Genomic DNA, 217,134 nt, shown 5'->3' on the forward strand with positions numbered 1-217,134 from the left:
GGCTTGTGGCGGGTCGGCTTGTGGATTCCGGCGGAGAACTGTCAGACCTGGGTGGTTGACTCCACCCCCACCCAGCGAGGGTGGGGGTGGATCCCCCGGAAACGCCCCGACTACTTCGCCGGAATGGCATCCCCGGCCGGGGCGTCGCTGCGGTCGTGCGGCTTGGCCACGAACAGATAGACCAGGCCGACGCCCACCACGAGCACCGCCGACAAAATCACCAGATAGTTGTCGTACCACGCCGCGTCCGGTGTGCGGGGCCAAGCCATGTTGATCGCCGCCAGAACGCCGTAGACGAGGGCCGCGACGTTCACCGGCAGACCCCACCGTCCCATGCTGAACTTGCCGGCCGGCACCCAGCCCTTGAGCCGCGCCCGCAGCGCCGCCAGCACGATCATCTGGAATCCGATGTAGATGCCGAGCGCGGCGAACGAGACGATCCGGGTCAGCGCGCTGGCCGACACCGTCGAGCCGAGGATCACCAGCGCCGGCACCACGGCCGTCACGACCAGCGCGAACGGCGGCACGTGGCGAACCTGCGAGAACTTCGCGAGGTACTTGCTCCCGAAGATCATCTTGTCCCGGGCGTACGACTGCAGGAGCCGGCTGCCCGCCGCCTGCAGGCTCAGCGCGCAGGACAGGAACGAGATCAGCACGACGCCCAGGACGATCCGGGTGCCGGTGCTGCCGAACGCGTTCTGCAGCACGGTGTAGACCGGGTCGGCGTCCTCGCCGCTGATCACCTTGCCGAAGTCGGGCACCGCGAGGATCAGCGCGAGTGCCACGAAGATCGACGCCGCGCCGCCCACGTAGATCGTCATCCGCATCGACTTGGGAATCCGCCGGCCCGGGTCGTTGACCTCCTCGGCGACGTCGCCGCACGCCTCGAAGCCGTAGTAGAGGTAGACGCCGATCAGCGACGCCGCCAGGAACGCCGAGATGTACGAGCCGCCGGAGCCCGCCCCGAACGTGTGGAAGATGGCGCTGAAGCTCTGCTCCCGGTGGGCGGTGAGCAGCCAGATGCCGACGACGACCGCGCCGGCCAGCTCGGCCGCGAAGCCGAAGATGGCGGCCCGCGTCAGCAGCTTGGTGCCACCCAGGTTGAGCAGGGTGACGATCGCGACGACCACGAGAGCGCAGATGACGGTGCTGGTCGTGGACGGTTCGAAGCCGAGCATCAGGGCGGCGAACGGGCCCGCGCCGTAGCTCACCGAGGCGATCGTGGCGAGCAGCGCGAGCGCGTACACCCAGCCGGCCATCCACGCCCAGCGCCGGCCCCAGAGCCGCCGGGCCCAGGGGTAGATGCCGCCGGAGACCGGGAACTGCGAGACCACCTCGCCGAAGACCAGGGCGACCAGGAGCTGGCCGACACCGGCGATGACGAGCGCCCAGATCATCGGCGGACCGCCGGTGGCGAGGGCGAAGCCGAACAGCGTGTAGACGCCGACGACCGGGGAGAGATAGGTGAAGCCGAGGGCGAAGTTGCCCCACATGCTCATCTCGCGCCGGTATTCGGAGGTGTATCCGAGAGCGGCGAGAGCGGCGGCGTCGTCTCCGCCGCCACCGCTTCCGCTTTGGGTGATTGATTCGGTTCCGGCCATATGGGGGTGCCTCCTGGATCTATCGGGGAGTCCGGAAGCGGGCCACAACCCCGCTGAAGTGCAGTCATGCTAAGTTCGCCCGCCGTAGACATAGGCACGCCGGAATGTCGAATCAGGGCCGGGCGAACACTACGATCCGTCCATGGCCGTCACTGCCGTCGAGCTCCTGCGGATGCCGGCGCTCGGGCTGCGGCTGGTCACCGGCGACCCGGCGGCCGCGATCCGCTGGGCACACGCCGTCGAGCTGCTCGATCCGGCGCCGTGGCTGGCCGGCGGCGAGCTTGTGCTCACCACGGGCCTGCGGCTGCCGCGATCGGCCGAGGGACAGAAGCAGTACGTCGACCGGCTCGCCGAGGCGCGGGTGACCGGCCTCGGCTTCGGCGTCGGGCTCGGGCACGACCGCATCCCGCCCGCGCTCGGCCGCCAGTGCGCGGCCCGCGGCCTGCTGCTGCTCGAGGTGCCGCTGCCCACGCCGTTCCTGGCGATCAGCGAGGCGGTCGCCGACCTGCTCGCCCAGCAGGCCGGCGCGGCCGTCCGCCGTACGCTCGAACACCAGCAGGCGATGGCCCGCGCCGCACTCAACGCCGGGGTGGCCGGCATCGTGCGCAGCCTCGCCCGGGCGCTGGACGCCGAGGTCGTGGTCACCGACGCCCATCACCTGATCCTGGCCGCCTCCCCCGGTGACGGCGCCGACCTGCTCACCCGGGCGACCGCCGAGCTCGGCGCCGAGGCCCGCTCGGGCGGGCCGCTCGGGCTCAGCGTCTCGGCCGGCGACGAGCACCTCATGGTGCAGTCGCTCGGCATCGGCGGCACCCGGCAGGGCCTGCTCGCCGTCGCCACTCACCGGCACCTGCACCACACCGACCAGTTGTTGCTCACCCATGCCGCATCGCTGCTCTCGCTCGAGCTGGAGCGGCCGCGCGAGCTGGTCGAGGCGCATCGCGGGCTGCGCTCGGCGGTCCTCGGCGTGCTGCTCGGCGGCGACCTGCCGGCCGAGGTCGCGCACCGGCCGCTGCGCTTTCTCGGCTTCGCGCCCGCCGACCGGCTCGTGGTCGTGCTCGCCCACCCGGCCGGCCCGCGGCCGGCGCTCGCCCAGCATGTCGCGCACTGCCTCGACGACCTGGACGGCCGCCCCTACCTGCTGACCGGCCGGGAGGAGGGCGTGGTCGTCGTGGTCTGCGCGGACGATCTGGAGAGCGTGCTGGCGGCGCTCGAGGCGGCCGACGTGACGCTCGGGGTCAGCGGAGCCACCACGGCGGGCGGACTACCGGCGGCGCTGCGCACGGCCGTGCAGGCGGCGGCCGACGCCCGCTCGGCGCGGCGCCGGGTGACGCGCTTCGGCGACCGACGGCTGCCGGCGCTGCTCGCCCAGGAGGCGGTGCGCAGCGCGGTCGGGCACCTGGCCGACGACCTGCTCGCGCCGCTCGCCGACCAGCCGCTGCTGTGCCGCTCGCTCGACGTCTTCCTGCAGCACAACGGCGTGTGGGAAACGGCGTCCCGGGCGCTCGGGGTGCATCGGCACACGCTGCGGCACCGGATGTCCCGGGTGGCCGAGTTGACCGGCCTCGACCTCGAATCGGCCCAGGACCGCGCCGCGTTGCTGCTGGCCCTGCTGTCCCGCAAGATTTGAGCATCTCAGCCCATAGTCTGGGATCTGTCCGAAACTTGGCACGGCTGTGGGCGTTACCTGCGCTTTCGGTACTCGCGTCGGGGCGAACCGGCCGCTTACTATCGCGGTCTCCGTTCCACTGAGCGATCACGGGGGGTCCGTCTGCGCAGCTTCTCCGTCCCGGAACGAGTTGGCGGGTTCGGCCTGCTCGTCGGGGTCGGCGCTGTGGTCTGGCCGGCGTTCACCGGCCACACCGGCGCCTCCCTGCCGTGCCTGCTGCGCACGCTGACGGGGGTGCCGTGCCCGGTCTGCGGGATGACGACCGCGGCCGTCGCACTGGTCCGGGGCGAGGCCGGGACGGCGTTCGCGGCCAATCCGCTGATCTTCGGGTTGGCGGCGCTGGCCCTCGCCGCCGTCCCGCTCGTGGTATTGCGCGCCACGGGTGTACTGAAGCCACCGGAACCGTGGTCGCCGAGCCGGCGGCGGTGGGCGGGATGGCTTTTCGGGCTGCTCGCGCTCGCGAGCTGGCTCTTCCAACTGCATCGGCTCGGCGTCGGCTGGGCCTCGTAAAGGATCGCCGAATGACATACCCACCGAACAACGACCCGTACCAGAACCAGCAGCCGCCGCCGTACGGCCAGCAGCCGCCGGAGTATGGGCAGCAGCAGCCGCCTCAATATGGCCAGCAGCCGCCCCAGTACGGCCAGCCACCGCAGTACGGGCAGCAGCCTCCGCAATATGGGCAGCAGCCCCCGCCGCAGCAGTACGGCCAGCCCCAGTACGGGCAGCAGCCGCCGCCCCCGCAGTACGGGCAGCAGCAGCCGTACGGCACTCCCCAGGCGCCCTACGGCGCATATGGGGCGCCGACCGTCAAATACGCCAGCTGGATCCAGCGCGTCGGCGGCTACCTCATCGACGACCTGGTCCTGGTCCCGTTCTACCTGCTGGCCATCTTTCTGGGCCGCGGCGACAACGGCATCAACCTGTTCTACTTCATCTTCTCGCTGCTGGGCATCGCGGTGTGGTTTTACAACCGCGCTTACCTCGGCGGCAAGACCGGCCAGACATGGGGCCGGCAGGCGCTGGGCATCCGCCTGGTGGGTGAACAGACCGGCCAGCCGATCGGCGTCGGCATGGCCTTCCTCCGCGACCTCTGCCACATCCTCGACACCCTCGCTTGCTACGTCGGCTGGCTGTTTCCGCTGTGGGACGCGAAGAGGCAGACCTTCGCTGACAAGATCATGACGACCATCGTGGTCCACTGAACTGGCGCGGGTGCCGGCCGTGTCGCGGCCGGCACCCGCCGGCGTTCGTGGCCCGGTCAGGGGGTGCCGGCGATCGCCAGCCGCTCGATCTCGAAGACTTTGAGATCGCGGTGGAGTGGCCGCAGCAGCAGCTCGCGGTACTGGTCGGCGTCCCAGTCGCGGGTAAGGGTCAGGCCGCGGTCGGCCAGGTGCCGGGGCACGTCGGCCGGGTCGAAACCGGTCTGCCAGTGGAAACGGCGAACCCGGCGGGCCTGTTCGGGGTCGTCCAGGACCGTCTTCGGCAGGTAGGTGAACACCAGCCGGCTTCCGGTGGGCAGGCTTCCGGCGTACGCGAAAATGCTGTCGACCACCGTACGGGGAAGATATTGCGTGACGCCCTCGCAGAGCACGAGGGTCGGAAGGTCCGCGTCGTGGCCGGAGGCCGCGAGCGTCTCGCGCAGGCTCCCCTCGGCCAGGTCGATCGGGACATACCGCACCTGACCGGGCGGGTCACCGAGCCGGGCGCGCTTCGCCGCCTGCACCCTTGGAAGATCAAGTTCCCAGACCCGTGCCGTACGCATCGCGGCCATCCGGTAGGGGCGGGTGTCCATGCCGGCGCCGAGAATCACCACCTGGCGTACGCCGGCCACGAGCGTCTCCCGGCAGGCGTCGTCGATCACCCGGGTGCGGCAGACGACGCCGCCGAAGAAGCCGGGCGCGGCGAGCTCCATCAGCGGCATGAACGCGCGACGGGCCGTTCGATGCCGCACCACCCAGGCCGGCCACCCGGTGAGCAGGCGTTCCGCGACGGGGTCCTCGAACAGGCGCCGGCCCGGATCGACCCTGCCCTCGATGGCGCGCAGCAGCCCGACGCCGAACGCGGTGCCCTCGACCCGCTCGCTCGCCATGGGTGTGACCGTAGTCCTGTCACGGCGGCGGTGCCTGACTCGTCCCGCCCGCATGAGAATGCAGTTGAAGCGGGTGGCGGCCGGGGTGCTCGCCCTCTCGGCCCTGTTCGTCGGCGGATGGGCGGCGTTCGCGCCGTCGAGTTTCTATCGCGATTTCCCCCTGCCCGGGCGGGAGTGGGTGAGCGGGCTCGGGCCGTACAACGAGCATCTGGTCCGCGACGTGGGCGGGCTCTATCTGGCGTTGCTGGTGCTCGCCGCGTGGGCGGCGTTGCGGCCGAGCGAGGAGGTCATGCGGGTGACCGGGCTGGCGTGGCTGGTTTTCGGGGTGCTGCACTTCGCATTCCACGCCGCGCACCTGACAATGTTCTCCACCGGTGACCGGATCGGGATGCTCGGCGCTCTCGGCGGAACGGTCGTGCTGGCCGTCGTTCTGCTTTTGCCGGCCTCTTCCCCCGCTTCCCTCCGCTGACCGAGGGGTGGAGGGTGGCCCCGCTTTCACCTGGTGAGGCCACCCCCGTACTGCACCTCAAGGGCATTCTGCACCGCGAACTGGCGTGTCGTCGAGATCACTCTTGGCCGCCGCGAGGTACAGCCTGCTGTACCTCGATTGGGCAGCCTCCGGGAATGCCCGAAACCGGGGCGATTGGTGTGCTGAGAGCAGACCAATTCGTCCTGCGTTTCGCTCGCGTTTATCGCCCCCGGAGGCATCGTGCGCCGTTTCCCGATTGGCGTCGTCGTCGACGCGCAGCAGCAGGCGGTCGCCCTCGCGCCGCACGGGGATCGTAACGCTCGTGGCAACGCTGTGTCTGGCCACATTGGTCAGTGCCTCGGCCACGACGAAGTAGGCCGTCGCCTCGACCGAGGCCGCACACCGGCCCGGCAGCGCCACATCGGCCCGGCACGGCACCGCGCAGTCGGCGGCGAGACCCTCGACCGCCTCGGCGAGACCGCGGTCGGACAGGACCGGCGGAAGAATCCTCCGCGCCACCGTGCGCAGCTCGGCCAGGGCCTGCTCGGTCGCGTCCTGCGCGCGATCGCCAGCCAGGCGCCGCCCAGCAGCCCGACGGCGAGCGCGTCGGCCCGGCCCCGCCGGGACCAGCCGCCACCAGAGGGAAACGTCACGTCCTGCACCGCGTAGAGCGGCACGGCCAGCGCGAACAACCCGACCGCGAACCCGAAGGTGGCGTGGGCCGCGGCTCGGCAACGTCGTCATGGCTCACCTCTCACGCGGCCGAGATTGGCGGCGAAAGTCGTCGATTCGTCGCCGGTGGCGGCCCGGATGGGTCGGGGACAGGAATCTCACAGGCACCGAGCCGCGGGCTGCGCGGTGGCGAAGACGTGCCGAGAAGTCACTGCACCGGCACGGAAGGACACACCAATGACCGTCAATCCGACGTCCGCCGGGTTCCGCCGTCGGCGGATCGCGGCCGCGCTCGGCGTGGGCGCGCTGCTGGCCGGCACGGTGTATGGGCTCGGTCCGGGCGCCGCCACGGCGTCCAGTCACCGGGAGGCGCCGCTCGTCGCGGCCGACCCCGCCATCGACAACACCGACCTGTACGCATTCGTCAGCCCCGAGCGACCCGGCTACGTCACGTTCATCGCCAACTGGCAGCCGTTCGAGGAGCCGAACGGCGGCCCCAACTTCTACCCGTTCGCCACCGACGCCACGTACCTCATCAAGGTCGACAGCGACGGTGACGCCAAGCCCGACGCCACGTTCCGCTGGAAGTTCCAGAACCAGGACAAGCGCGGCGGCAACACGTTCCTGTACAACAACGGCCCCGTCACGTCGCTCGACGACGAGAACCTGCTGTTCAAGCAGACCTACACGCTGGAGTCGTCGTTCCACGGCGAGCCGTTCAAGACCCGGGCCCAGGGCGTGCCGGTCGCGCCGTCGCGGGTCGGCCAGGCGTCGATGCCCGACTACGGCACCCTGCGCTCGCAGGCGACCCGTACCCTGCCCGGCGGTTGGAAGATCTTCGCCGGCCAGGCCGACGACCCGTTCTTCCTCGATCTGCGCGTCTTCGACCTGCTGTACGGCGGGGACCTGAGCGAGACCGGGCAGGACACCCTCGCCGGGTACAACGTGAACACCATCGCCATCCAGGTGCCGTTCAAGGACGTGGCACTCAAGGGCGACGCGAAGAAGAACCCGGTGATCGGCCTCTGGACCACCACCGAGCGCGACCGCGTCCGGGTGGCCGACGGCTCGTCGTACGGCGGGAAGGTGCAGGTCTCACGCCTGGGCAACCCGCTGGTCAACGAGGTGGTCGTGCCGGCCGGTCTCAAGGACACCTTCAACGCGACCCCGCCCGAGAAGGACGCGAAGATCCCGGCGCTGGTCAAGCGGGTCACCAACCCCGAGGTGCCGCAGCTGATTCAGCAGATCTACAACATCCCCGCGCCGGCGACACCACGAAATGACCTCGTGGAGATCTTCCTGACCGGCATCACCACCAAGGCCGGCGGACCGATCAAGGCCGACCTGAACTCGCAGCTCAACAACGGCGACGTGCAGGCCGGCAAGTTCACCCCGTCGGAGCAGCTCCGGCTGAACCTCTCGGTGCCGGTGACCGGCCAGCCCAACCGGCTGGGCGTGCTCGGTGGCGACCTGCAGGGCTTCCCGAACGGGCGGCGGCTCACCGACGACGTGGTCGACATCGAGCTGCAGGCCCTGGAAGGGGCGGCGCAGACCGGCAAGCTGGTCGACGCGCTGGCCGCGGGCGACAAGGTGGACGCGAACAACCAGCAGTTCGGCGGCAAGTTCCCGTACGTCGCGCTGCCCAACGCCGCGGGCGTCAACACGCAGGGTGGTGCGGCCGCTCCTCCGCCGGCCGCGGCCCAGCCGCAGGCGGCCATGCCGTCGACCGACCCGTCCGCCAGCACCGACCCCGGCGCGATCGGCGCCGGAGTCCCCGACACCGAGGACTCCGGAGCCCCCGCGGCGCAGGGCCTGGAGCGGGCCGCCGCCGAGAGCCAGCAGGGCGGCACGTGGATGACCAAGCCGGTGGCGTACGCGACCGGAGCGACCGGCCTCGGCGCGCTGATCCTCGCCTTCGGACTGTTCGCCTTCATGCGGCGCCGGCGCACGACGCCGCCGCAGCCCGTATCCACCAACTACGACCCCGACCAGACGATGCAGATGTGACCCGTCCGGGTGGGTGTGCCGAGAGGCGCGCCCACCCGGCGTCTCTTTTGGAGGATCCCCATGCGCCGCACCCTGACCCGCCTGGCCCTCGCCGCCGCGCTCGCGGCCGCGGTGCTCGCGGTCGCCGGCATCGCGATCCGGCCGCACACCGTGTCGTCCGGCCCGGCCGTCCCGGTGGCACAGCCGGTCGACGTCCTCGCCGACCGGGTGGCCCGGGCCCAGCAGCGTCTGCGCGACGTTCCCGGCGACTGGAGCGGCTGGGCCACGCTCGGCGCCACCTATCTCGAGCAGGCCCGGGTCACCGCCGATCCGGCCCTCTACCCGCAGGCCGAGCAGGCCGCCCGCAAGTCCCTGCGGCTGCGCAAGGACGGCAACGGCGGGGCGCTGGTCGTGCTCGGCGCGCTCGCCAACGCCCGGCACGACTTCGCGACCGCTCGCGACCAGGCGCGGGCCGCGCTGCGGATCGACGAGGCCGATGCCGACGCGTACGGGGTGCTCGCCGACGCGCTCACCCAGCTCGGCGACGGCGCGGGCGCGACCGGCGCGGTGCAGCGGATGCTCGACACCCGGCCCGGGCTCGCCGCCTACGCCCGCGCCTCCTACGACCTCGAGCTGCGCGGGAAGATCCCGGAGGCGACCGGCCTCATGCGGCGCGCGCTCGACGACGCGGTCGACCCGCACGACGCCGCGTTCTGCCACACCCAGCTCGGCGACCTCGCCTTCGGGCGCGGCGACCTGCCGGCGGCGGCCGGTGAGTACGCGGCCGCGATCGCCGCGGACCCGGCCTCGGTGGCCGCCCAGCGCGGTCGCGCGCGGGTTCGCGCCGCCCAGGGCGATCTGCCCGGCGCGCTGACCGACTACGCCGATCTCACCGCCCGGCTGCCCGGGCCGTCCTACCTGATCGAGTATGCCGAGCTGCTCAACGTCGCCGGTCGTCCGGCTCAGGCCGACGAGCAGCTGGCCCTGGCCTCGGCCGCGCAGCAGCTGTTCACCGCGAACGGCGGCCGCGACGACCTGGCCACCGCCGCGCTGGCGCTCGCCCAGGGCCGCGCCGCGGACGCCGTCAAGGCCGCCCGCGCCGAGTGGACCCGCCGCCATCACCCCGATGTCGCCGACACGCTGGCCTGGTCGCTGCACGCCGCCGGGCACGACGCCGAGGCCCTGACCTACGCGAAGCAGGCGATCGCCGGCGGGGCGCACCCGGCCACGTACGCCTATCACCTCGGCATGATCAACCTGTCGCTCGGCCACCGGTCCGAGGCCCGCGCCGAGCTCCGCCGGGCGCTCGACACCAACCCGTACTTCTCCCCAGTCGACGGGTCCAACGCCCGCCGCGCCCTGGCCGCGCTGGGAGGCGCCCGATGAGACTCGGCCGACCGCTTGTCATCGCCGCCGCCGCGGTGCTCGCCGGGGTGCTCATCCCGGCCGGGCCGGCCGAGGCGCACCCGATGGGCAATTTCTCGATCAACCAGTACGCCGAGATCACCGTGCGCCCCGACCGGGTCGACGTGCTGGCGCTCGCCGACATCGCCGAGATCCCGACCCTGCAGGAGAAGCCGCTCGTCGACACCGACGGGAACGGCCGGCTGTCCGACGGCGAGCGGACCGGTTACGCCACCGCGGAGTGCCGCCGGTTCGCCGATGCGTTCGCGGTCACCGCCGGCGGCGGTCGCCTGGCCTGGACCGTCTCCGACCCGGGCTACCGGATCACGGCGGGCGCGGGCGGTCTCGCCACGAGCCGGCTCTCCTGTTCGTTCACCGCGCCGGCCTCGGCCAAGACGCTGCACATCGACAACCACTACCGGTCGGGGCGGGTGGGCTGGCGCGAGCTCGTCGCACAGGGCGATGGCGTACGCATCGACACGTCGCTGCCGGCCGAGAGCATCAGCGGGCGGCTCACGTCCTATCCGCGCGACCTGCTGACGTCGGCCCCCGACGTGCGCACCGCGACGATCGGGGTCGGCGGCTCGGGCGGCGCCGCGCACACCACCACGCCCGCGAGTGTCGCCGCCGGCGGTCCGAGCTGGCTGATCGCGGCCCAGAGCCGGGTCGAATCGGTGGTCGGCGGTCATCTGACCCCGCTCGTGGTCGGCCTGGCCTTCCTGCTGGCGCTGCTGCTCGGCGCCGGCCACGCGGCCCTGCCCGGCCACGGCAAGACCGTGATGGCGGCCTACTTCGCCGGCCGGCGCGGGCGCATCCGCGACGCCCTGGCCGTGGGCGGCACGGTCACGCTCGCACACACCGGCGGCGTGCTGGTCGTCGGGCTCCTGCTCAGCACCTCGACCGCCCTGGTCGGCGAGCAGCTCCTGGCCTGGCTCGGCGCCGCCAGCGGCCTGCTCGTCGTCACCGTCGGCGTGGGAATGCTGGTCTCGGCCCTCCGCACCCGTCGCGCCCGCTCCCGGAACGTCGCCGACCACACCCACCCGACCTCCGAAACTGACAAAGTGGACCACGGCCACGAGAGCAAGGACGGGCACGGGCACAGCCACACGCACGAGCACGGACACAGCCACGCGCATGGGCATGGGCACAGCCACGGGCATGGGCATCGGCCCGGCGGGCGGCTCGGGCTGGCCGGGATCGGGCTGGCCGGCGGCCTGGTGCCGAGTCCGTCGGCGCTGGTCGTGCTGCTCGGGGCGATCGGCCTCGGCCGCGCCGGGCTCGGCGTGCTGCTCGTCATCGCGTACGGGATCGGAATGGCCGGCACCCTCACCGCCGTCGGTCTCCTGCTGGTTGTCGCCCAGCGCAAGCTGGGTGACCTGGCCACGCGTGGCGGCCGCACGGCGAGGCTCGGCGGCGCCCTGACCCGGCTGACCGGCCGCGTGTCCGCCGGCGCACCGACCGCGACGGCCGCTCTCGTGGTCTTGGTCGGACTCGGCATGGGCCTACGCGCCGTGGTGTAACCCGTGCGGGTTTTTCATGCGTGGCGGATGAGGACCGGGTGTTGCGGCGGGTCGGACATTGATAGGCACCGCCGCGACGCCGTCGTCCTGATGGGCGGCCCGAGGCGGCCGGACCGGCCTTGGAGGCGCGTGTGTCCAGCGTGCAGCCGGCGACCGCCCGATCCCGCCGCACGACGGGCCGGACGCGTCGCCGTCATCTCGCCGCAGCGGCGGCGCTTGCTCTGGTGGGTGCGACCCTCACCGCATGCAGCGACGATGGCGGGCCGCCCGTCATCACCTGGTACATCAACCCGGACAACGGCGGTCAGGGGCGCCTCGCCGACCAGTGCGCCGCGGATTCGAACGGCGCCTACAAGGTCGATGTCCAAGTGCTGCCGACCGACGCCTCCCAGCAGCGCGAGCAGCTTGTGCGGCGGCTCGCGGCCAAGGACAGCTCGATCGACGTGATGAGCCTCGATCCACCGTTCGTGGCCGAGTTCGCCAACGCCGGCTTCCTGAAGCCGTTCGACGCCCAGGACGAGCAGTCGCTCACCGAGGGCGTCCTGAAGGGGCCGCTGACCACCGCGTCCTGGAAGAACCAACTGGTGGCGGCGCCGTTCTGGGCCAACACGCAGCTGCTCTGGTACCGCAAGTCGGTGGCGAGCGCGGCCGGCATCGACCCGACCGCCCCCGACTTCACCTGGGACAAGATGATCGAGGCCGCCAGCGGCCAGAAGAAGGTCATCGGCGTGCAGGCCAACCGGTACGAGGGCTACATGGTCTGGATCAACGCGCTGGTCGTGTCGGCCGGCGGCGAGATCGTCACCAATGTCGAGGCCGGTAAGGACGCCAAGCCCGCGATCGACTCCCCGGCCGGTGACGAGGCCGCCCGCATCGTCGGCGACCTCGCCCGGTCCCCGGCCGCACCGCCCGCGATGTCCAACGCCGGCGAGGAGGAGGCGCGCTCGGCGTTCCAGGGCCCGACCGGCGGCTTCATGGTCAACTGGCCGTACGTGTACAGCGCCGCCAAGGAGGATGTGGCGGGCGGCGGCATCGCGCAGTCCGTGGTCGACGACATCGGCTGGGCGCGGTACCCGCGGGTCAAGGCGGACGTCTCGAGCCGGCCCCCGCTCGGCGGCATCAACCTCGCGATCGGCAACTACACGACGCACCCGCAGCAGGCCCTCGACCTGGTCAAGTGCGCCACGTCGTTGAAGAACAACATCGCCTACATGCTCGACGCGGGCAACCCGGCCGCGAAGGGCGCCGCCTACGACGACCCGAAGGTACGCGAGGCGTTCCCGATGGCCGACATCATCCGCCAGTCGATCAACGACGCCGGGCCGCGGCCGATCACGCCGTACTACAACGACGTCTCCACGTCGGTGCAGATCACCTGGCATCCGCCCACCGATGTCCGGGCTCCGCAGACGCCCCAGGAGACCGCGCAGTTCATGTCCGACGTCCTGCAGGGCAGGCGACTCCTGTGAGAGGAGCACTCCGATGACTCTGACCCAGGAGAGGGTCGCCGCACCCGCGCCCAAGAAGGCCGAGGTCTCCGACCGGGAACGCAGCGAACGACGGCTCGGCCTCACCCTGTCCGCGCCGGCGTTCCTGGTCATGGTGTTCGTGACCGCCTACCCGCTGATCTACGCGGTCGTGCTGTCGCTGTACAACTACCGGCTCACCGACCCGGCCGGCCGCACGTTCGTGGGATTGCAGAACTACGTCACGGTGCTGACCGACCCGCTGTGGTGGACGGACTTCTCCACCACATTCATCATCACCGTGGCCAGCGTGGCGGTGGAGCTCGTGCTGGGCTTCGCCTTCGCGTTCGTGATGTACCGCATCATCCGCGGCCGCTCGTGGGTGCGCACCGGCATCCTCATTCCGTACGGCATCATCACGGTTGTCTCCGCCTATGTCTGGCGCTATGCGTTCCAGCTGGACTCGGGCTTCGTCAATCAGTGGCTCGGCCTCGGCGACTACAACTTCTTCGGCCAGCGCTGGTCGTCGTTGTTCGTCATCACGCTCTCGGAGATCTGGAAGACCACGCCGTTCATCTCTCTGCTGCTGCTGGCCGGCCTGGTGCAGGTGCCGGAGGAGATGCAGGAGGCGGCCAAGGTCGACGGCGCCACGGCGTGGCAGCGGCTCAAGCGGGTGACGTTGCCGAACATGAAGGCCGCGATCATGGTGGCCCTGCTGTTCCGCACGCTCGACGCGTGGCGGATCTTCGACAACCCGTTCGTCATGACGGTCGGCGCGAACAAGACCGAGACGCTGTCGTTCCTGGCGTACCGGCAGAACGTGACGCTGGTGAACCTGGGGGCGGGCTCGGCCGTCTCGGTGCTGCTCTTCCTCACCGTCGTGGTGATCGCGTTCATCTTCGTCAAGGGCTTCCGGACCGACCTGTCGCAGGTGCGAGGTGATCGGTGATGGCCGACCGCAAGGTCAGCAACTGGTGGACTTTCTGGGGCGTGCTCATCCTGGTGTGGGCGCTCTTCCCGCTGCTGTGGATGGTGTCGCTGTCGTTCAAGGACCCGGCCACGTTCCGCAGCTCGACGCCGACGTTCTTCCCGAAGACCTGGGTCTGGGACAACTACAAGACGGTCTTCACCGATTCGCTGTTCACCAGCGCGCTCCGCAACTCCGTCTTCATCGCCGTCATCGCCACCGGGCTCGCGGTCATCATCGCCATGTTCGCGGCGTACGCGATCGCCCGGATGAATTTTCCCGGCAAGAAGCTGCTGCTCTCGATGGCTCTGGCCATCGCGATGTTCCCGCAGGCCGCGCTCGTCGGCCCGCTGTTCAACATGTGGCGGAACCTCGGCATCTACGACACCTGGATCGGCCTGATCATCCCGTACCTGACGTTCGCCCTGCCGCTGTCGATCTGGACGATGTCGGCGTTCTTCCGGCAGATCCCGTGGGAGATGGAGCAGGCCGCGCAGGTCGACGGGGCCACCGCCTGGCAGGCGTTCCGCAAGGTGATCATCCCGCTGGCCGCGCCCGGCGTGTTCACCACGGCCATCCTGACCTTCTTCTTCTGCTGGAACGAGTTCCTGCTGGCCATCTCGCTGACCTCGACCGACCGGGCCCGTACGGTGCCGGCCGCCCTGTCGTTCTTCACCGGCGCCTCGCAGTTCCAGTCGCCGATCACCTACATCATGGCCGCCTCGGTGGTCGTCACCATCCCCGTCGTCATCCTGGTGCTGGTCTTCCAGCGCCGCATCATGGCCGGCCTCACCGCCGGTGCCGTCAAGGGCTGAGCAGGAGGGCACCCCGTCATGGCCGCGATCAGCATCCGCAACCTCGTGAAGCGCTACAGCGACGGCTTTCCGGCCGTCAACGACGTCAGCCTGGAGATCGCCGACGGCGAGTTCGTCATCCTGGTCGGCCCGTCCGGCTGCGGAAAGTCCACCCTGCTCCGGATGATCGTCGGCCTCGAGGACATCACCTCGGGTGACCTGCTCATCGGCGGGGAACGGATGAACCAGAAGGCGCCACGCGACCGCAACCTCGCGATGGTGTTCCAGAACTACGCGCTCTACCCGCACCTGACTGTCTTCGAGAACATCGCCTTCCCGATGCGGCTCAAGAATGTTCCGAACGAGGAGGTGACGAAGCGGGTCAACGAGGCCGCGGACTTGCTGCAGCTCACCGAGCACCTGCAGCGCAAGCCGGCGCATCTCTCCGGCGGGCAGCGCCAGCGGGTGGCGATGGGCCGGGCGATCGTCCGTAAGGCCGACGCGTTCCTCTTCGATGAGCCGCTGTCGAACCTCGACGCGAAGCTGCGCGGCCAGATGCGCACCGAGATCGCCCGTCTGCAACACCAGCTCGGCACCACGACGGTCTACGTCACCCACGACCAGACCGAGGCGATGACGCTCGGCGACCGCATCGCCGTGCTCCGCAAGGGTCTTCTTCAGCAGGTCGGCAGCGCCCGGCAGCTCTACGAGGAGCCGGTCAACCTGTTCGTGGCCGGCTTCATCGGCTCGCCGCCGATGAACTTCCTGCCCGGCCGGTTCAAGAACGGGCAGGTGGAGACCCCGTTCGGCACGGTCTCGGCGGCCGGGCCACGACTCAGCAAGGTCGGCGACCGGGAGCTGGTGATCCTCGGGTTGCGGCCCGAGCATTTCGAGGACGTACGCCTGGTGGACGCGACCAAACGCGCGCAGGGCAAGACGTTCACGGCCGAGGTCGACGTCACCGAGTGGCTGGGCAGCCAGCTTTACGCGTACGTGCCGTACGACGCGCCGTCGGAGGTCGAATCGCAGCTCGAGGAGCTCGAGCGGGAGCTGGACAGCGAACAGATGCGCACCCAGCTGGTGGTGGCCCTCGACGCGGCCAGCCGGATCCGCTCGGGCGGCCGGGCCGAGCTGTGGTTCGACCCGGAGCGCATGCACGTCTTCGACGCCGCCTCCGGGGAAAACCTCACCCGCGACCCCGATCGGGTCTTCGAGCTGGACGAGATCGAGCGCCCGGTCGAGGCCGAAATCCAGGCCGCCGACAAGACCGAGGCCGCGAGCGAGAGTAAGGAGACGCCCGAGAAGGCCTAGCTCACCAGGCGAAACGCTCGCGGTGCAGGCGGGCGGGCGGCACACCCAGCTCCCGGGCCGCCCGCAGCACCGCCGCGGTCCACGCGTCCGGCCCGCACACGTAGACATTGTGACCCGCGACGCCCGGGGCGATCTCGCGCAGCGCCTCGGTGTCGGTGTACTCCGCGTACGCCCGAGGAAGCCAGGAACCCTCGGCCGCACGGGGGCCGACCAGCGGAACCAGCCGCACGCCCCGGTCCCGCGCCAGCCATTCCAGCTCGCGCAGGAACGCGACCTCGTGCGGGTGCCGGGTCCGGTAGACGAGCGTTGCCCGGCCGTAGTCGAAGGGCAGGTCCCAGAGCAACGCGAGCAACGGCGTCACCCCGATCCCGCAGGCCAGCATGGTCACCGGCCCGCCGGAGTAGTTCGCCTTGGTCATCCGGCCGTACGGCCCCTCGATCAGCGCCCGGGTGCCGGGCCGCAAGGTCGCCACCCGCGCGCTGCCGTCGCCGACCGACTTCACGGTGATCCGCAGGCGGTCGCCGTTCGGCCGCCCGGACAGCGAGAACGGGTTGCCGTGGAGCATCCGGCGCCCGTCCAGGAACCGCCACACGAAGTACTGCCCCGCGTGCGCCGGCAGCTCGTCGAGCCGATTGCCGCTGAGGTAGACCGAGACCAGCCCCGGCGCCTCGGTGACGACCTCGTCGACGGTGAGCCGGTGCCGCAGCGTCCGCCACACCGGCAGGCCGATCCGGAAGATCAGCGTCGAGCCGATTGCGAGCGCGTAGAGCGTCCACCAGTACACACTCGCCGCCGCGGACCGGAAATCGCTGCCGAGCAGGATTTCGTGCGGCAAAGCGAACAGCACGCCTAAATACGCATAAAGGTGCAGCACGTGCCACGATTCGTAGCGCAGGCGCTGCCGTACCCCGCGCACCGAGGTCACCACGACCAAAACAAAAGCAAAAAGCGACAAAAATGCAAAAACAATGCTTCTGTACGCGACCAGAAGCGTCCACATCTTTTCGAGCGGGTTTGTCCCCGCGCGCCCCAGGACGGCCAGCACGACGTGGGTCAGCAGCAGGTGGAACGAGGTGAACCCGGTCCACCGATGCCAGGTCCACAGCGTGTCCCGGCCGTACGTCCCTTCCAACCACGGGATCCGGGCCATCAGCACGACCTGGATCAGGAGCAGGTCGGCGGACCAGAGCGCGGCCAGCCGGCCGGCCGCCGCGATGCCGGTGGGCGCCGAACCGAGACCGGCGATCCAGAGCACGGAAACGACCGCAAGGCTCAATGCCGCCGTCATTTTTCCCGCAACCCGCACGGCCATGGAAAATACAAACTTCGCGGGCCATTCGTCAGCCCCTTGTGATCAACTCGACGCTTATCGGGAAAGTCGTTATCGAGGCCCACCGTCCTCCTCATTCCCCGATGCCGGGTTTCGGAAGTTTCGGCGTCGATCCCCGGAAGTTTCCGAGAAGTATTGACTTGTTTCGATGCGTCGCCGGAGACTGGGGCATGCCCGGCTTCGGGAGCGCTCCCATCGGCCGGGCCATCCCCTCCCACCGGAAGGAGAGACCCTGTGACCACCGACGCGGGCCGCTCCCGGCTCCGCTCGACGATCGTCGCCCTCTCGGCGGCGCTCCTGGTCGGCGCGGCGTCAACGGCAATCCCCCACATCACCGGCGCGCAGGCCGCGCCCGCACTCGCCCTGGCCGCCGCCGGCGTCGAGGACGAGGGCGCCGGCTGCGCGGTGCCCACCCTCCCCGACGCGGGCTCGCTGCCCACCAACGCCAAACTCCCCGACCCGTTCAAGAGGCTCGACGGCACCCGGATCACGACCACCGCGGACTGGACCTGCCGGCGCGAAGAGATCAAGAAGCTGTCCGAGAAGTTCGTCTACGGCGAGAAGCCCGGAAAGCCGCAGACGGTCACGGGCACCGTCTCGAACACCAACATCACCGTGAACGTCTCGAACCAGGGCAAGAGCGCCTCGTTCTCGGCCTCGGTCAGCCTGCCCAGCGGCACCGGCCCGTTCCCCGCCGTCGTCGTCCTCGGCGGCTTCGGAGCGGACACCGCGACGATCAGGGCCGCCGGCGCCGCCGTGATCAACTACGACCCGTACGCGGTGGGCAAGGAAGGCACCCCGCGCAACAACAAGCAGGGCGCGTTCTACACCCTGTACGGCGCGACCAGCCCGACCGGCCTGCTCATGGCCTGGGCCTGGGGCGTCAGCCGGATCATCGACGTGATCGAGCAGTCCGGCGGGAACATCCTGCGGGCCGACGCGACGGGCGTGACCGGCTGTTCGCGGTTCGGCAAGGGCGCCTTCGTGATCGGCGCGTTCGACCAGCGGATCGCCCTGACCATGCCGATCGAGTCGGGCAGCGCCGGCGCGCCGATCTTCCGCGGCATCCCCGGCGAGGGCGCGCAGAGCCTGAGCAGCGCGTACGGCGAGCAACCGTGGCTCGGTGACGCGTTCGGCTCGTTCACCAGCGCCCCGACCAGGCTGCCGATCGACACTCACGAGATCGTCGGGATGTTCGCCCCGCGCGGCCTGTTCATCATGGACAATCCGCACATCGTCAACCTCGGCCCGAAGTCGGCCAGCGTCGCGGCCCTCGGTGGCGCCGAGGTCTACAAGGCGCTCGGCGTCGGCAGCAACATCAGCTACATCTCAGACGTCGCCGACGGCACGCACTGCGCGAACCGGCCGGAGTGGCAGACGCCGCTCACCCAGAACATCAGGAAGTACTTGACCAGGACCGGCAACGACCCGGGCGTCTTCCGGATCTCCAGCCAGGCACAGGGCCGCCTCGCCGACTGGGTCGACTGGACCACCCCGGTGCTGGGCACCGGACCGACCACCCCACCCACCACACCCCCGACGACCCCGCCCACCACGCCTCCGACCACACCGCCCACCACGCCTCCGACGACCCCGCCGACCACTCCGCCCACGACCCCGCCGACCGGTGGCTGCTCGGCCTCGGTCTCGCTCAACTCGTGGACCGGCGGCTTCGTAGCCACCATCCGGGTCACCGCCGGATCGTCCCCGGTCAACGGCTGGCGGGTAGGCCTGACCCTCCCCGGCGGCGCCACCATCACCAACGCCTGGAACGCCAACCGCAGCGCGAGCACCGGCGCGGTCCAGTTCACCAACGTCAGTTACAACGGCCAGATCCCGGCCGGCGGCTACACCGAGTTCGGCTTCCAGGCCACCGGAACCGGCGCCGGCATGACACCCACCTGCAACGCCTAAAGATCGACCACGAGACGCGGGCCGCGCGGGACACAGACGAACACCGTGTCCCGCGCGGCCCGCTCCTCGTCGCTGAGCAGGCAGACCCGGTGATCGACCTCGCCCTCAATAACCGTCGTCTCACACGAGCCGTACGTGCCCTCGGGGGAACCTGCCCGCCTGGGCCCGAATCTGGTGACAGCCGGAACGATTGATCCATCCGCCTGAATTTGGCCGCCGTCAGGATCGCCATAACGAGCGTTTCGCGGGAGCGACTGCCTGGCAATTCGCCGTTACGCTGCCGTCCATGTCGATACCGTTTGACCTGTGGGGCCAGCGCGGCTGGGCCAGCGTCGACGTCGTCGGCGAATCGCACTACCAACAATCGATTCGCACTCTATTCGACGCGGATCTCAAGGGCGACGGCGCCGAACTCACCACGACAGTGCAGCTTGTTCCTGATCCGAAGAACAAGTTCGACCGGAATGCGGTCGGCGTTTGGGTGGGCCCACGCCAGCTCGGTCATCTGTCGCGTGACGAGGCAGTCCGTTACGCCCCCATTCTGTCCGGCCTGGTGGCCCAAGGCTGGGCTCCTCAGGTGTCAGCTCGCGTCTGGGCGTCGCAATGGTCTTCCGACTACGGCACGGGGAACGATTTCAGTTCGTCGATCCGACTCGATCTGGCCGAGCCCCACATGCTCGTGCCGGCGAACACGCCACCCGGTGAACCGCACCGCATGCTGCCGCCCGGCGGGAGCATCCAGGTCACCGGTGAGGAACAGCACCTGGATGCTCTCGCGCCTTGGCTGCGCCCAGAAGGGGAATGTTGGGTTCACGTGACCTTGCATGAGGTCACCGAACAGCTGGCGCGCAGCACGCGCACCGTCGTGGAGATCCGTCTCGACGGTTCCCGCGTGGGGCAGTTGACCCCGAAGATGAGCGGCGAATTGCTGCCCGCCATACGACTTCTGAGCGAAAACGGCCTGGTCGCCGGCGCGCGGGCGATCGTCAAAGGCAATCGGATCAAGACCGAGGTCGTGCTTTATGTGGCGCGTGCCCACGAACTGCCCGAAAGCTGGCTGACCACCATTGCCGCCGACGCGGCCAAGAAGGCCGCGCCCGCACCGATGGTCGCAGCCGGCCCGCCCTCGATTCCGGCGGCAGCACCGGTTCAGGAGCACGGTTCCATTCCGCCCGCACCGACAGGGATCAAGTTCGTGGTACCGCCGGACTGGCCACAACCTCCGCTCGGATGGACGCCGCCGACCGGCTGGCGCCCGGATCCCACGTGGCCGCCGGCACCGTACGGCTGGCAATGGTGGATACCGGTCTGGGACTGACGGCCGGGTCCTTTCGTCTCGTGGGGTGAGCTGTGGGCTTTCGTTTCAACGCACCGCCGAACTGGCCGAAGCCGCCGACCGGCTGGCTACCTCCGTCCGGGTGGGTGCCCGACCCCGCATGGGGGCCGCCGCCACCCGGGTGGCAGCTGTGGATCGAAGAGACACTTCCGCCCGCGACGGCTCCGCTCGCGGTGCCTGTGTCGGCGGCGCCTCCGGTGGTGCCAGGGCCGGCGGCGCAGACACAGGTGACGGCGACCGCACCGGCGCCACCTCCGCCGGACTCGGAGATTCCGTTATTTGGAGCCCGTGGCAAGGCACGCGAACTGTCGGCCGAGGTCACACAACTTCGCCACGAGCTCGACAGTCTCCGCGCGCAGATGAGTCGGCTTGGCGTGTTCTCCGCGGTCGAATTGGAGCAGTACCGCGATCGGATCCAGCGTGAGATCGCCGATCAATCGGCCCGCGGCCAGGCTCAGCTCACCGAAATGGAACAGCGCCTCAGGGACCTTCGCCAGCAGGTGGTGGCGACCGAGGAAACCGCGTTGCTGCAGGAAGCCGGCGTGTATCAATACCGCCACCCGTTGACAGAGGCCGCCGCCTATCAGGATCAGCTCACCCGCGTGCAGACCGAGATCAAGACCATGACGAAGGCGGACGGCGGAGCGGTCCTGGCCGCCAGCGGTTGGACGGTCAATGGCTCCGAGGCGCAGGGCCGCACCATGGTGCGCGATTTCTCGAAGCTCATGCTGCGGGCCTACAACGCCGAAGCCGACAACCTCGTGCGGACCTTGAAGCCCTACAAACTCGAAGCCGCGATCGAACGCCTCGCCAAGGTGGCCTCCACCATCGCTCGCCTCGGCAAGACGATGGATATCCGCATCGCCGAGGGCTACCACCGGTTACGCGTCCAGGAGTTGACGCTTACCGCCGACTACGTGCAGCGGGTCGCCGAGGAGAAGGAACGCGAACGCGAGGAGAAGGCAAGGCTCCGCGAAGAACGACGCGTACAGCAGGAGATCGAACGCGAGCGAGCCCGGCTCGACAAGGAGCGCCAGCACTACGCCAACGCTCTCGCTGCACTGCAGGCCAAGGGCGACACGGAAGGTGCCGCGCAGTTGGCGGAACGGCTCGGCCAGATCGACACCGCCATCCGAGACGTCGACTATCGGGCCGCCAACGTTCGAGCCGGCTATGTGTATGTGATCTCGAACCTCGGCGCGTTCGGCGAGAAGATGGTCAAAGTCGGGATGACACGGCGACTCGACCCGATGGATCGTGTTCGCGAACTGAGCGATGCCTCGGTGCCGTTCAACTTCGATATACACGCGCTGTTCTTCTCGGAGGACGCGGTCGGCATCGAGGCAATGATGCACACGCGGCTCGCCGCGAGACGGGTCAACCTGATCAACCAACGACGGGAGTTCTTCTACGCAACCCCAGCGGAGGCCAAACAGCATCTGATGGAGCTGACTGGAAGCCTGCTTCAGTACGAAGAAGTCGCCGAGGCATTGGAGTACCGGCAGAGTCTCACCCAGGCTCGACAAGCGGAGGCCGCCGCGTAGCACCCAATACTGACCCGAATGCCCGGCCGACACGAGCGGCCGGGCATTGTGTCGTTCAGTTGGGGAGGATTTCGAAGGTTCGGGCCATTTCGGTGAACAGGGGCTCGTCGTCGGCGGGGGCGGCGGAGCCGCAGCCGAGGCAGAAGCCGATGCCGTCGTTCACGGCGAAGTACTCGGTCACGGACCACACCCTGCCCACGTCGTGTTTGGCGCAGTCGAGGCGGACGCCGGGGCGGCCCGCCCATTCGGTTTCGGTGATGGCCAGGTCGGCGAAGCCGTTGGCGGCCAAGGAGGTCTGGGCACGCTCGGCCATGTCGAGCGCCGCGCGCTGCGGACCGACCGGGTTGCGGAAGACGATGACGCTGTGCCGGCGGTCGGACGGGTCGACGAAGCGGGCCGTCTCCCACGGGCTGTTGCGCAGGTCGACGTCGCGCTCCACCCAGCCCTGGGGGACCTGCACGGCGTACCCGAAATTGGATTTTTCCACTCGCTGCCATTGCATGGCGGGCTCCTCCGGAAGGTGATCGCTCGACCGAAGGTGCCGGAGGGCAGCAGTGTAGGACTCGCCGGTGCGGCGGGCGCGCTCTCGGACCCGGCGCTTGAAGTGCTTGTTCGCTGTCATCGGAAACCCTCGGCCACACGGGACTGCACCCCCGGCGGCGAGCCCGTGGCGGGCTGATGACGAGCGATCCGAGGAGAAATCCCCTTTGCCCCCGCGAGCGGCCTGCCGGGACGGCCGATGGAGGTTAGGCGGTGGATCGACGCCCACCCGCGATTTTAGCCACGCTCGGCGGGAGCCCGGGGATGTGATTTAGTGAACACGTGGCGGCCTGGGCGGAAGGCACGTTTCTGGGAAGCCTGCCCGAGGAGGTCGCCCAGACGCTGGTGAGCAGCAGCCGGCGGCGCGATTTCGAGGCCGGGCGCACGATCCTGCGCGAGGGCTTGGCCGACACCCACGTCTTCCTGCTGATCAGCGGGTTCGTCAAGGTGACGACGGCGGTCGAGGGCATCGAGACGCTGCTCGGGATTCGGCTGCCGGGCGAGGTCGTCGGCGAGATCGGCGCCCTGACTCGCGAGCCGCGCAACGCCACGGTGATCGCGTGCGGGCCGCTGACGGTCGGGCAGCTGAGCCGGGGCGAATTCGAGGCGTTTCTGCGGCAGCGGCCCGACGCCTCCGCATTGATCGCCGCCGCGGTCAGCCGGCAGCTGCGCTGGGCCAACCGCCGGCGTACGGACTTCGCGGTCTTCCCCGCCCACGTCCGGCTGGCCCGGGTGCTCGCCGAGATCGCCGAGGTGTGCGGGCGACAACGCCCGGACGGGAGCGTGGAGCTGCTCGTGCCGCTGACCCAGCTCGACCTCGCCGCGATGATCGGGATCGCCCAGGCCACCGTGCAGAAGGCGATACAGGAGCTGCGCGACCAAAAGCTGATCCACACCGGCTATCGGCAGATCATCATCACCGACCTGGCGAATCTGCGAGTCACCACCGACAAAAACAGTCGGTAAAGCGGCATCCCCTACTAGTACGCCATCTTTCGCCGTGACCCCCCTCACCATCGGCTTATGTACCCACGGATCACCGTGTACGCACTGATCGGCCGCGAGAACGAGATGCGGCAGATCAACCACCTTCTCGACAACCTGCACGTGGGCAAGCCGGCCGTCCTGGTCCTCGAGGGACCGTCGGGCAGCGGCCGCACCCGCCTGCTGGACGAGACCGCCCGACTGGCCCGGCGGCGCGGCATGACCGTCTTCGCCGAGCCGGAGTGGGCCGGCGCCGTCGGCTCGCAGCAGATCCTGCGCACCGCCGGCGACCACTCGGGGCCGATGGTCCTCCTCGGCGACCATCCACGAAGGATCGATCCCCGCGCCTGGTCGGTGCTGGAGCGGCTGGCCGAGGCCGTACCGGTGCTGGTCGTGATCACCGGCTCGGCCGACATCGCACCGCATCTGCCCGGCGCCGACGCCTACCGCATCCGGCTGACGCCGCTGTCGCCGGCGGCGCAGGCCGAGTTCGTGGCGCGGACGGTCGGCGCCCGCCCCGACCCGCTGCTGATGGACCTGTGCCGGGTCGCGGCCGGGCGGCCGGCCGCGCTGCGCGAGCTGCTCGCGGGCCTGGACGAAGAGGGCCTGCTGCGGATCGAGGCCGGCTGGGCGACGCTGCGCGCCACCCGGCTGCCGCGCCGCACCGAGGCGTACCTGCGCGGCCAGGTCGCCTCGGTCTCCGCGCCGGCCCGCCACCTGCTGCAGGCGGCCGCCACGGTCGGGGTGTCGTTCCCACTGCTGCGGCTGGCGCGGCTCATGGGGGTCGGCCCGGTCAGCATGCTGCCCGCTCTGGAGGAGGCGCTGGAGTCGGGCCTGCTCGGCGGCGATGGTGAGCTGCTCGTCTTCGGCCACGACCTGGTGCGCGCCGCGGTGGAGGCGACGCTGCCCCGCCCGGTGGCGGCGGCCCTGCGGGTGGAGGCCCCGCGGGTACCGGCCCGGCCGAGCTACAAACCTCACCCGAGACAACCCCAGAAAGCCGACTGGGACGCGCTGAGTCCCCGGGAGCGCGAGATCGCCGCCCTCGTCGGTCAGGCTCTGACCAACCGGCAGATCGCCACCCGCACGGGGATCAGCCCGCACACCGTCAACTACCACCTGCGGCAGATCTTCCAGAAGCTCGGGATCGGCTCGCGAGTGGAGTTGGTCGGGCTCCTTCACCGGCGCGCGGCAGCAGGTGGCTCCGAAGCTCGGCCGTCGTCAGAGTGACGGCACAGCGGCGGGCCGCGTAGTCGAGGGCCAACAGGTGGTCCTCGAGGCTGAAGTCGGCCATGGCGTCGGCGACCAGGAACGGCTCGACGTCGTACGCGAACGCGTCCGCCGCCGTGAGCAGGCACCCGAGGTGCGCGAAGACGCCGCAGACCACGAGCTGATCGCGCCCTAGCGCGGCCAGACGGGTGCTCAGATCCGTACGGAAGAAGGCACTGTAACGATGCTTGACCACGACCTGGTCGTCCGCGCCCGGGGCGAGGCTCGCCAGGATGTCGCCGGAGGCGGCGTCGGCGCCGGACATGCCGGGCCCCCACAGGTCGTGCAGAAGGCCGCGCTCGGCACGGGAGACCGGCCGCGGCTGCGCGCTGTAGAGCACCGGGACGCCGGCCCGCCGGGCCGTCTCGCGGATGGCGACGATGTTGGCCGTCAGCTCGGTCGTGGGCGATTGACCTGGCGGCAGGAAGTCGATGAAGTAGCGCTGCATGTCGTGAATGAGCACGGCGGCCCGGCTCGGGTCCGGCCGCCACGGCGCAAGGTTCGCGGGCCGCGAACGGGGCATGGCGTAGGTCATGAGAACTCCTAGAGAGAAGCGCCGCCGTCCACATAGAGGTCGTGCATGGTGATGTGCCGTGCCCGCTCGGAGACGAGGAACGCGACGGCCTCGGCGACGTCGCCGGGCGAGGCGATCCGGCCGAGCGGGATCCCGTTCTTGAAGATCTCGGGCCTGCCCAGCACGGTCGCGCGGGCGTCGGCCTCCGAGGTCCACATGCCGCGCTGCATCGGGGTGTCGGTGGAACCGGGCGACACCACGTTGCAACGCACGCCGTAGCCGGCCAGCTCCAACCCGAGGCAGCGGGTGAAGTGCGCGGCCGCGGCTTTCGAGGCGGCGTACGCGGCCATGCTCATCCGCGGCACGCCGGCCGCGTTGGAGGCGACCGTGACGATCGCACCGCCGCCCCGCTCGGCCATCCCGGCGCCGACCCGGCGGCACAGGCGGAAGACACCGGTCGCGTTGACGTCGAAGACGGCTTGCCAGTCCTCGTCGGAAGTGTCGAGGACGCCGCCGACGTGCAGCACACCGGCGACGTTGACCAGCACGTCGATCGGCCCGACCCGCTCTTCGACGTGCCGGACGGCCCGGTCGACCGCGGCGGTGTCGCGCACGTCGAGCTCGACCGTGGTGCAGCCGATCTCGGCGGCGAGCGCGCGGAGGCCCGCGGCGTTGCGGTCGCTCGCGACCACCCGGAGGCCGTCGCGGTGCAGGGCGCGTACGACGGCCTTGCCGATCCCCTGGGCCGCACCCGTGACCAAGGCGATGGCCATCAGTAGTACTCCAGGGCCTTGTTCCAGTCCTCGCCGGCCCGGAACAGCCCGCGCGGCTTGACCACCTCGGGCTCGGCCGTGAGCAGGTGCGACGGGACGAGGCTGCCGGGCGGCAGCGACTCGATCACGGCCTCGATGTCGTGGGCCTGGCCGATCGCCTCGCGCAGTTGACGTTCGGCGATGAGCCGGTGCCCGGGCAGAACCTCGATCTGCACCCGGAGCGTCGATCCTTCGAGACGCGCCCGCCAGAACATCACCCCGTACTCGGCCGGCAGTCCGAAGACCAGATCCTCGATGTCGCCCTGGGTCAGGGATCCCACGGACCAGGCCGAGCGCCCGAGCACCCGCACCACCGGCAGCTGCCAGCCGCACGGGCAGTCTGGATGGGACACCTCCACGGCGTCCTCGATGTTGTAGCGCAGCAGCGGCATCGCCTCGCGGTACAGCGGCGTCACCACGAGCTGCCCGCGCCCCTGGTCGGAGACCTTCCCGCTGATCGGGTCGTAGACCTCGAACAGCGCCCGGTCGGCCCACAGGTGCAGCCGCCCATGCGGGCACTCCCCGGCCAGGCTGCCGGTCTCGGTCGCGCCATACTCCTCGACCACCGGCGCGTTCCAGATCTCCTCGATCCGCTTCTTCTTGGCCGGCCCGAGCGGGTCGCCACCGACGAACAGCGCGCGCAGCGCCGGGAAGTCGCGGCCGGGATCACGCCCGGCCAGCCGCGCGGCCGCCGCCCACAGCAGCGTGTCGGTCGCCAGCGACCAGGTCAGCGTCACGCCGAGGTCGCGCAGAACCCGAACCACTTTTGCGTACGGCATGGCCAGCGACCGGTTGTCGGCGGGCACCACGGTCGCGCCCCGGGAGCGGGCGGCGGCATGCGCGAGATGGCCCGTGATCATCAGCGCGTACGGCGTGCGCACGAGGAACGTGTCGTCCGCGCGAATACCGACGTACTTCCGGGAGTATCGCTCGACGAGGTCCTCCCAGTCCCGCGGCGTGTAGTAGGACGCCGTCGGCGTGCCGCTGCTGCCGCTCGACTCGTGATAGGTGGCCAGCTCGCTCCGATCCACTGCGAGCATGCCGAACGGATAGGCCCGGCGCAGGTCCTGCTTGGTGGTGAACGGATAGGCGGCCAGCTCGTCGCGGCTGGTGGGCACGCCGCGCCTCGCGTAGAACGGCGACCGCGCCGCCGCCGCGAAGGTCAAGGCCAGGCGAGCGTTCTGCAAGTTCTCCAGGTCGCGATGGTCGGTCAGGGTGTCCACGACATCTCCTCTCTCAGCAGCCGGCACGCGTTCGCGCCGAGGACCGCTTGCCGATCGGACGGATCGAGGTCGAGCGCGGCGATCTTGCGCAGCTCCACGCCCGGGTCTTGCAGGGGGTACTCGGTACCGAACAGCACTCGATGCGACCCGAGCCTGCTGACGGCCAGCCGCGCGGTGACCGTGAGGCAGCCGGAGAGCTCGGCGACGATGTTCGGCCGGGCGGCGATCGTGCCGAGCCCGGACACGTCGAGCCCGTGATGGCCGCAGTGCCCCCAGACGAAGGTGACCCGCGGAAACCTCGCGGCGAGCGCCAGCAGATCGGCCGGCCTCGCCCCGGGCCGGGACACCGTGACCAGATAGACCGGATGCCCCGCCGCCTCCGCGATCGCGGCCAGCTCGGAGACCGCCGGATCGTCCAGGCGTCCACCATGGACCGCCGGCGAGATCTCCAAACCACGAAAGTCAAAGGCCTTCTTCGCGTACGCCTCGACGTCGCGCTCCGGATCCGCGAAGTAGAACGGCAGCAACCGCCCGCCGGACCGTGCGCAGGCCCGGCGTACCCCGTCGTTGTCCGCGCTCACCTCGGCCCGCCCGCCGTCGGTGATCTGCGCCGCGAGCCGGTCCAGCGGGAGCAACCCGCCCGCGCAGACCACCGCCCGGTCGATCCCAGCCTCGTCCAGCGCATCGAGCAGCCCGGCCGGCTCGGCGTCGCCGGGCGTGAGCCGCGCGTGAAAGTCGACGACCGTCATTGCTCGACGCAGAGTTCGTCGATCGGGTAGCCGACGTGCCGCTCCCGGCCGGGCAGAAAGCCGAGGATCTCGTCGCCGGCCTTCAGCTCGGTCGTGTTGAGCACCGCGGCGCCCGGGCCGAGCACCCGCACGTGCCAGTCGTCCTGCACGATCAGGTTGACCGGCTCGCCGCCGGGCGCGGTGGCGTCGATCGCGAGCAGCGGCCGCGTCTCGATCTTCACCCGGCCCACGGTGACCCGCCGGGTGCTGCCGTCCGCGCCGACCGCGAGCACGGTGTCGCCCGCGGTGAGCTCGCTGAGGTACCGGGTGTGCTCGGCGTCGGCCAGCGTGTACGACATGATCGCCCCGGCGTTGACCCGGAACGGCCGGGTCGGCATGTACGGCAGCGGGTGGGTCTCGCTGACGCAGAGCATGAGCGCCTTGGCCCACGAGCCGACCAGGATTCCCTCGTCCGGTCGCAGGTAGGTGCAGGTGTCCACGCAGGCCCGCTCGCCGGTGCCGACGTGCCGGACCCCGGTCACGGTGAACGTGTCCAGGGCCAGCTTGGCCGAGGGCGCGCGCACCGCCGCGGCGAGCCGGGTGGCGTCGCCGGGCACGGGCGCGGTGAGCATCACCCCGTCCGGCCCGTGCTCGAGCACGCTGAGGTGCACGATCGCGTCGTCGATCCGCGCCGCCGTGGTGATGATGGTGCCGGCCGAGCGGGCCGCCGCGGCCAGCACGATCTCCATCGGGATGTTCGTGGGGTCCTTGAAGGTGAGAACGGTGATCCCCGCCCGGCGCACCGCGGCACACGCCCGCTCGAGGCTCTCCGGGTCGGTGACGTCGTGCCACTCGCCGAAGCTGACCTCCGGCTCGGCGTGAATTCGCGGGTCGATCAGCACCAGATCGGCCGCGCCGAAGTCGTCGGGCAGGCGGTCTCCGGCCGGGGCCAGCACCCGGGTCACGGTCGGCGGCAGCGGCGCGAGATCGGCCGGGTCGTCCGCGACGATCGCATCGAACCGCTGGTGCACCGCCTCCTCGCAGAGCGCCCGCTTGGTCTCGCCGGCGCCGCGGATGTCCAGCCAGCACAGCTTCGCGGTCATCGGGCACCCACCGTGGTGCGGTGCACGAGGTCGGCCAGCCGGGCGGTGACCTCGCCGGGATCGTCGGCGGTGAAGACCGCTCGCCCGGCCGCCACGCCGCCCGCGCCGGCCCGCATCGCCGCCGCGAGCCGGGACACGTTCGCGCCGTCCGCTTCGCCGCCGGCGGCCAGCACCGGCACCGGGCAACCCGCGGTGATCCGGGCGATGGCCGTCGGGTCGTCCGGCAGCGCGGTCTTGACCAGGTCGGCGCCGAGTTCGGCGGCGATCGCCAGCGCGTGCGCGATCTGAGCCGGGTCACGGCTGTCCACGGCCGGGCCGCGCACGTACATCATGGCCAGCAGCGGGACGCCCCAGCGGTCGCACTGCTCGGCGGTGGCCGCGAGGTGGGCGATCTGCCGGTCCTCGGTGGCCGAGCCGACGTTCACGTGCACGCTCACCGCCTCGGCGCCGAGCCGCAGCGCCTCCGGGACGGTCGCCACCGGGTACTTCGCGTCCGGGTCGGCCGCGAGGCCGGTGCTCGCGTTGAGGTGCAGCACCAGCGACAGCGCGCGGAAGCGGTCGGGCCTCACCCGCGGCACCGCACCCTTGTGCAGCACCACCGCGTCGGCTCCACCGTCGGCGAGCCGGGCGACCAGACTGTCGAGCGTGCCGCGATGGGCGAGCGGGCCGGCCCCGATCGCGTGGTCCAGGGGCACGACGAGCAGCCCCGCGGAGTCGTGCCGGTAGAGCCGGCGCAGTCGCAGCCGCCGGGCGAAGGATCCGTTGCCGTTCACTGTGGTCACCTCGATTTTCGGGTTCACCAGAAACAATCCGGGACGCTATCCACGCCTCTGGAGGCCGCCCACTACTCGAATGAGTAGGCGAATCACCGAAAATTGGGTTTTCGCAGGTGGGGACCCACCAGCGGCAATACCTCAAGAAACGAGTAGTTGTCGTCCGGCCACGAATGCCATTGAGTTCGGCAAATGGCATTCGCGTTTCTGCACCGCCCGGCCGTCGACGCGGACCGGGTGGAGATCATCACCGGCGAGGCCTCGGTCGTGCCGACCCTGGCCGCGCTGCCGCTGTCGGCCGCCGGCGTGCTGGCCGTCGTGCCGTTCCGGCAGATCGGCGAGCGCGGCCTCACCGTGGTCGACGACGGCACGCCGCTGGTCGCGATCCGGCCGGACACCCGACTTTCGGTTCCGCTGGGTGAGGCGTTGCGATTTCTTCCGCGTACGCCCGCCCGGCCGTCCCCCGGCGCGGCGAGCTTCGATCTTTCGGACGACGCGTACGCGGCCGCCGTGCGTACGGTGCTGAAGGAGAACATCGCCCGGGGCGACGGCTCGAACTTCGTCCTGCGCCGCACCTGCCGGGGCCGCATCCCGGACTGGTCACCGCGCCAGGCGATGGCCGCGTTCCGCCGGTTGCTGCTGGCCGAGCGGGGCGCCTACTGGACGTTCCTCGTGCACTGGAACGGCCGCACCCTGCTCGGCGCCACTCCCGAGTGCCAGGTGCGGGTCGCCGGCGGGGTCGCCCGGATGACGCCGATCAGCGGCACCTACCGCTACCCGCCCGGCGGCCCGACCGACGAGGGCCTGCGCCGGTTCCTCGACGATCCGAAGGAGACCGGCGAGCTGCTCATGGTGGTCGACGAGGAGCTCAAGATGATGGCCCGCATCTGTCCCGGCGGCGGCCGCGTCGACGGCCCCCGGCTGCGGATGATGTCCCGTCTCGCCCACACCGAGTACGCCATCGAGGGGCCGACCGATCTTGACGTACGCGAGGTGCTGCGGCTCACCCTGCCGGCGCCGACCGTCTCCGGAAGCCCGGTGGCGAACGCCTGCCGGGTCATCGCCGGCCACGAGCGCAGCGGCCGTGGCTATTACGGCGGCGCGCTCGCGCTGGCCGCACCCGGCGATCTGGACTCGGCGCTGGTCATCCGGGCCGCGGAGATCGACGCGGACGGCCGGTTCACGATCGGCGCGGGCGCGACCCTGGTGAAGGGATCCGATCCGGCCGCCGAGGCGCAGGAGACCCGGGCCAAGGCGTCGGCGCTGCTCGGCGCCCTGCTGGACGCGCCGGCCGGCGATCCACCGGCCCGGGTCACGCGCCGCGTGCCGGTCGCCGCCGCCGACGGCCTCTCCACCTTCTGGCGTGGACCGCGACCGGCGGCGCGACCCACGGACGGCCGGCGGTTGGTGATCATCAACGCCGAGGACGACTTCACCGACATGCTCGCCCGGATGGCCGAGTCGCTCGGGGTGGACGTCCGGGTCGTGCCGTGGCGCCGCGCCCGATGGGACGACGCCGACGTCGTCCTGATCGGTCCCGGGCCGGGCGACCCGCGGAACCGCGCCGACGAGCGGGTCGACGCCCTGCACCGGATCGTCCGCGAGCTGCTCGGACAGCGGATGCCGCTGCTCGCCGTCTGCCTCGGACACCAGGTGCTGGCCGACGAGCTCGGTCTACAGATCACTCGATTGAGTGAACCCGCGCAGGGTGTGCGACGCCGGATCATGCTGTATGGACGGACCCGGACGGTGGGTTTCTACAACTCCTTCACCGCCCGCGCGGACGCCCCCACGAAGACATCACCGCTGGTGGAGGGGCCTGTTCGGATAGTCCGCGACCCGATCGACGGCGCGGTGCACGCCCTGTCGGCCACTCGTGTTCAATCGATACAGTTCCATGCGGAGTCGTTGCTGACCGAGGATGGGGCGTTGATTCTTCACTCCATGCTGAGGTCGGTGTCCACATCCCATGATCGATTGGATTCGGACAGCCGGGTGCGGCAGGGTGCGCACCGACACGTTCGGCACTGATCGATCGAACGGACAGTAATCGTGCCGTAACGGTGGTCGGCCCGATCCTGAAAGAGTCTTAATTTGATCACCTCCGCCGACACACAATCGGCGGACGAACCCTCGGGCACGGCGATCTCGCGAGGGAGAGGTTTTGCGGAGAAAGAGGCGTTCTGCCGACGGGGTGCGCGGGTGAGTGACCACATTGTCGGACGCGAGCACGAGCTCGCGGTGATCCGTCAGGCGCTGGACGACACTGTCGCCGGCGCCGGCGGCTGTCACGTTATCCTCGGCGCGGCCGGAATCGGTAAGACGCGTCTGCTGCGGGCCGCCGGTGACTACGCGTTCGAGCGGGAGATCGCGGTTGCGGCCCGGGAGGCGTTCCGGCACGACCACACGGCGCCGCTGGTGACGCTGGCCGGTGCGCTGCGCGCATGCAGCCCGCCCGCCGACGAGTTCGCCTGGCTGTCCAATCCGGACGAGCGTGACCAGGGCAACTACGCGAAGATCGACCGGCTGCGCGATTGCCTGGAGCGGTACTCGAGCCGGCGACCGCTGCTGATCGTCATCGACGACGCGCACTGGATGGACGAGCTGAGCGCGCTGGCCGTCCGGGAGCTGGTTCCCGCGCTCGCGTCCTCTCCGGTGCGCTGGCTGCTCGCGGCCCGCACCCGGCAGCCCGACGACGCCGACACGCCCGGCTGGCAGACCATGGAGTGGCTGGCCCAGCGGTCCACCTCGATCCCCCTGGGCGTGCTCGACGACGACGCGACCGCGCTGCTGTGCGAGGAGATGATCGGCGCCAAGGTGGACAACACCGTCGTGGCGCTGGCGGCCGGCTGCGGCGGCAACCCGCTGCGGATCGAGAAGCTGCTGTCCGCGCTGCTGAGCACGGACCAGATCATGGTCGCCGACCGGATCGCCACGGTGGTCGGCGAGGACCTGCCGTCGAGCTTCGTCGCGACCGTACGGGAGATCATGGGCAGCCTGTCCGGGGATGCCCAGTGGCTGCTGCGGGCGACGTCGGTGCTGGACCGGCCGTTCGGCATCGAGGCGGCGGCCCGGCTGATGGGCCGCGAGCCGGGCGGGTTGTTCGCGCCGATCGACGAGGTCACCGGGTCCGGCATGCTGGTCGAGGACCAGGAGGGCCTGACCTTCCAGCACGACCTCGTCCACCAGGCCGTACGCAGCACGCTGAGCACGCCGGTGGCGCAGCACCTGCACCAGGAGGCGGCGAACCTGGCCCGCGAGCAGGGCCGCCCGACCGCGGAGATCGCCGGTCACCTGCTGCGCAGCGGCCCGGCCGGCACCGGCGCCGCGGTCGCCATGCTGCGTGACACCGCCGCCGAGGTCGCCGTCACCGCGCCGGCCGCGGCCGCCGACCTGATGCTGCAGGCGCTGCACGCGGTTGGCCCGCACGATCCGGCCCGGCCCGCGATGGTCGCCGAGGCGGTCGGCCTGCTCGCCTCGGCCGCCCGGGTCTCGATGGCCCAGGAGCTGGGCGAGGAGGCACTGCGCGCCGGGCTCAACCCGGCGACCAGGACGACGCTGCAGCTCGGCCTGGCCGAGGCGAGCAAGCACGCGGGCCAGAACGCGCGGGCCGCCGAGTACGCGGACGACGGCCTCAGCGAACCGTCCGTCCCGCCCGCGACGCAGGCCCAGCTGCAGGCCGTCCGCGCGCACGCGACGTTCTACCTCGACGACTACGCCACCGCCGACGCGGCCGGGGCCGAGGCGCACCGGATCGGCCGGGTCCACGAGCCGGGTGCGGCCGTCTTCGGCCTCACCGCGCGCAGCCTGGTCGCCCAGGCCGAGGGGCGGCTGGACGACGCGCTCACGCACGCCACCACCGCGACCGCGCTGGCCGATGAAAGCGGCGGCGCGGCCCTGCACCGCCATCCGAGAATCTGGCTGGCGAACGCGCTGACCTCACTCGACCGCTTCGACGAGGCCGAGCGGGCGCTGCGCCGCGGGCGCCGGGAGGCCGAGGGGCTCGGCACCGGGTGGGCGCGGCCACTGCTGCACTACTACAGCGCCGCGCTGCTGACCATGCGCGGCCGCCTGGACGAGGCGGTGGCCGAGGCCGACGCCGGCGTCACCATTGCCGAGCAGCTGACCGCGCTGCAGCTGACCGTGCCGCTGCTGGGCACGCTGGCCCGGCTCGCCGTGCTGCGCGGCGACCTCGAGCAGGCGCGCGGCTGCCTGGACCGGATGTCGAGCCTGATCGCCACCGGGATCACCGCGCCGCCCGAGGACGTCGAGTGGGCCCAGGCCTCGCTGCTGATCGCCGACGGGTCGGCCGACGAGGCGTTCGGGCTGATCGAGGGCGTCTACGACGAGCTTCCCGACCGGCCCACGCTGATCGTGCTGGAACCCCGCTCGGCCGCCCGGCTGGTCGGTCTCGCCCTGCACGCCCGCGACCGGGCCCGGGCCACCGCCGTCGCCGACGCGGCGACCCGGCTGGCCGAGCGCAACCCCCGGTCACACGCGATGGCCGGCGCGGCCGCGCACGCGATCGGGGTGCTGCGTCGCGACCTCCGGAAACTGTGCGAGGCGGTCGCCGCGTTCCGCAAGGCCAACCGGCCCCTCGCCCTGGCCTCGGCGCTGGAGGACGCGGCCATCCTCGGCCGCGACCGCGAGGACCAGGCGACCGTACGCGGCTGGTATGACGAGGCGCTGCGCCTGGTCACCGCGGCCGGGGCGCACGGCGCGCGGCAGCAGTTGGAGGCCGGTCTCGGCGCCTGGCGCGGGGTGACCCCCGGCCCGCTCCCGATCGCCGACGCGCCCTGCCTGCCGCTGCTGTCCCAGGCCGAGCGCTCGGTGGCGCTGCTGGTCGCGAAGGGCATGACCAACAGCGTGGCGGCCCGGCGGCTGCACCTGTCACCGCACACCGTGGACAGTCATCTCCGGAAGATTTTCATGAAGCTCGACATCCACAGCCGGGTCGAGCTGGCCAGCGTGGTGGCCCGCGAGTGTCCGGGCAATCCCGAAGTCACGTGATACCCCGGACGGCCCGGTTCCCCCAGCATGTCGGTGAGTGCAACCGTCAGCGGGGGAGCAGGAGTCGATCACCATGCCCGAACTTCGTACGCCCGTGCTCGTGGTCGGCGCCGGTCCGGCCGGCTGCGTGCTCGCGCTGGAGCTGGCCCATCACGGCGTACCGAGCATGGTGGTCGAACGCACCTCACGACCGCCCCGACATCCCGAGCTCAACCTGGTCAGCGGCCGCGGCATGGAGCTGCTGCGGCGGCTCGGGCTGGCCGAACGGCTCCGGGCCGTCGGCATCGACCCGGACAGCCCGCCCTCGGTGGTCTGGAGCCGGGCGATCGACCAGCCGCCGGTCCTGGTCACGCCGGTGCCCTCGGCCAACGAGCTCCGCCGGCGGTACGCCCGCGACACCAACGGCAGCGCGCCGGTCGAGCCGTACGTCCTGCTCTCGGGCTCCGATCTGGCCACCCGGCTGCGTGAGGTGGTCCGCGACCACCAGCTGATCGACCTGCGTGAGGGCTGGACCTTCACCGACCTGCGGCTCGAACCGGGCCGTACGGTCGCGACCGTGGTCGACGGCTCGGCCCGCACCCGTCACCTCATCGAGGCGGAATACCTGGCCGGCTGCGACGGCGCGCAGAGCACCGTGCGCCGCTGCCTCGGCGTCCCGCTGGAGGACGCGATCACGCCGGCCCATCACTGCACGGTCTATTTCCGCAGCGAGAGCCTGGCCCACCCGTTCCCGGCACCGTCCACGATCATCGCGGACGGGATGGCGCTGACCCGGCGCGGCGGCTCCGACCTGTGGATCGGCCACCTGCCGCTCGACCGGGGCGACACCGCGGTCACCGACCCGGTCGCGCTGCTGCAGCGCCGGCTCGGCATCAGCGTGGAAATCTCCCAGATCGAGGGCGTCACCCAATGGGATGAGGCGCTCGGCATCGCCCGCAACTACCAGCGCGGCACGGCGTACCTGGTGGGGCAGTCCGCGCACCGGTTCCATCCGCCGAGCGACACCGTGGACACCTGCCTCGGCGACGCGGTCGACCTGGGCTGGAAACTGGCCGCCGCGCTGCGCCGGTGGGGCGGGCCGGGCCTGCTGGGCAGCTACGAGGGCGAACGCCGGCAGCGGGCGGTGCTGGAACGGGAGATGCTGTCCCGCTCGCTGGAGGCCCGGTACCGATTCGGGCGTTTGGTCGCGTCCGGCGCATCCCGCGACGACCTGGCCGACGTTCTGCGCGACGAGCCGCCGCAGATGGACCCGGCCGGCATCGCGCCCAGCGGCGAGTACGCCACGTCGTCGGTCGTCTGGCGCGACAACCCGGCGCCGCCGGTGGCCACCACCCGGCCCGGCGCCCGGCTCCCGGCGGTCCGGCTCACCGGCGGCCGTCAGCTGTTCGACCTGCTTGGACCCCAGTTCACCCTGCTCGACCTCACCGAGCGGCAGGACGGCCGGTGCTTGGTGGAGGTCGCGCGCCGCCGGAAAATCCCGATGACCCACCTGAGCCTGACCGACGCCGCCCTGCGCGCCGACTGGCAGAGCCGGCTGCTTCTGGTGCGTCCCGACCAGCACGTCGCGTGGCGCGCGAACGAGCCACCGTCCGACTGGGACGGCGTGCTCGACGTAGTCACTGGGCATCGCCCCCAGGACCACGTGAACACGTGATGCGCGAAATGCCACCGCGCGGCCACGCTCGTCTGGCATCAGGAGGCGCCCCTGAGGCGCGGAGCCCAGCGGAAGAGGATCGACGGCGATGACGACGGCACCAGCGGCACCGATGGTCTTCGAGAGCTTCGACACCGTCGTGGGTGGATGGGTGGAGCGGCTCTCCGGAAACACCTCGCCACGCCGTAACCATTGGCAGACGAAGCTGATTTACTACCGCGCGGTCACCCAGGTGCTCGAGTCGATCCCGCGCCCCGCCCTGACCTGGAAGAACATCGTGGCGGCGGCCTGCCCGCGCGGCTGCCGCAGCACGTTCTACGAGGTCGCCGGCGCGCACGCGCGGCACCGCATGGTCGACGAGCTGATCAACGACGGCGGCTCCGACGCGATCCAGATCGCCCTGCGCTACCTGCGCCCGGACCCGGTCGAGCAGCTGATCGACGAGGCAAAAGTCTGGTCTTTCTGGCCCTACCGCCAGGAGCTTTTGCCCACCTTCGCCGCGACCACCCCCGCCGAGGCGGAGAGCCTGCTGGCGGAGAGCGTGGCCACCTGGGCGAGCCTGCACCCGGCGCTGGCGGCGGCCGTCGAGCACGCCCCACCGGCCTGCGCCGTGGAAGATCTCACCGTGATCCATCGTGGCCGGCTCTCCGGCACCCAGGCCGCCAATCGCCTCACCGAAGTGGTGCTGCACGGGGTATGACCCGGCCGGGCCGACCTGGGTCGGCCTGGCCTAGGTGAGACCGCGGAATCGCTCGGGGTCGAGCCAGTCGGAGCCGGTCGTGTCGACCGGGTAGCCCAGGATGCGCAGGCGCTGCGCGACCTGGTGCTGGAAGAGCGTGCGGGCGTCGTCCGAGTCCGCGTCGAGGCGTACCGTCTCGCGGCCGTCCAGATCGGGGATCGGGCCGACCGGGCCGACCTCGGTGAGGATCGTGCGGTCGGGCTCCAGGGCCAGCGCGCGGCCGGTGCGCATGAGCACCTCGGAGCCCTCGTCCGGCCGCAGCAGCACCAGCGCGCCCGGCCCGGCCGCGAAACCGGCCGCCAGCACCTCGTCGCGGTAGGGCGCCGGCTTGCCGGTACGCGCCACGATCTCCTCCCAGTCGAGCGGATGCAGATCGAGCGCGCGGAGCAGGCCGAACATGTCGGCGCGGGCTCGCTGGTCGCGGCCGTGGATGACGAAGATGTCGCGGCCGACGGGCTTCTTCGCGGCGGGCGTCTGGCGCGCCGTCGCCCGGCCGCCGGTCCAGAGCCAGGCCGGGGCGCTGAACGACTTGACCGTGACCTCGACGCGCTCGAACCCGTCCGCCGACAGGCCCGGATATCCCTCGACGACGACGTCCTTGTGCAGCCGGTCGGCGACCAGCGCGATCAGGTCGGTGTCGGGGTGATCGATCATCGCCCGGCGCAGCGGCGCGCTGTCCAGCAACCGTCCGATCTCGATGATCGCCTGGCCGCTGAACCCGATCGCCGACACCGTGAACGGGCCCGATCCGACCGACAGGCGCATCCGGATCACGTCCTCGGGGTGGCCGGTGTTGTCCGCCACCACCTGCGTCCGCCAGCCGTTCAGCAATTTCGGCAGCGCGACGTGGGCCGGCACCCGGGCCGGCAGCACGACCATCATGCCGTCGCCGGCCGGCTGCCGGTCGGTCTCGTGCGACGCGAGCCCGAGGTCGGCGAGCACCCGCTCGGCCATCGCCGCCACCCGGGCCTGCACCTCGCGCTGCGCCGGCGTCGTACGGGAGCTGTAGCTGACGACGTCGATGCCGAAGCCGACCCGGTACTCGACCTGCGGCTCCGCGTTCGGCCGCGGGTCGGGAAGGCGGTGCGTGGTGGTCACGACGTCGTGGACCCGGGTGGCGCGTTCCCGTACGGCCTCGAGATGCTCGACGTCGTCGTCCAACTGCTCGGCCAGCCAGTCGCCGAGCTGCTGGTCGGCCTGCAGCGGTTCGGGCAGCGACCGGCGCATGTTGGAGCGGGCGATGTCGACGCTGCGCCGCATGAGCCGCAGCGCGCTGATGGCGCCGGCCAGCTCGATCTCGTCCGAGGCGAGACCGGGCGCGAGGTCGGAGCTCTGAATCGGCCCGCCCGGGTCGGGGAGCAGGCCGCTGATCTCGTCGAGCCGGCCCGCCGCCCGCGCCCGCAGCCGATCCAGCTGCTGCCCGTCGCCGCGCACCCGGGCGTGATACCGGATCTTCGCGGAATGCATGAGGTACCGGCCCAGCGGCGGCAGGGACGTACCGCCGTCGCTCCACGCGAACTGGCTGAGCTCCACGTCCTCATCGAGGCCGGCCAACAAGATCAAACGCCGGGATGCGTACGTGCCGAAGCCCGTAACCTCCCACGCGGCGAAACCTTCCAGGGTGATCCCGGAGTCCCACCACTTGTCCGCGTCCTCGGGCCCCGCCGGCACCGCCGCTCGCAGATCGACGCCACTCGCGTCCGCGGTCTTGGCGAGGTAGACCGTCGCGCCGCCGAGCAGGGAAGCCGCGTCCTCGCCGCCGAGATCGCGCCACCACCGGGTGAACTCGAACCAGCCCGGCGGGATCGAGGCGGCGAGCCGCGGACGGGACTGCGGCACGGCGCCGGGCGCCGCGATGGCGAAGGAGAGATTCAGGACGTCGTGCTCGCGGCGGACGATCGCCTGGAACCGCACGGCCTGGTCCTGCAGCCCGGCCAGCGCGCCGTCGTTCACGCTCGCCGGGTCGTCCGGCAGGTCGTCGGGGAGCCCCGCCTCGGCGATCGGCTGCGTCATCTCGAGCTGATCCCGGCAGTTCGCCCACACCCGGCGGATGTCGGCCAGCGCCTCCGCGGCGTTCGGCCCGTCCAGCGGCGCGAACAGGTGCGCCACGAACTCCGGCTCAACGAGGCCGGCGACGGTCACGATCGCTTCCGTTCCGAGGTGAGCGAGTGCACCAGCGTGTTGCGCCGGTCGAGCACCGGCTGCGGCACGCCGGTCGCCGTCGTGCTGCCGATCCGCATGATCCGGACGGGGCCGCTGAGCTCCAGCTCCGCGACGGCGTTGCGCAGCTCACCGGCGTCCCGGGTGGCGTACGCGGTGTCGATCCGTTCCAGGAGCGCCGCGACGTGTTCCCAGCGCTGCGGGGTCAGCGTCCACAGCACGATGTCCTGGAGCGCGTTGACGGCGTCCTGGACGGTCTCGGCGTCCCAGCTCTCCGAGGGCTCCATGGCGGCACTGTAGCCAGCATCGAGCGCGGACACCCTCGGTCGATTCCATGACCCGTTCCGGGTCTCACGCGCCCGTCAAAGTGAACGCGCCCCAGAAGTACGGATGCGCGAACCGTGCCGACCGGTCGCCCATCAGCTCCGGATACGCGGCCCGTAACTCCTCGGAAGTCGCGCCGCGCAGCCATCGCTGCGCCTCGTTGAGCGCCCGCGCCGGCGACCGCCCACCCCGGCCGTGCAGCTCGTGAAACCTCGCCATGAGCAGCGCGGACGCCCGGTCGTCGACCTCCCAGTGCGACGCGACCACGCCGGCCAGTCCAAGTTGGAGCATGCCGCCGGGCAGACCGATCACCTCGTCCGGCAACTCGTGGCCGATCCGGTGGCTCTCGCACGAGGAGAGCACCGCCAGCCGCCGTACGCCGGCCGGCAGCCGCAGCAGATCGGAAAGGGTCAACTGTCCGTCGGTGAGCTGCAGCCGGCTGCGCAGGATGTTCTCCGGATCCGCGCGGCCGTGGCAGGCGAGATGCCACACCGAGTGCCGGGGAAGCTGCTCGAACACGTCGTCCGCGGTCGCGTGCGGCAGCACCGTGACCCGGGCGGATTGGTCCCGCCAGACCTCGGCGACCGCGTTCACCTCGGGCACGACGTACGCGAGCGCCTCGTCCGGTGCGGCCACCGCGACGACGGACGCGGTGGTGAGAGCGGCGGCACGCGCTTGAGACGTACGCAGGATGCGCGCGCTCGGCGCGTACCGGAAGTCGTTGCGGTCGGCCAGTCCCCGCCAGCGATACCCACCCCCGGGGTCGCGCACCGCCGCGATGTGCACCGGCAGCAGGCCCAGCAGTCCGACCGCGACGATGGTGACCAGCTCGCCCTCGCCCAGCCGCCGATCGAGCTCCGCCAGCCCGGATTCCCAGAGCCACGCGGCGAACCGCTCGACCCAGCCGCCGCCCTGCTGACCGTCCAGCTCATCGACCGCGTGCCGGACCGCGTCCCGGGTCAGCTCCGGCATCGCCACCGGCATCGGGTCGCTGTTCGCCCGCACGATCACCGCGTATCCGCCGGCGTCCGCCGCAGCCAGGTATACGACCGGACCCTCGACCGAGGCCCGCCGAATCTCCTCGAGATCGGTGCCGCCGCCGAGGCCGAGCGCGTCGATCTCCCGGCGTACGCGATCGAAGTCCGCGGCCGCCCGCTGCAGGCCCGAGGTGAAATCGTCGAATCCCGCCCGGCCACGTTCGGCCTGGTCCAGGGCGTGGACGGCATCGCGGAGCCGCCCGGCCAGCTCGGTGTGGCCGCCCTCGAGAAGCGCGCTCTCCACGGCCGGGTCGTTGCGCCCGGTGATCTCCCGCATCGCCACCGCGCGACCCTGCTCGAGCGCGACCGCCGCGCCCTCGGGGTCGCCGGCACGCAACAACCACCAGCCGGCCTCCTCGGCGCGAGCCTGCACCCGGGCCAGCAGCAGATCCTTCCGGCCGCGCTCGTAGTGCGGCCCGGCGGCGAGCGGAACGGCCGCCATCAGTGCCCGGTACGCCGGCGCGCACAATGCCGGGTCGCCAGTCGTCTCGGCCCAGGACACCCAGTCGCCGGCGACCTCGATGAGTCCCGTCGAGGTGCCCCGGAGATTCTCCCGATAGGCGCGGTCCCAGATCGCGGCGATCCGCTCGTCCGGACGCGGGCGGATGCCGAGAAGGTCGGCGGACGTGACCGCATACGCCAGCCCGGCCCACGCCTGCATCCGAACACCCGGCGTGCCGCGACGTGCCCGCCGGAACGCCCAGATCGCCCGGTGCACGTCCTGCGGCGTGGACGGCAGCTGCCGCTCCACCCGCGTCATCAGGATCGACCCGAGCGCCTGCTGCGAGTAGGCGCGGCGCCGGGCGGACAGGCCCGCCCTGGCCTGGCCCTCCACGCACAGTTCGATCGCCTCCTCGGCGGTCATCTCGTCGGTGTAATACGCCAGCTCGGCCAGCATCCCGGGCAACTGCGGAAGCTCTTTCACCAGCGCCGGAGTGGCGCGGGCGTATGCGCCCCGCAGGCTGCCGAGCGCGGCCGAGAGCAGGTGCTTCTCGGCGATCTCGTCGGCCGTGGCGAGCTGGGAGAGGTGGTAGTTGGCCTCGTGAAAGCACACGATCGCCTGGGTCTCGGCCTCGAGCGGGAGCCGGGCCGCCGCCCCGTACAGCACATGGAGGGCGCTGAGGTACCCGGTGGTGTCCTCGCTGCGGGTGTATTTCGCCTCCATGGCACCGACCAGATCGGCCGCCGCGCCGAACAGCTGCAGCACCTCGTCCTCGGGCAGCTCCGCCGACGCTTCCCGGAGCAGGTCGGTGGCGCGGGCCAGGTCGTCGGGCCGGCTCAGGTCCGCGGATCGCCGGATCAGCCCACGCGCCAGGGTGATCTTGTTGCCCTGCCGCTCGGCCTCCTCGATGAACAGATCGACGTCGGCGCCCGGCGCCATCTGTTTGACGGTGCGCAGCTGCTCGCGGGCGGACTTGCCGATATGACGTCGCAGCCACACGGCAATCGCCGCCGATGTCCCCGCGGTGATCGCCGCCGCCGGCCACGTCGGCAGGCCCGACCAGAACTGCACGATGCCGTACACCAGGGGCGCGCCACCGACCGCCGAGGTCAGGGCGAGCGCCCAGGTGCTGATCTGCTCGGTGCGGTAGTCGCCACCCAGCCGCACCATGAGCGCGATGCCGCCGACGAAGGTGGAGACCGCCGGGGTCAGACGCATCCAGAACGGGTGCCGGTGACCGGGAAACGCAAATCCCTGCGACCACCACACCACGAGTGCGGAGACCACCAGAATCGCCACCAGACCCGCCAGAAACACCCGGCGGAAGCGGCGTTGTGCCCGAACGGTCTTGGGTTGCGGCAAAACGAGCTGCATGCGGCCCTCCTCAAGGCCACACCGTGCCTCAGCCCACGCTCGCCGGTCATGGGCCCTTCCGGTCGCCTATCTGCCCGCTCGGCCGTCCCATTCCGAAACGCGCCTTCCTCCTTCGGAGGGGGCGGCCACCTGCCACAGGGAGCTGACCGGCATTGCTCTGAGTTTGTCGCCGAACGGCAGCGTCGAGGTGCCGGTATAGAGGACGACGCCGGCGATGAAGTCGTCGCCGAGGCGGTCGGCGAGCCGACGCAGCCCGCGGAAGTCGTCGGGTCCGACGGCCGAGGCCGCCTTGACCTCGACGCCGACAACCTGACCAGATCTGTTCTCGAGCACCGCGTCGACCTCGAACTTGCTCTGGTCCCGGTAGTGAAATAGCTCGGCTTGCTGCTCACACCAGGTGAGCTGACGGGACAGCTCGGACAGGACGAAGGTTTCCAGCAGCGGCCCGAACGGTGCACCAGGACGAAGCATTGACCGGGCGTCCACGGCCGTCTCGTTCGCGGCGATGCCCGGGTCGACGAAGATGAGTTTGGCGGCCGCCGTGGCACGGGTGCCGAGATTGCGCGACCATCCCGGGATTCGCTTGACGAGGAAGATCTCTTCCAAGGCCTGGAGGTATCGGGAGATCGTCGGCCGGGAGAGTCCGAGAGCGGATTCGAGCGAGTTGGCGGCGATGATGGTCGAGGATCTGGCGGCGAGCAGACGTACCAGTCTGCGCAACTCGCCCTTGTGCTGGATGTCGGAGAGCTGCCGGACATCGCGATCAACGAGCGCCTGGACGTAAGCGTCGAGGAACCGCTGCCGGCGGCGAGGGTCATTGCGGGATGTCGCTTCGGGAAGGCCGCCGCGCACAGTCCGGAAGGCGTACTCGGCGCGGGTCACGATCGACTCGTGCCGGAGGTCCGGGCCTAGCGCGAAGATGGCGTCGATGAAGCCATCCGGTTCGCCGTCCAATTCACCCTGGGAGAACGGCCACAGCTCGACGGTTTCCATCCTGCCCGGCAGCGCGTCGGGGGCGGCAACCATCCCGAACAGTCGCGACGAACCGGTGAGGAGATATCTCCCGGGCCTGGGATCTTCGTCCACGGACGCCTTGATGGCCAGCAGCAGCTCCGGAACGCGCTGGATCTCGTCGATGACCAGCAGGTCGGTCGAGTCGACGAAGCCGACCGGATCGGTGACCGCGGCTGCCCGATCCTGCGCTCGGTCGAGATCGCGACGCTCGGCGAGGCGGTCTCCGGCCACAATACGGACAAGGGTGCTCTTCCCGGATTGACGCGCCCCGCTGATCAGCACAACGCGGGTGTCCGCCAGCGCGGCGTCGACCTGCGCAGCAGCGTGACGTGGGATCAGGTGCGGTCCGGGCACACGTCATGATAACCAGCACGCGTTCGATTTGCGGCACTCTTACTTTCGATTTGCGGCGCTCTCATGTTCGATTTGCGGCTCGTTCCGCGTTCGATTTGCGGCTGGGGGCGGCGGGGCAGCGCGTACATCGATGTTGATGTTAAAAGATGGTCATGATTCCGTCCCTTGCCCGCGGGTTGTTCCGCGGCGCTCTGGTGCTGGCGTTCGCGGCCACCGTGACCGCGACCGGCGCCTCGGTGGCACAGGCCGCCGCCAGTCCCCGCCTTTCCCTCACCGCGCTCGCCTTCGAGAAGACGACGGTCGACGCCTCGTCCTCGTCGGTGGCCGACGATCTGACCTGGACCGTCAAGAACACCGACCCCGACGCGACCGGCCTGTACGGCAGCGTCACGTTCCGGATGCGCAGCAGCGTCACCGGGGCCTACGTCGGGCACGAGCGGGTGGTGACCTTCGAGTACGACAACACCTGCTGCAGCGGGGCGGAGTTCGTCTCCGGTACGCCGCAGGAGTCGACCTACCGGTACACCTTCGTGGTCCCACAGTGGTCGGACGCGGCGACCACCACGTGGGAGGTCACCAACGTGTCGGCCGGCTCGGGCGACCTCACGCTCTCGGTCGGCGCGACCAAGCTGGCGGCCTTCGACTCGAAGGTCGCGGCGACCACCGGCACGGACAACAGCGGTCCGAGCATCGAGCAGCTGAACCTCGTGCAGGACTACCCGGCCCGGCCCTACCTGTACGTCGGCGCCGGCCCGAACACGGTCCGCTACGACTTCTGGGTGCAGGATCAGCAGTCCGGCTTCTGGAAGGGCACGATCAAGCTGGCCGGGCCCGGCGGGCAGAGCATCACAACGTCCTTCACCTGGGAGTACGAGACCTACAGCACCGGCCTGAACTGCGGCAACGTCTCCGGCGGCGACATCTACTACATGGCCTGCAACGTCACCGTGACGCTGCCGGCCGACGCGGCCGCCGGTAGCTGGCGGGTGGCGCAGATGGTCGTCTTCAACAACGCGGGCGGCCGGTCGACGTACAAGAACCCGCAGTCGTCGCCGTTCACGGTGACCTCGAACGCGGTGGTGAGCGCGGCCAACTTCGCGATCACCCCGACCGAGGTCGACAACTGGCGGCAGACGGCCACCGGCACGATGAGCTTCGACGTGGCCGGCCTGCGCAAGGGCCTGTCGTCGGTCGGCGTCGACTTCGACACCTTCAGCTGCTACGCGTCCGGGAGCCCGACCCTCGCCGGCGGCACGGTCACACTGGCGTTCACCATGTACTCGCGGACCGCGAGCTGCACGGTGACCGGCCTCGCGATCGTGGACGGCGCCGGAGACGTCGCCCTCTACGGCACGAAGTACGGCGCCCCGAGCCCCGGACTGACCGTTCGCCAGAAGCCGGACACCACCCCGCCGGTCGTGACCGGCGCTTCCCTCGACGTCACGTCGATCCCGGTCAGCCAGATCGGCCAGATGTCGATCAACCTCACCATCCAGGCCGAGATCCTGACGGCGCCGATCAACGGCATCTCGCTGTACCTGTACGACAGCGAGGGCACTCCGACGCAGCTGTCCTTCGGCGGAACGAGCCAGGGCGCCGACGGCACCGTCCGTACCTGGATCGACCTGCCCTGGTGGGAGCCGATCGCCCCCGGCACGTACACGATCGGCTTCCAGCTGAGCGACGAGGGACGCCTGACCAGCAACTGGGACATGCCGGACCGCGCCGACTCGCACGCCGTCCCGGGCGGCCCGCTGACCCTGACCATCACCGAGGACTGACGCGACACCTTGACAGAGTTGGCTAATGCCATTAGCTTTTAGCTAACGGACTTAGCCAACTCTGGAGGTTGTCATGACCGAGTACCTCAAAGTCAAAGACGGCACCATCGCGTACGAGGTGACGGGCGCTGGGCCGCTCGTCGTTCTCGCCCACGGCATGGGCGACAGTCGCGAGGCGTACCGCTTCGTCACCCCGGCGCTGGTCGAGGCCGGATACCGCGTCGTCGCCGTCGACTTGCGCGGCTGCGGCGAGTCCAGCGTCGGGTGGGCTTCTTACACGCGTACGGACATCGCGGGTGACCTGATCGCTCTGCTGAACCACCTCCGTGGGCCGGCGGTGCTGGTCGGCCACTCGATCTCGGGCGGCGCGGCCACCATCGCCGCCGCCCGGGCGCCCGAGCTGGTCACCGCGGTGGTCGAGCTGGCGCCGTTCACCCGCAAGCAGACGATCTCGCTCGGCGGCCTGCGGGTGACCCGCTACCGCCGCGGCATGCTCCGCCTGCTCGGCACCGGCCTGTTCGGCAGCGTCCCGCTCTGGAGGAAGTACCTGGACGTCGCCTACCCCGGCCCGCGACCGGCGGACTGGGACGAGCGCCTCGACCAGATCGACCGGATGATGCGCGAGCCCGGCCGGATGAAGGCCATGCAGATGATGGGCCGGTCCGCTCCGGTCGACGCCGGCGCCCAACTGGGCAACGTGCAGAGCCCGGTGCTGGTCGTCGAGGGCACGCTCGACCCCGACTGGGTGTCGCCGCAGGCCGAGGGCGAGGCGATCGTGGCCGCGCTGCCGTCCGGCCGGGGGCGCCTTGAGATGATTTCCGGTGCGGGCCACTACCCGCACGTCCAGTTCCCCACCCAGGTGGTCACGCTGATGCTGTCGTTCCTGGAGTCGGTCCGTGCCTAGGGCGGGCCTCGACCCGGCCTCGGTCGTCGCGGCCGGCGCGGCGCTCGCCGACGAGGTCGGCTTCGCGGGCCTGACCATGGGCCTGCTCGCCGAGCGGGTCGGCGTGCGGACGCCGTCGCTCTACAAGCACATCGCCAACCAGGACGACCTGAACCGCCGGATCGCGGCGCTAGCCCTGGCCGAGGCGGCCGATGCGGTCGGTGCTGCCATCCAGGGGTACGCCGGCCGGGACGCGCTGGCCGCCGCGGCCCGGGCGTTCCGCGACTTCGTGCTCACCCACCCGGGCCGGTACGCGGCCACCATCGGCGTCGAGCCGACCGGCCCGGACGACCCGATCGCGGTCGCTGGCGAGCGCCTGCTGGGTTCCTTCACTGCGGTGCTCCGGGCGTACCCCATAGGTCTTGAGGAAATGAATCACGCGCTGCGGGCCCTGCGCAGTTTCTTCCACGGTTTCGCGACGCTGCAGTCCGGACACGCCTTCCAATGGTCGGCCGACGTCGACGACAGCTTCGAGTGGCTCATCGCCCTCGTCGACCGCGGCCTGCGCAGCACCCCAGTGGCGGGCTAGGGCATCTCGCCCTTGGTGTGCAGGACCTGGCGGGCCTGCTCGGCGGCGCGGATGATGCTCTCGCCGACGTAGTCCATGAAGCGGGCGATGCTTTCCAGGCGGACGCCGGCCGGAGTGTCGGAGCCGAGGACGCTGACGCCCTGCCGCGCGGTCTCGGCGAGCTTGGCGTTGGCGTGGCCACTGGCGATCATCGACTGGTACCACACATCGTCGCCGACGACGTAGCGCTCACGGCGGCGCTCGTCGCGCTCCCGGGCGATGAGGCCCTGGCTTTCCAGGAACGCGATCGCTTTGGAGACCGACGCCGGGCTGACCTGAAGGCGCTGGACCAGCTCGGTCGCGGTGAGGCTGCCCGCGTCGCTGATGAAGAGGCAGGTCAGGACCCGGGACATCATCTTGGGCAGCCCCTGCTGCATGAGCAGGGTGGTGAACAGTTCCTCGTAGTCCCGCACGGCCTCGGGGTCTCGCCCCTGGACCGGCGCGGGCGACTCCCCACTCCGCGGCGCGGCCGGCCGGCGCCGGTGGGCACGCCGCTCGGTGGCGCGATGGGCCAGGTCGGCGCGGTAGGCGGTAGGCCCGCCGTTCCGCATCACCTCGCGCGTGACCGTCGAAGTAGGGCGATCGAGGCGGCGGGCAATCTCCGCGTACGCGTCGCCGTCGGACAGCCCCAGCGCGATCTGCTGGCGCTCCTGCTGGGTGAGCCTGCCTCCCGGCATCGCGATCTCCCTCCGCTTTCCCTGAGCGCCCAGCATAGCCCGCCCCCCACGCCCAATGCAACGCTACCGTTGCGTTAGATCCCAGTCGGTTGCAACGATTATTACTTGGTTACCTGCGGATCTGCCTTTCGTGTGCAACAAGAACGTTACCCTTACTTCGAACGCAACGTAGCGTTTTTGGCGTTGGAAACAACTAGCGCCGAAGGAGAGCACGATGCCGAAGTTCGACACCCCCACCCCGATCGCCGCCGTCCTCGACATCCCCGCGGGCCGCGTCCAGCGCCGAGCTCCGCACCGACGGCCGCCTCGGCGACGTCGCCTTCGACGGCGCGAACGGCGAGATCGGCGAGATCGAGCTGGACGAGGCCGCAAGCCTCCGCCTTACCGCCCTCGCCCGTCGGCCGCCCTGGACGCCGGCACCTCCTACGGCCGCATCCACAACGCCCTCAAGAACACCGAAGGCACCCCCGACCTGGACATCCACGCCACCACCGCGTACGGCAACATCACCGCCCGCAGCCTCTGAGGAGCGCCGCACAGGCCGGGCGACGGGCCTGAACGTTCGAATACCTGCGTATTTGCAGAAGTCTTCAAGTCGCACAGCTCTCTCCGAACAAATATCCCAACCTGCGAACGGCACTCGCCGGACGGAATGTGCGAGGTGGGGATGTCGGGAGGGGCGATCCTCGGCGGACGTCACCGAATAGGTCGGGGAGTCGGAGATGGCTCAGATGCTCTGCCAGCGCTTCCAAGCGGGGCAGTCCTGGCGCGGCAACGACTTGACCGCCGGCGGCTACCTCGCCGCGGACCACTGCGCGGTCGTCGCGCTGCCGTCGGAACGTCACACCAACGAGCACGTCGTTCGGCACGGGTATGCGGTGGAGCTCAGACCCCACGGCCAGTGGTTCTTCTTCCACGACATCGCCCCGGCCACGGCGTTCGGCCGATCCGCTTGCATGTCACCGGAATGCATCCTCTACGGCATCTATCGAGCCGCGCACGAGATGCTGTACTGCGCGATCCACGAGGAGGACGAGCGGGTCCTGCACGTGGCCGGCGACCGCATCGACTGGATCCCCGGCGAGGCGGAGCATCTGGAGCGTTTCGTGCGGGGCGTACGGGAGGAATTTCTCAACCGGGGCGACCTTCCCCCGTCGCCCACGTCCTTCCGAGCGAAGTCCACATCGTCGTCCGAGCCCGGCCCCGCGTGGGCCGCCGCCGACGCTTTCCGCCGCGGCCCGGCCATCGACCCCTAAGAGGCCGGAACACCGTCCCGGCCTCTTCTCGCGTCAGGTCACCCCCGGCGAGACCGGCGGCGCCGGATGGCCATCAGCAGGCCGACGATGGAGATCAGCGCGGCTGCCGCCTCGGCGATCGCGGAGGGGATCTTGCCAGCCGGCTGCCACGAGTTCTCGTAGAGGTTCGGCAGTGGGCCCAGCTGACCCACATTCACGTACGTGTAGAGCGTGACCGCTATCGCCGCGCTGCCCGCCACCAGCAACGACAGCAGCCAGGTGATGATGGCGGGCCGGATCAGCAGGAGCACCGCCACCACGATCGCGACCACCGCCTGAATCCGGAACAACGTGCCCTCGCTCATCACCGAGGACTTGAAGCTGTCGTAGTTCGAGGCGTAGCGCAGGTGGACGTAGGCGTCGATGCCGAGCAGCACGGCAGTGATCAGCGCGAGCAGCCGCTCGCCGGCGGTGACGCCGGCGCGGGCGGTGGTGGCATGGACAGCGGGTGTGTGGGAAGCGTGATCGGTCATCGTCCGGACTCCTTCGTACGGTCGTCCCTCCTCCTCCTAACCTCGTCCGTACGAGTCCGGTTCACAATGCGGACCCGTGAGATCAGCGGACGGTGCGGAAGAACTGGCGGAGGTCGGCGACGAGCAGGTCGGGAGCGTCCTGGGTGGCGAAGTGGCTGCCGCGGTCGTACACGTTCCAGGAGACGATGTTGGCGTGGTCGCGTTCGGCGAACGTTCGCATGGACTGGTAGTCCCAGGCGAAGTTGGCCAGCCCGAGCGGCACGGTCGTCGGCTCCGGGGTGGTGGTGCCGCGGCCGTTCGACTTCTGGGTGGCCGGCGCGGTGGCGGCGTCCTCGTAGTAGAAGCGGGCCGCTGAGGCCGCCGTGTTGGTCAGCCAGAACAGCGTCACGTTGGTGAGCACGAAGTCCGGGTCCAGGTTCGGGCCGAGCAGCTGGGCGTGCCAGCCGAGCAGGCCGGCCGGCGAGTCGGCCAGGGCGTGGGCCAGGTTCTGCGGCTCGGTGGACTGCAGCTTGTCGTACGCGCCGCGGTTCTGGACGAACCACTCGGCGAAGGCGAGCTTGCCCCGATCCTCCTCGGACAGTTTGTCGAGTTCGGCGGGGTCGCCGGACGGGAACGAGAAGACCTGGGTGACGTGTACGCCCCGGACGTGCTCCGGGTCGGCCCGGCCCACCTCCGGGGAGACGAGCGAACCGCCGTCATTGCCGGCCGCGCCGTACCGGTCGTAGCCGAGGCGGCGCATCAGCTCGGCCCAGGCCCGGCCCACCCGGTAGCGGTCCCAGCCGCGCTCGCGGGTCGGCCCGGACAGGCCGAAGCCCGGCACCGAGGGGATGACCAGGTGGAACGCATCGGCCGGGTCGCCGCCGTGTGATCGCGGGTCGGTGAGCGGGCCGATCACGTCGAGCCACTCGACGATCGTGGTCGGCCAGCCGTGGGTCAGGATCAGCGGGGTGGCGTCCGGCTCCGGCGAACGCACGTGCAGGAAATGCACCGTCTGCCCGTCGATCTCGGTGGTGAACTGCGGGTAGGCGTTGATCTTCGCCTCCCAGGCGCGCCAGTCGTAGCCGCCGCGCCACCGCTCGACGAGCCGCTTGACGTATCCCACCGGCACGCCGTACTCCCAGCCGGGTGGAACCGGCCCGGGGGCCGCGGGCGCGTCGGGCGCGGGGAGTTCCTCCGCCCACCGGGTGCGGGCCAGCCGCCGCTGCAGGTCGTCGAGATCGGCCTGCGGGACATCGATCCGGTACGGGGTGATCGTGCTGTTGTCCGTCATGAGAATGAGGCTAGGAGGGTATTAGGCAAGGTCCGTTCCTAATGGGCTGGCAGACTCCGAGGAATGTTGGAAACCTCCGCGCGGCTGTTGCGCCTGCTCTCCCTCCTTCAGGCGGCCCGCGAGTGGACCGGCACCGAGCTGGCCGAACGGCTGTCGGTCAGCACCCGCACCGTCCGCAACGACGTGGACCGGCTACGCAATCTGGGCTATCCGGTGCACGGCACGCGCGGCGCGGTGGGCGGTTACCGGCTCGGCGCGGGCGCCGCACTGCCACCGCTGCTGCTCGACGACGAGGAGGCGGTCGCGGTGGCGATCGGCCTGCGCACGGCGGCCGGCGGCACGATCACCGGGGTCGAGGAGACCTCGCTGCGGGCACTGGCCAAACTCGAGCAGGTGTTGCCGAGCCGGTTGCGGCGCCGAGTCAGCGCCCTGCAGCGGTACGCCAACGCGGTGCCCCGGGACGAGCCCGGCCCCCGGGTGGACGCGGAGACGCTGAGCACGCTCGCCGCCGCCTGCCGCGACCACGAGCGGGTGCGGTTCGACTACCGCCGCCATGACGGGTCGGAGAGCCGGCGCGAGGTCGAGCCGTACCGCCTGGTGGTGTGGGGCCGGCGGTGGTACCTGGTGAGCTTCGACGTGCAGCGGGCCGACTGGCGGACGTTCCGGGTGGACCGGCTCAGCCCGCGTACTCCGGCCGGACCGCGGTTCGCGCCGCGCGAACTGCCGGAGGAGGCGGTCGACCAGGTGCGGCGCGGCGTGTCGTCAGCCGCGTGGCAGTACCGGGCCCGAGTCGTCGTGCACGTCTCGGCCCAGCGGCTCGCCGAGCGGATCAACCCGGCGGTCGGCACGATCGTCGCCATCGACGAGACCCGGTGCGTGCTGGACACCGGGGCGGAAAGCATGGAGGCGCTCGCCGTACGCCTGGGCCTGCTCGATTGTGAATTCACCGTGACTGAGCCGGCCGAGCTGGTCGAGCAGCTTCGGGTCCTGGCCGGTCGCTATCAGCGCGCGACGGTGGCACCCTCTCAATAGACCCAGCGCAGCGCGGCCGCGATGGTCGGCGGATCCTGGTCGCGTAGCCGGTCCGCCTCGGCGCGACGGACGGCCACCACGGCGTCGAAAAGCGCGTCACCCATCGCCTCGCGCAACATCGGCGTACCGGCGAATGCGTTTGTTGCGTTGTCCAAGGTGGTGGGCAGCCGGGGGATGCCGGGAAGGTGTACCGGATCGCCGGTGATCGGCTCGGGCAGCGGCCTGCCGGCGGCGAGGCCGTCGCGCACCGCCGCGACCAGCGCGCCGACCAGCAGATACGGGTTCGCCGCCAGGTCGAAGCACTTCACCTCGAGGTTGGCCGCGCCCGGTCGCCCGGTCGTGCCCGGTATGAACCGCAGTGCCGCCTCCCGGGTCTCCACACCCCAGCAGGCGAAGGCGCCGGCCCAATGCGACGGCACCAGCCGCAGGTAGCTCGCCGGCGTGGGCGCGCCGACCGCGAGCAGGGCGGGCAGGTGCGCGAGGATGCCGGCCGCGGCAAATCCACCGTCGGAGTGGGGGAAGCCGTCGAAGAGGTTGCTGCCGTTCCGCCATGCGGAGAGGTGGATATGTCCGCCGTTGCCGACCGTGCCGGCGACCACCGAGGGCGCGAACGAGACGCGCAGGCCGTGCCGCTGCGTGACGGCCCGGATCGTCTGACGCACCAGGACGCTGTCGTCGGCGGCACGGACCGGGTCGGCCGCCGCGATCGAGACCTCGAACTGCCCGGCCGCGTACTCGGGATGCAGCTGGTCGACGACGACGCCCTGATCCTCCAGCGCGACCAACACGTCGCGGCAATAGTCGCTCAGCTCGACAAGCCGGGTCATCCCGTACGCCGGGCCGCGGCAGGCCGGGAGGAAGTCGTCATCGTCGCGTCCGGCCGCCCACTCGATCTCGATCGCCATCCGGAAGGTGACGCCGTCGGCCGCCGCGAGCTCGGTCATCCTTCGGGCGAAGCCGCGCTGGTCGGCGATCCACGGCTCACCGTCCTGGGTGAACCGGTCGGCCGGCGCCCAGGCCCAGCCCGGTTGCGCCGCCAGCGCGACCAGCCGGTCGAGATCGGGCCGGAGCCGCAGGTCGCCGTCCGGGCTGCCGAGCTTGTCGGTACTGGTGATCGAGTCATCGGCCAGGAAGGTGTCGAAGACCGGGGACATGCCGACGCCCCAGCGCACCGCGTCATCCAGCCGTGACAGCGGGACGGTCTTGACGCGGTTGATGCCGGCCGTATCGACATACGAAAGAATGACACCGCGGACCCCGCGGTCGTGCAGCTGGTTCCCGTCAAACACGGTTTCCTCTTCCTCCTCGTTCGCGAGCTCAATTCAACCCGTAGACGCGCCGCGCGTTGCCCGAACCGATCAGCTCGCCGGCCCGCACGGCGTCCCCCGCGGACCAGTGGCCGTCCCGCACCCACGCTCCGGTGACCGCGGCGAATGCCTGCCGGAACAGCACCGCGCCGAGATGGTGCAGCTCGGCGAGACCGTACGCGTCCGACGAATAGAGCACCTTGTGGAACGGTGCCAGCTCGAGCGACTCGGCGAGGACCGCCTCCGCCCGGGCGCCGACGTAGTTGAGCGCCAGCCCGACGTCGACGTACACGTGCGGAAACGCCTGCGCGAGAAAGCCGGCCTGCCGGTGAAACGGGTAGCAATGCAACAGCATGACCGGAACACCGCGGTCCTGAGTCGCCCGCAGGAACCCGGTCAGCAGCGCAGGGTCGCAGCGGGCGAGGTCGAGGTCGGGGTCGCCGAACCCGGTGTGCAGCTGCACCGGAAGCCCGCGGTCGATCCCGGCCCAGAGGAGGTGCCGCAGCAGCACCTGGTCGGTGATCCGCGGCCTGCCGTCCCGCAGCCAGCGGGCGGCCGCCTCGATCACCTCCCGGCGCGTCGGCCGCTGCGGATCGAAATCGAGCCCGTGGCGATAGGCCACGATCGACTTCACCCCTACGGCCCGCTCGGTTGCCCCCGCCAGTCTTTCTCGGTACGCCTCGGCGAACCCCTCCGCGGTCACCTCACCGAGCTCCTCGGCCACCGTCTCCAGCCGGACGATCTCGTGCGCCGCCGCCCCCGCGACCGACGCGATCTCCGGCGGGCCGAGCAGTTTCGCGCCGTTGAAACCGGTGTCCACGAGGTAGACGTCAACCTCGGCGGCACGCAGCAGCAGCCGGTTCGCCGCCACGGCCCCCAGCTCGCGACGCCGTGCGAGGTAATCGTCGCCGTCGGCGTGCCGGGGCAGCCCCAGCACCGGCGCGCACCACCGGCGCAGCGCGAAGCCGAGCTGCGAGTCGAGCGCGGAGCACCCGGCCGGCGGTGGCCGGTCCGACTCGGTGACCAGGGCCTCGAACCCGACGCGGTCGAGGTCGGAGGCCGTGACCCCGTGGCAGTGATGGTCGATCAAGCGCGGCTGTGCGGCATTCACACTCCCAGACTGCCCGGCGGCCGAGCACCGTGGGAGCGCCACGTCCTCAAGCGATGGCCAGTCATCCCGACGAGGCTGTCGGTGAAGCCGAAGGGCATCACGTACAGGCCCTCAAGGCCGCAATCGCCAACGCATAGCAGAAGTTGGCCGACGGCGGATCCTGACTTCCACCGACTCCGGTCAGAGTCCCTCAATGGCTTCCAGGCGCCCGGATCGGACCGCCGTCACGAACTCCTCGAAGTCCTGTTCGTTCTGATCGGCGTAGCGCTCGGAGAAGTCGGTGATCGACCGATCGAACGTGTCGTCGTCACCCAGGTATGCGGCGATTGCGACCGGGTCGCCGGCCCGGGCATGGGCCCGCGCAAGCGTCCACCCGCAGGTACGGGCGTAGAAGGTGAGCGCGACCGGCGTCAACATCTCGACCAGGACCGAGCCCTTCATGTCCCGCAGCTGACGCCAATAGAAATGGCGGTTGATGTCCCGGCCTTCGGTCCAGCCCAGGTAGATGTCGCTGGCGGCCTGCATCATCCGCTGCCCCTGCACCACCCGCTCGCCGTGCTGGCGGTACCGGCTCTTGGGCAGGTATTCCTCCAGGACCGACGCCGTCGCCTCTTTGATCTGGAGGAACAGCGGGTCGCCGGTGTCGCGTCCCTGCAGAAGGATGATGAACGCCCGGGTGCCGACGCTGCCGACCCCCACGACCTTGCGGGCCATGTCGATGATCTCGAATTGCTCGAGCAGGTGGCGCCGGTCATCCTGCAACGTGGCCCGGTAAGCGCGGAACCGGTCGTGGAGCATGGGGACCACCTCATCGGGTGACATCCCGTAGGTACTGGCCAGTTCACGGGCCGGCACCACGATCGGCGGCTGGCTGACGATCCGATACCTTCCGTCGACCAGCTCGCCGAGCTTGGACAACGCCTGCAGGCTGTCCCGGGTGTGTGCCTTCTCTCGCGCCTTCTCCGCCCTCTTCAACGCCTTCTGCGCGAGCTTCGCATCCGTTCCCGCCGCCCCTTTGACCTTCTTGGCCTTCGCGAGCTTTTCCTTCTCGGCCACCGCGGTGCGAGCGGCGGCCATGAATTCATCCTCGTCCAGGTGCGCGTACCACACATCCATGGTCCGCATGTCCGCGAATCCTGCCATCGCCTCCCGATAGGCCGTCGCCGACGCCAGCGTCACCGCGCGCGCGTCCGCCTTGGAGAAGCCGTTGTTGCGGGCGGCGATCGTGAAACTCGCCGCCATCCGCTTCACGTCGAACTCGAACGGCCCCGGAAGGGTCTCGTCGAAGTCGTTCAGATCGAACATCAACCGTCTTTCGGGAGAGGCGAACGCGCCGAAGTTCAAGAGATGGGCGTCACCGCACAATTGCGTGTCAAGCCCCGCTACCGGCGTGTCCTTCAGGTCCGCGGCCATAATCTTGGCCGCGCCCCGATAGAACGTGAACGGCGAGACCATCATCCGGCCGTGGCGCACCGGTACCAGGTCCGGCTCACGCGTGACGTTCTGCGCCTCCAGCAACGCAACGGGGTTCGGACGATCCGCGGCAGGACGCCACCCGGAATGACTTGACGGCGGCGTCTGCTCGGACGCCTTCCTGCCTCGGGCCCTCCGCTCATCCATGCCCGGATGCTCGATCTTGGTTGCCGTCATCTCGCCCAACTCCTCACTCGGATCTGCCGGTCGGCCCATCAGCCAGCGCGGCTGTCACGGGTGTTTGCGCTGCGCGCCGCGTACTTCCACTCGGCCTCGCTCGGAATCCGGCTCCGGCTCACCGGCAGCAGCGACGAAGGCCGCGAAGTCGTCGTCGGAGATCACATGCGCGGCCACCCGGAGGGGCCGCGACCCGCACGCTCCGTCGCGGACCACCGCCGTCACGGCCGTCATGCGGCACTGTCATCGCCGAATCATCGCGAGCGGGCCGCTGCCGCGCATCACCTCTCGAGGATGAGTTCCTGGCCATGGCCATACAGCGCGCAACCTCGGCGCATGTGTCCGCCGACACCTGACATCTGGCGGTGTCGCGTCGTCGTACTGGGGGAAGCCTAGAAACGCCACGAAGAAAGGACGGGTCCGATGCCCACCGAACGCGAGATCGACGAGGCCACGATCCGACGGCAGATCAACGGGATAGTCGAAGGAATCGGCGCCAAGGACATCGACGCCCTGCGGCGGTTCTACGCGGAGGACGTGGTCTCCTTCGACGTCGAGCCGCCACTCCAGCACGTCGGGGTCGAGGCGAAGATGAAGAACTGGATGCAAGTGTTCACGTTCTTCCGGGAGGTGAGCTACGAGGTACGCGACCTGACCGTCACCGTGGGAGACGACGTGGCGTTCGGCCACTGCTTCGGCCGGCTCAGCGGCACCCTCGGCAACGGCATAGCCACCGGCGGCATGTGGGTCCGCGGCACCTTCTGCTTCAAAAAGATCGACGGCACCTGGCTGATCGTCCACGACCAGGCCTCAGTCCCCTTCGACATCGCCACCGGCAAGGGAGTCACCGACCTCGAACCCTGACCACCACCACACCGAGGGCGCCCGGGTGGCCCCCTGCTCGCAAGTTCCGCGAGCAGGGGCCACTGCCAACACCATTCCTCGCCACGCCGTTTGACCTGTATCGGAACAATCGGCCCGGTGAACGGTCTCTTCGCAAGACCTGATCCCGCCACCCGACTGGTGCTGGCTGAAGCGCCTGTGCTGGAGAGCTGGAACGCCGCCGACCATCCCGACCAACTGCGGCTGCGCGCTTACCTGGACGGTGTGGCCGAGGCATTGAACGCCAGAGGATGGGCGCCACAGGAGCAGCGCACTGTCGAGCTTGTCGTTGGCGTACCAGACTCTTTGCCGACTTACCGTGGCGGTCGGGACCTCGACAACTATCTGTACCCGTTGGCGCGGCGGCTCGGACCTGGCCACATCGTGGCCGCATTCGGCCGCAAGACCCACCAGCCGCGGTCGACCATCGCCGTGGGCCCCGCGGAACTGGCGGACCAGCCGGCAGGACCGCCGCAGTTGGTCGTTCGTACCTCGGTGTCCACGCAGACCACTGCCTGGAAGCGAGCGATACACCAAGCCTGTGCGGACACGGTCACCCGTCCGCTGCCGGCCGGACCCGTCTCCCTTCGCATCCAGCTCGGCGTTTCAAGTCGAAGGAATTGGACGGCGTTGTGGAAGCCCGCGATCGATGCCCTGGGCCCGGTGCTGGGTATGCCAAACCCGGCCTTACCCTTCCGACCCGACGATGACCGGATCGTCGACCTGGAGCTCCATCGGCGCCTTGACGACTCTCTGGGGTACGACGTGGTGGTTCAGGTCTGGTGGCGATAGTGGTCCTCGGCTCTGCCCGGGTGACACGGCAGCCGGGGGAACAAGCCGCCGGACGGCGGGAAACGTGGCGTCGGTGTTGCGCGAGCATCTGGAATCGGCGAGCCCTGATCTGCTGCGGGAGATGGTGAATACCCCCGCGGACCTGCTGATGTCCGCCGAGGTCGGCGGGGGGCTGTGGCGCCGAGTACGGCGAACGCAGCCCCGAGCGCTCGAACTCGCGCAATGGCTACCGGATTCGGGGGTGGGACACCCGGGCCGGCGCGATTCCGAAACTACGGTCGGGCTCCTATTTCCCGGACTGGCTGTTGCAGCACCCCGCCGCGCCGAACAAGCCCTGGTCAGCGTGGTGCCACCAGCTATCTGCTCGGCGTCTCCACGCGGCGCGTCGAGAAGCTGGCCGAGCAGCTGGGCATCAAGCAGCTGTCCAGGAGCCAGGCCTCGGAGACGGCCCGCCATCTGGACGCCCAGGTCGAAGCGTTCCGCAACCGGCCCCTACACGTTCGTGTGGGTCGACCGAAGCGAGAACACTTTGTGAGCAATCCGTGAGCAACATCGCCCTGCGCCTACGCAGCAAAAAGGCCCTCCGCCGCTGGTGGAAGGCCGTTTCGCGTGGCGCGCCCGAAGGGACTCGAACCCCTAACCTTCTGATCCGTAGTCAGATGCTCTATCCATTGAGCTACGGGCGCTCAGTGCTCCGCCAGCATACACACCGGCTCGAGACGCGGAGACTCCGGGATTCGAACCCGGGAGGGGCTTTAAAACCCCAACCGCATTAGCAGTGCGGCGCCATAGACCAGACTAGGCGAAGTCTCCACGGCAGCCCTCAAGCTGCCGACGCTTGAGGATACCGGACCCGGTCTGGGCGGCACAAAGAGGTTGCCCACCTGCCGCGCGGCGGGGTTGTGCACCGGACTCCAGCAGGTGAAACGCCGGACTTACGACTAGGCTGCCACGGCATGGAGGAGAAGCCGCCCAGCGAGCGTCGCGGTCGTTCCGTCGGGCCCGCGTTCACCGCGCCCGCAGAGCCCGCGCCGGAGGAGAAACCGCCTGCTCCGGCGCCGCGCCGGCCCGCCAAGGCGGCTCCGGCGATCACGTTCCAGCCGCCCAGTGCCGAGAATCACCCGGGCGAGGGTTCGGCACCTGCCGGAGGTTCCGGCCGTTCCTCCCAAAATCCCGGTTCCCGTACGCAGCGGCGCTCAGCCGAGGAATCCGGCGCAAAGGCGGCGCCCCGGAAGGCTCGCCAGCCCCGCCCACCGGCCGAGAAGACCCCGGAGATCCCCACCCAGCCCTCCTCCCCGGCGAACGAGGCAGACCCGTCAGCACCGCCGCCCGCGGAACCCCCAGCCCCGCCACCCGCGACGCCCCCGGCGCCAGCCAAGCGCGCTGCGGCAAAGAAGGCGGCGGCCGCGAAGAAGGCGACTCCGGCCAAGAAGGCCGCCCCGGCCACAAGCCTGACCCCAGCGGAGAACGTCGCCCCAGCCAAGGCGACCCCAGCCAAGAATGCAGCCCCGGCGAAAGTGGCTCCAGTCAAGAAGGCAGCCCCAGCCAAGCGCGCACCCCACAAGGCCGCGCCAACCCCCGCGCCAGAGGCACAGGCGGCACCCGCGCTGGCCGCACAGCCGGAACCCGCGGCGGCGGCACCCACAGCGACGCCGGAATCCGACGCCGCCGTCCCCACCCCGCCCGAGCCCACGCCCGCCCCGACCCCCGTCGTGGCAATCGAGACGGCACCGGAAGAGACGACCGAGACGCCGCGCGAGGAAGTGGCCGAGACCCGGCGGGAAGAGGCGCCGGAGACCCAGCGGGAGGAGCCAGAGACCCAGCGCGATGAGGCGCCCGCGACCCAGCACGAAGAGCCGGCCGAGACCCGACGCGAAAACGCGCCCGAGATCCAGCATCAAGAGCTGGCCGAGGCCCGGCACGAAGACGCGCCCGCGCCCGAAGAAACCCCCCGCACCGAAGCCTGGTCCAAGCTCATCGCCGACCCCGGCCATGCCCCCGAGTTGCTAGCCCTCGCCGCCGTCCAGACCCTCGGCCCCAAGGCCAGGGACTGGTCCGCCCGCACCCGCGACGCCTACCCCACGGCGCCCGATCGGGCGCTGGCTCGCCTGGCGAAACACCAGTTCACCCGCTTCGGCGGCTTGACCAGCATCTTTGGCGCGGTTGCCGGGTCGTACGCGCCGATCACGCTGCTGGGAACGGCCGCGATCACGCACGCCGAGATTGTTTTGCACCTGGCCGCGGCGTACGGCCTGGATCCGGCGGACCCGCAGCGTGCGGTCGACCTGTTGGTCATCACCCGCGTCCATCCGACTAGGTCGGATGCGGAGGCGGCACTCGCCGCCGCCGCGCTCCCGGCCTACGAGGACGGCAGCCTCAGCGGCGCGGTCTGGCGGCTGGGCCGGATGCTCGGCGCGCAGGCCGGCGGATGGACCGCCGTGCGCCTGGTCAACCGCTACTTCCCGGGCACGAGCCTGCTCGCCGCCGTGCTGACCAGCAGGGCCTCGGCGCAGATGGTCGCCGCTCGGGCCGAGGCCTACTACCGGAAGGCACTAGACCCAGGTCAGCCATGAGTGCGGCAGCAGCGTGTAGCCGACGAACGCCGTGATGTCCAGCAGGCTGTGCGCCACGATCAGCGGCATCACGCGCTTGAACCGCAGGAAGAACAGCGCGAACACCACCCCCATCACGGCGTTGCCCACGAACGCGCCGAAGCCCTGATAGAGGTGGTACGACCCGCGCAGCACGGCCGACGCGACCACGACCCAGCCCAGCGGGACCGACATCGACCGTAGCCGCGTGATCAGGTAGCCGACGACGATCACTTCTTCGAGGATCGCGTTCTGGATGGCCGCGAGGATGAGCACCGGTACCGCCCACCAGACCGACTGCAAGGCGGCCGGCACGATCCTTGCGTTCAGGCCGAGCAGCTGAGCGACGTACACCAGAAGCAGCCCGGGAATCCCGATGCCGGCGGCCAGCAACGCACCCCAGCCGAGGTCGAAGCCGGGCTTGGAGGCCGTCAGGCCTAGGGTCTTGCGCACGGGGATGCGGTCGCGCATCAGCAGATAGAGCGCCAGCGCCACCGGCACCAGGTCGAAGAAGATGCCGAGCAGCTGGTACGTCAGGTCGAGGTAGGGCCGCGGCGACTGGGACGCGTTCAGCACCGCCGCCTGCTGTGAGAGCGGCTTGCCGGCGGTCAGCTTGGCGACGAGCGACACCACCGCGTAGATCGCCGATTGCCCGAGCGACACCAGCAGGACGATGACGACCTCGATGGTGAGGATGCGCCGGGTGGCCTGGACTCGATCAAGGGTCACGCCGACCACTCTAAGAGCTCGAAAGAGAGACCTCGTCTAAGCACAAACGGACCTATCCGGGCAAGCGACGCGCCGCAGACTGAGACGAGTCGCACTTTTCGTGCGTCGCTTTGGGGAATGTCATGACCACGCTGAATGCATGGGAGACCTCGCACGCTTGCTCAAGGAGAGCTGGAGCCTAGTCGAGGAGCATCAGGACAAGGTCGCCGGCTACTTCTACGCCCGGGTTTTCCTGTCACACCCGGACGTGCGCGACCTGTTCCCGGTGCAGATGGATCTCCAGCGGTCCCGGCTGCTGCACGCGATCGTGACCGCCGTGCAGACGCTCGACGATCCGGAGAAGTTCGACGAATACCTGCGGGGGCTCGGCCGGGATCACCGGAAGTTCCACGTGGAACCGGTGCACTACGAGGTGGTGGGTGGCGCATTGATCGAGGCCATGCGAGCATTCGCGGGCGAGCAGTGGAGCATCGAGTACGACCAGGCCTGGGCCGACGCGTACGCGGTGATCGCGGCCCGGATGATGGCCGGTGCCGACGCCGACCCGAACCCGCCGTACTGGTACGCCGAGGTGGTGGCCCACGAGCGCCGCTCCCAGGACATCGCCGTGTTCACGGTCCAGCCGCTGCAGCCGCTCGAGTTCCGCGCCGGGCAGTACCTGAGCATCGAATGCCCGAGATATCAGCCGCGCCTGTGGCGTACCTATTCGGTGGCGAACGCGCCGCGCCGGGACAACACGCTCGAATTCCACGTCCGGGCGGTGGGCGCGGGCTGGGTGTCGAGCGCGCTGGTGCGCCGGCTCGCGATCGGCGACATGATCAAGCTGGCGGCGCCGATGGGCACGATGAACCTGGACCGGCGCTCGACCCGGGACGCGGTGTTCATCGCCGGCGGCACCGGGCTCGCGCCGATCAAGTCGCTGCTGGAGGAGCTGACCCGGTACAACCGGACCCGCTGGGTGCACGTCTTCTTCGGGGCGCGTAACCGGGAGGACCTCTACGACCTGGCCGACCTCAACCGGCTCGCGGCGCGCTACCCCTGGCTCTCGGTGGTGACCGCGTGCAGCGAGGACCCGACGTTCCCGGGCGAGCAGGGCAACATCTCCGATGTGGTCGCCCGGTACGGCCCGTGGAGCGATCACGACTTCTTCGTGTCGGGCTCGGGCGTCATGGTGAAGTCGACGCTGAAGACGCTGGCCGAGCTCCAGGTCCCATCAATCCGGATAAAGTACGACAGCTTCACCGAGATGGGTCAGTAATCCCACGGCTTGCCGGTCTGCTGGTAGACCGCGACCGGCACCAGATGGGACTCCGAGCTCATCCGGTCCACGTACAACCGGCCCTCGAGGTGGTCGATCTCGTGCGCCACCAGTCGTGCCATCGCCCGCTCGAACGACGTGATCACCCGAGCGCCGTCGTAGCGGGCGTGCTCCACGTCGATCCGCAGCGGCCGCCGAACCAGGCCGCGGTAGTCGAAGAACGACAGGCACCCCTCGTACTGCTCGTCGCGGTCGGCCGACTCGTACACCACCCGGGGGTTGAGCAGCACGATCGGCTCGGCTCCCGGCTCGGGCCCGCGCACGATGGCCGCCGCCACCGACCGCCCGATCTGCGGCGCGGCCAGCCCGACGCCCTTGCTGAAGTCGTGCAGCTCCTCGAGGCGGCCCAGCGCGCCGAGCAGGGCGCTCACCGCGTCCCGCGCCTCGGTCTCCTCCCGGGGCAGCTGGAAATGCCGGGCCCGCTGGCGCAGCAGGTCGGAGCCGCGCTGGACGATGCCGATGCCGCGCATCTGCCGCGAGGCGCGCGGCCGGCCGTTGAGCTGGGCGGGGGCGAACTCCGCGTACGACGGCGCGCCCGGCCCCCGGAACCGCCACTCGAGGCGGTAGCGCGCGTTCAGCTGCGGCGCGTCGGTCGACCACTCGAAGATCGCCCGGTCGTCCTCCTCGTGCCGCTCGAGCGGAGTCCGCACCGGCACCTCGGCGGCCAGCGACGTCTCCACGCCCCACACCTGCGGGTCGAACACGGCCGGGAAGTCGAGCCGCACGGTCAGCCGCCGGGTCGGCAGGCGTACCGCACGCTGAAACCACTGCCCCCATTTCTCGACGCCCACCGAGTACGCGTACTCGATCACCGTCCGTTCGCCGGGGTAGAGCGGGAACTGACCCTGCTCGTTCGCGAACAGCAGCCAGACCTCCTTGGCCGCGTCCCGGTCGAGCTTGACCCGCCAGTGCATCCGCTCGGTGGCCGCGCCCTCCCCGGCCAGCGCCTCGAGCTGCATCTCCTCGAAGGTCAGTGGGTTCTCGCGGTGATGCCGGTTGGAGCCGGCCGGGTCGTGCGGGTAGCGGTCCACGGCGATCTTCACGAGGTACCGCGTGACGGGCTCGGCGCCCGCGTTGTACAGGTTCCGCCGCACCCGGCAGCGGTAGAGACCGTCCTCGTAGCGAAGGTCGGCGACCTCCTGCTCGACGATCAGCCCGGTGCCCGGCGGCAGCCACTGGACCGGCACGGGCGGGTCGCGGTGCAACGTCGTCGCCCGGGCGTGCCGAAGCTCGTCGTACTCCTGGAAGCGCTGCCAAATCACCCCGCCGGCACCCAGCACGGCCTCCGCGCGGCGGGCGAAGTCTTCCGTCGGCTTATGTCGCCGCCCCTCGACATGACTCACATAGGAGGGGTCGAACCCCATGCGCGCGGCAAGTTGTTTCTTGCTCATCCCGCGCTCGACCCGCCAATGCGCCAGCGCCGTCACAAATTGGTCAGCGGCCCGCTCGACGGGCGAGGTGGTCATCATCGATGTCCCCTTCGCGACGAGTGACTCAAGTGTCTCCGCCCCGTCGTGTCCGCAAGGTGCTAGTAGCGCGTTGCCGACAGATACCTTGACGAATCCGGCAACGCATAAACGGCGAGTTAGGCAACCCTTGCTGAGGGTATTCGTCCGAAAGATCGGGTTGGGCTATTGGTTAGGCTAGCCTTAGAGGTGTACGGTGGGTCGTCTTGCAGCAGGGTTCAACGGAGATGTGCGAGGTGAAGCGGTGAATATGTCGCCGCGGGGCGGTAGCGGTCAGTGACCACTGCCCTCGACACTCGCACGCGCAACCCGCTGTCCCCCGTCACCGCGACGCTGACCGCGATGTTCGGCACGAGCACCGAGATCCCCGGCCTGGCCCCCGACCTCGTGGTTCACGACACGCTTTCCTGGCGCCCCACGTCGCTGCTGGCCGGCGAGGGCCTGGACCTGCTCCTGGAGTCCGCCGGCACCCGCTGGAACGCCCAGCCCCACGCCGCCGCCGCGCTGGCCTGGAAGGCGTACACGTACTGGCTGGCGTTGCCGGCCGTCCTCGGTTACGCCTCGGCCCGCCGCGTACCCCTGCTGACCAGCACGAACGTGCTCATGCACTTCCGCGACCCACGCCCGCTGGTCACGCTCGGCCTGCGCCCCGACACCCCCGTCGCGGTCCTCCCCAACGACCCGCTAGCGCTGACCGGTCACCCACGGATCCGGGTGGTCCCCGACGAGGAGGCGCTCCTGGCGGAATTCCGCCGCTCCCTCCTCGACGAGCACCTGACGCCGCTGCTCAACGCGATCCACGACCGCGTCCGCCTCGGCAAGCGCACCCTCCTGGGCTCCCTGGCCTCCGGCGTCGCCTACGGCGTCCTCCGCTCGGCCGACGTCCTCCCCGGCTCCTCCGCCGACACGATCACCCGCCTCCACGAGGCTCTGGGCGTCATCGACCTGGTCGAGCTCATCGCGGACGAGTCGGGCAAACTGGATGTCCAACGCAAAACCTGCTGCTTGGCCTTCACCCTGCCCACCCCCAAGGTCTGCCGCGGCTGCTGCATCAAAAGCCATTGATCGTACGGGGGAAGTAAAAGCGCCCGGTCGAGCGCCAAGCACCGTCGTTGGTCACCCTCCGACCGCGGCCGCCGGGCTGTCCCGCCCGCCACCCGCGCTCCATGGCGCTCGGTGAAGTCTGGATGGTGTTTCGCTGGGAGTGAACGGCGGAAGAGAGGTGGGCGCTTCTTGGTTGAGTCGCTCGTACTCAACTTTCGGAGGTGCCCCCGTGGCGAGCAAGCGACTCCCCGTGTTGTTCCTCGACGACGTTGTCCTGCTCCCGGGCATGGTCGTCCCCATCGAGCTGGATGAGGCGGCGCTGGCCGCCGTTGACGCGGCGCGCACCTCGGCCGAGTCCGAGCTGCTGATCGCTCCGCGGCTGGAGAACCGGTACGCGTCCTACGGCGTGGTGGCAAGCGTCGAGCGCGTCGGCAAGTTCCGGGGTGGCTCTCCGGCCGCCGTTCTGCGCACCAGCGTCCGGGCCCGCATCGGCAGCGGCGTGACCGGGCCGGGCGCGGCGCTGTGGGTCGAGGCCGAACCAATCGCGGCCGGTACGCCGGGCGAGCACGCCCGTGAGCTGGCCGCCGAATACAAGCAGCTGGTCGTCTCGGTGCTGCAGCGCCGCGAGGCGTGGCAGGTCATCGACTCGGTCAGCGCCATCGACGACCCGGGCGACCTGGCCGACACCGCGGGCTGGGCTTCGTATCTGTCCAACGACCGCAAGCGTGAGCTGCTGGAGACCCCGGACGTCGAGGCCCGGCTGCGGCTGCTCATCGAGTGGACCCGGGACTTCCTGGCCGAGTCCGAGGTGAGCGACAAGATCGAGCACGACGTACGCGAGTCGGTCGAGAAGCGCAACCGGGAGTACCTGCTGCGCGAGCAGCTCAAGGCGATCCGCAAGGAGCTCGGCGAGGGCGACGCGGACGGCACCGACGACTACCGCACGCGGGTCGAGGCGGCCGATCTGCCCGACGCCGTACGCGAGGCCGCGCTGCGCGAGGTCGACAAGCTGGAGCGGGCCGGCGACCAGAACCCGGAGGCCGGCTGGATCCGCACCTGGCTCGACACCGTGCTGGACCTGCCCTGGAGTGTCCGCACCACCGACAGCACCGACCTGGCCGCGGCCCGGGCGGTGCTCGACGCCGACCACCACGGCCTGACCGAGGTCAAGGACCGCATCGTCGAGTACCTCGGCGTCCGCGCCCGCCGCGAGTCCCGTGGCCTGTCGCTCGTCGGCGGCCGTGGGTCCGGCGCGGTGATCCTGCTGGCCGGCCCGCCCGGGGTCGGTAAGACCTCGCTGGGCGAGTCGGTCGCGCGCACGCTCGGCCGCAAGTTCGTCCGGGTCGCCCTGGGTGGCGTCCGGGACGAGGCCGAGATCCGCGGCCACCGCCGGACGTACGTCGGCGCCCTGCCCGGACGCATCGTGCGGGCCATCAAGGAGGCCGGCTCGATGAACCCGGTCGTGCTGCTCGACGAGGTCGACAAGGTCGGCAGCGACTACCGTGGCGACCCCGCGGCGGCGCTGCTGGAGGTGCTGGACCCGGCGCAGAACCACACGTTCCGCGACCACTACCTCGACCTGGACCTCGACCTGTCCGACGTGCTGTTCATCGCGACCGCGAACGTGCTCGACACCATCCCGCAGGCGCTGTTCGACCGGATGGAGCTGATCTCGATCGACGGCTACACCGAGAACGACAAGGTCGCCATCGCCCGCGACTTCCTGGTGCCCCGGCAGCTGGAGCGGGCCGCCCTGTCCGCCGGTGAGGTGACCGTCACCGAGGACGCGCTCCGGGAGATCGCGGCCAACTACACCCGCGAGGCCGGCGTCCGGTCGTTCGAGCGGCTGCTCGCCAAGGCGTTCCGCAAGGCCGCCCTGGGAGACCTGCCGGCCACCGTCGACGCCGCCGACCTCAAGGACCTGATCGGGCGGCCGCGGTTCACCCCGGAGTCGTCCGAGCGCACGGCTGTCCCGGGCGTGTCCACCGGCCTGGCCGTGACCGGGATGGGCGGCGATGTCCTCTACATCGAGGCGTCGCTGCTGCCCGGCGACAAGGGTGGCCTTTCGGTCACCGGCCAGCTCGGGGACGTGATGAAGGAGTCGGCGCAGATCGCGCTCTCCTACGTCCGGGCGCACGCCGACGAGCTGGGCATCTCGCCGGAGCAGTTGGACCACCCGATCCACCTGCACGTGCCGGCGGGCGCGGTGCCCAAGGACGGTCCGTCGGCCGGCGTCACCATGACGACCGCGCTGGTCTCGCTGCTGGTCGGCCGCAACGTGCGCGCTGACGTCGGGATGACCGGCGAGGTCTCGCTGACCGGCCGGGTTCTGCCGATCGGCGGGGTGAAGCAGAAGCTGCTGGCTGCCCAGCGGGCCGGCCTCACCGAGGTCTACCTGCCGCAGCGCAACGAGCCCGACCTCGATGACGTCCCGGCCGATGTGCTGAAGGCGCTGACCGTCCACATCGTCTCCGACGTACGGGAAATCCTGAACACGGCGCTGGAGCCGGTCTCGGCCGGCCTCGTCGCAGCAGCCTGATGATGAGCCCGATCTCCGCCCACCAGGCGGAGATCGGGCTTCGACATTCGCGCCGTCCGCCGAGACCTCCTTCAGCGTGGCGACCGGGATCCAGGTGTTGTCGGTCACGTGGGCCCAGTAGGTCCAGTTCTCCCGGTGTTCGTCGGTGAAGCGAACCGTGTAGCCGGCGGCCGACCGTACACAGTCGACCGCCACGCCCAGGCCGTTGGCGAACCAGTACTTGGCCTTGGCGGGCCGGCTGCTCTGCCGGTGCCAGGTGCCATCATTCGGGTCGGTACCGGCCCAGGTGCCCAGGTAGAAGCTGTCCTGGACGATGAAGCGCGGGGCGCCGGCTGGGTCGTGGGAGCGATGGTCGGGGTCGGGCTTGTCGATGTGGACCGAGACCAGCCATTTGTCGATGTAGAAGACCCCGAAACCCCGGATCGCGGCCACGATGGCGGCCACCCACCAGGCCCCGCCGACCGCGATCGTGGCGGCCCAGTAGACCGCGCCCGCCGACATAATCGTGGTGAACAGGACAAGGGCGCCAAAGATCGCCTACCGCTTTTGTTCGCCCCCACGGAATGCGTCGACAGCCCTGCGACCAGGGGTTTCTCAGTTCCGAGAATCAGGCGGCGATGTGGTGGTTCTGCTGAAGCATCGCGTCGATGGCCGATGGGGGCAGGGGACGGGCGAACAAAAAGCCCTGTGCGTACCGGTAACCGAGCTCGAACAACCGCTGCGCCTGCTCGGCCGTCTCGACTCCTTCGGCAACCGTACGCAATCCCATGGTCTCGGCGATGCCGGTCAGGGCGGTGACGATCGCCTCCTGCTGCGGCGTGCCACCGAGGCCGTCGACGAAGGACTTGTCGACCTTGATGGCGTCCACCGGGCAGGTGCGCAGCAGGCCGAGCGACGAGTGCCCGGTGCCGAAGTCGTCCAGGGCCAGGCTGACGCCCAGCTCGGAGAGGGCGTGCACGGTGGCCAGCGCGCGCCCGCCGCCGAAGACGGCCGTCTCGGTGATCTCGACAGTTAGCAATTTCGCCGGTACGCCGTGACCGGCGAGCGCGCCGGCGACCAGGTCCGGGAGTCCGGGGTCGAGCAGCTGCCGGGCCGAGACGTTGACGGCGACCGAGCGCAGCGCCTCCGGGCCGTGCTCGCGCTGCCAGGCGGCGGCCTGAGCGCACACCGTGTCGATGATCCAGGCGCCGAGGTCGACGATCAGGCCGGTGTCCTCGGCGATCGGGATGAAGTCCGCCGGCGATACGACCCGGCCGTCCGCGCGAGTCCAGCGGACCAGAGCCTCCACCCCGACCAAACGCCCGTGCGGCAGCTCGACGATCGGCTGGTACAGCATGTGGAACTCGCCGGCCGTCAGCCCGCGGCGCAGGTCGGCGGCGATCGTGGCCCGCTGGGTCAGCTCGCGCTCGAGGGACGCGTCGTAGCGGATCACGCTCCCACCGGTACCGGTCATCGCCTCCCGCAGCGCGAGCTCGGCCCGGCGGTAAAGGTCGCCGGCATCCCCTTCCGCGATCCCGACCGAGACGTCGACCAGCACCTCATGGCCGGCGGCGTGCAGCGGTTCGGCGTTGGCGGCCACCACACGGTCGGCGACGTCCGACTGGGTCCCGGCCAGGAGCAGGCCGAACTCGTCACCGCCGAGGCGGGCCACCACCGTCCCGTCACCGGCGAGCCCACCGAGCCGTGACGCGTACGCGACCAGCAGCTCGTCGCCGGCATCGGGTCCCAGCCCGTCGTTGAGCGTCCGGAACTCCTTCAGGTCGATCAGCACGACGGTGTGCGGGCCGCGGGCGCCGGCGACGGCGGCCGTGAAGTAGCGGCGGCCGAACAGGCCGGTGAGGTCGTCGTGCATCGCCTGGTGCGCGACTGTGGTCAGCAGAGTGGCGTTGTCGGCGAGCGCCACGGCCTGCCGCGCCACGACCAGCAGCAGCAACAACGCGGTGCCGCCGACCTGGACGACGGTCAGGTGTCCGGTGCGCACAAAGACGGTCGCCAGCAGCACGCTGGTGAGGCCGGTGGCGACCAGGGGCACGGCGGTACCGCGCCGATGCGCCGACGGGTTGAGCGAGCGCGACGGGTGTGCGCCGCCGGCGCCCGCGGTCATCGCGCGGCGCTGCGCGTACGCGGCCAGCACCCCGAACATGCCGACGAACGGCAGCACCGCGGCACTGCCGTTGAGGTGCGGCCACGGGCTCAGCACCGACATCAGGACCGTGGACAGCGGCCCACAGAGCCCGACCGGCGCCAGCCACCACAGGGCGGACCGGGGCACCGGGCTGCGGCGCGCCGACATGATCTTTACGACGACCACGACCCCGGCCACGGCGATCGCCATCATCGCGATGTTCAGCCACCACGCCGAGGCGCTGACCCCGAACCGGTCGATGAACCAGCCCACGTACTGCGAGGCGGCGATCCCGGCGGTCACCGCCACCACCGCGACGTCGAGGACGGCCGTGGTCAGCTGCCGCCAGCTGCGGCCTCCGCCCGGCAGCCGCAGCATCGCGGAGATCGCCAGCACCGTGCCGATCACGTACAGCAGAAGGGTGCGCGCCCCGATCGGCGGCATTCCGGAGTATCGCGTGGTGCTGACGTCGATGGCCTGGCTGAGCGCCGCCACCACGACGGTGCCCATGCCGAGCGACAGGCGCCGCCAAAAGGTACGCAACGCCCCGCCGGTCAGCGCCCCGGCACCGCGGAATGCGGCGAACGCGAGCGCGGGACCGGCCACGGCCGGCACCCACACCAGCAGCTTCGGGAAGCCGACGCGGGTACCCAGCAAGATCAGCAGGACATCCGTCACGGCCAGCACGACCGCGATCGACGGGTACCAGGCTCGCCGGCGCTGCGCCTCCACCTCGCCTCCTCGTCGTGGACCCTCCGGTGGTCCTTCGACTGATCGGCAGCGGCGCCGTCGAATTGAACGATGTGATGCGACCTACCTAATAGCGGGTCCCCGTGGGCGCCGGGACGTCGTTCAGCGAATCGAGGTCGGCCGCGGAAAGTGTGACGGCCGCCGCGCCGGCGTTGTCGTGCAGGTACTTCGGGGTCTTGGTGCCGGGGATCGGGATCACCCGCGGTCCCTGTGCGAGGACCCAGGCCAGGGCGACCTGGGCGGCGGTGACGCCGAGACGGTCGGCCACCTCGCGCACCAGGGCGACGATGGCCAGGTTCGATTCCAGGGCCTCCTGCTGGAAGCGCGGCAAGCGGCGGCGGAAGTCGTCCTCCGGCAGGTCGTCGAACGAGGCGAAGCGGCCCGCCAGGAATCCTCGGCCCAGCGGGGAGAACGGGAGGAAGGCGATGCCCTGCTCGACGCAGTACGGCAGCACCGATTCCAGCGGGTCGCGGGTCCAGAGCGACAACTCCGACTGCACCGACGAAACCGGGTGTACGGCCTCGGCGCGCTTGATCTCGTCGACCGTGACCTCGGAGAGGCCGATCCGCCGCGCCTTGCCGGCCGCCACGATCTCGGCCATCGCTCCCCAGGTCTCCTCGATCGGGACCTCAGGGTCGACCCGATGCAGCTGGTAGAGGTCGACATGGTCGGTACGCAGGCGGCGGAGGCTGCCGTCGATCGACTCGCGGACGTACGCGGGCCGGCCGTTGCGGACCGAGCCCGGTGAGCTGCCGCCCGGGGTCGAGCCGAGGGCGGTGACCAGGCCGACCTTGGTGGCGAGCACGGCACGCTCGCGGTGCCCACCGGAAAGGGCCCGGCCGACCAGTTCCTCGTTGTCGTGCGGCCCGTAGACGTCGGCCGTGTCGATCAGCGTCATGCCGAGGTCGAGGGCCTGATGGATGACGGCGATCGAGGTCGCGTCGTCGCGGGTGGCCGCCATGTCGTACGCGTGGGTCATGCCCATGCATCCGAGACCGATGACACCGACCTCGGGACCGTCGTTGCCAAGCTTGGTTGTCCGCATGTCGCTCACCTGGTCGACGCTACGTCGGTCCTCGTGCGGGTGGAGGGCTCGGCCACAACCGGGCTTCTCGGACCCCAGATCGGGCGTACGTGCCAGAGCAGCAGGGCCAGCAGTAGGAGGGTCATGATCGGCGCGCCCGGGAACTTCACGAAGCGAGCCAGGCCGCTGCCGTCGGCGAGGACCAGGAGCGGGCCGGCGGTGGCCGCCACCATGATCAGGTCGGTGCGGATCGTGGTGGCGGCGAGGAGGGCCAGCGCCCAGAACGCGTACCAGGGGTGGAAGTACGGCGAGAGGGCCACGGTGGCGGCCATCGCGAGGGCGGCGCCGCGCAGCGCCGACGCGACCGGGTCGGCGGCCCGCACGACCGGCTCGCCCAGCCGCGCGAACAGCGCCAGCCGCCCGGGGATGGGCCGGCCCCAGTTCGCGGTGCGCCACCACAGGGCGACGACGATCAGCACGAACAGCGCGAAGGCCAGGGCCCGGACGGCGGGAACCGCGTCGAAGTCGTGGTCGACCAGCTGACCCAGATAGGTCAGCGTCATTCCGACCGCGGTCGGCGGCGAGGTGAACTGCACCAGGTCCTTCGTGTTGACCATGCCGCCGATCCAGCCGTACCCCAGCTTCGAGGCCACCGTCACGCCAAGCATGGCCATCGCCGCGCCGCCACCGACCAGGCCGCCGGCCGGTAGCGCCTGACGCCACCGATAGGGCCGGGCCAGGACGAGCAGGACCGCGAACGGCACCACCACGATCGCGGTGACCTTGACCGCCACCGCCAGCCCGAGCAGCAGCCCGCCCGCGACCTGGCAGGCCCAGCCGTCGCGGCCGGTCGCGCCGGACGGTTTGAGCGAGGAGTGTGCCGGGTCGAGCGGGGCGCCCAGCGTGACCAGGGCCAGGCCGGCGACGACCAGGCCCACCATCAGCGCGTCGTTGTGCGGGCCGGCGATCAGATGCGCGCCGATCAGCGGGCCGGCCAGGGCGACCCACCAGGCGCGGGCCGGTGGGATGCCGCAGCGCCGGGCCAGAACCGGCAGACCGGCCGCGACGGCGAGAAGGCCGAGCAGAGCGAGCAGCCGGAAGAAGATGACGACCACCACGATCGAGCCACCCGCCACGCGCAAACCCGCCGCCGAGAGCAGGACGAAGAGCGGGCCGTACGGCGCCGCCGTGTCCCGCCAGATCGGGGAGACGCCGTCGATCCAGGGGCAGGGTGCGGCGTTCACCCCGTGCGTGTAGGGGCTGATCCCGTTCACATACAAAAATCCCTGGCACGCGTACGAGTAGACGTCGCGGCTGCCCATCGGCGGCACCACCAGGAACGGCGCCGCCCACAGCGCCGCCGTGCGGATCGCCCAACGGCCGGTCGGGACGCGATCTCGGGCGCTCCACCACGCGTACGCGAAAATCGCCGTGCCCACCAGCCAGCCGCCGAGGATGACGGGCCCGAAGGGGCCCTTGGCGATGCTCAGCGGCGTCGACTTGAGATCACCGTGCGGCAGCGCGCCACCGAGCCAGGCGACGACGGCGAGGAGCACCGCGGCGGCGAGGCCGAGGTACCGGAGGGTGGCGAGACGCGGCACGCATCGATGCTCACGAGCATTGATGTCCTAGGAAACAGGACCGGGAAAACGCTGGGAGGCGGTCAGGCAACCGACCGCCTCCCTCACGCGATGTCGGGCCCGGTCAGCACCGTGTTCGGGTCGTCGACGAGCTGGCGGACGTCCCAGACCCACGCGCCGCCCATCCAGGTGGGCTCGAAACCCAGCAGGTCGGTCATGACCCGCAGCATCTCGATGTCGCGGATCTGCGGGGTCAGCATGATCACACCGGCCTTCCAGTAGCGGAGGTCGGCCAGCGTCATCTCGCGACGGGTGTCGGTGATCTCGGGGATCGGGTTGCCCTCTTTGATCGACGCCATGAGACCGCTGGTCGGCCGCCACGGCGGGTTGAAGAGCGCGGTGTGGTCGTCGGGGTTCAGCGGGTTCTGGTTGGGCAGCAGCGCGTACGCCCCGGCGATCCGCATGTCCTGCCCCGTCTCGGCGCTCCACCGCAGCGGGTCGGGGTAGCTCGAGTCGGGCAGCGGCAGGGTGACCACGGTGTGGTGGTCGTCGACGTACCGCTTCCACTCACCGGAGGCGACGAACTGCGGGGTCGGCGCGAACGGCGCGGTCTTGAGCGGGGTCGGCACGAGCGGAACCAGCGCCATGGCCACCGCAGTGATCATCGCCACACGGACCGGGCCGCGGGCGGACGGCTGGGCCTTGACGAAGTCGAAGGCACGCTGGACGCCGAGCGCGAGCACGATGCCGACGGCCGGCGCGATGGCCATCGCCCAGCGGGTCGGCACCGCCGAGTTGAGGACGGGCACGCTGTGCAGAACCGCCCAGATGCCCGGAACGCCGGTGTTAAGGCCGTTGAGGAAAATTCGCGGTCCGAGCGACATCGCGGCATAGAGCAGGGCGACCGCGCCGAGTGCCAGCACCGTCACCGAACGCCGCATCCACACCATCAGGCCGAAGAACAAAATGACCAGGCCCCAGCCGAAGAATGCGTTCTCTTCCTGCGCATTCTGTGCCAGCCGCTCGGCGACGACCGAGTTTCCGGCGACCGACCGGCTGGAATAAGCCGTGAACGAGCCGAGGTCGGCCCCGAAGCCGCGGACGAACTGCGGGAGGCCCTGATAGCTCTGCGGCCCGAAAAACTGAACGGACAGCGGATAGGCAAGCACGGCAACCGTCACGGTGCCGGCCACCAGCAGGCCGCGCAGGAAAGCGCGCGCCTCGCCCCGGTGCTGCTTACGCCGGGACACCGCCATGATGGCGCAGAAGACGCCGAGGCCAACCGCGGTCATGAACAGGATCTCGAGGTTGATGAAGGCCTGCCAGACCAGCAGGCCGGCCAGGATCAGGCCGTTGCGCAGGGAGCGGCCGTGCTCGCGTAGCCGCAGCGTGCGCCAGATGATCAGCGGAATCAGGAATTGCGAGACGATGTTCGGATGGCCGCCGGCGTGCGACACCATGCTCGGCGCGAATGTACAGAAGAGAGCGCCCACCCAAGCCGCAAGCCGGGAACGCACGAACTGCCGCGAGAGCACGAAATACCACGAGATACCGGTGAGTGCCAACGCGAGAGTGAGAAATACGTTGAACGCCACATGCGGACCGAACAGCCACGTCACCGGCGTCATCGGCAGTGAAACGGCCAACACCGAGGTGTTGGCCATGATGTTCACCCCATCGGGGTAATTCATACGATCCGAGAAGAACGGATTTGCGCCGTCGGTGATGACTCTCGCCCCGTGCGCGAGCATCCACTCAAAGAAAGACTGATCCTGCGGGTCGGTGGCCGACCCATGATCAAGATTGATCCACAGCGATGAGGTCAGGTAGAGCGATACAGCGACGAAAGTCGCTATCGCAAGGACGTCCCGCCAGTTGAGCCAACGCCACACCCGAAGGCGGCGAGAAGGCTTATGCTCCAGCTCAGGGGCGGCTTCAACGTCGGGGACCGGGGACACCGGCGCTGCGGTGTCGACATCCGTGTCCAGGGTCAGCAGCTCCGCGTCCAGGTCCTCCGGGTCGGTCACTTGACGGGGCGGCGGAACGTTCCCCCCGGCCGACTGGCCTGTCGAGTCAATACCCGTAATCGTCATAGCATCGGCGAGCCTAACCGAGGTTGGTAACGTTGTTGTGTCGAGCAGGCCATGCGTGATCGAGCCGATATGAACGTTGTATTCCGGGCATCCGCAGCTCGGCCACATGCGCGCCAACCACACCCAGTACCCCGTCCGCCTATGTCTCAATCAGGCAAAAAATGCAGGGGTGGGGGGCGCTCAACTTTCGGTTCTGCGCGCCGGATGGTTAACTCGTTCGGTCCCGCTGTCAGCTTCGATCGGCAAGACGAGGGAACCTTACTTATGGCAGACATCACTGGAGACCAGCGGATCCAGTCCGAAGTGCTCGAGGGACTCGCCACCGCGGTGAACCACCGCCGGTGGTTCGTCGAGCTCGCGCTCCCGTACCTGGGAGACAACCCGATCGAGATCGGCAGCGGTCTCGGCGACTACGCGATCGAGTGGGCTGAGCACCTTCCGCGGTTCACGGCGACCGAAGCCGACCCCGACCGGCTCGTGCAGCTCAAGGAGCGCTTGGCCGACCACCGGAACATCGACGTCCGCGAGATGCTGCTGCCCGCGGCCGACGCGAACGGCGAGTACAGCGCCGCCGTCTCGTACAACGTGCTCGAGCACATCGAGGACCACGTCGGCGCGCTGCGCAGCATGTCCGAGCTGGTCCGTCCCGGTGGCCGGATCATCCTGATCGTGCCGGCGTTCATGTTCGCGATGAGCCAGGTCGACGTCGCCACCGGTCACATCCGGCGGTACACGAAGAAGAGCATGCGGGCCGCCATGAGCGAGGCCGGCCTGGAAATCGAGAAGCTGCACTACGCGAACGCACTCGGCCTGATCGGGTACTACGGCGCCACCAGCATCTTCAAGCTGGCGCCGAAGGAAGGCCCGATGGTCAAGGTGTACGACTCGCTGGTGCTGCCGGTGACCAAGGCCGCCGAGCGCATCGTGAAGCCGCCGTTCGGCCAGTCCGTCTTCGTGGTGGCACGTACCCCCCGCTGACGCACACAAACGGGACACGCGAAAGGCCGCCGGCAACCCGGCGGCCTTTGCCGTATCTAGCCGCGGACCTGGTACGTCGGCCGGATCGTGCCGCGGGCCAGCGTGTGGAAGGCCAGGTTGAAGCCGACGTACGCCGGGGAGGCGTCCGGGCCGACCTCGAGCTTGTCCACGTCGAGCGCGTGCACCGCGAACACGTACCGGTGCACCCGGTCACCGGGCGGCGGCGCGGACCCGCCGTAGTTGCGCTCGCCGTAGTCGTTGCGGACGCAGAAGGCGCCGCCCGGCAGCGGGTCGACGCCGCGCTCGAGCTCGGTCACGGTGGCCGGCAGGTTGACCACGACCCAGTGCCAGAAACCGCTGCCGGTCGGGGCGTCGGGGTCGAAGCAGGTGACCACGAAACCGCGGGTCTCGGCGGGGAAGCCGGACCAGGAGAGCTGGGGTGAAACGTTCTTGCCGCCCACGCTGGGGTGCGTGAACATGTCGTCGAGCGGCTGTCCGTCCGTCATGTCCGCGCTGGTCACCGCGAAGGACGGGACCGAGGGCAGATGATCGTACGGATCCGGGGCAACCGGGCGGTCGAGACTCATGGCGATGTCCTCCGGCGAGATGGTGAAAACCTTCTCCGCATTCCCAAACCAAGCCGAGAGTAACCGGTCCCGCGGGCCGCCATCGGAGAGGGCCTCATCACCCGATCGGGGAGCCGCACATCCGGTGCGTACGGGGTCGGGGCTGCGGGGCGATGCTTCTGTCAGTCATCCGACCGGGTGCGTGCGGCAGAGATCCCCGTGCCCGGTGGCGATCAGCAAGTCGGCACTCGCCCCACGTGGCGGGTGCCGACTGCTGTATGGCCTCCCGGATCCCGTCCGGAATGAGAATATCGGGGCATGAGAGCCCCGGTTCCCGTCGATGAGCCGGCGCGGCTGGCCGCGCTGCACGACGCCCGGATCCTCGACACCGCCCCCGAGGAAGACTTCGACGACATCGCCCTGCTCGCCTCGGAAATCTGCGGCACGCCCGTGGGCCTGGTCACCCTCGTCGACGCCGACCGGCAGTGGTTCAAGGCCAAGGTCGGCCTGGATATCGACGAGACGCACCGCGACGTCGCAATGTGCGCGCACGCCATCACCGGCCACGACACGCTCGAAGTGCCGGACACCGCGGCCGACGCGCGCTTCGCCGACAACCCGTTCGGCGCCCGCTTCTACGCGGGCGCTCCGGTCGTGCTCGACGGCACATACTCGGTCGGCACGGTCTGCGTCGCCGACAACGAGCCGCGCGAGCTTACCGACGCGCAGCGCCGGGGCCTGCGCTGCCTCGCCCGGCACGCCGCCGTCCAGCTCGAACTTCGCCGGTACGCCCGGCACGCCGGGGAGATCGCCGACCGGCTGCGACGGCTCGACCGGATGAAGGACTCGTTCCTGGCGACCGTGAGCCACGAGTTGCGCACGCCGCTGTCCACCATCCGCGGATACCTGGAGATGCTGCTCGAGGGCGGCTTCGACGGCGAGACGTCGCTCCGGTTCCTCTCCGTCATGCAGCGCAACTCCGACCGGCTGCTGCGCCTGATCGACGAGCTGCTGCTGGTCGCCCGCCTCACCGAGGAGGGAGTGGAGCTCGACGTCACCGAGCTCGACCTGGCCGACCTCGCGCACCAGGTGACGGCCGGGTGCCGGCCACTCGCCGAGCACAGACAGGTCAAGCTGCGCGACCGCAGCCGCGGCCCGGTACCGGCCCGGGGCGATGCCAAGCGCCTCACCCAGGCCCTCAACCACCTCGTGGTCAACGCGATCAAGTTCACCGGCCCCGGCGGGGAGATCACCGTCGACTCGACGGCCGACGGTGAGCCCGCGCTGACCATCACCGACACCGGGGTGGGCATACCCGAGGAGGACCTGCCGCACGTCTTCGACCGCTTCTACCGCTGCGCGTCGGCGGACGTGATGGCCGTGCCGGGGCCGGGGCTGGGCCTCGCCATCGTGAAATCCATCATCGAGGCTCACCACGGCACCGTCGGCCTGGAGAGCGAGCCGGGCGTCGGCACCACCGTCCGCCTGATCCTCCCGAACCGGTAGGCCCTTGATCCTCCCGAACCGGTAGGCCCCTCGATCCTCCCGAGCCGCTAGGCCTCAGAGCCCGAACATCGGCAGGCACGGCGCCAGGCCGTCGATCCGCACCGGGACAGTGCGGGCCTTCTCCCAGCTCTCCCGGTCGAGCCGCAGCCGCCGGCCGGTGACCGCGGCGTCGCGCACCACGTGCCGCGCGATGCCGTCGTCGGCGTAGCCGAGCTTGCGCGAGACCGCGTACGACGCGTGGTTGTCCTCGAACGCCTCCGACGTGGCGAACTCGGCGCCGAGGCCGGCGAAGGCGAGCTCGAGCACGGCCGCACGCATCTCGGTGCCGAGGCCGCGGCCCTGCTCGGCGCGGCCCAGCCACGAGCCGGTGCCGACCTCGCGCAGCGTGGCGAAGCGCTCCGCGTCGAGGCCCTGCGTGCCGACCACCCGGCCGTCGGCGATCGCCACGAAATTCAACGACCAATTCTCCGGCAGCCAGCCGGCCCAGCTGCGCCACTGCCACTTCAGCACGCTTGCGGCGACCCGCTCGGGCGGCGCGTCGGTCCATTCCACGACGAACGGCTGCACGGCCGGATCGTGCACGCCGGCCGCGGCCAGCTCCGCCAACTCGGCGAGCCGGTCGAGACCCGGCACCCGCAATTCCAGGCGCGGAGTATGCAGCACGAGACCGAAGAGCGGCCATTGATCGGCAATCATGGACGAGATTGTCCCCGGCCGCCGCGGCGGCGCTCAACGGATTTACAAACGCTCCACCCGCAACCCCGAATAGAGCCGGCGATAGACGACTCCGGTGCGGTGGTTACCGGCGTCGATCATCATCCCGTGGCCCATGTAGATGCCGACGTGCCCCGGTCCGACCACCAGATCGCCCGGCCGGGCCTGACTGCGCGCGATGCGGCGGGCCCGGGCGGCCTGGGCGCCGGAGGAGTGCGGGAGGCGGATTCCGGCGCGGGCGTAGGCGCTCCTGGTGAAGCCCGAGCAATCGAAGCCGCCGGGGCCCTCGCCGCCACTCACGTAGCGCTTGCCGACCTGCGAGCGGGCGAAGGCGACGACCGCGGTCATGTTGCCGAGCCGGAGCACGCGCTGCCCCCGCGGCGCGGTGCTGCGGCGGGTTACCAGGCGGATGACCGGCCGGCGGACGGTCCGGGCCCGCACCGAGCGGGCCGTGCGGGGCTCGTACAGCCCGCCGCCGAGCGTGCGGGGCGCCTGCCCCAGCGTGCGGGCCGCCTGCTCAGGGCTGCGAGCCAGGCGGGTGGCAAGGCGGGTGGGGCGCCGCGACGTGGGGGCGACATTTTCCCGTACGCCGGCCGTACGCCCCGGCGCACGGCGGATCGGCGCTCGCGTCGTGCGGGAGGCGCGCTGGGCGAGCTCGGTCCGCGTCACGAAAAGGGACTCCGGGTCGAGGAGGGTGGATTCCGGGCGCACCTCGCTGCGGACCGGCGTGGCGGGCGAGGCGGCCAGCAGGGCGGCGTTGGCCTGCTCAACGGGTTCAAGGGCCGGCGCGGAGACGGCCAGCGCGATGGCGCCGGCGGTCAGAGCCCGACACGCGGACGGACGGTGCAGCGTTGCCTCCGTAATAGGCCCGGGGCACTCGCGCGAATCCCAAACGACACGGCATAACGTTCAGCCGCGACCGTACCGCCCGTCGATGGACGGAAATGGGAACCCGGACAACTCGTCATTTCCGTCGACCATGCCAACACACAAACCGAATGCTTTGGGCCCGAATTCGCACAATCAACCTCGCCACATCGAGGAAAGGAATGCGTTTTGAGCTGTAGATAGCCACCCGTCGATTCCAAAAATTGCACCGCGGTTCGGGCGTGTCCCCACTCTTCCGGGTCAGGACAGCGATACCCGGGCACCCCGGCTCACGGCCGACTCGTGCACCAGAAGGGCGACAAGACGAGTGCCGGCCGGCACGTCGAACGGCAGGACCCCGCGCACGGTCGCCCCCGCCGGGACCTCCTCGAGCAGCGACGGCCGCCGTCCGTTCAGGAACGCCGCGGCGCGGCCCGCGACCGCGTAGGCTCGCCGGTGGACGTCGACGACGCGCTGGGCGCCGCCGTCGATCGGTCGCGCCTCCCGCCCGGCGTTCTCGACCGCGATTCCGACCAGGCAGAACTGCCCGCGCGCCGCCCGCACCCGCCGCGCCGCCGTCCCAACCGCCGCCAGGCCACAGCGCACGCCGGTCACCGTGACGATGAAGGCCCCGTCCGCCCCCGTGCGGTCAAGAACGGCCTCCGCCTCACCCCGCTCGACGGCCCTCTCATCCGGCGCCGCCGCGCTGGCCGAATTGCCCGCCACCCACACCGGACCGCCCGCATTGTTGCTGACCCCGGCGCAAACCGCGAAGGCACCAGACCCCAACGCGACCAGCGCAAACACCGCAGCCGCCCACGGCCACCGAGCCCGCCGCCTCTTCACCGCCGGCATCACCGGCCCACCAGTCCGCACGGCCACCCGATCCCGCCCGGAGCGCAGACCAAAGCCGCCCCCAAATCCGAATCCGGAGTCACCAGCCGAACCGAAACCGGAGTCGCCGGCCGAACCCGAGCCCGCATCGCCCGCCGAACCGAAACCGGACCCACCAGCCGAACCCGAGCCCGCACCGCCGACCGAACCGAAGCCGGAACTGCCGCCGGAGTCCCCGCCAAAGCCGCAGCCCGAGTCAGCGGCCGAACCGGACCCGGAGTCGCCGCCGGGAGCTACCGCGGAGTCGGAGCCCTCGGCCAGCGCGCGGCTGGAACCGGGAACCCCAGCGGGGCCGGGAGCCACGGCGGGGCGCAGCGGGGTCTCGCTCATGGGGACTCCCGAGCCGGGTCGGCGACAAGGCGTGCGATGCCGGCCTCGGCTCACGGCCCGGTCGCGGCCACCATGCTGAGCAACACTCGCGCGTTCCCGGCGCCGACGCGCCGTATATCGGACCTATCGCCGCATAAACCCCTTCCCGATACACCCGAAAGTGCTACGTTCCACCCGAGGAAGCCTCACGAGAGCAGCAGGATCTTGCCGAGGTGGTCGCTCGACTCCATCAGGTCGTGTGCCTCCTGAGCGGCCGCGAGCGGCAGCGTGGTGTGGATGATCGGCTTGACCGCGCCGGCCTCGACCAGCGGCCAGACCTCGCGGCGCACGCCGGCCACGACGCGGGCCTTGTCGTCGAGCGCGCGGGCGCGCAGGCCGGTCGCCGAGATGCGGCCGCGCTTGGCCATGAGCAGCCCGAGGTCGAGCTCGGCCTTGCGCCCGCCCTGCATACCGATCACGGCGAGGCGGCCGTCGGGCGCGAGCACCTCGACGTTGCGGTGCAGGTATTTCGCGCCCACGATGTCGAGCACCACGTCGGCGCCGCGGCCGCCGGTGAAGTCCTTTGTGGCCGCGACGAAGTCGTCGGTCGTGTAGTCGATGACCAGGTCGGCGCCGAGCGCTCGCAGGCTGTCGTGCTTGCCGCCGCGGGCCGTGGCCACCACGGTCGCGCCGAGCGCCTTGCCCAGCTGGATGGCGAACGTGCCGATGCCGCTGCCGCCGCCGTGCACGAGCAGCGTCTCGCCCTTGCGCAGGCGGGAGAGGTCCACGACGTTTGACCAGACTGTGCAGGAGACCTCGGGCAGGGCGGCCGACTCCTGCAGGGACAGGCCGGTCGGCACCGGCAGCAGCTGGCCGGCCGGGACGGCCACCTTTTCCGCGTAACCACCGCCGGCCAGCAGCGCGGACACCCGCTCACCGACATGGTGGCCGGCGACGCCCGGGCCGACCGCGCTGATCACGCCGGCGCACTCGAGACCCGGAAACTCGGACGCGCCGGGCGGCGGCGGATAGAAGCCCAGTCGCTGGGACACGTCGGCCCGGTTGACCCCGGCGGCCGTGACGTCGACGACCACCTCGCCCTCGCCGGCCACCGGGTCGGCCACCTCGCTCAGGACGAGCCGTTTGTCTTCGATCACGATCGCGTGCATGGGTCCAGCTTGCCCGACGGGTACGACAGAAAACAGGAACAAGGGAGGCCCGCGAGCGGCACCCACCACCGCTCGCGAGCCTCCAGATCGGGGAGTTATCAGCCCTTGTAGGCGCCGATGATCTTCGTGTACTGGTACGCCGACTGCGCAACACCGCTGCACGTGTCGTCGTTCGGGTATCCGCCCGGGCATTGCCGGTCGCGGTTCAGCGACCAGAACGTGAGTCGGGCGATCGTGTGCTGCTGCGCGTACGACGTGATGGTCTGCATGTCGGCGAGCGTGACCACCGCACCCTCGTCCGTGATGCCGTTCATCGACGAGATCCCGACGTGCTTGTACGCGTCGGCATCCGACCAGCCGTAGGCGGTCTTGAGCCGGTTCTTCAGCCCGTCCGCCGCCTGGATGGTCAGGGCGCCCTGGTTGTTCCCGGTGCTGCCCCAGTCGAAGGTCATGATCCCCCAGCCGTCGACCACGAGACCGGCCGCGGCCGCCCGGTTGATCAGCGAGCTGTCCGGCCCCGTCGTCCCGCTACCGAGCGTGATGTACGTGGTGATGCCCGGGTTGTTGGCCTTGATCGTCTTCAGCGCGTCGACGGTCTTCTGCTGGTCGGCGTCGGTGTTGTACGGCGTACCTTCGATGTCGATGTCGATGGCCTTCAGCCCGTACGCGTTGATGACCTTTTGATAGGCCGCGGCCAGGGCCGATGCACTTGAGCAATAGTGCTCGAGCCAGGGGCCGGAGGCCCCGCCGAACGACACCACGACGTCGCCGCCGTTCGCCCGGATGGTGTTGATCGCGGTCTGGTCCTGCCCGCCGGTCAACGCGCGGCTGCCGTCCCACTTCGGGTCGCAGGTGCCGCTGTTCAGCATGAACGCCATCGTGAACCACTTGACGCCGGTCGAGTTCGTGACCGTCGTCAGGTTCGGCGGGTTACCCCACCCGGTGTAGTAGTACGGCGCGACCGCCTTGATGCCCGGCCCGTTCCCGGTGGGCGGCGTGGTCGGAGTGGTGGTCGGCGGCGTCGAGCCCCCGCCGAAGGTCCACTTCTGGTTGGACGAGCCGGCGCACGACCAGATCTGCAGCTTCGCCCCGTTCGCGGTGTTGTTGTCCTTGACGTCCAGGCACTTGCCCGAGGCGCCGTTGACCAGGGTGCCCGCCGCGGTGAGGCTCCACTTCTGGGTCGCCACCGTGTCGTAGCAGTCCCACAGGTGCACGACCCCGCCGTTCGCGGTCGAGTTGTTGGCGACGTCGAGGCATTTGCCGCGACCCTGCACCGAGCCGTTGTCGGCGAGCGTCCAGACCTGGTTGGCGTTGCCGGCGGTGCAGTCCCACAGCTGCGGCTGGTTGCCGTTCGCCGTCGAGCCATTGGTCACGTCGAGACACTTGCCGTTGAGCGAGCTCACCAGCGTTCCGGCGCTGGCCGCCGAGGCGTTGGTGATGCCGAGTATGCCCATGGTCGCGACGACCGCGACCCCGGTGAGGATGGCGAGGGAGCGCTTCATGCCGGAACCGTCCACTTCTGGTTGGCGGCGCCGGTGCAGCTCCAGATCTGCAGCTTCGCCCCGTTTGCGGTGTTGTTGTTCGTGACGTCCAGGCACTTTCCGGACGCGGAGTTGATCAGAGCGCCGCCGGAGGCGGTCCATTTCTGCGTGGCGACCGTCGAGATGCAGTCCCACAGGTGCACGACCCCACCGTCCGAGGTGGAGTTGTTCGCGACATCGAGGCACTTGCCGAGGCCACGGACCGTGCCGTCGGCGCCGACCGTCCACTGCTGGTTGGCGTTGCCGGCGGTGCAGTCCCACAGCTGGGGCTGGTTGCCGTTGGCCGTCGAGCCGTTGGTGACGTCGAGACACTTGCCACCGAGGCCGGTGATCGTGCCGGTTTTGTCCCCTGGGGACCCGCCGCCGGATCCGCTTTGGGTGCCGCTCCAGGTGAAGGTCGCCGAAGTCTTCGTCGGCAGGGAGTACGTGAACGACTGCGCACCCCAGTTCACCTTGATCGACTGGGTGCTGCCGCTGGTGTTGTACGCGATCAGCGCCTTCGAGCCATCGCTGTTCTTGAAGGCGACGTTCGGCACCGTTCCGTTGGCGCTCGAGTCGATGCGTACGGCGCCCGGCTTCACGAATTTCGTGAGGTGGCCCATCGTGTAGTACTCGACGGTGTAGTCGACCTGCCCGCGCCGGCCGTCGTTACGGTGCACGGTGACCAGGCCGGTGCAGGTGCCGCAGCCGCCGTTGTGCGGGCCCATCGCCTCGTCGACGGCCAGTGACCACTTCGTCCAGCTACGACCCCAGTTGCGGAAGTAGTCGACGAGGTCGCCCATGTCGTCGGCCTGCTGGTTGCCCACCCACGTGCCGCCCGAGTGCTCGGTCATGTACGCGTTCACCGACGGGTACTGGTTGTGCACCGTGGTGGCCGTCGACGGCGAGCCCGCGTAGTCGTGCCACGCGATGCCGCCGAAGTTCGGGTGGTTGCGGATCGCGGTGTCGGCCAGCAGCGGCGCGACCCACGTGTTGTACGTGTCGAAGTTCCAGTCGCCGACCAGCAGCTTCGTGCTCAGTCCCGCACTCTGCAGGGCCGGCAGCAGGTTCGTCTTCGCGAAGTACTGCAGCCCCGAGGTGTTCCACTGCATCGACGGGTAGCCCGCGCAGCAGGTGGGCTCGTTCTGCTCGGTCACGTACCGGATCGGCACGCCCTGCGCCTGGTAGCCCTGGATGTACTTGACGAAGTACTGCGCGTAGGCCGGGTAGTACTGCGACTGCAGGTAACCCTGGCTGTAGGCGTTGTTGTCCTTCATCCAGGGCGGCGCCGACCACGGCGACCCCATCACAAACATCGAGGGATTCAGGCCGTACGCCTGCTTGGTGAGCGCCATGATGTCGGCGTCCCGCGAGAGCGAGAAGTCGTTCACGTCGCAGCAGGTGTTGTCGTACGAGTAGCTGTTCTGCGCGAGGTCGGACGAGCCGATGACGTTGCGCAGCGCGCTGACGCCGATCCCTCCGCTGTTGCTGAACAGCTTGGTCATGACGTCGTTCTGGGTGGCGGACGACAGCGCGCCGCTCCCCTTGATGTCGAAGGCGGCGGTGTCGGTCATCGACGCGCCGGCGCCCTCGAACTGCTGGTAGGTCGTGTTCTCGTTGACGGTGATCGTCTGGTTCGCGCTACCGCTCGTGCTCGCGAACGCGACCGGGGTCTGCTGCTGCAAACCCCGGGTGACGGTACGACCGCCGGAGTCGCTGGTCGTGGTCAGGTAGACGTTGACCGTCTCACCCGCCGCGTACGCCTGCGGCGAGATCGCGAGGCTCGCGACGATCGCCACCGCGGACGCCGCGACAAGCAGCGGTCTCTTCTTGGGGATGGACATGAAGGGGACTCCCTTGCCGTAGGTGGGGGCCTTGGCCGGGATTGGTAAGGATGGTGAACAATAAACACCTGCATCGATGCCTTGTCAACTAGTAACAGTCTTCGAATAAAGCCGGTTTATGCAGCTCAGACCCCTGTTAAGAGTCTTAATACAAGTTTCGGTCAAGACCGCCTGCCTACCGCCGTGATCCCGTCTGGCAGACTGGGAAACGCACCACCGGGAGGGTTCGCCTAGTGGCCGATGGCGCCGGTCTTGAAAACCGGTATGGGGAGACTCATCGTGGGTTCGAATCCCACACCCTCCGCTCGATCACGAGCAGCAAAGCCCCCGACGACCTGCGCAAAGACAGGCCGGCGGGGGTTTCCGTACGGCCTCGGCACGGTTGGCGGCCGGAAAATCTTGAGCGGTGGGGCAACCGGCGTGCGGCCGTCCCCGGTCTATTACGGGTATCACCCGCTGACCGGCCGAGAGGAGCGTCGTGGCATCGGATGTCGAGGCCGAGCTGCACTCCTATGTGGAGGCCCGCTACTTGCACCTGCGCCGCACGGCATATCTGTTGTGCGGCGACTGGCACCGCGCTGAGGACATCGTGCAGACCACGCTCGCCCGGGTGGTTGTGGCGGCCCGTCGCCGCGGCGTCGAGAACCTTGACGCGTACACCCGGACCGCCCTGGCCCGGGTCTACCTGGACGAGCGCCGTCGGCTTCCGTGGCGCCGCGAGGGGCCGCTCGCGGAGGCGGCGGCGTTGCCGCAGCCGCCCGCCATTGATCAGGCGTTGTCGGTGACGCTCCTGGCCGCGCTACGGAGCCTGCCACCGCGGCAGCGCGCAGCCGTGGTGCTCCGCTACTGGGAGGACCGCAGCACCGAGGAGACCGCGGAGGCGCTGGGCGTCTCGCCGGGCACGGTCAAGAGCCAGTGCGCCAAGGCCATGGCCACGCTGCGTGCCTCGCTGGACGGGCTACGACCCCAACTGTCACTCAACGAAGGAGGTGGAGCGTGACCGGTGACCTGGATCTGAGGGAGTTGCTCGAGTTCGCCACGGAGGGAGAGCCGCCGCCCGTCTTGGGGCCGGCCGGTGTGTTCCGCCGGGCCGACGCGATCCGGCGCCGCCGCCGGGTGGCTACGGGCCTGGCCGGGGTCGCGACCGTCGGCGTGCTGGTGGCGGCCGGGTTGACGATCACCGAGAGGCCGGGCGGACCCCGGCCGGACAGCGACGGGTCGGCCTTTCCGGCCGGTCCCGGCCCGACCACTGCCACGTCCGCTCCCGTCGCCCCGTCCGTCCTCGCGCCGGTGTCGCTGCTGCACACGTTGCGCGCCCTGCTGCCGGCCGGCCTGAAGACCGGCAAGCCGGTGGACGACGCGTACATGGCCCAGCTGGTGATCACCGACGGCGACGGCCGCACGCTGGTCGAGGTCGACGTCCAGCCCGGTTACCTGTCGAACGACGCCAAGACCCCCCGGTCGGATCTGCTGGACAAATTCGCCTGCGCCACGCGGGACATGGGGGCCGGCGCCAAGTGCTCGGCGGAGACGCTGCCGGACCAGACCAGGATCGTGTCGGTGACCGGGCCCGCCGACGAGCCGAAGGCGCCCGCCGTCCGACTCCGGCAAATCGACCTTCTGACACCGGGTGGTGGCCGGGTAGTGGCGACCGCCTGGAACGCGGAGAACCCCTCGCGCGGGCCGGTCACCCGGGCGGAGCCGGCCCTTGACCTGCTGCAACTCCGGCAGATCGCGACCAGTAACCGCTGGTGGGCGGCGCCCACAAGCGGGCCCGCCGGCCGCACCGGCTGACCTTCTCCACAAGTCGTTCACAAACTCACCGCCTGGTCTGCACGGGTGATCAATAGGCTCCGCGCTTGAGGTTGGCCGGTGGGCCACGGGGGCGCACCGGCAGCCTTGTCCCCGCGGGGTTAGATGCTGGGGGCGGAGTGGGAGGTGGCGGTCTTGGAGACAACGCAACGGCGGGTGCTTGTCGTCGAGGATGAGCGGACCATCGCCGACGCGATCGCGGCTCGGTTGCGGGCCGAGGGCTTCGCGGTCGAGGTGGCGGGGGACGGGCCGGGTGCGGTGGAGGCCGCTCGGCGCGTTCAGCCGGAGCTGATCGTGCTCGACGTGATGCTGCCGGGCTTCGACGGGCTCGAGGTGTGCCGGCGCATCCAGGCCGAGCGGCCGGTGCCGATCCTCATGCTCACCGCCCGCGACGATGAGACCGACCTGCTCGTGGGGCTGGCGGTCGGCGCGGACGACTACATGGCCAAGCCGTTCTCGATGCGCGAGCTGGCGGCCCGGGTGCACGCGCTGCTGCGCCGGGTCAGCAAGGGTGCGCCGGCCCCGTCCGCGCCGCCGACCCTGCGCCTCGGCGACCTGGAGATCAATCAGGCCGAGCGCAGGGTGCTCCGCTCCGGCGTCGAGGCACATCTGACGCCGACCGAGTTCGACCTGCTGGTGCACCTGGCCGCGCACCCGCGCACGGTGCTGCCCCGGGAACGCCTGCTCGCCGACGTGTGGGGCTGGGCCGACGCGTCCGGGACCCGCACGGTGGACAGCCACATCAAGGGCCTTCGCCGCAAGCTCGGCTCCGACCTGATCCGTACGGTCCACGGCGTCGGGTATGCCCTGGAGGTGGAGCGGTGATCCGCATTCCGCTGCCGCGGCCGCTGGATCCGGTCCGGTCGATCAAAATCAAGATCGGCATGATCCTGATCGGGGCGGGCGCGGCCGGGATGGCCTGGTTCACCATCTGGTTGCACTGGTTCCCGATCTGGACGTCGGTGACCGCGATCGTGGTCGCGCTGACCACGCTGCAGTTCCTCGCCCACGGCATGACCTCGCCGCTGCGCGAGATGACCGCGGCGGCCAAGGCCATGGCCCAGGGTGACTACACCCGCCGGGTGCGGGCCACCTCCCGCGACGAGGTGGGCCAGCTCGCCGAGGCGTTCAACCAGATGGCGGCCGACCTGCAGGCGGCCGATCGCCAGCGGCGCGAGCTGATCGCGAACGTCTCGCACGAATTGCGTACGCCGATCACGGCGCTCCAGGGCCTGCTGGAGAACATCGTCGACGGCGTGGCGAGCGCCGAGCCCGCGATGATGCAGACCGCCCTGACCCAGACCGAACGACTCGGCCGCCTGGTCACCGAGCTGCTGGACCTCTCCCGGGTGGACGCCGGCGTCGCGTCGCTGGCACGCACCCCGATCGACGTGGCCGCCTTCTTCGAGGACGTGGTCGCGGAGGCCCGGGTCAACGCGGCCGGCGCGGGCCGCGACGTGCACTTCGAGATCTCCGCCCCGGCCGTGGTCGTGCCCGGCGACCGGGAGCGGCTGCACCAGGTCTTCGCCAACCTGCTGGACAACGCGGCCCGGCACAGCCCGCCCGGCGGCACGGTTCTGGTGCGCGCCGAACGCCGGGACGACCACGTGCTGCTCGCGGTCGCCGACGAGGGTGTCGGCATCCCGCCGGCCGAACGCGACCGAGTCTTCGAGCGCTTCACGCGGGGCGAGCGCCCGGGGAGCGGCGGCACCGGTCTCGGCCTGGCCATCGCCCGCTGGGTGGTCCAGCTGCACCGCGGCACGATCGCCGTGGTCGATCCCGACCGCGTCCACCGCGGTTGCCACATCCACGTGACTCTCCCGCTCCAAGCGGCCTAGCCCTTCCGAACGAAGCCCGTGCCTGGGCCTGGACCCGGGCCGTCCGACGCTGCCCGAAATATGGAGGTATACCGTGACGATTCCCGTTGCGAAACCGAACCCGCCCGTCTATCCCCCGGTGCTGTACGGGCCGTGGCCGTCGAACGCGCCCTGGGGAGAGTTCTGGTCGGGGCCGCGGCGGGCGCCCGGCCCGGCGGGGATCATCGCGATCGGCGCGGGCGCCGTGGTCGCCGCGATCAGCCTGCCGCTCGACCGGTCCGGAGTCGGCTGGCTCGTCGCGGCGATCGCCGGGTTCGTCGCGCTGGTCGTGGCCCGCGCGGTGCCGGCCCGGCCGAACCCGGCCGCACCGCGAGCTCTGGTCGTCCGTGAGCCGATCCGGCCGGGCATCGACCGGTACGGCTGGGCCGTCGCCACCGTGGCCCTGCTCGCGGTCGGCACTTTCCGCTCGGCCGGCTGGCTGTTCCTGCTCTGCCTGGCGACCGCGACCCTTACCGGCTCGCTCGCGCTGGCCGGTGGCCGCTCGATGCGCAGCATCCTGGCCGGCTACACGATGCCGGCGATCGCCGCCTTCCGCGCGCTGCCCTGGCTGGCCCGCGGCACCGCCCGTCTGCGCAGGCCGGCCGAGGCCGCCGCGAACGTGCGAGTCGCGGCCACCGTCGCGGTCTCGATCGCGCTGCTGGTGGTCTTCGGCGCGCTGTTCGCCTCGGCCGACGCCGCGTTCGCCGAGGCGCTGTCGCACCTCGCGCCGAGTGTCAGCGTCCCGAGCGCGGCCCGCTGGATCTTCGTCTTCGCGCTCGCGGTCCTCGCCATCGGCGGCGCCGCGTTCCTGCACGCCGGCGCCCCCGATCTGTCCGCACTGGACGCCACCGAGGGCCGCAAGGTCAACCGGTTCGAGTGGGCGTTTCCGCTCGGCCTGCTCGTGCTGCTGTTCGCCGGCTTTGTCGCGGTGCAGCTCACCGTGCTGTTCGGCGGCAATCGGCACGTGCTGGAGACGGACGGCCTCACCTACGCCGAGTACGCCCGCTCCGGCTTCTGGCAGCTCTCCTTCGTCACCGGGCTCACCCTCGTCGTGCTCGCCGGCGCGGCCCGCTGGGCGCCGCGCACGCGTCCCGCCGACCGCAAGCTGATCCGGATCCTGCTCGGGACACTCTCGGTGCTCACCCTGGTGATCGTCGGTTCCGCTCTCCATCGCATCAATCTGTACGCGGACACGTACGGTCTCACCCGTCTGCGGCTGCTGGTCGCCTGCTGCGAGGGATGGTTCGGCCTCGTGCTGCTGCTGGTGCTGGTGGCGGGCGTGCGGCTCCGGGCGCCGTGGCTGCCCCGCGTGGCGATCGCGACGGCCGTGCTCGCGCTGCTCGGCCTGGCCGCGGCCAACCCGGACCGCCTGATCGCCGAGCACAACATCCGGCAGAACCACGAGCTCGACCTCGTCTACCTGGGCACGCTCTCACCGGACGCGGTGCCGGGGCTGAGCGGGCTCGACCCCGACCGGCGCGACTGCGTGCTCGGCCACATCAACGACTACCTGCTGACGCACCCCGACGACTGGCGTGGCTGGAACCTGGGCCGCGAGCAGGCGCGCGACATCATCAAGAGGGATCTATCGAGCCGCGACTGGCACTGCTCTTGACATCCCCGTCCAGGCCGGAAGACTCCGGACATGGACGGGGACCGTGCTCCGGAGCGTACGCGCGTGGTGTTGGGAGAAGTCGCCGCCCGGCGGCGCCCGACGGACCGCACCCGCGCGGACCTCGCGGAACAGACACCCGTCGGTGAGGCGCTGGTCAAAGGCCTGGTCCGCGCCCAGCTCGCGCTCGCACTCCGGCTCGCGCTGGTGGTGGTGACCGGGCTGGGCGCGCTGCCGCTGCTGTTCGTGGCCGCGCCCGCCGTCGGCACGGTCAAGGTGCTCGGCGTCAACCTGCCGTGGGTGCTTCTCGGCGTGGCGTCCTTCCCGTTCCTGGTCGGGGTGGGCTGGGCCTACGTGCGCTGGTCCGAACGCAACGAGCAGGACTTCATCGCGCTGATCCGGAAGCCCGAGCAGTGAACCCGTACACCATCCCCGGCCTGATCCTGGTCGTCGTGGTGACCGTCGGTATCGGCGCGTACGGGCTGAGGTTCGCCCGGACCACCTCGGACTTCCTGGTCGCCTCGCGGGCGGTGAGCCCGTCCTGGAACGCGGCCGCGATCAGCGGCGAGTACCTCTCGGCCGCGTCGTTCCTGGGCGTGGCCGGGCTGATCCTGCGGTACGGCGTCGACGTGCTCTGGTACCCGGTCGGCTTCGCGGCCGGATATCTCGCCCTGCTGCTGTTCGTGGCCGCGCCGCTGCGCCGCTCGGGAGCGTTCACCCTGCCCGACTTCTGCGAGGTGCGGCTGCGATCGCCGCTGCTGCGCCGGCTGGCCAGCGTGTTCGTCGTCTTCATCGGCTGCCTCTACCTGCTGCCGCAACTGCAGGGCGCCGGGCTCACCTTCGCCACGGTCACCGGCGGCTCGTACGTCTGGGGCGCGCTGCTGGTCGGCGTGGTGGTGACCGCGAACGTGGCGCTCGGCGGGATGCGGGCGATCACCTTCGTTCAGGCGTTCCAGTACTGGCTCAAGCTGACGGCTCTCGCCGTACCCGTGATCTTCCTTGCCCTGCAATGGCAGTCGGACGGACGCCCGCCGGTCGCCCCACCGGCCGGCGCGGTCTTTCCGGCGGCCACGGCCGTTGTCGTCGAGCAGGACGCGGTGATCGACGGCGTCCAGGTCCACAAGGGACAGGAGCTGCACTTCGACCAGGGCGACCCGGTGCCCCAGGTCAGCACCGTCGACGCGAACTTCGGCCCGGACTGGCTGCTGCCCGGCGGTGAACGCAGTCTGTTCGCCACCTATTCGCTGATTCTCGCGACGTTCCTCGGCACGATGGGTCTGCCGCATGTGCTCGTCCGCTTCTATACGAACCCGGACGGGGCGTCGGCCCGGCGCACCACCCTGGTCGTGCTCGCGCTGGTCGGGCTCTTCTATCTGCTCCCGACGCTGTACGGCGTGCTCGGCCGCATCTACACGCCGCAGCTGCTGATGACCGGGCACACCGACGCGGTCGTGCTGACCCTGCCCGAGGCCGCGCTCGGTGACGGACACCTGGGCCGGCTGCTCGGCGCGCTGGTCACCGCGGGCGCGCTCGCCGCCTTCCTCTCCACCTCGTCGGGGCTGCTCACCAGCGTCGCCGGGGTGGTCTTCACCGACGTGCTGCGGGCCGGCCGCGGCGGCTCGGTCCGCGACTTCCGGCTGGCGACGGTGCTGGCCGCGATCCTGCCGGTCACCCTGTCGCTCTACGTCTCCAACATGGACGTCTCCCGGGTCGTCGGGCTGGCGTTCGCGGTCGCGGCGTCCAGCTTCTGCCCGCTGCTCGTGCTCGGGATCTGGTGGCGGGGGCTCACCGATCTGGGCGCGGCGGCCGGGATCCTCATCGGCGGCGGGGCCTCGATGGTGGCCGTGCTGATCACCGTGCTCGGGGCGCCGATGAGCGGATGGACGGCCCAGCTCATCGGGCAGCCGGCGGCGTGGTCGGTGCCGCTGGCCTTCCTCGTGATGGTCGTCGGGTCGCTGCTGACCAGCCGGCGCGTGCCGCACGACGTGGGCGCGACAATGCTGCGGCTGCACGCGCCGGAGTCGTTGCGCATTTAAGGATGTTTAAGGTTCAACCCCGATCCCCTTCAGGTGGGCGGCCCGTATTCGTCGGCAGCCACCGAGCAAAGGAGCGGGTCATGAGGCGGTACCGGCGGAACAACATGTCGGGGCGTACGCGGAAGCTGATGATCGGTGGGGTCGCGCTCGCGATCGCCGGCGGAGCGTTCGCGATCAGCACCGGGGTGAGCAGCGCCGGGGAGAACTGCGCCGGACTCGACCAGGCGTTGCGGCAGAACCTGCAGTTCATCGCGGGGCAGCGGGCCAACCCGGACTCGCAGTCGGCGGCGCGGATCGCCAACCGGCAGGCCGTGGTCGACCTGATCAACCAGCGCCGGGCCGTCGCGGGTTGCACGGCGAACGTGGCCGCGGAGGTGCCCGGCGCCGCCGCTCCGGCCCCCGTTGCTCCGACGACCAAGCCGCCGGCCGCCAAGCCGCCGGCCGCCAAGCCACCGGCCGCTGCGGCGCCGGCCGGCAAGGGCGTCGTGTGCAAAGGCTCCACCGTCACGCTCTCCGGCGAGGCCGGCGCGCCCTTCGCATCCAGCGGCACTTTCCCGATCGGCACGGTCCTGAAGGTGACCAACCTGGACAACAACAAGAGCATCACCGTCAAGGTCCAGACGCCCTCGGGCAGCTGCGTTTTGCTCAACAACGCGGCATTCGAGAAGGTCCGCGAGCCGGGGAAGTTCCTGATCCGGCGCGCGGTCATCGAGCGGGTGGGTTAAGAGGGGGCACACCCGATCGGGCCCGGACCACTCCGGCGAATCGGGGTGGTCCGGGCTGGATGCCTACCGTTACCGTCGGGTCATGACGGTGCCGGCGCAACGAACAGAGCAGGTCGTGGCGATGGCGCTGCGCGGCCTGGTCAAGCACTTCGACACCAAGCTCGCGGTCTCGCAGGTCAGCCTCGACGTGCCGGCCGGCTCCTTCTACGGCCTCCTCGGCCCCAATGGGGCCGGCAAGACCACGACGTTGAGCATGGCCGTCGGCCTCTTGCGCCCCGACGAGGGTCACGCTTTCCTGCTGGGGTACGACGTGTGGGCCGATCCCACGGCCGCCAAGGCGCGACTGGGAGTGCTGCCCGACGGCGTACGCCTCTTCGACCGGCTCACCGGCCCCGAGCTGCTGGCGTACCACGGGCTGCTGCGCGGGATGGACGCCGCCACGGTCGACCAGCGCGCCCGCGAGCTGCTCGAGGTGCTCGAGCTCGGCGCCGGCAACCGCACCCTCGTGGTCGACTACTCGGCCGGCATGAAGAAGAAGATCGGCCTGGCCTGCGCGCTTCTGCACGCTCCGCGCCTGCTCGTGCTCGACGAGCCGTTCGAGGCCGTCGACCCGGTCTCGGCCGCGCTGATTCGCGACATTTTGCAGCGGTACGTCGCCGGCGGCGGCACGGTCGTGTTCTCGAGCCACGTGATGGAGGTCGTCGAGCGCCTCTGCGACCACGTGGCGATCCTCTCCGACGGGGTGCTGCGCCGGCACGGCACGCTCGAAGAGGTTCGCGGCGACCGCTCGCTGGAGGAGGTGTTCGTCCAGGTCGTCGGCGGCCGGGTCGCCACCGGCTCCGAGCTGGCCTGGCTGTGAGCGCGCAGCCCGGCGTCCTGCCGTTCGTCCGGCTCAAGCTGCGCCTGATCGGCAACGGCCTGCGCGGCCGGCCCGCACGCATCGCCCTGTTCGTCGTCGGCGTCGTCATCTCCGGCTTCTTCGCGATCGCCGGGTACGCGATCTTCGCGATCCCCGGCGTGGCCGACAACGAGCGCGCGGCCGGCATCTTGCTCCCGCTCGGCGGCGCGGGCGTCGTGGTCGGCTGGCTGTTCCTACCGTTGGTCTTCTTCGGCGTCGACGAGTCGCTCGATCCGGCCCGCTTTGCTCTGCTGCCCCTGACGCGCCGCACGCTGATCACCGGCCTGTTCGCGGCCGCCATGGCCGGGCTGCCCGCGGTGGCCACGCTCGCCGCGACGGCCGGCATGGTCGACAGCGCGGCCCGTCTCGGCGGTCCGGTCGCGGGGGTTGCCCAGCTGGTCGGGGTGATCGTCGGCCTGCTTCTCTGCGTGGCCGTGGCCCGTGCGGTGACCAGCGCGTTCGCGACCGCGCTGCGCTCCCGGCGCTCCCGTGACCTGGCCGCGATCGCGCTCGCCATGGTCGCCGCCGCGGTCGGCCCGTTGCAGCTGCTCGCGCTCTCCGGCGCCGAACGCGCCGACTGGGACAAGGTGGCGGCCGTCGCTCACGTGGTCGGGTGGACACCGCTCGGCGCCCCGTACACGATGGGTCTGGAAATCACGGACGGCCGCTGGTGGGCCGCCTTGCTGAAGTTGCTGATCGCCCTGGCCGCCGTGGGCGGCCTGCTCTGGTGGTGGAGCACCACGCTGGAGAACGCGATGGTCGGCACGGCCGCCGAGGGCCGGCGCGCCACGGCCACCGACCGCAAACCGGTCGACCTGCTGCTGTTTCTCCGCTTGCCGCGCAACCGCTTCGGCGCGCTCGTGGCCCGCGAGGTCCGCTACTGGTGGCGCGAGATCCGGCGCCGGGCCAGCCTGATCACGTTCACGATGGTCGGCCTGTTCCTGCCGATCAGCGTCACCATCAGCAACGGCTCGCCCGACAGCATGGTCATCTTCGTGGGCGCGCTGGCCGCCCTCTCCCTGGCCAACCAGTTCGGCTTCGACGGCAGCGCCTACGCCACCAACATCACCGCCGGCGTCCCCGGCCGCATCGAGATCGGGTCCCGGACGGTCGCGCACGCCATCTACACGCTGCCGCTGCTGGTCACGGTGTCCGTGGTGGTCGGCCTGCTCGCTGGTCACCCCGGTCGCATCCCGTCGACGTTCGGCCTGCTGATCGCCGCGTACGGGGTAGGCCTGGGGCTGGTGTTGCCGCTCTCGGTGCGCGCGGCCTACGCGCTGCCCAGCTCGAGCAACCCGTTCGCGATGTCGTCGGGCGGCGGCGCGTCCAAGGGTTTGCTGGCCTTCGCTGTTCTGCTGGGCGCGATCGTGGTCAGCCTGCCCCTGCAGATCGTGGCGCTGGTGCTCGGCTCGGTCTGGCTGTGGATCGGCCTGCCGGTGGGCCTGGCGTACGGGGCCGCGGCGTTTCTGATCGGCTCGGGGATCGCGGCCGACATGGTGGACCGGCGCGCGCCCGAACTGCTGGCGGCGGTGACTCCGAACCGCTGACGCGGGGCCCACGCGGCGCGTGCCGCGTGGGCCCCTTGGTGTCAGTAGACCCGGACGTTGCGGATGGCGCTGTAACCGGCTGCGTGGTCCGCGTCGGCCGGCTTGTACACGCGGAAGTAGAAGGTGCTCCGCGAGGACGGCTTCACGGCGAACGAGTAGCCGCTGGTCGACGTGAGGGTCTGGCTCAGCATGTTCTGCCATACCCCGTTGCCGACGAGCCGCTGCAGGTACACCGTCTGACCGGCGTGGCTCGNCNNCACGGTGCCGTACATGTGCACCGTTCCGCCCAACGCCATCGACGTCGTTGACAGCGTCGACGACAGCGTGGTCGCCACGCCGACCGACCTCACCGCGCTGGTGTTGCCGATGTACGCCGCCGAACCGCGGTAATACCACTGGTAGTCGGTGCTGTACGCCGGCTTGGTCGAGAAGGCGACCAGGCCCGTGCCGCTGCTGGTCGGGGTGGCCAGCAGCGTCCAGGTGGACGTGCCCTTGCGGCGGCCGTAGACCTGCAACGGCTGACCCGCGATCGCGGCCCCGGTGTCCGGCCGGACCAGCTTGCCGTACACGGTCACCGAGCCGCCGTAGTTCAGCGCGGCCGTGGTGGTCGAGACGGCCACCGTCGTGCCGACCAGCCGCGCGACGGACGCGGGGCTGACCTTGCCGGACCGGTCCCGCACCCACACCGCGAAGGTGTAGTTGGCGCCCGAGACCAGGCCGGTGATCGTCGCGCTGCTGCCGGTGCCGGCGTACACCGCCGTGCCCGTCGTCGGACCGGAGGGAGCGGTGTTGCCGGTGGCCGCCCGCACGATCACCTGGTCCAGATCGGTGATCGACGGCAGGGTCCAGGACAGCGCCGCCGCCCGGGTCCCACCGGTCACCTTGAAGTTCGACACGGCCGACGGCACCGTGTCGACGGTGGAGAACGTGCTGGTGTACTGCCCGGCCTGGTTAGCGCCGCCGGTGTCACGCAGCCCGCTCAGCACGATCCGGAACGGGGTGTTGTCCGGCAGCGCAGCCGACGGAGTCAGCGTGCCGATCCGGGTATCCGAGTTGTAGGTGACCGTGGCCGGCACGGCTGCCCCGGTGCGCCCGTTCAGCAGCCGTACGGTGTCGGTGGTGACCGAAGAGGCGTCCACCGCGCGCTGGAAGGTCACCGACGGGACGGTGGCGAGCGGCTGGCCGGTGGCGAAGTCGGCCGGTGCCGCGCTACGCACCCATTCCTGCTCGCCGACCGGGGGCGTGACGCCCGAGGCCGAAGACGCGACCGAGACGGTGTACGGCCGGGTGTCCGCAGCGCCGCTGCGGTTGCTCACCTTGACGTAGTACGTGCCGGCCGGGAGGTTCAGCGACACCGCCTCGGAAGCGCCGTACGATCCGGCGTCGGCCTGGCCGAGCAGCTGCAGGTCCTGGTCGTACACGGCCAGCATAGGGTTGGCGTTCTGTGGCCAGCTCGGGTCGAGGCGCGCCGGCGCGACCCGGACGGTCACCGGCGTCGCGCCGGTCGGGGCGAAGTGGTACCAGTCGACATCGCCCTCCACCGCGATCGTGCCGGTGGTCGAGGTGGCCAGCGCCGTGGCCCGGGCCGGGACGTCGTTGGGCTCCCCGGTTCCCCCGGTCCGCTGGGTGAAGTCGGAGGTCCGGGCGCCGCCGACCGCAGCGAACGCGTCGAGGACGCCGTAGCCGTAGTAGGGGTCGATGCCGCGCGGCCCCGCGTCCCGCGCGGTGACCTTCAGCCGGCCGATCACCTGCGCCGGAGTCAACGTCGGATACGCGCTGCGCACGAGCGCGGCCACACCGGAAACGATCGGCGCGGAGAACGACGTACCGTCGCCGACGTAGTAGTCCTGACCCAGGCCGGTGGAGACGATGCCGAAGCCGGGAGCGGCCACGTCGACCCAGTCGCCGTACGAGCTGAACTCGGTGAGGTTCCCGGCGGCGTCGGTGGCGCCGACCGCGAGCACCTCCGGGTAGGCGGCCGGGTACTGCGGCGTGCCGTCGCCTTCGTTGCCGGCCGCGACCACGACTACTGCACCCTTGCCGTTGGCGTACGTGATCGCGTCGTGCAGGACGGTGGCGTCCTCCGGGCCGCCGAGCGACAGGTTGATGATCTTCGCGCCGTGGTCCGCGGCCCAGATGACGCCCCTGGCAATGTCCGAGTCGTAGCCGCTGCCCTGCGAGTCCAGCGCCTTGACCGGCATGATCCGCCCGGTCCAGGCCACGCCGGCGACCCCGAGGCCGTTGTTGGTGTTGGCGGAGGCGATCCCCGCGACCATCGAGCCGTGGCCCTCGTCGTCGCTCGAGGCGCCGGCGGCGATCGCCGTGTTGGTGATGGCGTTGTAGCCGGCGACCGTGCGGCCCTTCAGGTCCTCCTGCGCGCCGTTGACGCCGGTGTCGACCACCGCGATCACCTGCGACGTGGAGCCCTTGGTGCGGTCCCAGGCCTGCGGAACCCGGACCGTCTTGAGGTAGTTCTGGTCGCCGTAGTAATAGGCGGGGTCGTTGGGCGTCGCGGTGACCTGCCGCTGGTAATCCAGCGTCACGCGGCTGACCGCCGGGTCCTGGCTCAACTGGCGCTGCAGGTCGGTCGCGGAGCCGGTCGTGCTGACCTTGACGAAGCTCGTGCCCCGGACGGTGCCGAGATTGCGGAGGTTCCGCTTGCTGAGCGCTCGGTCCTTGGTGGTGGCGGAGAGGCCGGACTTGAAACGCACCAGCACGCTGTGCTGGTCGTACTTCTGCTTGTCGGCCGTCTGCTGCCGGGCCGGCCCGGCGAAACGCTCGTAGGTGAGCCGCTCAGGTGGCTTCGGCTGCGAGTCGGCGAACGCGATCTGGCTGGTGGGAACCAGCGCGACCAGCGCAAACGCCGCGACGATATAACGTCGGAACGACATCATTCTGCCCCGTGATGATGATCGGTGTGTTGGCCAAGGCAGTGTAGTGATGAAGTCAAGACCACCGATATCGTACTTCCGGCCGCCAAGATCACCGGTTCTGCGCCGTCCCGCGCGGAGCTTGTGGATAACTCTGTGGAAAACGCTGTGGGGCTGTGGACAACCGTGTGGACGCGGTGTGGATCGGATGGGGTGGGGGTGTGGACAGGACGTGCCAGTGACCGTTTCGGTCAGCGGGTCCAGTCGTGTTTGGCCGCCCTGATCAGCTTGTCTTTCAACTCTCGGGTGTGGCGGCGGCTTACCGGGAGCTCGATGCCGTCGACCGCGACCACGTAGCCCGAACCGGTCAGGCGGAGCTCGGCGATCAAGCGGATCTGGACCAGGTACGAGCGGTGGATGCGGACAAAACCGGCATCGGCCCAGCGGTCGGCCAGCGTGGCCAGCGAAACGCGGACCAGGTGGGAGGCGTCGGCAGTGTGCAGGCGGGCGTAGTCGCCCTGCGCCTCCACCCAGCGCACCGAGGAGCGCGGCAGCATGCGGGTCGTGCCGGCCAGCTCGACCGGGATGGCCGGCTCGTCGGTCGGCGCCGTCGGGGCCGGGGCGGGCGTCAGGCGCGAGCCGGCGACCCGGCGCAGCGATTCGCCCAGACGCTCGGCGCGCACCGGTTTGCGGACGTAGTCGGTGACTCCAAGATCAAAGGCATCAACAGCGCCATCGTCGTACGCCGTGACGAAGACGATCGCGGGCGGCCGGGCGAAGCGGCGGAGGATGCGGGCCAGCTCCATCCCGTCCAGGCCGGGCATCCGGATGTCGAGGAAGACCGCGTCGACCTCGGTGTCGCGCAGCACGCGCAGCGCCTCGGTCGCGTCGCCGGCCCGGTGCACGTGCGCCACCCGCCCGTCCGCGTTGAGCAGATAGGCCAGCTCGTCCAGCGCCGGTGGCTCGTCGTCCACGGCCAGCACGACCAGACTCACGCGCGTACTCCCGGATGGAATTTCGGCACCCGCATGCTCACCCTCGTACCCGCGCCGGGCGCGGTCTCCACCACCAAGCCGAAATGGTCGCCGAAGACCGAGCGCAGCCGCTCGTCCACGTTGGTAAGGCCGACATGCTGCCCGTCGTCGGTCTCCGGCCGGCCGGGGGCGAAGACCGCCGGGTCCATCCCGACGCCGTCGTCCTCGACCGTGATGTGGCACTCGGCGCCCGCGTCACGAGCTTCGATGCTCACCATACCGACGCCCGGCTTGCGCGACAGGCCGTGCCGGACCGCGTTCTCCACCAGCGGCTGCAGGCAGAGGAAGGGCAGGCCGACCGGGAGGACCTCGGGGGCGATCTGCAGGCGGACCTGGAGACGGTCGCCGAAGCGGGCCCGCTCGATCGTGAGGTAGCGGTCGATCGAGCGCAGTTCCTCGGCGAGCGTGGTGAACTCGCCGTGCGCCCGGAAGGAGTAGCGGGTGAACTCGGCGAACTCGAGGATCAGCTCGCGGGCCCGCTCGGGGTCGGTACGCACGAACGACGCGATCGCGGTGAGCGCGTTGTAGATGAAATGCGGGCTGATCTGCGCCCGCAGCGCCCGCACCTCGGCCCGGGCCAGCCGTTCCCGGGACGAGTCGAGCTCGGCCAGTGCGATCTGCGACCCCGCCCAGCGTGCCGCCTCGGCGGTGGCCTGCACGAGCCCGGGCGCGGGCTGGTCGTCGGCGATCGCCACCAGCGTTGCCGTGGCCCGTCCGTCGGGCCCGTTCAGCGGCGCCACGACCGCGCCCCGCACCGCGCAGTCGACCCGGTCGCAGGGCAGGTCGCGGGCGGCAAGCACGATCGCACGGTGGGTGGCCAGCGCCCTCCGGCTGGCGGCGGTGAACTGCTCGGCGTGATGGCTCCCGAGCCCGTCGTGGGCGAGGCACCGCTCGCCGTCGTCGATGGTCAGCCCGACCGCCCCGACCAGCGCCCGCAGATGCCGGATCGCCTTCCCCGCGCTGGCGGTGGTCAGCCCACCCCGCAGCGGCTCGGCCGCGAGCGCCGCCGTGTGCAAAACGTCATAGGTGGCCCGCTGCATGGCGGTCGCGATCCCCCGCCGCGCCCGCAGCCGAACCACGGCCACCACCGCGGCGGCCAGCGCAGCGAGGACAGCGAGGACCGCCAGCGCGCTCCCCACCTGTCCGGCCATGCCGGAAGCTTAGTAAGCACCCTTGCGTTTCAAGACGACCCAGATTGTGCGCCAGAGAATGCCCAGGTCGTACGTCAGGGACCAGTTGTCGACGTAGTACAGGTCGAGGCGGACGGCCTCGTCCCACGACAGGTCCGAGCGGCCGGAGACCTGCCACAGGCCCGTCATGCCGGGGCGCACCAGCAGGCGCCGCCGGACGTCGCCCAGGTAGTCGCCGTCCTCGGCGGGCAGCGGGCGGGGGCCGACCAGCGACATCTCGCCCTTCAGCACGTTGATCAGCTGGGGCAGCTCGTCCATCGAGGTGTTACGCAGCTTGCTGCCGAAGCGGAAGATCCGAGGATCCTCCTTCATCTTGAACATCATGCCGTCGGACTCGTTGAGCTCCTCGAGCGTGGCCTTGCGCTCCTCGGCGTCCACGTACATCGTCCGGAACTTCCACACCCGGAACGTGCGGCCCTCGTGGCCGACCCGGGGCTGGCGGAAGAAGACCGGGCCGGGGTCGGAGATGCGGATGCCGAGCGCGATCAGCAGCAGGAACGGGCTGAGGATCAGCAGGCCGAGGCCGGCCGCGACCCGGTCCAGAAGGTTTTTCACGAGCCAGCCGGGGCCGGAGAGCGTCGGCTCCTCGACGTGCAGCAGCGGCAGGCCCTCGATCGGGCGGATGTGCACCCGCGGGCCGGCGATGTCGGTCAGCTGAGGTGCGACCACGAGGTCGACGCCGGTGCCCTCGAGCTGCCAGGCCAGCCGACGTAGCTCGCCGGGTTCGGCGCTGGCCGAGCCGCACACGGCGATCGTGTCGGCGCCGACCTCGCGGACCAACGACAGGACGTCGCGTGCCGCGTACACCGGGACTGGGGTTTCGATGCCGCGCGCGGCGGCGAAGCCGTCGGTGAGGTGAATGGCGACCGGGATGAGGCCGGCCGCGGGGCTGCGAGTGACCGCGGTGTAGACCTCGAGCGCCTCGGGCAGCGTGCCGACGAGGATCATCCGATGTGCGCCGTGGCCGGTGCGGCGACGCGTGAAATGCAGCACTTGGCGGGCGGCGACCCGGCCGCTCAACAGGAAGATCACGGCGCTCAGCGAGACCAGGGCGACCGTGCCACGGGACAGCTGGGTCTTGGTGGCGAACGCGAGCAGCGACACGCAGGCCACGACCGTGACCGAGCAGCGCACGATGCGCTTGAACTCCTCGCTGCCCAGGCCCAGGTAGCGCCGGTCGTAGGTGCCGTTGGCCCAGAGCAGGATCAGCCAGCCGAGCGGCAGCACCACGTACGCGAAGAAGAAAAAGAGCTGGGCGTCGTGCAGGAAGAGCCAGTCCCGGTTGCGGAAACCGGTCTTCGCCTTCTCCAGCAGGGTGGTGGTCAGGTAACTGGCCAGCAGCACCGAGATGATGTCGAGAAGGATCAGGGCCAGCGTGTACGGCCGATGCCAGCGCGACAGGCGCTTGTGCGTCCGGTTCCAGGCGGAGCGGGGTACGCCGTTGCTCGGCGGCGGCTCCTGCTGCCACTCGAAGCTGTCGTACGGCACGGGTTTGCTCCGGCTGCTGTCGGTAACCGGGCGATGCAGGCTGGTCGTCACGTCGCCTACGTCCTCCCGCATCCGGAAAAGATTACGCACCGCCACGACCTTTCGGGTCTCGGCCGGCACGGCCGACACCCTCGTGTGCCGCGAGGGTTGCCTGGGACCGGGCCACTATACCGATGGAACCCGGGTAAGGGAGCGTACGTGGCGGGAGCTATACCACTCCGATTTGTTCGTGCACTCAGCGTCACCAAAGAGGCTATCGAATCAGTTTGGAAAGACGCCGGTCAGCCAGGGGTTTGCCTCCGGTCTGGCAGGTAGCGCAGTACTGCAGCGACTTGTCGGCGAAGGAAACCTCACGGACTGTGTCGCCGCAGACGGGGCAAGGAAGGCCGGTGCGCGCGTGCACCCGCATGCCGGCCCGCTTTTCCCCCTTGAGCTCGGCCGCCTTCTGACCGACCGAACGGGCCACCGCGTCGGTCTCCACCTCGCGCATCGCCGAATACAGAGCGTTCATCTGCTCGTCGGTGATCTTCGCGGTTAGTGCGAAGGGCGACATCTTGGCCACGTGCAGGATCTCGTCCGAGTATGCGTTCCCGATCCCGGCGAGAACCTCTTGATCGGTGAGTACGCCCTTGATCTGCCCGTTGCGGGAGCGGATGCGCTCGGCGAACTCCTGCTCGGACACGGCCAGCGCGTCCGGGCCGAGCCGGGCGACGCCGGGCACCTCGGCCGGGTCGCGCACGAGGTAGGCGGCGAGCGATTTCTGCGTACCGGCCTCGGTCAGGTCGAAGCCGGAGCCGTCGTCGAGCCGCAGCCGCAGCGCGATCGGCCCGCTGCCGGGCTTGAGCGGCGCCGGCGACTTGAACGAGTCGCGGTAGTGCAGCCAGCCCGCCCGGGCGAGGTGAACGACCAGATGCAGGTCGTCGCCGAGGCCGATATCCAGGAATTTCCCATGCCGGCCGGCGTCGCGGACCGTCATCCCGGCGACGGCGGAGGCGGGCGGGTCGTACGTCTTCAGCGCGCTGAACGAGGACACCTCGAGGCGCTGCACGGTGTGGCCGACCGCGCGCTCACGCAGATAGGCCGCGAGCGCCTCGACCTCAGGGAGTTCGGGCACGCCCTCAAAGGTAGCGTTTCCCACCGTGAAGGTGGTCGTCGCGCACAACCGCTACCGGGAAGCGATCCCGTCCGGGGAGAACGTCATCGTGGACACCGAGATCGCGCAGTTGCGCGCGGCCGGTGTCGAGGTGCTGCCCTTCCAGCGCAGTTCCGACTCGATCGGCGAGCTCCCGGCCGTACAGAAGGCACTGCTCCCGCTCTCCCCGATCTACGGCCGGGCCGCCCAGCAGGACCTGTCGCGCCTGCTGGCCGCCGAGCGCCCCGACCTGCTGCACCTGCACAACCCGTACCCGCTGCTGTCGCCCTGGGTGATCCGGACGGCGCATGCGCACGGGGTGCCGGTGATCCAGACCGTGCACAACTACCGCCAGGTGTGCTCCTCGGGGCTGTACTTCCGGGACGGCCACAACTGCCAGGACTGTCGGGGCAAGCTGCTCGGCTGGCCGGCCGTCCAGCACCGCTGCTATCGCGGCTCGGCGGCACAGAGCGCGCTGATGGCCACCACGCTGGCCGTGCACCGGCCGACCTGGCGTTCGGTCGACCGGTTCATCGCGCTGACCGACCGGATCGCGACGCACCTGCGCGACTACGGCATCTCCGGCGAGCGGATCGTGGTGAAGCCGAACGCCCTGCCCGACCCGGGCGAGCCGGCCCCGCTCGGCGAGGGCTTCCTGTACGGCGCCCGCCTCTCCCCCGAGAAGGGCCTCGCCCTGCTGCTGGACGCCTGGCGGCAGCACCCGGACGGCTCGCTGGGCCCGCTGCGGATCGCCGGCGACGGTGAGCTGCGGCCGCTGGCCGAGCGGGCGGCGGCCGAGCGCGCGGACGTGACCTATCTCGGCGTGCTCGACCGCGAGGGGATGAACGAGGTGCGGCGCGCCTCGGCCGTGGTGGTCGCCGTTCCGACCTGGAACGACGTGCTGCCCACGGTGATACTGGAGGCCATGGCGAACGGCCGGGCGGTGCTCGGCACCGACGTGGGCGGCCTGCCCTATCTGGTCGGGGATGAGGCCGGCTGGTTGGTGGCACCCGAGCCGTCGGCGCTGGCCGCGGCCCTGCCGCTGGCCCGGGAGGAGGCCGCCGCGCGTGCGAAGTCCGCCCGAAGCCGCTATCTGCGCGATTTCCACCCGGATGTTCTCACCGATCGGCTACTACAGATTTACCGGGATATCACAGCTAACTCTGACCATACCCCGAGGTAGATCTTGAGCTGATCAGGGAAAGGTGGGCCCGTGACGGAATCAACCCGTGTCTCCCGGCGGAATCTCCTGCTCGGCGTGGGCGGCGCCGCCCTGGTCGGCGTGGCGGGTGGCGGACTGGGCTACACGCTCGGCCATGACGAACCCGACAAGACCGACAAGTCCGTCGGCGCCACCGAGGCCGCGCAGGCCGGCCCCCCGAAATACCGGTCCCGCCCCGATCTGCGCACCCTGCCCGACGTCACCATCACGACAGCCGCCAACGGAACCGTGCCCGGCTACATCTGCCTGACCCCGGCCTCCGGGACCGGCCTGTGGGGCCCGCTCATGGTCGACGAGAAGGGCTCGCCGATCTGGTTCAAGAAGGTGCCCGACCCGGCCACCGTGGCGATCGACTTCAAGGTCCAGCGCTACCGCAACCAGCCGGTTCTGACCTGGTGGGAGGGGACCATCGGGGGCACCGGCGGCCAGGGCGTCGGGCAGGGCGAGTTCGTGATCGCCGACCAGTCGTACCGGGAGATCACCCGGGTGCGGGCGGCCGGCACCGAACAGGCCGACCAGCACGACTTCGTGATCACACCACGGAACTCGGCGTTGTTCTGGGTCTACCAGCCGCTGCCGTACGACCTGACCGCGCAGGGCGGGCCCAAGGACGGTGTGCTGCACGACGGCGTGATCCAGGAGATCGACATCGCGACCGGCAAGCTGCTGTTCTCGTGGAAGGCGCACGAGCACGTCGGCCTCGACGAGTCGTACGCGCCGCTGCCGCAGGGCGAGTCGGCCCACCTGCCCTACGACTTCTTCCACGCGAACTCGGTCGGGCTCGCGGCGGACGGCAACATCATCATCTCGTCGCGGCACACCTGGACCACGTACAAGATCGACAAGACCAGCGGCCAGATCATCTGGCGCCTCGGCGGCAAGAAATCCGACTTCACCATCGAGGAGAAGGCGAAGTTCGCCTGGCAGCACGACTTCCGGCAGCGCCGGGACGGCACGTACAGCGTCTTCGACAACGGCAACGGCGTCACCAAGGTCCACGACTACTCGCGCGGCCTGGTGATGCGGCTCGACGAGGCGGCGCGCACCGCGAAGTTCGTGACCGAGTACGTGCACCCCGACAAGCTCTCGGCACCCACCCAGGGCAGCTTCCGCGAGCTCGCCGACGGCGGATCGTTCATCGGCTGGGGCCAGATGCCGTACTTCACCGAGCACAACGCCGACGGCACCGTCCGGCTCGCCGGCCACCTGCCGCTCGACAACCAGTCGTACCGCGCCTACAAGGCCGACTGGACCGGCGTCCCGCTCGACCAGCCCGCACTCGGCCTGCACGTCGAGGGCGGCAACGTCATCGTCAGCGCGAGCTGGAACGGCACCACCAAGATCAGCAAGTGGCGCGCCCGGTCCGGCACTCAGCCCGGCGCCCTCGAGGGTGCCAACGAGGGCCCGCGCTCCGGCTTCGAGACCACAATCACAGTCCAAGGCACGCCCGAGTACGTCGTCGCCGAAGCGCTAGACGCCACAGGCAAGGTGCTGGGCGCCAGCTCCGCCATCCCCGTGAGGGTCTAACCCCGGAGGGCTTGGCGGGCCGAGAACACGACGCTGGCGGCCAGGAAGGCGGCGTTGACCAGGGTGAAGAGGCTCACGAACCAGATCGTCCACTGTGGCGCGACGATCAGCACGACGCCGGCCAGGGCGATCACCGCGCCGTAGTCGCGTACCAGCTTGACCAGCCGGATCGGCAGGGAGCGGCCGGTCACCATGCTGGCCGCCTGCTCGCCGCCCTGCATCACCGAGGTCACCAGGTTGACCATCCAGGTGCCGGCGAACGCGGCCAGCAGCCAGGCGGGAGTGTCGGGCACCTGGGCCTCGGCGGTCGCCGCCAGGGCCGCGACCAGCGAGATCTGCACCGCCACGTCGCAGAGGACGTCGAGCCGGCCGCCGGCCACGCTGGTCCGGTGGGTGACCCGGGCGAGCTGGCCGTCCGAGCAGTCGAACGCGTAGGCCAGCTGCCAGCCGACCAGCGCGAGCAGGCCGATCGGCCACGCCCAGATGCGGCCGTCCGCCACCGGGCCGGCCGCCGCGATCACCACGAACGAGACCAGGCAGCCCAGCCCCAGGTTGAAGACGGTCAGCACCGAGGGCGCGAGACCACGCTTCTGTGCTCCCACCGCGAGCCGGGCGCCTATCCGCTGACTGATCGCCTCGCTGAACAGCCCGCCCCCGCGATTCACCGCGTAATAGTCGGCCGCCGTCGGCGTACCCGCAAGGTGAGCGGAACCACCCGGTGGGCCGGCGGACGCCGACGGATCGGGCCCGCCACCCTGCTGAGGCGTGGATTTTGCCTGGTCGTGGCCCGAGTCAGCGGATGGCTTCGGCATACTCGGCCAGCTTTCCGCTTATCTCGTCGTGTGTCATGGCGAGGTGCTCCAGGATCGTGTAGCGGTCGGGTCGCGTGCGCGGCGCGAACAACACGGCCTCGACGAACTGCTCGTCGTCCAGGCCGACGTCGGCGGGTAGGCGCGGCAGCTGGTGCCGGGCCAGGCACTCGGACATCTGCCCGAGGCGGCGCTCGTCGCCGCGCAGGAAGGTGCAGAACAGCGCGCCCAGCCCGGCCAGCTCACCGTGCGAGCCGGTGCCCGGGAAGAGCGAGTCGATGGCGTGCATGATCTCGTGGCAGCCGCCGCTGGCCGGGCGACTGCTGCCGCAGACGGCCATCGCCAGGCCGCTGGAGATCAGCGATTCGGCGAGCACGGTGACGAACGCGTCGTCGCTCATGTCGCCCGGCATGGTCAGCATCGCCTCGGCGCCCATCCGGGCCAGCGACGCGGCCAGGCCGTCGACCGGCTCTCCGCGCACCTGGCGGGCCAGCTCCCAGTCGGCGAGCGCGCTGATGTTGCTGATCACGTCGCCGACGCCGCCGCGGTTGACCCGGTCGGGGCCGTTGTCCACGAAGTCGAGGTCGACGATCACACCGAACGGGATGTGTACGCCGTACGAGCCCTTGATCCCGTCGTTGACCAGGCTCGCGACCGGTGAGGCGATGCCGTCGTTGGCGAGGCTGGTGGCCACCGAGATCATCGGCAGGCCCCACCGGTTGGCCGCGTACTTCGCGGTGTCGATGGTGGTGCCGCCGCCGATGCCGACGACCGCGTCGTAATGGCGGGCACGCAGCTTCGCGGCGAGCTCGAGAGCAGCGTCGAGGGTGCCGCCCGCGGTCGTGTAGATGTCCGCCGAGCCGAGAGTCGGCCGGATCAGGTTGACCACCTGTTCGCCCAGGCCCGGCCCGACGACGACCGCGACGTCGCCACCGGCGGAGATCCGGCCGTCGGCGAGGATCCGGCCGAGGTCGGCGACCGCGCCCCGGCGGACGTCGATGTGCAGCGGGGTCTGGATGCTGCGGGCTAGTAGCGGCATGCGATGGTCCGCGCCTTCGCCAGATCGTCGTGGTTGTCGACCTCGACCCAGCTGACCTGCCCGATCGTGGTCGCGCGGACGTCGCCGCCGCGGTTCGCGAACTCCTGGAAGCCGTCCTCGTAGTACAGGTTCGGGTCGCGCTCCCAGGTCGCCTTCAGCGCGTCGGCCACCTTGCCCGCGGTCGACGGCTCGATGATGTTGGCGCCGATGTACTCGCCGAAGGCCTCAGCCGGATCCATGAGCTTCGTGATCCTGGTCAACTGCCCGTCGTTGTCGAAGACGGTCTTCATCTCCTCGTCAGCCAACTTCTTCAGATTGTCGACGGCGAGCAGGACGCTCGGACCACGATCGGCGAGGAGGGTGTGCTCGACGCTCACGGGATGCACGGTGTCGCCATTGACCATCAACGCGCCCCGCGCGAAGTGGTCACGGGCGAGCCAGAGGGAGTAGGCGTTGTTCCACTCCTCGGCCTTGTCGTTGTACACCAGGCTGATCTTGACGCCGTATTTCTCCTGAAATGCCGGAACTCGCTCCTCGACCGCGCCGGCGCAGTAGCCCACCACGATCGTCACGTCCGTCAGTCCGGCCGTCGCCAGGTTGCTGAGTGAGATATCCATGATCGTGGTATCGCCGTCCACCGAGACCAGCGCCTTGGGCAGCGTGTCCGTGTGTGGACGCAACCGGCGACCAGCGCCGGCGGCGAGTACGAGACCGATCATGGAATGGCTCCTGTCAAGTGGTGCGCACACTTCCGTGCCACGCGAGGATAACCGGAGGTTTCCCGTTCGTTTACCCGGCCGAGGCGCGCGAAAATTCCATGGAGGCTGCTCGTAAGCTGATGGGCATGACCGCTGAGCAGCTGATCTCGTTCGCCCGTGGCGCTCCGTCGCTGGACATCATCGACGTCGAGGGCCTCAAGGCCGCCGCCGCGCGCGCCTTCGATGCCGATCCCGCCGGCATGACCGCTTACGGCACCTCCGTCGGCTATGTCCCGTTGCGTGAGTGGATCGCGAAGAAGCACGGCGTCTCCGCCGACCAGGTCATCGTGACGAACGGCTCACTGCAGGCCGACGCCTTCCTGTTCAACCACCTGGTGCAGCCGGGCGACACGGTCGTCGTCGAAAAACCGACCTACGACCGTACGCTTCTCAGCCTGCAGAACCTGGGCGCCAAGGTGCACCAGGTGACGCTGCGGGAGGACGGCATCGACGTCGACGAGCTGCGCGCGCTGCTCGAGTCCGGCGTTCGCCCCAAGCTCGCGCACATCATCCCGAACTACCAGAACCCGGCCGGCATCACGCTTTCCGAGCAGAAGCGCCGCGACCTGCTGGCGCTCGCCGTCGAGTACGGCTTCACCATCTTCGAGGACGACCCGTACGTGGACATCCGGTTCCGCGGTGACGCCCTGCCCTCGATGCTGTCCATGGACTCTGACAACGCGGTCGTCCACGCCTCGAGCTTCACCAAGACGGTCTGCCCCGGCGTCCGCGTCGGTTACCTGGTCGGCCCGGCCGCGCTGATCGACGCGATCGCCAAGAAGGCCACCAATCTGTACATCTCGCCCGGCATGGTCTCCGAGGCGATCGTCCACCAGTTCTGCGTCTCCGGCGACATCGAGCGGTCCGTCCGGACGGTAAGCACCGCCCTCGCCGAGCGCGCCGCCACTCTCGCGGACTCCCTGCGCAAGCACATTCCGGGCGCCACCTTCACCGAGCCGGACGGCGGCTACTTCCTCTGGGTCGACCTGCCGGAGGATGTCGACGTCGACAAGCTCTTCCCGGCCGCCATGAAGAAGGGTGTGGCTATCGTCAAGGGGACGGACTTCCTGCTCGACGGCGGGAAGAGCTCGGTTCGCCTGGCGTTCTCCGCGGTCACGGTCGACCAGATCGACGAGGGTGTCCGCCGCTTGGCCGCGGCCATCGACGAGGTTCGCGCCTAGGTTTTCGCCGGGATTCTCCGGCGCCGGACGGGTTCCATGATCCCGTCCGGCGCCCACCTGGCGGTGAGCTAGCCTGCTCCGGGCCCGTCGTGCGGTTTGGGGAGGTCATCATGAGCGAGCGCGAGCCCGGCACGAGCCGGAACCGGCCGCTGTCGCGCGCCTTCGCCGTTCCGGTGCGGGCCATGAACCGCTTCCTCGGTACGGCCGGGGACAGTCCCGACGGCGCCGGTGGTCCCGGCGCGGCGAGCTCGATCGTCGACTGCGCGGTGTACGTGGCCGGCAAGCGTCTGGCCGGCGTGTTCAGCCCCGACGAGGCCCTGAGGGTGGCCTGCTCGCACGAGGACGGCTTCGTCTGGCTGGGCCTGCACGAGCCGACCGAGCTGGAGATGACCGCGATCGCGAAGACGTACGGCCTGCACGAGCTCGCCGTCGAGGACGCGGTCAAGGCCGAACAGCGCCCCAAGCTGGAGAACTTCGGCTCGGTGCACTTCCTGGTCATGCGTACGGCCCGCTACGTGCCCCACCGCGAGATCACCGAGACGTCCCAGGTCGTCGAGACCGGCCAGATGATGGTGTTCGTGGGCGAGCAGTTCGTCATCACCGTCCGGCACGGCGACGCGTCGGAGCTCGGCTCGGTGCGCGCCGACCTGGAGACCAACCGCGGCCAGCTGCTCGAGCAGGGCCCCTGGGCGGTGGCGTACGCGGTGACCGACCGGGTGGTCGACCATTACCTGGCCGTCGCCGACCAGGTCGAGGCCGATCTCGACATCATCGAGGAGGGCGTCTTCTCCCGCGGCGCCGGAAGCCCGATTCAGTCCATCTACCAGATGAAGCGGGAACTGGTGGAGTTCCGCCGGGCCGTGGTGCCGCTGCAGCGCCCGCTCGCCATGATCGTGGCGATCGTGCCGAAGCGGATCGGCAAGTACTTCCGGGACGTTCAGGATCACCTCACGCGTACGGTGGAGCAGGTCTCCTCGTACGACGACCTGCTCAACTCGATCCTCCAGGCGCGACTCGCCCAGGTCACGGTCGACCAGAACAACGACATGCGCAAGATCGCCGCGTGGGCCGGTATCGCCACGGTGTGGACGGCCGGCGCCGGCGTCTACGGCATGAATTTCCGGCACATGCCCGAGCTGGACTGGCTGTACAGCTATCCGGCCTGGTGGGCGATCATCCTGGTGATCTCGGTCCTTCTTTACCGTGCGTTCCGCCGCAACGGCTGGTTGTGAACGACATCGACGTGTGCCCCTAGAGTGACAGCGTGCCGTCGCGTCAGGACCAGCTTCACTCGTACCAGTACTCGATGCAGCGAGTGGTGGCCGCGCTGGTCACGCACGACCCCGACCCGTCGAAGTCGCCGCTGCGCCGGGCGGGCACAACGGCCCTGGTCAGCCTGCTGATCGCGAGTCTCGCGGTGGGCGGCGTCGCGATCTACGGCTTCCTCACCGGACAGAGCTCTGTGGACCCCAAGAACGCGAACGTGGTGTTCCAGGAGAAGGGGACCGGCGCACGATTCGTCTATCTCGACTCCGACGCCAAGCTGCACCCGGTGCTGAACTACACCTCCGGCCTGCTGTTGTCCAACGCCGAGGCGCCCGAGCTCAAGAGCATCTCTTCGGACAAGCTGGCCACCGTTCCGCTCGGTGCCACGCTCGGCATCCCCGACGCCCCCGACTCATTGCCGGCCAAGGACGCGCTGCTCACCGAGCGCTGGTCGCTGTGCACCGACAACCAGGGCGAGGAGAACGAGCCGCGCAGCACCCTGCTGGTCGGCGACGAGCTCACCGACGGCACGGTCGCCGCCAAGGCCGACGAGGGGTTGCTGGTGCGTGACCCCCAGGACCACACCGCGATCGTGTACGACAACAAGCGGTTCCCGATCCCTGCCAGCGCCCAGGTCGCAACGCTGCGGGCGCTCGGCTATGCGTCGAAGGCGCCGTGGACGGTCGCGACGGCGTGGGCGAACTCGGTGCCGCTCGGTCCCAACCTGGTCGGCCCGCGGCTGCCGGGGACCGTCGGCGACCCCTCGTCGATCGACGGTTTCCAGGTCGGCGACCTGGTCACCGACTCGGGCAAGCAGTTCGGCGTGATCCTCGCCGACGGCCTGGCCGTTCTCACCCCGATGCAGGCCATGCTGTTGCAGGCCGATCCCCGCATTAACCAGCCCCAGGCGATCGGCAACAAGTTCTTCCGGCTGCCGCAGTCGACGAAGCGACTCAGCGACGAGGGCACCGCCAACGGCCTGCCGGTCACCGTGCCCAAGCTGCACGACAACGCCCCCGGCCGGGCATGCATGACCCTTCCGGTGGATGCGAAATCGGGCGACGGTCTGCGGATCGACCCGACCGTGCCGACCGGCGTGGCGGTCGACGCCGGCAACACCCCATCGAACGTCCAGCTCGCCGACTTCGTGCACATCGCGCGGGGCAAGGGCGTACTCGTGTCGGCCGCGGCCTCGCCGAGCGCGCCGGCCGACAGCGGCACCGTCACGATCGTCACCGACACCGGCCGCAGCTTCCCGCTGGCCAACCGATCTTTGATCACCAAGCTCGGGTACGGCGGGGTCAAGCCCCGGCAGATCCCGTCCGAGCTGGTCGCGTTGCTGCCGCGCGGCCCGTCGCTCGACCCGGCCCGCGCGCGTCAGACGGCGGTTCAATAGGCACACCGGCGGGCGGGTCACCTGGCCGGCGCCCGCCCGTGGTGCGATCCGTGCGTCTCTACCGAGGGGTCTGCGGCGCCGCGTCCGGCACGGTGCCGTTCGGCGTCGTGTACGCCGAGGGCTCGGCCGGCTCGAAGGCGGCGTCGTCGGCCCCGCCGACCTGCGCCGATCCGATCGGAGTCGCCGGGTCGTACTCGTCCCATTGGTTGGCCCTGCGGCGTTTGGACAGGTACGCGGCCCCGACGCCGACCGCCGTGCCGATGAGTGCGTAGCCCAGAAGGCGCGAGCCGCTGCGCTTCTTGGAGCGCCCGGTCAGCCGCTTGGCGTACTTCTTGTTCTGCTTTGCGGCCTTTTTCGCCTGCCGCTTGCTCATCTTGCCCGCCTGCCGCATGTTGTCCGTCGCGGCGCCGACCAGCGGAGTCAGCGTGGCAAGCGCGCTGTCCCAGCCGCTGGACGCGGCGTCCTTGGCCTTCACGGCGGCCGGTTGCACCCTGTCGACCGCGGCGGCGACCCGCGGTCCCATCGTCGCGCTGGTCTCCTGAGCGGCGAGCGTTGCCGCGCGCTTGAAGTGGTCAACGCTCTGTCCGAGCTCGTTCTTCATTCGCCGGCTACGGCTCCTGCGGCGCATCGTTGCGAACACCAGTGCCCACCTCCTGTGGTTCTCTCCCACGTCATGGTGCCCTTAACTGGTACCCCGTCGTGGCCGGATCAGACACATAGGGGAGGATCCGAACTACAAAACGAACTGTCCCATCGCCCCTACGAGGTACGCCAGGGGCGACCGCGACACAGACAGGAGTACCCGTGGCCGAGAAGCTTTTCGCCACCCTGCACACCAACCACGGCCCGATCCGGCTTCAGCTGTTCCCGGACCACGCCCCGGCAACCGTGCGCAACTTCGTGGAGCTCGCGGAGGGCAGCAAGGACTACGTCGACCCGCGTACCGGCCAGCAGGGCAAGGGCACGCCGTACTACGACGGCACGATCTCGCACCGGGTCATCGCCGGCTTCATGATCCAGTTGGGTGACCCGACCGGCACCGGCCGCGGCGGCCCCGGCTTCAAGTTCGCCGACGAGTTCCACCCGGCGCTGTCCTTCGACCGGCCCTACCTGCTCGCGATGGCGAACGCCGGCCCCGGCACCAACGGGTCGCAGTTCTTCATCACGGTGGCGCCGACCCCGCACCTCAACCGCCGGCACACCATCTTCGGCCAGGTCGCCGACGAGGCGTCGGCCAAGGTCGTCGACTCGATCGCCACCACCAAGACCGGCCCCGGCGACCGCCCCGTCGAGGACGTAGTCGTCGAGCGCGTGGAAATCGAGCGCGTAACCGACTGAAGTACCGTTGATGCATGAGTGAGGCTCCCTCGACGACACCGGTCTGCTATCGGCATCCGTCGCGGGAGACATACGTCCACTGCACCCGGTGTGAGCGGCCGATCTGCCCCGACTGCATGCGCGAGGCGGCGGTCGGTCATCAGTGCCCCGAGTGTGTGGCGGAAGGAAAGCGCACCCAACGGCCGGCGCGGACAGCCTTCGGTGGCAGCCGCGTCGGCCAGGCGGCGTACGCGACCCGCATCCTGATCGCCGTCAACGTGGCCGTCGGTGTCATCTCGGCGATCACGGGCGGCGCGAAGGCGATCGGCGGCTCCGGCGGCCTGATGGGCCTGATGGGCGGCCAGACGCCGGTCACGCGGTGGTTCGAGGTGATCGGGTACGCGTCGTACACCCCCGGCGGCGCGGCACACGGCGTCGCCGCCGGCGAGTGGTGGCGACTGGTCACCGCGATGTTCGTGCACTACGGCCTCGTGCACCTGCTGCTCAACATGGTGTTGCTCTGGCAGCTCGGCCGCTATCTCGAGACCCATCTCGGCCCGGTCCGCTTCATCGGGCTCTACCTGCTGGCCGGCCTCGGCGGCAACGTGGCGTGCTACGTCTTCACCGCGCCCAACCAACCGAGCGCGGGCGCCTCGACCGCCGTCTTCGGCCTGGTCGCCGCCATGTTCATCGTGAACCGCCGGCTCCGCCTCGACATCAGCGCGCTGATACCCCTCCTGGTGATCAACCTGCTCTTCACCTTCACGGTCCGAAACATCTCGGTGGCGGGCCATCTGGGCGGTCTGGTCACGGGAGCGGTCGTTGCGGTGATCCTCGCGTACGCCCCAAGAGCACGCCGCACGCTGATCCAGGCCACCGGCTGCGCCGTGGTCTTCGTCTTCCTGCTGGCCGTGACGTTCGTCCGCACCCAGGTCATCCTCGGCTGACGCCACACTCGGACAAAACGGTCCAGTTCGGGCTGGACTGACGCAAGCCGCTGCCAGACTGGGCCGCCGGGGCACCCAAGCCGCGCGAGGTTGGGTCAGCGTGTGGGCAGGGGCTTGGCGGCGCCCGAGGCCAGCAGGCCGATGGTCAGGGCGCCCAGGACGCAGAGGATCGCGTTCAGCACGCCGAAATGCTGGGCCAGCACGCCGATCAGGGGCGGGCCGGCCAGGAAGGCGCCGTACCCGATCGACCCGGCCACCGAGACGCGGATGGCGGCGCGGACCGGGTCGTCGGCGGCCGCGCTCATGCCGACCGGGAAGCCCAGCGACGCCCCGATGCCCCAGAGCAGGCCGCCGAGCAGGGCGAACGGGACGCCGATGCCCACGACGACCAGGAGCAGCCCGGCCAGCCCCGAGACGACCGTGGCCCGCAGCACGCGGACGCGACCCCAGCGCTCGATGGCCGCGCCGCCGAAGAGCCGGGACAGGGTCATCGCGGTGACGAACGTGCCGTAGCCGATCGCGCCGATCGTCTCGCTCGTGCCGTAGCCGTCGACCAGGCTGATCGCGAACCAGTCGTTGGCCGTGCCCTCGGTGAAGCCGAACCCGAGCAGGATCAGTCCGATCAGGATCGTGCGTGGCTCGCGCCAGGCCTGACCCAGGCTGACCGGGCGCGGCTGGTCTTTCGCCGGGGGCACGTGCGGGAGAAAACGTCGTACGGTCGGGAAGGTGACCACGGCCGTGAGGATCGCGGTGAGATAGAGCTGCACCCAGATCGGCAGGCCGGCGGCCGCCGCCAGCGCGCTCAGGCCGGCGCCCAGCACCGTGCCCAGGCTGAAGCCCGCGTGGAAGCGGGGCATGATGGTGCGGCCGAGGTGGCGCTCGACGGCGGCGCCCTCGACGTTCATCGAGACGTCCCACGCGCTGTTGCCCGCGCCGACCAGCACGAGACCGGCCGCGGCGATCGGCACCGAGCCGGTCAGCGTGCCGGTGCCGAGCCCGGCCAGTCCGAGCGCCATCGCGCTGCTGGCCAGCAGAATCGTCCGCGCCGGGCCGAACCGCTGCACGATCGGCCCGGAGAGCGGGATCGACAGGATGGCGGCCGCCGAGACGCCGAGCAGCAGCAGGCCGAAGCCGGCCACGTTGAGGTGCAGATCGTCGCGGACGGCGGGCGCGCGGGCCAGCCAGCCGGCGAAGGCCAGCCCGTTAGTGGCGAACGTGGTGGCGACGGCGACCTTGGCCCGCTCGATCCGGCGGCGGTCGAGGTCGGTCAGCGTCACCTCCCGAACTTACTCGTTAAAGCTGGGTCGGCACCAGCGGTTGATCGCCTCCTGCAGAGCCCGCTCGCCCATCGCCTCGACCCAGGCCACATGCCCGTCGGGGCGGATCAGCATCGCCGGCCCCTCCCAGGCGACGGCCCGCACGCCATCGGATGAGCCGGCGCCGAGATAGACCGGCCGGGGGTCGCGCAAGTGCTCGTAAAGCCGGGTGCCGTCGGGGAGGTCGAAGTCGGGGGCGCGATGGCCGGCGCCCTCCGGCAGCGGGTAGCGGATGTCCAGCGCGGCGACCATCTCGCTGAGCGACCGGTTGACGTCACCGAACGCGGTGAGCCCGGTCAGCACCTGACGCAGCGCCTCGGTCTGCGGGTCGGGGCGGGTGAGCGCGGTCTGTGCACGCGTGTTGGCAAGGACCCGCTCCGCGACGGGACGGCGCTCCTCCTCGTACGTGTCAAGCAGGGTTTGATCTTGACCGAAGAGGAGCACGGCGGCGAGTTTCCAGCCCAGGTTGAACGCGTCCTGCACGCCGGTGTTGAGGCCCTGGCCGCCGGCCGGATAGTGGATGTGCGCGGCGTCGCCGGCCAGCAGCACGCGCCCGGATCGGTACCGCGCGGCGAGCCGGGCGGCGTCGTTGTACCGCGAGATCCACCGTGGACTGTGCAGGCCGAAATCGGTGCCGGCGTGCTTCCGGAGCGACCCGCGCAACTCGTCGACGGTGATCGGCGCGTCCCGGTCGGCAATTCCGTCGAAATCATTAGTGATCACCCGATACCACCCCGACTCGAAGGTCAGCACCGACCAGTTCCCGTGCGGAGTGCGCTGCTGGAATACCGGACCCTCCGGCGGCGCGGACAACTCGACATCGCCGAGGATCGCGGTCATCGTGCCGGGCGTGCCGGGAAAGTCGATCCCGGCGAGCTTGCGCACCGTGCTGCGGCCGCCGTCACAGCCGACCACGTACGCCGCGGCGAGGTCACCCTCGGTGGTCTCGATCTCCACCCGCTCGGCGGTCTGGCGCAGGACGGTCACCCCGACCTCCCGCCGCAGCCGTACGCCGAGATCACGCGCCCTGGCCTCGAGCAGGCGCTCGATGCGCCGCTGCAGGATGGCCAGCAGGAACGGATATCTCGTCGGCAGTCCGGAGAAATCAAGCGGAATGCCCGCGAAGTGACCGCGCGGGAGCCGTCGCCCCTCGGCGAGGAACGGCTCGAGCATGCCGCGCATGTCGAGGATCTCCATGGTGCGCGCATGGATGCCGCCCGCCCGCGACTCACCGCTCGGGCCGGCCAGCCGCTCGAGCACCAGCACGTCGACGCCGCTCAGCCGCAGCTCACAGGCGAGCATCAACCCGGTCGGCCCGCCCCCGACGATCACTACTTGCTCCATGACCTCGTGCCTCCCTAACTAAGTTTGAGAACCTCTAACTAAGTTAGAGATAACCCGAACTTTGGTAGGGTGTCAACCGTGAAGCTCACCTCGGACGCCATCGCCCACGCCGCGCTGCACGCGCTCAACGAGGTCGGTCTCGACGGCCTGACCATGCGCGTACTGGCCAAGGAGCTCGGCGTCCAGGCGCCGACGCTGTACTGGCACATGAAAAACAAGCAGGAATTGCTCGACGCGATGGCCGATCTGCTCGCGGCCGAGGCGGCCGAGGGACTCGAGGCGCCGCGGCGGGACGAGAGCTGGCAGGAGTGGCTGGTCGCGCTGGCCGTGCGCAACCGGCGGACGCTGCTGCGCTATCGGGACGGCGCTCGGGTCGCGGCGGGGGCGTATTCGCGGCATCCCTCGGTCGTGCGGACCATCGAGCTGATCCTGCGGACGCTGCAGGACGCGGGGTTCGAGCCGGCCACGGCCGCCCGCGCGTTCCCGGTGATCCTGCATTACACGATCGGGTTCACCATCGAGGAGCAGGCGCGGGCCGGCGCCGACTACGACCGCAATCCGTATGCCGAGGGGCTGGCCTTCGACGCCGAGCGCTTCCCGTTGACCGCGGGCGTCGCCGGCGATCTGTACAACGAGGACACCGACGCCAACTTCGAGTACGGCCTCCGCATCATCCTGACCGGCATGTCGGGATTTGTCGTCCAACGCCTCGGCAAGGCGCAGGAGTGACGCTGCGTCGATCGGGCGATCACATCGATGTGACGTGATGAAATTGGTATGTGTTTTTCCGAAGTCCTCGCCATTCTGGCGAGTCGGTCCAATCTGGCCAAACCCCCTAGACCTCCTGCCCGGATAAATCCGGTTTCACGGCATAAGAGGTAAAGAGGCCGGTGCAGGTGCGCCATGTTCGTTCATCGATCAAGCGCTGTAACTAGGCCGAACGGCCGGTTTCTCATGCCGCCGCGTCGATGTACCCGCGTGCAGCTTCCCCGAAGAGTGTTCCCGCTTAGGCGAAAACTGCTCATGGGGGAAACCAAGCATGCACTTGCGCGGCCACCACTGGTCCCGAGCCGCGGCCACGGCTGCCCTCTGTCTGCTCACCGGCACTGCCGTGGTGCTCCACCAGCAGGCGAGCACCGGCAGCGCGCCGAAGGCCGAGCCGGCCACCGGCACCCCGCACGCCGGGCACATCATGCCCGAGGCCGTGCCGGTCGCCGTGACCACCGCCGCGCCCCTGCCCCGCACCGGCTGGACGGCGACCGCCGACAGCACCGCCGACAGCAGCCACTCCGCCGACCAGGTGCTCGACGGCGAGTCGACCAGCTCGTGGAAGAGCGGCGGCGGCGCCATGCCGCACTCGATCACGATCGACACGCACAACCGCATCGCGCTCAGCGGCCTGACCTACATGCCGTCCGACGGCGCGAACGGCCGCATCGGCCAGTACCGGGTGCAGATCAGCGACAACGGCACGACCTGGAGCGCGAACGTCGCCACCGGCACGTTCGGCGACGACGACACGGTCAAGACCGTCACGATCGGCACCACGGTGACCCGGTACGTGCGGCTGACCGTGCTCTCCGAGGCCGACAACCGGGTCAGCTGGACCTCCGCCGCCGAGATCAATCTGCTCGGCGGCACCGACCCCGCGCTGCCGCGTACGGGATGGACGGTCACCGCCGACAGCCAAGAGACGGTGAAGCAGTCCGGCGCCGCCATCAACGCGATCGACGGCAACACCAAGACGATGTGGCACACGGCGTGGAGCTCGACCGCGCCGAAGCCGCTGCCGCACACGTTCCTGATCGACATGCACAAGTACCAACTGGTCTCCGGCCTCGCCTACCTGCCCCGCCAGGACACGTCGAAGAACGGCAACATCGGCAGCTACAAGATCGAGACCAGCATCAACAACCAGCTGTGGGCACCCCAGGCGGCCACCGGCAAGTTCGTGGACAAGCAGACCGCCCAGACGGTCACGTTCCCGTCGGAGCTCGCCCGCTACGTGCGGATCACCGCGCTCACCGAGGCCGGCAACCGCGGCCAGCTGTCCAGCGCCGCCGAGTTCAACGTCCTGGGCCGGGACAATCCCACGCTGTCCCGCACCGGCTGGACGGTCACCGCGGACTCGCAGGAGATGGTCAAGGAGAAGGCCCCCGCGACCAACCTGCTCGACGGCAACCTCAACACGATCTGGCACACCCAGTACTCACCGACGACCACGCCGCTACCGCACACGCTGACCATCAACATGGGCAAGGTCCAGGCCGTGGGCGGTTTCGTCTACCTGCCTCGCCCGCCGGCGAACAGCAACGGCCGGATCGGCACCTACAAGATCCAGACGTCGGTCGACGGCAGCACCTGGACCAACCGGATCACCGACGGCACGTTCGCCGACAGCCCGGCCTCCCAGACCGTCTTGTTCCCGCCGGTCGACGCGAAGTACGTGAAGCTGATCGTCACGGGCGCGGCCGGCAACCGGGGCCAGGTGACGTCGATGGCCGAGGTCAACGTCCTCGGCGCGAGCGGCTCGGTCAGCCCGAAGCGCGGGACGTGGAGCGCGCCGGTCGGCTTCCCGCTGATCCCGGTGGCCGCGGCGCTGCTGCCCAACGGCAAGGTGCTGACCTGGTCGGCGTACGCGCCGGACACCTACGTCGGCGGTGACGGCCTCCGCACCCTGACCGCCACGTACGACCCGGCCACCGGCGTGGTCACCCAGCGCACGGTCGCCGAGACCGGCCACGACATGTTCTGCCCCGGCATCTCGGTGCTCCCGGACGGCCGGGTGATCGTCACCGGCGGCAACAGCAACACGAAGACCAGCATCTACGACCCGCAGACGGATGCCTGGACCGACGGCGGCGACATGACCATCGGCCGCGGATACCAGGCCAGCGTCACGCTCGGCAGCGGCAAGGTGTTCACGATCGGCGGCTCGTGGAGCGGCCCGGTCGGCGGCACCGGCACCAACCCGCACAAGGCCGGCGAGGTCTGGACGGTCGACCAAGGCTGGCACGCGCTGCCCGGGGCCGACGTGACGCCGATGCTGACCAACGACAACAACACGCTCGGTGACACCCGCAAGGACAACCACGCCTGGCTGTTCGCCTGGAAGGGCGACAGAATCCTCCAGGCCGGCCCGAGCAAGAAGATGAACTGGTACACGGTGGACGGCGACGGCTCGGTCACCACGGCCGGCACCCGCGGCGGCGACGACGCCATGAACGGCAGCGCCGTCATGTTCGACACCGGCAAGATCCTCACGCTGGGCGGCGCCCCGAGCTACCAGAACTCGGACGCCACCGCCGACGCCCACCTGGTCACCATCAACGACGACGGCACGGTCTCCAGCCGGCAGGTCGGCTCGATGGCGAACACCCGGACGTTCCAGAACAGCGTGGCGCTGCCGGACGGCAAGGTCCTGGTGATCGGCGGCATGAACTACTCGGTGCCGTTCTCGGACGACACCTCGGTCCTCAACGCCGAGCTGTGGGACCCGACGTCCGAGCAGTTCACGACGATGGCCACGATGACGATCCCGCGCAACTACCACAGCGTCGCGCTGCTGCTCCCCGACGGCCGTGTCTTCAGCGCCGGTGGCGGCCTCTGCGGCACGGGGTGCGCGACCAACCACTTCGACGGCCAGACCTTCACCCCGCCGTACCTGCTCAACGCGGACGGCTCGGCGGCCTCGCGGCCGACCATCGAGGACGCGCCGAGCGCGCTGGCCAACGGCGCGAGCTTCACGGTCAAGACCGACCGCGCGGTCACCGGGTTCTCCATCATCCGCATGGGCACGGCGACCCACTCGGTCGACACCGACCAGCGCCGCCTGTCGCTCTCCCCGACGCTCGGCTCGGACGGCACGTACAAGCTGACCATCCCGGCCGACCCCGGCGTCGCGGTCCCCGGTTACTGGATGCTCTTCGCGCTCGACGCGAAGGGCGTCCCCAGCGTCGCCAAGACCATCCACATCGGCGGGTGATCACGCTCAGGACGCCGCCCCGGCTCGTTCCGCCCACCGCCGCCGTCCGGGTCTCCTTCCTCACCGGCGAGCAGGCCGACTGCGTGGCCAGCGGCTTCGACACGGAGTGGCTCGGTCCCGCGAGCGAGGATTTCGACGGCTACGTGGCGTCGTGCCGGGGCGTCCGACGGCGGTGGGACGTGCCGTTCTCCACCTACTGGTACGTCGCGGGCGAGCACTACCTGGGCACGCTGGTGATCAGGCACGAGCTCACCCCGTCGCTGCTCGTCGACGGCGGCAACATCGGCTACCACGTGACCCCCGCCTGGCGCCGCCAAGGTCACGCCACGAGGATGCTCGCCGCCGGCCTGACCGAGGCACGCCGGCTCGGCCTGACCCGAGCCCTGCTGACCTGCGACCCGACCAACGAGGCCTCGCAGAAAGTCATCCTCGCCAACGGCGGCCAGCCCGACGAGACGCTCGGCAACGAGCTGCGCTACTGGATGGACCTACGTTCAGGCCGGGGCTGAGCTGGCCCGCAGGTCGGCGAGCGTGGCCACGACGTCCTCCGGGGGCGCGCCGAGGTCGTTCGCGCTGAACAGGTAGATCGCGTCGCCGGTGTCCAGCTCCAGGGTCTCGCTGCGCAGGCCCCGGTGGGTGCGGCGCTCGACGCGTACCCGCTCGACGACCGACCAGGGCAGATGCCGGCGGCGGGCGAAACCGGCGATCACGGTGACCCCCGACGTGTCCGCCGCGAGGCGGACCGGAGCCAGCAGGTCGCGCGCCGCCCAGATCGCCAGCGCGAGCGCCACGACCAGCGCGATCGCCCACCGGATCGGGTCGTGCTCGGCGAACGCGGCGGCCAGCACCACGACCGCGACCGCCCCCATCAGCTTGGTGACCGGGAGGACCGGCCGGACGCGCCATTGCATGCACCAACTATGGCAGTTCGACCGGCGTCGTCCCAGGTGCGCGGCGGTGGAATGGTCGACGTAACGATTGTCGAAGTCCTGTAATTCGACATTCACCGGCCGTTGGCCGATGCCATCGCCGGGCGTACGCGTTGAACGCCACATGGACGTGTTCTCCCGTACGTTCTTGCCCGCCGCCGCCGAAGCCGGCGTGGCCATCCCGACCGTGAGCCGCCACATGCCGATCTTCCGGCGCTGTGTCGAGCCCGACGACACCACCGTGCTGGTGAGCCGCTGCTACCGCCCCGACGCTCCGATGGCCGGCGAGTACATGCTGCTGCTCACGTACCGCCGCCTGGTCGTCACCCAGGAGTCCAAGGTCTTCCACCGGCTGCGGCTGCACCTCAACGCCAACCTGCGGCACCTGAGCAACGTGACCTGGAGCCCCGATCACGCCCGCTCGGCCGTCGAGATGGCGGCCACGGCGGTGGACGGGGTGCGCGAGCGTTTCCGGCTGCGGCTCGGCGAGCCCGACGCGGTGTGGCACTTCGACTCGCTCCTGGAGCACGTGTTCCGGGCCCCGCGCGCCGCGGCCGCCTGAAACTCACCACAGGAACTCCTTGATCGGCGTGCGCAGGCCCGCCGCGTCGAGGCCGTGCGCCCGCGCATGGTCCTCCCAGCTGCCGTAGCGGCGGACCTCCTCGCGGCCGACGCCCAGGTGCAGCACCCGGTGCGGACGGCCGGCGAGCGCCTCGGCGACCTGCCGGGCCGAGGTGCCGGCCAGGTACGGCTCGACCAGGACGACCTCGGTCTCGGCGAGCGCCCGCAGCCCCTCCGCGTCGAGCGGGCGCGGCGTGTTCGTGTACGCCACGGTCACGTCGAGATCGCGGGTCGCCTCGAGCACCGGGTCGAGCATCGGGCCGACCGCGACGACCAGCGGGCCGCCGCGCTTGATCAGCCGAAGCCGGGCGCTGTCGGGGTACGCACGGGTGTTCTCCTGCAGCCCCAGGCGGACGTAGACGCGGTCGTCGTGCCGGGCCGCGGCGCGCAGCAGCGGCGGCACCTCGTCGTGGTGGCCGGGCACGTGCACGGTCCAGCCCTCGAGCGTGTCGAGCAGCTCGACGTCGCCCGGCGACTGGTGGGTGTACCCGGACGCCGCTCCGTCGTAGGACGCGCCGATGCTGACCAGCACCGCGCCCGCGTCCTGGTGTCCGAGGTCCAGTTTGATCTGCTCGTAGGCCCGATCGACCACGAACGACGCGTACGAGTGGACGAAGGGCCGCATGCCGGTCAGCGCGAGCCCGCCGGCCACGCCGGTCATCAACTGCTCGCGGATGCCGACGTTGAGCACCCGGTCGGGGTGCCGGCGCCGGGCCGGCTCGAACGCGTCGGCCGAGATGTCGGCGAGCACGAGGGCGGTACGCGGATCCTCGGCCAGCAGCGCCGTGGTGGTGTCGACGAAAGTCTCCCGCATCATGGTTCAGCCTCGCTTCGGTTCGACCGTGGCCACGACCAGGTTGGGCCGGTCGTGGTGGCGCTTCGCCAGGGCGTACTCGATCTGCTCGTGATTCCGGCCGTCGATGACCGAGATGATCCAGCCGGGGAAGCGCGCGGCGATCCCGCCCGGCCAGCCGTGCGTCGCCGACTGGTTGTCGATCACGATGGCGGTGAGCGGGAGCCGGACGGCCGCCGCGTACGCGATCGCCTCGTGGTTCGACCCCTCGTCCAGCTCGGCGTCGCCGAGCAGCACGAACACGCGGCTGTCCGCATAGCCCTGGGCGCGCAGGCCGTGCGCCACGCCCACGCCGATGCCGAGGCCGTGACCGAGCGAGCCGGTGCCGATCTCCACGCCCGGGACGCGCAGGCGGTCGGGGTGGTTGCCGAGCGGGCTGTCCCAGCCGCCCATGTCGTCGAGCCAGTCGGGCGGGAAGAACCCCTTCGCGGCCAGCACCGCGTAGTAGGCCGCCGGGCCGTGGCCCTTGGAGAGCAGGAACCGATCGCGGTCCGGCTCGTCGGGTTTCCGCGGATCGATCCGCAGAACGCGGTCGTAGAGCACCCAGAGCACGTCGAGCGTCGAGTACGAGCTGGGCGCGTGCTTCTCGTCCCCGGACATGCGCCGGACCATCGCCCGGATCGCATCGGTGGGGAGTGCCGTGACAGTCATGCCGATAGGCTGCAACTTAAAGTGAACTTCAACTCAAGGGCATGTGATGGAGACGCTAGCCATCGGTGACCTCGCGGCGCGAAGCGGCGTGGCGCCCTCGGCGCTGCGCTACTACGAGCGCGAGGGCCTGATCCGCTCCACCCGTACGGCCGGCAACCAGCGGCGGTACCTTCGCTCCGAGCTGCGCCGGGTCGCCTTCATCAAGATTGCCCAGCAGGTCGGGGTCTCGCTCGACGAGATCCGCGAGGCGCTGGCCGAACTGCCCGAGGGCCGCACCCCGACCAAGGCCGACTGGGCTCGGCTCTCCGCCCGCTGGCGCGGCAAGCTCGAGGAACGCATCCTGCTCATGCAGCGCCTGCGCGACCAACTGACCGGCTGCATCGGCTGCGGCTGCCTCTCCCTCCAGCGCTGCAACCTGATCAACCCGGGCGACCGCCTCGCGGCCCGCGGCACCGGCCCTCAGATGATCATCAACCCGCCGGACTAGGACTTCAACGGCGAGGTTTGTTGCGGTTGGGTGCGGTTGCTCCCCCGTACGATCAAGGTCTTTTTCTTAGGCCCTCGCGGCGCACGAAGATGACGCGGCGGGATATGGCTTCGCCGGAGGGGCCCAGGACGTAGCCGTCTATCCACAACCAACCGTCGTAGGTGCGTCTCGGGTCCACGCGGATCACTCGGAACGTCAGCGCGCGGTCGCCCTGGAACTGGACGCTGGCCGCGCCTCCTACGTAGAGCACGTCGCCGGGCTGCGGCAACGCCTCACTCATCCGCCCCTCCCCATATCGCCCTGTACGTGCGCGACTACGGACGGGATTACGTTACACAAATTGTGTAATGGCCAGTAGCCGGAAGGTGACTGTCCACATTCTCGGCCGAATGGGGCAGCATGATCGGACATGGGGAACCCGTATGTCGTGGCCGGCTCGGGCGATGCGTGGAAGGCCGAGGCGGCCGCGGGTGGGCGCCGGGGGACGCAGCGGCTGCTGAACGTGGCGAGTGTGACCCCGGGTGAGGACGTGCGGGCCGCGCTGGCGCTGGGTGAGGGGGAGCTTGCGGTGGTGCGTAGCCGGTTGATGCTGCTCGACGACGTGCCGGTGGAGATCGCGGATTCCTTTTATCCCGCTTCGTTCGCTGCCTCGACTCCCCTCGCGGCGCCTTCGAAGATCAAGGGCGGGGCGGTCGCGGTGCTGGCCTCGCTCGGGCGGTCCGCCGTCTCCGTTTCCGAATCTCTCACCGCCCGGCCGCCCGATGCCTCCGAAATGGACATTTTACGGATTAGTCAGACGCAGCCGTTGCTTGTATTGACCCGCGTCAGCCGGGATAAAACCGGCATTCCGGTGGAGTTCGCAATCAATCGCATGGTCGCGGAGCGCAGCAAACCGGTCGAATACCACCTGCGGGTGGAGCAGTGAGCATTTCGGACGATGGGCTGCGGTCGCGGCAGCAGCAGCTCGCCGGAGACCTGCGGGCGCTGATCCTGAGCGGCGACATCGCGGCCGGGGAGCGCCTGCCCAGCACCGCCGAGCTGCGGGAACGCTACGGCGTGAACAACATGACCGTGACCCGCGCGGTCGCCATCCTCAAGGCGGAGGGCCTGGTCGAGGGCCATCGGGGCAAGTCGGTGGTCGCGACCGGCCGGCTGCCGGCGACGATCCGCGCGATGCACGCGCCGCCGATGCGGTCGCGGGGACGCCGCGCCTCGACCGAGCTGATCGAGGTCGGCGAGGGCCCAGCGCCGGCCCGGGTGGCGGAGGTGTTCGGCCTGGCCGTGGGCGACCCGGTGCTGGTGCGGTCGCAGCTGGCGTCGCTCGACGGCGAGCCGGCCGAGCTGGTGTGGAACTACTACCCGACCTCGATCGCGCGGGACACCGAGCTGACGGCGCCGCGGCTGCTCGCGGGCGGCTCGCCGGCGGTGCTGGCCGCGCTCGGCCATCGCGTGGTCCGGGCGGTCGATCACGTGTCGGTGCGACCGGCCACGGTGGCCGAGTTCGTGACGCTGGGGCTGCCGGGCGACGTGCCGGTGCTGCGGCAGTTCCGGGTCGCGTACGCCGAGGACGGCCGGGCGGTCGAGGCCACCGTGATGATCAAGTCCGGACAGCGGTTCGAGATCCGTTACGACGTGCCGCTGACCGACCAGAATGACTCACGTGACAGCTGACGCGCCCGGCGGCCGGATCCACTCGGACGACCCCTTCGCCACCCCCGACGAGGAACGGTCCCCGGTCCGGCGGTTACGCGGCAGGTTGGCCGCCCCCGTCACGCTCTGGACGGCGCCCGGACCGCGGGGACTCACCGTGTCATCGATGCTCGTCGCCGACGGCGATCCCGGCCGGGTGCTCGGGCTGATCGACGAGGAGAGCGACCTCTGGGACGCGCTGACCGAGGCCGGCCGGTTCGCGGTGGCCCCGCTCGGCCCGGACGACCGGCAGCTGGCCGATCGGTTCGCCGGCCTGTCGCCCGCGCCGGGCGGTCTGTTCGCGGCCGGCGAGTGGACGCCCACCGAGTACGGCCCGGTCCCGGCGCACGCGGGCACGTGGGCCGGCTGCCGGCTGGAGAGCAGCCGGGAGTGCGGCTGGGCGCTGCTGGTCGAGGGCGTGATCGAGACCGTGTCGCTGGGTTCCGAGGCCGCGCCGCTGATCCACTATCGCGGTCGATATCGCTGACCGCTGACCTACTCGGCGCAGTCAGACCGCCACTCGGCGCAGGGTCCGACCGCACGCCGTCACCGGGGCAGAGGGCTTCGTACGTTGCCCGAAAGTCCGCCCCATCCCCACTGAAGGTGGTGAATCCCGGTGACGACAGAAGTGCCTTCCGAGTCCTCCACCGAGAGATACCAGGCCGTTCAGCGGTCTGAGGATTTCCAGCGACTGCGCCGCAAGCTGCGCAGCTTCATCTTCCCGATGACGGTCGCTTTCTTCCTCTGGTACCTGCTGTATGTCCTGCTGTCCGCGTACGCCCGCGGCTTCATGAGCGCCAAGATCGTTGGCAACATCAACGTCGCACTCGTCTTCGGCCTGCTGCAGTTCGTGTCGACGTTCCTGATCGCGTGGGTATACGCCCGCTACTCGGCCCGCGAGCTCGACCCGATCGCCGACAGCATCCGCAACAAGATGGAAGAGGGTGCTGAGTGATGGAGTCACACCTGCTTGCCGAAGCCTCCACCTCCACCACCCGTACGCTGACCATCACGCTGTTCCTGATCTTCGTGGCCATCACGCTGGGCATCACGATCTGGGCGAGCCGCCAGACCAAGACCGCCACCGACTTCTACGCCGGCGGCCGGCAGTTCTCCGGCTTCCAGAACGGCATGGCGATCAGTGGCGACTACATGTCGGCCGCGTCCTTCCTGGGCATCGCCGGCCTGATCGCGCTGTTCGGCTACGACGGCTTCCTGTACTCGATCGGCTTCCTCGTGGCCTGGCTGGTGGCGCTGCTGCTGGTCGCCGAGTTCCTGCGTAACTCGGGCCGGTACACGATGGCCGACGTGCTGGCGTTCCGGATGCGCCAGCGGCCGGTGCGCTCGGCCGCCAGCATCTCCACGGTCGTGGTGTCGATCTTCTACCTGATCGCGCAGATGGTCGGCGCGGGTGCCCTGGTCTCGCTGCTGCTCGGGATCAAGCCGGGCACCACGTTCCTGGGCATGGACGCGGACACCGCCAAGGTCGCCACGATCATCCTGGTCGGCGCCCTGATGATCGTCTACGTGGTGGTCGGCGGCATGAAGGGCACCACGTACGTGCAGATCGTCAAGGCGTTCATGCTGATGATCGGCGCCCTGGTGATGACGTTCCTGGTGCTCGTGCACTACAAGTTCAACCTGTCGACGCTGCTGGGTGACGCCGCCGCGCAGTCCGGCAAGGGCTCGGCCTTCCTCGAGCCGGGCCTGCGCTACGGCGTGGAGAAGGCGACCGCGTCCGAGACCTTCTACAGCAAGATGGACCTGGTCTCGCTGGGCATCGCGCTGGTGCTCGGCACGGCCGGCCTGCCGCACATCCTGACCCGCTTCTACACGGTTCCGACCAGCAAGATTGCCCGCAAGAGCGTGCTCTGGGCGATCGGCATCATCGGCACCTTCTACCTGTTCACCCTGGCCCTCGGCTTCGGCGCGGCGGCCCTGGTGGGTGGCAAGGCGATCACCGCGCAGGACAAGGCGGGCAACACCGCGGCACCGCAGCTGGCACAGGCGCTCGGCATCAAGTACTTCGGCGGGGACACCGGCGGGGCGATCCTGCTGGCGATCATCGCGGCGGTCGCGTTCGCCACGATCCTGGCGGTGGTGGCCGGCCTGACCCTGGCCTCGTCGTCGAGCGTGTCGCACGACTTCTACGCCAACGTGATCAAGAAGGGCACGGCCGGCGAGCGGGACGAGGTTCGGGTCGCCCGGATCTCCGCCCTGGTCATCGGCGCCGTGGCGATCTTCCTGTCGATCCTGGCGCAGAGCCAGAACGTGGCGTTCCTCGTGGCGCTCGCGTTCGCGGTGGCGGCCTCGGCCAACCTGCCGGCGATCCTCTACAGCCTGTTCTGGAAGAAGTTCAATACCTCCGGGGCGATGTGGGCCATCTACGGCGGCCTGATCTCCGCGGTCTTCCTGGTCTTCTTCTCCCCGGTCGTCTCCGGCTCGGCCACCGCCATGTTCCCGCACGAGGACTGGCAGTGGTTCCCGCTCAGCAACCCGGGCATCATCTCGATCCCGCTCGGCTTCCTCTGCGGCTGGATCGGGACGGTGATCTCGAAGGAGGACGACACCGACAAGTACGCGGAGCTGGAGGTTCGGTCCCTGACCGGCTACGGCGCTCACTGAGAGTACCTACTCCCCCCTTTGTGCCGAACGAGTGTCGATAACCCGGTGTAGAGGTGGGCGCTACGTAACCTGGGTTCTATGTCTACGACCGTCGGACGAGCCTCGGTACAACCGCCCGCCTTCCCACCGCCGCCCGCGAAGCGGCCCCGGCTCAAGCCGCGCTGGGGCCGCATCGCCCTGCTCGCCGGCCTGGCGGTCCTGATCATCGCGGTGATCGCGGGTATCTCGCTGTACGGCTACGCCAACGGCCTCGACGAAGACCTCAAGCGCACCAACGCCTTCTCCGGGATCACCGGCGACCGGCCGGCCAAGGCGGTCTCGGGCGCGCAGAACATCCTGCTGGTGGGCAGCGACTCGCGCGACCCGGACACGAAGGATGACGAGGCCAACGCCTGGCGGGCGGACACGCTGATCCTCATGCACGTGCCGGCCGACCACAAGACGGCCCAGCTGATCTCGATCCCGCGTGACCTCTGGGTGGTCGTACCCAAGAGCAACGGCGCGGCCTGCGGCGACGGCAGCCGGGCCAAGATCAATGCCTCGTTCGCCTTCGGCGGCCTGCCGCGCGCCGTGCACACGGTCGAGTGCCTCACCGACGTCAAGATCGACAACGTCATGGCGATCGACTTCGGCGGCTTCAAGGAGGTCACCGACGCGCTCGGCGGCGTCGACCTCTACGTGGACCAGACGATCACGTCGATCCACAAGCCGCACCGGGTGTTCACCAAGGGCATGATGCACATGAACGGCGAGCAGGCCCTGGACTGGGTGCGCCAGCGCAAGCAGTTCCCTCGCGGCGACTTCGCCCGCATGCAGCACCAGCAGGAGTTCCTGAAGGCGATCCTGGACAAGGCGGCGAGCAGCGGCACGCTGACCAACCCCGGCAAGCTCAACGACTTCCTGAAGTCGGCCACCGCCGCGGTCACCGTCGACCAGAGCTTCTCGCTCAAGGACATGGCGGTGCAGTTCCGCAGCCTCCGCGGCGACAAGCTCACCTTCATCACCAGCCCCAACAAGGGCAGCGAGACCATCTCCGGGCAGTCCGTGGTGGTCTCCGACAAGGAGAAGGCGATCGCTCTCTACCAGGCCGTGGCCGGCGACAAGATGAGCGAGTGGATGGCCGCGAACCTCAAAAAGCCGACCTCGTAAGCTGAATCCCGTGTTCGGACCACAAGTTCCCCGTGTGACCCCCGGCGACGTCGCCGACGACGCCTACCTGCTGGACGTGCGCGAGCCCGAGGAGTGGACCGCCGGTCACGCTCCCGGGGCCCACCACCTGCCGATGATGGAAATCCCGGCGCGGATGGCCGAGGTGCCGACCGACATCGAGGTGGTCGTGGTCTGCCGCTCCGGCGGCCGCTCCGGCCAGGTCGTGTCCTACCTGATGGCCAACGGCTGGGACAACGTGCGCAACCTCGACGGCGGCATGCAGGTTTGGGCCGCCTCGGGCCGCGAGGTCGTCAGCGAGAGCGGGCAACCGGCTCAAGTGCTGTGAGTGACTATCGCCCACTGGTCTTCGCGCATCGCGGGGGCGCCGACGCGCTGCCCGAGCACACGCTCGGGGCGTACATGCGCGCCCTCGAGGACGGCGCGGACGGTCTCGAGTGCGACGTGCGGCTCACCCGCGACGGCCACCTGGTCTGCGTGCACGACCGCAACCTCAACCGGACGAGCAACGGCCGCGGCCTGGTCAGCACCAAGACGCTGGCCGAGCTCGACGCGCTCAACTTCGGGTCGTGGCATCCCAGCTACCCGTCCGACGAAGACCTGCCCGACCTGAGCCGGCTGCTCACGCTCGACCGGCTGCTGGAGGCTCTGCGTGACAGCGGCCGGCAGGTGCGCCTACTCATCGAGACCAAGCACCCGTCACGCTACGGCGCCGAGGTGGAGCGCAAGCTGGTCGAGACGCTGGGGCGGCACGGCCTGCCCGACGACAAGGTCCACGTCACCGTGATGTCGTTCGCGGCGCTCGCGCTGCGCCGCGTCCGGGCCCAGGCGCCCGGCGTCCCGACGGTCTACCTGCTGGAGATCCTGCCGCCGGGCGTGGGTCGCGGGCGGCTGCCGTTCGGCGCGCGCATCGCCGGGCCGGGTGTCGGCCTGGTGCGGTCCCGGCCGGGGCTGGTGCCGAGCATCAGGCAGGCCGGCCATCAGGTGTACGTGTGGACCGTCAACGAGCCGGACGATCTGGACATGGTGCTCGACCACCGGGTCGACGGAGTGATCACCGATCGGCCGAAATTCGTGCTCGATCGCGTGGCCGAGATGTGACCTCTGACACGTCACGGTGAAAGATTTCAAGATCAGCGTGCAACCATCTGCCCAAAAAGCGGGAAGCGAGGCAGACTCGCAGTCATGCCGGAGCGTCCCGACTACGCCGCGCTGACTCGTGGTCAGCTCGCGGTCCTGGATCGGCTCAACGCCGGCGAGACGGGTCTGCCCGTGGTGCAGCAGATCGTCCGCCTCGCCCAGGACGTGCTGGGCGCGTCCGCGGCCGGCTTCGTGGAGTACACGGCGGACGGTCACGGCCGGGTCGTCGCGGCCACCGGTTCCTGGGCTCCGGCCATCGGCCGCCGCATCGACAGCACCGACGACGTCTTCCCCGGTGAGGCCGTCGCCCTCAGCAAGGCGGGCGACACGGTGGTCGGCTCGCTGCACGCCTTGTCCGACATTTCGGATAACTCGGTCACGCTGGAGCTGCTGGCGAGCATTCTCGGCCGGCTGTACGGCACCCAGCCTCGCGACCCCGACCAGGCCCGCCGCCAGGAGAGCCGCGATCTCTGGCTCGCCGTGACCAGCCACGAGCTGCGTACGCCGGTGACGGTCATCAAGGGCTACGCCGACACGCTCACCAACCACTGGGACTCGCTCGGCGAGCAGGGCCGGCAGGAGGCGGTACGGGTGATCGGCGCGCGGGCCGGCGAGCTCGCCCGCCTGGTCGACCGGCTGCTGACCGCCACCAGCGACGACGGCGATCCCGGCGAGGCGCCGGCCGGGCCGTACGACCTGCCCGACACGCTGCGGGGCGCGGTCGAGGAACTGCCGGAAGACCTGCGCCGCCGGATCCGGCTGGAGAATCTGCCGGCCGAGCTGCCGAAGGCGTACGGCGAGCGCGAGTCGATCGCCACGATCCTCACCGAGCTGGCCACCAACGCCGAGAAGAACTCCCCGCCCGACTCGCCGATCGAGCTGTGCGCGGCGGCCGACGGCGAGACCCTGCGCTTCCGGGTCTCGGACCACGGCATCGGCATCCGGCCCGAGCACGTCGAGCGCGCCTTCGAGCGTTATTGGCAGGCCGAGGCCGGCGACCGGCGGCGCCATCCGGGGGCCGGGCTCGGGCTCTACCTCGTACGCCGTCTGGTGGAACGACAGCAGGGATGGGTGTCGCTGCGGCCGCGCGAGGGCGGCGGCACGACGGCCGAGGTGCGACTCCCGCGCGCCTGAGTGGCCCCAACTCGAAACCACCGCCTAGGCTGTCTCGCCGTGAGCAAGCGTCGCAACCAACGCCAGACCGCACCGAAGCGCGAAAAGGTGCGCGACATCTTCGTCGCCCGGCCGTTCGAGGGCCTGACCGACGAGCCGGAGTGGATCGCCCTGCGCGAGCTGGTCCCCGCCGCCTCGGCGCCGCTGACCCTCAAGCCCGAGATCGTCGAGGAGTACGGCGACCGCCCGGTCACCCTGTCGACCGTGCTGCCGATGGCGTGGCCCGCGATGACCCGCACGGACGGCCGGGTCTTCATCGGCCTCCAGCGGCACGTGCAGTCCGGCGACGTCTCCCGCGATCTGGCGGTGGCCATCCTCAGCGGGCTGCGCACCGAGCCCGGCGACACGGTGTCGGTGCCGGCGCTGCCCGGTCAGGGCGTCCGCCTGCAGGACATCCTGGTCGACGGCCCGCTCGACGTGGCCATGCAGGAGGGCTTCGAGTACTGGCTCGACGAGGACCAGGCCGACGACCCGAACGTGAAAGCGTCGCTGGAACGGGCGAACGCGTCGATCTACCCGACCGTGCGGATGGCGTCGGCGCGGGCCGCGTACTGGTGCCGGGTGGCGCCGGACAAGGGCCACGTGCGCTGGGTGCTCCCCGAGGCCGAGGATCAGGCGCTGGACGCGCTGGCCCGGCTGAGCGCCGCCGGTGACCTGCTGCTCGGGGAGAACACGAAGTTCGCCGGCATGTTCCGGGCGCACGGCCTGCTGGTCCCGGTCTGGGACATCCCGGGCGAGCCGGAGTCGGCCGACTGGGAGGCCCCGCTCGCCGACTTCGCCAAGCGCTACGCCGACATCCTGTCCGAGACGGGCCCACTCGACGCCGACGCACGTCGGGCCAAGCAGGGCCTGATCGGCCGGCAGCTCACCCTGCGCTGACGCCGATGCTGACGGAGCAGTTCACCTCGACTGAGCTGGACCGCTCCGTCTGGGTGCCCTGGTACCTGCCGCATTGGAGCTCACGCGCCGCCTCGGCCGGGACGTACGAGATCAGGAACGGCGAGCTCCGGCTGAGCATCCCGCCGGATCAGCCCTTGTGGGCCGAGGGCGTGCACGAGACGCCGCTGCGCGTGTCGGGCATCCAGAGCGCGAACTTCTCGGGCCCGGTCGGCAGCACGATCGGCGGCCAGCCGTTCCTCGATGGCCAGCAGGTGCGCGAGGAGCAGCCGGCCTTCTGGGGCTGCACGCCCCTCTACGGCCACATCGAGATCCGGGCGCGCGGCGTGATCACGCCGCGGTCGATGGTGGCGTTCTGGCTCTCCGGCCTCGAGGACGAGCCGTCCCGCTCCGGCGAGATCTGCGTGATGGAGATCTTCGGCACCGCGCCGCGAGGTGTCGGGATGGGGCTGCACCGCTTCCGCGATCCGCGCCTGACCGAGGACTGGTCGGTGGTCGAGCTTCCGATCGACGTTTCCACATTTCACACGTACGCCGTGGACTGGCGCGCGGACTCGTTGTCGTTCACGGTCGACGGCCAAGAGGTCAAGCGGGTCGGCCAGGCCCCTTCCTACCCCGTCCAGCTGGAGATCGCCGTCTTCGACTTCCCCGACAAGGGCGGACCCGCCGTGACCCCGGAACTCATCGTGTCGCACGTGCTCGTCAGGTGAGGGGCGCCCGCTCGATCGGGCAGCTCATGCACCTCGGGCCGCCGCGGCCGCTGCCGAGTTCCGAGCCGCTGATGCGGACCACCTCGATCCCCGCCCGCTCCAATTGAGCATTTGTCTCGACATTTCGCTCATAGGCGACGCAGAGCCGGGGGGCGATGGCGAGGGTGTTGTTGCCGTCGTCCCACTGCTCGCGCTCGGCCGTGACCGGGTCGAGCCCGGTCTCGATGGTGCGCAGCCGGTCGATGCCCATGGCCGCGGCGGCGGCCTCCAGGAACGGGCGCGACGGTCCGGCGTGCGGCTCACCGTCGGCGTCCGCGGTGACCGTGTACGCCCGGAGCGAGTCGGCCGCGTTCGGATAGATGACCACGGCGTCGACGTCGACCATCGTGCACACCGTGTCGAGGTGCATGGTGGCCCGCTCCTGGGCGATCGGCACCACGAGGATCGTGTGGGCCAGGCCCTCGCCGAAAACCCGCCGGGCCAGCCGCTCGGCGCCGGCCGGTGTGGTGCGCTCGCCGACCCCGATCGCCAGCACCTGCGGCGCGAGCACCAGCACGTCCCCGCCCTCGACGTGCTCCAGCGTCGGGTCGTACAGCAGATCGACTCCCGCGAAGCGCGGGTGGTAGCGGTAGATGGCCCGGGTCAGCGTGGTCTCGCGGCGGCGGGCAGGCATGGCGAGGCTGGTCACCGCGACCCGGTCCCGGACCCAGACCGACGAGTCGCGGGTGAACAGCAGGTTGGGCAGCGGGTCGATGACGAAGTCGTTCGGTTCCATCAGCTCGTAGACGAGCCCGCCCGGTCCCGGCTTGAGCTCGCCGTGCGCGAGACCGGACATGAGCACGTCGGCCAGCCGTCGCGGGTCCTGGTCGGCCAGGTAGCGCCCGACGCCGGCGCGCAGGGTGTCGCCGAGCCGGCGGTCGTCGAGGACGGCCTCGGTGAGCTCGGCCCGCGCCTGCGGGATGGCCAGGGTCTCGGCCAGCAGATCGCCGAGGTAGAGCACCTCGACCCCGCGCTCGCGCAGAGCCGAGGCGAACGCGTCGTGCTCCTCCTGGGCGCGGCCCACCCACGGGATGCCGTCGAAGAGGAGGGAGTCGTTGTTCCTCGGAGTGAGCCGGGCGAGCTCGTGCCCGGGACGGTGCAGCAGGACCGTACGAAGCGGGCTCACTTCACTGTCGACGTAGTGAACCATCTCGGTACTCCTCGCGTTCGACCGATGACGTTCTGACTAGATCATGAGACATCGGTGCGCGCGAGCGAAGGTGAGGCTAACTTTGTGCTTGAACGTGCCGAACAACATGCCGAAACGTGGGGACAAAGGGCCGCCCGATGCACCATCCGCAAGAAGTGCTGGTGCGTGAATGCGGCATTCATCCCCACTCACTCGCCTCTCTTTCACCCCGATGTCTTGCCTCCGTGTGGGGTCGAGCACGTACGGTAGTGGCTAGAGAGCCCGAAGAGACCTTTTGCCGGAGGTCGATGTGACTGTCTTCCCGCGCCCTGCTCTGCCCGTACCCGTCAAGGCGCCACCCGCGATCGACCGCCGCACGGCCGTGTCGACCACGATTGACACCCCCCGTACCTCGCCCGCCGATTGGGCCCGCCGTCGCCGCGCCGAGCGCGACGCCCGCCGCCTCGAGGCCGCCGGCGCCCGCGCGCTCACCCGCCTCGATCGCCTCGGACCCAACTGGCACATCGTCGACTGGCCCCGCACCGACGCTCAGGGCTACTACGAGCCCGATCTCGCCGACGACCGCGCCGGCTTCCTCGCCATCGGCCCCGGCGGTGTGTACGCCGTGACCGTCGCCGACCACGGGCGCGCCCGCGTGCTGATCGCCGGCGACGTCGTGCAGATCAATGGCAAGCGCCCGCAGTACGTCGCCGAGGCCCGCCGCGAGGCGCGCCGCGCCAGCAAGGCGCTCTCCGCCGCGGTCGGGCTGAACGTGCCGGTCACCCCCGTGCTGACCTTCGTCGGCTCCGGCGTGATCAGCGTGCACGGGCTGCCCAAGGAGGTCCTCGTCGCGACGGACAAGGAACTCGACCGACTGCTGATCGCCGGCGGCGCCCGCATCTCGCCGGCCACCGCCAGCAAGCTCTCGGCCGTCGCCAACCACCCCGGTACCTGGGCAAACGCACCCTATCGCCCAGCCGGCGACTACCGCTGGCACCCCGACGGACAAACGCCCGCTGACAAGCGGACAGCACGCCGGTAACGTTCCTTCCAGTGAACTCGACGGGTCGCCGCCGCTGACGCGGCGGCGTCGCCCGTTGGGCCGAAGGAACGAGGAGGACCGGTGGCACATGTCGAGCTCTCCCTTTCGGGAGCGTTCGTGCCCCAGGCGCGGACACCGGCCGAGGACGAGTTCGTTCCGAGTGTCGACCGCTGGACGTCCACGGTGGCGGCCGCCGCCGAGCCGTGCCTGGTGATCGACACGTCCACCACGATCCTGGCCGTGTCGGCCGCATGCTGCGAGCTGTTCGGGCTGGGCAAGCCGGTCGAGATCATCGGGCAGCCGCTCGGTGAGGCGATGCGGTTGATCGACTTCACGGCCGTCGCGGCCGAGCTGGACGCGTCCGACGTGGAAAAAATCCCGCCGCTGCTGGCGATCCGCAGCGAGCGACTGGCCCGTGGCCTGCTGCGGGTGGTGCCGAGTCCGGGCGAGCCGCCGTTGACCGTCGACGCGATCACCACCCCGCTGCTGAACGGGGACCGGGTCGCCGGATCGTTGACGTTCTTCTCTCCCGTGCGTTGATTTCCGCAGGTGTGGCGTTTGCCGCACCGGCGAGGGTTGGGCAAGGGCTGATCGGAAAACGTAGTCTGCCCTCATGCTCGATCTAGATCTGCTACCGGAGGAGTACGCGGTGTGCCGGCTGCCGGCCGGTTCGCCGATCCCGGCTTCGCTGGCCGCGGGTCCGGAGGTGAAGGGCGTCATCTCGCTGAGCTGGGCGCCTGATGAGTTGTCGATCATCTGCCCGGCCGATCGGGTGCCCGACGGCGCGGTGGCCGACACCTCCTGGCGATGTCTGCGTGTGGCCAGTCACGTCGAGCTGGCGCTGACCGGGGTGCTCGCCTCGCTGATCAAACCGCTCGCCGACGCCCGGGTGAACATCGTGACGTTCTCCACGTACACGACGGACTACCTGCTGGTGCCCTCCGTGCGGCTGACCGAGGCGATCGACACCCTCCTGGCGGCCGGGCACCGCATCGCCTCCTGATCCGGGCGGGCCTACCATGTGCGGCGTGTCCCCCCGCACACGCCTCATCCCCCTGGGCGTCCTTTCGGTCGGCGCCCTGGCGCTGGTGGGTGCCTGTGGCGAGCCGCCGCAGCCGTTGCCCACCTCGCCGCCGTACGTGAGCCCCAGCGCGGCCCCGCTGTCGCTCGGGCCGTCCCAGTTGCCCGGCCTGCCCGCGGCGACGATACCGACCGGGGCCGCCGCCACACCGATTTTTCCGACGTATACGGCAGCGGTGCCGACGTACCCGACGGCGACGACCACCCCGGCCACCACCGTCTCCCCGACGCCGACACCCTCGCACGCCGCGCTGTGCACCGGCGCCCCGACCGGCGCGCAGATCATCACCCTGGTCAAGACCCAGAAGACGCCCGGCGTGCCGAACACGGCACTTCAGGTCGACTCCGGGCCGTACTGCTCGGGCACCTGGTCGTTCACCACGCTGGAGAAGAGCGGCGAGAGCGAGGACCAACTGGAGCCGCTGATGGTCGTGGCCACCGGCAAGGACGCCACGCTCGCGCTGGTCGCGGCCGGTTCCGAGGTGTGCACCAACCGGGTGCGGACCACGGCGCCGCCCGGCATCCGGGTCCTGGCCTGCGGCCTCTGACTCGCCCCCGCCTAGACTCTCGGCATGCCGGGAACGCCGCCGTCACGCTTCGTCTACCTCGGTCCGGAGGGCACCTTCACCGAGGCAGCCCTTCGCACCCTGCCCGCCGCCGAGCGCGGGGTCCGCACCCCCGCCCGCAGCGTGCCCGAGGCGCTCGAGGCCGTCCGGGCCGGCGAGGCCGACGCCGCCCTGGTGCCGCTGGAAAACTCGGTGGGCGGCGCCATTCCGGTCACCCTCGACGAGTTGGCCACCGGCAGCCCGCTGGTGATCACCCGCGAGGTGGTGCTGCCGGTCGAGTTCGTCCTGGCCGCCCGCTCGCTGACTCCCCTGGCCCAGATTCGTACCGTGGCTGCCCATCCGCAGGCCTCCGCCCAGTGCCGTAACTGGCTGCGGGCCCACCTGCCCGACGCGGTCGTCGTGGACGTGCTCTCCAACGCCGCCGCCGCGATCAGCGCCGCCGCCGGGGAGTACGACGCGGCCCTCTGCGCGCCGATCGGCGTGTCGCGCAACAAGCTGACCGTGCTGGCCGACAAGGTGGCCGATCACTCCGACGCGGTGACCCGGTTCGCGCTGCTGACCCGCCCCGGCCCGGTGGGCGAGCCGACCGGCGACGACGTGACCTCGCTGGCCGTCTCGATCCGGCACGATCAGGTGGGCGCGCTGCTCGCGGTGCTGACCGAGCTTCTGGTACGGGGGATCAACCTGTCCCGCATCGAGTCCCGCCCGACCGGCGAGCAGCTCGGGACGTACTTCTTCTTCCTCGACTGCACCGGGCACGTGGCCGAGGCCCGGATGGGCGAGGCGCTGCAGGGCCTGCGCCGGATCTGCGCCGAGGTGCGCTTCCTCGGCAGCTACCCGCGGCACCGGCTCGTCAACGAACCGGTGCCGTCGGTGCCCGGCATGTCCGACACGGATTTCACCGACTCGGCCGCGTGGCTGGCACGCCTCCGAGCCGGCGACTTGGGCTAGTTGGGGCTAGTTGCCCAGGAGGTTGCCGAGCAGGCCGCCGCTCTGACCGGCCTGCTGGCCGCCGCCGGCACCGCCGAGGCCGCCGATGAACTCCTCGGAGGGCTGCACCACCACGAAGCCCTGGCCGGCGAAGCTCATCGTGAAGCGCTCGCCGGTGGTACGGCCCAGCAGGGTGCCGAGGCCGAGCTGCTCGGCGCGGTGGTATCCGGTCTGCAGGCTCGCCGACCAGCAGATCGCGGCCTGCGGGTCGACGTACGTCGGCTGGTCCACGTTCAGCACGACCGGAGTGCCCTTGGTGGTGACCGCGATCCGGCCCTGCCCCGAGAAGACGCAGTTGAACAGGCCGGCGTTGGACATCATCCCGGCGCCGCCGACCATCTTGATGTCGTACGTCAGGCTCGAGTCGAAGGCGAGCACGTTCGACCCGTTGATCGAGAGGGCGTCGCCCGGCTCGAGGTCGATGAGGTGGACGTCGGCCGCACGGTCGGCGAGGAAGACGTCGCCCTGGCCGCGGACGCGCATCAGCGGCACGCCCTCACCGGTGAGCTTCTGCTTGAGAAACTTGCCGATGCCGCCCGAGCCCAGCGCCTCGAACTGCACCTGGCCCTGGTAGGCGACCATCGAGCCCTGACGGGCCATGAACTCGCCGTTCAGCTCCGCCTTGAGGAGCTTGGAGTTCTGCAGCCGCAGGCCGGGCTGGGCCGACTCCTTCTCGAGGTTATCGGCGGAAAAGAGATCGCTGCGCATGAAACGTCGTCCTCCTGAATGGGATGTGCCATCAGGGTAAGACTCAGCCCCAACCCAGCTCGTGCAGACGGTGATCGTCGATACCGAAGTGGTGAGCGATCTCGTGCACCACCGTGATCGCGACCTCGTCGATGACGTCGGTCTCCGAGTCGCAGACGCGCAACGTCGGCAATCGGTAGATCGTGATGCGGTCGGGCAGCACCCCGGCGTAGTTCCAGCCGCGGTCGGTCAGCGCGGTGCCCTCGTACAGGCCGAGAAGATCTTCGTTGCCGTCCGGCGGCGCGTCCTCGACCATGAAGACGACGTTGCTCATCATCGACAGCAGCTCGCTCGGGACCTCGTCGAGCGCCTCGCCGACAAGCTCCTCGAAACGTTCACGACTCATGTCGACCGGCACAGCGACCATTGTGCGCTACCGCGCGGGCGCACCGGTCAGCCGATGCGGTCCGGGAAAGCCCGGCCGCACCGGCCTGGTCGGCGCCTGGAGGATCAGGCGAGCGTGGCGCTCAGCGTGATCTGGGCGCCGGGCGAGAGGAGCCGGGAGATCGGGCAGTTCTCCTTGGCGCCCTCGGCGATCTTCTGGAACGTGGCGTCGTCGATGCCCGGGACGTTGCCCACGGTCTCGAGGTCGATGCGGGTCACGCCGAAGCCCGCGTCGCCCTTGTCGAGGTGGACCTTCGCCGTGGTCTCGACGGAGGTCGGGGTGAAGCCGGCGTCCGCGAGGCCCTTGGAGAACGCCATCGAGAAGCAGCCGGAGTGCGCGGCGGCGATCAGTTCTTCGGGGTTCGTCCCCTCGCCCTCCTCGAAGCGCGACTTGAACGAGTAGTTCCCCTGGTAGCCGCCCTTGCCGGTCTTGATCGTGCCGGAACCCTCGGTGAGGTTCCCTTCCCAGCGGGCCGAAGCAGTGCGAATAGGCATATCCGAAACGCTAGTCCATGGGACGGCCGCTGGCCTGGCGACGGGGGCACGGGTCATCATGGGTCACATGCCCCCCGAGCTCCAGCCGATCGATCTCGACAGCCGGCCCGACGAGGTGATCGAGTTCGGCAGCGACGCGCCCGAGCCCCGCCGCCGATGGAACCCGGCCGGCCTCGGGCGATCTCTCGCCACCGACCGCAGGGTCGTGCCGCTGACCGCGGTGCTGGCCGCGGTGGCCGTGCTCGCCTCGCTGGTCTCCGAGTGGCAGGTCACCACGGTGGACGCCAAGGTCTTCGGCGGCCCGGCCGGCACCCACCCGGTCTCCACCAACATCGCCGACATCGGTGCGCTCGGCGAGGGCTACGTGGTCGGGCTGTTCCCGCTGGTCGTCGCCGTGGTGCTTACCCTGTTCGGCCCGGCCGCCGGGCGCCGATGGGCGCGACTGGGCGGCATGAGCGTCGGCGGCACGCTGCTCGGTCTGCTGTTCGCGGTCACCACGTCGCTGGGCAACGAGAGTCGCGTGATTCCCGACCTTTACCTGCTGCAGCTCGACAAGGACGATGTCGAGTTCACGTACGGCCGGGGCCTGTGGTGCGCGGTGGCCGGGGTGCTGCTCGCCATGCTCGCGCTCTACCTCGCCGACCGGCACCGGCCCGCCGCCTCCCCCGCGACGGCCGCGGCACCGGACCCGGTCGAGGAGGAGATCGCCGCCTGGGGCTGGCGGCGCCCGCCCGCCCCGCGCGACGAGGTGGTCCCCGACCAGCCGCTCGAGCTGACCGTCGCGCCGGCGAAACCGTTCACGTCGTTCGGCGACGACCGCGACAAGCCCACGGAACCGTGACGACAGGGGATATCCGGGTGAGGACGGGACAGGCTCGCCGGTAGGCTCGTCAATCGTGATTGACCTGCGTCTGCTCCGCGAGGACCCCGAGCTGATCCGCGCCAGCCAGCGACTGCGCGGCGAGCCCACCGAGCTGGTCGACGACCTGCTGCGCGCCGACGAGGAGCGCCGGGCCGCGACCCAGCGCTTCGAGGCGCTGCGGGCCGAGCAGCGATCGCTGAGCAAGCTGGTCCCCAAGGCGTCCCCCGACGAGCGCGCGAGCCTGCTGGCCCGCACCAAGGAGCTGGCGGCCGAGGTCAAGGCGGCCGAGGCGGCGACCGGCACGGCCGACGACGCGCTGCGGCAGGCCCATCTCGCCGTGCCCAACGTCGTGCAGGACGGCGTCCCGGCCGGCGGCGAGGACGACTTCATCGTGCTGCGCGAGGTCGGTGACCGCCCGGCGATCGACAACCCGAAGGACCACCTCGAGATCGGCGAGGCGCTCAAGGCGATCGACACCGAGCGCGGCGCCAAGGTCTCGGGCTCGCGCTTCTACTTCCTCACCGGGGTGGGCGCGCTGCTGCAGCTGGGCATGCTGCAGATGGCGATCGCCCAGGCCGTCGAGTACGGCCTGGTCCCGTCGATCACCCCGAGCCTGGTCAAGCCCGAGTCGATGGAGGGCACCGGCTTCCTCGGGGCGCACGCCAGCGAGGTCTACCGCCTCGAGGCCGACGACCTCTACCTGGTCGGCACGTCGGAGGTCGCGCTCGCCGCGTACCACTCGAATGAGATCTTGAACCTCACCGGCGGAGCGGCCCGCTACGCCGGATGGTCGTCGTGCTACCGCCGCGAGGCCGGGTCGTACGGCAAGGACGTGCGCGGCATCCTGCGGGTGCACCAGTTCGACAAGGTCGAGATGTTCTCGTTCTGCCGCCCGGAGGAGGCCGCCGACGAGCATCTGCGGCTGCTGGCCATGCAGGAGGAAATGCTCGCCAAGGTCGAGATCCCGTACCGGGTGATCGACGTGGCGGCCGGCGACCTCGGGTCGAGCGCGGCGCGCAAGTTCGACTGCGAGGCGTGGGTGCCGTCGCAGGGCCGGTACCGCGAGGTCACGTCGACGTCGAACTGCACGACGTTCCAGGCCCGGCGGCTCAACATCCGCTACCGGGACGCCGACGGCAAGCCGCAGACCGTCGCCACGCTCAACGGGACGCTCGCCACGACCCGCTGGCTGATTCCGATCCTGGAAAATCACCAGCAGCCGGACGGCTCGGTGCGGGTGCCCAAGGCCCTTCAGCCGTACGTCGGCGGCCGCGACATCCTGGAACCTGTTCGCTAACGGGTAATACATCCGCCCGCTACCAGAAGTCATAGCAGCAGGTAGGCGGGCGGGTGTACCGTTTTCCTTCCGCCCTCCGCGGGGGTCAGCCCCACCCTCGGAGGTACCGATGGTCAAGCCTGGACTCCCCAAGCTGATCGCGACCGATCTCGATGGCACGCTCGTACGCAGCGACGACACCGTGTCCGCGTACTCCCACGAGGTCCTCGATCGGGTCCGGGCGGCCGGCATCCGGATCGTGGGCGCGACCGGGCGCGGGCCGCGCCTGACCTCGCTCACCCGCAACGACATCCGGGCCGCCGACTTCCTCGTGCTCGCCCAGGGCGGCTGGGTGCTCGACCAGGCCGATTCGTCGTACCTGCTGCGCTCTCGGCTCTCCGGCCCGGCCCTGGCCGGCGTGCTGGCCCAGCTCGAGGCCGCGGTGGGCCCGCTGTCGGTGATGGTCGAGGCACTCGAGCACGACGACTCCCCGCTCTGGGGCGACTACGACCCCACCTGGCGCTACCCGGTGACCGTCGAGGAGCGCCCGCGTGCCGAGTGCCTCACCGGCGATGTGATCAAGGCGTTCGCCAGCTCCTCCGGCCTTCACGTCGACGAGTTGCTCGAGGTCGCGCGGCGGATCATCCCGGCCGAGGTGGCGTCGGTCACCCAGGCCGGCCTCGACTACCTGGAGATCTGCCCGGCGAATGTGAACAAAGGCACCGGCCTCGCGGTGGTCGCCGAGGCGGTCGGCGTCGACCCGCAGGACGTGCTGGTCTTCGGCGACATGCCCAACGACCTGCCGATGTTCGCCTGGGCGGGCTGGAGCCGGGTGGCCGTGGCGAACGCCCACCCGTCGCTCATGGCCGTGGCCGACGAGGTGACCTTGTCCAACGACGAGGACGGCGTGGCTGTCTACCTGGACAAGTTAATGTCGAGGTGATGCATCCCTTTCGGCTTGTCGCCACCGACATCGACGGCACCCTGATCCACGACGACGGGTCGCTCAGCCCGGGCACACTCGAGGTTCTGCACGCCCTCCCCGTACCGCTCGTGCTGGTGACCGGTCGTCCGGTCCGCTGGCTGCGGCAGCTGTACGACCAGATGCCGGAACCCGTGCCGGCGGTCTGCGCGAACGGCGCGGTCGTCTACGACCCGGTGACCGACACGGTGCTGCGTACCGACCCGCTCTCGGTCGAAATCCTGCTCGACGTGACCAAGCGACTGCGCGACTCGGTTCCCGACATCGCTCTTGCCGTCGAGGTCGAGGACGGCCGGCAGTTCTGGTACGAGGAGGCGTGGCCGGTTCGCTGGGAGGCCGACAACGACGTCGTACGCGTGCTCGCCGCCCCCGAGGAGCTGACGTCGGTGCCGGCCGTGAAGCTGCTGGCCCGCTCGGCCAACCACGAGCCGGACGCCTTCTACGAGCTGATTAGCGGGATCCTGGCCGGTTTCGCCGAGACGACGCACTCGTCGAAGAGCGCGCTCGTCGAGATTTCGGCGGCCGGGGTGACCAAGGCGGCCGGGCTGGCCTGGCTCTGCGAGCGGGACGGCTTCGCGGCGAACGAGGTGCTCGCCTTCGGCGACATGCCGAACGACATCCCGATGCTCACCTGGGCCGGGCACTCAGTCGCGATGGGCAATGCCCATCCCGCCGTTCGCGCGGTGGCCGACGAGATCGGTCGCACGAACGACGAGGACGGGGTCGCCGTTTACCTCCGGCAGGCGTTCGGGCTTTAAAGATATTGCCCCGTACGACCCTCGGCGCCGCCCTGACCCTGCTGGCTGGGCATGCCGGGGATCAGTCCGCCGCCGGGACCCATCGGCAGGGCCGGGCGGCCGCTGCCGCCGCGCATCTGCTCGAGCTGGAGTCGGGCCGCCATCTGCTGCGCGACCAGTGCCGCCTGGATGCCGTGGAACAGGCCCTCGAGCCAGCCGACCAGCTGAGCCTGGGCGATGCGCAGCTCGGCCTCGCTCGGCGGGGTGTCGCCCTCGAACGGCAGCGACAGGCGCTCGAGCTCGTCGCGCAGCTCGGGGGCGAGACCGTCCTCCAGCTCGATGATCGACCGCTTGTGGATCTCACGCAGCCGGCCGCGGCTCGCCTCGTCGAGCGGAGCGGCCCGGACCTCCTCCAGCAGCTGCTTGATCATGCTGCCGATCCGCATGACCTTGGCCGGCTGCTCGATCAGGTTGCCCGGTTCCTCGGGGGACATCGAGCCGTCCGGCTCCACCGTGCCCATCGGACGCCCGTCGGGCCCGACCACGATGACGGTGCCGTCCTGCTGCTTTTCCGGGGTGCGGTTGTCGTCGGTCATGCGCTCCATCTTCGCTCACGCGTCACGCGTGGCGAAGCTCGGCCACCGCGCACTTGACGCTGCCGCCGCCCCGCTTCAGCTCGGTGAGCTCCACGTGGACCGGCTCGTACCCTGCTGCCCGGACCTTGTGCGCCATCGCCGTGGCCTCAGTGTTGAGAATCACATTCCGGCCGTCGCTGACCAGGTTCAGCCCGAAGGCCTCGGCGTCGGCCCGGTCGGCGAGCACCGCGTCGGGGAAGAGCTGGGCCAGCACCCGCTGCGCCGATTGCGAGAACGCGCCCGGGTAGTAGGTGATGTTGTGGTCGTCGAGCGCGGCCAGCGCGGTGTCGAGGTGGTAGAAGGCCGGGTCGACCAGGCGAAGCGAGACGACCGGGCGGCCGAGCGCCTCCTGCGCCTCGGCGTGCGCGGCCGGCTCGGTGCGGAAGCCGTGGCCGGCCAGGATGACGCCGCCGTATGCGCCCGGGAGGTAGGCGAAGTCGCCCTCGCCCTCGTTGACGTGCTCGGGCGCGACGAAATTCCAGGCCGCATAGAAGTCGCGATGCGCGGCGGCCTCGGCGGCCCGCTGCGGATAGCGGAAGCGGGCGCCGTAGACCCGGCCGTCGACGGAGAAGGCGCCGTTGGCCGCGTAGACCATGTCGGGCAGCCCGGCCACCGGGTCGAGCACATGGACGGTGTGGCCGAGGTCGACCAGCGTGGTGCGCAGCAGGTCCCACTGCTTGACCGCGAGCGCGGCGTCGACCGGGACGGTGGTGTCCATCCACGGGTTGATCGCGTACTCGACCGTGAAGTGCTCCGGCGGACACATCAGATATGTCCTGACTCGCGGCATGCGCTCCATGTGGCTCATGAGGTAGAGAGTAGGTTGGCGTCGGGGTACGAAACAGCGATAAATCTTGTGTGTTGGAGGCGAATCGTTGCAGATGGACGCGGTTGACCAGCGAATCGTTGCGCTGTTGGTGGCCGATGCCCGCGCGTCGTACGCCGACATCGGATCCAAGGTCGCTCTCTCCGCCCCGGCCGTGAAGCGACGCGTCGACCGGCTTCGATCCAGCGGGGTGATCAAGGGATTCACCGCGGTGATCGATCCGGCCGCGGTGGGGTGGACCACCGAGGCGTTCGTCGAGCTCTTCTGCACCGGGCGTACCACGCCGGCCCAGATCACGGTGGCCACTCGGCGGCATCCGGAGGTGATCGGCGCGTACACGGTCTCGGGGGAGGCGGACGCGCTCGTGCACCTGCGCGCCGCCGACATCGCGCACCTCGAGCAGGCGCTCGAGCGGCTGCGGGCCGAACCGTTCGTCACCTCGACCCGCAGCATGATCGTCCTGTCCCGGCTCGTGGAGACGCCGACGGTGGTTCCCGCACCCTCCGAATGAGGGGAACCCGTCCCGGCGGGGGCGCGTCCAACCGCACATGCGCCGCCGTCTCCTGATCTGCGCCGTGCTCTCGGTGCTACCGCTCGCCGGTTGCACCTCGACTCCCGATGCTCCCGAACCGAAGCCCGTCGTCCCGGCTCCGGCTCCCCCGCTCACGCTGGTCGCGTTCGACTCCTGCGACAAGCTGCTCACCGAGCTGCGCGCGGCGGCCATGCGATCGCTCACCGCGTACGGCTACTTCGGCGCCCAGCCGATGCCCCTCGCGGCCGAGGCCGGTGCGATGAAGGCCGATTCCGGTTCGATGCGCGCGATGGATGCCGCCGTCCCGGCGCCGGCGGCGACCAGCTTCTCCGGCACCAACGTGCACGAGCAGGGCGTCGACGAGCCGGACGTCGTGAAGACCGATGGCCGCCGGATCGTCACGGTCAGCGGCGGCGTGCTCCACGTGATCGACGCGGCCACCCGCACCGAGACCGGCCGGCTCACGCTCGGCCTCGGCGGCGGCGCCCCCCTGCTGCTCGCCGGCGACCGGGCGCTCGTGCTCGGCAACGGCAGCATGACGGCCATCGACCAGGTGGGGCCGAAGGTGCGCGATCCCGGGCCCCAGATCGGCTATCCCGGGTCGGAGTTGATCCTCGTCGACTTGGCCGGCACGCCGCGTGTCATCAGCCGGTACCGCGGGGACGGACGGGTCGTCGACGCCCGGCAGACCGGCAACGTGGCCCGGGTCGTGCTGGGCAGCAACCCGCGGATCGTGTTCCCCTACAACGCGACCGGCAGCGAGAAGAGCCAACTCCAGCGGAACAAGCAGGTGGTGAACCGGACCAAGGTGGAGGCCTGGCTGCCGCAGTGGGAGGTCACCACGGGCGCGTCGACGACCTCGGGGCACGTCGACTGCGGCTCGGTGAGCCGGCCCGCGTCGTTCTCCGGCGCGTCGATGCTCACCGTGCTCACGTTCGACCTGACCGCGCCCGCGCTCACCGACGGCAACCCGGTCTCGGTGGTGGCCGACGGCGACATCGTCTACGGGACGACCGACAGTCTCTACATCGCGAACGACCAGCGGTGGCGGATCGACTCGATGGCCGGCAAGGCCGCGCCGGACACCGAGATCTTCAAGTTCGCGCTGACCGAGGGCGAGAAGCCGCGGTTCGAGGCGAGCGGCGCGGTGCCCGGCATGCTGCTCAACCAGTACTCGATGTCCGAATGGGACGGGAACCTGCGGGTGGCGACGACCGATCTCGGCTCGCGGTCGTCGGCGGTGCGGGTGCTGGCGCCGCGCGGGACCAAACTGACGCAGGTCGGGGAGATCGACGGACTCGGCAAGGGTGAGCAGATCTATGCCGTGCGCTTCCTCGGGCCGCGCGGGTACGTGGTGACCTTCCGGCAGACCGATCCGCTGTTCAGCCTCGACCTCTCCGACCCGAGCCGTCCTCGGCTGGCCGGTGAGCTCAAGATCTCGGGGTATTCCGCGCACCTGCAGCCGGTCGGGGACGACCTGTTGGTCGGCGTGGGGCAGGAAGCCAGTGCTCAGGGCGTACGCAATGGTGTTTTGATCTCGCTTTTTGATGTGGCGAATCCGGCCGACCCGCGGCGCCTGGCCAAGTATGTCGTGCCCGATTCCACATCGGAGGCCGAGTTCGATCCGCACGCGCTGCTCTGGTGGCCCGCGACGAACCTGCTGGTCCTGCCGATCTCGGGGAACGGCGTGCTCGGCCTGCGCGTGCAGAACGGGGCGATAGCACCCGTGGGCGCGCTGAACGGGCAGGCCATCAGCCGGTCGCTGGTGATCGGGGACCAGCTGTGGACGCTCGGCGACTCGGGGCTCGGTGTCGCCGAACTGTCCACGCTGGACCAGATCGGATTCGTCTCGTTCGGCTAGACCTATAGGTACATGCCGGTGCGGTGGTCGTCCTCGGCGCTCTGCTTGGCCGGGGTCGGCTTGTCGCCCTCGCCGAAGAAGCGCTTGCCGCCGAACTCGCCGTGCAGCCGGTCGTCGAGCTCGTCGGCCAGGCCGGTCATCACCTGCACGGCGAGCATGAGGTGGGTGGGCTGGAAGTTCCGGCCGAAGACCGGGATCGATGCCCACACCGTGTCCTGCGCGCAGTAGAGGCGGCCGATCGGCATGCGGTTGGTCAGCTCGGAGAGCTTCACGTAGAGCTGCTCGGTCGGCTCGACCTCGGTGAGGATCGGCGAGAAGACGTCCACCAGCGGTGGATTGTCGCGAACCCGGACGAACACCATGGCCGACCCGGCCCGGATGCCGATGTCACCGTCCGTGTCGACCTGGAGCTGGTCGACCGGCGTCTTCGACATCGTGGCGACGACCGTGCGCACTCGCTCGTCCAGCGGCACGACCTCGTCGGCGGCGGAGGCCAGGGCGGCCGAGAGCTCACCGTCGTCGTCGAGGTCGTCGATGTCGAGCACCTCGCCGATGTTCGGCTCGTTACGGGCCGTGGCCAGCGGCGCGGTCTCGATCGGCTCGTCCTCCTCGTCGTGCACGAGGTAGACCAGGAAGGCCGGGTGCGGCGCGCCGTAGACGTCACGCAGGGTGCGGGAGACGACGGTGGCCAGTTGGGTGGCCTTGTCCTGGCTGGAACGCAGGCCGAAGAAGTCGCCCGAGCCCGGCAGCACACCTGGCGGCGACCAGCCCAGCGCGACCAGGTCGGCGACCGCGGAGCGGTCCATCCGGTAGCCCTCGGGGAGATCGGCGTTACCGACCGCGAGCGCCTCGACCGCCTTGTCGGGCAGGAGCCGGATGCTTACCGAGTAGACCGCCATGCCCGTGCCCGACGCCGTCGGGTCGAGGGTCAGGTCGATATGGGCGCCCGGACCCAGCGAGGACAGCAGCGTGGCCAGGGCCCCCGCGAAGTCACGCCAGGCCTCGGTCACCTTCGCCCGCAGGTCAGCCGTGGTCGGCTCGTCGAGCAGGATGTTGTCGTTCGACTCGCCCGCGGCGCTGTCTGCCGTCATGATCGTGCACCTCCGTTCCCGCCACCCTATCGAGCGCGTTCAGGAGGTGGGGCCCGGCCAGGACAACGCGAGCTCACTGAGACGATCCGCGACGTCCGCGGCATCCGCTCCGCGTCCCACGGCAAGCCCCATCATGTACGCGGTGACGGGCGCACCCGGACGCAGGACACCGTGCGCGACGTCTCGCGCGACGTCGAGCACGGCCTTGGTCGGGACCTCGGCCGGGTCGAGGCCCAGCTCGCGGCCGGCCGCCGTCACCCACGCGTCCAGGCCGCTCATCTCGTCCCGCCTTTTGCCGCCGCTCATCGGGCCCATTCCTCGGCGGTGCGCAGGTCGTCGTCGGTGTCGCAGTCGAACCAGGGCGGCGGGCCCGGGCGGCGCCAGGAGACCTCGGCCACGCGCAGGTAGTCCATCAGCTCGCGGACCGAGGCGCCGCGCAGATCGCCGCGCTCCTCCTCGAGGCGGTCGACCGCCTCGCGCAGCGCCGACGTGCGCCACACGCCGCAGAGCATCTGCCGGCGACCCTCGGCGTCCCGATAGACCGCGCCCTGCATCGGCGCCGACTCGACGGTCAGCCGCAGCACGTCGATCGCCTCGCCGGTGAGCAGCGGCAGGTCGGCCGCGAGCAGTGCGGTGAACGTGACGTCGGGCGGCACCAGCGCGAGCCCGGCCGCGGTGGCCGCGACGGGTCCGCCGCCGGGCGGTTCCTCCCGGGTGGAGTGCACCTGCACCGGAAGGTCGGGCGGGACCGGGCCGACCACGATGCGCGGATCGGCGTCATGCACCGCGGCCAGCACGCGGGTCAGCATGGACTGACCTCCGACGGGCAGCGTCGGCTTGTCCGCGCCGCCCATCCGCCGTGCCGCACCACCGGCCAGCACCACCGCCGCAAACCCTCCCACGTACGTACCGTATCCCGAGCGCGTGTCGAGCGTGACCGGGCGCTCACCTTACGGTCGTGGATCACTTTCCGTCCGGCATAGGCTTCCGTCATGGCGCGCACCACCACCCGGCGACCGGTCGTGAAGATCAACCTCTCCGGCCCGACCACCGACTCCCGCCGCCGGCCCGACGAGCTGGCCGCCGAGGAGCCGCTGGAGATCCGGGTGCGCAAACAGCCGCTCGCGGTGACCATGCGGACGCCCGGGCACGACATCGACCTGGCCATGGGATTCCTGCTGACCGAGGGCATCATCGGGTCGGCCGACGACGTGGTGACCGCCCAGCTGTGCGCGGGTACCGACACTCCGAACACGTACAACGTGGTGGACATAGTGCTCGGCGCGGAGGTGCCGCCGCCGGTCACCGACCCGAGCCGGAACTTCTACACGACCAGTTCCTGCGGGGTGTGCGGGAAGGCGAGCATCGACGCGGTCCGCACCCGATCGCAGTTCGAGGTGGCCGCCGACCCGTTGACGGTGCCGGCTCGGACGCTGGCCTCGCTGCCGCCGTTGCTGCGGGCGGCCCAGCGCACCTTCGACCGTACGGGCGGGCTGCACGCGGCCGGGCTGTTCACGGCGACCGGCGAACTGGTGGTGTTGCGCGAGGACGTGGGCCGGCACAACGCGGTCGACAAGGTGATCGGGTGGGCGGTCCGGGAGGGCCGGTTGCCGCTCTCGGGGCACCTGCTGCTGGTCTCGGGGCGGGCCAGCTTCGAGCTGACGCAGAAGGCGTGGATGGCGGGGATTCCGCTGCTGGCGGCCGTGTCGGCGCCCAGCACCCTCGCCGCGGAACTGGCCGACGAGGCGGGCATGACACTGGTCGGCTTCCTCCGTGGCGAGACCATGAACGTCTACACGGCCGCACAGCGCGTCATCGTCTGAACACTCGGGGTTCGGCGACACTTAAGACCGGCCGCGAGTTACGGCCATCTATTGCCGCGAGGCTCCGGGCATGGGGCCCGGCGCCGTTTCCTGTTGCCTCCTCTTGGTCCGAGATCGGTGCCGACCGGTCTCGCTCAGAGCGACCGGCGGCGGGTGCCGCGACGTCTCCGCCGCCCGCCGCCGGTCCCGCGCGGGCCTCGATCTCGCGGGAGCGCCTCGCTCTTCTCTTTCCGGTCGTTTCGGAGGCCCGGCGCGGGCGGGCGCCCCGGCGGTGTCAGCGCCAGCACCGAGTACGGCCTGATGCCGGCGGCCAGCAGCCGGTCGAGCAGCCCGGCCAGCCGATGCCCCGGCTCCTCCAGCAGGGCCCGGTCCACCGCGACTCTCGCCAGCGAGCCGTCCCCCGCCTGCCAGGCCGCGAAGGCGAGGAGGCAGGCCGGCGCCGGCGCGTGCTCCGGCTCGACCCGGCGCACCACGTCGGTCCACAGCCGGAGCCGCCAATCCTCGGGGCCGGAGCGGTCGATCGCGTAGTCGACCACGATCGACTTGACCAGCAGAACCCCCAGCCAGGCGACCTCGTCGGCGCTCAGCGACCGGCCGGCGCGAGCCAGCCGCTCGGCCTCGCGGACGGCCTCTCGCCCGGCCTTGCGCATCCACTGGCCGTCGCCCTCGGCTCTCGGATCGGCCGCGGCCAGGCCGGTGGCGCGTGACCGGGCCCGGCCCGTGGCCTCCGACATCTCCTGGCGCTGGACGCCGTCGACCGGCGACACCTTGGCGACCAGCGCCTTGCGGTCGGGCAGCGCGACCATCCCCTGGTAGACGGCGTGCGCGGCCAGCCCGGGCGAGCACGGCGTCCCGCCGGCCGGTCCGCCCCGATACGACCACCATCGCCCGTCGGCCACCCGGATCACGTCCTCGATCGGCACCCCGGCCTGCCGCAGCGCGCGCCCGACGCCGACCATCGCCGTCGAGACCGGTTTCGGCGGCCCGTACCCGATGAGGATGACCCGATCTGCCCCCTGCCGTGCGACCACCGACGCCACCTCGGAGTAGTCGCTGCAGTCCGGCGCCGGCAGGTCGTACCGAACGGCGAAGTCGACCATGGGGCCGAGCAGGCCCAGCAGGACGAGGCTGTTCGTGGGATGGAACCCCAGAAGGTAAGGAGCGACGGCGACGGCCTCGGCCGAGGAACAGGCGGTGATCAAGCAGTCCGGGTTCATGCGCGGAATGGTGGCCCGCCCGCCGGATCGCGCGAGTGCCAATTGGCCGGCCTGTGGAAAACCCGGTTATCCACAGGGAAGAAAAGATCTTGGGCAGCCTACGAGCGGAACTGCATATCGTGCAGCTCCAGCCCGTCTTCCTGCCACTCATGCGGGTTCCGCTCAAGATCGAGGGTGAGCTCGATGGACGACACCACGTCATACCCGGCGGCGTGCAAGCTGCGAATGGCGTCGACGTTCCGCGACGCCGGCGAGATCGTCAGGGCCGTCATGTTCCTCTTACGCGCCTCGTTGGCGACGTGGCGCAGAAGCTTGCGTCCCACGCCCTTGTGGCGGTGCGAGATCGTCACGACGATCGGCTCGACCACTCCGGCCCGCCCGCGGATGATCATCCCGACCAGTCCGATGACCCCGTCGTCGGCGTGGTCGGCCACCCAGAGCCCCGACAGATCGAGCCGGGTCAGGTATTCCTCGAAGCCCTCGCCCCCGTCTTCGGCCGGCTCGCCGTACATCTGGTTGTGCTGGTTGGTCAGCTCGGACCACAGTCGACGACTCGCGGAGTGGTCACTCGGGCGGTACGAACGCACTGTGACAGGGCTCATGCCGACATTTTGACTCCGTTTCCGGACGTCCGTAAGCCGAAGTGGAAGATAACCCCGTGGACCAGGCGTACTTACGCGCGCACCCCGAGCATCTCCCGACATTTCTCACCCACCAGCGCATCCGCGAAACCCCCGTGAGCGGCGGCAGCGTCTGCAGCGCGAGCCGCCTGACCCTGGACGACGGCACGTCGATCTTCGCGAAGACCTGGCCACAGGGCGATCCACCTGCGGGTTTCTTCGAGGCCGAGGCCGCGGGCCTGCGCTGGCTGGCCGAGGCGGGTGCCCCCGTCCCCGAGCTGATCGTGGCTCTTCCGCAGATGCTGGCCACCGAGTGGCTCGACGAGGCCGCCCCCACCCCCGCGGCCGCCGAGCGCCTGGGCCGCGACCTGGCCGCGCTGCACCGCTCCGGCGCCGAGGCGTTCGGGGCACCCTGGCCGGGCTATATCGGTCCGCTCCCGCTCGACAACACCCCACACCCGGGGCCGTGGCCGGCGTGGTTCGCCAGCCATCGCCTCCTGCCCTACCTGAAGCTCTCCGCCGACCGAGACGCGCTCTCCGCCGCCGATGTCTCTCTCGTCGATCGCGTCCTGGCCGCGCTGGCCGACCGCCCCGACCCCGAGCCGCCCAGCCGCACCCACGGTGACCTCTGGCCCGGCAATGTCCTGTGGTCCACGGCCGGCGCCCACCTGATCGACCCGGCGGCCCAGGGCGCACACCGGGAAACCGACCTCGCGGAGTTGGCCCTCTTCGGCGGCGCGCCCCACCTCGACCGCATCCTCGCCGCCTATCAGGAGGTGTACCCCTTGGCCGAGGGTTGGCGCGACCGCATCCCCCTGCACCAGCTTCACCTTTTACTAGTGCACACCGCCGCCTTCGGCGCGTCCTACCGAAGCGCGGTCACCGCCGCCGCCTCCGCCGCTCTCCAAGCGATCGCCTGACCAGCGGCGGTCAGGCTGGTTTGTGGGCCTCGATCAGGAAGCGCTGGGAGTGGGCCACGAAAGAGCCGTCTCGTTCGATCTGCTCGTGCAGGGCACGCAGGCGGTCGTGGTAGGCGTCGACGGTGAAGTTCGGCACGGTCCAGATGACCTTGCGGAGGAAGACGATGACGGCGGCGAGGTCGACGAACTCGATGCGGAGGGCTTCGCTGCGCAGGTCGAGCACCGTCAGGCCGGCGGCGGTGGCCTGTTCGCGGGCGAGCTCCGGGTCTCGGGCGCGGCCCACCTCCTGCGGGCCCATCATGAAGTCGATCAGCTCGCGTAGCGAACCGGCGCCGACCTGCTGGGAGAAATAGGTCCCGCCCGGTGCAAGCACCCGGGCCACCTCGTCCCAGTGCACCGTGACCGGGTGGCGGCTGACCACCAGGTCGAAGGCGCCGTCCGGGAACGGCAGGTCCTCGTCCTCGCCCACCTCGACGACTTCTCCGCCGAGCGGCGCCAGCCTTTCCCGGGCCAGCGCGACGTTGGGCGGCCATCCCTCGGTGGCAACCAGCTGTTCCGGCGCCCGCGGGATCGAGGCGAGCACCTCACCGCCGCCGGTCTGCAGGTCGAGCGCCCGCCGGGCCTGGGCCATCCGCTCGCCCATCAGCCGCGCGTAGCCCCAGGAAGGCCGCTGCTCGGTGGCCCGCCCCACGAACCAGGAGAAGTCCCAGCCGTCCACCGGGACCGCGGCCCCCTCCGCCACCAACTCCTCAAACGTCGCCATACCTCCAACCGTCCCCGCCCCCACTCCTGTGATCAACTCATTTCACCGCCAGGCCGCCCCCGCCTCACTCACTGCCGACCCGCCGAGCCGCTGTCGCCTCACTCACCGCCGAGCCGCCGGGCCGCCGGGCCGCCGAGCCGCCGAGCCGCCGGGCCGCCGGGCCGCCGCCTCAGATCACCGCCGGGCCGCTGCCGCCTCAGATCACCGCCGGACAGGCCCCCGCCTCGCCCCGGCTGGGCATGCCGGCCGCCCTTGGCTGGGCCCGGCTTTCCACTGGACGATATTGACTACGGCGCTGGCGGACCGGAGCGGCTAGGTTTGTGGCGTGGCGAAGGTGACGAGATCCGAAGCGGGCGTCGGGAGGCGCTCGTGACTGGGCTTGTCGATCGGTTCGGGCGGGTGGCGACGGACCTTCGGGTTTCGCTCACCGATCGGTGCAACCTGCGCTGCACCTACTGCATGCCGGCGGAGGGCCTCGCCTGGCTGCCGAAGGAAGAGCAGCTCACCGACGACGAGGTGGGCCGGCTCATCCGGATCGGGGTCGAAGAGCTGGGCATCGCCGAGGTGCGGTTCACGGGCGGCGAGCCGCTGTTGCGGCGGGGGCTGCTCGGGATCGTGGCGGCGGCCGCCAAGCTGGAACCGCGGCCCCGGCTGATGCTGACCACCAACGGCATCGGGCTCGAGCGGGTGGCGGAGGGCCTCCGTGAGGCGGGGCTCGACCGGATCAACGTTTCGCTGGACACGCTGGATCCCGAGCGATTTCAGGCGCTCACTCGCCGTGACCGCCTCGACGACGTGCTCCGGGGGCTGGAAGCCGCGGCCGCGGCGGGCCTCACGCCGGTCAAAATCAACACGGTGCTGATGCGGGGGATCAACGACGACGAGGCGCCGCAGCTGGTGAAGTTCGCGCTGACCTACGGGTACCAGTTGCGGTTCATCGAGCAGATGCCGCTCGACGCTCAGCACCAGTGGGACCGGCACACGATGGTGACCGCCGACGAGATCCTGGCCGCGCTGCAGCCCTTCGACCTGCGCCCCGACAACGTTTCACGTGGAACCTCGCCGGCCGAGACATGGCTGGTGCCGGGCCATGTGGACGCGGCCGGCGAGCCGGCGCGGGTGGGAGTCATCGCGAGCGTGACCCGCCCGTTCTGCGGGGACTGCGACCGCACCCGGCTCACCGCGGACGGCCAGATCCGGAACTGCCTGTTCGCCCGCGAGGAGAGCGACCTGCGGAAGCTGCTGCGCGGCGGCGCCACCGACGCGGAGATCGCCGAGGCATGGCGGGTGGCGATGCGCGGCAAGCGGGCGGGGCACGGCATCGACGACCCCAGCTTCCTGCAGCCGGCGCGGCCGATGTCGGCGATCGGGGGCTGACGTGGTCACCGTGCGCTACTTCGCGGGGGCCCGGGCCGCGGCCGGTGGCGTGTCGTCGGAGGACGCGGAGGCGGGCTCGATCGCGGAGCTGGCCCAGCTACTGGCCGATCGGCACGGCGAGCGGCTCGGCCTGGTGATGAAGTCGGCCAGCTTCCTCGTCGACGGGCTCGCCTGCCACGACCGGGAAGCCGAGCTGCCGGCCGGCGTAACGGTCGACGTGCTCCCGCCATTCGCGGGCGGCTGAGAACCAAGATTCGATTGACGGCAGACTTGAGCGGTGCTGGTCGTCTTCGTGGTGCTGATCCTGGTGATCATCGGGCTGATCCACTTCTATCTGTGGAAGCGGCTCGTGCGCGATCCACTGCGCCCCGGATGGCCGAGGCGGGCGGGCGGCATCGCGGCGATCACGCTGGCCGTTCTTCTACCGGCCACGCTGATCGGGGCGAGGACCGGGCACGCCGAGTGGCTGGCCTGGCCGGGCTATGTGTGGCTGGCCGTGATGTTCTACCTCCTGGTGACGCTGATCCCGCTCGAGATCCCGCGAGCGGCCATCCTGCTGTGGTGGCGCACGCGACGACGTACCGAGGAAAAGAAAGAAGAAGAGGTAAGGGCAGAGGAGGGCATCGACCGCCGACTCGTCCTCGCCCGGGGAGCGGCGATCTTCGCCGGATTGACGGCCGCCGGCGTCACCGCGTACGGGATGAAAAGCGCGCTTGGGCCGCCGGAGATCAACCGATGGTCCATGCCGATGCGGAAGCTTCCGCGAGGCATGGATGGCACCCGGCTGGTCGTGGTGTCCGACATCCATCTCGGACCGCTGACCGGAACGCGGCATGTGGGCCGGATCGTCGACCTGATCAATTCGGTGAAGGCGGACATGGTGTGCGTCGTCGGGGATCTCGTAGACGGGACGGTGGCTGAGCTGGGACGGTTCGCGACGCCGCTCGCCGACATCGAGTCCCGGCGCGGGGCGTATTTCGTGACCGGGAACCACGAGTACTACTCGGGGTTCGAGCCGTGGATCGAGGAGGTGGCAGAGCTGGGCGTACGGCCGCTGCGAAACGAGCGGGTGGAGATCGACGGGCTCGACCTCGCCGGGGTCAACGACCTCGGCGGTACGCAGTACGGCGACCCTCCCGATTTCGCCAAGGCGCTCGGCGACCGCGACACCACGCGGCCGGTCGTGCTGATGGCGCACCAGCCGGTCGCGGCTCACCAGGCGGCCCCGTTCGGGGTCGATCTGCAGGTTTCCGGGCACACGCACGGCGGCCAGATGGCACCGTTCAACCTGCTGGTCGGGCTGCAACAACCCGTGGTCTCCGGCTACGGCAACGTGGACGGCGTGCCGGTCTTCGTGACCAACGGCGCCGGGTTCTGGGGGCCACCGGTGAGGGTGGGCGCGCCCCCACAGGTGACCGTCGTCGAGCTGCGGACGGCGTGACCCAGGGCATCAAGATCCGTAAGTTTGTCAGCGCGTGGCGATTGGTAGTGGAACCGGAGGGCATGACAGGATGCAGCGCGTGCCCTCGGAAGACGCAGGGTCCTCGGTCACCGCGGACACGTATGTCGCGGATCTGCACATCCACTCCCGGTTCTCCCGCGCCTGCAGCCGTGACCTGACACTCCCCAATCTGGCCTGGTGGGCCCGGCGCAAGGGCATCGCGCTGCTCGGCACCGGCGACTTCACGCACCCGGCGTGGTTCGACCATCTGCGCGAAAGCCTGGTCGAGGACACCGACGGCCTGTTCCGGCACAAGGACGAGGCCGAGGTCACCAAGCGGCTCCCGGGCTCGCTGCAGGCAAGCGATCCGGCGACGTTCATGCTCAGCGTCGAGATCTCGACGATCTACAAGCGAGACGACCGCACCCGCAAGGTGCATCACCTGATCTACATGCCCGACTTCCCGGCCGCGACCCGGTTCAACACCGCGCTGGGCCGCATCGGGAACCTCACCGCCGACGGCCGTCCGATCCTCGGTCTCGACTCCCGCGACCTGCTGGAGATCACGCTGGAGGCGGGCGGCTATCTGGTTCCGGCGCACATCTGGACGCCGTGGTTCTCGGCGCTCGGCTCGAAGTCGGGCTTCGACGCGATCGCCGATTGCTACGCCGACCTCGCCGAGCACATCACGGCGGTGGAGACCGGGCTCTCCTCCGACCCGGAGATGAACTGGCGAGTGTCCAGTCTGGACCGATACCGGCTCGTCTCGAACTCGGACGCACACTCGCCGGCCGCGCTGGCCCGGGAGGCGACGCTCTTCACCGGCGTGCCCTCCTACGAGGCGGTACGGGCCGGCATCGGCCTGGCGGGCACGCTGGAGTTCTTCCCGGAAGAGGGCAAATACCACGCGGATGGGCATCGGGTCTGCGGGGTCAACTGGGAGCCGCAGCGCACCCGGGAGGCCGGCGGCCGCTGCCCCGAGTGCGGCAAACCGCTGACGGTGGGCGTGCTGAGCCGGGTCGAGGACCTCGCCGACCGGCCCGCCGACTACCGAAGAGAAGGCCACGTCGAGCACCTGATCCAGCTGCACGAGGTGCTCGGCGAGATCAACGGGGTCGGCCCGAAGTCGAAGACGGTCGAGGCGCAGCTCAACCACCTGGTGGCCACGCTCGGGGCGGAGCTCGACATCCTGCGCCGGGTGCCGCTCGACGAGATCGGCCAGGCCGGCGGGGAGGATCTCCAGGAGGCGATCGGCCGGCTGCGGCGGGGCGACGTCCGGCGGGTTCCCGGATATGACGGCGAGTACGGAGTTATCACGCTCTTCGACCCCGGGGAGCTGCGGCACAAGTCGGCGCCCGCCCAGACCGAGGCGCTGTTCGACCTGGCCATGTTCGACGTCCCCCAGCAGCGCCAGCCCGAGAAGCCCCTTGTCCCGAAAAAGCCGGTCAAGCCGGTCAAAGAAGCCAAAAAGCCGGCGCCGCCCATCGCCGCACCGCCCAGCCCGCACGAGCCGTTCGAGCCGATGCTCGCCGGAATGGAAGAGGTGGGAACCGGCCTCCTCGACCGCCTCGACGCCATGCAGCGGGTGGCGGCCAGCGCCCCCGGCGGGCCGTTGCTGATCGTCGCCGGCCCCGGCACCGGAAAGACCCGCACGCTCACCCACCGGATCGCCTACCTCTGCGCCGAGCTCGGCGTCTTCCCGCACCGCTGCCTGGCGATCACCTTCACCCGCCGGGCCGCGGCCGAGCTGCGCGAGCGCCTCGACGCCCTATTGGGCGACGTGGCCGAGGACATCACCGTGGGCACGTTCCACTCGATCGGCCTGACGATCCTGAAGGAGAACGCCAAGGCCGCCGGCCTCGGCCCTAATTGGCGTATAGCGGACGAGGCCGAGCAGAAAGAGGCCCGCGAGCAGGCCGGCGACGACGACCTCGCGTACACGAAACTCCTGCGCCAGCAGGACCTGGTCGACCTCGACGACCTGATCGCGCTGCCGGTCGCCCTCCTCCGCGACGAGCCGGCCCTGGTCGACAAGTACCGCAAGCAGTGGCAGTGGATCTTCGTGGACGAGTATCAGGACGTCGACGAGGTGCAGTACGAGCTGTTGCGCCTGCTCAGCCCGGCCGACGGCAACCTGTGCGCGATCGGCGACCCCGACCAGGCCATCTACTCGTTCCGCGGCGCCGACGTGAAGTACTTCCTGCGCTTCAACGAGGACTTCGTCGACGCCCGCCTGGTCCGGCTGACCCGCAACTACCGGTCGAGCGCCCCGATTCTCGCCGCCGCCGTGCAGGCCATCGCCCCCTCGACGCTGGTCAGCGGCCGCCGCCTCGACCCCGCCCGGCTCGATCCGGAGGCGTCGCTGGTCGGCCGCTACCCGGCCGGGAGCGGCGCCGACGAGGCCGACTTCGTGGTCCGCACGATCGACGAGCTGGTCGGCGGCCTCTCGCACCGCTCCCTCGACTCGGGCCGGGTCGACTCCCGCTCGGCCGCCGCCGGCAACCTGTCCTTCTCGGACATCGCCGTGCTCTATCGCACCGACGCCCAGTCCGGCGCGATCGTCGAAGCGCTTTCCCGGGCCGGCGTGCCGGTGCAGAAGCGCTCGCACAACCGGCTGCGCGACCGGGCCGGCGTGCAGGTCATCGCCCGCGAGCTGCGGCACGCCGGCGGCCTGGGCGGCTCGCTCGCGGCCCGGGTGAAGCTGACCGCGCAGGTGCTGGCCCAGCGTTTCGCCGCGCCGACCCTCGACGCCGAACAACTGGCGCCCGAGGACATCTGGGCGGCCGCGGACCTGCTCATGCCGCTGGCCCACCGCATCGGCGACGATCTTCCGCGCCTGCTGCAAGAGGTCGCGACCGGCGCCGAGGTGGACGCCCTGGACCCGCGGGCCGAGGCGGTCAACCTGCTCACCTTGCACGCCGCCAAGGGCCTCGAGTTTCCCGTGGTCTTCCTGGTCGGTTGCGAGGACGGCCTGCTCCCGCTGCGTTGGCCGGGCTCGGCTCCGACCGACGACGAGGTCGCGGAGGAGCGACGGCTGTTCTTCGTCGGCCTGACGCGGGCGCAGGACCGCCTCTACCTCAGCCATTCGGCCCGGCGTTTCCGGCATGGCAGCGAGCGTGAGCAGTCGCCGACCCCGTTCCTCGACGCGATCGACTCCGGGCTGTTCGAGCGGCTGGGCGACACCGTGCCGGCCCGTCCGAAGGATCGCCAGCTCAGGCTGCTGTAAGCCCGATCAAGGCGCCGACCAGCAGCGCCGGGCCGAACGGCAGCACCCGTCGGCGGCCGGTGACCAGCAGGAACATGGCGATCGGCCCACCGATCAGGTGCGGCGCCAGCACGCCGACGAGCACGGCGGGCCAGCCGGCGAAACCCAGGATCAGGGCCAGCACGGCGGCGAGCTTCAGGTCGCCGAGCCCAAGACCTCCGAGCAAGACCCCGATTGCGTACGCCGTGAGCACCGTCACCGCCGCCACCAGTGCGGGCACGATCCGGTCCGGCCGCAGCAGCGCCAGTGGCAGCCCGGCGCTCGCCGCCACGGCGCCGACCAGTCGATCGGGCAGCCGCAGGCAGCGCAGGTCGATCATCGCCAGCAGCACCGCCGGGACGGACGCCAGCAGGTAGGCCGGCAGTAGCGGCGACGGCCCGATCACGACCGCCAGCAGCCCGGCCACCGTCGCGCCGGTCGCGACCGTCCACCCAAATCCACCGGAACAGGAACACGCGGCTCCGGCGCGTACCCACCCTGGAAAGCCCGGGACGAACGGCCGTTGGCAAATCGCGCAGCCGGCGCGAGGCTGGTCGGCGTGGCCGACGGCGAACCGATGGGCGAGCCGGGGCAGGAAGGCGGAGGACGCCGCGCCGAACGCGGCCGCCAAGATCACGAGCAGTGGTGACACGACCGTGGACCGTATCGGCCGGCAGTACGCGACGGAGGTCGTATAGCCGACAACAGCGGCGATTCCGTGCGGGTTTGTGTCACCCCCGCACGCTACGGTGGCAGGCAGCGTTAACCCGCACCCGGAGGAACCTCCCATGTCGCAGAACGGCCCCCATTCCGGCCCGCCATGGTCGCACGGGAGCTCCAACGAACCGTACGGCGAACCGGCCGACCCCTGGAGCGAGCAGAGCGCGCCGATTCCGCCCGATCCGTCGTGGGGTGGGCAGTCGGCGTCGATTCCGCAGCAACCGCTCTCCTACCACTCCTCGTCGATGTGGAACCCGGCCACTCCGCCCCCGACGCCGCCGTCGAAACGGAACACGCCGATCATCGCGCTCGTGGTGACGCTCGGCGTGCTGATCTGCGTCGGCCTCGGCACGACCGCCTGGCTGCTCAAGGAGCGGGCCGACAAACCGGCGGCCTCGCCGGGCCCGTCGGACGCGGCGACCAACCCCGGCCCGGTGCCGCTGGGCAGCGAGGACGCGCGATTCAACGTCAAGCAGGGCGACTGCGTGGTCAACGAGGGCACCGACGAGCTGCCCGAGATGCGCGCCACGGCGTGCGCCTCGGGGACGTACCAGGTGCTCAAACGCATCGACGGCAAGACGTCGGGGCAGAAGGACGCCGAGGCCAAGTGCGCCAAGGTCCCGGGGTACACGAAGTGGTACTTCTACGACAGCCCGCTCGACGACCTCGACTTCGTGCTCTGCCTGAAGGAGCATAAGGCGCTCTAGCCGAGTCTTGAAAAAACGCTAGATTCCCGTAGAAGACACTCGCGAGGTTTTGCTAGCGGACTCTAGCTATTTCGCTAGACAACCCGATACGGTGCAATGCGTGGATCCGGTCCGGAATCCCTACGCCCCCGGCGCCGGTCAGCGCCCACCCGAGCTGGCCGGCCGTGGCCGCGAGCTCGACGCCTTCGACGTGGTGCTCGAGCGGGTCGCCCGCGGCCGCCCCGAGCGCAGCCTGGTTCTCACCGGCCTGCGCGGCGTCGGCAAGACCGTCCTGCTCAACACTCTGCGGTCCGCCGCCATCGGCCGCCTCTGGGGCACCGGCAAGATCGAGGCCCGCCCCGACCAGTCGCTGCGCCGCCCGGTCTCGGCCGCCCTGCACATGGCGATTCGCGAGCTCGCCCCGCACCACCGCAACCCCGACCGGGTCGACGAGGTGCTCGGCGTGCTCAAGGCGTTCGCGCTGCGGGCCAACGACCCGAACGGCAAGATCCGCGACCGCTGGTCGCCCGGCATCGACGTGCCGCCGTCCCGCGGGCGCGCCGACTCCGGCGACATCGAGATCGACCTGGTCGAGCTGTTCACCGACGCGGCATCGCTGGCCACCGACGTCGGCACCGGCATCGCCCTGTTCATCGACGAGATGCAAGACCTCGGCCCGGCTGACGTCTCCGCGCTCTGCGCCGCCTGCCACGAGTTGTCGCAGCTCGGCGCGCCGCTGATCGTGGTCGGGGCCGGGCTGCCGCACCTGCCGGCCGTGCTCTCCGCCGCGAAGTCGTACTCCGAGCGCCTCTTCCGCTACCAGCGCATCGACCGGCTCGACCGGGTCTCGGCCGATCTCGCTCTGAGCGCGCCGGCCGCGCGGGAAGAGGTGGAGTACGAGGCGAAGGCGCTGGACCTGCTCTACGAGAAGTCCGGCGGGTATCCCTACTTCGTCCAGGCGTACGGCAAGGCCACCTGGGATCACGCGCCGCAGTCCCCGGTCACCGACGCCGATGTGCGGGTCGCGGCGCCCGAGGCCGAGGCGGAGCTCGCGGTCGGCTTCTTCGGCTCCCGGTTCGAGCGGGCCACCCCGGCCGAGCGTGAATACATGCGGGCCATGGCCGCGCTCTCCGGCGATCCGGACAACGACATGGACGCGGCCGTGCCCACGTCCGACGTCGCGACGGCGCTCGGACGCAAGCCGGCCAGCCTCTCCCCGGCCCGGGATGCCCTGATCAAGAAGGGTTTGATCTACTCGGGCGAGCGCGGCACCGTCGCGTTCACCGTGCCGCACTTCGGCCGATACCTGCGCACCCAGCCGGTGTGAGGCCCGTCCGCTCGGGTATGGCCCGTCCGCTCGGGTATAACCGGTTCACTCGGGTATAACCAGTTCATGAGACCCGTACGCAGCGCGGCCCGTGCCATGCTCGCCTCCCTCTTCGTGGTCGACGGCGTGCGCCACCTGATCAACCCGGAAGCCAAGGTCGAGTCCGCGCGATGGATTCTCGACAAGGTCGGCCCGATGCTGGAAAAAACGGATCCGCGCATCCCGACCGACCCGCGGACGATCGTGCGGGCCAAGGCGGCGGCCGACGTGGTGGCCGGTCTCGCGCTGGCCACCGGGCATCTCACCCGGCCCGCGGCCGCTGTCCTGGCGGCCGGTCTGGTGCCGACGACGGCCGCGAGCCTCGGTTCCCCTAGTGAAGATCAGCCCACGTCGCTGCTCAAGAACCTGGGGCTGCTCGGCGGTCTACTGCTGGCCGCGGCCGACACGGAAGGAAGGCCGGGCCTTCGCTATCGGACGACGCACGCGGTCGACCGTTCGCAGCGTGCGATGAAGCGAGCCGCCAAGACCGCCAAGCGCGACGCCCGGATCGCCGCGATGTCGGCGGCGGCCGCCCGCAAGCTCCCTGGGTGATCTTGGCACCCCGGTTTCGGGTGACCTTGTCGCGATCTCCGCGTTAAAGCGATCGAGGGCCGCGCGGGCTGGTTCTGCGCCTTCGAGAGCGACGGGGGTCGCGCCATGCCGGCGAAGCACACAAGGTCCGTTGTGGCCACCCTGGGCGGCATCGGCGCCGGCCTGGCGATCATTTGGCTCCAGCAGACGTACGGGCTGAGCACCCTCGCCGCCGCGGAAACGGCGCTCCCGCCACCGGCCGCTCTCCTGCTCGCGCCCCTGGAACGTCTTCCGCTCCCGGCCGCGGGTGGCCTGCTCGCCCTGGTCGGGGTGGCCGCCCTGGTGCTGGCCGCGATCGCGCTGGCCGGTCCGGTCGCGCGCCGCTACGGGCGGTCCCGCTTCCCGGCCGTACTGGGCGCCGCGGGTTTGGCTCTCACGGTCGCGCCGGTGCGGGCGACGCTCGGCCTCGGCACCCTCGACCTGCTGCTGTTCGGCCTGGTCACCGCCGACGTGGTGGCGCTGCGCCGCTCGGCCTGGGCGCACAGCCGGGCCGCGTGGTGGCCCGGGCCGCCCGCCTCTCGGCCGCCGGGCGGGCGCCGTCTGCTCCGATTTGGTCCCCTTCGCCGGGGTTGGGCGACCGGAGCGTGGGGCGGTGTCGGCGCCGGGATCGCGACCGCGCTTGCCATCTGGCCGTGCCTGTTCATCCTCTACCTCGTCGTGAGCCGCCAATGGCGGGCCGCGGTCTCGTCGCTGGTCACCGCGGGCACGCTGCTCGGCGTCGCGGCGCTGGCCGCACCCAGCCGGCTTCCCCGCCTGGACCGGTCGGCGTCACTGGACGATCCCCTCAACCAGTCGCTGGCCGGCGTGCTGGCCCGGCTCTACGACTCGACGAGCACTCCCGTGCTGATCTGGCTGGCGTTCGCCGGCCTGCTGGTCGCCGTCGGCATGATCCGCGCCCGCTCGGCCCACGCCGACGGCGACGAGATCGCCGCCTTCACCCTGGTCGGCCTCACGGCGGCGGCGGTAGGCCCGGTAAGCCGCATCCACGAGATGATCTGGATCCTGCCCGCCGTCCTGATCCTGGTCGACGCCGCCGCCCGCCGAAAGGTCACCGCCCGGGGCCCGCGCTTTCCCGGCCTGGGTTTCGCCGTAGCGGCCGCACTTGTCTACTTCCTGGTCGTACTCGATCCACGATGGACAACCGGCTGGAACGGCTACGCCTTCATCCTGATCCTGCTGCTGAACGCCCTGCCCTGGCGCCCAGGCGTAGCACCGGCCCTTCCGGCCCGCCGCCGCGTTGTGCCACCACTGCGTCGCGCGCCGGCCATCCCGGTCCCGCGAGGGCGATAACGTCGCCCCCGACACCACGCCGCCACACCTATCGCGCCCACCCTGACGCCCGGCCCACCGCGCTCACCCCGACGGTGCGCCTGCCGCGCCCACCGCCCGCGCCCCGCCCGCCACTGCCCGCCGCGCTCACCCCGACGCCGCGCCCACCGCGGTCCGCCGCACTCACCCCGACGCCGCGCCCGCCACTGCCCGCCGCACTCACCCCGATGCCTCGCCCACCGCGGTCCGCCGCGCTGATCCCGACGTCGCGCTCACCGCGCCTGCCGCGGTCCACGTGGTGCCGCCGGTGCGTCACGCGCCGGCCATCCACTACCTCACGCGCTATAGCGCCGCCGCCGAAGCCCACCCGATTTTTCGCGTTATTGCACGACTTCGGCGTGCTTACGGGCAGTTGACCCACTCGTCGGTGCCGTCGGTGAAGACCTGGCGCTTCCAGATGGGGAGGCGGGCCTTTACCTCGTCGACGAGTCGGGCGCAGGCGGCGAAGGCGGCCGCCCGGTGTGCGGTGCTGACGGCGGCGACCAGGGCCACGTCGCCGATCGCGAGGCTGCCGATTCGGTGCGAGACGGCGACGGCGTAGACGTCGGGGTCGGCGGCGATCTCGGTGGCCACCTCGCGGAGGATCGCCTCGGCGGTCGGGTGGCCCTCGTACTCGAGCAGGGTCACGCCGCGTCCGTGGTCGTGGTCGCGGACTACGCCCTGGAAGGAGACGACGGCACCGGCCCGCACCTCGGCGACGGCCTTCTCGTGTGCCGCCAGGTCGAGCGGAACGTCGTGGACCTCGGCGATGACGACTTTTCCGGTCATGGGCGCTCCCCGGCGACTAGTGGCAGTGGGAGGAAGGGAACGAGGTCGCCGGCCGCCGCCTGGGTGCCCGGGCGGACCACGACGAAACCGTGCGCATTGGACAGGCCGCGCAGCATCGCCGAGCCGACGTGGCCGACCGGGGTGGCCGACCGGCCGTCTCGATCGAGGCGGGCCAGCGCCAGATGCGTGAAGTCGCCGCGACCCGGTACGGCGGCGGCGGTCTCGACCCGGGTCAGCGCCGGCGCCGGGCGGCCCTGGAGGCCGGCGAGCAGCGGGGCGACCAGGGTGATCAGGGCGATCACGGCGGACTGCGGGTTGCCGGGCAGGCCGGCCAGGAAGCGGGGTCGGCCGTCGGGGCCGGGGATGCGGGCGAGCAGCATCGGGAAGCCGGGGCGTACGGCGACGGTGTTCACCACGTACTCCGCGCCTAGCTCGGCCAGCGTCGGATGCAGGTGGTCGACCGGGCCGTGCATCGTGCCGCCGGTGGTGCAGACCAGGTCGGCGCCGGCGAGCGCGCCGCGTACCGCCTCGAGGTGGGCGTCGAGCGTGTCGTGCACCGGGCCGGCCACCGCGGCCGGGTCGATGATCGCGCCGCAGCGCCGCAGCCAGCCCGGCACCTGCGGGCCGAGTGAGTCGCGCACGCGGCCGGCGCCCGGTGTGCCCGCGGTGAGCAGCTCATCGCCGAAGACCAGCAGCCCGGCGCGGGGCCGCGGCCGCACGCTGAGCACCTCATAGCCACAGGTGGCGGCGACGCCGATCACCGCCGGGTCGACGGCCGTCCCGGCGGGGAGCAGTTCCTCGTCCTTGTGCGCCTCTTCGCCGGGCAGGCGCCACTCGGGAATCGACCGGGGCGCGCCGCTGACCAGGCCGGCGGCGTCGCGAGTCGACTCCTCTATGCGGATGAGCGCGTCGGCGCCGACCGGCACCATCGCGCCGGTCGCGATCTCGACACACGTGCCGTCCTCATCGAGGGGGGCGGCCACACCGCCGGCCAGCACCCGGCCGATGACCCGCCAAGGCTTGGGGCCGCGCACCGCCCAGCCGTCGATGCTCGACGTGGCAAACGCGGGGAGATCGGTGAGCGCGCGCAGCGGCTCGGCGAGCGTGCGGCCGTCCGCCTCGGGCAGGGAGATCAACTCGGCAGGCCCGGCGGCGCTCCGACCCGCCTCGTACGCAAGGGCGCGGGCCTGCTCCCAGTCGACCGGAGTCGCGTCAACACTCACCGTCGAAGCCTATCCACCGCAGCCCCTAGGCGCCCGGCTGGGCATCGTCCCACTATGTGGAAGATCACCGTTGTCGAGTTTTGCACATTGCGTCTAGAACTCTCTGCGCATGCCTCCGAGGCTAGGCCTTTTGGGCATGATCGCCGCCGTTGATCTGGTCGACAACGTGGCTGAGCAGGGGCGCGAGGACCGCGAGGCCATCCTTGGCACCGCCCGTGGAGCCGGGCAGGTTCACGATCAGCGTGCGTCCGGCGACCCCGGCCAGGCCCCTCGAGAGGGCCGCCGCGGGCACCTTGTCGCGGCTGTATGCCCTGATGGCCTCGGCTATGCCCGGTATTTCGAAGTCGAGCAGGCCGCGGGTGGCCTCGGGGGTGCGGTCGGTCGGGGTGACACCCGTCCCGCCGCTGGTCAGCACCACGTCGACGCCGTCGGCGACCGCCTCGCGCAGCGCCTCGGCGACCGGGTCGCCGTCGGGCACCACCACCGGCTCGCCGACCTCGCAGCCGAGCTCGCGCAGGCCGCTGACCAGGCGCGGACCGCTGGTATCGGCGTAGACGCCGGCGGCGGCGCGGTTGCTGGCAACGATCACTCGGGCCCTCATGGACGGTCCTCCGGGCGTACCCAATCGCCGGTTTTGCCACCCTCTTTGCGCAAGACCCGGACGGCCTCGATGCTCGCCGCCGGATCCACTGCCTTGATCATGTCGATCATGGCAAGTCCGCAGGTCGCGACCGCTGTCAGCGCCTCCATCTCGACGCCCGTGCGGTCGGCGGTCTTGGTGACGGCCGTGATTTCGACCGTGGTGTCGGTGAGGTCGAGGGCGAGCTCCACGCCGTGCAGGCCGATCGGATGACAGAGGGGAATGAGGTCGGGAGTCCGCTTGGCGCCCATGATCCCCGCGAGCCTCGCGACGGCCATCGCATCGCCCTTGGGCAGGCCTTCTCCACGTAGGAGAGCGATCACTTCGGGCGTGGTGACCACCCGGCCGGCGGCGGTCGCGCGGCGAACGGTGATCGCCTTCGATGAAACGTCGACCATGCGTGCCGCGCCCGTGTGATCAACGTGAGTGAGCAGGGATTCGTCGGGCATACCGGGAGTTTATAGAAGCCTCACCGGAGCACGGAGTTAGCTCCGTCGCAGCGCACGGCACCACAATTCGTGTACTACAAATGTTCATGATCTAAGCGCTGCTCAGAGAGTTTTCCGACGCTACGGATAACTGGGGCAAGTTGTCAATCCATAGCGTTATGAAAACTGCACTCTAAGCTATTCGGACACTGCGGCCATAACGCCAATGTAAATGACTCTGCGCTTTCGAATAGGGACCGTGTGTAATGACCGGTTCCCCGATTCTCGCTTTCTGCGCATACCGACACAAATCGGTTCCCATCAGGATGCATCGGTCCTAGCGTTCTCCGTGTCGCGACGAACTGAAGATCCACCTGGGGCACCGCCTTGGGGGTCCGCCCAACGCGAGGAGATCAAGGCAATGCGTTCGCTTACTTGGGATTGAGACGGTGGTGCGCACGTAGCGCACACGAATACGCTTGAGCCCGGGACCAACCGTTGCGCTCGGCGACAGGACAACTACCGTGCGAAACCGAAGCTCCAACGACGACGCGACCGATCGGCAGCTCAAGCTGCTCGTCGGTCTCGTCGTCGTTCTGGCGCTCGGCGCGCTCGGGCTCGACATCTGGCACGCGACGGTCACTCACGCCGCGATGCCCAATCCGATCCTTCTGGCCACGATCTTCCTGGTCGTCGCGGTCGCCTACCGCGTGAAGATCGACGTCCGGATCCACTCCAGCCGCAGCGGGTCCAGCTGGACCGAGGTGCCCATCATGGTGGGCCTGGTGCTGATTCCGATTCCCTGGGTCGTGCTCTGCGTGGCTGCAGGCCTCACGACGATTCGCCTGCTCAACCGCGCGTACTCGTGGAACAAGGGGCTTTTCGCGGTCGGTAAAGAGGTGCTCGTCGTCAGCGCCTCCGGTGCGACCTTCGCGTTGCTCGGCGTCACGCCGAACGCCACCGAGCCGCGGGCGACGGTCGGCGCGATCATCGCGGCCTATCTGGTCTTCTGGATCGTTGATGAGCTTGTGTTCCACCCGGTCATCGCGGTCGCCTCACAGTCGACGATCAGCAAGTCCTTCCGGCAAGGCCTCACCACGCGCGCGTTCAGCCACCTTGCCCGCCTCGTGACCGCCATCTACGTCATCGAGGTGCTGGTCAGCGGCGCCAGCCTGCTACTGCTCGCCTTCGTGCCGATGGTGGTCGCCTGCCTGCACCTGTGGGAGTCGCGCCGTCTGCGCACCAAGCAGGAGCGTGAGGCGTGGCGCCAGCTCGCCGACACCACCGACGAGCTCAGCTCGGTCGACCTCAACCAGGTGCTCTATGTCGCCGCGGGCCAGGGCACCAGGCTGTTCTCCGCCGACGTGGTCGAGATCGACCTGACCGGCAGCGGTGTCAACCGGGTGATTCGCGCCGACGCCGATGGGGTGACCTACGACGGGCCCGGGCCGCGGAAGTTCGGCGGCGACTCCTCTATCACCACCGACCTCGAGACGCGCGACCGCAGCTATCGGGCCGGTGCGCTGGTGCTCGATTTCCACGGCAAGATCCGGCTGACCGAGTTCGAGCGGTACAAGCTCAAGACTTTCGCGTCGGCACTGTGCACGGCGATCCGGAACGCGGCGGCCTATGCCGAGCTGCAGCGGCTCAACGAGCAGAATGCTTTCGACGCCGCGCACGACCCGCTGACCGGGCTGGCCAACCGCCGCGAGCTGTACGAGCGGGCCGAGGAGTACTTCGGCGGCCGCACCGACGACGGCGTCGTCGCGCTGCTGCTCATCGACCTCAACCACTTCAAAGAGGTCAACGACACGCTCGGCCACGGCGCCGGCGACGCGGTGCTGCGCGAGGTGGCCCGGCGGCTCGACGACGCGGCGGCTCCCGGCGACCTGGTGGCCCGGCTCGGTGGCGACGAGTTCGCGGTGCTGCTGGTCAACCTGGTCACCCCGGCCCTGGCCACGCACCGGGCCGAGCAGATGCTCAGCGCGCTCGAGGCGACGCTCGAGGTCGAGGGTATGCAGATCACCGTCGAGGCGGCCGGCGGCATCGCCCTGGCCCCCGGCAGCGGCGGCATCAACGAGCTGATGCGGCGCGCCGACGTGGCGATGTACCAGGCGAAGCGTGCCGGCCAGCCGACCGCGACGTACGCGCACTCGCAGGACACGGCGGACGTCGGCCGGCTGATGCTCGGCGGCGAGCTGCAGCGCGCGGTCGCCAAGCAGGAGTTCGTCGTCGACTTCCAGCCGATCGTCGACCTGGGCAGCGGCGAGATCATCTCCGCCGAGGCGCTGGCCCGCTGGCAGCACCCCGAGCACGGGTACCTCACGCCCATGCAGTTCCTCGAGACGGTGGAGCGCTCCGGCCAGCTGCCCGCCTTCGCCGACGCGGTGCTCGACCAGGCTCTGGCCGCCTTCTGCGTGTGGCGCGAGGCCGGCTACGACCTGCCCGTCGCGGTCAACGTCTCGCCGCGCAGCCTGCTCGACCAGCGCTTCCCGGCGACCGTGCTCGCCCAGCTGTCGCACCACAACGTGCCGGCCGACCGGCTCGTACTGGAACTCGCCGAAACCCTGACGATCAGCCAGCTCGACACCGTCGGCCGGGCCCTGGCCGAGCTGCGCGAGGCGGGCGTCGGCCTGGCCCTCGACGACTTCGGCACCGGCGTCTCCCCGCTCTCGGTGCTGTCGCACATCCCGGTCAACCAGCTGAAGATCGACCGCGACTTCGTCACCGCCGTGGAGACGTCCTCCGAGGCGGCCGCGGTGATCCGCTCGACCGTCGACCTGGCCCGCAGCCTGCACCTCACCGTGGTCGCCGAGGGCGTCGAGAGCGAACCGCAGCGGCACGCGCTGTGGGAGCTGGGCTGCGTCGCCGGCCAGGGCCACCTGTTCGCCCGCCCGATGGCGGCGGCCCGCCTGCTCGGCGCATTGCAGCGCGGCTCCGGCGGCCGCCCCGGCTCTCTGGCCGTGCCCCTTCACGACGGTGGCGCCGTGGTGCGCCTGCCGCGCCGGCGCCCCTCCGGCGGCGCCCGCTCCGCCCTGCCCCACCAGCCGGCCTGACGCGAACGCCCGGCTCGCGCCGCTGACCTGCTCGCGCGCCTTCTGCGTCGGCCTGACGGTCGCCTCGGCCGGGCGCGCCGCGGTCCTCCCTGACCTGCTCGCGCGCTCCCACGCTGGCCCGATGGTCGCCTCGGCCGGGCCTCTCGGGCGAGCCCACGCCCGATGTCGTGGGCGGGCTGAGCCGGTCTCGTGGGCGGGCTGACCTGCTCTGCCACACTTGCCGGCGTGACGAACCGCGCCGGCCGCCTGCTTCAGCGCATCGATCGGGCGGGCGACGGCCTGACGGCCGACCTCATCCTGTACGCGATCTCCGCCGCCTTCGCGCTCGTCACGGCTCTGACGTCGACGCTGCTGCCACACCGCGCGTGGGGCGCGATCGCGGTGTGGGCCTACGCGGCCGCCACGCTGGTTGTCGTCGTCCAGCTGGTAACCCGCTCAACGGCCGGGCGGGCCGCGCTGGCCTGGACCACCGGCGCATTTGCCGCCCTGCTGCCGCTGGTGGTCGAGGCGGTACAGCGCGCCGGCGGCCGCACCGACCGCGCGCAGGAGGAGGTGCTGGTCGTCGAGAACATGGGCGACCGGCTGCTGCACCACGGGACGCCCTACCTGAGCCGGGACGCGATCGCCGCCCTGCCGCTCGACGACCGGCTCATGGGCTACAGCCCCTACCAGCCCGGGATGGCCGTGTTCGGGCTGCCCCGGGCCGCTTTCGGCGACTTCTGGTGGACCGACGCGCGGGTGTGGTTCGCCGCGGTGACGGTGGCCGCGCTGATCATCGCGGTCCGCCTGCTGCAAAAAGGCTCGCCCGGCGCCGGTACGAGTCCGCTCGTCGTGCGGGCCATCCAGGCCGTGGCGGTGCTGCCGATCTGCGCACTCACGCTGGCCACCGGCGGCGACGACCTCCCGGTGCTCGCGCTCTGCCTGCTCGCCCTGGCCCTCGCGGCAACCGGCCGCTGGGGATGGGCGGGAGTCGCCATCGGCGCGGCCGCGGCCGGCAAGCTCTTCGCGTTCCCCGTGCTCGTCGTCCTCGCGGCGTTCGCCATCGCCAGCGGCAAGTGGCGGTCGTTCCTGCCCGGCGCGCTGGGCCTGCCGATCCTGGTGCTGATCCCGCCGTTCCTGGTCGACGCCGGCGCCTTCGTCGAGAACGTGCTCCGCTTCCCGCTCGGCCACGGCCTGGTCACCAGCCCGGCGCAGTCGCCGTTCCCCGGTTACCTGATCGCACATCACCTGCCCGACGGCCACTTCATCACGATGGCGCTGCTCGCGGCGGTCGCCGTCGTGATCGGAGTACGGCTGGTACGCCGCCCGCCGCGGACGGCGACCACCGCGGCGCTTATCTGCGGCTGGGGCATGCTCGCCGCGATCCTGCTGCTGCCCACGACCCGCTTCGGCTACCTGCTCTACCCGATCGCCTTCCTGATCTGGGCTCCCGCGCTGACGTCCGACATTTCCCATCGAGCATTCAGCAAGCACACAGCCTGACAAGGCCCGGAAGCGTGACAACGCCTTGTACCGTCTGTGAGATGCAGATGACCTGTCCGAAGTGTCACGGCGAGATGCGAGTGTACGAGCGCAGCGGCGTAACGGTGGATCAGTGCACCGAGTGCCGCGGCATCTTCCTCGACCGCGGTGAGCTGGAGAAACTTTTCGAGGCCGAGTCGACCTGGAACAGTCGGCAGGCCCCCGGGCGCCCCGCATCGGCCCCCGCCGCACCGCAGCCCGGCGCCTACACCCCACCGCCGCCCCCGCCCGCGGCACCGCACGGCGGTTACGCGGCTCCCTCGCACGGCGGCTATGCGGCCCCGCCACCCCCGGCCTACGGCGCTCCGGCCGCCCACGGTTACCCGGCGCCCGCCGCCTACGGCCACCACGGCCACTACGGCCATCACGGGCACTACCGCCAGCACGGTGCCGCCGGCCACCACGGCCACTACCGCAAGCGGCACAAGAGCTTCCTGCACGACCTCTTCGACTGACGCGTTGAGTGGCCTCGCGCGTCACGCACGACAGCTTCGCGCGTGACGCACGGGGCGGCCTCGCGCCGCGCCTACGACCAGGAGCCGTCGTCGCGAAGACGGGCGGCCGGCCCATCCCCGGTCAGCAGCCCGATCACGGCGTCATCGAGGGAATCCCCCACGAACCAGTCACCGGCCTGATCGAGCACGAAGACCCGGGACCGCTCGTCGACAACCACCAGCGCGTCCCCGCCCTCGACGCCGATCGGAAAGACCGGCGCCCCCACGACCTCGGCAAACTCGGCCAGCGCCGCCGCCGACCGCGCACCCGGCAACGGATCGAACGTCAGCAGCCGGATCGCTCGCCGCCGGCCCGGACCTCGCCGGCCGCAGCGCACCCCGCCGAACTCGGCCAGCGCGCGCCGAGCCGCCGGGAACGCCGTCGAGCCCATCAGCCGCTCCGCCTCCGCCAGCACCGGCGGGGAGGGCAGCTCGACCCCGAGCCAGCCGCCACCGGCCAGCACTCGGCCCACCTCGGGTGGGAAACGGCCCGCCACCTGGGAAGAGCCGAATCGCCACTCGGACGCGTACGCCAACTCGCCACTCGGCAGCAGGCCGAGATCCACGAGTACGGTCAGGCAGGTCTCGCACGGACGGGACGGCGCACCTGCTTCGGGATCGGTCTGGTCGCGTACGAGAAATGAATGGAACCCACCACCCACCTCGCCGGTCTCGTGCAGCGCGTCGGAGACGGCGATGATCTCGGCGTGGCGCTCGGCGCCGCGGACCCGCGCGGCCGGCGGCAGCGCGGCAAGCCGGGACGCCACCTGCGGATGATGGTTGACCTGCTGATCGCCCTTGGCGCCCTGCGCGCGGAAGATCCGGCCGTCGGCGATCACCTCGGCCGCCGTGGTGGGGCTCGGCCGGCGCCGCACGGCCCGGTGCAGCGCCACCCGGGGATCGACCGTCGAGGACGGACGCGGACGACGCGCGGAGTAAAGCGAGGCGATCTCGTCGTGCGGGATCGCGGGCCAGGTCGAAAGTGTGCCGGTCTCCCGGTCGATCACCGTCCGGGCGCCGTCGCCGGGGAGGGGGAGCACGCCGGGTGGCGGCCGTGTCCAGATCACCCAGCCGAGGTCGAACTCGGCGAGCGCGGGCTCACACGCGTACCCCCGCTGCTCGGTCTCGCCACACGCCCAGCGTGCGGCGATCGCCTCGGCGTCGGCCCGCGTGATCATCGTGGATTTCCCCTCCTTGTGCGGAATGAAGTTACCGGACCACGCAACGTGTCCAAGGCCGGTATTGTCACGATGTTCGATGGCGGCGAACAGGAGTGGCGACCGTGGCGGAAACAGCGGACCGCGATGCCAACCAGGGATTACGGGACCGATTGGCGGAGGTCTACGGGCAGTATGCCCGACTTAGGTCCGATCTGGACGATCTGCAGCAACGCCTGGCGGCGGTCCGGGTCAGCTGCGAATCCGACGACGGCCTGGTGCGGGCGACGGTCGGTCCACGTGGCCAATTGGTCGATTTGAGCCTCGATCAGCGGATATTTCGGGATGCTGACGGCGACCGTCTGGCCCGCACGATCGTCGCGACGGTGCAGGAGGCGGCGGCCCAGACCGCGGGCCGGATCGAGGAGCTGATGGTCGGCTACCTCCCGGCCGATTCCGGCACGCTGCGTTACCTGCGCGACAACGATTTCAGCGCGCTACTGGGCCGCTATGACCGGGGATGAGCTGCGACTCGACGCTCTACCGGCGGCTAGGCGACTCGGGGATGCCGGGCGCTCCCTGATCGCGCAACGTGACGGTGCTGGGTCCGCCTTGGCCGCCGCGTCCGCCGCTCGGCCGTGGGGCGACGACGAGGCCGGGCGTGCCTTCGAGAGCCGCTACCGCCCGATGGAAGCACACGTTTTGTCGGCCTGGGCCCAGTTGGCGCGATATGTGGAGGGCCTCGGCGACTCCGCCGCACGTTCCATTCGCGACAGTCAGGACGCCGACGCTGGCGCCGAGGTCGGCGCCGCCACAGCCCGCCGCGTCACGCAGGAGATGCCGTGACGCTCCTGCCCAGCCCGATCCCGCACCCGCTCGACCACTGCCCCTTCGACGTGCCCGGCTGGGCCTACGAGGCGCTCGAGTCGGTGGTCGAGCTCGACTGGCCGGCCGGCAACGAGTCCGCCACCTGGGATGTCGCCGACCGCTGGTTCGCCCTGGCCCGGACGCTCGCCGACCCGCACGACGAGGCCATCGCCGCCGCCGCGGAGATCATGGTCGCCTATGACGGGGACGCCAGACGCGGGTTGGCCGGCGACCCGTCCCCGTCGCTCGACGCGCTCGTGGAGATCGCCGCCGATGTCGGAGCACTGGTTGAGGAGTGCGGACGGTCGCTCGAGGCCGCCAAGCTCGAGGCCTGGATCGAGATCGGCCTGTTCCTCACCGAGCTGGTCGGCATGACGATCTCGGCGGCGCTCACACTGGGCGCCGCGTCGCCGGCCGCGGGCGGCCTGATCGCGGCCACCAGGCTCACCATCCGGCAGATCCTCCAGCGTTTGGTCGCGGAGATGAGAGGCGGCGCCAGCATTTCCGGCCGTACGCCGGGAGCACCCGTCCCGTCGTCGACGTCGGACGAGACCGTAACGCGGCGTTTGTTCCCTCCGGCCTCGGGATCTCCCGGTGGCCCTGAGGCGGCCGAGGGCCGGACAACGGTCGCCCAATCCCATCCAGCGGATTCTGTCGCCCCAACTGTCGCGAATCTGACAGCTCCCCGCAGCCCGGCCCAAATCGTCTCGGCACGCCCCGCGGAGGACACGATCGGCCCGCCGGACGCGCGGCATCTCGCGGGCTCGCCGGCCGGTCCCACGTCGGGCGATCGGCCTGGTCAGCCCGCCTCCGCCCGGCCGAGCGCGAGGATAAACGCCGAGGGAGTGCTGCGGCGGTCCTATGGGATGACACCGGCCGCTCCTCGGGAAGTCGGTGACGGTGCCACGCGGCGGATTTCTCGGACCGAGTTGGAGCGGGTGGCCCGGTCCAATCGGGACGGAGTTTCTTCCTCCGCGGATCCGGGGGCGCGGACCGTCCGGATCTCAGCGCCCGCCCGGCCGATAGTGCCATTTCCCCGCTCCGGCGAGGCACCGTTGCACGACGGTGGGTCCTCGCATTATTCGGATGCCGCATCGACGCCATTTCCCGCCATTCCGGCGCTTGGCTCCTCGCCGCCGTCGAGTTCCGCCGATGCCACCGCATCGCCGCTCTCGTCCGCACATTTCGGATATGTCGCTGATGGCGCCTCGTCCTACGACGAAAATCGGCGCGAGGAATATATCGGCTTTTTGACGACCATTGCCGAGGGCACTCGGATAAAAATTCGCGACCTGGCCCGACTGGCCGACCGCGAGTTCCTCGGCGGCTCGACACTCCGCGGCGAGGAGCTACGGAAGCGAGTAAACGACCTCCGCGTGCTGCTGGGCGAGATCGACACCGAGGCGGCACGGCTCGACGGCCTGCCGCCGGCCACGCCCCGCGTGAGCACGCCCCGCGTGAGCACGCCCACCGCGAGCACGCCCACCGCGAGCACGCCCACGGCGAGCGCAGTCGCGGCGCCCCACATCGCCGAGCTCGCGGCCGGCGGGGTGCTCAGTGACGACCATTCCGCCCTGACCGGTGCCGACGGCCCGCCGCCCGTCTCGCAGACCCGGCGCTATGACACCTACGGCGGCCTGCGCGCTCCCCTGGCCGTACAGCAGAAGACTTTGGAAGATGCCGTGCCGAAAGCCGGCGACGGCCGCGCGTCACGCCTGCCCGACCCTCGAAAGGGCCAATGGTTCGGCCTGGCGAACGACGGCGGCCCCGGAGCCGACCCCGCCCGAGGCTTGAACTGCATCGACGGGGTTCTGGCGCTCTTCGACACCTATCTGCACGGCCGTCCCCGCGTCGCCGCCCCGAGAACCTTCGACGCCTACGCCCACGGCGACCCGAATCGCCCGACCGGCGGCGAATGGCACGGCCTGCAACGCGTGGCGGAGGCAACCGGCTCCACCTTCCAGAACCTCTGCCCGTTCCTGGGCGCCGCCGACCCGGCGACCGCGAAGCCCGCGGTGGACGCCGCCATGCAAAACCTGGCCAACCACATGCACAACACCGGCCACGGCGCGTTTGCCTTCATCCTCACCGACCTGGAAGGCGGCGGCTGCCACGCCTGGGCGGCGATCAACCACGACGGCACCATCCTCTTCCTGGACCCGCAGATAGCCCGCATCAGCGAGAACGCACCGCTCTACACCCACCGCGGCGCTCCCTCCCCCTCCAACGTCATCTCGATGGACGCCTTGGTGGTGGATGCCCACGCCCGCCCGGCGCCATTGCCCTACCACGGCCCCGGCCAATGGAGCACCAGCGACGGTCCTGGTTAGACGATCGCCATGTCGACAAAGCGGGACAGATGCAGCTGGGCGGCCACCGTCACGGTGTCGGTAGGGCCGTTTCGGTGCTTGGCGACGATGAAGTCGGCCTCACCCGCCCGCGGTGACTCCTTGTCGTAGTAGTCATCACGGTGAAGAAGGATGACAACGTCCGCATCCTGCTCGATCGAGCCAGACTCGCGCAGATCGGACAGTTGGGGGCGCTTGTCGGTTCGTTGCTCCGGGCCACGGTTCAGCTGGGAGACCGCGATCACCGGGCACTCGATCTCCTTGGCCAGGAGTTTCAGGCCTCGGGACAGGTCGGCGACCTCCTGCTGGCGGCTCTCGGTGCGTTTCGGCGAGGTCATCAGCTGGAGGTAGTCGACCACCAGGAGCTTGAGGTCGTGCCGCTGTTTGAGGCGGCGGGCCTTCGCCCGGATCTCCATGAGGTTCATGCTCGGGGTGTCGTCGACGAAGATCGGGGCCTCGCTGATCTCGCCCATGCGGCGGGCCAGCTTGCTCCAGTCGTCGTCGGTGAGCTGGCCGGAGCGCAGCACGTGGAGCGGGACACGGGCCTCGGCGGACAAAAGCCGCATCACCATCTCGATCTTGCTCATTTCGAGCGAGAAGATGGCGCTGGCGCAGTTGCTGCGGATTGCGGCATTACGGGCGAAGTCCATGCTGACCGTCGACTTACCGAGACCGGGGCGGCCGGCCACGATGATCAGCTGGCCGGGGTGCAGGCCGTTGAGCAGACGGTCCAGATCGGAGAAACCGGTCGGCACGCCGGACATCACGCCACCCTGCGCGCCGACCGCCTCGATCTCGTCGAGCGTGGGCTGCAGCATGTCGCCGAGGGCGGCGAAGTCCTCGCTCACCCTCTTTTCCGTGACGTCGTAGATGGCCTGCTGGGCCAGGTCGACGATGTCGTCGACGTCGCGGCCGCCGTTGCCGCCGGTGCCGTAGCCCAGCTGCACGATCTTCGTCCCGGCCTCGACGAGGCGGCGCAGGATCGCCCGCTCGGAGACGATGCGCGCGTAATAAGAGGCGTTGGCCGCGGTGGGCACGCTCTCGATCAGCGTGTGAAGGTACGGCACGCCGCCGATGCGCTGCAGGTCACCGCTGTCGGACAGGGCCGCGGCCACGGTCAGCGCGTCGGCGGGCTCACCCCGCCCGTACAGGTCGAGGATGACGTCGAAGATCGTGGCGTGCACCGGCCGATAGAAGTCGTGCACCTTGAGGATCTCGACGACGTCGGCGATCGCGTCCTTGGAAAGCAGCATGCCGCCGAGCACGCCCTGCTCGGCCGCCACATCTTGCGGCGGTGACTTGTCGTAACCCCCGCCCGACGGTCCGTCGCCTCGTGGCGGCCCCCCGGGCGATGCCTGGGCTGGTGGCCGCGACTCCGGCCGTGCGTCGTCAGTGATCGACACCCGGACCCCCTCCGCTCGCCGTGCCTGTTGCTCGTGATCCAACAGCCCGGGTATGACACTTTTGGCTGAACCCTCGCCTTGATCACGAAAATTAACTCGATCAAGAACTTCCGCGAGGTTGCATCACTCTACGAACCGGGCCGTCACCTGCCCAACTGCGCCGGTGGACGAGCCTCTGGACAACCTGTGGACATCCCGCCCCAGCCTGTGGGCAGCCCTGTGCAAAGGCTGTGCACAACTTCTCGGCATGCCATCACGTGTGCCTTGTCCAGCAGGAATAACGTCGTCAACAGCTGTGGAGGGAGAAAAAGAAGCCGCGCGTGAGCAAGCCATCGCCCGGAGGCGTTGCGGTTCGGTCTCTTGCACGTCACGCTTTCTGGGTGGACCAACGGGAATGGGACTACGGCAGCCGCATGCCGCGCGATCGTCGCGCGGCGCAGCCGTGGCCCTCCGAGAGTCCGGAGCATACGGATTTCGCCGAGCCTGAGCAGAAATGGGAGTCGCTGACCGACACCGGCAGCATGCAGCCCAGCCCCGAGGCTCTCGCCTGGCAGCGCCGCGCGGACGCGTGGGCCCAGCAGCCCGAGTCCGATTCTCAGGCGGTCGAGCCGGCCAACCGCTGGTCAGAGGTGGCGTCGACGGGCCGCACCGCGTTCCCGGCCGACGGCGTCGGCTGGCGCACCGAGACGGCGGAGTGGCGGGCCACGGGCGCGCGCTGGCGGCAGACCACCGAGTGGCGCTCCACCACCGGCACGCACGGCTGGCGCTCCACCACCGAGGCCTGGCAGAGCGGCGGCGCGAGCTCGTACGACCCGCCCGCCGAGACCCCCTCCACCCAACCGGCGATCTCCAGCACCCCGTGGTCGGCCGACCAGCCGGCCGACGAGGGCCGTCCCGCATGGCAGCAGTTCACCGGGCCGGCGCAGCCCTGGGAGCAGCAGCAGGCCACCCCGAGCTGGCAGCAGCCGTCGCAGCGCCCGCCGGCCGAGAGTTCCCCGTCCTGGCAGCAGCTGGTCGACGGCAAGTCCGCCACCGAGCCGCCCCGGGATTCCACGAGTCGCCCGTCCTGGCAGCGCGACGCCATCGAGGGCACCGCGACCTGGAACGATGCCGCCGGCTCCACCAAAGACTCCGAGTCCATGTCCAGTTGGCTGCGCATGGACGATCCGGCCGAGACGCCGAGTTGGCAGACACCGCGCGACGACGGCCGTCACCTCGTTCGCGAGGACGATCGCGCCGCCTGGCGCCGCGATGCCGAGCTGGGTGGTGGGTCACCGCCCGTCGGCCGCCGCCGGGCTCCCGAGGGTGACGCTCCAAGACCTTCCGGGGGTACGGGGTGGGCCGCGCGCTCGGATTCTGATCACTGGGCCGGTCACGCCGACACGGGCAACATCCAGCTGTACCCCGATCCGGCCACTCCGACGACGCCCACCTGGGCCGGGGCCGACCCGGCGGCGCGGCGCTACGACGACGGCTCCGCGGGCCGCCGGGCTCTTCCGTCCGGCGCCTACGACGACTCCGCCCGCGGCGCGAGTCCCTACGGCGAGCCGACCCGCCGCAGCCGCCACACCGACCCCGCCGCCGATCAGGCCGCCCGCTCGGCCGGCGCCGCGTCGGCTCCGATGCCGCTGAGCTACGACACCCGCCCCGGCGGCAGCCACGCGGCCGAGCCCGCGCCCGGCCCGCGCCGAGGCCGTTACGCCGACGACGCCCCACCGGTCGAGACCCCGCGCGGTTACACGCCCGATACGCCCGGCTTCGGCCGCGGCGCGGCGACGGGCTACCCGGCCGAGCCACCGGCCGCCGCCCCGACCACGGGTTTTGGACGCGCTGGGGGCAGGGCCGGTCGTGGAGCGAGCGATGCGCCGTCCAACCCCGGCTTCGGCAGCGGCCCGGCCGACACCCCCGCCGGCGGCTTCGGCCGCCGCGGTGCGGGTTTCGCCGAGCCCCCTTCCGCGTCGCCGACCAGCAGCTACGGTCGCGGCGCGGCGTCCGGCTACGCCACCGAGCCACCGCCCGCCCCCAACGGCAACTTCGGCCGCGGCGCGGGCCTGGCCGAACCACCCTCGGCCTCCCCGACCAGCAGCTACGGACGTGGTGCGGGCCTCGCGGAGCCGCCTTCGGCTACCCCACCCGGCGCCTTCGGGCGCGGCGCGGGTTCCGCCGAACCGCGCTCGGCTTCCCCGGCCGGCGGCTTCGGGCGTGGCGCCGGTTTCCCCGAGCCGCCCTCCGCCGCACCCACCAGCAGCTACGGCCGCGGCGCAGCCGGCTACCCACCGGAGCCGCCCGCCGCCTCCGCACCCGGCTTCGGCCGAAGCGCGGGCCTGGCCGAGCCGCCCTCCGCCCCCACTAGCAGCTATGGCCGTGGTGCGGGCTTGGCGGAGCCGCCCGCAGCCGGCCCGACCAGCAGCTACGGACGCGGCGCTGGCTTGGCCGAGCCGCCTTCCGCCGCCCCAACCAGCAGCTACGGACGCGGAGCGGGCCTGGCCGAGCCGCCGGCAGCGGCACCGACCAGCAGCTATGGGCGCGGTGCAGGTTTCGCCGAGCCACCTGCAGCCGCCCCGACCAGCAGCTATGGGCGCGGTGCGGCGCCGGCCTATCCGACCGATCAGCCGCCCCCCGGCGGCGGTCGACGCCGCGGCCGCGACGCCGCCGAGCCGTTCGCCGACGAGGCTGCCGCACGGAGTGGGCCTGGCGGCCGCCGTTCCCGGGCCGAGGAGCCGCCGGCGCCGGCCGGCCGTGGCGGCAAGGCGCGCTACAACGAGGTTCACGACGACTGGCGTGAGCACACCGGCTCGTGGTCGGCCGAGCCCGACACCAGCAGCTGGGTGCGCGACCCCGACACCGGTCAGTGGAGCCGCTCCGACGACGACCCGCGCGTGCTGGCCTGGCGCGAAGAGGCCGCCCGCCGCGACTCGATGAACCACGCCGTGCCCGCACGCCGCGAGCTCCCGGCCGGCCCCGCCAAACCGGAGCCCCCGGCCGATGACTGGCGCGGCGACGCCGGCCCATCCAGCTCCCCGCGCAGCGCCATGCCGGCCGCGCCCCGCAGTGGCATGCCGGCCTCACCGCGCAGCGCCATGCCCGCCGCGCCCCGCAGCGGCATGCCGTCGAGCGCCCAACGCAGCGCGACCCCCTTCGGTCCCCGGCCCGACGACACCCCCGGCTACCCGGACGCGGGCCCGACGAGCACCCCACGCAGCGGCACGCCCTACGGCACCCCGCGCCGCGAGCTCCCGAGCGGCCGCGCCCGACCCGACGACACCGGGTTCGGAGCGGCTCCGGCGAGCGGCCCGTCCTACGGCGGCACGTACGGCAGCCCACGCCGCGAGCTTCCCAGCGGCCGCGCCCGACCCGACGACACCGGGTTCGGAGCGGCCCCCACCAGCGGCCCTTCCTACGGCGGCGGCCCGGGAGCCGACGGCTTCGGCAGGTCTTCCGGCCCGGCATACGGCGGCAGTGGTTCGACCTACGGCAGCGCCGCGGGCAGCGGTCCTGCTTACGGCGGTGGCCCGGGGGGTCCCAGCTACGGCAGCCGCCGCGCGCTCCCGAGCGGCCGCTCCGGCGCCGACGACCCGGCCGCCTACCGCAACGGCAGCATGTACGACGACGAACCGGGCAACGCGCCACGCAGCGGTCCGCCCTATGGCGACGGTCCCGGCGGCCGGCGCGGTGGCACGACCTACGGCGACAGTCCCCCGCGCAACGGAACCCCCTATGGCGGCCCGCCTTTCGGTGACGGCCCGGGCGGCGCCCCACGCGGGGGCACGCCCTACGGTGACGGGCCGGGCAGCGCGCCGCGGAGCGGTACCCCCTACGGTGGTCCCGCCGACTATCGGGCCGGCGTTCGTCACGACGACGATGACGAGCCGTCGATCGGCGGTGGCCGCCGTCGCGCCGACTACGACGACGAACCGATGGGCCCCGACTCCTGGCGTCGCACGCCCGACGCCGGCCAGGCCTGGCCGAGCCGCGCGCTGGGTGCGGCCGCCGAGACCCCGCCGTGGTCGCGCGGCGGTGCGCCCGCCGATCCGCGGCAACGCCCCGACCCGGGCGATTGGCGGCTCGAGTTCGCCGAGCCCGCGGAGAACGGTCACGGCTCGGCCGCCTACCGCGAGGGCGGCGGCCGAGAGGCCGTTGGCGGCGACTGGCGGCAGGATCTGTCGGACGGTGACGATCTCGGCGACGGCGAGTCCCGGCGCTACGGCACCTCGGACTACGTGCCCTTTCGGTCGGGCGGGGCCGCAGCGGTCCCGCGATCCTCGAACTTATCGATGACCTCGACGTCGCTGATCTCGCCGGTCCCTCGCGAGCAGCGCGATCCGATGGTGCGCCCGCAGCGTTCGGGCAACGGGATCCAGCAGAGTTTGACCGGCTCTTATGAGCGCCGCCCCGTCACCGGCGGCTTCCCCATGAGCCGGAGGAGCGACCTGCTCGATCCGGACGACGAGGAGGGTGATCAGGACTCCGGGGGAACTCTCGCCGCGATCGGCTACACGGTGATCTGGTACGGCGTGCCCATCGTCCTGTTCGTCGTCTACATGCTGGTGATCGACACCGGCTCGCAGTCGCACGCCCTCGGCACGCTGGCCAAGGCGGCGCCGCAGTTCCTCATCTCGCTCGTGCTGAGCGTCCTCGTCGCCCTGGGCCTGCGAAAGTTCAGCAGCAACTGGAAGGCGATCAGCGTCGGCCTGGCCGCCGCGGTCGTCGGCGGCGGACTGGCCACAGTGCTCAGTTCCGCGATCACCGGCAACAGCCTGAGCTAGGTGCGCAGGGCTGGAACGCGGGGCTGGAACGCAAACGGCGCGCCGGGCGGAAGCCCAGCGCGCCGTCGACGCGTAGAACGCCGTATTACTTGGCGGCCACCACGTTGACCGGGAAGGTCGCGGTCACCTCGGGGTGCAGCTTGACCTGGACGTTGTACGCGCCCGTGGTCTTGATGTGACCCGGCATCTCGAGACGACGCCGGTCGAGCACCGGACCGCCGGCGGCCTTGACCGCGTCGACGATCTCGGCCGGGGTGATCGAGCCGAACAGGCGCCCGCCGTTGCCGGAACGCGCGGACAGCGTGACCTTGAGGCTGGACAGCTGTGCCTTGACCTCGTTGGCCTGACCCAGGTCGCGGATCTCGCGGGCATCGCGAGCCCGCTTGATGACCGAAACCTGCTTCTCGGCGCCCTTGCTCCACTGGATCGCGAAGCCCTGCGGCAGCAGGTAGTTACGGCCGTAGCCGTTCTTGACCTCGACGATGTCGCCGGGGGTGCCGAGACCCGACACCTCCTGAGTGAGGATGATCTTCATATCGTGGATCCTCCTCAGCGCGCCGTCGCCGTGTACGGCAGAAGCGCCATCTCGCGGGCGTTCTTGACCGCGCGGGCGATCTGCCGCTGCTGCTGAGAGGTCACCCCGGTCACCCGGCGAGCGCGGATCTTGCCGCGGTCAGAGATGAACTTCCGCAGCAGGGCGGTGTCCTTGTAGTCGATGTAGGTGATCCCGTCCTTGTCGAGCGGGTTCACCTTCTTCTTCGGCTTGCGAAGCGCCGCAGCCTTAGCCATTGCTCTTACTCCTGAACTCTTTGCTGCCCGCACGGGCTAGAAGGGAGGCTCGTCGTCGAACGAGGAGTTGCCGCCCCCGCCGCTTGGACGGGAGCCGGAGGCCGGAGCCGCCGTAGCCCACGGGTCGTCGAAGTTGCCCCCGCCGCCGGTGCCACCGCTGCTGCCACCGCTGGGCTGCCGGTTACCGCCGCCGCCACCGTTGGAGGCGCCGAAGCCGCCGCCACCACCCCCGGAGCGGCTCATCCGCTGCACCTTCGCCGTCGCATACCGCAGCGACGGGCCGATCTCGTCGACCTCGAGCTCGTAGACGGTGCGCTTCTCTCCCTCGCGGGTCTCGTAAGACCGCTGGCGCAGCCGGCCCTGCACGATCACCCGAGCGCCACGCTGCAGCGACTCGGCGACGTGCTCGGCGGCGTCACGCCAGATGTTGCACGCAAGGAACAGTGGCTCGCCGTCTTTCCACTCGCCCGACTGCCGGTCCAGAGTGCGCGGCGTGGACGCGATGCGGAACTTGGCAACCGCCGCACCCGAGGGGGTGAAGCGCAGCTCGGGATCGTCGGTGAGGTTACCGACGACCGTGATAACGGTTTCTCCTGCCATGATCTACTCCTCGCCGCTGTTCTCGTTCGTAGGAGGTTCTCAGAACCCCCTGACAAAAACGAGCGGTCAGCGGGTCTCGGGCCGAATGACCTTGGTACGGAGGATGGACTCGTTGAGCCGCAGCTGACGGTCCAGCTCAGCGACGGCCTCGGGGGTCGCCTGAAGGTCGACGACGGCGTAGATGCCCTCGGCCTTCTTGTTGATCTCGAACGAGAGCCGGCGACGGCCCCACACGTCGAGCTTCTCCACCGAGCCACCCGCGGTCCTGATCACGTTCAGGTACTGGTCGAGCGACGGGGCGACGGTGCGCTCCTCGAGCGACGGATCGAGGATCACCATGAGTTCGTAATGACGCAAGACGTTCTCACCTCCTGTGGGCTGAGCGGCCACGGTCTCTCCGTGGCAGGAGGTCTTGTGTCGATCGCATTGAAAAGCCGTGGGTATCTGCCCACGGCGGTCACACTGCGAACCGAGCAAGCATACCTACCGGTCCCGAGCTGCCCAAATCCGGCCGGGAACACGAAAGAGGACCCCGTCGGCGGACGAGGTCCTCTTTCATTCGGGAGCCGCGGGGCGTCCGTTCCGCTTTCGCTGGGTGGGACCTGGGGAGGAACGACCACACCGATGAGGTTGGACGCGGCCGCCCCGCGGAGCTTGTTGACGACCAGCTTACGCCACTTTCGCCCGATTTGCACGTTGCGACACGATAGCCCGAATTGCCGCCGCGCCCACTCCCATCACACAGACAGCGGCGGTCAGCGCCAGCAGTCCGACCGGCCCGGTCTCGCGGATCGGCTCCATCGCCGCCACCGGCTCCGCCGCCGCGATCTCGGCGGGTGGCGCGGTCGCTGCCGCGGGCGTCGCATCCTGCGTGGCCGGTGCCAGATCCAGCTGCGGTACGGAGGGAATCAGCGTCTTCCGGTCACCGGGCGGCATGCCCGCGAACGCGGGGACCGTGCTTCCCGGCGTACGCGTGGATGGTTTGACTTTGACGCGCCCTGCGTTGCCGCCCTGCGGCATGCCCTGCACCGCGGTCGCGGCGACCTGAGCCACCGCTGAGCCGCGCATGGCCGCCGGAGCCCGCACCCCAGCCTGGCTGGTGGCCGGCGTCAGCCGGGACGGACGAGCCGCCGACGGCGAGTCCGGCAGCGCCGAGCCCGACGTGGGACCCGACGGCGAGTTCGAGGTCGCGGCGGCCATCGTCGACGCGCTCGAACCACCACCCGACGGTGCCGGCATCGGGTCGGGCATCTGCGCCGGCGCCGACGGAGCGGCCGTGACCAGCACCGGCGACGCGTCGTCGCCGAGCGCGCAGTTCGGCTTGAGCAGCACCGACGTGGTGCCCCGGCGGAAGACCACGTCGGTCGCGGCGTCGTCCGGCAGGGTGCCCTTGGTCTCGCCGGCGAGCAGCAGCCGGGCGCTGTATCCGGTCCGATTGATCACTCGCACCGTGCTGTCGGCCGGCACCATCATCTGCTCGATGTCGGGCCGGGAGTGACAGGACAGGCTGAGCATCCCGTTGTCGGAGAAGGTCACCTGCCGTCCACCCTCGCTCGACGGGCTCAGCTGCTCGGCGCTCGCCGTGCCGTTCGTCAGCAGCGGCGCGCCGAATATCAGCCCGCCGAGCACGATCGCCGTGATCCGATAGCGGAACTGCCGCGACATGCACCATCTCCCAGTCTGTGAACAAGCCTCGATTGGAGCTAACGAGGTCCGCCGGGGCGTGGTGACGCGACGAGAAACCGTCAGACCCGCGTCGTAGGCTCGTCCCATGCGTATCGGAGCCCATGTCGATCCAGCCGACCCACTGGAAGCAGCACGCGAACGCGGAGCCGACGCCGTGCAGTTCTTCCTGACCGACCCGCAGGGTTACAAAAGCCCCAAACCGCGTGACGACGCCGCGGCCCTGCGCGAGTCCGAGGTGGACGTTTACATCCACGCGCCCTACATCGTGAACGTCGCCTCACCCAACAATCGGATCCGTATCCCCAGCCGCAAACTGCTCATGGCACATGCCCGCGCCGCGGCCGAGCTGGGCGCGAAAGGCCTGATCGTGCACGGCGGCCACGTCGGCAAGGACGCCGATCTCGCCGCCGGCTTCGAGAACTGGCGCAAGGCCTTCGAGTACGCGGAATCCGACGGCGGCCTGCCCCTGCCGATCCTGATCGAGAACACGGCCGGCGGCGACAACGCATGCGCCCGCCGCTTCGACGATCTCGCCCGGCTCTGGGACGCCGTGGCCGGTTTCGGCGCGGGTTTCTGCCTCGACACATGTCACGCGTTCGCCGGCGGGGAAGACCTGGTCGGCGTGGTCGATCGGGTCAAGGCGATCACCGGCCGGATCGACCTTATTCACGCGAACGACTCGAAAGGTGGCTTCGACTCGGGTCAGGACCGGCACGACAACCTAGGGAATGGCAAGATCGACCCGGAGTTGGTGGTGGCCGCGATCCGGGCCTCGGGTGCACCGGCCGTCGTCGAGACGCCGGGCGGTGTCGAGGGCCAGACCGCCGACATCACCCTCCTGCGGGAGCGGGCGGGCCGCTGACGCGTCGCGCCGAGCCACCCGGCACTTGGGGAGGACCATGACCACCGACAAGCCGCAGGAGCAGCCGGCCGACGAGCCGACGCCCCGCGTCCCGGCGGCCGAGATCCTGCGCCCCGCGGCGCCGGTTCCCGCCCAGCGCCCCGAGCCCCCGGCGCCCACAAACCCACCTTCCGCACCACCGGAACCGGCGTCCGGATCAGCGAAAGCGGCTCCGCCGCCGCCCCGACCGGCAGCTACACCCCCATGGGGCCCGGCCGCCACACCACCGCCAGGACCAGCCGCTACGCCGCCTCCGGGGTCGGCTGCCACACAGCCGCTGGATCCGGCCGCCACGCCGCCCTCGGGGTCGGCTGCCACACAGCCGCTGGGTCCGGCCGCCACGCCGCCTCCGGGGTCGGGTGCCACGCCGCCGCTGGGTCCGGCCGTCTCGCCGCCGCGGCCCGTTGCTCAGCCGCCACACGCGGCTGCTTCGGCGTCACGACCGGCATTTGCGCCGCCGCGGCCGGGCACGGATGCTCCGATGACCGAGGCGGCCCGGGCTGCGCGGATGACGGAGGCGCTCGATGAGGCCGCTACCGTGCGCGTCGACGGCGACTCTGGTTGGCGGCGATTTCTCCGTGTCACCGGCCGACGCCGCTCCGCGTCTCCCGCGCGAGAGCTGGTAGCCGTCGGCACGGCCTCGGCGCCACCGACGGCACCTCCGTCCGATGTGTCTGTTTTGCCAGCCGATGCGACGGTCGCTCCACAAGAGAGGGTGAAGAGAAAGGAGCCGCTACCGAGCGAGCGTCCGGCCAACGCGCCGCCCGATCCGTGGAAGGCCTTCGCCACCACTGCCGAACGACCGCCTGGGCGCATCCGCCGCGGTTTGCGTGCGCTCGGCCGCGCCCTGATCCACGAGTACGCGGTGGTCACCTACGTCGCGGTGCTGCTCGCGGTCGCGATGACCTGGCCCACTCTGCGGTACCCGCTGCACACGCTGCCGCAGGACCTCGGTGACCCAGCCCGGCAGGCCTGGCAGATCGCCTGGAGCGGGCACATCCTGCTCACCGACCCGATCCGGCTCTGGCAGGCCAACACGTTTTTCCCCGAGCCCAACAGCTTCGCCTTCGGCGACAGCCTGCTCGGCTACGCGCCGGCCGGCATGATCGGCCAGGGACCGCTGGCCGCCGCGCTGCGATACAACATTCTCTTCGTGCTGGCCCACGCGCTGTTGCTGATCGGGGCCTACGCCCTGGTTCGCCAGCTCGGTGCCGGCCGCACCGGCTCGGCTGTGGCCGCGGTTGCCTTCGCCTACGCACCTTGGCGCCTCGCTCAGGAGGGCCACCTCGACATCATCTCGGCCGGGGGCATCCCGCTCGCGCTGGCCATGATCGCCCGCGGGCACGGCTGGTCGATGCGGCGCGGCTTCCGCCGGACCCACCGCAGCGTCGGCTGGGCGGCGGCCGGCTGGCTCGTGGCCGCCTGGCAGGTAAGCCTCGGCTTCTCACTCGGGTTGCCGTTCCTCGGCGTGCTCGGGCTCATCCTGCTGGTGCTGCTGGTCCGCCTGCCGATCCGGTGGCTGCGGCGCCCCGCCGAGCGCCCGGTGCTGGGTTGGCGTCTGCTCGCCGTCGACGTCATCGGCCCGCTGATCGTGGCCTGCATCGCCGCGCTGATCGCGATCCCCTACGTGCGCCGCGGCGGCACGAGCACCGCCACCGCCGAGATCAAGTTCTTCTCGCCGCCGCTGCGCAGCCTGCTGATCGGCCCGGCCGAGTCGCGGCTGTGGGGCGGCGCGCACCAGGTGCCGCGTTCGTCGCTGAGCTGGCCGGCCGAGATGTCACTGCTGCCGGGCTTCGTCCTCTACGCCCTGGCGCTGGCCGGACTGGCCTTCTCCATCTGGACTCTCTGGCAGCGGCTGCTCCTGCTGTCCGGGCTGGCCGCCACGATCATCCTGACCTTGGGCACGAACTTCTTCGACGGCCGCTGGACGTACCTTCCTCTCTTCGGTCACCTGCCCGCCGCGCTCGGCACGCGCATTCCCGGTCGGCTCACGCTCTGGGCGACGTTGTTACTGGCGATTCTGGCCGCCGGTGCCGTGGCCGAGTTCGTCCGCCGGGCCGAACACTGGGCCGAGCAGCGCATCCCGCCGTGGCCCGGCCCGTGGCTGCGCCTGGCCACCCTGATCCCGCTCGTGCTGGTGCTGGCCGAGGGGTGGAACGCGACCGCGCACCCGGTGATCCCCGCCCAGCCGGCCGCCATGCGCACGGTCAGCGGCCCGATGCTGGTTCTGCCCACGTCGGAGCTCACCGATCAGATGATCATGTTCTGGTCGACGACCCGCTTCCAGCACATCGCCAACGGCTCGGGCGGTTTCGCCGCCGCCCACCAGGCCGAGATGCGCCGCAACGTGGCCACGTTCCCCGACGCCGCGAGCATCGAATATCTCCGCAGCCAGGGCATCTACACGGTGGTCCTGCTGCGTGCCTACGTCGCCGGCACCCCTTGGGAACGGGCCGGCGACATTCCCGTCGACTCCCTCGGCATCACCCGCGAGGACCTGGACGACGCCGTCCTGTTCCGCCTGAACCCATCCGCCGCAAACTCCCAGCCCGGCAGCACCGGCACCCAACCGGGCACAGGCACGCAGCCGGGCACCGGCCTTCAGCCAGGCACGGGTACGAACACGCAGCCGGGCCTACCGCCGCAGCAGGGCACAGGCGACCAGTTCGGCGTCCCACCCGGGACGGCCACCCAGCCAACGCTGAACGCCCAGCCCGACGGCCCGCCAACGCTCATCGCCGCCGCGGGCAGATAGCGGCCGACCCGCGCAGACGACAGAGCAGTCGGCGGAGCCTGGCCTTGTTCGCGGCGGACCCGGTCGGGCTGGCGATTGGGGCGGGCGAGCGCATCGATCGCGCCGGACCAGCACCTCAGCGCGCGGCTGCCGGGGGACGAGCCGCGCCTGCGGCCACGTCAGCGCGCGGCCGGGCCGGTCGAGCACGTCAGCGCACGGCGGCGCGCACGTCGGCTTGTGCCGGGCCGGTCGAGCACGTCAGCGCGCGGCGGCGCGCACATCAGCTTGTGCCGGGCCGGTCGAGCACGTCAGCGCACGATCGAGCGCAATGGCCGCATCGGGCGGGGGCGGGTCAGGTGGTGAGGGCGGCGGGCTCTGGCGTCGCCGGAGGCTCGGGTGGGGTCTCCGACTTCGGCTGGCGGGTGAAGGCTCGGCGGAAGTTTTCGATCCAGGCGGCGTCGGGGCGGTTCAGGTCACCGCCGTCCGGGTCGTCGGCGTAGGTCTGGCGGACCACGTCGAGCTCCGGCCTCCAGATCTCGCGGATCACCAGGCCACACAGGACGGCGACCGTGACGATGCGCAGGGTGGCGGCCAGCACGAACGTGCCTTCGGGGATCACCGGTTTTCCGCCGGCGCCGAGCAGCTCGGCGTAGAAGGCGGTGAAGTAGCCGAACTCGGCGACGGTCCAGGCGAGGATCGCTCCCCAGCGCGGCCGGGCCAGCACGATCAGCGGGAGCAGCCAGAGGACGTACTGCTGGGACCAGACCTTGCTGAAGATCAGGAACGCGGCGACGACCAGGAACGCGAGCTGGGCCAGGCGCGGGCGGCGGGGCGCGGCGAACGACAGGATCGCGATGGCGACGCAGGCGAGCCCGAACAGCCCGTACGTGATGATGTTGAGCGTCGGAACGTGGTTGCTGAGCCACTGGAACGGGCCCTGGTCGCCGCCCCCGCCGCTGTGCCACTTGCCGTCCAGGTAACGCCCGACGTACCAGAACGTGCCCCAGTCGATCGGCCGCTCGCTGTTGAGCTTGAAGAAGCGCAACCAGCTGTCGTGGTAGAGGTACCAGATCGGGAAGTTGACGACGATCCACGTGCCGGCGGTCGCCAGGAACGCCCACAGCCACTTGTCGACGGATTTCGAGCGCAGCGCGAGCACCAGCAGCGGGCCGAGGATGAACAGCGGCCACAGTTTCGCCGCCGCACCCAGACCTAAGAAGACGCCCGCCCACGCCGGATGTCGTTTGGCCCAGAGGTACAGCCCGATCGCGGCAAGCCCGATCGCCAGAAAGTCCCAGTTGACGGTGGCCGTGAAGAAGATGATCGGCGAGAGCGCGAAGATCGCGGCGTCCCATGGTCGTCGGCGGCGCAGCGCGAGAATCACGGCCGCGGTGGCCACGGCCAGCCCGGAGAGCACCAGCGCGTTCGCGTTGTAGAACCACTGGCCCTGGTTGATCTCGGGGTGCTTCACGCCGTACGCGTGGATCGGGAGGCCCAGCGCACCCATGAAGTAGCCGGTGACCACCGGGTATTCCACCGGGTGGTCCTTGTAGGGCACCTTGCCGTCGTTGAGCCCCTCGGCGTAGTACAGCGCCAACACGTCGGTGTAGCAGAACCGGGTGTACTGGATGTTCTTCTGCCAGTCACCGGTCTGGCACGGTGATTTCTGCACCCACGAGAACGCCAGCGTGATGCACGTCAGCGCCAGGATGATGCGGGCCGCCGTCCAGAACCGTCCGCGTCTCGCCTCGGGCCGCACGGCGTGCCCGCCCAGTGGTCCACCGATCGCCTCGGAGAGGCCGCGCACGAACGGGTCGGCGGTCGCCACGGCCGCCTGCGCATCCTCGGGGCGGTCGATGTCCCCGGACGGTTGGGTGCTCATGACAACGCATCATGCCGTATCGGACGCCGATCGTCGGACACAACTTCCGGCGTACGTGAGAAAGCCTGATGAAGCCCCATGACGGCGCGAACGACAACGGCCGGCGTGCGCCCCGAAGGGCGTACGCCGGCCGTGGGAAAGCGGATGGGCCGCTAACCGGTAGCTGGTGTCGTAGCTATGTCTTGTTGTGTTGGGGTCGTGCCGTCGTTGGTGGTGGTCGTGCCGCCACCGCCCCCACCGTTGCCGCGACCGCCGCCGTTGTTACCGCCGTTGGGGCCGCCACCGTTGTTGCCGTCACCGGGGCAGGTCCCGCCGATCAGCGAGAGAGCGCAGGTGTTGGGGTCGACCGGCGGCTCGATCGGCTTGATGCCGTTGCCGAACTTGTCGGCCTCACCGGTCTTGATCCGGGCCGGGAAGTCTTCCTGCTTCCAGTCGAGGTTCTTGGTGACCGTGTCGAGGAACTGTTTCCAGATCCTCGACGGCACGCCGGCGCCGAACATGTCGTGGAACCGGCTGCTGCTCGCCGGATCGTGCAGCTCGACCTTGTTGTTCTTGCCGCCGACCCAGACTGTCGCGGCCAGCTGGGGGATGCCGCCGACGAACCAACAGTCACCGGAACCGGTGTGGCTGTCCTTGCCGTCGTCGTACTCCCAGGTGCCCGACTTGGCGATGCTCTCGCGGCCGCTGCGCAGGTCGCGTTTGTCGACGTCGACGATCTCCTTCATGACGCCCTGAAGGTTGGTCATCGTGTCCGCTCGGAAGACCCGGTTGCCCTGGTTCTTCTCCGGGTTGAGGATCTCGATCTTGCCGTCTTCCGGATTGACCCGCTTCACCTGCATCACGAAGTGGGCCGGGAAATGCACGCCGCCGTTGACGATCGTGGCGACGCCCTCGGCGTGCTCGAGCGGGACAATCCGGTACTGGCCGAACGCGACCTCATTGTCGAAATAGCCGGACTTCAGCCACGTCGACTTGTCGGTCTTGGTGAGGTCGACGTTCTTGCCGCTGTCGGTGAACATGTGCTTCAGGCCGGCCGCCTTGGCGGCGTCGATGACCTTGTCACGGCCCATCGCATCGGCGAGCCAATAGAAGGGGAAGTTGTACGACTTGATGGTCGCGGTCTCGAGGTCGCAGTCCTTCGTCTTGCCCTTGCAGATCGTGCCCGGGTCGGCGCCGGCGTTGTTGATCGGCGTGCCGTTGGGGCGCAGCTTCGAGCTGTCCCAGATGCTGTCGAAAGACAGGTCTTCCTGCAGGCCGGCCGCGAGCGTATAGATCTTGAAGCTCGAGCCGGGTGACTGCCCACCTAGGATCTTGGTGCCGTCGCCGGACATGTAGCCGCCGTAGTCGGTACCGGTCGGACTGTCACCGCCGTAGTAGCCGAGCACCCGTCCGTTGTTCGGATCGATGCCGATGACCGCGGCCTGGTAGGTCTTCGGCAGCTTGTGCATCGGCGATGTCGCCCGGGCGGCCGAACCCGCGTCCTCGGCGGCCTTCTGCACCACGGGGTTGATCGTGGTCTTGACGGTCAGGCCGCCCTGGTCGAACTCGGAGTCCGAGATGCCCATCTGCGCGAGCTCGGCCTTGACGTGCCGCAGGATCATGCCGGCCGGGGTGTCGGCGGCACAGGTCTTGCAGGAGTTCGCGTTCGGCTTCCGGACGGCTGGGTACTTCCGGGCGGCGTACACCTCGGGAGTGATCCAGTGCATCTCGAGCATGTTCTTCATCGTGTACTCCCACCGGTCCTTGGCACCGGAGGGGTTGTAGTTCGGGTCGTAGCCCTGCGACGCCGAGTTCGGGTAGGGCTGCTTGATGATCGAAGCGAGAACCGCGGCCTCGTACGGCGTGATCGCCTTCGGGTCTCCGGCCGGCGTGGTCACCGACTTGCCGAAGTAACCCTGCGCCGCGGCCTCGATGCCGTACCTGCCTTCACCGAGGTCGATGTAGTTCAGGTACATGCCCATGATCTGGTCTTTGTTGTACTGCGACTCGAGCTTGCGGGCGATGACCGCCTCGCGCAGCTTCCGGTTGATGCTGATGGCCTTGAGGTCGGCCGCATGCCGCGCGTACTGCTGCGTGATCGTCGAGGCGCCCTGCGTCGTCCCGCCGGTGAAGTTGTTCCACGCGGCGCGGACGATGCCCTTCATGTCGATGCCGTGGTGCGTGTAGAAGTTCTTGTCCTCGGCGGCCGCCACGGCGTGCTCGACGACTTCGTTGATCTTCTCTTCCGGCACCACGGTGCGGTTCTGCTCGCCCATCTTGGCCAGCACCGAGCCGTTGGAGTACTGGATGACGTTGGACTGGTCCTCGGTGACCGGCGGGGGAAGCGCCACGTCGTCGAAGAAGTAGGTGCCGCCGACGACGCCGGCACCGAGCAGGATGACCACCACGGCCGCCGCGGCGGTCAAGATGTTGGTACGCCGGCGGCGCTTGGCCGCCTTCGACTTGTCCTTGCCCCTGCCCTTGATGCCGCCGGGGCCATCCGGAGCGTCCAGACCGGGGTTGGGCCGCACCGCGGCGCGGGCCACCGAGGCCCGGGCGCCGACGGAGCTTGTGCCGGCTCCGACCGAGGCGCGCGCGCCCACGCGGGCGGAGCCGGTGGCGCCGCCCGGTACTGCTGTACCCACTGAGGCGCTGCCTACCGACGCACTGCCGACCGACGCGCGCCCACCAACCGACGCCGCGCCCACTGAGGCGCGACCGCCCGACCCGCGGCGGTATGCGTCCGGCGCGGGGCGTGCCGCGCTCGAATATCGGCTGGAGGGCTGGTCGTCGTCAGGCGCGGAGGCACCGGACCCGGGCACGCTGGCCCGGGCACGCGGAGACTGCGGTTCGCCGTACGAGTTCATGCGGTCACACCTCGGTCACGGCGACGCACGCCGAGAGAGCCCTGGAGGGGCTCCCGCCGGCGACGCCACGCGCGGACGATTTGGGCTGCATCCCGGCAGCCGCCGTGTCGGATGTCTTCGATGACCGATTGCGGCGCTGGATGCCCGAGTCGGTCGGGGTTGTCCCTACGGTAACGAGATCGAGCCACCTCATCGGCGACCCTCCCGGCGTTGCGATGACAACCCAGTTTCGCGGTGGCGGCCCGCGGCGGCCGAGGCTACGGCCTCGACCTGATCAAGCTCGTCGGCGGTCAGCGCGTCGCGACCCAGCACGTACTGCTGGGCCAGGTGATTCCACGCGCAGGAGCGGCACACCTCCACGACGAACACCTGAAACTCACGCAGAGTCATCGCCAGGACGGGGAGCTCGGCCAGCTTACGGGCCTGCCCGGCGGAGTGCTTGAGTTCATCGCCGTAGATGTAATGCACGAGGGTGAGATTGTCGCGGCGGCAGACCGGACAGCGCTCGTCGGTCGGCTCGCCGTGGAACCGAGCTGCGTTTTTCAGGTACGGAGAGGCATCACAGACCTCAAGCGTCCCGACGCGGCCGTTGTGCACGTCACGCAGCACTGCTCGCTTCTGTAGCGAGTAGTCGACGACCTGCCGCTGCGTGCGCATGGCGAAGAGAGTACGCGGTCCTCGCGCGCGCGGCGACAGCCATCACTCAGCGTGGCGTGGCCGTTGCGTAACCAGCACCACTTTCCGTTCGTCTTGCGTCCATCCGACGGTAGATCTACGGTAGCGATGTATCGGGCCGATACATCGGGGTACGAGGAGGGGGTGGCCAATGTTGGAGTTGGCAATCCTCGGTCTGCTTCAGGAGACCCCGATGCACGGTTACGAGCTCCGCAAGGAACTGGTCACCAAGCTGGGCACATTCCGCGCGGCGATCAGCTACGGCACGCTGTACCCGACTCTCAAGCGACTCCAGACCGCCGGCTGGATCACGGAGTCGGAGTCGGATCCGTCGATGATCCCTCCGATGACCAGCAAACGTGGCCGGGTTGTCTACAAGATCACTGCGGAGGGCAAAGAGCGCTTCGCCGACATGCTCGCGCAGGCCGGCCCGGAGACGTACGACGACGCCGGCTTCGGGGTGCACTTCGCCTTCTTCTCCCGCACCGACCGGGCGACCCGCCTGCGCATCCTCGAGGGCCGCCGCCGGCGGATCGAGGAACGCCGCGAGGGCTTGCGCGAGGTGCTCTCCCGGGCCGGTGAACGGCTCGACGCCTACACGCTTGAACTGCAACGCCACGGACTCGACGCCTGCGAGCGCGAGGTCCGGTGGCTGGAGGAGCTCATCACCAACGAGCGCTCCGGCCGCGCGCCGGCGACCCCCGGCTCTCTAGACCTCCCCGCCGACCCGGCTGGGGACGCACCCCCCGTATCCCCGCGTCCGCACGAGGACCGGCCGTGATGAACAACAAGGAGGCAAACGCGATGGGCTCCGTACGCGTCGCCATCGTCGGTGTGGGTAACTGCGCCTCGTCCCTGGTACAGGGCGTGGAGTACTACAAGGACGCCGACCCGAACGACCGCGTCCCGGGTCTCATGCACGTGACCTTCGGCGACTACCACGTTTCCGACGTGCAGTTCGTCGCGGCGTTCGATGTGGACGCCAAGAAGGTCGGCATGGACCTGGCCGAGGCGATCGTCGCCAGCGAGAACAACACGATCAAGCTGACCGACGTGCCCCCCACTGGCATCACCGTCCAGCGTGGACCGACCTTCGACGGTCTGGGCACCTACTACCGCGAGATCATCGAGGAATCGTCCGTCGAGCCGGTCGACGTGGTGCAGGCGCTGCGCGACGCGCAGGTCGACGTGGTCGTCTCGTACCTGCCGGTGGGATCCGAGCAGGCCGACAAGTTCTACGCCCAGGCCGCGATCGACGCGGGCTGCGCCTTCGTCAACGCGCTGCCCGTCTTCATCGCCTCGAACCCCGAGTGGGCGCAGAAGTTCACCGACGCCGGCCTCCCGATCGTCGGCGACGACATCAAGAGCCAGGTCGGCGCGACGATCGTGCACCGTGCGCTCGCCAAGCTGTTCGAGGACCGCGGCGTCGAGCTGCTGCGCACGTACCAGCTCAACTTCGGCGGCAACATGGACTTCATGAACATGCTGGAGCGCAACCGCCTGGTCTCCAAGAAGATCTCGAAGACCCAGTCGGTCACCAGCCAGATCCCGCACGAGATGGTCAAGAGCGACGTGCACATCGGCCCGTCCGACCACGTGCCGTGGCTCGACGACCGCAAGTGGGCCTACATCCGCCTGGAGGGCCGCTCCTTCGGTGACACCCCGCTGAACGCCGAGCTCAAGCTCGAGGTGTGGGACTCCCCGAACTCGGCCGGCGTCATCATCGACGCCGTCCGCGCCGCGAAGATCGCCAAGGACCGCGGAATCGGCGGCCCGATCCTCTCGGCGTCCTCCTACTTCATGAAGTCCCCGCCGGTCCAGTACAACGACCACGACGCGAAGGAGTCCGTCGAGGCCTTCATCCGCGGCGAGATCGAGCGCTAAACCCGCGATCACCGATCAAGGCCGGGCCGCCGAGGCGACCCGGCCTTCGTCGTTTCCTCATGCGGTGCGGAGGAGACGTCATGCGGCACGGAGGAGGCACTGGTCAGCCCCAGGCGCGGGCGAGCGCGACCCTGGCCTCCAGCTCCAGCAGCTTCCGTTTGCGGTCGAGGCCGCCGCCGAAGCCGACCATCTTGCCGCCGGCGCCGACGACTCGGTGGCAGGGGACGATGACGGGCACGGGGTTGTGGTTGCAGGCGGTGCCGACCGCGCGGGCGGCGGCCGGGTCGCCGAGGGCGGTGGCGATCGCGCCGTACGTCGTCATCTCGCCGTACGGAATCTTGGCGATCTCGGCCCAGACGGCGCGCTCGAACTCGGAGCCGCCGCGCAGCTCGAAGGGGACCGTGAAGTCGGTGAGCTCGCCGGCGAAGTAGGACGTCAGCTGGGTGGTGGCCGGGTGCGCCGCGGACGGGCCGGGGCGGGCGCCGAAGCGCACGCCGATCACGGTGTCACCCGCAACGGAGACGCCGAGCGGGCCGATGGGCGAATCGACGACGAACATGCCCCCGATTCTGCCCCGGGGGTATGACAAGAACGACTCGTCAGGCGACGTGCCCCTGGTCGCGGGCCCATTTGAACAGCTCGGCCTCGGCCTCGTCCCGCGACAGCGGCCCCCGGTCGAGCCGCAGCTCCTTCAGGTACCGCCACGCCTGCCCGACGATCGGGCCGGGCGGCACGCCGAGCAGCTCCATGATGGCGTTGCCGTCCAGGTCGGGGCGGACCCGGGCCAGGTCTTCCTCCGCCTGCAGCCGGGTGATCCGCTCCTCGAGCGCGTCGTAGTCGGCGGCCAGGTTCGCCGCCTTGCGCCGGTTGCGGGTCGTGACATCTGAGCGGGTGAGCTTGTGCAGCCGGTCGAGCAGCGGGCCGGCGTCGGTCACGTAGCGGCGCACCGCCGAGTCGGTCCACTCGCCGCGGCCGTACCCGTAGAAGCGCAGATGCAGCGCGACCAGCTCGACCACGTCGGAGATGACGTCCTTGGGGTACTTCAAGGCCTTCATCCGCTGTTTGGTGAGCCGCGCACCGACGATCTCGTGGTGGTGGAAGCTGACCCGGCCGTCGCGACCGACCGCCTTCGTGGCCGGCTTGCCGACGTCGTGCATCAGCGACGCCATCCGCAACACGAAGTCGGGCCCCGAGGAACCCTCGAGGCGGATCGCGTTCTGCACGACGATCAGCGTGTGCTCGTAGACGTCCTTGTGCTGGGCGTGCTCGTCGATCTCGAGCTTGAGCCCGGAGATCTCGGGCAGGAACCGGTCGGCCACCTTAGTGTCGACGAGCAGCCGCAGCCCGCCGATCGGGTCGGCGGAGCACATCAGCTTGGTGAACTCGTCGCGGATCCGCTCGGCGGTGATGCGGTCGAGATCGGCGGCCATGTCCCGCATCGCCGAAACGACCGGTTCGTCCACGGTAAAACGTAGCTTCGCGGCAAAGCGGGCAGCGCGCAGCATCCGAAGTGGATCATCGCCGAACGAGACCGCGGGCGCGGCCGGCGTGCGGATCACCCGCGCCGCCAGATCGGCGAGTCCGCCGTACGGATCGGTGAAGACGTGCCCGGGCAGCGACACGGCCATCGCGTTGATCGTGAAGTCGCGCCGTTCAAGATCCTCGAGCAGAGATTTCCCATACCGTACGACCGGATTGCGGGTGACGCCGTCGTAGGCCTCCGCCCGGAATGTTGTGATCTCCAGCCGCACACCGTTCTTCTGCAGGCCGATGGTGCCGAACTCGCGCCCGGTCTCCCAGATCGCGTCCGCCCAGCCCTGCACGACCGCGAGCGTCTGCTCGGGCGTCGCGTCGGTGCAGAAGTCGAGATCGTCACCGAGCGCGCCGAGCAGCGCGTCCCGCACTGATCCGCCGACCAGGTGCAACTCATGGCCGGCCACGCCGAACCGGCGCCCCAGCTCGTCCGCGAGGGGAGACACTCGGAGCAGCTCGGCGACGGCCTTGCGCTGGGCAGCATTCAGAACAGACATGGGTTTACCAGCTTATCGGCCTTCAGTCCGATCATGGGCGGCGGGCGGGGTGGTTGGATGGAGGTAGGTGGTACACGGCTAAATCAGCGGGCAGTATGAACGCGTGCCCGTTTCCGAGGCGCTACGTCGCCTGAGCGAGGATCCAGGGTTCTGGACGGGCGAGAGCGTGACCCCCGATGCCCCCGACCCACACGAACTGCGGGTGACCTTCCCCGTCACCGGCGGCTACGCGCTGGTACTCGATCTCGATCTGGCCGCCGGCGAGCGCACGCTGGGCCTGCGCGTCCCGGCCCACTCGGAGCCGATCCAGCTGGCCTGGGCACCCGCCGCCGGTCCCTGGCCCGCCGCCCTGCGCTGGTGGGAGCTCGACGTGTGCGCCCGGGTGATCGCCCTGGAAGACCCGACCCTGCCCCATCCGGGCCTGGTCGTCGCGCTGCTGTCGCCGTTCGCGCCGGCCACCGCGGACGACGACGAGACCACGGTCGCCGCGATGCGCGAGGCCGCGTACCGATCTCTGCGCCGCGACGTGCCGCCCGCCGAGCCGCACGGTCCCGAGCAGGCTCCGCTGCCGCTGTTCGCCGGCGACGCCTGGTGGCCGTCTCCGCCCGCGGCTTCGCCGCAGGTCCTCGACGAGGCCGCGATCGCCGAGCTCTCCCGTCCACCCACTCGCTTTTCAGAGGTACGAGGTGGGTCACGCTTCCCGGGCGAGAGCCTTGCCGATCTCGTACGCCGGGCGTCGGCGCACCTGGATCGCCTGCCGCGACAGTCCTGGTATGCCGGCACGCGCCCGCTCGCCCGGCACATCCTCGACACCGGTGACCTGGCACCCATTCCCGCACTGCTAGGGGCGCTCACCGAGGCCGGCTGCGATCATCCGACGGTGCTCGACGCGCTGAGCGAACCACTGGTCCCGGTCGAGGCATGCTGGATGGTCGAAACCCTGGCCGGCGCCGAGCCGGGTACCCTCCTGCGCCGCCGGGTATGACGTACCCCTTTATGGTGACAACAATGTTCGGACAAGTCGGGAGGCACGGGTGAGCGGCGGCCTGTACCGCAGCGCGCACGCCACGCCGGACGGCGTGCGCCCGGCCGCCGAGGACGGTGTCACGCTGATCTCGGTGGACTCCGGGATCACAGGCCAGGAGCAGGCACTGCCACCGGAAGAGATCTCGGCCGGCGACGGCGGCACGGCCGGCAACAGCGCGATCATGGCGGCCGGCAGCCTGGTCAGCCGGATGATCGGCTTCGTCCGGAACGCGCTGATCGGCATCACGCTCGGCGCCGGTATCGGCGACGCGTACACGAGCGCCCAGTTCCTGCCGGGCCAGATCTACGAGCTGCTGCTCGGCGGCATCCTCTCCAGCGTGCTCATCCCGCTGCTGGTGCGGCGGCGCAAGAGCGACCCGGACGGTGGACTCGAGTTCACCCGGAAGCTGCTCACCTTCGCGGTCGTGTCGCTCGGCATCGCGACGCTCCTGGTCGTGGCGGCCGCCCCGCTCATCACCGCGATCCAGGCGAGCAGCGACAACACCGACAACTACAAGAACCTGGTCACGCACTTCGCGTACCTGATCCTGCCGATCATCTTCTTCACCGGCCTGTCCGCGCTGATCGGCGCGGTGCTCAACGTGCGCGGCCACTTCGCGGCTCCGACCTGGGCGCCGATCCTGAACAACCTCGTGGTGATCGCCACCTGCGGCGTGTTCATCATGGTGTTCAGCAAGGACGACCTGACCGTCGACAACATCAGCAGCGGCGCGATCCTGCTGATGGGCCTCGGCACCCTGCTCGGCATGGTCGTGCAGGCGCTGGGCCTGCTGCCGGCGCTGCGCAAGGTCGGTTTCACCTGGAAGTGGCGCTGGGACCCGCGCTCGCTGGGCCTCGGCGAGATCGGCAAGCTGGCCGGCTGGATGCTCTGCTACGTCGCCGCGAACCAAATCGCGATCTTCGTGGTGGTGCGCATCCTCAACCGGGTGGCCGGCAAGGACAGCGCCAGCGTGCTGGCCTTCAACAACGTCTTCCTGCTGACGATGATGGCGCACGGCATCATCGGCGTCTCGGTGATGACCGCGCTGCTGCCGAAGATGAGCGCGGCCGCCGCCGATGGCCGGTACGGCGAGGTCAGCGCCGACCTGAGCCGCGGCATCCGCCTCACCGCCACCGCCCTGGCCCCGATCGCGGTCGTCTACGGCGTCCTGGCCGCCCCGATCTCGGTGATGCTCTTCCAGGGTGGCAAGTACACGAACGCCAACGCCCTCCAGACCGGCACCGTGCTCGCGGTGGCCGCGTTCGCCGTCATCCCGCTGTCGATCAGCTACCTGTGCACCTACGCCTTCTACTCCCTCCAGGGGAACAAGACGGCCGCGCTGATCAACCTGCCGGTGGTCGCCGTGCGGATCGGCGCCTACCTCGTCTTCGCCGCGGTGCTGAGCAGTTCGCGCTCGGCGGCGGGAATGACCGCCGGCAACGCGATCTCCTACCTTGTCTCGGCGCTGATCTCGCTGGCCGTGCTCCGCCGCCGGATCGGCCGGCTCAACCTCGGCTCGGTCGCCGCCGCCCTCGCGAAGGTCGCCGCGGCCGCCGCGATCGCCGCCGTGCTCGGCATCGTCGTGGTGCGTCTGCTGCCCGGAGCGGGCGCGCCGGACGGACGCGGCCAGGCGTTCGTGCAGATCCTCGCGGGCGGCGCGGTCATCCTGCTCGCCTATCTTTTGGCCGCGACTTTGCTGCGGGTGCGAGAAGTGAGCCAGGTGGTGGGCATGGTGCGTCGCAAGATTGGGCGCTGACCAGCGGAAATTCCGCTGTTGCGTCCGATCGCCGGGCCGAACGGCCGGTCAATTCGAGGTGCCGCGCCGGGGGGACGACCTGCCGTACGGTGGCCGGGGGCGGGTATGGTCAGTGTCGGCATGTGCTCAGCGCACGTCGTCAGTTGCACCCAGCGCGCCCTCAGCGCGCGTGGAGCACCGAGGGAGGACGGGTGACCCAGGTCGGCGAAGGCCACGAGACGTCGGCCGATGCGGACGGACCGGTCATGACCTTCGGTGCACCCACCGTCGGTGAGATCCTGGCCGAGCGCTATCAGCTCGAGGAGCATGTCAACGACGACAGCGCGGGCCGCCAGGTCTGGCGCGGCGTCGATGTGATCCTGCGCCGCCCCGTCGCGGTGGTGCTGCGTTACCCCGGCGGTGACTCCGCCACCGAGATGCTGCAGGCCGCGGTCGACGCGAGCCGCGTGATCCACCCCAACCTGGTCGGCGTCTACGACGCGATCGACGAGGCCACCCGGGCGTACGTGGTGCGCGAGTGGGTCGACGGCGAGTCGCTGCGCGAGATGGTCAGCCAGGAGGGCCCGCTCGACCCGGCCCGGGCCACCACCATCGCCCACGCGATCGCGGACGCGCTGGCCGCCGTGCACGCCACCGGCATGGTCCACGGCAATGTGCACCCCGGCACGACGTTGATCGCCGACGACGGCCGTGTGGTGCTGGCCGACGCGCGAGCCGACTCGGCCGATAGCACCGAGAAGGACATCCGCTCGGTCGGTGGCCTTCTTTACTACTCGCTGACCGCGCACTGGCCGCACACCGAGGTGGGTCGCTCAGCGATCCCCGACGCCGTCCGTGACGGCTCCGGCAACCCGGCCGCCCCGCGGCAGATCCGCGCCGGCGTCCCGGCGTACCTCGACGATCTGACGATGGACCTGCTCGACAAGCGGGTCCAGGCCCCACAGGCCGACGCGCTCGCGGCCGAGCTGGCACGCCTCGACGCCGCGGCCGACGACGACTACGAGGACGTCGGCCCGCTCCGGTTCACCCAGAGCAACGCCACGTCCGAGCCGGCGAAGAACAACTCGAAGATCATCGTCGGGGTCGCGGCGCTGGTGGTCATCGCGATCATCGGCCTGGTCTTCGGCATCCGCGCGATCACCAGCTCGAACTCCTCGTCGACCAAGACGACGCAGTCCACGGCCGGCGGCGCACCCAGCGGTGACTCGTCCTCGGCCACCGAGGCGCCCGCGGCCAACCCGAAGAAGATTCCGCTCACCGCGAGCATGGTCCGCATCGTCGACCCGCCCAAGGGCGACCGGATGGACACGGGCCAGGCGGCCAACACGGTCGACAACGACCCCGACACCGCCTGGACGACCCAGCGCTTCAAGCAGCCCAACTTCGGCACCCGCAAGCCCGGCATGGGCGTGCTGATCAACCTCGGCACCCCGCGCAACCTCGCCGAGGTTCGGGTCGAGACGTCCTCGCCCGGCGCGACCATGGACATCCGGTGGGGCACCACCGACCCGGGTGACTCGTCGGCCGGCGACGGCCAGATCATGAAGTCGTACCAGAAGCTCGGCGACGACTCCGAGGGCAAGAGCGACGGCACCAACCGGGTGTTCTCGGTCTTCAACCCCGACCAGAAGTACCAGTACGTGCTGGTCTTCCTGACCCAGCTCCCGCCGGCCGACGACGGCAACGGCGGGTACAAGGTCTCGGTCAACAAGATCGAGGTCTACGGGTACTGATCGGTGACCGGGCCAGTAGGGTCGCGGGCCGGTTCGGGACTTCGATAGCTTGTCACCGTGGATCCGCAGGGTGGCGCGAGCGACGCCGATCTCCTGCGCGCTCACCTCGACGGTGACGCGCAGGCCTTCGCCGTCCTGGTCCGCCGCCACCGCGACCGACTGTGGGCGGTCGCGCTGCGCACGATCGGCGACCGCGAGGAAGCGGCCGACGCGGTACAGGATGCTCTGCTGTCCGCCCATCGCAATGCGGCCCGGTTCCGCGGCGACTCGGCCGTCACCACCTGGCTGCACCGCATCGTGGTGAACGCGTGCCTCGACCGGATCCGGCGGCGCCAGGCCCACCCGACCGTGCCGCTGCCCGACGGCAACCGCACCGACGACCGCCCGTCCGCCCCCGAGCCGGCCGCCCCGGCGCCCGACCACGATGCCGCGCTGATGGTTCGCCAGGCGCTGGCCGCTCTGCCGGCCGAGCAGCGGGCCGCGATCGTGCTGGTCGACGTCCAGGGCTACCCGGTGGCCGAGGCCGCCGAGATCCTCGGCGTGGCCGAGGGCACGATCAAGAGCCGCTGCGCGCGCGGCCGGGCCCGGATGGCGCTGACCCTCGGCGGCCTCCGCGGGGACGCCGGCGATCCTCCGAGTGGGCCTGCTCACGCCCCCGGCGGGAACCAGCAGGCGGCCCAGACCGTCCCATCCGGACCGGCAGCGGAACAACCGCTGCCCGCGTCGGGCGACGGGAGGGACGAGAGGTGACCGGGGCCGAGTTCCGCGGGGTCGACATCGACCTGCTGGCCGACTACATCGGCGGTGCCCTCACCGGCACGCCCGACGAGCCCGTGGTGGCCACTCTCATCGCTGACGACCCCGCCTGGCGGGCCGCCTACGAGTCGCTCAGCGGCGGCATGGCGGCCGTCGCGACCGAGCTCGGCCGGTTCGAGCCCGAGCCGATGCCGGCCGAGGTGGCGGCCCGGCTCGAGGCGGCGCTCACCACCCCCGCCCCGCGACTGACGCTCGTCCCCGATTCCGGCGACGGTGCTCCCCCCGTACGGGAAGAAAAAACGACGCGGCGTGAGCGCGGCAGGCGGTTGCGATGGGTCACTCCGATCGCGATCGCGGCCGGCGCCGTGGCGTTTGTCGGATTCGGCCTCGACTACCTCTCCGGACGCGACGGCAACAGCGCGGACAAGTCCGCCTCCAGCGCCGCCGGCGAGGCACAGGCCCGCCGCCCGGACTCCGGGCAGGCGCCCGCGATCGCCGGCGCCGAGCCCAAGTCGGACTCCGGCCAGGACTCCGCGCAGTCCCAGTCCGCGACGCCGCAACTGTTGTCGTCCGGCACCGATTACACGCGGGCGACCCTCGCCCAGGCTCCCACACAGGCCCTCTCCGCCCCGGCGCCGTTGGCGACCGCGAGCAAGTTCGGCAGGCTGAGCAGCACGGACACTCTGCGGCAGTGCCTCGACATGATCGCCTTGGCGAACGGCGCCGGCCCGATCACGGCGGAGTCGGTGGATTACGCCCGGTTCGAGGGAAAGCCCGCGATCGTGGTGCGTTTCACCGCCGACAACGGCGCCTGGGCCTGGGCGAGCGGCCCGTCCTGCGGCACTTCGAGCGGCGGCGCGGACACTCTGGCCAAGGTCCCGGTACGCTGAGCGACACCCACCGGTGAGGTCGGCCACGACCCGCGCGGACGGGAATGGCGAGTGCCTAGCATGACGTTCTAGCGAGCAGTGTCGCCGGGTTTTCCGGTGCGTTCAAAACGACAGGGAGTCGGCAGTGGACGAGGTCCGCAATCTGATCATCATCGGTTCGGGGCCGTCCGGCTACACCGCGGCGTTGTACGCGGCCCGGGCCAATCTCAAGCCGCTCGTGATCGAGGGCGTTCAGTCCGGCGGCGCGCTGATGACCACCACCGAGGTGGAGAATTTCCCCGGTCACCGCGACGGCATCCTGGGCCCCGATCTCATGGACAACATGCGCGCGCAGGCCGAGAAGTTCGGCGCCGAGTTCCTGACCGACGACGTCACCCGCGTCGAGCTGGGCGACAGGCCCACCGAGGCCGGCACCGAGGGCCTCAAGACGGTCTGGGTCGGCGACAAGGAGTACTGGGCTCGCGCGGTGATCCTGGCCACCGGTTCCGCGTGGCGCCCGATCGGCGTGCCCGGCGAGCAGGAGCTGCTCGGCCACGGCGTCTCGTCCTGTGCGACCTGTGACGGCTTCTTCTTCCGCAACCAGCACATCGTGGTGGTCGGCGGCGGCGACTCCGCGATGGAGGAGGCGACCTTCCTCACCCGCTTCGCCGAGACCGTGACGATCGTGCACCGCCGCGACGCGTTCCGCGCCAGCAAGGTCATGCAGGTACGCGCCCTGAACAACCCGAAGATCAAGGTCGAGTGGGACTCGGTCGTCGAGGAGATCCTCGGTGAGGACGGCAAGGTCAACGGCGTCCGCCTGCGGAACGTCAAGTCCGGCGAGACCAAGGTCCTCGACGTGACCGGCGTGTTCGTGGCGATCGGTCACGACCCGCGCAGCGAGCTGTTCAAGGGTCAGATCGAGCTCGACGACGAGGGCTACGTGAAGGTCGACTCGCCGACGACGCGCACCAACCTCCCCGGCGTGTTCGCCGCCGGCGACCTCGTCGACCACACCTATCGTCAGGCCATCACGGCCTCCGGCACGGGTTGTGCCGCGGCGCTCGACGCCGAGCGTTTCATCGCCTCTTTCGTAGAGCTGTAACCAGAGCTAGCTTTTCTGGCCTAGGAGGTCGAAGTGGGAGCAGGCAAGCCCGTCACCGACGCCACGTTCACGAGCGACGTGCTGCAGTCGGACAAGCCGGTGCTGGTGGACTTCTGGGCGGAGTGGTGCATGCCCTGCAAGAAGGTCGACCCGCTGCTCGGCGAGATCGCCAAGGAGATGGGCGACAAGGTCGAGATCGTCAGCATCAACATCGACGAGAACCCCGAGACCACTCGCGCCTATCGGGTGATGTCGGTGCCGACGCTGACCATCTTCAAGGGCGGCGAGCCGGTCAACTCGGTCACCGGCGCCAAGCCGAAGAGCGCCCTGGTCAACTTCATCGAGTCGGCTCTCTGAGCCGATAGTCACGCCCCGCATCCTTTCGGGTGCGGGGCGTTGCCGTCCCCGCCGGGCTTTCCCACCCGGTGGGTGCTGCGCCCGGGGAGTACGCTCCGAAGTCGTTCTTCCTTTCCCTCGGACCTCATCAAGGGAGTCGCGCGTGCGTTCCATCCGACGTGGAGACAGCGGCCCGGCCGTTGCCGAGATCCGATCCATCCTGGTCGGCCTGGACCTGCTCGACAGCGACACCGCAGCCGACGTCTTCGACGACGCCACGGACACCGCGGTGCGGGCCTTTCAGCAGAGCCGCGGCATCGGCGTGGACGGGCTGGTCGGCGACGAGACGTGGGGCGCTCTGGACGCCGCACGCTGGCGGCTCGGCGCGCGCAGCCTGTTCCACTCGGTGCCCAACGCGCTGGTCGGCGAGGACGTACGGGCGCTGCAGGAACGACTGCTCGAGATGGGGTACGACACCGGCCGCGCCGACTCGATCTACGGCCCGCGCACGGCCCGCGCGGTCGCCCAGTTTCAGCGTGAGGTGGGTCTCACTTCGGACGGGTCGTGCGGCCCGCAGACCGTGAAGGCGATGCGTCGGCTCGGTCGCAAGGTCGTCGGCGGCCGCCCGCAGTGGCTGCGCGAGGCCGAGGCGTTCCGTCAGGCCGGCACCAACCTGATGGGCAAGACGATCGTGATCGACCCGGGTCACGGCGGCGGCGACGATCTCGGCGTGGTCGTGCCCGACGGCCCGCTGCGGTGGAACGAGGCCGACCTCGTCTTCGACCTGGCCGCTCGGCTCGAGGGCCGGCTGGCCGCGGCCGGCATGCGGGTGCACCTGACCCGCGGCCCGCACCCCGCCCAGCCGATGAGCGGGGCCGAGCGGGCCACGCTGGCCAACAGCCTCGGCGCCGACCTGCTGATCTCGCTGCACCTGGACGGGCACGACAACGACGCCGCGCACGGTGTGGCGACGTACCACTACGGCACCGGCAACGGGCTCAGCTCGACCGTCGGCGAGCGCCTGGCCAACCTCGTGCAGCGCGAGATCGTCGTACGCACCGGCATGCGTGACTGCCGCATCCACTCGAAGACGTGGGAGCTGCTCCGCCTGACCCGGATGCCGGCCGTGCGGGTGGATCTGGGTTACCTGACGTCGCCGATCGACCGCGACCGGCTGATCAACCCGTTGTTCCGCGAGCAGATCGTCGAGGCGATCCTGGCCGCCGTGCAGCGCATGTACTACCCAGTCGAGATCGACGTGCCCACCGGCTCGATCGACGTGCGCCAGCTGCGTGTGGCGCTGGCCAAGAACTAGTTTTCGGCGCTCCGGGTCGCGGTCGCCGGGCGCACCGGCCGCAGCAGCGTCTCGGGGCTCATCGAGCCGAGGAGCTTCTCGAGGGCGTACTCGACGTCGGACTTCCACGACAGGGCCGTACGGAGCTCGAGGCGCAGGCGGGGGTACCGCGGATGCGGACGAACCGTCTTGAAGCCGACGGAGAGGAAGAAATCGACCGGGGCCACGCATCCGGCCTGTTTCTCGTCGTCGGCCTCGCCGAACTTCGCGTCGCCGAACGACTCGATCGCCTTGACGCCGCGCTTGGTGAGGTCGCGCGCCACGCCCTGGACCAGCATGCGGCCCAGGCCACCGCCGGCGAAGGCGGCCACCACGTGCGCGGTCATCAGCAGGGCGGCGTCGGCGCTCACCGGCGAGGTGGGAAATGCCATCGATCGGGGGACGTAGGCCGGCGGCGCGTACATGACGAAACCGGCCGGCATGCCGTCGACGTAGGCGAGCTTGCCGCAGGAGCCCCACTCGAGCAGCGTCTGCGACACCCACGCCTCTTTCTCGAGGCCGGGGTCGCCGGAGGCGCAGGCCCGCTCGGCGGCGACCGGGTCGAGCTCCCAGTAGACGCACTGCCGGCAGGGACGGGGGAGGTCCTCGAGGGTGTCCAGCGTGAGATTGACCAGGCGTCGCGACACTGAGAAACCCCCCTCTCGGGCCGGCGGTCAACACGCGCCCAGCCCTCTGCCCCGCGCAGGATCCTACGCCGCAAAACCCATGAACGGGACCAGGTCGGGCATCCACCCGGTTAACCGAGGGTCATTCGTGCGACCGCCGACTAGCATTTGTGCTTCCGGCCGTGTTCAACGTGCGTGAGGAGAGCCGCATGACCGGCACCACCCAGGACGATTACACCGATGTGTACGCGCGACGCGTGCGCGGGATGACGACTTCCGAGATCCGCGCGCTGTTCGCCGTCGCCAGCCGTCCCGAGGTGGTGTCGCTCGCCGGCGGCTCCCCGTACATCGCAGCCCTCCCCCTCGACGCCGTCGGCGAGATGCTCGGCGCCCTCGCGGCCGAGCAGGGCGCCGTGAGCCTGCAGTACGGCATCGGCCAGGGCACGATCGACCTGCGCGAGCGCATCTGCGAGGTGATGGCGCTCTCCGGCATCCACGGCGCGTCCCCCGACGACGTGGTGGTGACCGTCGGCGGTCAGCAGGCGATCGACCTGCTCGCCCGCCTCTTCCTGGACCCGGGCGACGTGGTGCTCGCCGAGGGGCCGAGCTACGTCGGCGCACTCGGGGTCTTCCAGGCTGCCCAGGCCCAGGTCCACCACGTCGCCATGGACGACGACGGGCTGATCCCGGCGGCGCTCGAGGAGGCTCTGGTCGCCGTGGAGCGCTCCGGCCGGCGCGCGAAGTTCCTGTACACGATCCCGACCTTCCAGAACCCGGCCGGCGTGACGCTCTCCGAGGAACGGCGCGAGCAGATCCTCGACATCTGCGAGCGGGCCGGACTCCTGGTGGTGGAGGACGACCCGTACAGCATGTTGTCGTTCGAGGGTGACGCCCCGCTGCCGCTGCGGGCCCGCCGGCGGGACGGTGTCTTCTACGTCAGCACGTTCTCCAAGACGTTCGCCCCGGGCCTGCGCGTGGGCTGGATCCTCGCCCCGCACGCCGTACGGGAAAAACTCGTGATGATGAGCGAGGCGAACGTGTTGTGTCCGAGCGCGTTCGCCCAGGGCGCCGTGACGCAGTACCTGACGACCATGCCGTGGCGCGAGCAGATCAAGTCGTACCGGGAGATCTACCGGGAGCGGCGGGACGTTCTGCTCAACGCGCTGCGTGACCTGATGCCGGCCGGCACGAGCTGGACGAACCCGACCGGGGGTCTGTTCGTCTGGGCGACGCTCCCCGAGGGCCTCGACTCCAAGGCGATGATGCCGCGCGCCATCGCGGCCCGCGTCGCCTATGTCCCCGGCACGGGTTTCTACGCGGACGGCACCGGCACGAGCAACATGCGCCTCAATTTCTCGTACGCGTCGCCGGAACGTCTCCGCGAGGGGGTGCGCCGCCTCGCCGGCGTGATGGAGCAGGAGCTCGCGATGCGGGCCGTCTTCGGTCCGGCCGCGACCGCCCACCACCACCGGCGCCGTGGTGCGGCCGCCGCCGACGCCCCCGGGCCCGACTTGGCATGATCACTCCCATGGCTTCAGGTGACGATGTGCGCGTGATGGTTCTGGCCGGCGGTCTCTCCTACGAGAGGGACGTCTCGCTGCGCTCCGGCCGCCGTGTTCTCGACGCGCTGCGTGCGGTCGGTGTGCACGCCGAGATGCACGACGCCGACGTCTCGCTGCTGCCCGCCCTGCAGGAGGACCCGCCCGACGCGGTGGTGATCGCCCTGCACGGCGCGACCGGCGAGGACGGGTCGCTGCGCGGGGTGCTCGACCTGTGCGGAGTGCCCTATGTGGGCTGTGACGCGCGGGCGTCGCGGCTGGCCTGGGACAAGCCGTCGGCCAAGTCGATGCTGCGCGAGGCCGGCATCCCGACGCCGGACTGGGTGGCGCTGCCGCACGACCGGTTCTCCGAGCTGGGCGCGGTGGCGGTGCTCGACCGGATCGTCGACCGGCTCGGGGTGCCGCTGATGGTCAAGCCGGCGCAGGGCGGTTCGGGGCTGGGCGCCGCGGTGGTCCGGGAAGACGTCGACCTTCCGGCCGCGATGGTGGGTTGTTTCGCGTACGACTCGACGGCGCTGGTCGAGAAGTTCGTGCCGGGCAAGGACGTGGCGGTGTCCATTGTCGACCTCGGCTCGGGGCCGCAGGCGCTGCCGATCGTCGAGATCGTTCCGCGCGACGGGGTATACGACTACGCGGCCCGCTACACGGCGGGTCTGACGACGTGGCACACGCCGGCCCGGCTCGACGACGAGACGGCGGCACGGGTGTCGGAGACGGCGCTGGCGGCACACAAGGCGCTGGGCCTGCGCGATCTGTCCCGTGTGGACTTGATCGTGACGGAGGACGGTTCGCCGCAGGTGCTCGGGATCAACGTGTCGCCGGGGATGACCGAGACGTCGTTGCTGCCGCTGGCGGTGCAGGCGGCCGGCCTCGACCTGGGGCAGATCCTGGCGGCGCTGGTTTCACGGGCGGTCGCTCGCTCCTGATCTCCCCGTCCTGGTGGTGGCTCGGTTTCCTCGGCGTGGCCGGCGGGATTGCTCAGTAACGTGTAAAGGGTTGGTTACCCGTCGTTCGCACACGTTGAGAGGCAATCATGCGACTGAGCATTCGCAACCAGCTCCCGGGCACCGTGGTCTCCGTGGCGTCCGGGGGTGCGATGAGCACGGTGAAGGTGCGGCTGGCCGGTGGGCAGGAGATCACGTCGGCCATCACGGCCGAGTCGGAGCGAGATCTGGGGCTGGCCGAGGGTATGGCGGTACGGGCCCTGGTGAAGTCGACGGAGGTCTCGGTGGCCACCGGGCTGGTGAACGACATGAGCATTCGCAATCGGATGGCGGGGGTCGTCAGCAGCATCGATCACGGCACGGTGATGAGCACTGTGAAGATCGCTCTGCCGTCCGGGGAGCTGCTTACGGCGGCCATCACGCGGGACGCGGCTGACGATCTCAAGCTTGGTAGCGGGTCCGAGGTTACGGCGCTGGTGAAGTCGACGGAGGTCAGCCTGGCGGTGGACTGAGGGGCGTTTGCGGTGGCCGGGTGCGCTCTTGGGCTCAGGGCTGGGACCCCGCAGAGCCCCGCAGGCAAGGGGCAGGCATCGTGCGGTTGGGGCGGTCCTCGCCTCGTACGTCTGCTGGGTCTTAGGTTGTTGCTTGGGGTTGTACGGCGGGGTAGTTCAGGTTGCCGTTGTCCGCGGTTATGGAGGGGCTGGGCTTTGTCGCGGTCTCGGGCTTCGTCGCGGCGTCGGGCTTCGTTGCGGGCTCGGGCTTGATGGCCTCGGGCTGGATGTCGCCCAGGGTAGCCGGGCGGAGGTCATCAGCGCGGTCTTCGGAGGCGCTCTGGCTGCTGTTGGCCGTCGGTGAATAGGCGATCGTGGAGGGCGCCTCCCACTGGATGTGCGGGGGCTCGGCGATCGCCTGACCGCCGAACTCCGCCAGCCACGCGGCGACCAGGGCGAGGTTTTCGCGCCACTGGGGCTCGGGGATCACGGGGAGGATGTCGTCCCAGAGCGAGAGGAACGTGCCGCGCAACTGGAGGCGGCCGTAGGGGCGGGCCAGGAACCACAGGTGCAGATGGGCGGAGCCGTCACCCCATCGGTTGACATGTACGCGCGCGACGCCGTCCAGGGAGCGGATGGCGCGCTCGAGGCGGACGGTCATGACGCCGAGCTCGGCGGCGAGGAGGTTGGGCAGATCGCCGAGATCGAGGTGTGAGCGGCACTCCAGGATGAGGACCATCGGGAGGCCGGTCGGGCGGTCCATGGCCCGGACTCGCCAGCGTTCGCTGACCCAGATGTAGGCGTCATCGGGGGTATTGCAGGCCACGCAGTCGGCCGCATCTTCACCGCTGCGCGGCGGCTCAACCTCGACTGGGGCGGCCAGCGGCTTGACCCGCATGTCGCCCTCGAACGGGAACGAAGGCCAACGCGTGAAGTCGGGCAGGGGCGCGGTGTTGTGGGGCACGGCGTGACTTTAGCCCAGGCCAGGGCAGCTGTCCCGGGTCAATTTTCAGCCGGCCCCGTAACCGTGCGTCAGCCACCTCATTACCGAGATCAACGTCGATGCCCGTCACGTTCGGTGGGCGGTACCGCACTCCCCAAGTTATCCACAGAAGTTATCCACAGGCCGCCGCGTTTCACGTGAAACGCGACGTCGCAGGCTTGCGCGGCCTGTGGATGAAGCCGTGGACGAGCGCAAGAGCATCGGCCGCGTTTCACGTGAAACGGGGGGTGGTGGTTTCTCAACAGGAGTTGCCCACAGCCTGTGGATAACTCTGGCTGGAAGTCGGGGGATGGCGCGGGGGTGGTCTTTGAGGTGGGCTCGCGTTTGTGGTGAGGGTGGTGAGGTCATTGATCGTCGATGCGCGGCCTGACGTAATTTGGGCCGACCGGTCGTCGCAGCTAGGCACTCGTCGCAGACGGGCGCTCGCCCCGGCCGGTACCCGGTGCAGCCAGCAACTCGTCCTCGGCCTCCGCTCGCCCTCGGCTTCCACTCGCCACCCAGCCGGTCATGGCCCCCAGCCGGTCACTCGCCGCCCAGCCGGTCACTCGCTACCCAGCCGGTCACTCGCCACCCAGCCGGTCACTCGCCACCCAGCCGGTCACTCGTCCCAGCCAGCAACCCGGCCCACTGCGATCGCAGCCCGCGGCCAGCCGAGCCCGCCTCAGCGCCTCGTGAATCTGCCGCCCTCGCCATCAACTCGCCCCCGTGCCCGGGGCAGGACCGGCCTCTTCGCCACGACGGCTCAGCCACGCGACACCCGGTCCCACAGAAGCCCTCGCGCCTGCAGCCACCGCGATCCCAGCGCCCTGCAGTTCCCGGCAGCCTTCGCCAGCGCCTAGACCGCCTTGCCGATCGGCACCTTCGCTGGGCCTCCCGACCACGCTGACGATCTCGCCGGCGTCGCGGCCGCCTCTCCACCTTGAACATCCCCGAATAGTTCCGGCCGTCCGCCCGGCCCTTTCGTCGCTGGGCCGCCTCGGTGGAAGCTCCGGGGCGATCTGTTCGGCGGCCACACCTCAGTGAGTCAGCTGGCGCGAGCCGAGAGGCGACGACGATCTGCGCGTGTCAGCCTTCACGTCGTCGATCACACGCGTCTCGGTGCGCGGTACTCGCGCTCCCGGTCGGTAGCGGCGTTGTCGAAACGACGAACGGGCGCTGTCTGGCACGCTCACTGAGGCGCGTGGCGTAGGCAGGGTCGTGCAGGGATCGCAACCGTGGGCCACATCGGCTACGCGTGGCGAGGTCGGCGGTCTCGTCCCTGGGCGGAGAAGAGGGCGGACTGTGGCCTCTGGCCGCCTGGCCGCCATTTCCATCCAGGCCGTCCCGCGACCTTGCTGGCTCGGCCGCTCGATCCGACCCGCCTTCGAGAAACGAGCCAACGTCGCTTTCAAGGGCGAAGTCTTCGAGGGCGCTGTTCGGGACTCGCTCGGGATCTTGAGTTCGCTTCGTCCGCAGTCGTGGTCGATCTCCAGTTGCCCAGCTTCAGCGTCATCGCCGCTCGACCGCCCCAGGGTTGCTCGAACCATCCACGAGGGAACCTCGGCGGCCCGGTCACGTCGACGTTGTCCTTGACGTCGCCGCGACCGTGCTCGGAAGCACGACTGTCCGCGGACTCCCGACGCCGCCTCCGGGCCACAGTTCCGCTCGCACAGGCCCGTAAGGCGACAGTCGTCTCGCCTGAGCCAGGCCGGCCGATCCCCTGGGCTCACGGCGCGATACAGGTTGGACCCCGCAGACAGACGCGGACCCGAGACGCCGTACGCCGAGAGACTCGCACCGGCCTTACGATCTCGCCCTAGGGTGGCAACACTCGACTGCCATCAGGACTTGGCTTCTCGCATTCGTCTCTCGCCGCTCGCCGCAGTCCCGGGACGTAGCCCAGTTCTCCTCGTCTCGCGAGATCGTCGGCCCACCGGGCACGTGCGTCAGCCGACGCCGGTAGACGGGCTTCGGGCGTCGCGGGAGCGCCGGCTTAGGGCGAAGTCTTCTGGCCGCCTTCGCGCGTCTGGGCCGTTTGTGCCTTTGGCCCTCCGAGCTTCTGGTCCTTCGGGTTTCAGGTCGTTCAAGTGGTTGGTCACCGACGCTCTGGTCCGCGGCCCTTCGACCGCCGGGTGCCTGGATCCGCCCGCCGCTGCCAACTGTGCAGCAGCCGCCGCACGACTTTCAGTCGATTGTTCAGCAGGCGGGCTCAAGTTGGCAGCTGCGCGAAAGACGCCAGCAGTCCGACGCATGACCAGCTCGCCGTAGCCAAGGCCGACAGAACATCTCACAGGCCGATCAACGGCCTCTGAATAGCAACGCAGCCGCTCTCTTGACATCGGGCCGCGACGCGCTTCGGAATCGGCGGCTTTGGCCCGAGGGACTACGGGGACTTGGCGGCGGGCGACTCGCACGTGGAGCTGCCGCACGAGCCGGCCGCTGATGCCCTAGCCGCCACCAACCCTTAGTCCGCCGCAGCCGCCGTCCTCCGAGCTCTCGCCGCCCAGGGCCGTGGCACCGCCGGGCGTGCGGCGGCCGGCGGTCAATGAGTCTGACGGGCCGCGGATCCGCTCCTGAGAGAACTGCCGCGCGTTGATCCCACGGCCGCTCGGAGAGCCTCGACACAAGTCGAGCGTTGGGTCACCTCTTCTCAAACGGCTGACGGCTCAGCTCAAGTGACTGCATGAATGAGTCCGCGTTTCACGTGAAACAGAGGCTCCCGGCTCCCGGCTCCCGGCTCCCGGCTCCCGGCTCCCGGCTCCCGGC

188 protein-coding genes, 3 tRNA genes and 3 pseudogenes are annotated in these 217,134 nt (G+C 70.3%); 111 read left to right on the forward strand and 83 right to left on the reverse strand.

Going from position 1 to position 217,134, the window contains the following annotated elements:
• Window positions 1-110: 110 nt before the first annotated feature.
• On the reverse strand, window positions 111-1,499 hold the full coding sequence (locus tag A3CQ_RS0111015; protein WP_211216537.1) for an APC family permease: 1,389 nt from the start codon (window positions 1,497-1,499) through the stop codon (window positions 111-113).
• A gap of 244 nt (window positions 1,500-1,743) precedes the next feature.
• Between A3CQ_RS0111015 and A3CQ_RS0111020 the strand changes: the two genes are divergently transcribed.
• The 3 genes from A3CQ_RS0111020 to A3CQ_RS0111030 all read left to right on the forward strand — a co-directional run bounded on the left by A3CQ_RS0111020 (window position 1,744) and on the right by A3CQ_RS0111030 (window position 4,475).
• Complete coding sequence (locus tag A3CQ_RS0111020; RefSeq protein ID WP_020510994.1) at window positions 1,744-3,231, forward strand: PucR family transcriptional regulator; 1,488 nt, start codon at window positions 1,744-1,746, stop codon at window positions 3,229-3,231.
• 204 nt (window positions 3,232-3,435) lie between these two features.
• Window positions 3,436-3,780, forward strand: a complete 345-nt coding sequence (locus A3CQ_RS0111025) for a DUF2752 domain-containing protein (protein WP_020510995.1) — start codon at window positions 3,436-3,438, stop codon at window positions 3,778-3,780.
• An 11-nt stretch (window positions 3,781-3,791) separates the two neighbouring features.
• On the forward strand, window positions 3,792-4,475 hold the full coding sequence (locus A3CQ_RS0111030) for an RDD family protein (protein WP_020510996.1): 684 nt from the start codon (window positions 3,792-3,794) through the stop codon (window positions 4,473-4,475).
• 56 nt (window positions 4,476-4,531) lie between these two features.
• Here the strand turns inward: A3CQ_RS0111030 and A3CQ_RS52365 are convergent, their stop codons facing one another.
• Entirely contained in the window at window positions 4,532-5,362 is an 831-nt protein-coding gene (locus A3CQ_RS52365; protein WP_020510997.1) for a class I SAM-dependent methyltransferase, read from the reverse strand.
• 52 nt (window positions 5,363-5,414) lie between these two features.
• On the opposite strand from A3CQ_RS52365, the gene A3CQ_RS0111040 reads away from it, so the two are divergent.
• A complete protein-coding gene (locus tag A3CQ_RS0111040; protein ID WP_026205551.1) occupies window positions 5,415-5,831 on the forward strand; it encodes a hypothetical protein in 417 nt (138 codons plus the stop codon).
• A 57-nt stretch (window positions 5,832-5,888) separates the two neighbouring features.
• On the opposite strand, the gene A3CQ_RS62655 is transcribed toward A3CQ_RS0111040, so the two are convergent.
• Window positions 5,889-6,350 (reverse strand): sensor histidine kinase, encoded by a 462-nt coding sequence (locus tag A3CQ_RS62655; RefSeq protein WP_245577167.1) that lies wholly within the window; start codon window positions 6,348-6,350, stop codon window positions 5,889-5,891.
• Between the two features lie 390 nt (window positions 6,351-6,740).
• Here A3CQ_RS62655 and A3CQ_RS52370 point away from each other — a divergent pair, with 390 nt between their 5' ends.
• From A3CQ_RS52370 to A3CQ_RS0111075, 7 genes are all read left to right on the forward strand, one after another.
• Entirely contained in the window at window positions 6,741-8,510 is a 1,770-nt protein-coding gene (locus tag A3CQ_RS52370; protein WP_020510999.1) for a DUF4331 domain-containing protein, read from the forward strand.
• A gap of 60 nt (window positions 8,511-8,570) precedes the next feature.
• Window positions 8,571-9,875 (forward strand): tetratricopeptide repeat protein, encoded by a 1,305-nt coding sequence (locus tag A3CQ_RS0111050; RefSeq protein ID WP_020511000.1) that lies wholly within the window; start codon window positions 8,571-8,573, stop codon window positions 9,873-9,875.
• Complete coding sequence (locus tag A3CQ_RS0111055; RefSeq protein WP_020511001.1) at window positions 9,872-11,413, forward strand: nickel/cobalt transporter; 1,542 nt, start codon at window positions 9,872-9,874, stop codon at window positions 11,411-11,413. The genes A3CQ_RS0111050 and A3CQ_RS0111055 overlap by 4 nt, the downstream gene beginning before the upstream one ends.
• A 131-nt stretch (window positions 11,414-11,544) precedes the next feature.
• Window positions 11,545-12,882, forward strand: a complete 1,338-nt coding sequence (locus A3CQ_RS0111060; RefSeq protein WP_211216538.1) for an extracellular solute-binding protein — start codon at window positions 11,545-11,547, stop codon at window positions 12,880-12,882.
• Between the two features lie 13 nt (window positions 12,883-12,895).
• Window positions 12,896-13,828, forward strand: a complete 933-nt coding sequence (locus tag A3CQ_RS0111065) for a carbohydrate ABC transporter permease (protein WP_020511003.1) — start codon at window positions 12,896-12,898, stop codon at window positions 13,826-13,828.
• Window positions 13,828-14,661, forward strand: coding sequence for a carbohydrate ABC transporter permease (locus tag A3CQ_RS0111070; RefSeq protein WP_020511004.1), 834 nt, complete (start codon window positions 13,828-13,830; stop codon window positions 14,659-14,661). The genes A3CQ_RS0111065 and A3CQ_RS0111070 overlap by 1 nt, the downstream gene beginning before the upstream one ends.
• An 18-nt stretch (window positions 14,662-14,679) precedes the next feature.
• Window positions 14,680-15,951 (forward strand): ABC transporter ATP-binding protein, encoded by a 1,272-nt coding sequence (locus tag A3CQ_RS0111075; protein WP_020511005.1) that lies wholly within the window; start codon window positions 14,680-14,682, stop codon window positions 15,949-15,951.
• Window position 15,952: 1 nt separating this feature from the next.
• On the opposite strand, the gene A3CQ_RS0111080 is transcribed toward A3CQ_RS0111075, so the two are convergent.
• Window positions 15,953-17,239, reverse strand: a complete 1,287-nt coding sequence (locus A3CQ_RS0111080; RefSeq protein ID WP_084699013.1) for a ferredoxin reductase family protein — start codon at window positions 17,237-17,239, stop codon at window positions 15,953-15,955.
• Window positions 17,240-17,515: 276 nt separating this feature from the next.
• Here A3CQ_RS0111080 and A3CQ_RS62660 point away from each other — a divergent pair, with 276 nt between their 5' ends.
• The 3 genes from A3CQ_RS62660 (at window position 17,516) to A3CQ_RS0111100 (ending at window position 22,075) form a co-directional block, all read left to right on the forward strand.
• A complete protein-coding gene (locus A3CQ_RS62660; protein WP_020511007.1) occupies window positions 17,516-19,195 on the forward strand; it encodes a glucuronyl esterase domain-containing protein in 1,680 nt (559 codons plus the stop codon).
• Between the two features lie 286 nt (window positions 19,196-19,481).
• Complete coding sequence (locus A3CQ_RS60675) at window positions 19,482-20,513, forward strand: HIRAN domain-containing protein (RefSeq protein WP_157295702.1); 1,032 nt, start codon at window positions 19,482-19,484, stop codon at window positions 20,511-20,513.
• Between the two features lie 245 nt (window positions 20,514-20,758).
• Entirely contained in the window at window positions 20,759-22,075 is a 1,317-nt protein-coding gene (locus A3CQ_RS0111100) for an SNIPE associated domain-containing protein (protein ID WP_245577169.1), read from the forward strand.
• A gap of 55 nt (window positions 22,076-22,130) precedes the next feature.
• Here A3CQ_RS0111100 and A3CQ_RS0111105 read toward each other — a convergent pair whose 3' ends face one another.
• Window positions 22,131-22,577, reverse strand: coding sequence for a hypothetical protein (locus tag A3CQ_RS0111105; RefSeq protein ID WP_063713556.1), 447 nt, complete (start codon window positions 22,575-22,577; stop codon window positions 22,131-22,133).
• 320 nt (window positions 22,578-22,897) lie between these two features.
• Here A3CQ_RS0111105 and A3CQ_RS0111110 point away from each other — a divergent pair, with 320 nt between their 5' ends.
• Both A3CQ_RS0111110 and A3CQ_RS0111115 read left to right on the forward strand, forming a co-directional pair.
• Window positions 22,898-23,581 carry a Crp/Fnr family transcriptional regulator gene (locus tag A3CQ_RS0111110; RefSeq protein WP_020511011.1) on the forward strand — a complete coding sequence of 228 codons (684 nt, stop codon included), beginning with the start codon at window positions 22,898-22,900 and terminating at the stop codon, window positions 23,579-23,581.
• Window positions 23,582-23,638: 57 nt separating this feature from the next.
• The gene (locus A3CQ_RS0111115; RefSeq protein WP_020511012.1) at window positions 23,639-24,826 is read left to right on the forward strand and encodes a helix-turn-helix transcriptional regulator; all 1,188 of its coding nucleotides are present in this window, start codon (window positions 23,639-23,641) and stop codon (window positions 24,824-24,826) included.
• A 40-nt stretch (window positions 24,827-24,866) separates the two neighbouring features.
• Here the strand turns inward: A3CQ_RS0111115 and A3CQ_RS63600 are convergent.
• The 6 genes and pseudogenes from A3CQ_RS63600 to A3CQ_RS0111145 all read right to left on the reverse strand — a co-directional run.
• Window positions 24,867-25,400: pseudogene (locus tag A3CQ_RS63600) on the reverse strand (isochorismatase family protein); the annotation flags it as partial.
• Window positions 25,401-25,408: 8 nt separating this feature from the next.
• Window positions 25,409-26,152 (reverse strand): 2,3-dihydro-2,3-dihydroxybenzoate dehydrogenase, encoded by a 744-nt coding sequence (locus tag A3CQ_RS0111125; protein ID WP_020511014.1) that lies wholly within the window; start codon window positions 26,150-26,152, stop codon window positions 25,409-25,411.
• On the reverse strand, window positions 26,152-27,414 hold the full coding sequence (locus A3CQ_RS0111130) for an AMP-binding protein (RefSeq protein ID WP_020511015.1): 1,263 nt from the start codon (window positions 27,412-27,414) through the stop codon (window positions 26,152-26,154). Before A3CQ_RS0111130 ends, A3CQ_RS0111125 begins: the two co-directional genes overlap by 1 nt.
• Window positions 27,402-28,163, reverse strand: coding sequence for an amidohydrolase family protein (locus A3CQ_RS0111135; protein ID WP_020511016.1), 762 nt, complete (start codon window positions 28,161-28,163; stop codon window positions 27,402-27,404). Before A3CQ_RS0111135 ends, A3CQ_RS0111130 begins: the two co-directional genes overlap by 13 nt.
• Window positions 28,160-29,245, reverse strand: a complete 1,086-nt coding sequence (locus A3CQ_RS0111140) for a 3-dehydroquinate synthase II family protein (RefSeq protein WP_020511017.1) — start codon at window positions 29,243-29,245, stop codon at window positions 28,160-28,162. Before A3CQ_RS0111140 ends, A3CQ_RS0111135 begins: the two co-directional genes overlap by 4 nt.
• The gene (locus tag A3CQ_RS0111145; protein ID WP_245577189.1) at window positions 29,242-30,045 is read right to left on the reverse strand and encodes a 2-amino-3,7-dideoxy-D-threo-hept-6-ulosonate synthase; all 804 of its coding nucleotides are present in this window, start codon (window positions 30,043-30,045) and stop codon (window positions 29,242-29,244) included. Before A3CQ_RS0111145 ends, A3CQ_RS0111140 begins: the two co-directional genes overlap by 4 nt.
• Window positions 30,046-30,210: 165 nt before the next feature.
• On the opposite strand from A3CQ_RS0111145, the gene A3CQ_RS52380 reads away from it, so the two are divergent.
• The 4 genes from A3CQ_RS52380 (at window position 30,211) to A3CQ_RS0111165 (ending at window position 37,382) form a co-directional block, all read left to right on the forward strand.
• The gene (locus A3CQ_RS52380) at window positions 30,211-32,049 is read left to right on the forward strand and encodes an anthranilate synthase family protein (protein WP_020511019.1); all 1,839 of its coding nucleotides are present in this window, start codon (window positions 30,211-30,213) and stop codon (window positions 32,047-32,049) included.
• A 171-nt stretch (window positions 32,050-32,220) separates the two neighbouring features.
• Window positions 32,221-35,028: a helix-turn-helix transcriptional regulator gene (locus tag A3CQ_RS0111155; RefSeq protein WP_020511020.1), complete on the forward strand. Its 2,808-nt coding sequence runs from the start codon at window positions 32,221-32,223 to the stop codon at window positions 35,026-35,028.
• Window positions 35,029-35,065: 37 nt separating this feature from the next.
• Entirely contained in the window at window positions 35,066-36,682 is a 1,617-nt protein-coding gene (locus A3CQ_RS0111160; RefSeq protein ID WP_245577171.1) for an FAD-dependent monooxygenase, read from the forward strand.
• Window positions 36,683-36,770: 88 nt separating this feature from the next.
• Window positions 36,771-37,382: a hypothetical protein gene (locus A3CQ_RS0111165; protein ID WP_245577173.1), complete on the forward strand. Its 612-nt coding sequence runs from the start codon at window positions 36,771-36,773 to the stop codon at window positions 37,380-37,382.
• A 30-nt stretch (window positions 37,383-37,412) separates the two neighbouring features.
• Here the strand turns inward: A3CQ_RS0111165 and A3CQ_RS57255 are convergent, their stop codons facing one another.
• The 4 genes from A3CQ_RS57255 to A3CQ_RS0111185 form a co-directional block, all read right to left on the reverse strand.
• The gene (locus tag A3CQ_RS57255; protein ID WP_020511023.1) at window positions 37,413-39,563 is read right to left on the reverse strand and encodes a CATRA conflict system CASPASE/TPR repeat-associated protein; all 2,151 of its coding nucleotides are present in this window, start codon (window positions 39,561-39,563) and stop codon (window positions 37,413-37,415) included.
• Window positions 39,560-39,868, reverse strand: coding sequence for a CATRA system-associated protein (locus tag A3CQ_RS0111175; RefSeq protein ID WP_026205555.1), 309 nt, complete (start codon window positions 39,866-39,868; stop codon window positions 39,560-39,562). Before A3CQ_RS0111175 ends, A3CQ_RS57255 begins: the two co-directional genes overlap by 4 nt.
• Before the next feature lie 64 nt (window positions 39,869-39,932).
• Window positions 39,933-42,758, reverse strand: coding sequence for a CHAT domain-containing protein (locus A3CQ_RS0111180; RefSeq protein ID WP_026205556.1), 2,826 nt, complete (start codon window positions 42,756-42,758; stop codon window positions 39,933-39,935).
• Between the two features lie 66 nt (window positions 42,759-42,824).
• Entirely contained in the window at window positions 42,825-44,126 is a 1,302-nt protein-coding gene (locus tag A3CQ_RS0111185; protein ID WP_026205557.1) for an ATP-binding protein, read from the reverse strand.
• A gap of 152 nt (window positions 44,127-44,278) precedes the next feature.
• Between A3CQ_RS0111185 and A3CQ_RS0111190 the strand changes: the two genes are divergently transcribed.
• From A3CQ_RS0111190 to A3CQ_RS0111200, 3 genes are all read left to right on the forward strand, one after another.
• Window positions 44,279-45,907, forward strand: a complete 1,629-nt coding sequence (locus tag A3CQ_RS0111190) for a hypothetical protein (protein WP_157295704.1) — start codon at window positions 44,279-44,281, stop codon at window positions 45,905-45,907.
• A gap of 73 nt (window positions 45,908-45,980) precedes the next feature.
• A complete protein-coding gene (locus A3CQ_RS0111195; protein WP_020511027.1) occupies window positions 45,981-46,811 on the forward strand; it encodes an alpha/beta fold hydrolase in 831 nt (276 codons plus the stop codon).
• Window positions 46,804-47,379, forward strand: a complete 576-nt coding sequence (locus A3CQ_RS0111200) for a TetR/AcrR family transcriptional regulator (protein ID WP_020511028.1) — start codon at window positions 46,804-46,806, stop codon at window positions 47,377-47,379. Before A3CQ_RS0111195 ends, A3CQ_RS0111200 begins: the two co-directional genes overlap by 8 nt.
• Here the strand turns inward: A3CQ_RS0111200 and A3CQ_RS0111205 are convergent.
• A complete protein-coding gene (locus A3CQ_RS0111205) occupies window positions 47,376-48,095 on the reverse strand; it encodes a helix-turn-helix domain-containing protein (protein WP_020511029.1) in 720 nt (239 codons plus the stop codon). The two genes, A3CQ_RS0111200 and A3CQ_RS0111205, sit on opposite strands and share 4 nt — an antisense overlap.
• A gap of 214 nt (window positions 48,096-48,309) precedes the next feature.
• Here A3CQ_RS0111205 and A3CQ_RS58895 point away from each other — a divergent pair, with 214 nt between their 5' ends.
• Entirely contained in the window at window positions 48,310-48,621 is a 312-nt protein-coding gene (locus A3CQ_RS58895; RefSeq protein WP_211216539.1) for a hypothetical protein, read from the forward strand.
• A 196-nt stretch (window positions 48,622-48,817) separates the two neighbouring features.
• Complete coding sequence (locus tag A3CQ_RS0111210; RefSeq protein WP_026205559.1) at window positions 48,818-49,351, forward strand: hypothetical protein; 534 nt, start codon at window positions 48,818-48,820, stop codon at window positions 49,349-49,351.
• Between the two features lie 38 nt (window positions 49,352-49,389).
• Here the strand turns inward: A3CQ_RS0111210 and A3CQ_RS0111215 are convergent, their stop codons facing one another.
• The gene (locus A3CQ_RS0111215) at window positions 49,390-49,863 is read right to left on the reverse strand and encodes a hypothetical protein (protein WP_020511031.1); all 474 of its coding nucleotides are present in this window, start codon (window positions 49,861-49,863) and stop codon (window positions 49,390-49,392) included.
• An 82-nt stretch (window positions 49,864-49,945) separates the two neighbouring features.
• Window positions 49,946-51,133 (reverse strand): epoxide hydrolase family protein, encoded by a 1,188-nt coding sequence (locus A3CQ_RS0111220; protein ID WP_020511032.1) that lies wholly within the window; start codon window positions 51,131-51,133, stop codon window positions 49,946-49,948.
• 63 nt (window positions 51,134-51,196) lie between these two features.
• Here A3CQ_RS0111220 and A3CQ_RS0111225 point away from each other — a divergent pair, with 63 nt between their 5' ends.
• Complete coding sequence (locus A3CQ_RS0111225; RefSeq protein ID WP_020511033.1) at window positions 51,197-52,165, forward strand: helix-turn-helix transcriptional regulator; 969 nt, start codon at window positions 51,197-51,199, stop codon at window positions 52,163-52,165.
• On the opposite strand, the gene A3CQ_RS0111230 is transcribed toward A3CQ_RS0111225, so the two are convergent.
• The 4 genes from A3CQ_RS0111230 to A3CQ_RS0111245 all read right to left on the reverse strand — a co-directional run bounded on the left by A3CQ_RS0111230 (window position 52,159) and on the right by A3CQ_RS0111245 (window position 56,467).
• Complete coding sequence (locus A3CQ_RS0111230; protein ID WP_020511034.1) at window positions 52,159-53,454, reverse strand: glutamine synthetase family protein; 1,296 nt, start codon at window positions 53,452-53,454, stop codon at window positions 52,159-52,161. The genes A3CQ_RS0111225 and A3CQ_RS0111230 overlap by 7 nt on opposite strands.
• A 28-nt stretch (window positions 53,455-53,482) precedes the next feature.
• Window positions 53,483-54,583, reverse strand: coding sequence for an amidohydrolase family protein (locus tag A3CQ_RS0111235; RefSeq protein ID WP_026205562.1), 1,101 nt, complete (start codon window positions 54,581-54,583; stop codon window positions 53,483-53,485).
• 180 nt (window positions 54,584-54,763) lie between these two features.
• Window positions 54,764-56,233, reverse strand: coding sequence for a DUF2252 domain-containing protein (locus tag A3CQ_RS0111240; RefSeq protein WP_026205563.1), 1,470 nt, complete (start codon window positions 56,231-56,233; stop codon window positions 54,764-54,766).
• A 54-nt stretch (window positions 56,234-56,287) separates the two neighbouring features.
• Entirely contained in the window at window positions 56,288-56,467 is a 180-nt protein-coding gene (locus tag A3CQ_RS0111245) for a hypothetical protein (protein WP_020511037.1), read from the reverse strand.
• A gap of 189 nt (window positions 56,468-56,656) precedes the next feature.
• Between A3CQ_RS0111245 and A3CQ_RS0111250 the strand changes: the two genes are divergently transcribed.
• The 3 genes and pseudogenes from A3CQ_RS0111250 to A3CQ_RS58900 all read left to right on the forward strand — a co-directional run.
• On the forward strand, window positions 56,657-57,097 hold the full coding sequence (locus tag A3CQ_RS0111250; protein ID WP_020511038.1) for a YybH family protein: 441 nt from the start codon (window positions 56,657-56,659) through the stop codon (window positions 57,095-57,097).
• Window positions 57,098-57,214: 117 nt separating this feature from the next.
• Window positions 57,215-57,907: a hypothetical protein gene (locus tag A3CQ_RS60680; RefSeq protein WP_040432168.1), complete on the forward strand. Its 693-nt coding sequence runs from the start codon at window positions 57,215-57,217 to the stop codon at window positions 57,905-57,907.
• 64 nt (window positions 57,908-57,971) lie between these two features.
• Window positions 57,972-58,402, forward strand: a pseudogene (locus A3CQ_RS58900) (transposase); the annotation flags it as partial.
• A gap of 115 nt (window positions 58,403-58,517) precedes the next feature.
• On the opposite strand, the gene A3CQ_RS0111260 reads toward A3CQ_RS58900, so the two are convergent.
• Both A3CQ_RS0111260 and A3CQ_RS0111265 read right to left on the reverse strand, forming a co-directional pair.
• A tRNA-Arg gene (locus A3CQ_RS0111260) sits at window positions 58,518-58,593 on the reverse strand.
• 36 nt (window positions 58,594-58,629) lie between these two features.
• A tRNA-Ser gene (locus tag A3CQ_RS0111265) sits at window positions 58,630-58,720 on the reverse strand.
• A 704-nt stretch (window positions 58,721-59,424) separates the two neighbouring features.
• On the opposite strand from A3CQ_RS0111265, the gene A3CQ_RS62670 reads away from it, so the two are divergent.
• On the forward strand, window positions 59,425-60,480 hold the full coding sequence (locus A3CQ_RS62670; protein ID WP_169516270.1) for a hypothetical protein: 1,056 nt from the start codon (window positions 59,425-59,427) through the stop codon (window positions 60,478-60,480).
• Here A3CQ_RS62670 and A3CQ_RS0111275 read toward each other — a convergent pair.
• The gene (locus tag A3CQ_RS0111275) at window positions 60,460-61,227 is read right to left on the reverse strand and encodes a CPBP family intramembrane glutamic endopeptidase (protein WP_157295709.1); all 768 of its coding nucleotides are present in this window, start codon (window positions 61,225-61,227) and stop codon (window positions 60,460-60,462) included. The genes A3CQ_RS62670 and A3CQ_RS0111275 overlap by 21 nt on opposite strands.
• Window positions 61,228-61,366: 139 nt before the next feature.
• On the opposite strand from A3CQ_RS0111275, the gene A3CQ_RS0111280 reads away from it, so the two are divergent.
• Entirely contained in the window at window positions 61,367-62,485 is a 1,119-nt protein-coding gene (locus A3CQ_RS0111280; RefSeq protein WP_026205566.1) for a globin domain-containing protein, read from the forward strand.
• Here the strand turns inward: A3CQ_RS0111280 and A3CQ_RS0111285 are convergent.
• Complete coding sequence (locus A3CQ_RS0111285; RefSeq protein WP_026205567.1) at window positions 62,479-64,011, reverse strand: peptide deformylase; 1,533 nt, start codon at window positions 64,009-64,011, stop codon at window positions 62,479-62,481. The genes A3CQ_RS0111280 and A3CQ_RS0111285 overlap by 7 nt on opposite strands.
• Before the next feature lie 342 nt (window positions 64,012-64,353).
• On the opposite strand from A3CQ_RS0111285, the gene A3CQ_RS0111290 reads away from it, so the two are divergent.
• Together A3CQ_RS0111290 and lon are read left to right on the forward strand one after the other, a co-directional pair.
• Window positions 64,354-65,076 (forward strand): IucA/IucC family C-terminal-domain containing protein, encoded by a 723-nt coding sequence (locus A3CQ_RS0111290; protein WP_051115226.1) that lies wholly within the window; start codon window positions 64,354-64,356, stop codon window positions 65,074-65,076.
• A gap of 265 nt (window positions 65,077-65,341) precedes the next feature.
• Complete coding sequence (lon, locus tag A3CQ_RS0111295; protein WP_245577191.1) at window positions 65,342-67,594, forward strand: endopeptidase La; 2,253 nt, start codon at window positions 65,342-65,344, stop codon at window positions 67,592-67,594.
• A 607-nt stretch (window positions 67,595-68,201) separates the two neighbouring features.
• Here lon and A3CQ_RS0111300 read toward each other — a convergent pair.
• The 4 genes from A3CQ_RS0111300 to A3CQ_RS52395 all read right to left on the reverse strand — a co-directional run bounded on the left by A3CQ_RS0111300 (window position 68,202) and on the right by A3CQ_RS52395 (window position 75,166).
• A complete protein-coding gene (locus A3CQ_RS0111300; protein ID WP_020511046.1) occupies window positions 68,202-70,451 on the reverse strand; it encodes a putative bifunctional diguanylate cyclase/phosphodiesterase in 2,250 nt (749 codons plus the stop codon).
• An 85-nt stretch (window positions 70,452-70,536) separates the two neighbouring features.
• Window positions 70,537-71,514 carry an aldo/keto reductase gene (locus tag A3CQ_RS0111305; RefSeq protein ID WP_026205569.1) on the reverse strand — a complete coding sequence of 326 codons (978 nt, stop codon included), beginning with the start codon at window positions 71,512-71,514 and terminating at the stop codon, window positions 70,537-70,539.
• 5 nt (window positions 71,515-71,519) lie between these two features.
• Entirely contained in the window at window positions 71,520-73,094 is a 1,575-nt protein-coding gene (gene mptB, locus A3CQ_RS0111310) for a polyprenol phosphomannose-dependent alpha 1,6 mannosyltransferase MptB (RefSeq protein ID WP_020511048.1), read from the reverse strand.
• 83 nt (window positions 73,095-73,177) lie between these two features.
• On the reverse strand, window positions 73,178-75,166 hold the full coding sequence (locus tag A3CQ_RS52395; protein WP_040432170.1) for a DUF6311 domain-containing protein: 1,989 nt from the start codon (window positions 75,164-75,166) through the stop codon (window positions 73,178-73,180).
• 264 nt (window positions 75,167-75,430) lie between these two features.
• Here A3CQ_RS52395 and A3CQ_RS0111320 point away from each other — a divergent pair, with 264 nt between their 5' ends.
• Complete coding sequence (locus tag A3CQ_RS0111320; RefSeq protein WP_026205570.1) at window positions 75,431-76,144, forward strand: class I SAM-dependent methyltransferase; 714 nt, start codon at window positions 75,431-75,433, stop codon at window positions 76,142-76,144.
• 56 nt (window positions 76,145-76,200) lie between these two features.
• Here the strand turns inward: A3CQ_RS0111320 and A3CQ_RS0111325 are convergent, their stop codons facing one another.
• Complete coding sequence (locus A3CQ_RS0111325; protein ID WP_020511051.1) at window positions 76,201-76,731, reverse strand: YbhB/YbcL family Raf kinase inhibitor-like protein; 531 nt, start codon at window positions 76,729-76,731, stop codon at window positions 76,201-76,203.
• Between the two features lie 297 nt (window positions 76,732-77,028).
• Here A3CQ_RS0111325 and A3CQ_RS0111330 point away from each other — a divergent pair, with 297 nt between their 5' ends.
• Window positions 77,029-78,216 (forward strand): GAF domain-containing sensor histidine kinase, encoded by a 1,188-nt coding sequence (locus A3CQ_RS0111330; protein ID WP_020511052.1) that lies wholly within the window; start codon window positions 77,029-77,031, stop codon window positions 78,214-78,216.
• Window positions 78,217-78,270: 54 nt separating this feature from the next.
• On the opposite strand, the gene A3CQ_RS0111335 is transcribed toward A3CQ_RS0111330, so the two are convergent.
• The 6 genes from A3CQ_RS0111335 to A3CQ_RS0111360 form a co-directional block, all read right to left on the reverse strand.
• Entirely contained in the window at window positions 78,271-78,912 is a 642-nt protein-coding gene (locus A3CQ_RS0111335) for a GNAT family N-acetyltransferase (RefSeq protein WP_020511053.1), read from the reverse strand.
• A 42-nt stretch (window positions 78,913-78,954) separates the two neighbouring features.
• Window positions 78,955-79,599, reverse strand: a complete 645-nt coding sequence (locus A3CQ_RS62675) for a C40 family peptidase (protein WP_245577177.1) — start codon at window positions 79,597-79,599, stop codon at window positions 78,955-78,957.
• Window positions 79,600-80,058: 459 nt separating this feature from the next.
• Window positions 80,059-81,021 (reverse strand): DUF4352 domain-containing protein, encoded by a 963-nt coding sequence (locus A3CQ_RS60690; protein ID WP_157295712.1) that lies wholly within the window; start codon window positions 81,019-81,021, stop codon window positions 80,059-80,061.
• Between the two features lie 185 nt (window positions 81,022-81,206).
• Window positions 81,207-82,169, reverse strand: a complete 963-nt coding sequence (locus tag A3CQ_RS0111350) for an NAD(P)H-quinone oxidoreductase (RefSeq protein WP_020511056.1) — start codon at window positions 82,167-82,169, stop codon at window positions 81,207-81,209.
• Window positions 82,170-82,267: 98 nt separating this feature from the next.
• On the reverse strand, window positions 82,268-83,671 hold the full coding sequence (locus A3CQ_RS0111355; RefSeq protein ID WP_026205573.1) for a ricin-type beta-trefoil lectin domain protein: 1,404 nt from the start codon (window positions 83,669-83,671) through the stop codon (window positions 82,268-82,270).
• On the reverse strand, window positions 83,668-85,533 hold the full coding sequence (locus A3CQ_RS0111360; RefSeq protein WP_020511058.1) for a ricin-type beta-trefoil lectin domain protein: 1,866 nt from the start codon (window positions 85,531-85,533) through the stop codon (window positions 83,668-83,670). Before A3CQ_RS0111360 ends, A3CQ_RS0111355 begins: the two co-directional genes overlap by 4 nt.
• A 219-nt stretch (window positions 85,534-85,752) precedes the next feature.
• Here A3CQ_RS0111360 and A3CQ_RS0111365 point away from each other — a divergent pair.
• The 11 genes from A3CQ_RS0111365 (at window position 85,753) to A3CQ_RS0111415 (ending at window position 96,019) form a co-directional block, all read left to right on the forward strand.
• Window positions 85,753-85,837, forward strand: a tRNA-Ser gene (locus A3CQ_RS0111365).
• Between the two features lie 174 nt (window positions 85,838-86,011).
• A complete protein-coding gene (locus A3CQ_RS0111370; RefSeq protein WP_020511059.1) occupies window positions 86,012-86,533 on the forward strand; it encodes a SigE family RNA polymerase sigma factor in 522 nt (173 codons plus the stop codon).
• A complete protein-coding gene (locus A3CQ_RS0111375) occupies window positions 86,530-87,327 on the forward strand; it encodes a hypothetical protein (RefSeq protein ID WP_020511060.1) in 798 nt (265 codons plus the stop codon). Before A3CQ_RS0111370 ends, A3CQ_RS0111375 begins: the two co-directional genes overlap by 4 nt.
• Window positions 87,328-87,450: 123 nt before the next feature.
• Window positions 87,451-88,170: a response regulator transcription factor gene (locus A3CQ_RS0111380; protein WP_051115219.1), complete on the forward strand. Its 720-nt coding sequence runs from the start codon at window positions 87,451-87,453 to the stop codon at window positions 88,168-88,170.
• Window positions 88,167-89,183 (forward strand): HAMP domain-containing sensor histidine kinase, encoded by a 1,017-nt coding sequence (locus tag A3CQ_RS0111385; RefSeq protein WP_020511062.1) that lies wholly within the window; start codon window positions 88,167-88,169, stop codon window positions 89,181-89,183. The genes A3CQ_RS0111380 and A3CQ_RS0111385 overlap by 4 nt, the downstream gene beginning before the upstream one ends.
• Before the next feature lie 73 nt (window positions 89,184-89,256).
• Window positions 89,257-90,816, forward strand: a complete 1,560-nt coding sequence (locus A3CQ_RS0111390) for a DUF4153 domain-containing protein (protein WP_020511063.1) — start codon at window positions 89,257-89,259, stop codon at window positions 90,814-90,816.
• Between the two features lie 30 nt (window positions 90,817-90,846).
• On the forward strand, window positions 90,847-91,230 hold the full coding sequence (locus A3CQ_RS0111395) for a hypothetical protein (protein WP_026205577.1): 384 nt from the start codon (window positions 90,847-90,849) through the stop codon (window positions 91,228-91,230).
• On the forward strand, window positions 91,227-92,849 hold the full coding sequence (locus A3CQ_RS0111400; protein WP_020511065.1) for a sodium/solute symporter: 1,623 nt from the start codon (window positions 91,227-91,229) through the stop codon (window positions 92,847-92,849). The genes A3CQ_RS0111395 and A3CQ_RS0111400 overlap by 4 nt, the downstream gene beginning before the upstream one ends.
• An 80-nt stretch (window positions 92,850-92,929) precedes the next feature.
• Window positions 92,930-93,574: an SCO2207 family protein gene (locus A3CQ_RS0111405; protein WP_026205578.1), complete on the forward strand. Its 645-nt coding sequence runs from the start codon at window positions 92,930-92,932 to the stop codon at window positions 93,572-93,574.
• Between the two features lie 82 nt (window positions 93,575-93,656).
• Window positions 93,657-94,433 (forward strand): ABC transporter ATP-binding protein, encoded by a 777-nt coding sequence (locus A3CQ_RS0111410; protein ID WP_020511067.1) that lies wholly within the window; start codon window positions 93,657-93,659, stop codon window positions 94,431-94,433.
• Entirely contained in the window at window positions 94,430-96,019 is a 1,590-nt protein-coding gene (locus A3CQ_RS0111415; protein WP_020511068.1) for a hypothetical protein, read from the forward strand. The genes A3CQ_RS0111410 and A3CQ_RS0111415 overlap by 4 nt, the downstream gene beginning before the upstream one ends.
• Before the next feature lie 41 nt (window positions 96,020-96,060).
• On the opposite strand, the gene A3CQ_RS57265 is transcribed toward A3CQ_RS0111415, so the two are convergent.
• From A3CQ_RS57265 to A3CQ_RS0111445, 5 genes are all read right to left on the reverse strand, one after another.
• On the reverse strand, window positions 96,061-98,913 hold the full coding sequence (locus A3CQ_RS57265) for a S8 family serine peptidase (protein WP_051115220.1): 2,853 nt from the start codon (window positions 98,911-98,913) through the stop codon (window positions 96,061-96,063).
• Window positions 98,914-99,140: 227 nt separating this feature from the next.
• A complete protein-coding gene (locus A3CQ_RS0111425; RefSeq protein WP_020511069.1) occupies window positions 99,141-99,884 on the reverse strand; it encodes a LytR/AlgR family response regulator transcription factor in 744 nt (247 codons plus the stop codon).
• Complete coding sequence (locus A3CQ_RS0111430) at window positions 99,881-101,074, reverse strand: sensor histidine kinase (RefSeq protein WP_020511070.1); 1,194 nt, start codon at window positions 101,072-101,074, stop codon at window positions 99,881-99,883. Before A3CQ_RS0111430 ends, A3CQ_RS0111425 begins: the two co-directional genes overlap by 4 nt.
• 9 nt (window positions 101,075-101,083) lie before the next feature.
• Window positions 101,084-102,673: a sugar transferase gene (locus A3CQ_RS0111435; protein ID WP_026205579.1), complete on the reverse strand. Its 1,590-nt coding sequence runs from the start codon at window positions 102,671-102,673 to the stop codon at window positions 101,084-101,086.
• Between the two features lie 181 nt (window positions 102,674-102,854).
• Window positions 102,855-103,715 (reverse strand): Fpg/Nei family DNA glycosylase, encoded by an 861-nt coding sequence (locus A3CQ_RS0111445; RefSeq protein ID WP_026205580.1) that lies wholly within the window; start codon window positions 103,713-103,715, stop codon window positions 102,855-102,857.
• A 25-nt stretch (window positions 103,716-103,740) separates the two neighbouring features.
• Between A3CQ_RS0111445 and A3CQ_RS0111450 the strand changes: the two genes are divergently transcribed.
• Window positions 103,741-104,916, forward strand: a complete 1,176-nt coding sequence (locus tag A3CQ_RS0111450; RefSeq protein ID WP_026205581.1) for a glycosyltransferase family 4 protein — start codon at window positions 103,741-103,743, stop codon at window positions 104,914-104,916.
• A 30-nt stretch (window positions 104,917-104,946) separates the two neighbouring features.
• Window positions 104,947-106,482 carry an arylsulfotransferase family protein gene (locus A3CQ_RS0111455; protein WP_245577179.1) on the forward strand — a complete coding sequence of 512 codons (1,536 nt, stop codon included), beginning with the start codon at window positions 104,947-104,949 and terminating at the stop codon, window positions 106,480-106,482.
• Here the strand turns inward: A3CQ_RS0111455 and A3CQ_RS52410 are convergent.
• The 3 genes from A3CQ_RS52410 to A3CQ_RS0111470 form a co-directional block, all read right to left on the reverse strand.
• Window positions 106,479-107,147 carry a CDP-alcohol phosphatidyltransferase family protein gene (locus A3CQ_RS52410; protein ID WP_051115221.1) on the reverse strand — a complete coding sequence of 223 codons (669 nt, stop codon included), beginning with the start codon at window positions 107,145-107,147 and terminating at the stop codon, window positions 106,479-106,481. The two genes, A3CQ_RS0111455 and A3CQ_RS52410, sit on opposite strands and share 4 nt — an antisense overlap.
• A 127-nt stretch (window positions 107,148-107,274) precedes the next feature.
• Entirely contained in the window at window positions 107,275-108,330 is a 1,056-nt protein-coding gene (locus A3CQ_RS0111465; RefSeq protein WP_020511076.1) for an iron-containing alcohol dehydrogenase family protein, read from the reverse strand.
• Window positions 108,318-109,049, reverse strand: a complete 732-nt coding sequence (locus A3CQ_RS0111470) for a phosphocholine cytidylyltransferase family protein (RefSeq protein ID WP_020511077.1) — start codon at window positions 109,047-109,049, stop codon at window positions 108,318-108,320. Before A3CQ_RS0111470 ends, A3CQ_RS0111465 begins: the two co-directional genes overlap by 13 nt.
• 125 nt (window positions 109,050-109,174) lie before the next feature.
• Here A3CQ_RS0111470 and A3CQ_RS0111475 point away from each other — a divergent pair, with 125 nt between their 5' ends.
• The 3 genes from A3CQ_RS0111475 (at window position 109,175) to eccB (ending at window position 112,931) form a co-directional block, all read left to right on the forward strand.
• The gene (locus A3CQ_RS0111475) at window positions 109,175-110,269 is read left to right on the forward strand and encodes an aminotransferase-like domain-containing protein (protein ID WP_026205582.1); all 1,095 of its coding nucleotides are present in this window, start codon (window positions 109,175-109,177) and stop codon (window positions 110,267-110,269) included.
• A 110-nt stretch (window positions 110,270-110,379) separates the two neighbouring features.
• On the forward strand, window positions 110,380-111,501 hold the full coding sequence (locus A3CQ_RS0111480) for a CorA family divalent cation transporter (protein WP_020511079.1): 1,122 nt from the start codon (window positions 110,380-110,382) through the stop codon (window positions 111,499-111,501).
• A gap of 32 nt (window positions 111,502-111,533) precedes the next feature.
• A complete protein-coding gene (eccB, locus tag A3CQ_RS0111485; RefSeq protein WP_020511080.1) occupies window positions 111,534-112,931 on the forward strand; it encodes a type VII secretion protein EccB in 1,398 nt (465 codons plus the stop codon).
• Window positions 112,932-112,989: 58 nt separating this feature from the next.
• Here eccB and A3CQ_RS0111490 read toward each other — a convergent pair whose 3' ends face one another.
• Window positions 112,990-113,532, reverse strand: coding sequence for a hypothetical protein (locus tag A3CQ_RS0111490; protein WP_020511081.1), 543 nt, complete (start codon window positions 113,530-113,532; stop codon window positions 112,990-112,992).
• 203 nt (window positions 113,533-113,735) lie between these two features.
• Between A3CQ_RS0111490 and A3CQ_RS0111495 the strand changes: the two genes are divergently transcribed.
• Window positions 113,736-114,269, forward strand: a complete 534-nt coding sequence (locus A3CQ_RS0111495; protein ID WP_020511082.1) for a peptidylprolyl isomerase — start codon at window positions 113,736-113,738, stop codon at window positions 114,267-114,269.
• Between the two features lie 14 nt (window positions 114,270-114,283).
• Window positions 114,284-115,195, forward strand: a complete 912-nt coding sequence (locus tag A3CQ_RS0111500) for a rhomboid family intramembrane serine protease (RefSeq protein ID WP_026205583.1) — start codon at window positions 114,284-114,286, stop codon at window positions 115,193-115,195.
• A gap of 95 nt (window positions 115,196-115,290) precedes the next feature.
• On the opposite strand, the gene A3CQ_RS0111505 is transcribed toward A3CQ_RS0111500, so the two are convergent.
• Both A3CQ_RS0111505 and A3CQ_RS0111510 read right to left on the reverse strand, forming a co-directional pair.
• Complete coding sequence (locus tag A3CQ_RS0111505; protein WP_020511084.1) at window positions 115,291-116,472, reverse strand: MFS transporter; 1,182 nt, start codon at window positions 116,470-116,472, stop codon at window positions 115,291-115,293.
• Window positions 116,473-116,481: 9 nt separating this feature from the next.
• Window positions 116,482-117,855, reverse strand: coding sequence for an FAD-dependent monooxygenase (locus A3CQ_RS0111510; RefSeq protein ID WP_026205584.1), 1,374 nt, complete (start codon window positions 117,853-117,855; stop codon window positions 116,482-116,484).
• A gap of 78 nt (window positions 117,856-117,933) precedes the next feature.
• Here A3CQ_RS0111510 and A3CQ_RS0111515 point away from each other — a divergent pair, with 78 nt between their 5' ends.
• From A3CQ_RS0111515 to A3CQ_RS0111525, 3 genes are all read left to right on the forward strand, one after another.
• Complete coding sequence (locus A3CQ_RS0111515; protein ID WP_020511086.1) at window positions 117,934-118,584, forward strand: TetR/AcrR family transcriptional regulator C-terminal domain-containing protein; 651 nt, start codon at window positions 117,934-117,936, stop codon at window positions 118,582-118,584.
• Window positions 118,585-118,894: 310 nt separating this feature from the next.
• Entirely contained in the window at window positions 118,895-121,840 is a 2,946-nt protein-coding gene (locus tag A3CQ_RS0111520; RefSeq protein WP_020511087.1) for a galactose oxidase family protein, read from the forward strand.
• Window positions 121,837-122,349 (forward strand): GNAT family N-acetyltransferase, encoded by a 513-nt coding sequence (locus tag A3CQ_RS0111525; RefSeq protein WP_020511088.1) that lies wholly within the window; start codon window positions 121,837-121,839, stop codon window positions 122,347-122,349. The genes A3CQ_RS0111520 and A3CQ_RS0111525 overlap by 4 nt, the downstream gene beginning before the upstream one ends.
• On the opposite strand, the gene A3CQ_RS0111530 is transcribed toward A3CQ_RS0111525, so the two are convergent.
• Window positions 122,335-122,751 carry a PH domain-containing protein gene (locus tag A3CQ_RS0111530; RefSeq protein ID WP_020511089.1) on the reverse strand — a complete coding sequence of 139 codons (417 nt, stop codon included), beginning with the start codon at window positions 122,749-122,751 and terminating at the stop codon, window positions 122,335-122,337. The two genes, A3CQ_RS0111525 and A3CQ_RS0111530, sit on opposite strands and share 15 nt — an antisense overlap.
• Window positions 122,752-122,893: 142 nt before the next feature.
• Between A3CQ_RS0111530 and A3CQ_RS52415 the strand changes: the two genes are divergently transcribed.
• Window positions 122,894-123,331, forward strand: a complete 438-nt coding sequence (locus tag A3CQ_RS52415; RefSeq protein WP_020511090.1) for a hypothetical protein — start codon at window positions 122,894-122,896, stop codon at window positions 123,329-123,331.
• A 3-nt stretch (window positions 123,332-123,334) separates the two neighbouring features.
• Here the strand turns inward: A3CQ_RS52415 and A3CQ_RS0111540 are convergent, their stop codons facing one another.
• Both A3CQ_RS0111540 and A3CQ_RS0111545 read right to left on the reverse strand, forming a co-directional pair.
• A complete protein-coding gene (locus A3CQ_RS0111540; RefSeq protein WP_026205585.1) occupies window positions 123,335-124,204 on the reverse strand; it encodes a transketolase family protein in 870 nt (289 codons plus the stop codon).
• 6 nt (window positions 124,205-124,210) lie between these two features.
• A complete protein-coding gene (locus A3CQ_RS0111545) occupies window positions 124,211-124,894 on the reverse strand; it encodes a thiamine pyrophosphate-binding protein (protein ID WP_040432177.1) in 684 nt (227 codons plus the stop codon).
• 43 nt (window positions 124,895-124,937) lie between these two features.
• Here A3CQ_RS0111545 and soxR point away from each other — a divergent pair, with 43 nt between their 5' ends.
• Entirely contained in the window at window positions 124,938-125,381 is a 444-nt protein-coding gene (soxR, locus tag A3CQ_RS0111550; protein ID WP_026205586.1) for a redox-sensitive transcriptional activator SoxR, read from the forward strand.
• 52 nt (window positions 125,382-125,433) lie between these two features.
• Here the strand turns inward: soxR and A3CQ_RS0111555 are convergent, their stop codons facing one another.
• A complete protein-coding gene (locus A3CQ_RS0111555) occupies window positions 125,434-125,661 on the reverse strand; it encodes a hypothetical protein (RefSeq protein WP_020511094.1) in 228 nt (75 codons plus the stop codon).
• A gap of 129 nt (window positions 125,662-125,790) precedes the next feature.
• Between A3CQ_RS0111555 and A3CQ_RS0111560 the strand changes: the two genes are divergently transcribed.
• From A3CQ_RS0111560 to A3CQ_RS0111610, 11 genes and pseudogenes are all read left to right on the forward strand, one after another.
• Window positions 125,791-126,306: a GntR family transcriptional regulator gene (locus tag A3CQ_RS0111560; RefSeq protein WP_020511095.1), complete on the forward strand. Its 516-nt coding sequence runs from the start codon at window positions 125,791-125,793 to the stop codon at window positions 126,304-126,306.
• Entirely contained in the window at window positions 126,303-127,052 is a 750-nt protein-coding gene (locus A3CQ_RS52420) for a GntR family transcriptional regulator (RefSeq protein WP_020511096.1), read from the forward strand. Before A3CQ_RS0111560 ends, A3CQ_RS52420 begins: the two co-directional genes overlap by 4 nt.
• A pseudogene (locus A3CQ_RS0111570) lies at window positions 127,030-127,557 on the forward strand (flavin reductase family protein); the annotation flags it as partial. The gene A3CQ_RS52420 and the pseudogene A3CQ_RS0111570, both read left to right, overlap by 23 nt.
• A gap of 129 nt (window positions 127,558-127,686) precedes the next feature.
• Window positions 127,687-128,025, forward strand: coding sequence for a DUF485 domain-containing protein (locus A3CQ_RS0111575; protein ID WP_026205588.1), 339 nt, complete (start codon window positions 127,687-127,689; stop codon window positions 128,023-128,025).
• Entirely contained in the window at window positions 128,025-129,695 is a 1,671-nt protein-coding gene (locus A3CQ_RS0111580; protein ID WP_020511099.1) for a monocarboxylic acid transporter, read from the forward strand. The genes A3CQ_RS0111575 and A3CQ_RS0111580 overlap by 1 nt, the downstream gene beginning before the upstream one ends.
• A 78-nt stretch (window positions 129,696-129,773) precedes the next feature.
• A complete protein-coding gene (locus tag A3CQ_RS0111585) occupies window positions 129,774-130,844 on the forward strand; it encodes an LCP family protein (protein ID WP_020511100.1) in 1,071 nt (356 codons plus the stop codon).
• Window positions 130,845-130,854: 10 nt separating this feature from the next.
• Complete coding sequence (locus tag A3CQ_RS0111590) at window positions 130,855-131,190, forward strand: rhodanese-like domain-containing protein (RefSeq protein WP_026205589.1); 336 nt, start codon at window positions 130,855-130,857, stop codon at window positions 131,188-131,190.
• Window positions 131,187-131,963 (forward strand): glycerophosphodiester phosphodiesterase, encoded by a 777-nt coding sequence (locus tag A3CQ_RS0111595; protein WP_020511102.1) that lies wholly within the window; start codon window positions 131,187-131,189, stop codon window positions 131,961-131,963. The genes A3CQ_RS0111590 and A3CQ_RS0111595 overlap by 4 nt, the downstream gene beginning before the upstream one ends.
• 84 nt (window positions 131,964-132,047) lie before the next feature.
• The gene (locus A3CQ_RS0111600) at window positions 132,048-133,136 is read left to right on the forward strand and encodes a sensor histidine kinase (protein ID WP_020511103.1); all 1,089 of its coding nucleotides are present in this window, start codon (window positions 132,048-132,050) and stop codon (window positions 133,134-133,136) included.
• Window positions 133,137-134,054 carry a DUF5926 family protein gene (locus tag A3CQ_RS0111605; protein WP_370657608.1) on the forward strand — a complete coding sequence of 306 codons (918 nt, stop codon included), beginning with the start codon at window positions 133,137-133,139 and terminating at the stop codon, window positions 134,052-134,054.
• Between the two features lie 5 nt (window positions 134,055-134,059).
• Window positions 134,060-134,782 (forward strand): glycoside hydrolase family 16 protein, encoded by a 723-nt coding sequence (locus tag A3CQ_RS0111610; RefSeq protein ID WP_020511105.1) that lies wholly within the window; start codon window positions 134,060-134,062, stop codon window positions 134,780-134,782.
• Here A3CQ_RS0111610 and A3CQ_RS0111615 read toward each other — a convergent pair.
• The gene (locus A3CQ_RS0111615; protein ID WP_020511106.1) at window positions 134,775-135,971 is read right to left on the reverse strand and encodes an arginine deiminase; all 1,197 of its coding nucleotides are present in this window, start codon (window positions 135,969-135,971) and stop codon (window positions 134,775-134,777) included. The two genes, A3CQ_RS0111610 and A3CQ_RS0111615, sit on opposite strands and share 8 nt — an antisense overlap.
• Before the next feature lie 343 nt (window positions 135,972-136,314).
• Between A3CQ_RS0111615 and A3CQ_RS0111620 the strand changes: the two genes are divergently transcribed.
• The 5 genes from A3CQ_RS0111620 to pheA all read left to right on the forward strand — a co-directional run bounded on the left by A3CQ_RS0111620 (window position 136,315) and on the right by pheA (window position 139,589).
• On the forward strand, window positions 136,315-136,992 hold the full coding sequence (locus A3CQ_RS0111620; protein ID WP_084699023.1) for a hypothetical protein: 678 nt from the start codon (window positions 136,315-136,317) through the stop codon (window positions 136,990-136,992).
• Between the two features lie 81 nt (window positions 136,993-137,073).
• On the forward strand, window positions 137,074-137,532 hold the full coding sequence (locus tag A3CQ_RS0111625) for a PAS domain-containing protein (RefSeq protein WP_020511108.1): 459 nt from the start codon (window positions 137,074-137,076) through the stop codon (window positions 137,530-137,532).
• A 73-nt stretch (window positions 137,533-137,605) separates the two neighbouring features.
• Window positions 137,606-137,995: an ACT domain-containing protein gene (locus tag A3CQ_RS0111630; protein WP_020511109.1), complete on the forward strand. Its 390-nt coding sequence runs from the start codon at window positions 137,606-137,608 to the stop codon at window positions 137,993-137,995.
• 25 nt (window positions 137,996-138,020) lie between these two features.
• A complete protein-coding gene (locus tag A3CQ_RS57270) occupies window positions 138,021-138,620 on the forward strand; it encodes a hypothetical protein (RefSeq protein WP_051115222.1) in 600 nt (199 codons plus the stop codon).
• A gap of 24 nt (window positions 138,621-138,644) precedes the next feature.
• Entirely contained in the window at window positions 138,645-139,589 is a 945-nt protein-coding gene (gene pheA / locus A3CQ_RS0111640; protein ID WP_020511111.1) for a prephenate dehydratase, read from the forward strand.
• A 6-nt stretch (window positions 139,590-139,595) separates the two neighbouring features.
• Here pheA and A3CQ_RS0111645 read toward each other — a convergent pair whose 3' ends face one another.
• The 3 genes from A3CQ_RS0111645 to A3CQ_RS0111655 all read right to left on the reverse strand — a co-directional run bounded on the left by A3CQ_RS0111645 (window position 139,596) and on the right by A3CQ_RS0111655 (window position 141,254).
• A complete protein-coding gene (locus A3CQ_RS0111645) occupies window positions 139,596-140,336 on the reverse strand; it encodes an AIM24 family protein (RefSeq protein WP_020511112.1) in 741 nt (246 codons plus the stop codon).
• 43 nt (window positions 140,337-140,379) lie between these two features.
• Window positions 140,380-140,742, reverse strand: coding sequence for a metallopeptidase family protein (locus tag A3CQ_RS0111650; protein WP_020511113.1), 363 nt, complete (start codon window positions 140,740-140,742; stop codon window positions 140,380-140,382).
• Between the two features lie 83 nt (window positions 140,743-140,825).
• Window positions 140,826-141,254: an OsmC family protein gene (locus tag A3CQ_RS0111655; protein WP_020511114.1), complete on the reverse strand. Its 429-nt coding sequence runs from the start codon at window positions 141,252-141,254 to the stop codon at window positions 140,826-140,828.
• Between the two features lie 67 nt (window positions 141,255-141,321).
• On the opposite strand from A3CQ_RS0111655, the gene A3CQ_RS0111660 reads away from it, so the two are divergent.
• The 4 genes from A3CQ_RS0111660 (at window position 141,322) to A3CQ_RS0111675 (ending at window position 145,132) form a co-directional block, all read left to right on the forward strand.
• Window positions 141,322-142,095, forward strand: a complete 774-nt coding sequence (locus tag A3CQ_RS0111660) for a hypothetical protein (RefSeq protein WP_020511115.1) — start codon at window positions 141,322-141,324, stop codon at window positions 142,093-142,095.
• 55 nt (window positions 142,096-142,150) lie between these two features.
• The gene (gene serS / locus A3CQ_RS0111665; protein WP_020511116.1) at window positions 142,151-143,413 is read left to right on the forward strand and encodes a serine--tRNA ligase; all 1,263 of its coding nucleotides are present in this window, start codon (window positions 142,151-142,153) and stop codon (window positions 143,411-143,413) included.
• Between the two features lie 109 nt (window positions 143,414-143,522).
• Window positions 143,523-144,335 (forward strand): HAD family hydrolase, encoded by an 813-nt coding sequence (locus tag A3CQ_RS0111670; protein WP_020511117.1) that lies wholly within the window; start codon window positions 143,523-143,525, stop codon window positions 144,333-144,335.
• A complete protein-coding gene (locus tag A3CQ_RS0111675) occupies window positions 144,335-145,132 on the forward strand; it encodes a Cof-type HAD-IIB family hydrolase (protein ID WP_020511118.1) in 798 nt (265 codons plus the stop codon). Before A3CQ_RS0111670 ends, A3CQ_RS0111675 begins: the two co-directional genes overlap by 1 nt.
• On the opposite strand, the gene A3CQ_RS0111680 is transcribed toward A3CQ_RS0111675, so the two are convergent.
• The gene (locus A3CQ_RS0111680) at window positions 145,129-145,707 is read right to left on the reverse strand and encodes a bacterial proteasome activator family protein (RefSeq protein WP_020511119.1); all 579 of its coding nucleotides are present in this window, start codon (window positions 145,705-145,707) and stop codon (window positions 145,129-145,131) included. The genes A3CQ_RS0111675 and A3CQ_RS0111680 overlap by 4 nt on opposite strands.
• Before the next feature lie 22 nt (window positions 145,708-145,729).
• On the reverse strand, window positions 145,730-146,554 hold the full coding sequence (gene ddaH / locus A3CQ_RS0111685) for a dimethylargininase (protein WP_084699017.1): 825 nt from the start codon (window positions 146,552-146,554) through the stop codon (window positions 145,730-145,732).
• 67 nt (window positions 146,555-146,621) lie between these two features.
• Between ddaH and A3CQ_RS0111690 the strand changes: the two genes are divergently transcribed.
• Both A3CQ_RS0111690 and A3CQ_RS52430 read left to right on the forward strand, forming a co-directional pair.
• Window positions 146,622-147,083 carry an Lrp/AsnC family transcriptional regulator gene (locus A3CQ_RS0111690; RefSeq protein WP_026205593.1) on the forward strand — a complete coding sequence of 154 codons (462 nt, stop codon included), beginning with the start codon at window positions 146,622-146,624 and terminating at the stop codon, window positions 147,081-147,083.
• Between the two features lie 37 nt (window positions 147,084-147,120).
• Window positions 147,121-148,965 (forward strand): beta-propeller domain-containing protein, encoded by a 1,845-nt coding sequence (locus A3CQ_RS52430; RefSeq protein WP_020511122.1) that lies wholly within the window; start codon window positions 147,121-147,123, stop codon window positions 148,963-148,965.
• Between the two features lie 2 nt (window positions 148,966-148,967).
• Here A3CQ_RS52430 and A3CQ_RS0111700 read toward each other — a convergent pair whose 3' ends face one another.
• From A3CQ_RS0111700 to mobA, 3 genes are read right to left on the reverse strand one after another with little or no spacing between them, the layout of a single operon-like run.
• Complete coding sequence (locus A3CQ_RS0111700; protein ID WP_020511123.1) at window positions 148,968-150,056, reverse strand: T3SS (YopN, CesT) and YbjN peptide-binding chaperone 1; 1,089 nt, start codon at window positions 150,054-150,056, stop codon at window positions 148,968-148,970.
• 39 nt (window positions 150,057-150,095) lie between these two features.
• On the reverse strand, window positions 150,096-150,335 hold the full coding sequence (locus A3CQ_RS0111705; protein ID WP_026205594.1) for a DUF6457 domain-containing protein: 240 nt from the start codon (window positions 150,333-150,335) through the stop codon (window positions 150,096-150,098).
• A gap of 23 nt (window positions 150,336-150,358) precedes the next feature.
• Window positions 150,359-150,958 (reverse strand): molybdenum cofactor guanylyltransferase, encoded by a 600-nt coding sequence (mobA, locus tag A3CQ_RS0111710; RefSeq protein WP_245577181.1) that lies wholly within the window; start codon window positions 150,956-150,958, stop codon window positions 150,359-150,361.
• A gap of 90 nt (window positions 150,959-151,048) precedes the next feature.
• On the opposite strand from mobA, the gene fdhD reads away from it, so the two are divergent.
• A complete protein-coding gene (fdhD, locus tag A3CQ_RS0111715) occupies window positions 151,049-151,879 on the forward strand; it encodes a formate dehydrogenase accessory sulfurtransferase FdhD (protein WP_020511126.1) in 831 nt (276 codons plus the stop codon).
• Between the two features lie 134 nt (window positions 151,880-152,013).
• Here the strand turns inward: fdhD and A3CQ_RS52435 are convergent, their stop codons facing one another.
• Together A3CQ_RS52435 and A3CQ_RS0111725 are read right to left on the reverse strand one after the other, a co-directional pair.
• Window positions 152,014-153,096 (reverse strand): DUF4192 domain-containing protein, encoded by a 1,083-nt coding sequence (locus A3CQ_RS52435; protein ID WP_063713557.1) that lies wholly within the window; start codon window positions 153,094-153,096, stop codon window positions 152,014-152,016.
• Window positions 153,097-153,194: 98 nt separating this feature from the next.
• A complete protein-coding gene (locus A3CQ_RS0111725; RefSeq protein ID WP_040432184.1) occupies window positions 153,195-153,698 on the reverse strand; it encodes a GNAT family N-acetyltransferase in 504 nt (167 codons plus the stop codon).
• A 56-nt stretch (window positions 153,699-153,754) separates the two neighbouring features.
• On the opposite strand from A3CQ_RS0111725, the gene A3CQ_RS0111730 reads away from it, so the two are divergent.
• Complete coding sequence (locus A3CQ_RS0111730) at window positions 153,755-154,636, forward strand: fructosamine kinase family protein (RefSeq protein ID WP_020511129.1); 882 nt, start codon at window positions 153,755-153,757, stop codon at window positions 154,634-154,636.
• Window positions 154,637-154,646: 10 nt separating this feature from the next.
• Here the strand turns inward: A3CQ_RS0111730 and A3CQ_RS0111735 are convergent, their stop codons facing one another.
• Window positions 154,647-155,399, reverse strand: a complete 753-nt coding sequence (locus A3CQ_RS0111735; RefSeq protein WP_020511130.1) for a class I SAM-dependent methyltransferase — start codon at window positions 155,397-155,399, stop codon at window positions 154,647-154,649.
• 369 nt (window positions 155,400-155,768) lie between these two features.
• On the opposite strand from A3CQ_RS0111735, the gene moaA reads away from it, so the two are divergent.
• The 4 genes from moaA (at window position 155,769) to A3CQ_RS0111755 (ending at window position 161,443) form a co-directional block, all read left to right on the forward strand.
• A complete protein-coding gene (gene moaA / locus A3CQ_RS0111740; RefSeq protein ID WP_026205596.1) occupies window positions 155,769-156,776 on the forward strand; it encodes a GTP 3',8-cyclase MoaA in 1,008 nt (335 codons plus the stop codon).
• Window position 156,777: 1 nt separating this feature from the next.
• A complete protein-coding gene (locus tag A3CQ_RS0111745; protein WP_020511132.1) occupies window positions 156,778-157,020 on the forward strand; it encodes a MoaD/ThiS family protein in 243 nt (80 codons plus the stop codon).
• A 33-nt stretch (window positions 157,021-157,053) separates the two neighbouring features.
• On the forward strand, window positions 157,054-158,217 hold the full coding sequence (locus tag A3CQ_RS0111750; RefSeq protein ID WP_020511133.1) for a metallophosphoesterase: 1,164 nt from the start codon (window positions 157,054-157,056) through the stop codon (window positions 158,215-158,217).
• A gap of 70 nt (window positions 158,218-158,287) precedes the next feature.
• Window positions 158,288-161,443 (forward strand): UvrD-helicase domain-containing protein, encoded by a 3,156-nt coding sequence (locus tag A3CQ_RS0111755; protein WP_020511134.1) that lies wholly within the window; start codon window positions 158,288-158,290, stop codon window positions 161,441-161,443.
• On the opposite strand, the gene A3CQ_RS62680 is transcribed toward A3CQ_RS0111755, so the two are convergent.
• Entirely contained in the window at window positions 161,430-162,113 is a 684-nt protein-coding gene (locus A3CQ_RS62680; RefSeq protein WP_245577183.1) for a prepilin peptidase, read from the reverse strand. The genes A3CQ_RS0111755 and A3CQ_RS62680 overlap by 14 nt on opposite strands.
• A gap of 136 nt (window positions 162,114-162,249) precedes the next feature.
• On the opposite strand from A3CQ_RS62680, the gene A3CQ_RS0111765 reads away from it, so the two are divergent.
• The 4 genes from A3CQ_RS0111765 to A3CQ_RS0111780 all read left to right on the forward strand — a co-directional run bounded on the left by A3CQ_RS0111765 (window position 162,250) and on the right by A3CQ_RS0111780 (window position 166,114).
• Window positions 162,250-162,888, forward strand: coding sequence for an LppU/SCO3897 family protein (locus tag A3CQ_RS0111765; protein WP_020511136.1), 639 nt, complete (start codon window positions 162,250-162,252; stop codon window positions 162,886-162,888).
• A gap of 100 nt (window positions 162,889-162,988) precedes the next feature.
• Complete coding sequence (locus tag A3CQ_RS0111770; RefSeq protein ID WP_020511137.1) at window positions 162,989-164,194, forward strand: ATP-binding protein; 1,206 nt, start codon at window positions 162,989-162,991, stop codon at window positions 164,192-164,194.
• Window positions 164,195-164,260: 66 nt separating this feature from the next.
• Window positions 164,261-164,785 carry a DoxX family membrane protein gene (locus A3CQ_RS0111775; protein WP_026205598.1) on the forward strand — a complete coding sequence of 175 codons (525 nt, stop codon included), beginning with the start codon at window positions 164,261-164,263 and terminating at the stop codon, window positions 164,783-164,785.
• 132 nt (window positions 164,786-164,917) lie between these two features.
• Window positions 164,918-166,114 carry a glycosyltransferase 87 family protein gene (locus A3CQ_RS0111780; RefSeq protein WP_020511139.1) on the forward strand — a complete coding sequence of 399 codons (1,197 nt, stop codon included), beginning with the start codon at window positions 164,918-164,920 and terminating at the stop codon, window positions 166,112-166,114.
• Window positions 166,115-166,495: 381 nt separating this feature from the next.
• Here the strand turns inward: A3CQ_RS0111780 and A3CQ_RS0111785 are convergent, their stop codons facing one another.
• From A3CQ_RS0111785 to moaC, 4 genes are all read right to left on the reverse strand, one after another.
• Window positions 166,496-166,921 (reverse strand): molybdenum cofactor biosynthesis protein MoaE, encoded by a 426-nt coding sequence (locus tag A3CQ_RS0111785; RefSeq protein WP_020511140.1) that lies wholly within the window; start codon window positions 166,919-166,921, stop codon window positions 166,496-166,498.
• Window positions 166,918-168,144, reverse strand: coding sequence for a molybdopterin molybdotransferase MoeA (locus tag A3CQ_RS0111790; protein WP_020511141.1), 1,227 nt, complete (start codon window positions 168,142-168,144; stop codon window positions 166,918-166,920). Before A3CQ_RS0111790 ends, A3CQ_RS0111785 begins: the two co-directional genes overlap by 4 nt.
• Before the next feature lie 121 nt (window positions 168,145-168,265).
• Window positions 168,266-168,745 (reverse strand): MogA/MoaB family molybdenum cofactor biosynthesis protein, encoded by a 480-nt coding sequence (locus A3CQ_RS0111795; RefSeq protein WP_040432186.1) that lies wholly within the window; start codon window positions 168,743-168,745, stop codon window positions 168,266-168,268.
• Window positions 168,742-169,233 carry a cyclic pyranopterin monophosphate synthase MoaC gene (gene moaC / locus A3CQ_RS0111800; RefSeq protein WP_026205601.1) on the reverse strand — a complete coding sequence of 164 codons (492 nt, stop codon included), beginning with the start codon at window positions 169,231-169,233 and terminating at the stop codon, window positions 168,742-168,744. The genes A3CQ_RS0111795 and moaC overlap by 4 nt, the downstream gene beginning before the upstream one ends.
• Window positions 169,234-169,736: 503 nt before the next feature.
• Between moaC and A3CQ_RS0111805 the strand changes: the two genes are divergently transcribed.
• From A3CQ_RS0111805 to A3CQ_RS0111815, 3 genes are all read left to right on the forward strand, one after another.
• Complete coding sequence (locus A3CQ_RS0111805) at window positions 169,737-172,268, forward strand: putative bifunctional diguanylate cyclase/phosphodiesterase (RefSeq protein WP_020511144.1); 2,532 nt, start codon at window positions 169,737-169,739, stop codon at window positions 172,266-172,268.
• A gap of 225 nt (window positions 172,269-172,493) precedes the next feature.
• Window positions 172,494-173,750, forward strand: coding sequence for a glycosyltransferase 87 family protein (locus A3CQ_RS0111810; protein ID WP_020511145.1), 1,257 nt, complete (start codon window positions 172,494-172,496; stop codon window positions 173,748-173,750).
• A gap of 41 nt (window positions 173,751-173,791) precedes the next feature.
• The gene (locus A3CQ_RS0111815; RefSeq protein ID WP_040432188.1) at window positions 173,792-174,244 is read left to right on the forward strand and encodes a TFIIB-type zinc ribbon-containing protein; all 453 of its coding nucleotides are present in this window, start codon (window positions 173,792-173,794) and stop codon (window positions 174,242-174,244) included.
• 71 nt (window positions 174,245-174,315) lie between these two features.
• Here A3CQ_RS0111815 and A3CQ_RS0111820 read toward each other — a convergent pair whose 3' ends face one another.
• The gene (locus A3CQ_RS0111820) at window positions 174,316-175,461 is read right to left on the reverse strand and encodes an SUKH-3 domain-containing protein (protein ID WP_020511147.1); all 1,146 of its coding nucleotides are present in this window, start codon (window positions 175,459-175,461) and stop codon (window positions 174,316-174,318) included.
• A gap of 104 nt (window positions 175,462-175,565) precedes the next feature.
• Here A3CQ_RS0111820 and A3CQ_RS0111825 point away from each other — a divergent pair, with 104 nt between their 5' ends.
• Together A3CQ_RS0111825 and A3CQ_RS0111835 are read left to right on the forward strand one after the other, a co-directional pair.
• Entirely contained in the window at window positions 175,566-175,964 is a 399-nt protein-coding gene (locus tag A3CQ_RS0111825; RefSeq protein ID WP_026205604.1) for a YbaB/EbfC family nucleoid-associated protein, read from the forward strand.
• A gap of 318 nt (window positions 175,965-176,282) precedes the next feature.
• Window positions 176,283-178,637, forward strand: a complete 2,355-nt coding sequence (locus tag A3CQ_RS0111835; RefSeq protein ID WP_020511150.1) for a toxin glutamine deamidase domain-containing protein — start codon at window positions 176,283-176,285, stop codon at window positions 178,635-178,637.
• Here A3CQ_RS0111835 and dnaB read toward each other — a convergent pair.
• The gene (dnaB, locus tag A3CQ_RS0111840) at window positions 178,634-180,058 is read right to left on the reverse strand and encodes a replicative DNA helicase (protein WP_026205605.1); all 1,425 of its coding nucleotides are present in this window, start codon (window positions 180,056-180,058) and stop codon (window positions 178,634-178,636) included. The genes A3CQ_RS0111835 and dnaB overlap by 4 nt on opposite strands.
• A gap of 380 nt (window positions 180,059-180,438) precedes the next feature.
• Here dnaB and A3CQ_RS0111845 point away from each other — a divergent pair, with 380 nt between their 5' ends.
• The gene (locus A3CQ_RS0111845) at window positions 180,439-184,824 is read left to right on the forward strand and encodes a hypothetical protein (RefSeq protein WP_157295715.1); all 4,386 of its coding nucleotides are present in this window, start codon (window positions 180,439-180,441) and stop codon (window positions 184,822-184,824) included.
• A gap of 85 nt (window positions 184,825-184,909) precedes the next feature.
• Here A3CQ_RS0111845 and rplI read toward each other — a convergent pair whose 3' ends face one another.
• The 5 genes from rplI to A3CQ_RS57275 all read right to left on the reverse strand — a co-directional run bounded on the left by rplI (window position 184,910) and on the right by A3CQ_RS57275 (window position 187,878).
• Window positions 184,910-185,359 carry a 50S ribosomal protein L9 gene (rplI, locus tag A3CQ_RS0111850; RefSeq protein ID WP_020511152.1) on the reverse strand — a complete coding sequence of 150 codons (450 nt, stop codon included), beginning with the start codon at window positions 185,357-185,359 and terminating at the stop codon, window positions 184,910-184,912.
• Window positions 185,360-185,373: 14 nt separating this feature from the next.
• Window positions 185,374-185,613, reverse strand: a complete 240-nt coding sequence (gene rpsR / locus A3CQ_RS0111855) for a 30S ribosomal protein S18 (RefSeq protein WP_007073789.1) — start codon at window positions 185,611-185,613, stop codon at window positions 185,374-185,376.
• 36 nt (window positions 185,614-185,649) lie between these two features.
• A complete protein-coding gene (locus A3CQ_RS0111860; RefSeq protein ID WP_020511153.1) occupies window positions 185,650-186,213 on the reverse strand; it encodes a single-stranded DNA-binding protein in 564 nt (187 codons plus the stop codon).
• A gap of 66 nt (window positions 186,214-186,279) precedes the next feature.
• The gene (gene rpsF, locus A3CQ_RS0111865) at window positions 186,280-186,570 is read right to left on the reverse strand and encodes a 30S ribosomal protein S6 (protein ID WP_014448192.1); all 291 of its coding nucleotides are present in this window, start codon (window positions 186,568-186,570) and stop codon (window positions 186,280-186,282) included.
• 312 nt (window positions 186,571-186,882) lie between these two features.
• Window positions 186,883-187,878 carry a hypothetical protein gene (locus tag A3CQ_RS57275; protein WP_026205607.1) on the reverse strand — a complete coding sequence of 332 codons (996 nt, stop codon included), beginning with the start codon at window positions 187,876-187,878 and terminating at the stop codon, window positions 186,883-186,885.
• A gap of 106 nt (window positions 187,879-187,984) precedes the next feature.
• On the opposite strand from A3CQ_RS57275, the gene A3CQ_RS0111875 reads away from it, so the two are divergent.
• Together A3CQ_RS0111875 and A3CQ_RS52460 are read left to right on the forward strand one after the other, a co-directional pair.
• On the forward strand, window positions 187,985-188,761 hold the full coding sequence (locus A3CQ_RS0111875) for a deoxyribonuclease IV (RefSeq protein WP_026205608.1): 777 nt from the start codon (window positions 187,985-187,987) through the stop codon (window positions 188,759-188,761).
• 754 nt (window positions 188,762-189,515) lie between these two features.
• Window positions 189,516-191,555, forward strand: coding sequence for a hypothetical protein (locus tag A3CQ_RS52460; protein ID WP_245577184.1), 2,040 nt, complete (start codon window positions 189,516-189,518; stop codon window positions 191,553-191,555).
• A 331-nt stretch (window positions 191,556-191,886) separates the two neighbouring features.
• Here A3CQ_RS52460 and A3CQ_RS0111885 read toward each other — a convergent pair whose 3' ends face one another.
• The 3 genes from A3CQ_RS0111885 to A3CQ_RS0111895 all read right to left on the reverse strand — a co-directional run bounded on the left by A3CQ_RS0111885 (window position 191,887) and on the right by A3CQ_RS0111895 (window position 196,919).
• Window positions 191,887-193,416, reverse strand: a complete 1,530-nt coding sequence (locus tag A3CQ_RS0111885; protein ID WP_020511157.1) for a glycosyltransferase family 87 protein — start codon at window positions 193,414-193,416, stop codon at window positions 191,887-191,889.
• A 152-nt stretch (window positions 193,417-193,568) separates the two neighbouring features.
• Window positions 193,569-196,040 carry a transglycosylase domain-containing protein gene (locus tag A3CQ_RS0111890; RefSeq protein ID WP_245577185.1) on the reverse strand — a complete coding sequence of 824 codons (2,472 nt, stop codon included), beginning with the start codon at window positions 196,038-196,040 and terminating at the stop codon, window positions 193,569-193,571.
• Window positions 196,041-196,451: 411 nt separating this feature from the next.
• Window positions 196,452-196,919, reverse strand: coding sequence for a DUF5318 domain-containing protein (locus A3CQ_RS0111895; RefSeq protein ID WP_020511159.1), 468 nt, complete (start codon window positions 196,917-196,919; stop codon window positions 196,452-196,454).
• Window positions 196,920-197,088: 169 nt separating this feature from the next.
• Here A3CQ_RS0111895 and A3CQ_RS0111900 point away from each other — a divergent pair, with 169 nt between their 5' ends.
• Window positions 197,089-197,718, forward strand: coding sequence for a PadR family transcriptional regulator (locus A3CQ_RS0111900; RefSeq protein WP_020511160.1), 630 nt, complete (start codon window positions 197,089-197,091; stop codon window positions 197,716-197,718).
• A gap of 23 nt (window positions 197,719-197,741) precedes the next feature.
• Window positions 197,742-198,821, forward strand: a complete 1,080-nt coding sequence (locus A3CQ_RS0111905; RefSeq protein ID WP_026205609.1) for an inositol-3-phosphate synthase — start codon at window positions 197,742-197,744, stop codon at window positions 198,819-198,821.
• A gap of 103 nt (window positions 198,822-198,924) precedes the next feature.
• Here the strand turns inward: A3CQ_RS0111905 and A3CQ_RS0111910 are convergent, their stop codons facing one another.
• Window positions 198,925-199,380 (reverse strand): methylated-DNA--[protein]-cysteine S-methyltransferase, encoded by a 456-nt coding sequence (locus A3CQ_RS0111910; RefSeq protein WP_020511162.1) that lies wholly within the window; start codon window positions 199,378-199,380, stop codon window positions 198,925-198,927.
• Between the two features lie 40 nt (window positions 199,381-199,420).
• A complete protein-coding gene (locus A3CQ_RS0111915; protein WP_020511163.1) occupies window positions 199,421-200,851 on the reverse strand; it encodes a CCA tRNA nucleotidyltransferase in 1,431 nt (476 codons plus the stop codon).
• A 103-nt stretch (window positions 200,852-200,954) separates the two neighbouring features.
• Here A3CQ_RS0111915 and A3CQ_RS0111920 point away from each other — a divergent pair, with 103 nt between their 5' ends.
• The 8 genes from A3CQ_RS0111920 (at window position 200,955) to A3CQ_RS0111955 (ending at window position 209,748) form a co-directional block, all read left to right on the forward strand.
• Entirely contained in the window at window positions 200,955-201,836 is an 882-nt protein-coding gene (locus A3CQ_RS0111920) for a hypothetical protein (protein WP_026205610.1), read from the forward strand.
• Window positions 201,837-201,885: 49 nt separating this feature from the next.
• Window positions 201,886-203,634 (forward strand): murein biosynthesis integral membrane protein MurJ, encoded by a 1,749-nt coding sequence (murJ, locus tag A3CQ_RS0111925; protein WP_020511165.1) that lies wholly within the window; start codon window positions 201,886-201,888, stop codon window positions 203,632-203,634.
• 191 nt (window positions 203,635-203,825) lie between these two features.
• Complete coding sequence (locus A3CQ_RS0111930) at window positions 203,826-205,367, forward strand: protein kinase family protein (RefSeq protein ID WP_020511166.1); 1,542 nt, start codon at window positions 203,826-203,828, stop codon at window positions 205,365-205,367.
• A 57-nt stretch (window positions 205,368-205,424) separates the two neighbouring features.
• Window positions 205,425-206,117, forward strand: coding sequence for an RNA polymerase sigma factor SigM (gene sigM / locus A3CQ_RS52465; protein WP_020511167.1), 693 nt, complete (start codon window positions 205,425-205,427; stop codon window positions 206,115-206,117).
• Entirely contained in the window at window positions 206,114-207,013 is a 900-nt protein-coding gene (locus A3CQ_RS0111940; RefSeq protein WP_020511168.1) for an RsmA family anti-sigma factor, read from the forward strand. Before sigM ends, A3CQ_RS0111940 begins: the two co-directional genes overlap by 4 nt.
• A gap of 124 nt (window positions 207,014-207,137) precedes the next feature.
• Window positions 207,138-208,097: a thioredoxin-disulfide reductase gene (trxB, locus tag A3CQ_RS0111945; protein ID WP_020511169.1), complete on the forward strand. Its 960-nt coding sequence runs from the start codon at window positions 207,138-207,140 to the stop codon at window positions 208,095-208,097.
• 33 nt (window positions 208,098-208,130) lie between these two features.
• A complete protein-coding gene (trxA, locus tag A3CQ_RS0111950) occupies window positions 208,131-208,454 on the forward strand; it encodes a thioredoxin (RefSeq protein WP_020511170.1) in 324 nt (107 codons plus the stop codon).
• A 142-nt stretch (window positions 208,455-208,596) separates the two neighbouring features.
• Window positions 208,597-209,748 (forward strand): N-acetylmuramoyl-L-alanine amidase, encoded by a 1,152-nt coding sequence (locus A3CQ_RS0111955; protein WP_020511171.1) that lies wholly within the window; start codon window positions 208,597-208,599, stop codon window positions 209,746-209,748.
• On the opposite strand, the gene A3CQ_RS0111960 is transcribed toward A3CQ_RS0111955, so the two are convergent.
• Window positions 209,745-210,413 (reverse strand): GNAT family N-acetyltransferase, encoded by a 669-nt coding sequence (locus tag A3CQ_RS0111960; protein WP_020511172.1) that lies wholly within the window; start codon window positions 210,411-210,413, stop codon window positions 209,745-209,747. The two genes, A3CQ_RS0111955 and A3CQ_RS0111960, sit on opposite strands and share 4 nt — an antisense overlap.
• A gap of 188 nt (window positions 210,414-210,601) precedes the next feature.
• Between A3CQ_RS0111960 and A3CQ_RS0111965 the strand changes: the two genes are divergently transcribed.
• From A3CQ_RS0111965 to A3CQ_RS0111975, 3 genes are all read left to right on the forward strand, one after another.
• Window positions 210,602-211,912: an aminotransferase-like domain-containing protein gene (locus A3CQ_RS0111965; RefSeq protein ID WP_026205611.1), complete on the forward strand. Its 1,311-nt coding sequence runs from the start codon at window positions 210,602-210,604 to the stop codon at window positions 211,910-211,912.
• A complete protein-coding gene (locus A3CQ_RS0111970; RefSeq protein ID WP_026205612.1) occupies window positions 211,909-212,877 on the forward strand; it encodes a D-alanine--D-alanine ligase family protein in 969 nt (322 codons plus the stop codon). Before A3CQ_RS0111965 ends, A3CQ_RS0111970 begins: the two co-directional genes overlap by 4 nt.
• Window positions 212,878-212,984: 107 nt before the next feature.
• Window positions 212,985-213,407, forward strand: coding sequence for a TOBE domain-containing protein (locus tag A3CQ_RS0111975; RefSeq protein ID WP_020511175.1), 423 nt, complete (start codon window positions 212,985-212,987; stop codon window positions 213,405-213,407).
• A gap of 121 nt (window positions 213,408-213,528) precedes the next feature.
• Here the strand turns inward: A3CQ_RS0111975 and A3CQ_RS0111980 are convergent, their stop codons facing one another.
• Entirely contained in the window at window positions 213,529-214,329 is an 801-nt protein-coding gene (locus A3CQ_RS0111980; protein WP_245577194.1) for a hypothetical protein, read from the reverse strand.
• Between the last annotated feature and the right edge of the window lie 2,805 nt (window positions 214,330-217,134).

The organism is Paractinoplanes globisporus DSM 43857 (assembly GCF_000379645.1).
GTDB lineage: Bacteria > Actinomycetota > Actinomycetes > Mycobacteriales > Micromonosporaceae > Actinoplanes > Actinoplanes globisporus.

What these genes read in the sequence shown, in the direction of transcription:
- A3CQ_RS52435 (WP_063713557.1), bottom strand. Translation starts at nt 153,096, where the DNA reads ATGAACCCGGACTGCTTGATCACCGCCTGTTCCTCGGCCGAGGCCGTC.
- lon (WP_245577191.1), top strand. Translation starts at nt 65,342, where the DNA reads ATGGTCGTCCCCATCGAGCTGGATGAGGCGGCGCTGGCCGCCGTTGAC.
- A3CQ_RS52395 (WP_040432170.1), bottom strand. Translation starts at nt 75,166, where the DNA reads ATGACGATTACGGGTATTGACTCGACAGGCCAGTCGGCCGGGGGGAAC.
- A3CQ_RS0111290 (WP_051115226.1), top strand. Translation starts at nt 64,354, where the DNA reads ATGTTCGGCACGAGCACCGAGATCCCCGGCCTGGCCCCCGACCTCGTG.
- A3CQ_RS0111380 (WP_051115219.1), top strand. Translation starts at nt 87,451, where the DNA reads ATGCTGGGGGCGGAGTGGGAGGTGGCGGTCTTGGAGACAACGCAACGG.
- A3CQ_RS0111240 (WP_026205563.1), bottom strand. Translation starts at nt 56,233, where the DNA reads ATGACGGCAACCAAGATCGAGCATCCGGGCATGGATGAGCGGAGGGCC.
- A3CQ_RS0111140 (WP_020511017.1), bottom strand. Translation starts at nt 29,245, where the DNA reads ATGACCGCGAAGCTGTGCTGGCTGGACATCCGCGGCGCCGGCGAGACC.
- A3CQ_RS0111080 (WP_084699013.1), bottom strand. Translation starts at nt 17,239, where the DNA reads ATGACGGCGGCATTGAGCCTTGCGGTCGTTTCCGTGCTCTGGATCGCC.
- A3CQ_RS0111475 (WP_026205582.1), top strand. Translation starts at nt 109,175, where the DNA reads ATGACCGCTGAGCAGCTGATCTCGTTCGCCCGTGGCGCTCCGTCGCTG.
- A3CQ_RS57275 (WP_026205607.1), bottom strand. Translation starts at nt 187,878, where the DNA reads ATGTCGCGGCAGTTCCGCTATCGGATCACGGCGATCGTGCTCGGCGGG.
- rpsR (WP_007073789.1), bottom strand. Translation starts at nt 185,613, where the DNA reads ATGGCTAAGGCTGCGGCGCTTCGCAAGCCGAAGAAGAAGGTGAACCCG.
- A3CQ_RS52370 (WP_020510999.1), top strand. Translation starts at nt 6,741, where the DNA reads ATGACCGTCAATCCGACGTCCGCCGGGTTCCGCCGTCGGCGGATCGCG.
- A3CQ_RS0111895 (WP_020511159.1), bottom strand. Translation starts at nt 196,919, where the DNA reads ATGCGCACGCAGCGGCAGGTCGTCGACTACTCGCTACAGAAGCGAGCA.
- A3CQ_RS0111815 (WP_040432188.1), top strand. Translation starts at nt 173,792, where the DNA reads ATGCAGATGACCTGTCCGAAGTGTCACGGCGAGATGCGAGTGTACGAG.
- A3CQ_RS0111040 (WP_026205551.1), top strand. Translation starts at nt 5,415, where the DNA reads ATGAGAATGCAGTTGAAGCGGGTGGCGGCCGGGGTGCTCGCCCTCTCG.
- A3CQ_RS0111410 (WP_020511067.1), top strand. Translation starts at nt 93,657, where the DNA reads ATGACGGTGCCGGCGCAACGAACAGAGCAGGTCGTGGCGATGGCGCTG.
- A3CQ_RS0111560 (WP_020511095.1), top strand. Translation starts at nt 125,791, where the DNA reads ATGGGGAACCCGTATGTCGTGGCCGGCTCGGGCGATGCGTGGAAGGCC.
- rplI (WP_020511152.1), bottom strand. Translation starts at nt 185,359, where the DNA reads ATGAAGATCATCCTCACTCAGGAGGTGTCGGGTCTCGGCACCCCCGGC.
- A3CQ_RS0111520 (WP_020511087.1), top strand. Translation starts at nt 118,895, where the DNA reads ATGCACTTGCGCGGCCACCACTGGTCCCGAGCCGCGGCCACGGCTGCC.
- A3CQ_RS0111510 (WP_026205584.1), bottom strand. Translation starts at nt 117,855, where the DNA reads ATGGAGCAAGTAGTGATCGTCGGGGGCGGGCCGACCGGGTTGATGCTC.
- pheA (WP_020511111.1), top strand. Translation starts at nt 138,645, where the DNA reads ATGCCGGGAACGCCGCCGTCACGCTTCGTCTACCTCGGTCCGGAGGGC.
- fdhD (WP_020511126.1), top strand. Translation starts at nt 151,049, where the DNA reads ATGGCGCGCACCACCACCCGGCGACCGGTCGTGAAGATCAACCTCTCC.
- A3CQ_RS0111580 (WP_020511099.1), top strand. Translation starts at nt 128,025, where the DNA reads ATGGAGTCACACCTGCTTGCCGAAGCCTCCACCTCCACCACCCGTACG.
- A3CQ_RS0111705 (WP_026205594.1), bottom strand. Translation starts at nt 150,335, where the DNA reads ATGAGCGGCCTGGACGCGTGGGTGACGGCGGCCGGCCGCGAGCTGGGC.
- moaC (WP_026205601.1), bottom strand. Translation starts at nt 169,233, where the DNA reads ATGCCCGACGAATCCCTGCTCACTCACGTTGATCACACGGGCGCGGCA.
- A3CQ_RS0111600 (WP_020511103.1), top strand. Translation starts at nt 132,048, where the DNA reads ATGCCGGAGCGTCCCGACTACGCCGCGCTGACTCGTGGTCAGCTCGCG.
- A3CQ_RS0111280 (WP_026205566.1), top strand. Translation starts at nt 61,367, where the DNA reads ATGGGAGACCTCGCACGCTTGCTCAAGGAGAGCTGGAGCCTAGTCGAG.
- A3CQ_RS0111065 (WP_020511003.1), top strand. Translation starts at nt 12,896, where the DNA reads ATGACTCTGACCCAGGAGAGGGTCGCCGCACCCGCGCCCAAGAAGGCC.
- A3CQ_RS0111540 (WP_026205585.1), bottom strand. Translation starts at nt 124,204, where the DNA reads ATGCGGGAGACTTTCGTCGACACCACCACGGCGCTGCTGGCCGAGGAT.
- A3CQ_RS0111610 (WP_020511105.1), top strand. Translation starts at nt 134,060, where the DNA reads ATGCTGACGGAGCAGTTCACCTCGACTGAGCTGGACCGCTCCGTCTGG.
- A3CQ_RS0111250 (WP_020511038.1), top strand. Translation starts at nt 56,657, where the DNA reads ATGCCCACCGAACGCGAGATCGACGAGGCCACGATCCGACGGCAGATC.
- A3CQ_RS0111115 (WP_020511012.1), top strand. Translation starts at nt 23,639, where the DNA reads ATGTACCCACGGATCACCGTGTACGCACTGATCGGCCGCGAGAACGAG.
- A3CQ_RS0111875 (WP_026205608.1), top strand. Translation starts at nt 187,985, where the DNA reads ATGCGTATCGGAGCCCATGTCGATCCAGCCGACCCACTGGAAGCAGCA.
- A3CQ_RS0111335 (WP_020511053.1), bottom strand. Translation starts at nt 78,912, where the DNA reads ATGATTGCCGATCAATGGCCGCTCTTCGGTCTCGTGCTGCATACTCCG.
- A3CQ_RS0111405 (WP_026205578.1), top strand. Translation starts at nt 92,930, where the DNA reads ATGAGGCGGTACCGGCGGAACAACATGTCGGGGCGTACGCGGAAGCTG.
- A3CQ_RS0111490 (WP_020511081.1), bottom strand. Translation starts at nt 113,532, where the DNA reads ATGAAGAACGAGCTCGGACAGAGCGTTGACCACTTCAAGCGCGCGGCA.
- A3CQ_RS0111725 (WP_040432184.1), bottom strand. Translation starts at nt 153,698, where the DNA reads ATGAGCCCTGTCACAGTGCGTTCGTACCGCCCGAGTGACCACTCCGCG.
- A3CQ_RS0111175 (WP_026205555.1), bottom strand. Translation starts at nt 39,868, where the DNA reads ATGGAGCCCTCGGAGAGCTGGGACGCCGAGACCGTCCAGGACGCCGTC.
- A3CQ_RS0111355 (WP_026205573.1), bottom strand. Translation starts at nt 83,671, where the DNA reads ATGAAGCGCTCCCTCGCCATCCTCACCGGGGTCGCGGTCGTCGCGACC.
- A3CQ_RS0111350 (WP_020511056.1), bottom strand. Translation starts at nt 82,169, where the DNA reads ATGCACGCGATCGTGATCGAAGACAAACGGCTCGTCCTGAGCGAGGTG.
- A3CQ_RS0111470 (WP_020511077.1), bottom strand. Translation starts at nt 109,049, where the DNA reads ATGATCGGTCTCGTACTCGCCGCCGGCGCTGGTCGCCGGTTGCGTCCA.
- A3CQ_RS0111055 (WP_020511001.1), top strand. Translation starts at nt 9,872, where the DNA reads ATGAGACTCGGCCGACCGCTTGTCATCGCCGCCGCCGCGGTGCTCGCC.
- A3CQ_RS58895 (WP_211216539.1), top strand. Translation starts at nt 48,310, where the DNA reads ATGCCGAAGTTCGACACCCCCACCCCGATCGCCGCCGTCCTCGACATC.
- A3CQ_RS0111320 (WP_026205570.1), top strand. Translation starts at nt 75,431, where the DNA reads ATGGCAGACATCACTGGAGACCAGCGGATCCAGTCCGAAGTGCTCGAG.
- A3CQ_RS0111755 (WP_020511134.1), top strand. Translation starts at nt 158,288, where the DNA reads ATGCAGCGCGTGCCCTCGGAAGACGCAGGGTCCTCGGTCACCGCGGAC.
- A3CQ_RS0111820 (WP_020511147.1), bottom strand. Translation starts at nt 175,461, where the DNA reads ATGATCACGCGGGCCGACGCCGAGGCGATCGCCGCACGCTGGGCGTGT.
- A3CQ_RS0111190 (WP_157295704.1), top strand. Translation starts at nt 44,279, where the DNA reads ATGATTCCGTCCCTTGCCCGCGGGTTGTTCCGCGGCGCTCTGGTGCTG.
- A3CQ_RS0111670 (WP_020511117.1), top strand. Translation starts at nt 143,523, where the DNA reads ATGGTCAAGCCTGGACTCCCCAAGCTGATCGCGACCGATCTCGATGGC.
- A3CQ_RS0111975 (WP_020511175.1), top strand. Translation starts at nt 212,985, where the DNA reads ATGCGACTGAGCATTCGCAACCAGCTCCCGGGCACCGTGGTCTCCGTG.
- A3CQ_RS0111015 (WP_211216537.1), bottom strand. Translation starts at nt 1,499, where the DNA reads ATGAGCATGTGGGGCAACTTCGCCCTCGGCTTCACCTATCTCTCCCCG.
- A3CQ_RS52365 (WP_020510997.1), bottom strand. Translation starts at nt 5,362, where the DNA reads ATGGCGAGCGAGCGGGTCGAGGGCACCGCGTTCGGCGTCGGGCTGCTG.
- A3CQ_RS0111970 (WP_026205612.1), top strand. Translation starts at nt 211,909, where the DNA reads ATGATCACTCCCATGGCTTCAGGTGACGATGTGCGCGTGATGGTTCTG.
- A3CQ_RS52380 (WP_020511019.1), top strand. Translation starts at nt 30,211, where the DNA reads ATGGCATTCGCGTTTCTGCACCGCCCGGCCGTCGACGCGGACCGGGTG.
- A3CQ_RS0111795 (WP_040432186.1), bottom strand. Translation starts at nt 168,745, where the DNA reads ATGAGGGCCCGAGTGATCGTTGCCAGCAACCGCGCCGCCGCCGGCGTC.
- A3CQ_RS0111680 (WP_020511119.1), bottom strand. Translation starts at nt 145,707, where the DNA reads ATGACCGACGACAACCGCACCCCGGAAAAGCAGCAGGACGGCACCGTC.
- A3CQ_RS0111735 (WP_020511130.1), bottom strand. Translation starts at nt 155,399, where the DNA reads ATGGCGACGTTTGAGGAGTTGGTGGCGGAGGGGGCCGCGGTCCCGGTG.
- A3CQ_RS0111210 (WP_026205559.1), top strand. Translation starts at nt 48,818, where the DNA reads ATGGCTCAGATGCTCTGCCAGCGCTTCCAAGCGGGGCAGTCCTGGCGC.
- A3CQ_RS0111500 (WP_026205583.1), top strand. Translation starts at nt 114,284, where the DNA reads ATGAGTGAGGCTCCCTCGACGACACCGGTCTGCTATCGGCATCCGTCG.
- A3CQ_RS0111660 (WP_020511115.1), top strand. Translation starts at nt 141,322, where the DNA reads ATGCCCCCCGAGCTCCAGCCGATCGATCTCGACAGCCGGCCCGACGAG.
- A3CQ_RS0111645 (WP_020511112.1), bottom strand. Translation starts at nt 140,336, where the DNA reads ATGCGCAGCGATCTCTTTTCCGCCGATAACCTCGAGAAGGAGTCGGCC.
- A3CQ_RS0111225 (WP_020511033.1), top strand. Translation starts at nt 51,197, where the DNA reads ATGTTGGAAACCTCCGCGCGGCTGTTGCGCCTGCTCTCCCTCCTTCAG.
- A3CQ_RS0111555 (WP_020511094.1), bottom strand. Translation starts at nt 125,661, where the DNA reads ATGAGTGAGGCGTTGCCGCAGCCCGGCGACGTGCTCTACGTAGGAGGC.
- A3CQ_RS0111285 (WP_026205567.1), bottom strand. Translation starts at nt 64,011, where the DNA reads ATGACCACCTCGCCCGTCGAGCGGGCCGCTGACCAATTTGTGACGGCG.
- A3CQ_RS52415 (WP_020511090.1), top strand. Translation starts at nt 122,894, where the DNA reads ATGGACGTGTTCTCCCGTACGTTCTTGCCCGCCGCCGCCGAAGCCGGC.
- A3CQ_RS0111675 (WP_020511118.1), top strand. Translation starts at nt 144,335, where the DNA reads ATGCATCCCTTTCGGCTTGTCGCCACCGACATCGACGGCACCCTGATC.
- A3CQ_RS0111785 (WP_020511140.1), bottom strand. Translation starts at nt 166,921, where the DNA reads ATGACCGGAAAAGTCGTCATCGCCGAGGTCCACGACGTTCCGCTCGAC.
- A3CQ_RS0111245 (WP_020511037.1), bottom strand. Translation starts at nt 56,467, where the DNA reads ATGACGGCCGTGACGGCGGTGGTCCGCGACGGAGCGTGCGGGTCGCGG.
- A3CQ_RS0111215 (WP_020511031.1), bottom strand. Translation starts at nt 49,863, where the DNA reads ATGACCGATCACGCTTCCCACACACCCGCTGTCCATGCCACCACCGCC.
- A3CQ_RS0111125 (WP_020511014.1), bottom strand. Translation starts at nt 26,152, where the DNA reads ATGGCCATCGCCTTGGTCACGGGTGCGGCCCAGGGGATCGGCAAGGCC.
- A3CQ_RS60675 (WP_157295702.1), top strand. Translation starts at nt 19,482, where the DNA reads ATGTCGATACCGTTTGACCTGTGGGGCCAGCGCGGCTGGGCCAGCGTC.
- A3CQ_RS0111965 (WP_026205611.1), top strand. Translation starts at nt 210,602, where the DNA reads ATGACCGGCACCACCCAGGACGATTACACCGATGTGTACGCGCGACGC.
- A3CQ_RS0111205 (WP_020511029.1), bottom strand. Translation starts at nt 48,095, where the DNA reads ATGCCGGGAGGCAGGCTCACCCAGCAGGAGCGCCAGCAGATCGCGCTG.
- A3CQ_RS0111330 (WP_020511052.1), top strand. Translation starts at nt 77,029, where the DNA reads ATGAGAGCCCCGGTTCCCGTCGATGAGCCGGCGCGGCTGGCCGCGCTG.
- A3CQ_RS0111650 (WP_020511113.1), bottom strand. Translation starts at nt 140,742, where the DNA reads ATGGTCGCTGTGCCGGTCGACATGAGTCGTGAACGTTTCGAGGAGCTT.
- A3CQ_RS0111305 (WP_026205569.1), bottom strand. Translation starts at nt 71,514, where the DNA reads ATGCGGACAACCAAGCTTGGCAACGACGGTCCCGAGGTCGGTGTCATC.
- A3CQ_RS0111435 (WP_026205579.1), bottom strand. Translation starts at nt 102,673, where the DNA reads ATGCGGGAGGACGTAGGCGACGTGACGACCAGCCTGCATCGCCCGGTT.
- A3CQ_RS0111180 (WP_026205556.1), bottom strand. Translation starts at nt 42,758, where the DNA reads ATGCAGCTCGTTTTGCCGCAACCCAAGACCGTTCGGGCACAACGCCGC.
- A3CQ_RS0111075 (WP_020511005.1), top strand. Translation starts at nt 14,680, where the DNA reads ATGGCCGCGATCAGCATCCGCAACCTCGTGAAGCGCTACAGCGACGGC.
- A3CQ_RS0111480 (WP_020511079.1), top strand. Translation starts at nt 110,380, where the DNA reads ATGAGCGAGCGCGAGCCCGGCACGAGCCGGAACCGGCCGCTGTCGCGC.
- A3CQ_RS0111885 (WP_020511157.1), bottom strand. Translation starts at nt 193,416, where the DNA reads ATGAGCACCCAACCGTCCGGGGACATCGACCGCCCCGAGGATGCGCAG.
- A3CQ_RS0111700 (WP_020511123.1), bottom strand. Translation starts at nt 150,056, where the DNA reads ATGACGGCAGACAGCGCCGCGGGCGAGTCGAACGACAACATCCTGCTC.
- A3CQ_RS0111030 (WP_020510996.1), top strand. Translation starts at nt 3,792, where the DNA reads ATGACATACCCACCGAACAACGACCCGTACCAGAACCAGCAGCCGCCG.
- A3CQ_RS0111395 (WP_026205577.1), top strand. Translation starts at nt 90,847, where the DNA reads ATGGACGGGGACCGTGCTCCGGAGCGTACGCGCGTGGTGTTGGGAGAA.
- A3CQ_RS0111900 (WP_020511160.1), top strand. Translation starts at nt 197,089, where the DNA reads ATGTTGGAGTTGGCAATCCTCGGTCTGCTTCAGGAGACCCCGATGCAC.
- A3CQ_RS52430 (WP_020511122.1), top strand. Translation starts at nt 147,121, where the DNA reads ATGCGCCGCCGTCTCCTGATCTGCGCCGTGCTCTCGGTGCTACCGCTC.
- A3CQ_RS0111105 (WP_063713556.1), bottom strand. Translation starts at nt 22,577, where the DNA reads ATGCAATGGCAGCGAGTGGAAAAATCCAATTTCGGGTACGCCGTGCAG.
- A3CQ_RS0111135 (WP_020511016.1), bottom strand. Translation starts at nt 28,163, where the DNA reads ATGACGGTCGTCGACTTTCACGCGCGGCTCACGCCCGGCGACGCCGAG.
- A3CQ_RS0111325 (WP_020511051.1), bottom strand. Translation starts at nt 76,731, where the DNA reads ATGAGTCTCGACCGCCCGGTTGCCCCGGATCCGTACGATCATCTGCCC.
- A3CQ_RS0111615 (WP_020511106.1), bottom strand. Translation starts at nt 135,971, where the DNA reads ATGGTTCACTACGTCGACAGTGAAGTGAGCCCGCTTCGTACGGTCCTG.
- A3CQ_RS0111765 (WP_020511136.1), top strand. Translation starts at nt 162,250, where the DNA reads ATGTCGCAGAACGGCCCCCATTCCGGCCCGCCATGGTCGCACGGGAGC.
- A3CQ_RS0111360 (WP_020511058.1), bottom strand. Translation starts at nt 85,533, where the DNA reads ATGTCCATCCCCAAGAAGAGACCGCTGCTTGTCGCGGCGTCCGCGGTG.
- A3CQ_RS0111585 (WP_020511100.1), top strand. Translation starts at nt 129,774, where the DNA reads ATGTCTACGACCGTCGGACGAGCCTCGGTACAACCGCCCGCCTTCCCA.
- A3CQ_RS0111860 (WP_020511153.1), bottom strand. Translation starts at nt 186,213, where the DNA reads ATGGCAGGAGAAACCGTTATCACGGTCGTCGGTAACCTCACCGACGAT.
- A3CQ_RS0111545 (WP_040432177.1), bottom strand. Translation starts at nt 124,894, where the DNA reads ATGACTGTCACGGCACTCCCCACCGATGCGATCCGGGCGATGGTCCGG.
- A3CQ_RS0111165 (WP_245577173.1), top strand. Translation starts at nt 36,771, where the DNA reads ATGACGACGGCACCAGCGGCACCGATGGTCTTCGAGAGCTTCGACACC.
- A3CQ_RS0111905 (WP_026205609.1), top strand. Translation starts at nt 197,742, where the DNA reads ATGGGCTCCGTACGCGTCGCCATCGTCGGTGTGGGTAACTGCGCCTCG.
- A3CQ_RS0111655 (WP_020511114.1), bottom strand. Translation starts at nt 141,254, where the DNA reads ATGCCTATTCGCACTGCTTCGGCCCGCTGGGAAGGGAACCTCACCGAG.
- A3CQ_RS60690 (WP_157295712.1), bottom strand. Translation starts at nt 81,021, where the DNA reads ATGAGCGAGACCCCGCTGCGCCCCGCCGTGGCTCCCGGCCCCGCTGGG.
- A3CQ_RS0111020 (WP_020510994.1), top strand. Translation starts at nt 1,744, where the DNA reads ATGGCCGTCACTGCCGTCGAGCTCCTGCGGATGCCGGCGCTCGGGCTG.
- A3CQ_RS0111910 (WP_020511162.1), bottom strand. Translation starts at nt 199,380, where the DNA reads ATGTTCGTCGTCGATTCGCCCATCGGCCCGCTCGGCGTCTCCGTTGCG.
- A3CQ_RS0111530 (WP_020511089.1), bottom strand. Translation starts at nt 122,751, where the DNA reads ATGCAATGGCGCGTCCGGCCGGTCCTCCCGGTCACCAAGCTGATGGGG.
- A3CQ_RS0111915 (WP_020511163.1), bottom strand. Translation starts at nt 200,851, where the DNA reads ATGTCTGTTCTGAATGCTGCCCAGCGCAAGGCCGTCGCCGAGCTGCTC.
- A3CQ_RS0111070 (WP_020511004.1), top strand. Translation starts at nt 13,828, where the DNA reads ATGGCCGACCGCAAGGTCAGCAACTGGTGGACTTTCTGGGGCGTGCTC.
- A3CQ_RS0111195 (WP_020511027.1), top strand. Translation starts at nt 45,981, where the DNA reads ATGACCGAGTACCTCAAAGTCAAAGACGGCACCATCGCGTACGAGGTG.
- A3CQ_RS0111775 (WP_026205598.1), top strand. Translation starts at nt 164,261, where the DNA reads ATGAGACCCGTACGCAGCGCGGCCCGTGCCATGCTCGCCTCCCTCTTC.
- A3CQ_RS0111465 (WP_020511076.1), bottom strand. Translation starts at nt 108,330, where the DNA reads ATGCCGCTACTAGCCCGCAGCATCCAGACCCCGCTGCACATCGACGTC.
- A3CQ_RS0111050 (WP_020511000.1), top strand. Translation starts at nt 8,571, where the DNA reads ATGCGCCGCACCCTGACCCGCCTGGCCCTCGCCGCCGCGCTCGCGGCC.
- A3CQ_RS0111630 (WP_020511109.1), top strand. Translation starts at nt 137,606, where the DNA reads ATGCTCGATCTAGATCTGCTACCGGAGGAGTACGCGGTGTGCCGGCTG.
- A3CQ_RS0111430 (WP_020511070.1), bottom strand. Translation starts at nt 101,074, where the DNA reads ATGGCCGGACAGGTGGGGAGCGCGCTGGCGGTCCTCGCTGTCCTCGCT.
- ddaH (WP_084699017.1), bottom strand. Translation starts at nt 146,554, where the DNA reads ATGAGCCACATGGAGCGCATGCCGCGAGTCAGGACATATCTGATGTGT.
- A3CQ_RS0111220 (WP_020511032.1), bottom strand. Translation starts at nt 51,133, where the DNA reads ATGACGGACAACAGCACGATCACCCCGTACCGGATCGATGTCCCGCAG.